The organism is Enterobacter sp. BWH52 (assembly GCF_001037565.1).
GTDB classification, from domain to species: Bacteria; Pseudomonadota; Gammaproteobacteria; order Enterobacterales; family Enterobacteriaceae; genus Enterobacter; species Enterobacter hormaechei_C.
The window spans coordinates 2,341,957-2,572,642 of the sequence record NZ_KQ089854.1 but is presented as its reverse complement, the minus strand read 5'-3'; the positions used below and the strand labels follow the sequence as shown (position 1 = coordinate 2,572,642).

General features: G+C 53.1%; 223 protein-coding genes, 2 tRNA genes, 11 pseudogenes and 1 other annotated feature (2 of these 237 running past the window's edge). Of the genes and pseudogenes, 163 read left to right on the top strand and 73 right to left on the bottom strand.

Annotated elements, in window-relative coordinates:
• Both SK47_RS23715 and comJ (SK47_RS12145) read left to right on the top strand, forming a co-directional pair.
• On the top strand, positions 1–299 hold the 3' portion of the coding sequence (locus tag SK47_RS23715; RefSeq protein WP_232926983.1) for a hypothetical protein. Its footprint begins 253 nt before the window's first position; 299 of the gene's 552 nt are visible here — the last part of the coding sequence; its start codon lies beyond the left edge, outside the window; the stop codon is at positions 297–299.
• A gap of 164 nt (positions 300–463) precedes the next feature.
• A complete protein-coding gene (gene comJ, locus SK47_RS12145; RefSeq protein ID WP_023314287.1) occupies positions 464–946 on the top strand; it encodes a competence protein ComJ in 483 nt (160 codons plus the stop codon).
• A gap of 32 nt (positions 947–978) precedes the next feature.
• Here the strand turns inward: comJ (SK47_RS12145) and SK47_RS12140 are convergent.
• Positions 979–1,386: pseudogene (locus SK47_RS12140) on the bottom strand (DUF933 domain-containing protein); the annotation flags it as partial.
• Between SK47_RS12140 and SK47_RS24475 the strand changes: the two are divergent.
• From SK47_RS24475 to SK47_RS12125, 3 genes and pseudogenes are all read left to right on the top strand, one after another.
• Positions 1,373–1,531: pseudogene (locus SK47_RS24475) on the top strand (RHS repeat protein); the annotation flags it as partial. The pseudogenes SK47_RS12140 and SK47_RS24475 overlap by 14 nt on opposite strands.
• A gap of 153 nt (positions 1,532–1,684) precedes the next feature.
• Entirely contained in the window at positions 1,685–2,473 is a 789-nt protein-coding gene (locus SK47_RS12135) for a macro domain-containing protein (RefSeq protein WP_044704307.1), read from the top strand.
• Positions 2,474–3,101: 628 nt separating this feature from the next.
• The gene (locus SK47_RS12125) at positions 3,102–3,620 is read left to right on the top strand and encodes a hypothetical protein (protein ID WP_023314285.1); all 519 of its coding nucleotides are present in this window, start codon (positions 3,102–3,104) and stop codon (positions 3,618–3,620) included.
• Between the two features lie 519 nt (positions 3,621–4,139).
• On the opposite strand, the pseudogene SK47_RS12120 reads toward SK47_RS12125, so the two are convergent.
• Positions 4,140–4,537, bottom strand: a pseudogene (locus SK47_RS12120) (DUF933 domain-containing protein); the annotation flags it as partial.
• Here SK47_RS12120 and SK47_RS12115 point away from each other — a divergent pair.
• The 8 genes and pseudogenes from SK47_RS12115 to SK47_RS24330 all read left to right on the top strand — a co-directional run.
• Positions 4,533–5,717 (top strand): annotated as a pseudogene (locus tag SK47_RS12115) (RHS repeat domain-containing protein); the annotation flags it as partial. The pseudogenes SK47_RS12120 and SK47_RS12115 overlap by 5 nt on opposite strands.
• Positions 5,718–5,722: 5 nt before the next feature.
• Entirely contained in the window at positions 5,723–5,929 is a 207-nt protein-coding gene (locus SK47_RS12110; RefSeq protein ID WP_022648388.1) for a hypothetical protein, read from the top strand.
• A gap of 445 nt (positions 5,930–6,374) precedes the next feature.
• Entirely contained in the window at positions 6,375–6,662 is a 288-nt protein-coding gene (comJ, locus tag SK47_RS12100) for a competence protein ComJ (RefSeq protein ID WP_023314282.1), read from the top strand.
• A complete protein-coding gene (locus SK47_RS12095) occupies positions 6,659–7,141 on the top strand; it encodes a hypothetical protein (protein WP_023314281.1) in 483 nt (160 codons plus the stop codon). The genes comJ (SK47_RS12100) and SK47_RS12095 overlap by 4 nt, the downstream gene beginning before the upstream one ends.
• Before the next feature lie 96 nt (positions 7,142–7,237).
• Positions 7,238–7,645, top strand: coding sequence for a hypothetical protein (locus SK47_RS12090; protein WP_223307894.1), 408 nt, complete (start codon positions 7,238–7,240; stop codon positions 7,643–7,645).
• A 79-nt stretch (positions 7,646–7,724) separates the two neighbouring features.
• Positions 7,725–8,105 carry a hypothetical protein gene (locus SK47_RS12085; protein WP_022651375.1) on the top strand — a complete coding sequence of 127 codons (381 nt, stop codon included), beginning with the start codon at positions 7,725–7,727 and terminating at the stop codon, positions 8,103–8,105.
• A gap of 16 nt (positions 8,106–8,121) precedes the next feature.
• Positions 8,122–8,427: a hypothetical protein gene (locus tag SK47_RS12080; RefSeq protein WP_023314279.1), complete on the top strand. Its 306-nt coding sequence runs from the start codon at positions 8,122–8,124 to the stop codon at positions 8,425–8,427.
• 161 nt (positions 8,428–8,588) lie between these two features.
• A pseudogene (locus tag SK47_RS24330) lies at positions 8,589–8,879 on the top strand (YciI family protein).
• Positions 8,880–8,928: 49 nt separating this feature from the next.
• Here SK47_RS24330 and ychF read toward each other — a convergent pair.
• On the bottom strand, positions 8,929–10,023 hold the full coding sequence (gene ychF, locus SK47_RS12070; RefSeq protein ID WP_003856650.1) for a redox-regulated ATPase YchF: 1,095 nt from the start codon (positions 10,021–10,023) through the stop codon (positions 8,929–8,931).
• 126 nt (positions 10,024–10,149) lie between these two features.
• Positions 10,150–10,734, bottom strand: coding sequence for an aminoacyl-tRNA hydrolase (gene pth / locus SK47_RS12065; protein ID WP_048244313.1), 585 nt, complete (start codon positions 10,732–10,734; stop codon positions 10,150–10,152).
• Between the two features lie 274 nt (positions 10,735–11,008).
• Between pth and ychH the strand changes: the two genes are divergently transcribed.
• Together ychH and SK47_RS12055 are read left to right on the top strand one after the other, a co-directional pair.
• Positions 11,009–11,284, top strand: coding sequence for a stress-induced protein YchH (gene ychH / locus SK47_RS12060; protein ID WP_003856655.1), 276 nt, complete (start codon positions 11,009–11,011; stop codon positions 11,282–11,284).
• 120 nt (positions 11,285–11,404) lie between these two features.
• Positions 11,405–12,463 (top strand): MerR family transcriptional regulator, encoded by a 1,059-nt coding sequence (locus SK47_RS12055; protein WP_048244311.1) that lies wholly within the window; start codon positions 11,405–11,407, stop codon positions 12,461–12,463.
• Here the strand turns inward: SK47_RS12055 and dauA are convergent.
• From dauA to lolB, 4 genes are all read right to left on the bottom strand, one after another.
• A complete protein-coding gene (gene dauA, locus SK47_RS12050; RefSeq protein WP_032658872.1) occupies positions 12,449–14,128 on the bottom strand; it encodes a C4-dicarboxylic acid transporter DauA in 1,680 nt (559 codons plus the stop codon). The two genes, SK47_RS12055 and dauA, sit on opposite strands and share 15 nt — an antisense overlap.
• Before the next feature lie 124 nt (positions 14,129–14,252).
• Entirely contained in the window at positions 14,253–15,200 is a 948-nt protein-coding gene (gene prs, locus SK47_RS12045; protein WP_003856663.1) for a ribose-phosphate diphosphokinase, read from the bottom strand.
• A 125-nt stretch (positions 15,201–15,325) separates the two neighbouring features.
• Positions 15,326–16,195, bottom strand: a complete 870-nt coding sequence (ispE, locus tag SK47_RS12040; protein ID WP_003856664.1) for a 4-(cytidine 5'-diphospho)-2-C-methyl-D-erythritol kinase — start codon at positions 16,193–16,195, stop codon at positions 15,326–15,328.
• Positions 16,192–16,803, bottom strand: coding sequence for a lipoprotein insertase outer membrane protein LolB (gene lolB, locus SK47_RS12035; protein ID WP_048244310.1), 612 nt, complete (start codon positions 16,801–16,803; stop codon positions 16,192–16,194). The genes ispE and lolB overlap by 4 nt, the downstream gene beginning before the upstream one ends.
• Positions 16,804–17,004: 201 nt before the next feature.
• On the opposite strand from lolB, the gene hemA reads away from it, so the two are divergent.
• The 6 genes from hemA to kdsA are packed head-to-tail and all read left to right on the top strand — an operon-like array spanning position 17,005 to position 22,308.
• Positions 17,005–18,261: a glutamyl-tRNA reductase gene (gene hemA / locus SK47_RS12030; RefSeq protein WP_003856666.1), complete on the top strand. Its 1,257-nt coding sequence runs from the start codon at positions 17,005–17,007 to the stop codon at positions 18,259–18,261.
• Between the two features lie 41 nt (positions 18,262–18,302).
• Entirely contained in the window at positions 18,303–19,385 is a 1,083-nt protein-coding gene (gene prfA, locus SK47_RS12025; protein WP_003856667.1) for a peptide chain release factor 1, read from the top strand.
• Positions 19,385–20,215 (top strand): peptide chain release factor N(5)-glutamine methyltransferase, encoded by an 831-nt coding sequence (prmC, locus tag SK47_RS12020; protein WP_045351014.1) that lies wholly within the window; start codon positions 19,385–19,387, stop codon positions 20,213–20,215. The genes prfA and prmC overlap by 1 nt, the downstream gene beginning before the upstream one ends.
• Positions 20,216–20,217: 2 nt before the next feature.
• Positions 20,218–20,604 carry an invasion regulator SirB2 gene (sirB2, locus tag SK47_RS12015; RefSeq protein WP_369701965.1) on the top strand — a complete coding sequence of 129 codons (387 nt, stop codon included), beginning with the start codon at positions 20,218–20,220 and terminating at the stop codon, positions 20,602–20,604.
• A gap of 3 nt (positions 20,605–20,607) precedes the next feature.
• Positions 20,608–21,417 carry an invasion regulator SirB1 gene (sirB1, locus tag SK47_RS12010; protein WP_003856670.1) on the top strand — a complete coding sequence of 270 codons (810 nt, stop codon included), beginning with the start codon at positions 20,608–20,610 and terminating at the stop codon, positions 21,415–21,417.
• 36 nt (positions 21,418–21,453) lie between these two features.
• On the top strand, positions 21,454–22,308 hold the full coding sequence (kdsA, locus tag SK47_RS12005; protein ID WP_003856671.1) for a 3-deoxy-8-phosphooctulonate synthase: 855 nt from the start codon (positions 21,454–21,456) through the stop codon (positions 22,306–22,308).
• 106 nt (positions 22,309–22,414) lie between these two features.
• Here the strand turns inward: kdsA and chaA are convergent, their stop codons facing one another.
• A complete protein-coding gene (gene chaA / locus SK47_RS12000) occupies positions 22,415–23,515 on the bottom strand; it encodes a sodium-potassium/proton antiporter ChaA (RefSeq protein WP_003856672.1) in 1,101 nt (366 codons plus the stop codon).
• 268 nt (positions 23,516–23,783) lie between these two features.
• On the opposite strand from chaA, the gene chaB reads away from it, so the two are divergent.
• Together chaB and SK47_RS11990 are read left to right on the top strand one after the other, a co-directional pair.
• Positions 23,784–24,014: a putative cation transport regulator ChaB gene (gene chaB / locus SK47_RS11995; RefSeq protein WP_032609439.1), complete on the top strand. Its 231-nt coding sequence runs from the start codon at positions 23,784–23,786 to the stop codon at positions 24,012–24,014.
• Positions 24,015–24,190: 176 nt separating this feature from the next.
• Complete coding sequence (locus SK47_RS11990) at positions 24,191–24,886, top strand: gamma-glutamylcyclotransferase (RefSeq protein ID WP_017384255.1); 696 nt, start codon at positions 24,191–24,193, stop codon at positions 24,884–24,886.
• A gap of 30 nt (positions 24,887–24,916) precedes the next feature.
• Here SK47_RS11990 and SK47_RS11985 read toward each other — a convergent pair whose 3' ends face one another.
• The 3 genes from SK47_RS11985 to SK47_RS11975 form a co-directional block, all read right to left on the bottom strand.
• The gene (locus SK47_RS11985; protein WP_003856678.1) at positions 24,917–25,156 is read right to left on the bottom strand and encodes a hypothetical protein; all 240 of its coding nucleotides are present in this window, start codon (positions 25,154–25,156) and stop codon (positions 24,917–24,919) included.
• A 194-nt stretch (positions 25,157–25,350) separates the two neighbouring features.
• Positions 25,351–27,135: a methyl-accepting chemotaxis protein gene (locus SK47_RS11980; protein WP_045351013.1), complete on the bottom strand. Its 1,785-nt coding sequence runs from the start codon at positions 27,133–27,135 to the stop codon at positions 25,351–25,353.
• Positions 27,136–27,241: 106 nt separating this feature from the next.
• Positions 27,242–27,595: a DsrE/DsrF/TusD sulfur relay family protein gene (locus SK47_RS11975; protein ID WP_015570354.1), complete on the bottom strand. Its 354-nt coding sequence runs from the start codon at positions 27,593–27,595 to the stop codon at positions 27,242–27,244.
• 73 nt (positions 27,596–27,668) lie between these two features.
• Here SK47_RS11975 and nasR point away from each other — a divergent pair, with 73 nt between their 5' ends.
• From nasR to SK47_RS11940, 7 genes are all read left to right on the top strand, one after another.
• The gene (gene nasR, locus SK47_RS11970; protein ID WP_003856683.1) at positions 27,669–28,841 is read left to right on the top strand and encodes a nitrate regulatory protein NasR; all 1,173 of its coding nucleotides are present in this window, start codon (positions 27,669–27,671) and stop codon (positions 28,839–28,841) included.
• A gap of 227 nt (positions 28,842–29,068) precedes the next feature.
• Positions 29,069–30,316, top strand: a complete 1,248-nt coding sequence (locus SK47_RS11965; RefSeq protein ID WP_023296759.1) for a CmpA/NrtA family ABC transporter substrate-binding protein — start codon at positions 29,069–29,071, stop codon at positions 30,314–30,316.
• A 2-nt stretch (positions 30,317–30,318) separates the two neighbouring features.
• On the top strand, positions 30,319–31,197 hold the full coding sequence (gene ntrB / locus SK47_RS11960; RefSeq protein WP_048208566.1) for a nitrate ABC transporter permease: 879 nt from the start codon (positions 30,319–30,321) through the stop codon (positions 31,195–31,197).
• A gap of 9 nt (positions 31,198–31,206) precedes the next feature.
• Positions 31,207–31,995, top strand: coding sequence for an ABC transporter ATP-binding protein (locus SK47_RS11955; protein ID WP_045336446.1), 789 nt, complete (start codon positions 31,207–31,209; stop codon positions 31,993–31,995).
• Positions 31,996–32,007: 12 nt separating this feature from the next.
• Positions 32,008–35,994, top strand: coding sequence for a nitrite reductase large subunit NirB (gene nirB, locus SK47_RS11950; protein WP_075262098.1), 3,987 nt, complete (start codon positions 32,008–32,010; stop codon positions 35,992–35,994).
• Entirely contained in the window at positions 35,991–38,468 is a 2,478-nt protein-coding gene (locus SK47_RS11945; protein ID WP_045333135.1) for a nitrate reductase, read from the top strand. Before nirB ends, SK47_RS11945 begins: the two co-directional genes overlap by 4 nt.
• 174 nt (positions 38,469–38,642) lie before the next feature.
• Positions 38,643–40,061 carry a YchO/YchP family invasin gene (locus SK47_RS11940; protein ID WP_045333134.1) on the top strand — a complete coding sequence of 473 codons (1,419 nt, stop codon included), beginning with the start codon at positions 38,643–38,645 and terminating at the stop codon, positions 40,059–40,061.
• A 1-nt stretch (position 40,062) separates the two neighbouring features.
• On the opposite strand, the gene narL is transcribed toward SK47_RS11940, so the two are convergent.
• Together narL and narX are read right to left on the bottom strand one after the other, a co-directional pair.
• Entirely contained in the window at positions 40,063–40,713 is a 651-nt protein-coding gene (narL, locus tag SK47_RS11935) for a two-component system response regulator NarL (protein ID WP_003856701.1), read from the bottom strand.
• Positions 40,706–42,502 (bottom strand): nitrate/nitrite two-component system sensor histidine kinase NarX, encoded by a 1,797-nt coding sequence (gene narX, locus SK47_RS11930; protein ID WP_003856703.1) that lies wholly within the window; start codon positions 42,500–42,502, stop codon positions 40,706–40,708. The genes narL and narX overlap by 8 nt, the downstream gene beginning before the upstream one ends.
• A 309-nt stretch (positions 42,503–42,811) precedes the next feature.
• On the opposite strand from narX, the gene SK47_RS11925 reads away from it, so the two are divergent.
• From SK47_RS11925 to narI, 5 genes are all read left to right on the top strand, one after another.
• Positions 42,812–44,209: a NarK family nitrate/nitrite MFS transporter gene (locus SK47_RS11925; protein ID WP_003856705.1), complete on the top strand. Its 1,398-nt coding sequence runs from the start codon at positions 42,812–42,814 to the stop codon at positions 44,207–44,209.
• 381 nt (positions 44,210–44,590) lie between these two features.
• Entirely contained in the window at positions 44,591–48,334 is a 3,744-nt protein-coding gene (locus SK47_RS11920) for a nitrate reductase subunit alpha (protein ID WP_023300281.1), read from the top strand.
• The gene (gene narH / locus SK47_RS11915; protein WP_017384243.1) at positions 48,331–49,866 is read left to right on the top strand and encodes a nitrate reductase subunit beta; all 1,536 of its coding nucleotides are present in this window, start codon (positions 48,331–48,333) and stop codon (positions 49,864–49,866) included. Before SK47_RS11920 ends, narH begins: the two co-directional genes overlap by 4 nt.
• Entirely contained in the window at positions 49,863–50,573 is a 711-nt protein-coding gene (gene narJ, locus SK47_RS11910; protein ID WP_022651366.1) for a nitrate reductase molybdenum cofactor assembly chaperone, read from the top strand. Before narH ends, narJ begins: the two co-directional genes overlap by 4 nt.
• A complete protein-coding gene (narI, locus tag SK47_RS11905; protein ID WP_047653920.1) occupies positions 50,573–51,250 on the top strand; it encodes a respiratory nitrate reductase subunit gamma in 678 nt (225 codons plus the stop codon). Before narJ ends, narI begins: the two co-directional genes overlap by 1 nt.
• A gap of 201 nt (positions 51,251–51,451) precedes the next feature.
• Here narI and SK47_RS11900 read toward each other — a convergent pair.
• From SK47_RS11900 to SK47_RS11885, 4 genes are all read right to left on the bottom strand, one after another.
• Positions 51,452–51,536: transfer RNA gene (locus tag SK47_RS11900), tRNA-Tyr, on the bottom strand.
• A gap of 34 nt (positions 51,537–51,570) precedes the next feature.
• Positions 51,571–51,655 (bottom strand) — tRNA-Tyr (locus SK47_RS11895).
• Between the two features lie 157 nt (positions 51,656–51,812).
• Complete coding sequence (gene purU / locus SK47_RS11890; RefSeq protein ID WP_003856715.1) at positions 51,813–52,655, bottom strand: formyltetrahydrofolate deformylase; 843 nt, start codon at positions 52,653–52,655, stop codon at positions 51,813–51,815.
• Positions 52,656–52,696: 41 nt separating this feature from the next.
• Complete coding sequence (locus tag SK47_RS11885) at positions 52,697–53,161, bottom strand: YchJ family protein (protein ID WP_045333133.1); 465 nt, start codon at positions 53,159–53,161, stop codon at positions 52,697–52,699.
• 113 nt (positions 53,162–53,274) lie between these two features.
• On the opposite strand from SK47_RS11885, the gene rssA reads away from it, so the two are divergent.
• The 3 genes from rssA (at position 53,275) to galU (ending at position 56,385) form a co-directional block, all read left to right on the top strand.
• Complete coding sequence (gene rssA, locus SK47_RS11880) at positions 53,275–54,177, top strand: patatin-like phospholipase RssA (RefSeq protein WP_045333132.1); 903 nt, start codon at positions 53,275–53,277, stop codon at positions 54,175–54,177.
• 89 nt (positions 54,178–54,266) lie between these two features.
• Positions 54,267–55,280 (top strand): two-component system response regulator RssB, encoded by a 1,014-nt coding sequence (gene rssB / locus SK47_RS11875; RefSeq protein ID WP_003856721.1) that lies wholly within the window; start codon positions 54,267–54,269, stop codon positions 55,278–55,280.
• Between the two features lie 199 nt (positions 55,281–55,479).
• Complete coding sequence (gene galU / locus SK47_RS11870; protein WP_003856723.1) at positions 55,480–56,385, top strand: UTP--glucose-1-phosphate uridylyltransferase GalU; 906 nt, start codon at positions 55,480–55,482, stop codon at positions 56,383–56,385.
• A 202-nt stretch (positions 56,386–56,587) separates the two neighbouring features.
• Here galU and hns read toward each other — a convergent pair whose 3' ends face one another.
• Positions 56,588–57,001: a histone-like nucleoid-structuring protein H-NS gene (gene hns / locus SK47_RS11865; protein WP_003856724.1), complete on the bottom strand. Its 414-nt coding sequence runs from the start codon at positions 56,999–57,001 to the stop codon at positions 56,588–56,590.
• Between the two features lie 550 nt (positions 57,002–57,551).
• Here hns and tdk point away from each other — a divergent pair.
• Positions 57,552–58,166 carry a thymidine kinase gene (gene tdk / locus SK47_RS11860; protein ID WP_032610234.1) on the top strand — a complete coding sequence of 205 codons (615 nt, stop codon included), beginning with the start codon at positions 57,552–57,554 and terminating at the stop codon, positions 58,164–58,166.
• Positions 58,167–58,235: 69 nt separating this feature from the next.
• On the opposite strand, the gene adhE is transcribed toward tdk, so the two are convergent.
• Entirely contained in the window at positions 58,236–60,911 is a 2,676-nt protein-coding gene (gene adhE, locus SK47_RS11855) for a bifunctional acetaldehyde-CoA/alcohol dehydrogenase (RefSeq protein WP_048244308.1), read from the bottom strand.
• Positions 60,912–61,391: 480 nt separating this feature from the next.
• On the opposite strand from adhE, the gene SK47_RS11850 reads away from it, so the two are divergent.
• The 7 genes and pseudogenes from SK47_RS11850 (at position 61,392) to SK47_RS11815 (ending at position 69,272) form a co-directional block, all read left to right on the top strand.
• Positions 61,392–62,039, top strand: coding sequence for a YchE family NAAT transporter (locus tag SK47_RS11850; protein WP_017384236.1), 648 nt, complete (start codon positions 61,392–61,394; stop codon positions 62,037–62,039).
• Between the two features lie 769 nt (positions 62,040–62,808).
• Positions 62,809–64,440: an oligopeptide ABC transporter substrate-binding protein OppA gene (gene oppA, locus SK47_RS11840; RefSeq protein WP_003856736.1), complete on the top strand. Its 1,632-nt coding sequence runs from the start codon at positions 62,809–62,811 to the stop codon at positions 64,438–64,440.
• 82 nt (positions 64,441–64,522) lie between these two features.
• A complete protein-coding gene (gene oppB, locus SK47_RS11835; RefSeq protein WP_022651360.1) occupies positions 64,523–65,443 on the top strand; it encodes an oligopeptide ABC transporter permease OppB in 921 nt (306 codons plus the stop codon).
• A gap of 12 nt (positions 65,444–65,455) precedes the next feature.
• Positions 65,456–66,364, top strand: a complete 909-nt coding sequence (gene oppC / locus SK47_RS11830; protein WP_003856740.1) for an oligopeptide ABC transporter permease OppC — start codon at positions 65,456–65,458, stop codon at positions 66,362–66,364.
• A gap of 11 nt (positions 66,365–66,375) precedes the next feature.
• Positions 66,376–67,389, top strand: coding sequence for an ABC transporter ATP-binding protein (locus tag SK47_RS11825; protein ID WP_003856742.1), 1,014 nt, complete (start codon positions 66,376–66,378; stop codon positions 67,387–67,389).
• Positions 67,386–68,390, top strand: a complete 1,005-nt coding sequence (oppF, locus tag SK47_RS11820) for a murein tripeptide/oligopeptide ABC transporter ATP-binding protein OppF (RefSeq protein WP_003856743.1) — start codon at positions 67,386–67,388, stop codon at positions 68,388–68,390. The genes SK47_RS11825 and oppF overlap by 4 nt, the downstream gene beginning before the upstream one ends.
• A 14-nt stretch (positions 68,391–68,404) precedes the next feature.
• Positions 68,405–69,272 (top strand): annotated as a pseudogene (locus SK47_RS11815) (ion transporter).
• A gap of 31 nt (positions 69,273–69,303) precedes the next feature.
• Here the strand turns inward: SK47_RS11815 and SK47_RS11810 are convergent.
• Positions 69,304–69,633, bottom strand: a complete 330-nt coding sequence (locus tag SK47_RS11810) for an HI1450 family dsDNA-mimic protein (RefSeq protein ID WP_006810881.1) — start codon at positions 69,631–69,633, stop codon at positions 69,304–69,306.
• A gap of 33 nt (positions 69,634–69,666) precedes the next feature.
• Positions 69,667–71,127, bottom strand: coding sequence for a cardiolipin synthase (cls, locus tag SK47_RS11805; protein ID WP_003856750.1), 1,461 nt, complete (start codon positions 71,125–71,127; stop codon positions 69,667–69,669).
• 143 nt (positions 71,128–71,270) lie between these two features.
• Between cls and SK47_RS23940 the strand changes: the two genes are divergently transcribed.
• The 4 genes from SK47_RS23940 to leuE all read left to right on the top strand — a co-directional run bounded on the left by SK47_RS23940 (position 71,271) and on the right by leuE (position 72,816).
• A complete protein-coding gene (locus SK47_RS23940) occupies positions 71,271–71,444 on the top strand; it encodes a YciY family protein (RefSeq protein WP_017384232.1) in 174 nt (57 codons plus the stop codon).
• Between the two features lie 118 nt (positions 71,445–71,562).
• On the top strand, positions 71,563–71,691 hold the full coding sequence (locus tag SK47_RS24470; protein ID WP_208985927.1) for a KPN_01571 family protein: 129 nt from the start codon (positions 71,563–71,565) through the stop codon (positions 71,689–71,691).
• A gap of 11 nt (positions 71,692–71,702) precedes the next feature.
• Positions 71,703–72,113, top strand: a complete 411-nt coding sequence (locus SK47_RS11800) for an Exc2 family lipoprotein (RefSeq protein WP_032609416.1) — start codon at positions 71,703–71,705, stop codon at positions 72,111–72,113.
• A 67-nt stretch (positions 72,114–72,180) separates the two neighbouring features.
• Positions 72,181–72,816 (top strand): leucine efflux protein LeuE, encoded by a 636-nt coding sequence (leuE, locus tag SK47_RS11795; protein WP_006810877.1) that lies wholly within the window; start codon positions 72,181–72,183, stop codon positions 72,814–72,816.
• 33 nt (positions 72,817–72,849) lie between these two features.
• On the opposite strand, the gene SK47_RS11790 is transcribed toward leuE, so the two are convergent.
• Positions 72,850–73,146, bottom strand: coding sequence for a YciI family protein (locus tag SK47_RS11790; RefSeq protein WP_003856755.1), 297 nt, complete (start codon positions 73,144–73,146; stop codon positions 72,850–72,852).
• Positions 73,147–73,367: 221 nt separating this feature from the next.
• On the opposite strand from SK47_RS11790, the gene tonB reads away from it, so the two are divergent.
• Positions 73,368–74,096 (top strand): TonB system transport protein TonB, encoded by a 729-nt coding sequence (tonB, locus tag SK47_RS11785; protein WP_048244306.1) that lies wholly within the window; start codon positions 73,368–73,370, stop codon positions 74,094–74,096.
• 38 nt (positions 74,097–74,134) lie between these two features.
• Here tonB and yciA read toward each other — a convergent pair whose 3' ends face one another.
• The 5 genes from yciA to SK47_RS11760 all read right to left on the bottom strand — a co-directional run bounded on the left by yciA (position 74,135) and on the right by SK47_RS11760 (position 78,722).
• Complete coding sequence (yciA, locus tag SK47_RS11780; protein WP_003856759.1) at positions 74,135–74,530, bottom strand: acyl-CoA thioester hydrolase YciA; 396 nt, start codon at positions 74,528–74,530, stop codon at positions 74,135–74,137.
• Between the two features lie 98 nt (positions 74,531–74,628).
• Entirely contained in the window at positions 74,629–76,815 is a 2,187-nt protein-coding gene (locus tag SK47_RS11775) for a TonB-dependent siderophore receptor (RefSeq protein ID WP_048244304.1), read from the bottom strand.
• 180 nt (positions 76,816–76,995) lie between these two features.
• A complete protein-coding gene (locus SK47_RS11770; protein WP_045894808.1) occupies positions 76,996–77,535 on the bottom strand; it encodes a septation protein A in 540 nt (179 codons plus the stop codon).
• Positions 77,536–77,548: 13 nt separating this feature from the next.
• The gene (locus SK47_RS11765; protein ID WP_003856765.1) at positions 77,549–78,292 is read right to left on the bottom strand and encodes a YciC family protein; all 744 of its coding nucleotides are present in this window, start codon (positions 78,290–78,292) and stop codon (positions 77,549–77,551) included.
• A 25-nt stretch (positions 78,293–78,317) separates the two neighbouring features.
• Positions 78,318–78,722, bottom strand: coding sequence for a YkgJ family cysteine cluster protein (locus tag SK47_RS11760; protein WP_048244301.1), 405 nt, complete (start codon positions 78,720–78,722; stop codon positions 78,318–78,320).
• A 282-nt stretch (positions 78,723–79,004) separates the two neighbouring features.
• On the opposite strand from SK47_RS11760, the gene ompW reads away from it, so the two are divergent.
• Positions 79,005–79,637, top strand: coding sequence for an outer membrane protein OmpW (gene ompW / locus SK47_RS11755; RefSeq protein WP_003856769.1), 633 nt, complete (start codon positions 79,005–79,007; stop codon positions 79,635–79,637).
• 286 nt (positions 79,638–79,923) lie between these two features.
• Here ompW and yedF read toward each other — a convergent pair whose 3' ends face one another.
• The 8 genes from yedF to trpL form a co-directional block, all read right to left on the bottom strand.
• Positions 79,924–80,157, bottom strand: coding sequence for a sulfurtransferase-like selenium metabolism protein YedF (yedF, locus tag SK47_RS11750; RefSeq protein ID WP_003856774.1), 234 nt, complete (start codon positions 80,155–80,157; stop codon positions 79,924–79,926).
• Positions 80,154–81,365: a selenium metabolism membrane protein YedE/FdhT gene (yedE, locus tag SK47_RS11745; protein WP_032609358.1), complete on the bottom strand. Its 1,212-nt coding sequence runs from the start codon at positions 81,363–81,365 to the stop codon at positions 80,154–80,156. Before yedE ends, yedF begins: the two co-directional genes overlap by 4 nt.
• A 174-nt stretch (positions 81,366–81,539) precedes the next feature.
• On the bottom strand, positions 81,540–82,349 hold the full coding sequence (trpA, locus tag SK47_RS11740; RefSeq protein ID WP_032609356.1) for a tryptophan synthase subunit alpha: 810 nt from the start codon (positions 82,347–82,349) through the stop codon (positions 81,540–81,542).
• On the bottom strand, positions 82,349–83,542 hold the full coding sequence (gene trpB / locus SK47_RS11735) for a tryptophan synthase subunit beta (protein ID WP_003856780.1): 1,194 nt from the start codon (positions 83,540–83,542) through the stop codon (positions 82,349–82,351). The genes trpA and trpB overlap by 1 nt, the downstream gene beginning before the upstream one ends.
• A 10-nt stretch (positions 83,543–83,552) precedes the next feature.
• The gene (gene trpCF / locus SK47_RS11730) at positions 83,553–84,911 is read right to left on the bottom strand and encodes a bifunctional indole-3-glycerol-phosphate synthase TrpC/phosphoribosylanthranilate isomerase TrpF (RefSeq protein ID WP_003856781.1); all 1,359 of its coding nucleotides are present in this window, start codon (positions 84,909–84,911) and stop codon (positions 83,553–83,555) included.
• Between the two features lie 3 nt (positions 84,912–84,914).
• Positions 84,915–86,510 carry a bifunctional anthranilate synthase glutamate amidotransferase component TrpG/anthranilate phosphoribosyltransferase TrpD gene (trpD, locus tag SK47_RS11725; protein ID WP_048244299.1) on the bottom strand — a complete coding sequence of 532 codons (1,596 nt, stop codon included), beginning with the start codon at positions 86,508–86,510 and terminating at the stop codon, positions 84,915–84,917.
• Entirely contained in the window at positions 86,510–88,072 is a 1,563-nt protein-coding gene (locus tag SK47_RS23710; protein ID WP_032609352.1) for an anthranilate synthase component 1, read from the bottom strand. The genes trpD and SK47_RS23710 overlap by 1 nt, the downstream gene beginning before the upstream one ends.
• A 23-nt stretch (positions 88,073–88,095) precedes the next feature.
• Positions 88,096–88,190, bottom strand: a sequence feature (Trp leader region).
• Positions 88,167–88,211: a trp operon leader peptide gene (trpL, locus tag SK47_RS23935; RefSeq protein WP_071524153.1), complete on the bottom strand. Its 45-nt coding sequence runs from the start codon at positions 88,209–88,211 to the stop codon at positions 88,167–88,169. It overlaps the preceding feature by 24 nt.
• A gap of 127 nt (positions 88,212–88,338) precedes the next feature.
• Between trpL and rnm the strand changes: the two genes are divergently transcribed.
• The 3 genes from rnm to rluB all read left to right on the top strand — a co-directional run bounded on the left by rnm (position 88,339) and on the right by rluB (position 90,822).
• Positions 88,339–89,232: an RNase RNM gene (rnm, locus tag SK47_RS11715; RefSeq protein ID WP_023314252.1), complete on the top strand. Its 894-nt coding sequence runs from the start codon at positions 88,339–88,341 to the stop codon at positions 89,230–89,232.
• Positions 89,229–89,849: an L-threonylcarbamoyladenylate synthase gene (locus tag SK47_RS11710; protein ID WP_003856793.1), complete on the top strand. Its 621-nt coding sequence runs from the start codon at positions 89,229–89,231 to the stop codon at positions 89,847–89,849. Before rnm ends, SK47_RS11710 begins: the two co-directional genes overlap by 4 nt.
• A 97-nt stretch (positions 89,850–89,946) precedes the next feature.
• On the top strand, positions 89,947–90,822 hold the full coding sequence (gene rluB, locus SK47_RS11705; RefSeq protein WP_003856794.1) for a 23S rRNA pseudouridine(2605) synthase RluB: 876 nt from the start codon (positions 89,947–89,949) through the stop codon (positions 90,820–90,822).
• Positions 90,823–90,858: 36 nt separating this feature from the next.
• Here the strand turns inward: rluB and cobO are convergent, their stop codons facing one another.
• Positions 90,859–91,449 (bottom strand): cob(I)yrinic acid a,c-diamide adenosyltransferase, encoded by a 591-nt coding sequence (gene cobO / locus SK47_RS11700; RefSeq protein ID WP_023314251.1) that lies wholly within the window; start codon positions 91,447–91,449, stop codon positions 90,859–90,861.
• The gene (locus SK47_RS11695) at positions 91,446–92,207 is read right to left on the bottom strand and encodes a YciK family oxidoreductase (RefSeq protein WP_017384219.1); all 762 of its coding nucleotides are present in this window, start codon (positions 92,205–92,207) and stop codon (positions 91,446–91,448) included. Before SK47_RS11695 ends, cobO begins: the two co-directional genes overlap by 4 nt.
• Positions 92,208–92,459: 252 nt before the next feature.
• Here SK47_RS11695 and sohB point away from each other — a divergent pair, with 252 nt between their 5' ends.
• Positions 92,460–93,506, top strand: a complete 1,047-nt coding sequence (gene sohB / locus SK47_RS11690; protein ID WP_048244297.1) for a protease SohB — start codon at positions 92,460–92,462, stop codon at positions 93,504–93,506.
• A gap of 35 nt (positions 93,507–93,541) precedes the next feature.
• Here the strand turns inward: sohB and SK47_RS11685 are convergent, their stop codons facing one another.
• A complete protein-coding gene (locus SK47_RS11685) occupies positions 93,542–93,793 on the bottom strand; it encodes a YciN family protein (protein ID WP_003856804.1) in 252 nt (83 codons plus the stop codon).
• 398 nt (positions 93,794–94,191) lie between these two features.
• Between SK47_RS11685 and topA the strand changes: the two genes are divergently transcribed.
• The 6 genes from topA (at position 94,192) to acnA (ending at position 101,677) form a co-directional block, all read left to right on the top strand.
• Positions 94,192–96,789 (top strand): type I DNA topoisomerase, encoded by a 2,598-nt coding sequence (topA, locus tag SK47_RS11680; protein ID WP_003856806.1) that lies wholly within the window; start codon positions 94,192–94,194, stop codon positions 96,787–96,789.
• 186 nt (positions 96,790–96,975) lie between these two features.
• Positions 96,976–97,950: an HTH-type transcriptional regulator CysB gene (gene cysB, locus SK47_RS11675; RefSeq protein WP_003856808.1), complete on the top strand. Its 975-nt coding sequence runs from the start codon at positions 96,976–96,978 to the stop codon at positions 97,948–97,950.
• Positions 97,951–98,286: 336 nt separating this feature from the next.
• Complete coding sequence (locus SK47_RS11670; RefSeq protein ID WP_213083754.1) at positions 98,287–98,427, top strand: YmiA family putative membrane protein; 141 nt, start codon at positions 98,287–98,289, stop codon at positions 98,425–98,427.
• 2 nt (positions 98,428–98,429) lie between these two features.
• Complete coding sequence (locus SK47_RS24110) at positions 98,430–98,600, top strand: hypothetical protein (RefSeq protein WP_006810843.1); 171 nt, start codon at positions 98,430–98,432, stop codon at positions 98,598–98,600.
• Between the two features lie 137 nt (positions 98,601–98,737).
• On the top strand, positions 98,738–98,836 hold the full coding sequence (gene ymiC, locus SK47_RS24325; protein ID WP_032103392.1) for a small membrane protein YmiC: 99 nt from the start codon (positions 98,738–98,740) through the stop codon (positions 98,834–98,836).
• Positions 98,837–99,001: 165 nt separating this feature from the next.
• Positions 99,002–101,677: an aconitate hydratase AcnA gene (acnA, locus tag SK47_RS11655; RefSeq protein WP_022651350.1), complete on the top strand. Its 2,676-nt coding sequence runs from the start codon at positions 99,002–99,004 to the stop codon at positions 101,675–101,677.
• Between the two features lie 35 nt (positions 101,678–101,712).
• Here acnA and ribA read toward each other — a convergent pair whose 3' ends face one another.
• Positions 101,713–102,303: a GTP cyclohydrolase II gene (ribA, locus tag SK47_RS11650; RefSeq protein ID WP_003856813.1), complete on the bottom strand. Its 591-nt coding sequence runs from the start codon at positions 102,301–102,303 to the stop codon at positions 101,713–101,715.
• 197 nt (positions 102,304–102,500) lie between these two features.
• Between ribA and pgpB the strand changes: the two genes are divergently transcribed.
• From pgpB to yciH, 5 genes are all read left to right on the top strand, one after another.
• The gene (gene pgpB / locus SK47_RS11645; RefSeq protein ID WP_003856815.1) at positions 102,501–103,268 is read left to right on the top strand and encodes a phosphatidylglycerophosphatase B; all 768 of its coding nucleotides are present in this window, start codon (positions 102,501–102,503) and stop codon (positions 103,266–103,268) included.
• Positions 103,269–103,416: 148 nt separating this feature from the next.
• Positions 103,417–103,725, top strand: coding sequence for a LapA family protein (locus SK47_RS11640; RefSeq protein WP_003856817.1), 309 nt, complete (start codon positions 103,417–103,419; stop codon positions 103,723–103,725).
• Positions 103,726–103,731: 6 nt separating this feature from the next.
• Positions 103,732–104,901 (top strand): lipopolysaccharide assembly protein LapB, encoded by a 1,170-nt coding sequence (lapB, locus tag SK47_RS11635; RefSeq protein ID WP_003856819.1) that lies wholly within the window; start codon positions 103,732–103,734, stop codon positions 104,899–104,901.
• Between the two features lie 184 nt (positions 104,902–105,085).
• Complete coding sequence (gene pyrF / locus SK47_RS11630; protein ID WP_003856820.1) at positions 105,086–105,823, top strand: orotidine-5'-phosphate decarboxylase; 738 nt, start codon at positions 105,086–105,088, stop codon at positions 105,821–105,823.
• Positions 105,823–106,149: a stress response translation initiation inhibitor YciH gene (gene yciH / locus SK47_RS11625; RefSeq protein ID WP_003856822.1), complete on the top strand. Its 327-nt coding sequence runs from the start codon at positions 105,823–105,825 to the stop codon at positions 106,147–106,149. Before pyrF ends, yciH begins: the two co-directional genes overlap by 1 nt.
• A gap of 104 nt (positions 106,150–106,253) precedes the next feature.
• Here yciH and osmB read toward each other — a convergent pair whose 3' ends face one another.
• From osmB to SK47_RS11610, 3 genes are all read right to left on the bottom strand, one after another.
• On the bottom strand, positions 106,254–106,472 hold the full coding sequence (gene osmB / locus SK47_RS11620; RefSeq protein ID WP_003856823.1) for an osmotically-inducible lipoprotein OsmB: 219 nt from the start codon (positions 106,470–106,472) through the stop codon (positions 106,254–106,256).
• Between the two features lie 262 nt (positions 106,473–106,734).
• Positions 106,735–107,487, bottom strand: coding sequence for a DNA-binding transcriptional regulator YciT (locus tag SK47_RS11615; RefSeq protein ID WP_045350842.1), 753 nt, complete (start codon positions 107,485–107,487; stop codon positions 106,735–106,737).
• 37 nt (positions 107,488–107,524) lie between these two features.
• Positions 107,525–107,707 (bottom strand): YciZ family protein, encoded by a 183-nt coding sequence (locus SK47_RS11610; protein ID WP_003856825.1) that lies wholly within the window; start codon positions 107,705–107,707, stop codon positions 107,525–107,527.
• Between the two features lie 191 nt (positions 107,708–107,898).
• On the opposite strand from SK47_RS11610, the gene SK47_RS11605 reads away from it, so the two are divergent.
• Positions 107,899–108,768 (top strand): crotonase/enoyl-CoA hydratase family protein, encoded by an 870-nt coding sequence (locus SK47_RS11605; RefSeq protein ID WP_003856826.1) that lies wholly within the window; start codon positions 107,899–107,901, stop codon positions 108,766–108,768.
• Here SK47_RS11605 and pdeR read toward each other — a convergent pair.
• The 4 genes from pdeR to fabI form a co-directional block, all read right to left on the bottom strand.
• Positions 108,765–110,756 (bottom strand): cyclic di-GMP phosphodiesterase, encoded by a 1,992-nt coding sequence (pdeR, locus tag SK47_RS11600; RefSeq protein ID WP_003856827.1) that lies wholly within the window; start codon positions 110,754–110,756, stop codon positions 108,765–108,767. The genes SK47_RS11605 and pdeR overlap by 4 nt on opposite strands.
• A gap of 204 nt (positions 110,757–110,960) precedes the next feature.
• The gene (locus tag SK47_RS11595; RefSeq protein ID WP_045346338.1) at positions 110,961–112,895 is read right to left on the bottom strand and encodes an exoribonuclease II; all 1,935 of its coding nucleotides are present in this window, start codon (positions 112,893–112,895) and stop codon (positions 110,961–110,963) included.
• Between the two features lie 88 nt (positions 112,896–112,983).
• Entirely contained in the window at positions 112,984–113,970 is a 987-nt protein-coding gene (locus SK47_RS11590) for a CMD domain-containing protein (protein ID WP_048244295.1), read from the bottom strand.
• Positions 113,971–114,122: 152 nt separating this feature from the next.
• Positions 114,123–114,911 carry an enoyl-ACP reductase FabI gene (fabI, locus tag SK47_RS11585; protein ID WP_003856831.1) on the bottom strand — a complete coding sequence of 263 codons (789 nt, stop codon included), beginning with the start codon at positions 114,909–114,911 and terminating at the stop codon, positions 114,123–114,125.
• Positions 114,912–115,304: 393 nt separating this feature from the next.
• Here fabI and SK47_RS11580 point away from each other — a divergent pair, with 393 nt between their 5' ends.
• Entirely contained in the window at positions 115,305–116,645 is a 1,341-nt protein-coding gene (locus SK47_RS11580; RefSeq protein ID WP_032609348.1) for a sensor domain-containing diguanylate cyclase, read from the top strand.
• Between the two features lie 8 nt (positions 116,646–116,653).
• On the opposite strand, the gene SK47_RS11575 is transcribed toward SK47_RS11580, so the two are convergent.
• On the bottom strand, positions 116,654–117,475 hold the full coding sequence (locus SK47_RS11575; protein WP_032609347.1) for a helix-turn-helix transcriptional regulator: 822 nt from the start codon (positions 117,473–117,475) through the stop codon (positions 116,654–116,656).
• Positions 117,476–117,522: 47 nt separating this feature from the next.
• On the bottom strand, positions 117,523–117,924 hold the full coding sequence (locus tag SK47_RS11570; RefSeq protein WP_032609346.1) for a RidA family protein: 402 nt from the start codon (positions 117,922–117,924) through the stop codon (positions 117,523–117,525).
• A 132-nt stretch (positions 117,925–118,056) separates the two neighbouring features.
• Between SK47_RS11570 and SK47_RS11565 the strand changes: the two genes are divergently transcribed.
• On the top strand, positions 118,057–118,647 hold the full coding sequence (locus SK47_RS11565; protein WP_048244293.1) for a TetR/AcrR family transcriptional regulator: 591 nt from the start codon (positions 118,057–118,059) through the stop codon (positions 118,645–118,647).
• Here SK47_RS11565 and sapF read toward each other — a convergent pair.
• From sapF to pspF, 6 genes are all read right to left on the bottom strand, one after another.
• Positions 118,644–119,450: a putrescine export ABC transporter ATP-binding protein SapF gene (sapF, locus tag SK47_RS11560; protein WP_003856838.1), complete on the bottom strand. Its 807-nt coding sequence runs from the start codon at positions 119,448–119,450 to the stop codon at positions 118,644–118,646. The genes SK47_RS11565 and sapF overlap by 4 nt on opposite strands.
• 1 nt (position 119,451) lies before the next feature.
• On the bottom strand, positions 119,452–120,444 hold the full coding sequence (gene sapD, locus SK47_RS11555; RefSeq protein ID WP_003856840.1) for a putrescine export ABC transporter ATP-binding protein SapD: 993 nt from the start codon (positions 120,442–120,444) through the stop codon (positions 119,452–119,454).
• Positions 120,444–121,334: a putrescine export ABC transporter permease SapC gene (gene sapC, locus SK47_RS11550; RefSeq protein ID WP_003856843.1), complete on the bottom strand. Its 891-nt coding sequence runs from the start codon at positions 121,332–121,334 to the stop codon at positions 120,444–120,446. The genes sapD and sapC overlap by 1 nt, the downstream gene beginning before the upstream one ends.
• The gene (gene sapB, locus SK47_RS11545) at positions 121,321–122,286 is read right to left on the bottom strand and encodes a putrescine export ABC transporter permease SapB (RefSeq protein ID WP_003856845.1); all 966 of its coding nucleotides are present in this window, start codon (positions 122,284–122,286) and stop codon (positions 121,321–121,323) included. The genes sapC and sapB overlap by 14 nt, the downstream gene beginning before the upstream one ends.
• Positions 122,283–123,923, bottom strand: coding sequence for an ABC transporter substrate-binding protein SapA (sapA, locus tag SK47_RS11540; RefSeq protein WP_003856847.1), 1,641 nt, complete (start codon positions 123,921–123,923; stop codon positions 122,283–122,285). Before sapA ends, sapB begins: the two co-directional genes overlap by 4 nt.
• 88 nt (positions 123,924–124,011) lie before the next feature.
• Complete coding sequence (gene pspF, locus SK47_RS11535; protein WP_181007762.1) at positions 124,012–125,004, bottom strand: phage shock protein operon transcriptional activator; 993 nt, start codon at positions 125,002–125,004, stop codon at positions 124,012–124,014.
• A gap of 151 nt (positions 125,005–125,155) precedes the next feature.
• On the opposite strand from pspF, the gene pspA reads away from it, so the two are divergent.
• The 15 genes from pspA (at position 125,156) to SK47_RS11460 (ending at position 139,585) form a co-directional block, all read left to right on the top strand.
• Positions 125,156–125,824, top strand: a complete 669-nt coding sequence (gene pspA / locus SK47_RS11530) for a phage shock protein PspA (protein ID WP_022651342.1) — start codon at positions 125,156–125,158, stop codon at positions 125,822–125,824.
• A 49-nt stretch (positions 125,825–125,873) separates the two neighbouring features.
• Positions 125,874–126,098, top strand: a complete 225-nt coding sequence (pspB, locus tag SK47_RS11525) for an envelope stress response membrane protein PspB (RefSeq protein ID WP_003856853.1) — start codon at positions 125,874–125,876, stop codon at positions 126,096–126,098.
• Complete coding sequence (gene pspC, locus SK47_RS11520) at positions 126,098–126,457, top strand: envelope stress response membrane protein PspC (protein WP_003856855.1); 360 nt, start codon at positions 126,098–126,100, stop codon at positions 126,455–126,457. The genes pspB and pspC overlap by 1 nt, the downstream gene beginning before the upstream one ends.
• 12 nt (positions 126,458–126,469) lie before the next feature.
• Positions 126,470–126,694 carry a phage shock protein PspD gene (gene pspD / locus SK47_RS11515; RefSeq protein WP_003856857.1) on the top strand — a complete coding sequence of 75 codons (225 nt, stop codon included), beginning with the start codon at positions 126,470–126,472 and terminating at the stop codon, positions 126,692–126,694.
• 195 nt (positions 126,695–126,889) lie between these two features.
• The gene (locus SK47_RS11510) at positions 126,890–128,587 is read left to right on the top strand and encodes a sugar phosphorylase (RefSeq protein ID WP_048244289.1); all 1,698 of its coding nucleotides are present in this window, start codon (positions 126,890–126,892) and stop codon (positions 128,585–128,587) included.
• A 13-nt stretch (positions 128,588–128,600) separates the two neighbouring features.
• The gene (locus SK47_RS11505; RefSeq protein WP_003856860.1) at positions 128,601–129,893 is read left to right on the top strand and encodes an ABC transporter substrate-binding protein; all 1,293 of its coding nucleotides are present in this window, start codon (positions 128,601–128,603) and stop codon (positions 129,891–129,893) included.
• Positions 129,894–129,914: 21 nt separating this feature from the next.
• A complete protein-coding gene (locus tag SK47_RS11500) occupies positions 129,915–130,796 on the top strand; it encodes a carbohydrate ABC transporter permease (protein ID WP_003856862.1) in 882 nt (293 codons plus the stop codon).
• Positions 130,783–131,625: a carbohydrate ABC transporter permease gene (locus SK47_RS11495; protein WP_015570402.1), complete on the top strand. Its 843-nt coding sequence runs from the start codon at positions 130,783–130,785 to the stop codon at positions 131,623–131,625. Before SK47_RS11500 ends, SK47_RS11495 begins: the two co-directional genes overlap by 14 nt.
• A gap of 28 nt (positions 131,626–131,653) precedes the next feature.
• Positions 131,654–132,706: a zinc-dependent alcohol dehydrogenase gene (locus SK47_RS11490; RefSeq protein WP_003856866.1), complete on the top strand. Its 1,053-nt coding sequence runs from the start codon at positions 131,654–131,656 to the stop codon at positions 132,704–132,706.
• A 16-nt stretch (positions 132,707–132,722) separates the two neighbouring features.
• Positions 132,723–133,511 carry a sugar phosphate isomerase/epimerase family protein gene (locus SK47_RS11485; protein ID WP_003856868.1) on the top strand — a complete coding sequence of 263 codons (789 nt, stop codon included), beginning with the start codon at positions 132,723–132,725 and terminating at the stop codon, positions 133,509–133,511.
• Between the two features lie 11 nt (positions 133,512–133,522).
• Entirely contained in the window at positions 133,523–134,581 is a 1,059-nt protein-coding gene (locus tag SK47_RS11480; protein WP_086581367.1) for a Gfo/Idh/MocA family protein, read from the top strand.
• Complete coding sequence (locus SK47_RS11475) at positions 134,575–136,854, top strand: glycoside hydrolase family 65 protein (RefSeq protein ID WP_048244287.1); 2,280 nt, start codon at positions 134,575–134,577, stop codon at positions 136,852–136,854. Before SK47_RS11480 ends, SK47_RS11475 begins: the two co-directional genes overlap by 7 nt.
• Positions 136,844–137,509, top strand: a complete 666-nt coding sequence (gene pgmB, locus SK47_RS11470) for a beta-phosphoglucomutase (protein ID WP_047653944.1) — start codon at positions 136,844–136,846, stop codon at positions 137,507–137,509. Before SK47_RS11475 ends, pgmB begins: the two co-directional genes overlap by 11 nt.
• A gap of 13 nt (positions 137,510–137,522) precedes the next feature.
• Positions 137,523–138,605, top strand: coding sequence for an ABC transporter ATP-binding protein (locus SK47_RS11465; protein WP_048244285.1), 1,083 nt, complete (start codon positions 137,523–137,525; stop codon positions 138,603–138,605).
• A 65-nt stretch (positions 138,606–138,670) separates the two neighbouring features.
• Complete coding sequence (locus SK47_RS11460) at positions 138,671–139,585, top strand: OmpG family monomeric porin (protein ID WP_023314240.1); 915 nt, start codon at positions 138,671–138,673, stop codon at positions 139,583–139,585.
• Between the two features lie 33 nt (positions 139,586–139,618).
• Here SK47_RS11460 and SK47_RS11455 read toward each other — a convergent pair whose 3' ends face one another.
• Positions 139,619–140,629: a LacI family DNA-binding transcriptional regulator gene (locus SK47_RS11455; protein WP_023324782.1), complete on the bottom strand. Its 1,011-nt coding sequence runs from the start codon at positions 140,627–140,629 to the stop codon at positions 139,619–139,621.
• A 155-nt stretch (positions 140,630–140,784) separates the two neighbouring features.
• On the opposite strand from SK47_RS11455, the gene SK47_RS11450 reads away from it, so the two are divergent.
• From SK47_RS11450 to tyrR, 3 genes are all read left to right on the top strand, one after another.
• On the top strand, positions 140,785–142,182 hold the full coding sequence (locus tag SK47_RS11450; protein WP_032658603.1) for a YcjX family GTP-binding protein: 1,398 nt from the start codon (positions 140,785–140,787) through the stop codon (positions 142,180–142,182).
• Positions 142,179–143,231, top strand: coding sequence for a YcjF family protein (locus SK47_RS11445; protein WP_048244283.1), 1,053 nt, complete (start codon positions 142,179–142,181; stop codon positions 143,229–143,231). The genes SK47_RS11450 and SK47_RS11445 overlap by 4 nt, the downstream gene beginning before the upstream one ends.
• A gap of 111 nt (positions 143,232–143,342) precedes the next feature.
• Entirely contained in the window at positions 143,343–144,884 is a 1,542-nt protein-coding gene (gene tyrR, locus SK47_RS11440; RefSeq protein ID WP_048244281.1) for a transcriptional regulator TyrR, read from the top strand.
• A gap of 34 nt (positions 144,885–144,918) precedes the next feature.
• Here the strand turns inward: tyrR and tpx are convergent, their stop codons facing one another.
• Complete coding sequence (gene tpx / locus SK47_RS11435) at positions 144,919–145,425, bottom strand: thiol peroxidase (RefSeq protein ID WP_047653950.1); 507 nt, start codon at positions 145,423–145,425, stop codon at positions 144,919–144,921.
• A 106-nt stretch (positions 145,426–145,531) separates the two neighbouring features.
• Between tpx and ycjG the strand changes: the two genes are divergently transcribed.
• Complete coding sequence (ycjG, locus tag SK47_RS11430; RefSeq protein WP_047653952.1) at positions 145,532–146,497, top strand: L-Ala-D/L-Glu epimerase; 966 nt, start codon at positions 145,532–145,534, stop codon at positions 146,495–146,497.
• On the opposite strand, the gene mpaA is transcribed toward ycjG, so the two are convergent.
• Positions 146,488–147,201 carry a murein tripeptide amidase MpaA gene (gene mpaA / locus SK47_RS11425; RefSeq protein WP_022651338.1) on the bottom strand — a complete coding sequence of 238 codons (714 nt, stop codon included), beginning with the start codon at positions 147,199–147,201 and terminating at the stop codon, positions 146,488–146,490. The two genes, ycjG and mpaA, sit on opposite strands and share 10 nt — an antisense overlap.
• 183 nt (positions 147,202–147,384) lie before the next feature.
• Here mpaA and SK47_RS11420 point away from each other — a divergent pair, with 183 nt between their 5' ends.
• The 28 genes and pseudogenes from SK47_RS11420 (at position 147,385) to dbpA (ending at position 184,073) form a co-directional block, all read left to right on the top strand.
• A complete protein-coding gene (locus SK47_RS11420) occupies positions 147,385–149,001 on the top strand; it encodes a peptide ABC transporter substrate-binding protein (protein WP_048208614.1) in 1,617 nt (538 codons plus the stop codon).
• A gap of 614 nt (positions 149,002–149,615) precedes the next feature.
• On the top strand, positions 149,616–150,107 hold the full coding sequence (gene tssB, locus SK47_RS11415; protein ID WP_003856899.1) for a type VI secretion system contractile sheath small subunit: 492 nt from the start codon (positions 149,616–149,618) through the stop codon (positions 150,105–150,107).
• A gap of 40 nt (positions 150,108–150,147) precedes the next feature.
• The gene (gene tssC, locus SK47_RS11410; RefSeq protein ID WP_048245069.1) at positions 150,148–151,695 is read left to right on the top strand and encodes a type VI secretion system contractile sheath large subunit; all 1,548 of its coding nucleotides are present in this window, start codon (positions 150,148–150,150) and stop codon (positions 151,693–151,695) included.
• 15 nt (positions 151,696–151,710) lie between these two features.
• Positions 151,711–153,051 (top strand): type VI secretion system baseplate subunit TssK, encoded by a 1,341-nt coding sequence (gene tssK, locus SK47_RS11405; RefSeq protein WP_032628287.1) that lies wholly within the window; start codon positions 151,711–151,713, stop codon positions 153,049–153,051.
• Positions 153,048–153,737, top strand: a complete 690-nt coding sequence (tssL, locus tag SK47_RS11400; RefSeq protein ID WP_048244278.1) for a type VI secretion system protein TssL, short form — start codon at positions 153,048–153,050, stop codon at positions 153,735–153,737. The genes tssK and tssL overlap by 4 nt, the downstream gene beginning before the upstream one ends.
• A complete protein-coding gene (locus SK47_RS11395) occupies positions 153,734–155,440 on the top strand; it encodes an OmpA family protein (RefSeq protein WP_048244276.1) in 1,707 nt (568 codons plus the stop codon). The genes tssL and SK47_RS11395 overlap by 4 nt, the downstream gene beginning before the upstream one ends.
• A gap of 5 nt (positions 155,441–155,445) precedes the next feature.
• Positions 155,446–155,937, top strand: a complete 492-nt coding sequence (hcp, locus tag SK47_RS11390; protein ID WP_009653685.1) for a type VI secretion system effector Hcp — start codon at positions 155,446–155,448, stop codon at positions 155,935–155,937.
• Between the two features lie 173 nt (positions 155,938–156,110).
• Positions 156,111–158,756: a type VI secretion system ATPase TssH gene (gene tssH, locus SK47_RS11385; protein ID WP_048244275.1), complete on the top strand. Its 2,646-nt coding sequence runs from the start codon at positions 156,111–156,113 to the stop codon at positions 158,754–158,756.
• On the top strand, positions 158,753–161,245 hold the full coding sequence (locus SK47_RS11380) for a type VI secretion system Vgr family protein (protein ID WP_048244273.1): 2,493 nt from the start codon (positions 158,753–158,755) through the stop codon (positions 161,243–161,245). The genes tssH and SK47_RS11380 overlap by 4 nt, the downstream gene beginning before the upstream one ends.
• Positions 161,246–161,498: 253 nt before the next feature.
• On the top strand, positions 161,499–163,430 hold the full coding sequence (locus SK47_RS11375; protein WP_047365116.1) for a T6SS effector phospholipase Tle3 domain-containing protein: 1,932 nt from the start codon (positions 161,499–161,501) through the stop codon (positions 163,428–163,430).
• A pseudogene (locus SK47_RS24320) lies at positions 163,431–163,690 on the top strand (PAAR domain-containing protein).
• Positions 163,656–164,252 (top strand): annotated as a pseudogene (locus SK47_RS11370) (DUF2345 domain-containing protein); the annotation flags it as partial. The pseudogenes SK47_RS24320 and SK47_RS11370, both read left to right, overlap by 35 nt.
• A 1-nt stretch (position 164,253) precedes the next feature.
• The gene (locus SK47_RS11365) at positions 164,254–165,303 is read left to right on the top strand and encodes a T6SS immunity protein Tli3 family protein (protein WP_015572127.1); all 1,050 of its coding nucleotides are present in this window, start codon (positions 164,254–164,256) and stop codon (positions 165,301–165,303) included.
• Positions 165,293–167,227, top strand: a complete 1,935-nt coding sequence (locus SK47_RS11360) for a T6SS effector phospholipase Tle3 domain-containing protein (protein ID WP_048244269.1) — start codon at positions 165,293–165,295, stop codon at positions 167,225–167,227. Before SK47_RS11365 ends, SK47_RS11360 begins: the two co-directional genes overlap by 11 nt.
• 88 nt (positions 167,228–167,315) lie before the next feature.
• A complete protein-coding gene (locus SK47_RS11355; RefSeq protein WP_032648447.1) occupies positions 167,316–167,579 on the top strand; it encodes a PAAR domain-containing protein in 264 nt (87 codons plus the stop codon).
• Positions 167,579–169,009: a hypothetical protein gene (locus tag SK47_RS11350; protein ID WP_048244267.1), complete on the top strand. Its 1,431-nt coding sequence runs from the start codon at positions 167,579–167,581 to the stop codon at positions 169,007–169,009. Before SK47_RS11355 ends, SK47_RS11350 begins: the two co-directional genes overlap by 1 nt.
• 5 nt (positions 169,010–169,014) lie before the next feature.
• The gene (locus tag SK47_RS11345; protein ID WP_048244264.1) at positions 169,015–172,413 is read left to right on the top strand and encodes an ImcF-related family protein; all 3,399 of its coding nucleotides are present in this window, start codon (positions 169,015–169,017) and stop codon (positions 172,411–172,413) included.
• Complete coding sequence (gene tssA / locus SK47_RS11340; RefSeq protein WP_048244263.1) at positions 172,413–174,014, top strand: type VI secretion system protein TssA; 1,602 nt, start codon at positions 172,413–172,415, stop codon at positions 174,012–174,014. The genes SK47_RS11345 and tssA overlap by 1 nt, the downstream gene beginning before the upstream one ends.
• A 41-nt stretch (positions 174,015–174,055) precedes the next feature.
• A complete protein-coding gene (tssF, locus tag SK47_RS11335) occupies positions 174,056–175,810 on the top strand; it encodes a type VI secretion system baseplate subunit TssF (RefSeq protein WP_048244261.1) in 1,755 nt (584 codons plus the stop codon).
• Entirely contained in the window at positions 175,774–176,859 is a 1,086-nt protein-coding gene (tssG, locus tag SK47_RS11330) for a type VI secretion system baseplate subunit TssG (RefSeq protein ID WP_048244259.1), read from the top strand. Before tssF ends, tssG begins: the two co-directional genes overlap by 37 nt.
• The gene (gene tssJ / locus SK47_RS11325) at positions 176,837–177,382 is read left to right on the top strand and encodes a type VI secretion system lipoprotein TssJ (protein WP_045333095.1); all 546 of its coding nucleotides are present in this window, start codon (positions 176,837–176,839) and stop codon (positions 177,380–177,382) included. Before tssG ends, tssJ begins: the two co-directional genes overlap by 23 nt.
• On the top strand, positions 177,382–177,837 hold the full coding sequence (gene tssE / locus SK47_RS11320; protein ID WP_045347387.1) for a type VI secretion system baseplate subunit TssE: 456 nt from the start codon (positions 177,382–177,384) through the stop codon (positions 177,835–177,837). Before tssJ ends, tssE begins: the two co-directional genes overlap by 1 nt.
• Positions 177,838–177,860: 23 nt before the next feature.
• Positions 177,861–179,177, top strand: a complete 1,317-nt coding sequence (locus SK47_RS11315; RefSeq protein ID WP_048244257.1) for a VasL domain-containing protein — start codon at positions 177,861–177,863, stop codon at positions 179,175–179,177.
• A gap of 28 nt (positions 179,178–179,205) precedes the next feature.
• Positions 179,206–179,694: a hypothetical protein gene (locus SK47_RS11310; RefSeq protein ID WP_048240679.1), complete on the top strand. Its 489-nt coding sequence runs from the start codon at positions 179,206–179,208 to the stop codon at positions 179,692–179,694.
• A gap of 316 nt (positions 179,695–180,010) precedes the next feature.
• Positions 180,011–181,141 (top strand): methyl-accepting chemotaxis protein, encoded by a 1,131-nt coding sequence (locus SK47_RS11305; RefSeq protein WP_082139081.1) that lies wholly within the window; start codon positions 180,011–180,013, stop codon positions 181,139–181,141.
• A gap of 90 nt (positions 181,142–181,231) precedes the next feature.
• Positions 181,232–182,215 (top strand): zinc transporter ZntB, encoded by a 984-nt coding sequence (gene zntB / locus SK47_RS11300; RefSeq protein WP_032609311.1) that lies wholly within the window; start codon positions 181,232–181,234, stop codon positions 182,213–182,215.
• 280 nt (positions 182,216–182,495) lie between these two features.
• On the top strand, positions 182,496–182,642 hold the full coding sequence (locus tag SK47_RS23930) for a proline-rich small protein YnaL (protein ID WP_275427718.1): 147 nt from the start codon (positions 182,496–182,498) through the stop codon (positions 182,640–182,642).
• Between the two features lie 57 nt (positions 182,643–182,699).
• Entirely contained in the window at positions 182,700–184,073 is a 1,374-nt protein-coding gene (gene dbpA, locus SK47_RS11295; protein WP_048244253.1) for an ATP-dependent RNA helicase DbpA, read from the top strand.
• 43 nt (positions 184,074–184,116) lie between these two features.
• Here the strand turns inward: dbpA and ttcA are convergent, their stop codons facing one another.
• The 9 genes and pseudogenes from ttcA to SK47_RS11255 all read right to left on the bottom strand — a co-directional run bounded on the left by ttcA (position 184,117) and on the right by SK47_RS11255 (position 192,344).
• Entirely contained in the window at positions 184,117–185,052 is a 936-nt protein-coding gene (gene ttcA / locus SK47_RS11290; RefSeq protein ID WP_048244251.1) for a tRNA 2-thiocytidine(32) synthetase TtcA, read from the bottom strand.
• 49 nt (positions 185,053–185,101) lie between these two features.
• Positions 185,102–186,340, bottom strand: coding sequence for a site-specific integrase (locus tag SK47_RS11285; RefSeq protein ID WP_048244250.1), 1,239 nt, complete (start codon positions 186,338–186,340; stop codon positions 185,102–185,104).
• Position 186,341: 1 nt separating this feature from the next.
• A complete protein-coding gene (gene xisR / locus SK47_RS11280; RefSeq protein ID WP_014884030.1) occupies positions 186,342–186,554 on the bottom strand; it encodes an excisionase family protein in 213 nt (70 codons plus the stop codon).
• Positions 186,555–186,618: 64 nt separating this feature from the next.
• On the bottom strand, positions 186,619–186,861 hold the full coding sequence (locus SK47_RS11275) for a DUF4060 family protein (protein ID WP_048244248.1): 243 nt from the start codon (positions 186,859–186,861) through the stop codon (positions 186,619–186,621).
• Between the two features lie 38 nt (positions 186,862–186,899).
• On the bottom strand, positions 186,900–187,985 hold the full coding sequence (locus SK47_RS11270; protein ID WP_047647991.1) for a RecT family recombinase: 1,086 nt from the start codon (positions 187,983–187,985) through the stop codon (positions 186,900–186,902).
• A gap of 9 nt (positions 187,986–187,994) precedes the next feature.
• On the bottom strand, positions 187,995–191,132 hold the full coding sequence (locus tag SK47_RS11265) for a RecE family exodeoxyribonuclease (protein ID WP_048244246.1): 3,138 nt from the start codon (positions 191,130–191,132) through the stop codon (positions 187,995–187,997).
• Positions 191,133–191,272: 140 nt separating this feature from the next.
• Positions 191,273–191,437, bottom strand: coding sequence for a YdaE family protein (locus SK47_RS24105; protein ID WP_047958764.1), 165 nt, complete (start codon positions 191,435–191,437; stop codon positions 191,273–191,275).
• Positions 191,430–191,585, bottom strand: a pseudogene (locus tag SK47_RS24315) (hypothetical protein); the annotation flags it as partial. The pseudogene SK47_RS24315 and the gene SK47_RS24105, both read right to left, overlap by 8 nt.
• 366 nt (positions 191,586–191,951) lie before the next feature.
• Complete coding sequence (locus SK47_RS11255; RefSeq protein WP_022651301.1) at positions 191,952–192,344, bottom strand: helix-turn-helix domain-containing protein; 393 nt, start codon at positions 192,342–192,344, stop codon at positions 191,952–191,954.
• Positions 192,345–192,443: 99 nt separating this feature from the next.
• Here SK47_RS11255 and SK47_RS11250 point away from each other — a divergent pair, with 99 nt between their 5' ends.
• The 5 genes from SK47_RS11250 (at position 192,444) to SK47_RS11230 (ending at position 196,365) form a co-directional block, all read left to right on the top strand.
• Positions 192,444–192,671, top strand: coding sequence for a transcriptional regulator (locus SK47_RS11250; RefSeq protein WP_045135262.1), 228 nt, complete (start codon positions 192,444–192,446; stop codon positions 192,669–192,671).
• A 2-nt stretch (positions 192,672–192,673) separates the two neighbouring features.
• Positions 192,674–193,225 carry a toxin YdaT family protein gene (locus tag SK47_RS11245; RefSeq protein WP_045135261.1) on the top strand — a complete coding sequence of 184 codons (552 nt, stop codon included), beginning with the start codon at positions 192,674–192,676 and terminating at the stop codon, positions 193,223–193,225.
• 84 nt (positions 193,226–193,309) lie between these two features.
• On the top strand, positions 193,310–194,227 hold the full coding sequence (locus SK47_RS11240; protein ID WP_045135260.1) for a replication protein: 918 nt from the start codon (positions 193,310–193,312) through the stop codon (positions 194,225–194,227).
• Positions 194,224–194,910, top strand: coding sequence for a replication protein P (locus SK47_RS11235; RefSeq protein ID WP_048244240.1), 687 nt, complete (start codon positions 194,224–194,226; stop codon positions 194,908–194,910). Before SK47_RS11240 ends, SK47_RS11235 begins: the two co-directional genes overlap by 4 nt.
• A gap of 270 nt (positions 194,911–195,180) precedes the next feature.
• On the top strand, positions 195,181–196,365 hold the full coding sequence (locus SK47_RS11230; protein WP_045135258.1) for a DUF4236 domain-containing protein: 1,185 nt from the start codon (positions 195,181–195,183) through the stop codon (positions 196,363–196,365).
• 480 nt (positions 196,366–196,845) lie between these two features.
• Here SK47_RS11230 and SK47_RS11225 read toward each other — a convergent pair whose 3' ends face one another.
• From SK47_RS11225 to SK47_RS23205, 4 genes are all read right to left on the bottom strand, one after another.
• Positions 196,846–197,727 (bottom strand): DUF6602 domain-containing protein, encoded by an 882-nt coding sequence (locus SK47_RS11225; RefSeq protein ID WP_045135257.1) that lies wholly within the window; start codon positions 197,725–197,727, stop codon positions 196,846–196,848.
• Positions 197,728–197,891: 164 nt separating this feature from the next.
• Positions 197,892–199,313, bottom strand: a complete 1,422-nt coding sequence (locus SK47_RS23210; RefSeq protein WP_072044397.1) for a hypothetical protein — start codon at positions 199,311–199,313, stop codon at positions 197,892–197,894.
• Complete coding sequence (locus SK47_RS11220; protein WP_045135256.1) at positions 199,306–200,652, bottom strand: ParA family protein; 1,347 nt, start codon at positions 200,650–200,652, stop codon at positions 199,306–199,308. Before SK47_RS11220 ends, SK47_RS23210 begins: the two co-directional genes overlap by 8 nt.
• Complete coding sequence (locus tag SK47_RS23205; protein ID WP_080335848.1) at positions 200,649–201,065, bottom strand: hypothetical protein; 417 nt, start codon at positions 201,063–201,065, stop codon at positions 200,649–200,651. The genes SK47_RS11220 and SK47_RS23205 overlap by 4 nt, the downstream gene beginning before the upstream one ends.
• Positions 201,066–201,795: 730 nt before the next feature.
• On the opposite strand from SK47_RS23205, the gene SK47_RS11215 reads away from it, so the two are divergent.
• From SK47_RS11215 to SK47_RS24305, 15 genes and pseudogenes are all read left to right on the top strand, one after another.
• Positions 201,796–202,020, top strand: a complete 225-nt coding sequence (locus SK47_RS11215) for a DinI family protein (protein ID WP_045135255.1) — start codon at positions 201,796–201,798, stop codon at positions 202,018–202,020.
• 106 nt (positions 202,021–202,126) lie between these two features.
• Positions 202,127–202,369, top strand: coding sequence for a hypothetical protein (locus SK47_RS24310; protein ID WP_224065701.1), 243 nt, complete (start codon positions 202,127–202,129; stop codon positions 202,367–202,369).
• A 39-nt stretch (positions 202,370–202,408) separates the two neighbouring features.
• Positions 202,409–203,011: a DUF1367 family protein gene (locus tag SK47_RS11210; protein WP_048244238.1), complete on the top strand. Its 603-nt coding sequence runs from the start codon at positions 202,409–202,411 to the stop codon at positions 203,009–203,011.
• Positions 203,012–203,016: 5 nt separating this feature from the next.
• Complete coding sequence (locus tag SK47_RS11205) at positions 203,017–203,217, top strand: hypothetical protein (RefSeq protein ID WP_048244236.1); 201 nt, start codon at positions 203,017–203,019, stop codon at positions 203,215–203,217.
• Between the two features lie 2 nt (positions 203,218–203,219).
• Positions 203,220–203,501 (top strand): DUF1364 family protein, encoded by a 282-nt coding sequence (locus tag SK47_RS11200; protein ID WP_048244234.1) that lies wholly within the window; start codon positions 203,220–203,222, stop codon positions 203,499–203,501.
• Positions 203,498–203,854: a RusA family crossover junction endodeoxyribonuclease gene (locus SK47_RS11195; RefSeq protein ID WP_048244232.1), complete on the top strand. Its 357-nt coding sequence runs from the start codon at positions 203,498–203,500 to the stop codon at positions 203,852–203,854. Before SK47_RS11200 ends, SK47_RS11195 begins: the two co-directional genes overlap by 4 nt.
• Positions 203,851–203,988 carry a YlcG family protein gene (locus tag SK47_RS23925; protein ID WP_048244230.1) on the top strand — a complete coding sequence of 46 codons (138 nt, stop codon included), beginning with the start codon at positions 203,851–203,853 and terminating at the stop codon, positions 203,986–203,988. The genes SK47_RS11195 and SK47_RS23925 overlap by 4 nt, the downstream gene beginning before the upstream one ends.
• A complete protein-coding gene (locus SK47_RS11185) occupies positions 203,988–204,818 on the top strand; it encodes an antitermination protein (RefSeq protein ID WP_048244223.1) in 831 nt (276 codons plus the stop codon). Before SK47_RS23925 ends, SK47_RS11185 begins: the two co-directional genes overlap by 1 nt.
• Before the next feature lie 192 nt (positions 204,819–205,010).
• Entirely contained in the window at positions 205,011–205,202 is a 192-nt protein-coding gene (locus SK47_RS11180; protein ID WP_041162662.1) for a hypothetical protein, read from the top strand.
• A gap of 566 nt (positions 205,203–205,768) precedes the next feature.
• The gene (locus SK47_RS11175; RefSeq protein WP_013095970.1) at positions 205,769–205,993 is read left to right on the top strand and encodes a class II holin family protein; all 225 of its coding nucleotides are present in this window, start codon (positions 205,769–205,771) and stop codon (positions 205,991–205,993) included.
• Positions 205,971–206,465, top strand: coding sequence for a lysozyme (locus SK47_RS11170; protein WP_048244221.1), 495 nt, complete (start codon positions 205,971–205,973; stop codon positions 206,463–206,465). Before SK47_RS11175 ends, SK47_RS11170 begins: the two co-directional genes overlap by 23 nt.
• Positions 206,462–206,923 carry a lysis protein gene (locus tag SK47_RS23705; protein ID WP_048244219.1) on the top strand — a complete coding sequence of 154 codons (462 nt, stop codon included), beginning with the start codon at positions 206,462–206,464 and terminating at the stop codon, positions 206,921–206,923. The genes SK47_RS11170 and SK47_RS23705 overlap by 4 nt, the downstream gene beginning before the upstream one ends.
• 351 nt (positions 206,924–207,274) lie before the next feature.
• Positions 207,275–207,799: a Rha family transcriptional regulator gene (locus tag SK47_RS11160; RefSeq protein WP_048244216.1), complete on the top strand. Its 525-nt coding sequence runs from the start codon at positions 207,275–207,277 to the stop codon at positions 207,797–207,799.
• 102 nt (positions 207,800–207,901) lie between these two features.
• On the top strand, positions 207,902–208,177 hold the full coding sequence (locus tag SK47_RS11155) for a hypothetical protein (protein ID WP_048244214.1): 276 nt from the start codon (positions 207,902–207,904) through the stop codon (positions 208,175–208,177).
• Between the two features lie 97 nt (positions 208,178–208,274).
• Positions 208,275–208,476: pseudogene (locus SK47_RS24305) on the top strand (hypothetical protein).
• Between the two features lie 12 nt (positions 208,477–208,488).
• Here the strand turns inward: SK47_RS24305 and SK47_RS24300 are convergent.
• Together SK47_RS24300 and SK47_RS23175 are read right to left on the bottom strand one after the other, a co-directional pair.
• Positions 208,489–208,725: a DUF6953 family protein gene (locus SK47_RS24300; protein WP_369799489.1), complete on the bottom strand. Its 237-nt coding sequence runs from the start codon at positions 208,723–208,725 to the stop codon at positions 208,489–208,491.
• Between the two features lie 47 nt (positions 208,726–208,772).
• Positions 208,773–208,985: a YodC family protein gene (locus tag SK47_RS23175; protein WP_075262093.1), complete on the bottom strand. Its 213-nt coding sequence runs from the start codon at positions 208,983–208,985 to the stop codon at positions 208,773–208,775.
• A gap of 27 nt (positions 208,986–209,012) precedes the next feature.
• On the opposite strand from SK47_RS23175, the pseudogene SK47_RS11150 reads away from it, so the two are divergent.
• The 26 genes and pseudogenes from SK47_RS11150 to SK47_RS11030 all read left to right on the top strand — a co-directional run.
• Positions 209,013–209,297, top strand: a pseudogene (locus SK47_RS11150) (terminase small subunit); the annotation flags it as partial.
• A gap of 278 nt (positions 209,298–209,575) precedes the next feature.
• Positions 209,576–209,779 carry a hypothetical protein gene (locus SK47_RS11145; RefSeq protein ID WP_048244212.1) on the top strand — a complete coding sequence of 68 codons (204 nt, stop codon included), beginning with the start codon at positions 209,576–209,578 and terminating at the stop codon, positions 209,777–209,779.
• A 33-nt stretch (positions 209,780–209,812) separates the two neighbouring features.
• Positions 209,813–210,805 carry a terminase small subunit gene (locus tag SK47_RS11140; RefSeq protein ID WP_048244210.1) on the top strand — a complete coding sequence of 331 codons (993 nt, stop codon included), beginning with the start codon at positions 209,813–209,815 and terminating at the stop codon, positions 210,803–210,805.
• A complete protein-coding gene (locus tag SK47_RS11135; RefSeq protein WP_048244209.1) occupies positions 210,783–212,090 on the top strand; it encodes a terminase large subunit domain-containing protein in 1,308 nt (435 codons plus the stop codon). The genes SK47_RS11140 and SK47_RS11135 overlap by 23 nt, the downstream gene beginning before the upstream one ends.
• A gap of 1 nt (position 212,091) precedes the next feature.
• The gene (locus tag SK47_RS11130; protein ID WP_048244207.1) at positions 212,092–213,480 is read left to right on the top strand and encodes a DUF4055 domain-containing protein; all 1,389 of its coding nucleotides are present in this window, start codon (positions 212,092–212,094) and stop codon (positions 213,478–213,480) included.
• A 1-nt stretch (position 213,481) separates the two neighbouring features.
• Positions 213,482–214,579 carry a phage minor head protein gene (locus SK47_RS11125; RefSeq protein ID WP_048244205.1) on the top strand — a complete coding sequence of 366 codons (1,098 nt, stop codon included), beginning with the start codon at positions 213,482–213,484 and terminating at the stop codon, positions 214,577–214,579.
• Positions 214,580–214,659: 80 nt separating this feature from the next.
• Positions 214,660–215,430: a hypothetical protein gene (locus SK47_RS11120; protein ID WP_048244203.1), complete on the top strand. Its 771-nt coding sequence runs from the start codon at positions 214,660–214,662 to the stop codon at positions 215,428–215,430.
• Between the two features lie 11 nt (positions 215,431–215,441).
• A complete protein-coding gene (locus SK47_RS11115) occupies positions 215,442–216,395 on the top strand; it encodes a major capsid protein (protein ID WP_048244200.1) in 954 nt (317 codons plus the stop codon).
• Entirely contained in the window at positions 216,377–216,676 is a 300-nt protein-coding gene (locus tag SK47_RS24090) for an Ig-like domain-containing protein (RefSeq protein ID WP_181007767.1), read from the top strand. Before SK47_RS11115 ends, SK47_RS24090 begins: the two co-directional genes overlap by 19 nt.
• A gap of 36 nt (positions 216,677–216,712) precedes the next feature.
• Positions 216,713–217,195 carry a DnaT-like ssDNA-binding protein gene (locus SK47_RS11110; RefSeq protein WP_048244198.1) on the top strand — a complete coding sequence of 161 codons (483 nt, stop codon included), beginning with the start codon at positions 216,713–216,715 and terminating at the stop codon, positions 217,193–217,195.
• 1 nt (position 217,196) lies between these two features.
• Positions 217,197–217,547, top strand: a complete 351-nt coding sequence (locus SK47_RS11105; protein ID WP_048244196.1) for a hypothetical protein — start codon at positions 217,197–217,199, stop codon at positions 217,545–217,547.
• A 1-nt stretch (position 217,548) separates the two neighbouring features.
• Complete coding sequence (locus SK47_RS11100) at positions 217,549–218,133, top strand: hypothetical protein (RefSeq protein WP_048244194.1); 585 nt, start codon at positions 217,549–217,551, stop codon at positions 218,131–218,133.
• Complete coding sequence (locus tag SK47_RS11095; protein WP_048244192.1) at positions 218,130–218,540, top strand: DUF4128 domain-containing protein; 411 nt, start codon at positions 218,130–218,132, stop codon at positions 218,538–218,540. Before SK47_RS11100 ends, SK47_RS11095 begins: the two co-directional genes overlap by 4 nt.
• Positions 218,541–218,609: 69 nt before the next feature.
• Positions 218,610–219,281: a phage tail protein gene (locus SK47_RS11090; RefSeq protein WP_048244190.1), complete on the top strand. Its 672-nt coding sequence runs from the start codon at positions 218,610–218,612 to the stop codon at positions 219,279–219,281.
• A gap of 65 nt (positions 219,282–219,346) precedes the next feature.
• Complete coding sequence (locus SK47_RS11085; RefSeq protein WP_048244188.1) at positions 219,347–219,658, top strand: phage tail assembly chaperone; 312 nt, start codon at positions 219,347–219,349, stop codon at positions 219,656–219,658.
• Positions 219,655–219,969 carry a DUF1799 domain-containing protein gene (locus SK47_RS11080; protein WP_032618388.1) on the top strand — a complete coding sequence of 105 codons (315 nt, stop codon included), beginning with the start codon at positions 219,655–219,657 and terminating at the stop codon, positions 219,967–219,969. The genes SK47_RS11085 and SK47_RS11080 overlap by 4 nt, the downstream gene beginning before the upstream one ends.
• Entirely contained in the window at positions 219,966–222,878 is a 2,913-nt protein-coding gene (locus tag SK47_RS11075) for a phage tail tape measure protein (protein ID WP_048244184.1), read from the top strand. The genes SK47_RS11080 and SK47_RS11075 overlap by 4 nt, the downstream gene beginning before the upstream one ends.
• Before the next feature lie 114 nt (positions 222,879–222,992).
• A complete protein-coding gene (locus SK47_RS11070) occupies positions 222,993–223,277 on the top strand; it encodes a hypothetical protein (protein WP_042713334.1) in 285 nt (94 codons plus the stop codon).
• Between the two features lie 60 nt (positions 223,278–223,337).
• Entirely contained in the window at positions 223,338–223,685 is a 348-nt protein-coding gene (locus SK47_RS11065; RefSeq protein ID WP_045135233.1) for a phage tail protein, read from the top strand.
• Positions 223,682–224,437, top strand: coding sequence for a phage minor tail protein L (locus tag SK47_RS11060; protein WP_048244180.1), 756 nt, complete (start codon positions 223,682–223,684; stop codon positions 224,435–224,437). Before SK47_RS11065 ends, SK47_RS11060 begins: the two co-directional genes overlap by 4 nt.
• A gap of 1 nt (position 224,438) precedes the next feature.
• Positions 224,439–225,149 carry a C40 family peptidase gene (locus SK47_RS11055; protein WP_045336364.1) on the top strand — a complete coding sequence of 237 codons (711 nt, stop codon included), beginning with the start codon at positions 224,439–224,441 and terminating at the stop codon, positions 225,147–225,149.
• 32 nt (positions 225,150–225,181) lie between these two features.
• On the top strand, positions 225,182–225,811 hold the full coding sequence (locus SK47_RS11050) for a tail assembly protein (protein ID WP_042713328.1): 630 nt from the start codon (positions 225,182–225,184) through the stop codon (positions 225,809–225,811).
• The gene (locus SK47_RS11045) at positions 225,808–226,074 is read left to right on the top strand and encodes a hypothetical protein (RefSeq protein ID WP_048244179.1); all 267 of its coding nucleotides are present in this window, start codon (positions 225,808–225,810) and stop codon (positions 226,072–226,074) included. Before SK47_RS11050 ends, SK47_RS11045 begins: the two co-directional genes overlap by 4 nt.
• 54 nt (positions 226,075–226,128) lie before the next feature.
• On the top strand, positions 226,129–229,680 hold the full coding sequence (locus SK47_RS11040) for a TipJ family phage tail tip protein (protein ID WP_048244178.1): 3,552 nt from the start codon (positions 226,129–226,131) through the stop codon (positions 229,678–229,680).
• A gap of 42 nt (positions 229,681–229,722) precedes the next feature.
• Complete coding sequence (locus SK47_RS11035) at positions 229,723–230,037, top strand: hypothetical protein (RefSeq protein ID WP_045135227.1); 315 nt, start codon at positions 229,723–229,725, stop codon at positions 230,035–230,037.
• Positions 230,038–230,686, top strand: the 5' portion of a protein-coding gene (locus SK47_RS11030) for a hypothetical protein (RefSeq protein WP_048244173.1). It continues 23 nt past the right edge of the window; the window shows 649 of its 672 coding nt (coding positions 1–649); its start codon is at positions 230,038–230,040; the stop codon falls past the right edge of the window. It abuts the gene before it with no gap.

Sequence of the window (230,686 nt, the reverse complement as noted above, 5' to 3'; positions counted from 1 at the left end):
CGCAGCTGAATGATATTCGCTGGCGTTATAATACCCATGCTTGCACTGTAGAGAAGGATAACGGCAAAACCCGAGGAACCGCAACAAACCGCAGACGCAGGTCAGCTTCCGCTACGATCCGCTCGGTCGCCGCATCAGTAAAACGCGACGCCAGAAGCTGGGCGGACAGCCAACCGGCAAGCCATCACCACCCGGTGTGTCTGGGAATGACTGCCTACTGGGGGAAGCGCACGGGGATGTGCTGTTCACCTTCGTCGACGAAAGTGGTCAGGACAACTACGATTTGCTGGCGCGTGTAGATAGTGTTGATGCTTCATATATCTTCTGGGTCCATTGCCAATCCAACGGCACGGCACAACTTATAACTGATATCTAAAAGCAGTAATTTTGGTGCAGGTTCGAGTATTGGTAATGTTTTTCCATAACAATCATATGGAACAAGAATAAAAGTCTAGGGAATATAATGAGTGATAAGATCATGCAAACAGTAGATCTGCTAATTTCACATAGTCAAATATTGTTACGATCCAGAGACTATGACGAAAAGCTGAGTCAGTGGGGAAAAGGTAATGTTTCTCAAGGCGCTGTTTTACACAAGGATTATGTTGTATTCGATCCATTACCAGAGGACGCATTTGGAGCAAACGTCAATATCAAAATAGATAATGCTTTTAAATTAGATCAAAATGCACAACGCTGCATTGTTGTTCCATTTTTTATTACGGATAAAAATAAGATCCAGATCGCATCTGCGACAGAGAAATTTGATGTAAGCATTAACGTAACCGGCAAGATTTATTCGCTCTTTTATGAGGTTTGTGAAGGGGACGAGATTTATTATAATTTTACTCTTGTGCCTGAAAAAGAAGCAATCCCTGCTAAGTTTTTATTAGACGACCCTTGGGGAGGGAAAAAATACAATCCTCTAAAAGAGGGTTTTTTTTAAAGTTAATAATAACTAAATCGAATGAAAAAAAATCATACGTTAAACAAGAAGTTCACCACATGAACCTCGTTAACGAAGTAATCTTTCCCTTCCGTACGCATCTTGCCTGCTTCTTTCGCGCCTTGCTCACCCTTGCAGGTGATAAAGTCTTAAAACGCGATAGTCTGCGCACGAATGAAGCCCTTCTCAAGGTCGGTGTGGATCTTACCGGCCGCGTGAGGCGCAGTCGCACCGACAGGGATGATTCACGCGTTCACTTCTTTCACGCCCGCGGTGAAGTAGGTTTGCAGGCTGAGCAGCTCATAGCCCGCGCGGATCACGCGGTTCAGCCCCCGCTCGGCCATGAACTCTTTATGGTCGCCGTCGATGATTTCAGCGATATCGGATTCAACCGCGGCGTAAACCGCTACCTCTACAGAACCTTTACCGCTTGAAGACTCTGCTGAGAAGGTCACGCACAACCGTCTGACGCAGCTGAACGTCATTCGCTGGCACTACCGTTATGACGGTGAACATCACCTGACGGAGGTCATCAGCCAGCTGCGGGACCGTAACAGGCCGCGGACGCAGGTCAGCTTCCGTTACCCTCATACATTGTGACATTCCCAACAGTCAATCAATATAGAAGTGATCCTTTGGGTTATCATCAAGCGTTACAGGTAAAATTAGATGTAACTGGCTTAGATGTAATTGAACCCCGGAAAAATACATTTTTGATCTTAAACACAAAAGATCTCGTTGTCTCTAAAAGAATTGTTAAAAGTGGGAGGAGTTGTGGTTGAGGTGAAAAAATATTATAAAGGAAGTGTTGATTTTATTGCAGGTGAAGGGACTATTCTCAATGAGTTCATAGGAGAAGTAGCCACGCGACAAATAAATATTATAGATGGAAATTATTATGCTTCTTCCTCTTTGCTAGATAAAAAAGAAAAAGTTGGCTTCCTGCTGTATGATGGTAAGAAAAGCGACCTGAACTTAAGTGACGCCGAAGAAATTTCAAATGAGGAATTTGAAGTTTTCTGGCAAACATCAACGGGTTCATTGCAAGAAAAAAAGCGAATAAAATACTTGTCTGGAGATGCTGTGGAACCTTTGAAAAAATCCACAGTTATTGCTCATATTGTGAATAATAAAGGGAAGTGGGGTAAAGGTTTTGTTCTGTCCCTTTCAAATAAATATCCTGCGGCAAAAAAAAGCTATCTTAGTTGCTTCAAAGAAAATAACTTCCCAGAATTAGGGGTGGTTGATTTTGTTATGGTTGATGCTCAGGAGAAGATATTTATTGCGAATATGTATGCGCAGGATGGTATAAAGAAAAATATCAACGACAAAAAACAATACGTATGTTATGACTCTCTGAAAGTTTGTCTTGAAAAATTATCTGACTTTGCTTTAGTTAATCGCCTTTCTATACAAATGCCAAGGATAGGAGCTGGCCTCGGTGGTGGTGATTGGAATGTTATAGAGTCCTTAATACTAAAAAATATTTGCTATAAAATGATTGATTGCAATGTAATAACTTTATAATTTTAAATAAAGTTTAACCATAGATTATGGTGTTTTTGGCGGTTTCTTAGGCAAAGTTTTTATTTAAAAGGACAAGATCTTAAGTATTATAATATCTATAACAATATACTATTGATCAAGGGAACGAGTTTCACGACAACCAAAAATACGCCGAGGCTTTAGAGCAAAACCAAAAAGCCTGGCAAGCGCTTCCTGAGCCAAAGCTCGAATGGGAACTCGCCAACTGGATCGCTGCCTGCATGTACAGCGCATGTTTTGATCTCGCGGATTATGCTGAGGAAAACAAATGGGGAAAAACGACATTACGGACACGTGGATCGGATATAGATACTGCACCCTTAATCGATCTCGGCATGGTCTGTTATGAGTTAAATCAATTCGAGGAAGCGTATAAATATTTTAACGATGCTTATAACTACAGCAAAGAGCGTGCGTTTCAGGATAGACCTAAAAAATATCTAGAGTTCTATCTGCGCAAAAGGGATAAGTTCGTTACTCTATAAAAAAATCAAACATTACGCGTGGATCCGACAACGCCAGGTAGGTCGTGTGAATTACCATCAATATGGGCAGAATGGCTTGAAGAAGTAGCGATTCCAGGCTCCGGGAATGTAAGATAGGTTACTATATGAATATCAATAAAGATGACGAACTCCTTGTGATAGTTAAGTATGAAGGAACATTTTATTGGTTCGTTGCGTTCAAGGAAATGTGGGTCTTAGACAGAGTAAAATGGGTAGAGGATTTTGTGAAAAGTGGGGTGGAAATAAACCTACAGAATACCCATAAGGAACGATATGACATACCAGTTGTAAATGAAGAAAACGCGCAGATATTCATTGATGGTTTAATTAGCGATGGTTATTCATACGATAAGGATGACATTGCTGAGGAGTTTTATAAAAGGCTTTCGCAAAAAACAATTTGGTGGGATATATATGAACTTATGCCGGATTTATTTATAGACTTTGATAATAAAAGATTATATTCGGAATATGTTGAGAGTATGCATTATCAAGAATATGTTCCTGATGGTTGGCAAGGTGAACTTGTTGATTTTTGCAGTAATGGATCGTTACCTCAAGATGAAATGTTCTGGATAAAAAATGAAACTGATCATAGAAGCGTTTTGATCGCTAAAGGATAAAATATATTTTCGGCAAACCATTCTTAGACAATGCAATGGTCGATTCAACACGCCAATTTGTGTTTGTGTTAAGCGAGACAAAGCCGTTACCAATCGTTTTGACCATCTTCAACGCTCAGGGTGAAAAACTATTTTGGTCTGCATCTCCTGAAAGTGCTATTTTCTATTACTTAACATTAAACCAGTCAAAGGAAGTGGTTGTTGTATGTAATTTTACAGTAATACAAAATGGCTGGCATAATTGGTTTTATTCTTGGGATATGAAACGTAACGCGTTGTCTAGATCAGGACCTTCGTACTAAATTCACATTTAACATTAAAATTACAGCGACAAGAGTGCCTGAAACTGGCGTACGCAAAGGGGGTATACCTGCTAAAGGTGAGAGACTTGCCTGACCAGCAGAGCGTTTACACCAGCACCCTTTTCAGACGTTAAAATTTGCGACTGCCGACATCATTCTCTTTACCATGTAAAAAAAAATCCACGCCCAAGCGGGGATTTTTCCCATTAAAAACAACTCAAAGGTTAAACAAGAAGTTCATCACATCGCCATCTTTAATGATGTAATCTTTGCCTTCCGCACGCATCTTGCCTGTTTCTTTCGCGCCTTGCTCTCCCTTGTAGGTGATAAAGTCTTCAAACACGATAGTCTGTGTACGAATAAAGCCTTTCACGAAATCGGTGTGGATTTTATCGGCCGCCTGAGGCGCAGTCGCACCCACAGGGATGGTCCACGCACTTCTTTTACGCCCGCGGTGAAGTAGGTTTGCAGGCTGAGCATCTCATGGCCCGCGCGGATCACGCGGTTCAGACCCTGCTCGGCCATGAAATCTTCACGATCGGCGTCGTTCATTTCAGCGATATCGGATTCAACCGCGTTCCAAAACGCTACCACTACAGAACCTTTATCGCTTGAAGAGTCTGCTGAGAAGGTCACGCACAACCGCCTGACGCAGCTGAACGGCATTCGCTGGCGCTATGACATCCACGGCCGCACCGTGGAGAAGGATAACGGCCAGACCCGCTGGCACTACCGCTACGACAGCGAGCATCGCCTGACGGAGGTCATCAGCCAGCCGCGGAATCGCAACAGGCCGCAGACGCAGGCCAGCTTACGCTATGACCCGCTCGGGCGACGCATCAGCAAAACGCGTCGCCAGATGGTGGGCGGACAGCCAACCGGTAACCCAGTCACCACCTGGTTTGTATGGGAAGGGTTCCGGCTGTTGCAGGAAGTGCACGGGGATGTGCCGCTGACCTACGTCTACAGCGATCAGGACAGCTACGACCCGCTGGCGCGTATCGACGGCGTTGATGCCCCGGAAATCTTCTGGTTCCACTGCCAGCCCAACGGCACGCCGGAGCGGATGACGGATAGCGAAGGACAGGTGCGCTGGGAAGGGGTGAACAGCGCCTGGGGCAAGCTGCTGCGGGAAAGCGAGACGCAGGTATCAGGATATTCTCAGAACCTGCGCATGCAGGGGCAATACCTGGATCGTGAGACAGGGCTGCACTACAATCTGTTCCGGTATTATGACCCGGACTGCGGAAGGTTTACGCAGCAGGACCCGATAGGGCTGGCGGGGGGGATAAACCTTTACCAGTATGCGCCGAATGCGCTGGGGTGGGTGGATCCGTGGGGGTTGAGCCGCGAGTGTAGCGGTAAAACAAAACCTGATTTCTATGTTGGTCCAAATGGCCCTAGTTCGACTATGCCTTCTACAGCATATCGTTATATGGATAGCAAATATGCTCCACAGACAATAGAAAATAAATCAGCCCCGTTAAGTTATTTTGGGTATACGAAATATAAATCTGCACATGAAGCCAGGGACGCCTATCAAATTTTTTATGAGAAAGGTAATCCTGATTCATGGAGTGATGCACGTTTATTAGGTGAGTTTGATACATTACAACTGTATAAAAATGGAGTGCCTCAGGTGCAAGTACCTCTTGCCAATGGTGGTCGAGGGCCTGGATATGAGCTTTTCACCAGTGCATATCCTGAGTATGGTAAAGGTGGAGCATTACAGTTGCTACCAATCGAACGTAATCACCCTGTTATTTTTGAACGTGTTACTATAATTCCGGAGTAAAAGCGATGACAGATGAAGAGTTACGAAAGAATCTTGTTTTTTTAATAAAAAAATATGTTCCGGAAAGTCAACAAAAAGCATTTTATGATGATATATCAAAGTCTACTGTGCCAGTGAAAGGTATTTTAGCTGACTTTAATAAAATCAAAACCAGAACTGTTGATGAAGTTGATGGAGATTTAATACGGGATATTTACTTTTATTTTTGTTGACAGATAATTACGTGGGTGATTTATTTTTCCGTTCGTTTTTTATATTTTTTTGGTTGGGAATGGCTCGGTAAAGAGATGAAAATTATCTTTACCGGCAATCAAAATATCAGCAATGGCGTTTAGGAAATTATTAGTTACGCTGATCTCACAGAAAAAAAATAATTGAAAATATTTAATTATGCTGGTGATTTGTATAATGGAGAGGACTAAATCAGGCGGTTAGTTGTTGCCGAATATCCTAATTAAACTATAATGGGGGTTTCAGGGTTTGCGCTTGTTACTAACATGCTGCTCAAAGTTTGAGCAGCAGGGGAAGGGTGCTTCCCCTATCAGTTTTCATATTACAGCTAATCATTAACCCCTTAAAGAATTTCACAAGCATTTTATTTTTAATGGACTGACCCCACATTATCGGTAGAACGATAATAAAAATCGAGGTAATGTAATGAATGATAAAAAAATACAAATAGTTGAGCTACTGATTTCACATAGTCAAATGTTGTTACGATCCAGAGACTATGACGAAAAGCTGAATTACTGGGGAAAAGGCAATGTTTCTCAAGGTGCTGTTCTTCACAAAGATTATGTTATATTCGACCCATTACCAGAGGACGCATTTGGAGCCAACGTCAATATCAAAATAGATAATTCTTTTATATTAGATGAAACTGCTCAACGCTGCATTGTAGTGCCATTTTTTATTACAAATAAAAATAAGCTTCAGGTCGCATGATTGAATTTAAATTCAACCCGATTACCGGTGAGCTAAACCTTGATGGTCTTCCTTTAAAAATAGATACTGAAGAAGGCTTTTGTAAGTGTGATTTATACCACGAATTAGTAAAACGCAAAGCTGTAAATAAAAATATGTCGAATCACTACCTTGTTGACTCAGTAATGTTTTTCGATAAAGAATTTCAAGTTACTATACGCCCGGTGTGCTATGGTTTTCATTTTATGCTTCATCTTGTTGATAAAAATAGTCAATACTATAAATCATTAAATGATTGGAATGCACGAACTAATGTTCACATGCTAAATGAATCAGTGAAAAGCCTGTCTGATTGGCTGAAAGAATCACTGAACCTGGACACGCCTGATACCACGGAAACAGACATCATTAGGTGGAACTTTGAGTGGGGGCGGGTTTCAGTCTCATATGAGACAAAGTCATTTAATCATGGGGTATATATAGTTTGGAATATAAAGTAGTCACTTCCAAAAAAGGTGGTTTAGATATGTTAGAAATGAAACTTGATGTTCATACTGGATTTGTAGAAATTAACAACTACCCCATCGAATTAAAAGATGTTGATACTTTTAAAAATTCCGCATTTTACAAGTTTTTTCTCGCCATTGACTACAGTAGGTCCTTTTTATTTCGCTATCGATAATGTTAAATGGAAAGATCAAGTTTTCATTTTGGAACTGAGGCCTTCAGCATTTTCTTTTTCTCCATCATTATTCCTTACTAGTAAGGATGGAAGTTTTTATAAAACGTTAGAGGATTGGGATAAAAGGGCTAGTCTGAGTAATTTATCGGATGAGCAGCAGCGTTTGACAGTATGGGTTGAGAATGAAATAACATCAAAGCCTAATCTTAAAATTAACAATCCCCCATATGGATTTCAATGGAGGCATGAATGGGGAAATATTGTTGTACAGTCTAATGAAAAAAGCTTCGATTGTGGTGTTTATATAGAATGGAATGTTTGACTAAATGATGTTAATGATTAATAAAATCCTCCATTTCTTATAGCCTTACTTTTTTATTGATAAACTTAAAATTTAAATAATGAAACTTACTAATCGACTGAAAAAGAAGTTATTAGTCCTTGATGGCATTGACAATGATTTCATAGAGTATGGAAAGGAAATAACATGCCCTGAATGCGAGGGGGTAATAGTCTACTCTATCGTAAACTCATATGAGTTTGACACGCTCACAGAAGAGGTAAAATGCTTTTTGGTTAAGAAAATGAGAGGTGTGAAGCTTGATAGTGAACATAAGAAATATAGCTATGATGAAAGCCAATTAGATGTTTCGAAAAACACATGTTCAAAGTGTTTAAAAGAGTTTTCCGCTATATTAACGTATAAAGAAGTGCAGCCAGCCCGATACCGGGTATATCTTGTGGGGCTTTTTGAAGGTGATTTGAAGCAGATCAAACTTTAAACGTTGAGGTTTACAAATGATTGAAAATCTCATTTGTATTAAAGAAAAAGACCTGCTTCAATGGGCATGTGGTGAAAGTAACATACTGGTTAGTGTGCCATTTTTAAGCTATGCATTGGTCGACTTAACACGCCAGTTAGTCTTTGTGTTAAGCGAGCCTAAGCCATTACCAACCGTTTTGACCATCTTCAATGTGCAGGGCGAAAAACTATTTTGGTCTGCCCCTCCTGAAGGTGCGACTTTCTATTACTTAACATTCAACCTGTCAAAGGAAGTGATCGTTGTCTGTAGCTATCCAGCAAAAAAAAAATGGCTGGCATGATTGGTTTTATTCCTGGGATATGAAGCGTAACGTGTTGTCTCAATCGGGCCCTGCGTATTAAGTTCAAAAGCGCCAAAAAAATGATAACTATAACCGGTGGCAAAAAAGGAACTGTATCAGCAGTTATATCAAGCAGTTTAAAAAAGGCTACGAGGAAAAAGATGACTACGGTTTACATTGTCATATTGACGTATATAAACCCCTTGAGGAGGTTGACCCAACGATACCTTCTCATGTTGAGTGACTAAAAAAGGGTATTCAGAGGGGATATTTCTGACTTCCGGAAGACGGATCCCAAGAACTGGTGGGGTCATTCTCGCTAAATCTGAGAGTCCTGCATCTCTTAAAGAGCGCTAGCGCGAGGGCTCTTTTCAGGCGTTAGGCTTGTGTCTGCCGAAATCATTCCCTTAGATTCCAGCATGAAAACTGATCTCTTAGACAATGTGTTTTAACCTCACAATAAAAATATCCACGCCAAAGCGTGGATTTTTTTCATTCAAATCAAACGTTAAACAAGAAGTTCATCACGTCGCCATCTTTAACGATGTAATCTTTCCCTTCCGCACGCATCTTGCCTGCTTCTTTCGCGCCTTGCTCACCCTTGTAGGTGATGAAGTCTTCAAACGCGATAGTCTGCGCACGAATGAAGCCTTTCTCGAAGTCGGTGTGGATCTTACCGGCCGCCTGAGGTGCGGTCGCACCCACAGGGATGGTCCACGCACGCACTTCTTTTACACCAGCGGTGAAGTAGGTTTGCAGGTTCAGCAGCTCATAGCCCGCGCGGATCACGCGGTTCAGGCCCGGCTCTTCCAGACCCAGCTCGGCCATGAACTCTTCACGGTCGGCGTCGTCCAGCTCTGCAATATCAGATTCAACGGCAGCGCAAACCGCAACCACTACAGAACCTTCAGCCGCGGCAATTTCACGCACTTTGTCCAGATACGGGTTGTTCTCGAAACCGTCTTCGTTAACGTTGGCGATGTACATGGTTGGCTTCAGGGTCAGGAAGCTCAGATATTTAATCGCTGCTTTGTCTTCGTCAGTCAGGTTTTTCAGCGCGCGCAGCATGCCGGCGTTTTCCAGCTGTGGCAGACATTTTTCCAGTGCAGCCAGTTCCGCTTTCGCGTCTTTGTCGCCGCCTTTGGCTTTCTTCTGCACGCGGTGAATGGCGCGCTCGCAGGTGTCGAGGTCAGAGAGGGCCAGCTCGGTGTTGATGACGTCGATGTCGTCAGCCGGATCCACTTTGTTGTTAACGTGGATAATGTTGTCGTTCTCGAAGCAGCGCACAACGTGGCCGATCGCTTCGGTTTCACGGATGTTGGTCAGGAACTGGTTGCCCAGGCCTTCACCTTTGGAAGCGCCTTTTACCAGGCCCGCGATGTCCACGAACTCCATGGTGGTTGGCAGAATGCGCTGCGGCTTCACGATTTCCGCGAGCTGGTCCAGACGCGGATCGGGCATAGGCACAACGCCGGTGTTCGGCTCGATGGTACAGAACGGGAAGTTCGCCGCTTCAATACCTGCTTTGGTGAGCGCGTTGAACAGGGTGGATTTGCCCACGTTTGGCAGACCGACGATACCGCATTTGAATCCCATTTCTAAATCACCTTAATATCTTGATAATCAATCCGTTAACGATAACCGATTGAAGAAAAGTAAATAACTACGCCTATTATACACGTAACCCGCGCGACGCGCGGTAAAAAAGCCCCAAGACGCCGATTATTGCGCTTTGAAAGCGTGCAGTCGATTGGTGGCTTTCGTCAGGCCGTCCTGAAGCCAAATCTCGGTGCAGCGGGCCGCTTCGTCCACCGCTTCGTCAATCAACTTCTGCTCAGAAACCGGGGGCTTACCCAGTACGAAACCAACAACTTTGTTTTTATCGCCCGGATGGCCGATTCCCACGCGCAAACGGTGGAAATTAGGGTTATTACCCAGTTTGCTGATGATGTCTTTCAGACCGTTGTGGCCGCCATGACCGCCGCCCAGTTTGAATTTCGCCACGCCTGGCGGCAGGTCCAGTTCGTCGTGCGCCACCAGGATCTCATCCGGATTGATGCGATAAAACGTTGCCATGGCCGCCACGGCTTTGCCGCTCAGGTTCATAAAGGTGGTTGGCACCAGCAACCGCACGTCGGCACCCGCAAGATTGATGCGTGAGGTATACCCGTAAAACTTGGGTTCTTCACGCAGGGAAGCGCGCAAACGCTCCGCCAGCAGATCAACATACCAGGCGCCGGCGTTATGGCGGGTTGCGGCATATTCTGCGCCCGGATTGGCGAGGCCGACAATCAGTTTAATCGTCACGATTTACTTCCTAATGGGTTCCAGATCTGGCGCGTAGTTTACTGTCTGGCGCGCCGCTTGACAAAGTTCTGCCTGCTGTACACCGAAATGCGAATAATTTCCTCTTTGAATAATTAGAATTTCAAGCTGTTCAATGTCTTATTTGTAAATTTTTGTCCGGGAGTTATCAGTAAATGTGATCATTCACGCAACTCATATAAGAGGCGTTGTCTATACTTTACACACAAGGAGAAGGGGCTTTTCCCCTGACAACCCAAAGTTCCGGAGGTGACATATGAAACGCAAAAACGCTTCAATGCTCGGTAACGTGCTAATGGGGTTGGGACTGTTCGTGATGGTCGCCGGTGTCGGTTATTCAATCTTAAACCAATTACCGCAGCTTGACCTCCCACAATACTTTGCGCATGGCGCGGTGCTGAGTATCTTCCTCGGTGCGGTACTGTGGCTCGCCGGGGCGCGCGTGAGCGGACATGAGGAAGTCTGCGATAAATACTGGTGGGTGCGTCATTACGATAAACGATGCCGCCGCGACCAGCGCAAGCATAGCTAGTACCCCATAAAGAACACCGAAACGACTTCATCTGAAGTCGTTTTTTTTTGCATGACGCATTGACCCTCACGTAACGTAAGGCTTCAGAGTAACGACACTGGCAGAACAAAAGGAGCCGTTATGTTGATACAGGTGGGAGAACTGGCGAAACGTGCCGGGATCACCGTGCGGACTTTGCATCACTACGAGCAAACAGGGCTGTTGTTACCTTCTGCCAGAAGCGCGGCAGGCTACCGGCTTTATAACCTGGCGGATGTGCAGCGTCTGCATATGATCCAGACGCTGGCAAAAGCCGGGCTGGAGCTTGCCGAAATCAGGGATTTTCTGAAACAGCGTTCGCTGTCATTAGCCGAATTACTCGACGGGCAAATCACTCTGCTGGACAAGCAACTGCGTAGTATCCATACGCTGCGCAACCGGCTGGTGGAATTGCGTACCGGGCTGACCGACGATGCGACGCCGGATCTGGAATCCTGGCTACAGACTCTGGAGTTAATGAATATGTACGATCGCTGGTTTAGCAAAGAAGAGTTGCAGCAACTGCCGTTTGCGGTAGAGAAAGAGGCGCTGGCGGATATCTGGTCGGGGCTGGTGAGGGAGGTTAAACACTTGCTGGAACAGAACGTCAGCGTCACGGACGCGCGGGCGACCGATTTGGCTTCACGGTGGATGGAACGCCTGGAGCAGGATACCGCAGGCAAACCGGAATATTTGACCCGCCTGAACGAGATGCACAGCGTGGAGCCGCAGATGCAGGAGCAAACCGGCATTACGCCGGAGATAACTGATTACATCACGCGGGCGTTTGCCGAATCAAAGCTCAGCATCTGGGAGAAATATCTCACTGCCGAAGAGATGGCCTTTACCCGGGCGCACTACTTTGACCGGATGATGGAGTGGCCGCCGCTGGTGGCGAAGCTGCATCAGGCGCAGCGAGATAATCTCAGTCCCGCTTCTGACGATGCGCAAAAGCTGGCAGAAAAGTGGCTGGTTTTATTCCAGTCCTATGCGGGAACAAACCCGCAGACCCAGCAAAAATTTCGCCTCGCCATGCAGCAGGAGCCGCATCTGATGAAAGGCACGTGGATGACGCCTGCCGTGCTTGAATGGCTCCAGCAGGCGATCGGGGTGATGATGCAAAGACGCGTCTCTGCATCAGATGACTCACAGATCCGCTAATGCAGCTTCACGGTTAGGGTAGAAGGACAATCGGCCAGGGATCGGCTGCACGCCTGCGCGCGCCATGGTGCGCAGGGGCTGGAATTCGAGGTTACTTATCCGCAGCTCGCAGCCTTCCGGCAGGCGGGCAACAAAGCGCTGGAAGGCATCCAGACCGCCGGCATCCAGCACCGGGACGGCATCCCACTTCAGCACCACAATCCGTTTGCCCGCGATGCGGGATTCCAGATCGCTGAACAAACCTTCCGCTGCGGCGAAGAACAGCGGACCAATCACGCGCAGCACCAGCACATCGTCAGGCACCTCAACGTTAACCGGGGAGAGACGCGTCATCTGCGCGATGCGGCGCATAAACAGCAGCGAGGCCAGCACTATGCCGACGCTGATAGCGATAACCATATCGAACAGCACGGTCAGCGACATGCAGATCAGCATCACGATAATGTCGTCTTTCGGCGCGCGGCGCAGCAGGTTAACCACCTTATGCGCCTCACTCATGTTCCAGGCCACCATCAGCAGCAACGCAGCCATGGCAGAGAGCGGAAGCCATGAAAGCAGCGGGGCAAGGATCAGCAGCGCCATGATCACCAGCAGGGAGTGAATGACCGCCGAAACCGGTGATGTCGCGCCCGCACGTACGTTCGCGGCGGAACGGGCAATCGCAGCCGTAGCCGTAATACCGCCGAAGAACGGTGCAACGATGTTCCCTAAGCCCTGGCCGACCAGCTCGCTATTGGCTTTATGCTTAGTGCCGGTCATGCCGTCGAGCACAACGGCGCACAGTAGAGATTCAATCGCGCCCAGCATTGCCATGGAGAATGCAGCGGGCAGCAGAGCGCGAAGGGAATCCCAGCTCAGGGTGAAGCTGGAGCCCGGCATGTCCCACGGCAGAACCAGCTGCGGCAGCAGCTGCGGAATGCCGCTGCCCTGTGAGCCGTCCGCCAGAACATAGTGGAACTGGGAGCCAATGGTGGCGACCTGTCCACCGAGCAGGTTGACGGCGCCCATCACCGCGCAGCCCAGCAGCAGAGCGGGCAGATGGCCCGGGAGACGAATGCCTAAGCGAGGCCAGACGATGAGTGTGCCGAGGGTAACGATGCCAATGGCCGCATCGCCCAGGTTGGCCGTCGGCAACGCCATAAACAGCGCGCCCACTTTCTGTAAATAGTGCTCCGGAACATGGGCCATTTGCAGGCCGAGGAAATCCTTAATCTGCATGGTCCCGATGGTAATCCCAATCCCCGAGGTGAACCCCAGCGTTACGGAAAGGGGAATATATTCAATCAGGCGACCAAAGCGGGCCAGACCAAACAGAATTAAAAAGATGCCGGACATCAGGGTGGCAACCAGCAGGCCTGCCAGACCAAACTGTTGGGAAACCGGGTAGAGGATCACCACAAAGGCGGCCGTCGGGCCGGAGACGCTGAAGCGGGACCCGCCCGTCAGCGCAATCACAATCCCCGCAACGGCCGAGGTGTACAGCCCGTACTGCGGCGCGACGCCGCTACCAATCGCCAGCGCCATCGCCAGCGGGATGGCAATAATCCCGACGGTGATCCCGGCTATCAGGTCACGAACAAAGCGTGACGACGTGTATTTCTCTTTCCAGCAGGCGTCGATGAGGGCGCGAAAGGGCAGAACATGTGAGGAGGTTACTTTTTTCACAATTATCTATCATCCGTGTGCGCATCATCTGTCATATGAATGGCAGGTGAAGGAGGCATAAGTCATACAAATCAATACTATAAACAAAAAAACCCGCCGTAGCGGGTTTTTTGGCCGTGTTCGATCAGTGTTCGAACATTGCAGAGATCGATTCTTCGTTGCTGATACGACGAATTGCTTCGGCCAGCATCCCGGACAGAGTCAACGTACGCACATTTGGCAGCGCTTTGATCTCGTCGCTCAGTGGAATGGTATCGCACACCACAACTTCGTCAATGACGGAGTTACGGAGGTTGTTTACCGCATTGCCGGAGAAGATCGGGTGAGTGGCGTAAGCGAATACGCGTTTCGCACCACGCTCTTTCAGCGCTTCAGCGGCTTTACACAGCGTACCGCCGGTATCGATCATGTCGTCCACCAACACGCAGTCACGGCCAGCCACGTCACCGATGATGTGCATCACCTGAGAAACGTTAGCGCGCGGACGGCGTTTGTCGATGATCGCCATGTCGGTATCGTTCAGCAGCTTCGCGATAGCACGCGCACGTACCACGCCGCCGATGTCTGGAGAAACCACAATCGGGTTGTCCAGATTCAGTTGCAGCATGTCTTCCAGCAGGATTGGGCTGCCGAATACGTTATCAACCGGCACGTCGAAGAAGCCCTGAATCTGCTCTGCGTGCAGGTCGACCGTCAGTACGCGGTCAACGCCGACGCTGGACAGGAAGTCAGCGACTACTTTAGCGGTGATTGGCACACGCGCGGAACGGACGCGACGGTCCTGACGTGCATAGCCAAAGTAAGGAATAACAGCAGTGATACGGCCAGCAGAAGCACGACGCAGCGCGTCGACCATAACAACCAATTCCATCAGGTTGTCATTCGTTGGAGCACAGGTGGACTGGATGATGAAAATATCACCACCGCGTACATTTTCATTAATTTGTACGCTGACTTCGCCGTCGCTAAAGCGACCTACAGCGGCGTCGCCGAGGGAAGTGTACAGGCGGTTGGCAATACGTTGTGCTAGTTCCGGGGTGGCGTTACCAGCAAAAAGCTTCATATCAGGCACGAGAAGAACCTCAGGCATGCGTCCAGTGGTGGATAGCGTTCGCCGCAAACTGCGGGGCCTAAGCAAACGCTATCCAGGCGGTGTATTAAAGAGCGCGATGCAACGTCTGGAACAGGGTGACGTTGTCACCGAAACTCAGTCTGCGCCAGAATGGCCTGCTGTAGGGGGGAGATGTTCATCCCGCGTGCTACAAAACCATGCAGCCAAACCGGCGCTTGCTCAAGCACCTGACGGGCGGCGGTTTCGGTGTCAAATTCAGCAAAGACACAGGCCCCTGTACCGGTCAGGCGCGACGGCGCGTATTCTAACAGCCAGGAAAGCACCGCATCAACCTCGCGAAAACGTTTTCTTGCGATATCCTCGCAATCGTTGCTGAATTCACAATTTAATAACGTTTTTATTGACCGTACCGGGGTATTTCTTTTCAGGTCAGGATCTTTAAAGATGACCGGGGTAGGAATGCTCACGCCAGGGTGAACGATCAGATACCATTTTTCCGGCGGATCGACCGGCGTGAGGATTTCACCGACACCTTCAGCGAACGCCGCGTGGCCGCGCACAAACACCGGTACATCGGCGCCCAGCGTCAATCCTAACGCTGCCAGTTCGTCCGTCGTCAGACCGCAGTCCCAGAGGTGGTTAAGCGCCACCAGTACGGTCGCGGCGTTTGATGAACCGCCACCAAGACCGCCGCCCATTGGCAGGCGTTTGTCGATACGGATATCCGCACCGCTTCCCGCTGGCAGACGACCCGACGACGACGCCGTTTTCATCAGAAGGCGAGCAGCGCGCACGATCAGGTTATCCTCATGCGCCACGCCGTCGACCGGCGTCAGCAGGTGAATCTGCCCGTCCTGACGCGGTTCGATGGAGATCGTGTCGCCGTAATCGACAAACTGAAACAGCGTTTGCAGGGTGTGATAGCCGTCAGCGCGCTGTCCGGTAATGTAGAGAAACAGGTTCAGTTTTGCGGGAGAGGGCCAGTGGGTCATCATTTAACGATCCAGTTGTCCATTTTCAGCTTGATACGCTGGCTACCCTGCGTCAGCTCCATATTGGACGGCAGCGACGGTTGCGTCTTGCTGTCATACGCGCTGTACACCACTTTCCAGGTTTTACCGCCCTGAGTGTAATTTACCTGGCTCAGACGGTATTGATCGTCGAGCGTGTAGTCGGTTGCGTCACCCGGCAGGCCAAGGATCCACTGGCGCAGACTATTGAGCGGAATCGGCATCCCGGTCAGCTTGCCAATCATCTCTTCGGCGTCGGTTGCCGTGTAGTGCTGGCATTTGTTATCGGTAATCTGCGCTTCGCCAGGCTTCGCGTTCAGCTCCAGTTCGGTGCTGCCCAGCGGGTTCAGCAGCAGCAGGCGATAGTTGTCCTGACCCGTTTGCTGCCAGAAGAAGCGAGCGTAAACTTTTTGCTCGTCAGAGAGATAAGCAAATGCACCGCGGGTCTGATACTGGCTTAATTTCAGCACGTCCTGCTGGTGCTGACGCCACTGCGGTGAGTCAGGGCTTTTGCCCGGGCCTTTCGGCTGATGAACGGAACAGGCGGTCAGAACCAGGGCCGCCAGAGGCAGCAGGCGAATCATTCGGGTCATAATGATGACAAATCCTTGAGATACGTTGCAGTTATAATTGTTAATGCTAGCGTTGAAGGGTGCCACCGTCTACGTTCAAATTATCTCAAAGCGTGGCGTAAGCTATTACTCCGAAAGGGGGCAGTCTCTTTTATTGATCTCGCGCATCCTGTATGATGCGTCCTGCTAACCTTATTAACGCTGGTACTACTCCCGCTCAACATGACCCTATTAGCACTCGGTATTAACCACAAAACGGCCCCGGTTTCACTGCGAGAACGCGTTACGTTTTCGCCGGATACGCTCGACCTGGCGCTGGACAGCCTGCTTGCACAGCCGATGGTGCAGGGTGGCGTGGTGCTGTCGACGTGCAACCGTACCGAGCTCTATTTAAGCGTGGAGGAGCAGGACAACCTGCACGAGGCGCTGATCCGCTGGCTATGTGACTACCACAACCTCAACGAAGAAGAGCTGCGCAACAGCCTGTACTGGCATCAGGATAACGATGCGGTCAGCCATCTGATGCGCGTGGCCAGCGGTCTGGATTCGCTGGTGCTGGGCGAGCCACAGATCCTCGGCCAGGTGAAAAAAGCCTTCGCGGATTCCCAGAAAGGGCATCTGAAAGCCAGCGAACTTGAACGAATGTTCCAGAAGTCATTCTCCGTGGCGAAGCGTGTGCGAACCGAAACCGACATTGGCGCCAGTGCGGTTTCGGTTGCTTTCGCGGCCTGTACCCTTGCCCGTCAAATCTTCGAATCGCTGTCGACCGTCACCGTACTGCTGGTGGGGGCGGGCGAAACCATCGAGCTGGTGGCGCGCCATCTTCGCGAACACAAGGTGAAGAAGATGATCATCGCCAACCGCACCCGCGAACGTGCACAGGTGCTGGCAGATGAAGTGGGCGCTGAGGTGATTGCGTTGAGCGACATCGATGAACGTCTGAAAGAGGCGGACATTATTATCAGCTCTACCGCAAGCCCGCTGCCGATTATCGGGAAAGGGATGGTCGAGCGTGCGCTGAAATCGCGCCGCAATCAGCCGATGCTGCTGGTGGATATCGCCGTTCCGCGTGATGTCGAACCGGAAGTGGGCAAACTGGCGAACGCCTACCTGTACAGCGTGGATGACCTGCAAAGCATCATTTCGCACAACCTTGCCCAGCGTAAGGCGGCGGCTGTGCAGGCGGAAACCATCGTTGAACAGGAAACCAGCGAATTTATGGCCTGGCTGCGCGCGCAAAGCGTCAGCGAGACCATCCGCGAATACCGCGGTCAGGCGGAGCAGGTGCGTGATGACCTGACGGCCAAAGCGTTAGCGGCCCTTGAACAGGGCGGCGACGCGCAGGCGATTATGCAGGATCTGGCCTGGAAACTGACCAACCGCCTGATCCATGCCCCAACCAAATCTCTTCAGCAGGCTGCCCGTGACGGGGACGATGAACGCCTGACAATTCTGCGCAACAGCCTCGGGCTGGAATAGCGCCCTATACCCATTTTCTAAGACAAGGTGCATTTACGCCTATGAAGCCTTCTATCGTCGCTAAACTGGAAGCTCTGCACGAGCGCCATGAAGAAGTCCAGGCGCTGCTCGGCGATGCCGGGACCATTGCCGACCAGGAACGTTTTCGCGCGCTGTCGCGTGAATACGCGCAGTTAAGTGATGTTTCAAAATGCTTTACCGACTGGCGACAGGTCCAGGAAGATATCGAAACCGCGCAGATGATGCTCGACGATCCTGAGATGCGCGAGATGGCGCAGGAAGAGTTACAGGATGCGAAAGCGCGTTCAGAAGAGATGGAGCAGCAGCTTCAGGTGCTTCTGCTGCCGAAAGATCCGGACGATGAGCGTAACGCCTTTGTGGAAGTCCGCGCCGGTACCGGCGGCGACGAAGCGGCGCTGTTCGCCGGGGATCTGTTCCGTATGTACAGCCGTTATGCCGAATCCCGTCGCTGGCGCGTGGAGATCATGAGCGCCAACGAAGGCGAGCATGGCGGCTACAAAGAGGTTATCGCCAAAATCAGCGGTGACGGCGTGTACGGTCGACTGAAATTTGAATCCGGCGGTCACCGCGTGCAGCGCGTGCCTGCGACGGAATCGCAGGGGCGCATTCATACCTCGGCCTGTACGGTGGCGGTGATGCCGGAGCTGCCGGAAGCGGAACTGCCGGATATCAACCCGGCGGATCTGCGCATCGACACCTTCCGCTCTTCAGGGGCAGGTGGTCAGCACGTTAACACCACCGACTCCGCTATCCGTATTACTCACCTGCCCACCGGGATTGTGGTTGAGTGTCAGGATGAACGTTCCCAGCACAAGAACAAAGCTAAGGCGTTATCCGTGCTGGGCGCCCGTATCCACGCGGCGGAAATGGCGAAACGCCAACAGGCGGAAGCCTCTACCCGCCGTAACCTGCTGGGCAGCGGCGACCGTAGCGATCGTAACCGCACCTATAACTTCCCGCAGGGGCGCGTAACCGACCACCGCATCAACCTGACGCTGTACCGTCTGGATGAGGCAATGGAAGGCAAGCTCGATATGCTGATTGAGCCTATCGTGCAGGAATACCAGGCCGACCAGCTGGCGGCACTGTCCGAGCAGGATTAATGGATTTTCAGCGCTGGTTACGCCATGCCGCCAGTGAGCTTTCTGCAAGTGAAAGCCCGAAGCGCGACGCCGAAATTCTGCTTGAGCATGTGACGGGTAAAGCCCGCACGTATCTGCTGGCTTTCGGCGAAACCGCGCTGACCGCTGAACAGCAATCGCAGCTGGAGACGCTGCTTGCCCGCCGTAAAACCGGCGAGCCGGTGGCGCATCTGGTTGGCGAGCGCGAGTTCTGGTCCCTTCCACTGTACGTCTCAGCGGCCACGCTGATCCCGCGCCCGGACACCGAGTGTCTGGTGGAGCAGGCGCTGGCGCGGTTACCGGCGCAGTCGTGTCAGATCCTCGATCTCGGCACCGGCACCGGGGCGATTGCGCTGGCGCTTGCCAGCGAGCGGCCAGACTGCACCGTGACGGCGGTAGACGTGATGCCTGATGCGGTCGCCCTCGCGCGGCGCAACGTTGAACGGCTGGGGCTGAACAATGTTTCCGTTCTGCAAAGCAGCTGGTTTGCCGCGCTTGAAAGCCGCATGTTTGAAATGGTTGTCAGCAATCCGCCCTACATCGACGAAGACGATCCACATCTCGCGCAGGGCGACGTGCGTTTTGAACCGTTGACCGCGCTGGTCGCTGCGAATCAGGGACTTGCGGATCTTGATCACATTGTGACAACGTCACGGCAACATTTGCTTCCCGGTGGCTGGCTGCTGGTGGAACATGGCTGGACGCAGGGAGAGGCGGTGCGAGCGCTGTTTACGCATGCCGGATACGCTGCCGTGGAAACCTGCCGGGATTACGGCGGCAATGAACGTCTGACGCTGGGGCAGCGGTCATGAGCATGTTTACGCTGCTGATCTCCGTTCACCTGGTTTCCGTTGCCCTGACCATTGGCTTTTTTATTGCCCGCTACTGGTGGCGCTACAACAACAATCCGCTGATTAACGCCCGCTGGGTACGCATCGCCCCGCACTGTATCGACACGGTGCTGTTCCTTTCCGGAGCCGGGTTAATGTGGAAGACCGGCTATCTGCCATTTACTGATAAAGGCGCATGGCTGACTGAAAAGCTGTTTGGCGTTATCATCTACATCGTTTTGGGTTTTATCGCGCTTGGGCGTCATCGTCCGCGCAGCCAGCAGACAGGGTTTATCGCCTTTTTGCTGGGTCTGGTGGTGCTGTACATCATCATTAAACTCGCCACCACAAGAATACCGTTACTGGGGTAAGTCATGAGGTCCTTAGCCGATTTCGAATTTAACAAAGTGCCGCTCTGCGATGGTATGATCCTGATTTCAGAGATGATCCGCGACGATTTTACGTCACAGTACGTTTACGCTGAACTGGAGAATCTGGTCAGCCTGGCGCGCGAAGAGATCAATCAGGCACGTCCGCAGGACTGGCAATTAGAGAAGCTGATTGAGCTTTTCTACGGCGAATGGGGTTTCTGCGACACGCGAGGCGTGTACCGCCTGTCTGACGCACTGTGGCTGGACCAGGTGTTGAAAAATCGTCAGGGCAGCGCCGTCGCGTTGGGCGCCATTTTACTGTGGGTTGCGCACGAGCTGGAGATTCCACTGGTGCCGGTCATTTTCCCGACGCAGATGATTTTGCGGGCGGAGTGGCTGGACGGTGAGATGTGGTTAATCAATCCGTTTAACGGTGACACGCTGGATGAGCATACGCTGGATGTCTGGCTGAAAGGCAACATCAGCCCGATAGCTGAGCTGTTCAATGAAGATCTCGATGAAGCCGATAACGCCGAAGTGATCCGCAAGCTCCTGGATACGCTGAAGTCTGCGCTGATGGAAGAGCGTCAGATGGAGCTGGCCCTGCGCGCAAGCGAAGTGCTGTTGCAGTTCAATCCGGAAGATCCGTACGAAATCCGCGACCGCGGCCTGATTTATGCGCAGCTCGACTGCGAGCACGTGGCGCTGAATGATTTAAATTATTTCGTCGAACAATGTCCGGAAGACCCGATCAGCGAGATGATCCGCGCGCAGATCAACGCGATCGCGCATAAACACATTACACTGCATTAATCTTAATTCCGATTCACACCTGAATAAGGCGATCCTATGAAACAAAAAGTGGTTAGCATTGGTGATATCAACGTGGCAAACGACCTGCCGTTCGTGCTGTTTGGCGGTATGAACGTGCTGGAATCCCGCGATCTCGCTATGCGCATCTGCGAACACTACGTGACCGTGACCCAAAAACTGGGCATCCCGTACGTGTTTAAAGCCTCTTTTGACAAAGCCAACCGCTCCTCCATTCACTCATACCGTGGCCCGGGCCTGGAAGAGGGGATGAAGATTTTCCAGGAGCTGAAACAGACGTTTGGCGTGAAAGTGATCACCGACGTGCACGAGGCGTCTCAGGCACAGCCGGTGGCTGATGTGGTAGACGTGATTCAGCTTCCGGCGTTCCTCGCTCGCCAGACTGACCTGGTAGAAGCGATGGCGAAAACCGGTGCCGTGATTAACGTGAAAAAACCGCAGTTCGTGAGCCCAGGCCAGATGGGTAACATCGTCGACAAGTTTATCGAAGGCGGTAACGACCAGGTTATCCTGTGCGACCGTGGTTCAAACTTCGGTTATGACAACCTGGTTGTGGATATGCTGGGCTTCAGCGTGATGAAGAACGTCTCTAACCAGTCTCCGGTGATTTTCGACGTGACCCACTCCCTGCAATGCCGCGACCCGTTTGGCGCCGCGTCTGGCGGGCGTCGTGCGCAGGTGACCGAACTGGCGCGCGCCGGTATGGCAACCGGCCTGGCGGGTCTGTTCATTGAAGCGCACCCGGATCCGGCTAACGCGAAATGCGACGGTCCATCCGCGCTGCCGCTGGATAAGCTGGAGCCGTTCCTGAAACAGATCAAAGCGATTGACGATCTGGTGAAGAGCTTCGACGAGCTGGATACCAGCAACTAATAAAAAAACCCGCTTCGGCGGGTTTTTCTTTGCCCGGCGGCGCTACGCTTGCGCGGGCCTACGGGTTTTGTAGGCCGGGTAAGCGCAGCGCCACCCCGCAAAAAAATTACGCAAATATCGTCATCAGATACGCAATAAACAGCGCCATATGCGCCGCGCCGTTCAGCACATTGGTGCGGCCGGTGGAGAAGGAAATCTGGCACAGCAGCAAGGATGCCACCATCACAATCATCTCTGGCGCACCCAGCGCAAACTGCAATTCATTTCCCGTCATAAAGGCAATCAACGTCACCACCGGAACGGTAAGGGAGATGGTCGCCAGAACAGAGCCAAAGAACAGATTCATCGCACGCTGCACCTGATTATTGAGCACCGCTTTCAGCGCTCCCAGGCCTTCTGGCGACAGGATCAACAGGGCCACCAGGAAACCGGTAAAGGCGACCGGCGCGTTCAGTTCAGTTAACAGCGCCTCCAGCGGGTTCGCATTCATCTTGGTGACCGCAATAACGGCAATCAGATGCACGATCAGCCATACCGTGTGCCACGCGCTGCTGTGAGCCGACGGCTTACCGTGATGCGGGTCATCGTCGTCACCGTCGTCTTCATGCTCGTAAACAAACAGGCTCTGGTGCGTTTTGGTCTGGATCAGCAGGAACACGCCGTACATCGCCGCGGAAATCAGCGCCACCAGCAGCGCCTGGCCGGTGGTGAAATTTGCACCCGGCAGCGCCATCGGGAATACCAGCACAATAATCGCCAGCGGGAACAGGGCGATCAGGTACTGTTTAATGCCAAAAAGGTTCATGTACTGGGTGGCAAATTTGCGACCACCTAATAAAAGTGAAAAACCAACCAGGCCGCCGGTAACAATCATAATGATGGAATAGAGCGTATCGCGCATTAGCGTTGGCGCGGCGTCGCCGGTGGCCATTAATGCGGAAATGAGACTGACCTCAAGAATCACAACCGAAAGGCTTAAAATTAATGACCCATACGGCTCTCCAAGACGGTGGGCTAAAACATCCGCATGGCGTACCACGCTAAATGCGCTGGTTAAAATACCCACCAGAGCCAGAATATTGATCCCCACAACCACTGGCAATGACTGACTGCTTCCCCAGAAGAGCAGCACAGCCAGTGCCAGAACCGGGAAAATGAGAGAGGTCTCCTTGTGGCGGGTTTTCACCGCCTCGTGTGTTGCTGTCATGTGTTTCTCCAACAATGCAGGTGCTTGTAATTATAGATAGATTTTAAAAGTATTAAATTAACAGAAATCTGTTAAATACCCTGTATTTTTTACTTAATTTTACCCTTTATTATAATTTTTATGCCTGAGGCTTATAATGGCCTATCTCTGTTAAATATTAATTTAATAACAATGACTTGCATTTTTATATTGTTCATTTCTTTCTGTTGGCTGGCACCCTCGCGTATCGTCGTCCACACTTATCTTTTAGCCAAAAGAGGGGTTAACGATGCCATACAAATCGAAAAGCGAATTACCAGATAACGTGCAAAACGTATTGCCTGCCCACGCCCAGGAAATCTACAAAGAAGCCTTTAACAGCGCCTGGGATCAGTACAAAGATAAAGAAGATCGCCGGGACGATGCCAGCCGCGAAGAGACGGCCCATAAGGTGGCCTGGGCCGCCGTAAAAAATGACTATGAGAAAGGGGACGATGATAAATGGCACAAAAAGAAATAGCCGCGAATAATACGCTGCCTCCCTTTTGACATTTCAGGCGGTTGACCTGCCGCTGTATTGCATCTGGCCCGCGAATTGCTTATCGTTGCTCAACTGCTGTTAAAATGAACAGCACAGAATGCCGGGAAGGCGAATTACAGATGTCGCAAGGAAGCATGCAGTGGCGGAGGTGGAATGTGTTAACGCGTGATTTCTTGATGAAGGCAGATTGTAAGACGGCATTTGGTGCTATTGAGGAATCGCTTCTGTGGTCGGCTGAACAACGTGCGGCGTCGCTTGCGGCAACGCTGGCCTGCCGCCCGGATGATGGCCCGGTCTGGATCTTTGGTTACGGCTCGCTGATGTGGAACCCGGCGCTCGAATTTGTTGAATCGGCAACCGGAACGCTGCCTGGCTGGCACCGCGCCTTCTGTTTGCGCCTGACCGCCGGACGCGGCAGCGCGTGTCAGCCAGGACGCATGCTTGCACTAAAAGAGGGCGGGCGCACCACGGGCGTGGCATACCGGCTGCCGGATACCACGCTGGAAGATGAGCTGACGCTGCTGTGGAAGCGCGAGATGATCACCGGCTGCTATATGCCCAGCTGGTGCAAGCTGGAACTGGATGACGGCCGCACCGTCAACGCGCTGGTGTTCATTATGGATCCGCGCCACCCGCTGTATGAAGCCGACACCCGAACCCAGGTGATTGCCCCGCTGATTGCCGCCGCCAGTGGACCGCTGGGTACTAACGCCCAGTACCTTTTCTCGCTCGATCAGGAGCTGACGCGTCTCGGTATGCAGGACGACTGTCTGAGTGAGCTGGTGGTGAAGGTGAAAGCGCTGCTGGAAGGGAACCCGCTCAGCAATACGCTGCGGCCAGGTTTTGCCTGATAATACGCCCGGCTGGCCGGGCGTTTATGGTTATGCTGCCACGTAACTTACGGAATGTTCGAGCGACTGGCTGTGGCTGTCGATCAGCACATCCCAGGTGCCGGTGTAAGGCACCGTCAGCCAGGCCTTATCGTCCTGGACGGTAAGGATATCTGCCTGCGATTGTTTCTGTCCTTTCGAACTTATCAGATGGATGCGGCAACGCTCTGAGCAACGCACCACTACCGTATCCCCGCCAAACAGTTTCAGACTTGTTTTAACTCGTGCCATTTTATACCCCGTCGTTTTTGCCCATCCCGAGCGTGATGTTGTTCACAATTTACTCATTGCATAACACCAAAGGGGCAGGAGTGGGATGCTGATTTCGATCAAAAAATGGCGCAACGATTAAACAAAAATGACAAAATCCCTGAAACCTTTCAGCGGACGCACTTTTTCCCTGTTTAACGCGCGTCCGGGAAAAATTATATGCGGAAATGGCCTGCGGTCTCAGCAAGGTCGCCCGCCTGGCTTTGCAGCGCGCTGGCCGCCGCAGCAGACTGTACAACAAGCTCGGCGTTCTGCTGCACCATGCGATCCAGATGAGTCACCGCGTGGTTAATTTCATGGATCCCTTTCATCTGCTCGCGGGTGGCAATAGATATTTCACGCATTATGCCTGACACGCTCCCGACGCTGGCGCGGATCTCATCCATGCTGTCGCCCGCAAGGTGCACAAACCGGGAGCCGGTTGCAACGCTTTCGGTGGTGGAATCAATAAGGGATTTGATCTCTTTCGCCGCCTGAGCGCTGCGGCTGGCCAGGTTACGTACTTCCCCCGCAACGACCGCGAACCCACGGCCTTGCTCCCCGGCACGTGCCGCTTCCACCGAGGCGTTAAGCGCCAGAATATTGGTCTGGAAGGCGATGCCGTCAATGACGCTGGTGATATCGCCGATTTTCGCGGAAGCCAGTTCGATGGACTGCATGGTGCTGATGGCCTGAGCGACGACGTCGCCGCCGCGGGATGCGGCGGCAGAGGCCTTGCTCGCCTGTTCGTTCGCTTCTGCTGCCGACTCGTTTGACTGCGTAACGGAGGCCGTGATCTCTTCCACGGCGCTGGCGGTTTCGCGAAGGCTTGATGCCGCCTGCTCGGTACGCCCGGAAAGATCCTGATTACCCGCCGCAATCTCATGCGCGGCGTTTTTCACTGAGGCGCTCGCATCACGCAGCTGGACCATCACCACAGAAAGCTTATCGCTGAAGGCGTTAAACGCCTGCGCGATTTGCGCCACTTCATCGCCCCCCTTATCCGGCAGACGCTGCGACAGATCGTTAGTACCGTTGGCAATGTTGTTCATCGCGTCACGGATACCGAACAGCCGCTTAAGCAGGCGGGCAATCAGGAGGTGCATGAGGGCTCCGCTCAGCAGGGCGAGGATTGCCAGCGACAGTGCAGAAGCTTTAAGCAATGAGCGCATCCCGGCGGTGGCATCGCCGTTATCAAGCGCCACAACCAGCAGCCAGTGCGTCCCCGGCACGGCGGTGGCCAGGAACGTTTTTTCGCGTCCGTTTGACGTTCCGTCAACCAGGTTGCCGCTTTTCAGAGTGGCAAAATCGGTCCCTTTGATCGTTTCAGTAAACGGCTTAAGCGTCAGCGCAGGATCGCTGCCGGCAATTACGGTGCCGTTGCTGTCCAAAAGCAGTCCACTGCTGGCCGGAGTCGGGTGAATACCGCGCACGTTAGCCACCACGCTGTCCATTGCCACATCGCCCGCCACCACCGCTTTCAGGGCGCCTTGCTCTTTAACGGGTACCGCGAACGTCACCACCAGTTTCCCGGTGCCCGCATCCACATAGGGTGCAGTCACTACCGGGCCATCAGCGCTGACGACCTGCTGATACCACGGGCGAAGGGTGGGATCGTAATCAGCGGGCACCCCGGTTGGGTCAGAAAATTTAGCCGTTTTGCTGGCATAACCCACGTAGACGTTGGTAAATCCACCCGCCAGTGCAAGCTGTTTAAACACCGGAACCGGATCGTCGCTGAGCGCGACCGACTGCGCCGAAGTGATGACGGTTATTTTGCTGTTCACCCAGTCGGCAATCGCCATGTTGTGGCTGGCGCTGGTGCTGGTCAGAATATCGCGCTGCGACTGCTGATTATCCTGGCGCGTGACCTGAAAGTTAATAATGGTATTAAGAAGAAGGGCGACGACCAGACAGCCTGTCGTCGCGGCAATGATGCGGGCGCGAATGGATCTGAACATAAGTGTAATACCTGCTGTGTTGTTTCCATGCCTATCGGCAACGGTGCAGGTAAACTTGATGCTGAAACCGCGTCCATAAGAAAATAATTTTTTTAGCGGGTTATTATTAAAAAGTTAATACTTTATCGGCGGAAAGCGTCCATTCAGCCAGCTCCACCAGCGTACCAATTTCCACGCCATCAATCAGCGGCAGCCCGGTAATGCCGCGCCCGTCGGTACAGGTTTTGCACAGTTTGACCGGAACGTTTTGCGCGGTCAGGATCTCCAGCATTTGTTGAATGTTGTAGCCCTCTGCGGGTTTTTGCCCCTTCAGCCCGGCCGTGACGGCGTCGGACATCAAAAAGAGGCGCAGCTCCAGCTCACTCTCCTTATCGCGCAGCGCGATTGCCAGGCGCAGGCTGTTAAAAAGGGATTCACTGCCGTAGGCCGCACCGTTGGCGACGATCACAATCTTCTGCATGTTGACTCCTGTTCTTTGAAAAGGCACGAATATTGCTTCTCGTACCGAAGAATACGTATCGGGGAGAGAAACGATGACGATAGTGGCTGGCAGTTCCCCTGGCGCAACCGAATGGTTCCAGCGTGCGAGAATGTTGCGCGAGGAACAGCTCGGCAGACTGGCGCAGCTGGGCGCACTGGTGAACGGCATCAGTCGACTGGTGCATATGCTACAGTGCGAGCGCGGTGCGTCAAATGTCTGGCTCTGCTCGCAGGGCAAATTGTACGCGCCTGAATGCAAGGCCAGCAGGGCCCTGGTGGATGAAAACCTCGCCGCATTGCACCTTCAGTTTAACGAACCGCTGCCGGGCAGCGCCCTGTGCGAACGTATTGCCAGCGCACTGCACGGCCTTGAGACGCTAACGGCGCTGCGTGATGGCGTTACAGGTCAATGCGTCACCGCGCCGCAGGCGATGGAACATTACAGCCGCATACTGCGTCATTTGCTCAGTATCGTACCCCAACTCAGCGACAGCATTGACGATCCGCACATCGCGGGCCGATTTGTGGCCCTTTACAGCCTGATGCAGGGCAAAGAACTTGTGGGACAAGAGCGGGCGCTGGGGGCTATTGGTTTCACCCAGGGATTCTTTGACGATGAAACCCGCCAGCGGCTGGTGGATCGCATTGATGGCCAGCAGGCCTGCTTTGAGGTTTTTATCTCCCATTGCACTCCAGACGTGCAGGAGTCATTTACCCTCAACTGCCTGCCGGGTCTGGAGACTGAAAAACTCAGGCGTGAAGCGTGCACCCGCCAGCCTCCGGCAGATAACGGTGATACCGCCCTCAAATGGTTTGCCCTGCAAACCGCGCGCCTTGAGCACCTGCGCACGCTGGAGGAGGTGGCGATTGCCGATCTGATGACGGCAGTTGAGGAGCGCCGCTATAGCGAAAACCTGCACGCAGACGATGAACACGACGATATCCTGGCGCGATTTCCGGATAAACCGCTGCTGCCGCTGGTGCGCCAGCAGGCGCGTGAAATTGAGCAACTCTCCCGTCAGCTTGCTTCCCTGCGCGACACGCTGGAGGAGCGTAAGACCATCGACAAAGCCAAAAGCGTGCTGATGACGCACCAGAACATGAGCGAGGAGCAGGCGTGGACCGCCCTGCGCAAAATGGCGATGGATAAAAACCAACGCATGGTAGATATCGCCCGTGCGCTGCTTACGGTGAAAAATCTGTGGAAGATACCCCCTGGGGAGTAGTTGCACAGTCAGTGGGCAATTTATGCCTGATTGAGGTGCGTAATACAGCGCTCTTCTTGCAGAAACCCCGTAACGCCGGGGATGAAAAGCTGGCATTACCTTTGCATTAACAGATTAACCATTTTCGACGATGCGCCAACGGCGGTGCATGCGTCTTCAGGATAAAGGCGTCCAGCGGTGCTTCAGCACCGTCGGGCGCTTTTTTTTGCCTTTTTTCAGGAGCAATTATGGCGGATTTGTCGAGACGGCGGTTATTGCAGGCCAGCATGCTGGCGAGTGGTGCGATGCTGTTGCCGGGTGTCATGCAGGCCGCATGGGCGGCGGGGTCAGATAAGCCGGAGCAGGATACCGTGCGTATCGGGTTTATACCTCTGACCGACTGCGCGCCCGTGGTTATCGCGGCCCTGAAGGGGTTCGATAAAAAACACGGCATTACTATTGTGCCGACCAAAGAGGCGAGCTGGGCGGCGGTGCGCGACAAGCTGGTGGCGGGCGAACTGGACGCCGCGCACATTCTTTACGGCCTGCTGTACGGTCTGGAGCTGGGTATCGCGGGCAAGCCGCAGCAGATGGCGAACCTGATGACCCTCAACCAGAACGGTCAGGCCATTACGCTCTCCAGCGATCTGGCGGAGAAGGGCGTTCGTGACCTCGACGGGCTGAAAAAGCTGATTGCGCAGCAGGCGCCGGGAACTTACACCTTCGCGCATACCTTCCCGACGGGAACGCACGCCATGTGGCTCTACTACTGGCTGGCCAGCGCGGGGATTAACCCGTTTGACGACGTGCGCACCGTGGTGGTGCCGCCGCCGCAGATGGTGATGAACATGCGCATTGGCAACATGGTCGGGTTTTGCGTTGGCGAGCCGTGGAACGCGCGGGCGATTAACGACCGCATCGGATTTACCGCCGCTACGTCGCAGTCCATCTGGGCCGATCACCCGGAAAAGATCCTCGGCACCCGACGCGACTGGGTGGCGAAAAATCCGCACACCGCACGGGCGCTGGTGAGCGCCGTGATGGAAGCCGCGCGCTGGATCGAGGCGTCAGCGGAAAACAAACGCGAAACCGCGCAGATCCTCTCGCGCCGCGCCTGGCTCAACTGCAAGGAACAGTATCTCACCGGACGCATGCTCGGCGAGTACGACAACGGGGTCGGTCAGCGCTGGCAGGATGCGCACCCGATCCGTTTCTTCAACGAGGGTGCCGTGAGCTACCCGTATCTCTCCGATGGCATGTGGTTCTTAACCCAGTTCCGCCGCTGGGGCTTGCTCAACGCCGCGCCGGATTACGCGGGCATTGCACAGCGCATTAACCAGACCGCGGTCTGGCAGGATGCCGCGACCGCCGTGGGCGGCATGTCCACACCGTCATCACCGTATCGCAGCAGCACCCTGATGGACGGCACCGTCTGGAACGGCACCGATCCGGAAGGGTACGCCAACCGCTTCGCCATTCACCGTAAAGGGGCCTGAGTATGCAGCATCTGCAAAATACAAAACCACAAGAGACGTCAGAGAGCGGGGAAGTGATAGTCCTGCCTCCGTTACAGGTTCGCCGTCGTGCGCCCGCGTTTACGCGTCGGATGAATGATTTTTTACAGCGCGTCATCCCGGCGCTGCTCGGTCTCGGCCTGCTGGTGGTGCTCTGGCAGCTGACGGCGATAAACAGTAAAGGCTTTCCGACGCCGCTCAGCACGCTCGATTCGGCCATGACCCTGTTTGCCGATCCGTTTTATCGCGACGGGCCAAACGATATGGGCATTGGCTGGAACGTGCTGGCGTCGTTGCAGCGCGTCGCCATCGGCTTCGGTCTGGCGGCGCTGGCGGGCATTCCGCTGGGCTTTTTGATTGGCCGCTTCACCTTTTTCTCCCGCATGTTCAACCCGCTGATCGCGCTACTGCGTCCGGTCAGCCCGCTGGCCTGGCTGCCTATCGGCCTGCTGCTGTTCCAGAAAGCGGAGCCTGCATCGAGCTGGACTATTTTTATCTGCTCCATCTGGCCGATGGTCATTAACACCGCCGAAGGGGTGCGCTGTATTCCGCAGGACTACCTCAACGTGGCCCGGGTGCTGCAACTCTCAGAGTGGACCATCATGCGCCGCATTCTTTTCCCGGCCGTGCTGCCTGCGGTGCTGACCGGGGTACGTCTTTCCATTGGCATTGCCTGGCTGGTGATTGTCGCCGCCGAGATGCTCACCGGAGGTTTAGGCATTGGCTTCTGGATCTGGAATGAGTGGAACAACCTCAACGTCGAAAACATTCTCATCGCCATCGTCATCATTGGCGTGGTCGGGTTGCTGCTGGAGCAGGGGCTGATGCTGATCGCCCGTCGCTTTAGCTGGCAGGAAAAATAAGGAGTGAAGATGAAACCGTTAATTCAGGTCCAGGCCGTGAGCCAGCGTTTTTCCACCGCCAGCGGCGAGTTTCTGGCGCTGCAAAACGTCTCTTTTGATATCCACGAGGGCGAAACCGTCAGTCTGATTGGTCACTCCGGCTGCGGCAAGTCGACGCTGTTAAACCTGATCGCCGGGATCACGCTGCCGACGGAAGGCGGGCTGATTTGCGACAACCGCGAAATCGCCGGGCCGGGGCCAGAGCGCGCGGTGGTGTTTCAGAATCATTCGCTGCTGCCGTGGCTGACCTGCTTCGACAACGTGGCGCTGGCGGTGGATCAGGTCTTCCGTCACACCATGAGTAAGGCCGAGCGCAAAGCGTGGATTGAGCACAATCTCGACCGGGTGCAGATGGGCCACGCGCTGCACAAGCATCCCGGGGAGATCTCCGGCGGCATGAAGCAGCGCGTCGGGATTGCCCGCGCGCTGGCGATGAAGCCGAAAGTGCTGCTGATGGATGAGCCGTTTGGCGCGCTCGATGCGCTGACGCGTGCCCATCTTCAGGATTCGGTGATGCAGATCCAGCAGGCGCTGAATACCACCATCGTGCTCATCACCCACGACGTGGACGAGGCGGTACTGCTCTCTGACCGCGTACTGATGATGACCAACGGCCCGGCGGCCACCGTGGGTGAGATCCTGCGCGTCGATCTGCCGCGCCCGCGCAACCGGGTGCAGCTGGCGGACGACAGCCGCTATCACCACATGCGCCAGCAGATCCTCCATTTCCTCTACGAAAAACAGCCGAAAGCGGCGTAATGAGGGGGCACGATGCGACTGGTCATTATCGGTAATGGTATGGCGGCAACCCGGCTGATTGCGTCGCTCACCGGGCGTGTTCCCGGTCGTTTCGCTGTCACCGTCATCGGTGACGAGCCGGAGCAGGCATACAACCGCATCCAGCTTTCGCCAGTGCTGGGTGGCGAAAAGCAGGCGGAGCACATCTGTCTGCACGATGAAGACTGGTACACGGCACGAGGCGTGACGGTGCTGCGAGGAGAAACGGCGCTCGCAGTAGACGTCAACGCGCGTGAAGTGCATACCTCTGCTCGCACGCTGGGCTGGGATGCGCTGGTGTTTGCCACCGGTTCTACCCCTGTTGTACCGCCGATCCCCGGCGGCGATGCGCCGCATGTGTTCACCTTTCGCACCCTGGCAGAAACCCGCGCCATCCAGAATATCTCCGGGCCGGCGGTAGTGCTGGGCGGCGGCGTACTCGGCGTGGAGGCAGCGGCAGCGCTGGCGCGCAAGGGTGACAACGTCACGCTCGTGCATCGCGGTCCGTGGCTGATGGAACAGCAGCTGGATCAGCAGGCGGGACTGTTGCTGGAAGAGGCGCTGGCGGCGCGGGGCGTTAGCTGTGAACTCGCCTCCGGCATCACCGCCATCGCTGACGATGCCGTGACGTCGCTCGACGGACGCCGCATTGCCGCCACGCGCGTGGTGCTGGCAACCGGCGTGCAGCCCAACGTTGCGCTGGCGAATGCCAGCGGCATTCGCTGCGCGCGCGGCATCGTGGTGGATCAGGAGATGCAAACCTCCGTGCCGGGTATCTACGCCATCGGCGAGTGCTGCGAAATTGACGGCCAGACGTTTGGCCTGGTGGCCCCCTGTCTGGCGCAGGCGGATATTCTTGCCGCGCGGCTGGCCGGGGAGGTCACCGCGCCGTTTACCCTGACCGACAACGGCGTGCGCCTTAAGGTGACCGGCGTGGATCTGTTCAGCCTCGGGCGCGCGACGGCGCAGGCGGACGATGTGGTCTGGAGTTCATGGGATCCGCTGACCCGTCACTATCGACGTTTACTGATCCATCAGGGGGCGCTGGCTGGCGTGCTGCTGCTGGGTGACTGCCGCAGCGCGGCAACCTTTACCGATTTACTGGCAACGGCTGCGCCCGCCCACGCGGACTGGCTGTTCGATCGTTTCACAACGCAACCGCAGGTTGCAGGACAGAACGCTATGACAAAACCTACTCTGGTGGTGGTTGGGCACGGTATGGTCGGCCATCATTTCCTCGAAGACTGCGTTAACCGCAATTTGCATCAGCAGTATCAGATTATTGTTTTTGGCGAAGAGCGCTATGCCGCCTATGACCGCGTGCATCTGTCGGAATATTTTGGCGGACGCAGCGCGGACTCGCTCTCGCTGGTGGCGGGGGAGTTCTTTGCCGATAACGGCATTGAGCTGCGCCTCTCGCAGCAGATCGTTGCTATCGATCGTGATGCACACGTAGTGCGTACCGCCAGTGGCCATGAGACTCACTGGGACAAGCTGGTGCTGGCGACCGGCTCGTACCCGTTCATACCACCCGTTCCGGGCAACGATCTGCCGGGGTGTTTTGTCTACCGCACCCTCGACGATCTGGACAACATTGCGGCCCATGCGGCAGGCTCTCGCCGCGGCGTGGTAATTGGCGGCGGCCTGCTGGGTCTGGAGGCGGCGAATGCACTTAAGCAGCTCGGGCTGGAAACTCACGTGGTGGAGTTTGCGCCGAACCTGATGGCGGTGCAGCTCGACAGCGACGGCGCGGCAATGCTGCGCAAGAAAATTGAGGCGCTGGGCGTAGGGGTGCACACCAGTAAATCGACGACGGAGATTGCCACCGCAGACGACGGGCTGGTGCTGAGCTTTGCCGATGGTGAACAGCTGGAAACGGACATGGTGGTCTTCTCTGCCGGTATTCGTCCGCAGGACGCGCTGGCGCGCAGCAGCGGGCTGGTTATCGGCGAGCGCGGCGGTATCTGTATTGACGACGGCTGCCGGACTTCCGATCCGGACGTGCTTGCCATCGGCGAATGCGCGCTGTGGGAGGGAAAAATCTTTGGCCTGGTGGCCCCGGGCTACCAGATGGCGCGCGTGGCCGCCGCTGTGCTGGCGGGTGAGGAGAAGCGCTTCACCGGCGCGGATATGAGTACCAAACTCAAGTTGCTGGGCGTGGATGTGGCGTCGTTTGGCGATGCTCACGGGCGCACGCCGGGTGCGCTGAGCTACCAGTGGACGCACGGGCCGCAGCAAATCTACAAAAAAATTGTGGTCAGCCACGACAGCAAAACCCTGCTGGGTGGCGTGCTGGTGGGCGATGCCAGCGAATACGCCACGCTGGTGCAGATGATGCTCAACGGCATCGGCCTGCCAAAAGAACCGGAAACGCTGATCTTACCCGTATCGTCAGGCAGCGCGCCGAAAGCGCTGGGCGTGGCGGCGCTGCCGGAAAGCGCGCAGATCTGTTCGTGTCATAACGTCAGCAAAGGGGATATCTGCCAGGCGGTAAGCGCGGGCGCAACGGATATCGGCGCCATTAAGCAGTGCACCAAAGCGGCGACCGGCTGCGGAGGCTGTAGCGCGCTGGTGAAGCAGGTGATGGAGTTCCAGCTTGCGGAGCAGGGCGTGGAGGTGAAGAAAGATATCTGCGAACACTTCCCGTACTCGCGTCAGGAGATTTACCACCTGGTGCGCGTCAACCATATCCGCACTTTTGACCAGCTTATCAGCCGCTACGGTCAGGGGCACGGGTGCGAGATCTGTAAGCCGCTGGTGGGATCGGTATTGGCTTCCTGCTGGAACGAGTATCTGCTGAAACCGGCGCATCTGCCGTTGCAGGACACCAACGATCGCTATTTCGCCAATATTCAGAAGGACGGAACCTACTCCATCGTCCCGCGGATGCCTGCGGGTGAAGTGACCGCCGACGGGCTGATCGCCATCGGCCAGATCGCGAAACGCTATAGCCTTTACAGCAAAATTACCGGCGGGCAGCGTATTGACCTGTTTGGCGCCACGCTCGAACAGTTGCCGGAAATCTGGCAGGCGCTGGTGGAGGCCGGGTTTGAGACCGGACATGCCTACGGGAAATCTCTGCGCACGGTGAAATCCTGCGTCGGGTCGACCTGGTGCCGCTACGGCGTGCAGGATTCCACCGGCCTCGCGGTCAGGCTGGAGCACCGCTACAAGGGCCTGCGCGCGCCGCACAAAATCAAAATGGCGGTCTCCGGCTGTACCCGTGAGTGCGCAGAGGCGCAGAGCAAAGACGTGGGGGTGATTGCCACGGACAAAGGCTGGAACCTCTATCTGTGCGGCAACGGCGGGATGAAGCCGCGCCACGCGGACCTCTTCGCCAGCGATCTGGACGACGAAACGCTGATCCGCACCGTTGACCGTTTCCTGATGTTCTACATTCGCACGGCAGATCGTCTGCAACGTACCAGTACCTGGATGGATAACCTGGAAGGCGGCCTCGACTATCTGCGCGAGGTGATCCTCAACGACAGCCTGGGGATCGCCCACGAACTGGAGCAGGAGATGGCTCGGGTGGTGGAGACCTACCAGTGCGAATGGCAAACCACCCTTAACGATCCTGACCGCCTGGCGCTGTTCCGCACTGCGGTGAACGTCCCCGCCGCGGAGGAGAACAAGCGCTGGCAGGAAATTTGTAATATCGATGAGATCCCGGAGCAGGCGGGCATCGGTGCGCATCTTGGGCGCAAACCGATTGCGCTGTTCCGCTTTGGCAAAAACGTTTATGCCCTCGACGATCGGGAGCCGGGTAGCCGCGCGAACGTGCTTTCACGCGGCATCCTCGGCGATGCGGCGGGGGAACCGGTGGTGATCTCGCCGCTCTACAAGCAACGTATTCGTCTGCGCGACGGCTGTCAGGTGGAGAATGGCGAACCCGTGGTGCGCGCCTGGCCGGTAAAAATTGAAAACGGCAAGGTATGGGTTGGAAATGAAGAGCTGGTGATGCGTGCGGAGGCCTCATGACCGAAACCCGGACAACGTGCCCTTACTGCGGGGTGGGCTGCGGCGTGGTCGCCAGCGCAGACGGTGAAAAGGTGAGCATTCGGGGGGATGAAACTCATCCGGCGAATTTCGGTCGTCTGTGTGTAAAAGGATCTGCCCTCGGGGAAACCACGGGGTTGCAGGGACGCCTGCTGCGCCCGGTGGTCGATGGCCGGGAGGTGGCATGGCCGCAGGCGCTGGGCGAAGCGGGCGAGCGGCTACGGAACATCATCAACGAATGGGGGCCGCAGGCGGTGGCGTTTTATGCCTCCGGCCAGCTGTTGACCGAGGATTACTATGCCGCCAACAAGCTGATGAAAGGCTTTATCGGGGCGGCGAACATTGATACCAACTCGCGGCTGTGCATGTCATCGGCGGTGGTGGGCTACAAACGCGCCTTCGGTGAAGACGTGGTGCCGTGCAGCTACGAGGACGTGGAAAACAGCGATCTGGTGGTACTCGTTGGCTCAAACGCGGCCTGGACGCATCCGGTGCTGTATCAGCGGCTGGTGCAGGCAAAGCACAACAATCCGCAGATGAAAGTGGTCGTGATCGATCCGCGTAAAACCGCCACCTGCGATATCGCCGATCTCCACCTCGCGCTCAGACCCGGCAGCGACGCCGGGCTGTTTGTGGGGTTGCTCAATCTGATTCAGGGGCGGGGCGAGTGGCCGATCCCTCGCGTGGCGGCGTTTTGCGATCTGCCTTCAGACGAGATTAGCACCTTCTACGACTGGTTTATCACCGCGCCACGCGCGATCACGCTCTACACCATGGGGATCAACCAGTCCTCCACCGGCAGCGACAAGTGTAACGCCATCATTAACGTGCATCTTGCCAGCGGGAAGTTCAACCGTCCTGGCTGCGGCCCGTTTTCGCTGACCGGACAGCCAAATGCCATGGGCGGGCGGGAAGTGGGCGGGCTGGCGAATCAGCTGGCGGCGCACATGAACTTCGAGCCGGACGATCTTTCGCGCGTGGCGCGTTTCTGGGGAACGGAACGGCTGGCGCAGACCCCGGGCCTGATGGCGGTGGAATTGTTTGACGCCATTGCGCGCGGCGAGGTGAAGGCGGTGTGGATCATGGGCACCAACCCTGCCGTGTCGCTTCCCGACAGCCACGCGGTGTGCCAGGCTCTGGCGGCCTGCCCGCTGGTCATGGTATCTGAGGTGATGCAGGAGACGGACACCAGCCGGTTTGCCCATATCCGTTTTCCCGCCCTGGGCTGGGGCGAGAAAAACGGCACGGTGACCAATTCTGAACGCCGTATCTCCCGCCAGCGTGCCTTTCTGCCTGCGCCGGGCGAGGCCAGACCGGACTGGTGGATAATCGCCCGGATGGCAGACCAGCTCGGTTATGGCGATGCCTTCGCCTGGGAACACCCTCAGGAGATATTTTGTGAACATGCGGCGCTGACGGCGTTTGAAAATAACGGCGAACGGGCGCTAAACCTGCGCGAACTGGCGTCGCTGTCGCGAGAGGCGTGGGACGCGCTGGCGCCTTATCAGTGGCATGCCGGTGATTTACCGCAAAGAAATCTTGTACCGGTTGATCCTTCCTCGCATGGGGCAGGCGTCGACGAATTGTACCCCTTGATACTGAATACCGGGCGGATCCGCGATCAGTGGCACACCATGACGCGCACGGGGTATGTTCCGCGCCTGATGCAGCATATTGATGAGCCTTTTGTTGAGATGAACGCAACCGATGCGGCGCGCGCTGGGCTGACTGACGGCCAGCTGGCGCGGATAAGCTCCCCGCGCGGGGTGATGGTTGCCAGAGTACGTATCTCCACCGCGCAGCGTGCGGGCGAGCTGTTTGCGCCGATGCACTGGAACGCGCAATTTGCACGGCAGGGGAAGGTCAATGCGTTGGTAGAAGGGCGGATTGATGCTGGTTCCGGCCAGCCGGAGAGTAAACAAACCGCGGTGAGGATCATGCCCTGGCTACCGGCCTGGCAGGGTGAACTGTATGCCCGCGAGCTGCCAGCGCTGCCGCCGTCGGTCTGCTGGTGGCGTAAAGCCTCACGTCTGACGGTGGCGGGGGAGCAGCCGTTGCTGTCGTGGGTCAGGGCGTACGCCAGCGGTCGGGGCTGGCAGTTACAGGTGGCACAGACGGGAGAACGCAGCAGCGTGCTCGCCTGGCATCACGGCGAGCTGATGCTGGGCTACTGGGAGGGCCATACGCTGCCGGCGCTGGCGCATGCGTTTATTGAAGAAGCCTTTGCTGCTGCACCCGTACAACTCGCTGAACGCCATGCGCTGCTGCACGGACAACGGCCGGGCGAAGATGCCGATCCCGGGCGAATTATCTGTAGCTGCTTCAGCGTGGGTGAAAATACGATACGTAAGGCGATAGCCGGAGGCTGTGATTCTGCCGCAGCGCTGGGCGTGAAGCTGCGCTGCGGCACGAACTGCGGCTCCTGCGTGCCGGAGCTGAAAGCGCTGTTGGGATAATAGTGCAAGGGCGTCGGTTGGCGGCTTCGCACCGGTACGAATTTGTAGGTCGGGTAAGGCGAAGCCGCCACCCGACAAATCTTTTCAGGATATTCCTGAAATTTCTGTTAAGACTGGTTTTCAGTGCTTATGGCGTTAACATAATAAGTGTTTGTTCATAAACACAGGTTCTGATTGACGACGTTGAAGGCTGTATCGTCCCGCATCCGTTTTTTGCTGTTACTCTCCCTTTTTACGGCTGGAGCCGTTCACGGTGCGCCGAAATCCTTCGTGCAGCAGGCGCAGAATCCGTTTGATAATAACGGCGATAGCCTGCCGGATCTCGGTATGGCGCAACCGACCACCGAAGGCGAAAAGCATCTGGCTGAAATGGCAAAGGCCTTCGGTGAAGCCAGTATGACCGATAACGGCCTGACGGCCGGGCAGCAGGCGCGACAGTTCGCGTTTGGCAAAGTGCGGGATGCCGTCAGTGGGGAAGTCAACGAGCAGATTGAATCCTGGCTTTCACCCTGGGGAAACGCCAACGTCAATGTACTGGTGGATGACGACGGCAACTTTAACGGCAGCAGCGGTAGCTGGTTTATCCCCTGGAACGACAACACCCGTTATCTGAGCTGGAGCCAGCTTGGCCTGACGCAGCAGACAGATGGGCTGGTGAGCAATGTCGGGATCGGGCAGCGCTGGGTTGCCGGAAACTGGCTGCTGGGCTACAACACCTTTTACGACAACCTGCTGGAAGACAACCTGCAACGTGCCGGGCTGGGCGCAGAGGCGTGGGGTGAAAACCTGCGCCTGTCGGCCAATTACTACCAGCCGTTCGCTGGCTGGCAGCCGCGTTCCGACATCCGCGAACAGCGCATGGCGCGCGGGTACGACGTAACGGCCAAAGCCTGGCTTCCCTGGTTTCATCACCTGAACACCAGCGTCAGCTTTGAACAGTATTTTGGCGATAACGTCGATCTGTTTAACAGCGGTACGGGGTATCACAATCCGGTTGCGGTCAACCTGGGGCTGAACTATATCCCCGTTCCGCTGGTCACCCTGACGGCTGCCCATAAGCAGGGGGAGAGCGGCGTTAGCCAGAATAACCTCGGGCTGAAGCTCAACTATCGCTTTGGCGTGCCGCTGGCGAAACAGCTTTCCGCCGGGGAAGTGGCGGCGACGCGCTCGCTGCGGGGCAGCCGCTATGATTCACCTGAGCGCGATAATCTGCCCGTGATGGAATTCCGTCAGCGCAAAACCCTCTCGGTATATCTGGCCACGCCGCCGTGGGATCTTAAGCCAGGCGAAACCGTGATGCTGAAGCTGCAAATTCGCAGCAAGCACGGTATCCGGCAGATCCACTGGCTGGGTGATACCCAGGCGCTCAGCCTGACCTCACCGGCAAACGGCAACAGCAGCGATGGCTGGAGTGTGATCATGCCTGCATGGGATGATTCGGAAGGGGCGAAAAACGCATGGCGGCTAACGGCCGTGGTGGAAGATAAGGATGGGCAGCGTGTCTCCTCCAATGAGATCACGCTTTCCGTGGTGCAACCGCTCGTCGCAATGCCTGCCGACGATCCACGGTGGAAGTTGCTGCCGGATGAGTAAGTTAAAAAATGCGCTCCTGATGCACCCAGACGGCGGCTTCGACGCGGGATTTTAACTTCATTTTTTTCAGCATGTGTTTGACATGCACTTTGACCGTGCTCTCGGTGATGTCCAGACGGCGGGCGATCATTTTGTTCGGCAGCCCCTGGGCAATCAGCTTCAGAATGTCACGCTCGCGCGGGGTCAACTGGCTGACGTCACGATCAGACGTGGCGCGGTTCGCACGCAGGCTGGCGGCCAGTACCGGCGTTAACGCTTCACTCAGCACCATCTCGCCTGCGGCAGCCTGTTGCAGCGCCTTGAGCAGATCTTCCGGCTCCATATCTTTCAGCAGATAGCCGTCTGCCCCTCGCTTGAGGGCGGTGACCACGTCTTCTTCATGGTTTGAGACGCTGAAGACCACCACCCGGCCAGAGAGGGATTTCTCCCGCAGCTTGTCGAGGGTTTCCAGGCCATTCATGCCCGGCATGTTGAGATCGAGCAAGATCAAATCAGGATCGAGCGATTCGGCAAGTTCAATACCCTGTTCGCCGTTGCTGGCTTCCCCGACGACGGTGATATCTGGCGCCATGCTGACAAGCTGTTTAACGCCAGTGCGCAGCATCGGATGATCGTCAATCAACAGGATAGATGCCGGTTCCTGATTAGTCATGGTTTTCTCCTTGAGCAGTTATGAGGGGCTTTTCGGGTATAAAGGTGACCACTACTTCGGTGCCACCTGACTCTCCCCGGCGAACCTGGCAATCACCGCGCAGGCTTTGCGCGCGGTCTCGCATGATAATTAAACCATAATGGTTCGTTCGTTCGGCATTTTCCGGCACGCCGCGGCCGTTATCCTGAACCCTGAGCTTCACCTGATTATCCTGGCAGCTGACGGTGACCGTAACGGCCGTCGCCTCGGCATGCTTGAGCACGTTGCTCAGGGCTTCACGGGCAATTTGCAGCAAATGGATCGCCTGGTGAGAGGGGACAAAACGCGGTGGCAGCTGGTAATCCAGCTTCACCGGGAAGCCCAGCCGGGCACTAAACTCCTGACAGCTGGACTCCAGCGCAGGGCGCAGCCCCGGCTCGGTGAGCTGCAAACGGAAGGTGGTCAGCAGCTCGCGAAGCTGAACCCACGAGGTGTTAAGCTCGTTGCGGATCTGGCTGAGCAGCTGTTTGCTGCTCTCGGGCATGCCTTCGTCCTGCATTTGCAGGCAGCTCACCTGCATCTTCATGCAGGAGAGGGACTGGGCGATGGAGTCGTGCAGCTCGCGGGCGATGGTGGCACGCTCCTCCATCACGATCAGCTGCTGCTGTTTCTCCTGGTGGCGGTCGAGCGCCAGCGTGGCCGTGAGCTGCTCAACAAGCGTATCGACCAACTGCTGCTGGTCGTGGCTCAGGTGACGTCCGGCGGGCAGGGTGGCCAGCAAAATACCGTACTGGGTATGGCTGTCCATCAGCCGCCACTTGAGGGTCGTGCCGCTGGTGGTAAGCGGCGGCAAGCCGCGCGGGCACAGATGACACCCTTTATCGTCGCAGGAGATGTCCGACTGACAGGTAAATTCCTGATGGTTTTCCTCATCTTCAACGTCGTAAACCCGAAGCTCAAGATCGCGGAGCAGAGTCAGGTTTTGCAGGCCGTTCAGTACTGGCGAGAGACGTTCGCAAAGCGGGACCTGCATATGCAGGCGACGGTTCGCCTGCCAGAGGAAAGAGAGGATCTCGTTTTTTTGCTCAAGCCCGGCGGTTTTCTCCTGGACGCGTTGTTCCAGTACCGCGTAGCTCTCTGATAGCTCTGCCGACATGGTATTGAGCGCCTCGCCAAGCATCGCCATTTCGTTGCGCCCGCTGATGTGCGTGCGCTGGGTAAAATCGCGCTGTGTGACGGCGCGGGCCATCGCCAGGAGCTGTTTCCAGGGGTTAAGCAACCGCGCGCGCAGCCAGATAACCGTGAAAATCAGCAGCAAACCCATAAACAGCGCCATTGCGCGGTGAACCATCACCACACGGTCAATGCGTAACTCTGTGGTGCGATCGAATGAGGAGACAAGATGATCGATGCGTGACACAAACCCGGCGACATCCTGGGCGACCGTTTCCCGGTCTTCCGCCCGCTTTAAGCCGGGCTCCAGCTGGGTATGCCAGTAGCCCTGAAGCGCCTTAAGCTGAGATTGCTGACCGTCACGGATGGCGGCTCTTTCCAGTTCAGGGCTGAATGCGGTACGCTCCATTTCGTCGATAAGCGGTTGGTCAGCCTGCGTCAGCGGCACCGACGCCAGTAGCCGGTAACTCTGCATACGTAGCGAGCCTGCCTCGTTGATGGCATGCGCGTTACCCTGTACACCCTGTACCAGCCAGCCAGAAATAGCCATGCCGGTCACACCGATAGCGGTGGACAGCAGAACAATAAGCGCCAGCTGGTTAACCAGCGTCAGCGGAGATAAACATCTTTTTAACATAGAGTTGCCGGGCTCCTGACGTGACCTGATTGCAGGAATGGCGCTATTCTGGTGCATACCCTGGAGTATACCCATACCAATAAAGGATTACCTCTAAATTGCCAGAGGGGTAACGGTTAGTGGGTGGACGAAGCAGGGATGCCTCAGCACCGTGAAAAACCACACCTTTTTTACGTTTTGCATCTACTCATTAAGAGTGATGGCTTTTTTTTTGCCGCAAAACCTCCCACTTTTCCTTTGATTTATATCAACTTACCGCCGCCCTAAAGCCCTAATGTTTGCAGCATCATTCGAGAATCAGAGGTGTCTATGAGTCACTCTTCCGCTCCCGAAAGGGAAACTGGTGCCGTTATTACAGACTGGCGTCCAGAGGATCCGGCGTTCTGGCAACAGCGCGGCCACCGTGTAGCAAGTCGTAATCTGTGGATTTCCGTTCCATGTCTGTTACTGGCGTTTTGCGTCTGGATGTTGTTCAGTGCGGTTGCGGTTAACCTGCCAAAAGTGGGCTTTACCTTTACCACCGATCAGCTGTTTATGTTGACCGCGTTGCCGTCGCTTTCAGGCGCACTGCTGCGCGTTCCTTATGCGTTTATGGTGCCGGTCTTTGGTGGTCGTCGCTGGACGGCTTTCAGTACCGGGATCATGATCATACCGTGCGTGTGGCTCGGTTTTGCGGTGCAGGATACCTCCACACCGTTTAGCGTGTTCGTGATTATCTCTCTGCTGTGCGGTTTTGCGGGGGCGAACTTTGCGTCCAGTATGGCAAACATCAGCTTCTTCTTCCCGAAAGCGAAGCAGGGTGGCGCGCTGGGCATTAACGGCGGCCTGGGTAACATGGGCGTGAGCGTGATGCAGCTGATTGCCCCGCTGGCGATCTCTGTCTCCATCTTTGCGGCCTTTGGCGGCGGCGGTGTGACGCAGCCCGACGGTTCCGTGCTGTTCCTGCAAAACGCCTCCTGGATTTGGGTACCGTTCCTGGTGGTCTTTACCCTGGCGGCGTGGTTCTTCATGAACGATCTGTCCGCGTCCAAAGCGTCACTGAGCGAGCAGCTGCCGGTTCTGAAGCGTGGCCACCTGTGGGTGATGGCGCTGCTGTATCTGGCGACCTTCGGCTCGTTCATCGGTTTCTCCGCAGGCTTTGCCATGCTGTCTAAAACCCAGTTCCCGGACGTGCAGATCCTTCAGTTTGCCTTCTTCGGTCCGTTTATCGGCGCGCTGGCACGTTCGCTGGGCGGGATGATCTCCGACCGTCTGGGCGGGACGCGCGTTACGCTGGTGAACTTTGTTGTAATGGCCATCTTCTGTGCGCTGCTGTTCCTGACGCTGCCTGCGGGTGGTGAGGGGGGTAACTTCTTTGCCTTCTTCGGCGTCTTCATGGTGCTGTTCCTGACCGCCGGGCTGGGCAGTGCGTCTACTTTCCAGATGATCTCTGTCATCTTCCGCAAGCTGACCATGGACCGCGTGAAAGCGCAGGGTGGGAGCGACGAGCAGGCAATGCGTGAAGCCGCCACCGATACCGCTGCGGCGCTTGGGTTTATCTCTGCGATAGGCGCGATTGGCGGCTTCTTTATTCCAAAAGCGTTCGGTATCTCACTGGATCTGACCGGCTCTCCGGCGGGTGCGATGAAAGTATTCCTCGTCTTCTATATCGCCTGCGTGGTCATCACCTGGCTGGTATATGGCCGTAATACCAAGAAAAACAAGTAAGCTTGATTATCCGTTTGCGCGGCCTGAGTGCCGCGCTTTTTTTAATCGCTGAATAGTTACAACATACTAATGGCGTTACCCGTGCTCACCCGCAGGTAACGATGTGATCGCCATCGCTTAACAGGTGTCTCTACCCCTTAATACCTAAGATGTTAAATTCTGCCTCACATATTGTACGATAAATAAAATATATCTATATAAATCATAAGGTTAAGAAATATTAACGGCTACCGCTTTGGTGGTATTTGATCTAATACCCCCCCTCAGAGTCCCCCTTCGTCTTGATCGTTATCAATTCTCACCATCTTTCATAGCGTTACCTTCGCTGCAAATCAGCAATGTCGATTTAGAGAGCCACAGGCTCCACACAGGAGATACCCGATGAGCAAATTTTTGGACCGGTTTCGCTACTTCAAACAGAAGGGTGAAACTTTTGCCGATGGGCACGGCCAGGTTCTGGATACCAACCGGGACTGGGAAGACGGTTACCGTCAACGCTGGCAGCATGACAAAGTTGTCCGTTCTACCCACGGCGTAAACTGCACTGGCTCATGTAGCTGGAAGATTTTCGTTAAAAACGGTCTGGTGACCTGGGAAATGCAGCAGACCGATTATCCGCGTACCCGTCCGGATATGCCGAACCACGAGCCGCGTGGCTGCCCGCGTGGGGCCAGCTACTCCTGGTATCTCTACAGCGCAAACCGACTGAAATACCCGCTGATGCGTAAACGCCTGATGAAAATGTGGCGTGAAGCGAAAGTGCAGCACAGCGATCCGGTTGATGCCTGGGCCTCCATCATTGAAGATGCCGACAAAGCGAAAAGCTTCAAGCAGGCGCGTGGTCGCGGTGGTTTCGTTCGCTCTTCCTGGAAAGAGGTGAACGAGCTGATTGCGGCTTCCAACGTCTACACCGTGAAAACTTACGGTCCTGACCGTGTGGCAGGCTTCTCGCCAATCCCGGCGATGTCGATGGTCTCTTACGCCTCCGGCGCGCGCTACCTGTCACTCATCGGCGGAACCTGCCTGAGCTTCTACGACTGGTACTGCGACCTGCCGCCAGCGTCGCCACAGACCTGGGGCGAGCAGACCGACGTGCCGGAGTCCGCTGACTGGTACAACTCCAGCTACATCATCGCCTGGGGCTCTAACGTTCCGCAGACCCGTACCCCGGATGCGCACTTCTTTACCGAAGTACGTTACAAAGGGACCAAAACCGTTGCCGTGACCCCGGACTACGCCGAAATCGCCAAGCTGTGCGACCTGTGGCTGGCGCCGAAACAGGGTACCGATGCCGCCATGGCGCTGGCGATGGGCCACGTCATGCTGCGCGAATTCCACCTCGACAAGCCAAGCCAGTATTTCACCGATTACGTGCGTCGCTACACCGACATGCCAATGCTGGTGATGCTCGAAGAGCGTGACGGCTATTACGCCGCAGGCCGTATGCTGCGTGCCGCAGATCTGGTGGACGCGCTGGGTCAGGAAAACAACCCGGAGTGGAAAACGGTCGCCTGCAACAGCAACGGCGAGCTGGTGGCGCCAAACGGCTCTATCGGCTTCCGCTGGGGCGAAAAAGGCAAATGGAACCTGGAGCAGCGTAACGGCACCACGGGTGAAGAGACGGAACTTCGTCTCAGCATGCTGGGCAGCCAGGATGAGATCGCCGATGTCGGCTTCCCGTACTTTGGTGGTGAAGGTTCCGAGCACTTCAACAAGGTTGAGCTGCAAAACGTTCTGATGCACAAACTGCCGGTTAAGCGCCTGCAACTGGCGGACGGTTCTACTGCTCTGGTCACTACCGTCTACGATCTGACCATGGCGAACTACGGTCTGGAGCGCGGCCTGAACGATGAAAACTGCGCGACCAGCTATGATGACGTGAAGGCTTATACCCCGGCCTGGGCGGAGCAGATCACCGGCGTGCCACGCGCGCAGATCACCCGTATCGCGCGTGAATTTGCGGAAAACGCCGACAAAACCCACGGTCGCTCCATGATCATCGTCGGTGCCGGTCTGAACCACTGGTATCACCTCGATATGAACTATCGCGGCCTGATCAACATGCTGATCTTCTGCGGCTGCGTCGGGCAGAGCGGCGGCGGCTGGGCGCACTACGTGGGCCAGGAAAAACTGCGTCCGCAGACCGGCTGGCAGCCGCTGGCGTTTGCCCTTGACTGGCAGCGTCCGGCCCGTCACATGAACAGCACCTCCTACTTCTATAACCACTCCAGCCAGTGGCGCTACGAGACGGTTACCGCCCAGGAACTGCTGTCGCCGATGGCGGATAAATCCCGCTACAGCGGCCACCTGATTGACTTCAACGTGCGCGCTGAGCGTATGGGCTGGCTGCCGTCTGCGCCGCAGCTGGGCACGAACCCGCTGCGCATTGCGGAAGCGGCGAAGAAAGCGGGCATGTCACCGGTTGACTACACCGTTAAATCCCTCAAAGACGGCTCAATCCGCTTCGCGGCAGAACAGCCGGAGAACGGTAAAAACCATCCGCGTAACCTGTTCATCTGGCGCTCTAACCTGCTGGGTTCGTCCGGTAAAGGCCATGAATACATGCTGAAATACCTGCTCGGTACCGAAAACGGTATTCAGGGTAAAGATCTCGGCAAGCAGGGCGGCGTGAAGCCAGAAGAAGTTGAATGGAAAGACAACGGTCTGGACGGCAAGCTGGATCTGGTGGTAACGCTGGACTTCCGTCTGTCCAGTACCTGCCTGTACTCCGATATCGTGCTGCCTACCGCCACCTGGTACGAAAAAGACGACATGAATACGTCGGATATGCATCCGTTTATTCATCCGCTGTCTGCGGCCGTTGACCCGGCATGGGAATCAAAAAGCGACTGGGAAATCTACAAAGACATCGCGAAGAAATTCTCCGAAGTCTGTGTAGGGCACCTGGGCAAAGAGACCGACGTGGTGACGCTGCCAATCCAGCACGACTCCGCTGCCGAACTGGCGCAACCGCTGGACGTGAAGGACTGGAAAAAAGGCGAGTGCGACCTGATCCCAGGCGTAACCGCGCCGCACATTATTCCGGTTGAACGTGATTACCCGGCAACGTACGAGCGCTTTACCTCTATCGGCCCGCTGATGGAAAAAATCGGTAACGGCGGGAAAGGGATCGCCTGGAACACCCAGAGTGAAATGGACCTGCTGCGCAAGCTCAATTACACCAAAGCGGACGGCCCGGCGAAAGGCCAGCCGATGCTGAACACGGCGATTGATGCGGCGGAAATGATCCTGACCCTGGCCCCGGAAACCAACGGCCACGTGGCGGTGAAAGCCTGGGCGGCCCTGAGCGAGTTTACCGGTCGTGACCATACGCACCTGGCGAAGAATAAAGAGGAAGAGAAAATCCGCTTCCGCGATATTCAGGCCCAGCCGCGCAAGATTATCTCCAGCCCGACCTGGTCTGGCCTCGAAGATGAACATGTGTCCTATAACGCCGGATACACCAACGTTCACGAGCTGATCCCATGGCGCACGCTTTCTGGCCGTCAGTCTCTGTATCAGGATCACCAGTGGATGCGTGACTTCGGTGAAAGCCTGCTGGTTTACCGTCCGCCAATCGACACCCGCTCCGTGAAAGCGGTGATGGGTGCGAAATCAAACGGTAACCCTGAGAAGGCGCTGAACTTCCTGACGCCGCACCAGAAGTGGGGTATCCACTCCACCTATAGCGACAACCTGCTGATGCTGACCCTGTCGCGCGGGGGGCCAATCGTCTGGATGAGCGAAGCGGACGCCAAAGATCTGGGTATCGAAGATAACGACTGGATTGAAGTGTTCAACAGCAACGGTGCCCTGACGGCACGTGCGGTGGTGAGCCAGCGTGTACCGGCCGGGATGACCATGATGTACCACGCGCAGGAACGTATCGTTAACCTGCCGGGGTCTGAGATCACCGAACAGCGCGGCGGTATTCACAACTCCGTGACCCGTATTACGCCGAAGCCGACCCACATGATCGGTGGTTATGCCCAGCTGGCCTACGGCTTTAACTACTACGGCACCGTAGGATCGAACCGCGATGAGTTCGTGGTGGTACGTAAGATGAAGAATATTAACTGGTTAGATGGCGAAGGTAATGACCAGGTACAGGAGAGCGTAAAATGAAAATTCGTTCACAAGTCGGCATGGTGCTGAATCTGGATAAATGCATCGGCTGTCATACCTGCTCAGTCACCTGTAAAAACGTCTGGACCAGCCGTGAAGGTATGGAGTACGCCTGGTTCAACAACGTGGAAAGTAAGCCGGGCACCGGCTTCCCGACCGACTGGGAAAACCAGGAGAAGTGGAAGGGCGGCTGGATCCGTAAAATCAACGGCAAACTGCAACCGCGCATGGGTAACCGTGCCATGCTGCTGGGTAAAATCTTCGCTAACCCGCATCTGCCGGGCATCGATGATTACTACGAGCCGTTTGATTACGACTATCAGAACCTGCACAACGCGCCGGAAAGCAAACACCAGCCGATCGCCCGTCCTCGCTCGCTGATCACCGGCCAGCGCATGGACAAAATTACCAGCGGTCCAAACTGGGAAGAGATTCTGGGCGGCGAGTTCGAAAAACGCGCCAAAGACCAGAACTTCGAGAACATGCAGAAGGCGATGTACGGCCAGTTCGAAAACACCTTCATGATGTACCTGCCGCGCCTGTGCGAACACTGCCTTAACCCGGCGTGCGTGGCGACCTGCCCAAGCGGCGCCATCTACAAGCGTGAAGAAGATGGCATTGTGCTGATCGACCAGGACAAGTGCCGCGGCTGGCGTATGTGCATCACCGGCTGCCCGTACAAAAAAATCTACTTCAACTGGAAGAGCGGTAAGTCTGAGAAGTGCATCTTCTGCTACCCGCGTATCGAAGCCGGTATGCCGACCGTCTGCTCAGAGAGCTGCGTAGGTCGTATCCGCTACCTCGGCGTGCTGCTGTACGACGCGGACGCGATTGAAAATGCCGCAAGCACCGAGAACGAGAAAGATCTGTATCAGCGTCAACTGGACGTCTTCCTCGATCCAAACGATCCGAAGGTTATTGAGCAGGCGCTGAAAGACGGTATTCCGCAGAGCGTGATTGACGCCGCACAGCAGTCTCCGGTGTACAAAATGGCGATGGACTGGAAGCTGGCCCTGCCGCTGCACCCGGAATACCGCACGCTGCCGATGGTCTGGTACGTGCCGCCGCTGTCTCCGATTCAGTCTGCGGCGGATGCGGGTGAACTGGGCAGCAACGGCATTCTGCCGGACGTGGAAAGCCTGCGTATCCCGGTTCAGTATCTGGCCAACCTGCTCACCGCCGGGGATACCCAGCCGGTACTGCTGGCGCTGAAACGTATGCTGGCGATGCGTCACTTCAAACGTGCGGAAACTGTTGACGGCGTGAACGATACCCGCGCGCTGGAAGAGGTTGGTCTGACCGAAGCGCAGGCGCAGGAGATGTACCGCTATCTGGCAATCGCTAACTACGAAGATCGTTTCGTGGTGCCGAGCAGCCACCGTGAACTGGCTCGCGAGGCCTTCCCGGAGAAAAGTGGGTGTGGCTTTACCTTTGGCGACGGTTGCCACGGGTCAGACAGCAAATTCAACCTGTTCAACAGCCGCCGCATCGACGCGATGGATGTGACCAGCAAAACGGAGCCGCACCAATGATTGAACTCGTCATTGTTTCGCGTCTGCTCGAGTACCCTGATGCTGCGCTTGTGCAGCATCAACAGGAACTCTTTGATGCACTCGCGTCATCTGAAAACCTGGATAAAGAGGATGCCCAGAAGCTGGGCGTTTTCCTCCGCGATCTGCTGGCGCGCGATCTTCTTGATGCGCAGGCGGACTACAGCCAGCTGTTTGACCGGGGTCGTGCCACGTCTCTGCTGTTGTTCGAACACGTTCACGGTGAATCCCGCGACCGTGGTCAGGCGATGGTGGATCTGATGGCCCAGTACGAGCAGCACGGTTTGCAACTCGACAGCCGCGAGCTGCCGGATCACCTGCCGCTGTATCTGGAATATCTGGCGCAGTTGCCGAAAGAGGAAGCGCTGGGCGGGTTGCAGGACATTGCTCCCATTCTGGCGTTGCTCGGCGCGCGTCTCCAGCAACGTGAGAGCAGCTATGCAGTCCTGTTTGATCTGCTGGTGAAACTGGCTAACGCCTCGGTTGACAGTCAAAAAGTGGCGGAAAAAATCGCGGATGAAGCCCGGGACGATACCCCACAAGCACTTGATGCCGTCTGGGAAGAAGAGCAGGTGAAATTCTTTGCTGACCAGAGCTGTGGCGAATCTGAAATCTCCGCGCATCAGCGTCGTTTTGCCGGAGCGGTGGCTCCGCAATATTTGAATATCTCTAACGGAGGACAGCACTAATGCACTTCCTGAATATGTTCTTCTTTGACATTTACCCGTATATCGCGGGCACCGTGTTCCTGGTGGGAAGCTGGCTGCGTTATGACTATGGCCAGTACACCTGGCGTGCTGCCTCCAGCCAGATGCTGGATCGTAAAGGGATGAACCTGGCGTCAAACCTGTTCCACATCGGGATTTTGGGGATTTTCGCCGGTCACTTGCTGGGGATGCTGACCCCGCACTGGATGTACGAAGCGTGGCTGCCGATTGACGTGAAGCAGAAGATGGCGATGCTCGCCGGTGGCGCCTGTGGCGTGATGACCCTGGTGGGTGGTCTGTTGCTGCTGAAACGCCGTCTGTTCAGCCCACGCGTGCGGGCTACCACGACCGGAGCGGACATCCTGATCCTCTCCCTGCTGATGGTGCAGTGTGCGCTGGGTCTGCTGACCATTCCATTCTCTGCGCAGCATATGGACGGCAGCGAGATGATGAAGCTGGTGGGATGGGCGCAGTCTGTCGTGACCTTCCGCGGGGGCGCCTCTGAGCATCTGGACGGCGTGGCGTTCATCTTCCGCGTTCACCTGGTGTTGGGTATGACCCTGTTTGTGCTGTTCCCGTTCTCTCGCCTGGTGCACATCTGGAGTGCGCCGGTGGAGTACCTGACGCGCAAATATCAGGTTGTGCGTGCCCGTCGCTGATTCGCTGTATTAATACAACCCCGCATATGCGGGGTTTTTTTTGTCCCCGATCCAGGGTTTCGTGCGGATGCCGGGTGGCGGCTGCGCCTTACCCGGCCACTATGCTCGAATCGAACCTTGGTCGAAGCTTCTTATCCGTCCCCGCATGGGAGAACCATGGGGCATTGTGCTTTTGGATAGTGCTAAAGAATCTGGAAGTGATGGTGGTGGGGGAAGGATTCGAACCTTCGAAGTCGATGACGGCAGATTTACAGTCTGCTCCCTTTGGCCGCTCGGGAACCCCACCAGGGGTAATTCATATTTTGAGGTAAAGCTGGAGATGGTGGTGGGGGAAGGATTCGAACCTTCGAAGTCGATGACGGCAGATTTACAGTCTGCTCCCTTTGGCCGCTCGGGAACCCCACCACGGGGTAATGCTTTTAACTGGCCTGCTTCCTGTTGGAAGCGGGGCGCATCATATCAAATGAGACGCCCCTGTAAAGCATTCCTTTAGGAAAATGAAGCTGTTTGCCTGCTTTTTATCCGTAAAGGCGTAAAGCTAATCAATTCATTTTCCGAGGGATTAAAGAATAATCGTTCTGTTGCCGTACACAAAGACGCGCTGGGCAAGTACCTGATACAGCGCACGGCTTAGTACGTTCTTCTCAACGTCACGGCCGGCACGCATCATATCTTCTGCCGTGTAGGTGTGATCCACGTGAATCACGTCCTGCATGATGATTGGGCCTTCATCCAGATTATCATTCACGTAGTGCGCGGTTGCGCCAATGATCTTCACGCCACGCTCGTATGCCTGGTGATACGGACGCGCGCCAATAAAGGCTGGCAGGAAGGAGTGGTGGATGTTGATAATCTTGTTCGGGAAGCGCGCCACGAAGGATGGCGTCAGCACGCGCATATATTTCGCCAGCACCACGTAGTCCGGGTTATGCGCTTCAATCGCAGCAGCCATCAGGTTGTCGTGCTCTTCACGGGTATGGCCTTCGTGACTGACCAGCTCAAACGGAATGTCGAAACGTTCTACCAGCGTACGCAGCGTCTCGTGGTTGCCAATGACGGCGGCAATTTCGACGTCCAGGCCACCGTAGTTGGCTTTCATCAGCAGATCGCCCAGGCAGTGCGCCTCTTTGGTGACCAGAATGACAATACGGCGACGGCCCGCCGGGTTCAGCTCGCGCACCGAGCCTTCCGGCAGGGCGCTGTCCAGATCGGCAAGCAGGGTTGTGTCGTTGAAAATGCCTTCCAGTTCGGTACGCATAAAGAAGCGACCGGTACGGTGGTCAACGAACTCGTTGTTCTGCACGATATTCAGTTCATGCTTGTAGCAAATGTTGGTAATTCGTGCGATCAGCCCTTTTTGATCGGGACAGATAGTGCGCAGAACTTTACGTTGTAATGATTGCATCGCCGGGAAATCCTGTTTATGTATTTGCGAAGTCTGAGTTGTCAGGCATTACTGCCGCAACACTTTTTAAATTTTTTTCCTGAACCACAGGGGCAGGGATCGTTACGACCGAATTGCGGACGTGTGCCGTCAATATAATACCATTGCCCGCTGTCCTTTAAGAACCGTGAGCGTTCAATGATGGCGCCGGGTTTGTTTTGTTCGCTAAAGCGGGCGACAAAACTGACATAGCCCTCGTTGGCATCGCGGCCGGGAGCGGCTTCAAAGACGGTGAGGCCCTGCCAGACGGTGTTGGCAAATCCGGCTTCAATCTCTTGGCGAAAATCGGCAGCATGGCAGGACGGATGCCAGGTTTTAATCAGGTAGTCTGCGTTTTTGATCACAAAAGCAGTATACCGCGAGCGCATAAGGTGTGACGGGTCTGGTGCAACCTGCTTGCCAGAAAGATATCGCTGGCAACATAGGCTATACTCCAGAGCGCTACCACAGGGGCAGAGTTGAGACACGATTCTCTTCCTGGAACAAAAAATAAGGCGTTAAACGCTTAAGGTAGCAATATGTTAACTGAGCAGGTGCGTTGACGCTATGTCGGGAATCCAGGGGAAGTAAAACAGGGCTAATGAGAAAGGTAAAAATTGGACTGGCGTTGGGCTCAGGTGCAGCCCGGGGTTGGTCACATATTGGCGTTATCAATACCTTAAACCAGATGGGGATTGACGTTGATATTGTCGCAGGATGTTCTATCGGGTCGCTGGTCGGATCCGCGTACGCCTGCGGTAAGCTCCCGGAGCTTGAAAGCTGGGTGCGCTCCTTCAGTTACTGGGATGTGCTGCGCCTGATGGATCTCTCCTGGCAGCGTGGCGGCCTGTTGCGCGGCGAACGCGTTTTCAATCAGTTTCGCAAGATAATGCCCCTCGCTGACTTCAGCCACTGCCAAATGCCTTTCGGGGCCGTTGCAACCAACCTCAGTACGGGCAGGGAGTTATGGCTCACCGAAGGGGATATTCATCTCGCCGTTCGTGCATCCTGTAGTATGCCTGGATTAATGGCGCCTGTGCCTCACAATGGCTACTGGCTCGTTGACGGTGGCGTAGTGAATCCTGTCCCTGTCTCTCTGACGCGCGCCATGGGGGCGGATATCGTCATTGCCGTGGATTTACAGCACGACGCTCACCTTATGCAGCAGGATTTGATGCCGGTTAATCTTCAGAGCGATGACACGGAAGAGGAGAAACTTGCCTGGCATGCTCGATTACGCGGCAGAATAGGGCGCCTGGCTGCCCGTCGCGCGGTGACCGCACCGAACGCCATTGAAATCATGACGACCTCTATTCAAATTCTTGAGAATCGCCTGAAGCGAAACCGTATGGCTGGCGATCCTCCGGATATTCTTATTCAACCCTATTGTCCACAAATCTCTACCCTTGATTTCCACCGGGCTGAGGCCGCCATAGCAGCGGGCTCGTTAGCCGTCGAAAAGAAAATAGATGAACTGTTGCCTTTTGTGCGTACAGCACGTTGAGCACTTTTTTGATTACTTCAGCAAAATCTGACAGGCGATAGTACCAATAGCATGCCACTATTGAGTAACTGTCAGCCAGGGGAGGAACCATGACACAGCCATTGGCCGGAAAACATATTTTGATAGTAGAAGACGAGCCCGTTTTCCGATCGCTACTGGATTCGTGGTTATCCTCACTGGGTGCAACCACGTCCCTTGCCGAAGATGGCGTCGAGGCACTGGAAAAAATGGCCAGCATGGCGCCGGATCTGATGATCTGCGATCTCGAGATGCCGCGCATGGACGGATTAATGCTGGTAGAAAACCTGCGTAATGAAGGTTATCAGACACCGATACTGGTGATCTCGGCCACCGAAAATATGGCGGATATTGCTAAGGCGTTGCGTTTAGGAGTGCAGGATATCCTGCTCAAACCGGTTAAAGATTTAAACCGTCTGCGCGAAACGGTGTTGGCCTGCCTGTATCCCAATATGTTTAATTCCCGGGTGGAAGAAGAAGAACGTCTTTTCCAGGACTGGGATGCTTTAGTCAGTAATCCTCTCGCGGCCGCGAAGCTGCTTCAGGAACTTCAGCCGCCGGTGCAGCAAAATATCTCTCATTGCAGAGTAAATTATCGCCAGCTGGTAGCGGCTGACCAGCCTGGACTGGTGCTGGATATTGCGCCGCTCTCGGATTCCGACCTCGCTTTTTATTGCCTGGATGTTACCCGAGCGGGAGATAACGGCGTTCTGGCGGCCTTATTACTCCGGGCGCTGTTTAATGGATTGCTACAGGAACAATTATCCCATCAGGGGCAACGACTTCCTGAGTTAGGCAGTTTACTAAAACAGGTCAACCAACTTTTTCGCCAGGCCAATTTACCGGGGCAGTTCCCGCTTCTGGTTGGCTATTATCACAGCGGGTTGAATAACCTTATTCTGGTGTCTGCGGGATTAAATGCCACACTGAATACTGGCGAACACCATATTCAGGTGAGTAACGGCGTGCCGTTGGGTACGCTGGGAAATACTTACCTTAATCAAATTAGCCATCGCTGCACCTCCTGGCAGTGCCAAATTTGGGGTGCCGGAGGGCGGTTACGCTTAATGTTGTCCACGGAGTAAGCAGTCAGATTTTATTTTTCAGATTGCTTTACCTGTGTTTTTGCTGGCAGTGCTACTATCGCTGCAAGTTTCATGCGTATTTGTCTTAATTGATCGGCAACGCGTTCTTTTCAGACCCGTATTAGTGGATGAGACTGTATACTCAACGCGTTATTCAATGCATAAAAGTTCAAAACTTGAACAGTTCAGGAGAATTTCAATGGCTGCCCTTAATTCGAAAGTCAGAAAGGCCGTTATCCCGGTGGCGGGATTGGGTACCAGGATGTTGCCAGCGACGAAGGCAATCCCAAAAGAGATGCTGCCTCTGGTTGATAAGCCATTAATCCAGTATGTCGTGAATGAATGTATTGCAGCAGGTATCACCGAAATTGTGCTGGTGACGCATTCATCTAAAAACTCTATCGAAAACCATTTCGATACCAGTTTCGAACTCGAAGCAATGCTGGAAAAACGCGTTAAGCGCCAGCTGCTGGAGGAAGTGCAGTCTATTTGTCCTCCACACGTTACCATTATGCAGGTTCGTCAGGGCCTGGCGAAGGGCCTGGGGCATGCAGTATTATGTGCACACCCGGTAGTGGGTGATGAGCCGGTCGCGGTTATTCTGCCTGATGTGATCCTTGATGAGTACGAGTCCGATCTTTCCCAGGAAAACCTGGCGGAAATGATTAAACGCTTCGACGAAACCGGCAGCAGCCAGATTATGGTTGAGCCAGTCGACGACGTGACCGCTTACGGCGTGGTTGACTGCAAAGGCGTTGACCTGCAACCTGGCGAAAGCGTACCGATGGTTGGCGTTGTTGAAAAACCTAAAGCGGACGTCGCGCCGTCTAACCTTGCTGTCGTTGGTCGTTACGTACTGAGCGCTGAAATTTGGGCGCTGCTGGCGAAAACGCCTCCGGGTGCGGGCGATGAAATCCAGCTGACGGATGCTATCGATATGCTGATCGAGAAAGAGACCGTGGAAGCCTACCATATGAAAGGTAAGAGCCATGACTGCGGGAATAAGCTCGGTTATATGCAGGCATTCGTCGAATATGGTATTCGCCATAACAGCCTGGGTGAAGAATTTAAAGCCTGGCTCAAAGGTAGCGTGGGTATAAAGTAATAAACTCACCAGCCTGTGAACAAGACCGGTGTGGCGTCGCCCACCGGTTTTTTTATGCCTGTCACTCTGTAATTGGCGGGGGATTGTCAAGGACGTTAAATACGGAGCCTCACAATATGACAGAATGTAAGGAGATGTTCGGGCGAATATTACAGGCATAAAAAATCCCGCATTAAGCGGGATTTTTCAGAATCTTTCCAGATTAATCCTTGATCAGGAAGTCATCCAGTTGTTTACCTTGTTCGTCCATTGCTTTCTTGATTACAGCAGGAGTACGGCCCTGGCCAGTCCAGGTTTTCTCTTCGCCGTTCTCATCGATGTAGCTATATTTAGCAGGACGTGCCGCGCGTTTTGCTTTGGTACCGGTTTTAGCCGCAGCCATGCTGTTCAGCAATTCGTTTGGATCGATACCATCGGCAATCAGCATTTCGCGATACTGTTGCAGTTTACGTGTACGTTCTTCGATTTCAGCCGCAGCTGCGCTTTCTTCTTCACGACGTTCGTTAACTACAACTTCTAATTTTTCGAGCATTTCTTCAAGCGTCTCAAGGGTACATTCTCTTGCCTGCGCACGAAGAGTACGGATGTTGTTCAGAATTTTAAGTGCTTCGCTCATTGTAGTAATCTCAAACTTATAATGGGGGTGGGTTTGTTGTCCTAATAATAGAGCCTTAATTTCACTTGTGCAATAGGTGGGAATGTAAGGAATTCAAAAAATACAAAATAAACGACGCTATTATTAATTACGCTAACTTAAATTTCATTGTTTGTTGGGGCTGCGAGATATCGTTTCAAACGGCAAAAGCGAGTCATTTGCATGTTTGTTTTGTGACTTTTACCTCAGGAATTATAGTTGCGGTTGATAAATATCAGCCTTTTGTATTACCCCGTGTAAACGCAGCGAAGCCAGGAATAGTTAATAAATAGTGAATTTTAATGAACGAAGAAGACACTATAAAAAGAAGTGTTATCTCTGGTTGCGGTCTCACCTTATTGTCAGTGTTTAATGCCTTTACTGCCTGTTTTAACGCATTATTTTGCGCTACTCGCGAAGGATTTACCGGTGCATGGCAGGTTGGAGTGTGCTGCTCGCCGCAGCTGACGGTACAAAATATGGTACAATGATCCATCGGGAATATTTCACATTGATTAGGGTTCTTCGGCCAATGGCACAACTTTATTTCTACTATTCGGCAATGAATGCAGGGAAATCGACGGCGTTACTGCAATCCTCATACAATTATCAGGAGCGGGGGATGCGTACCGTTGTTTATACCGCCGAAATCGACGATCGCTTTGGGGCAGGGAAGGTAAGCTCAAGAATAGGGCTTTCATCGCCTGCAAGGCTGTTTAACCCTCAAACGGACCTGCTGGAGGACATTCGTGTCGAGCATGCCTCTAAGCCTGTCCATTGCGTGCTGGTAGATGAAAGCCAGTTCCTGACCCGTGAGCAGGTCCATGCGCTTTCAGAGGTCGTTGATGAGCTGGATATTCCCGTTCTTTGCTATGGATTACGTACCGATTTTCGTGGGGAGTTATTTGCCGGCAGCCAGTATCTGCTCGCCTGGTCGGATAAGCTGGTTGAGCTGAAAACAATCTGCTTTTGTGGCCGCAAGGCAAGTATGGTTCTTCGCCTGGACCAGTCGGGTAAACCCTATGCTGATGGCGAGCAGGTGGTGATAGGAGGCAATGAACGTTATGTCTCGGTCTGCCGCAAGCATTATAAAGAGGCGCTGGCTGTAGGCTCGCTGACGGCGTTACAGGGCGACAATCGAAAATAACAAGAATGTTTTACCGATCCTCAGATATAAAAAAACCCGCTGCTGGCGGGTTTTTTATCACACTGTCAACTAAGCGTTTTTCTTCGCTTTCTTGTCAGCCTTTACAACTGCGGGGATTTCAACTTTTACGGCTGCGACATCGCTTTCAGTGAAGTTACGACCGTAATAAGTATCCAGCAGGATCTGTTTCAGTTCGGAAATCAGTGGGTAGCGCGGGTTAGCACCAGTACACTGGTCATCGAATGCATCTTCAGACAGCTTATCTACGTGAGCGAGGAAGTCAGCTTCCTGAACGCCTGCTTCGCGGATAGATTTAGGAATACCCAGTTCCGCCTTCAGACTTTCCAGCCATGCCAGCAGTTTTTCGATCTTCGCGGCAGTACGGTCGCCCGGTGCGCTCAGACCCAGGTGATCGGCGATTTCAGCATAACGACGGCGCGCCTGTGGACGGTCGTACTGGCTGAATGCAGTTTGCTTGGTTGGGTTGTCGTTATAGCGGATAACGTTGCTGATCAACAGGGCGTTCGCCAGACCGTGAGGAATGTGGAACTGTGAACCCAGCTTGTGCGCCATAGAGTGACAGACACCCAGGAAGGCGTTAGCAAACGCGATGCCCGCGATTGTTGCCGCACTGTGTACACGTTCACGCGCAACAGGGTTTTTCGAACCTTCGTTGTAAGAAGCTGGCAGGTTTTCTTTCAGAAGTTTCAGCGCCTGCAAAGCCTGACCGTCAGAGAACTCAGAAGCCAGTACGGAAACGTAAGCTTCCAGAGCGTGAGTTACCGCATCCAGACCACCGAACGCACACAGTGATTTCGGCATTTCCATGACCAGGTTGGCGTCAACGATAGCCATATCTGGCGTCAGTGCGTAGTCAGCCAGCGGGTATTTCTGACCGGTTGCGTCATCAGTCACAACGGCAAATGGAGTCACTTCTGAACCAGTACCGGAAGTAGTGGTGACGGCGATCATTTTCGCTTTCACGCCCATTTTCGGGAACTTGTAGATACGTTTACGGATATCCATAAAGCGCAGCGCCAGTTCTTCGAAGTGAGTTTCCGGATGCTCGTACATCACCCACATAATTTTCGCGGCGTCCATTGGGGAACCGCCACCCAGTGCGATGATCACATCAGGTTTGAAGGAGTTCGCCAGTTCAGCGCCTTTACGTACAACGCTCAGGGTTGGGTCAGCTTCAACTTCAAAGAAGACTTCAGTTTCCACACCAGCCGCTTTCAGAACAGAGGTGATCTGGTCTGCATAGCCATTGTTGAACAGGAAACGGTCAGTCACGATGAGCGCACGTTTGTGGCCATCAGTAATCACTTCATCCAGCGCGATTGGCAGAGAGCCGCGGCGGAAGTAGATAGATTTCGGAAGTTTGTGCCACAACATGTTTTCAGCTCGCTTAGCAACGGTTTTCTTGTTGATCAGGTGTTTTGGACCAACGTTTTCAGAGATGGAGTTACCACCCCAGGAACCACAACCCAGAGTCAGGGAAGGTGCGAGTTTGAAGTTGTACAGATCACCGATACCACCCTGAGAAGCAGGGGTGTTGATCAGGATACGTGCCGTCTTCATCTTCTGACCGAAGTAAGCAACACGCTCAGGCTGGTTATCCTGATCGGTGTACAGGCAAGAGGTGTGGCCGATACCGCCCATTGCCACCAGTTTCTCTGCTTTTTCTACCGCGTCATCAAAATCTTTCGCACGGTACATTGCCAGCGTTGGGGAGAGTTTCTCGTGAGCAAACGGCTCACTTTCATCAACGACTTTCACTTCACCAATCAGAATCTTGGTGGTAGCAGGGACGCTAAAGCCAGCGAGTTCAGCAATTTTATACGCTGGCTGACCTACGATAGCTGCGTTCAGTGCACCATTTTTCAGAATCACGTCCTGAACGGCTTTCAGTTCTTTACCTTGCAACAGGTAGCCGCCGTGGCTGGCGAAACGTTCACGAACGGCGTCGTATACCGAATCAACCACGACAACAGACTGTTCAGATGCGCAGATAACGCCGTTATCGAAGGTTTTAGACATCAGCACAGAAGCAACTGCACGCTTGATATCTGCCGTTTCGTCGATCACAACAGGGGTATTACCTGCGCCTACGCCGATGGCTGGTTTACCGGAGCTGTATGCTGCTTTAACCATACCAGGACCACCGGTTGCCAGAATCAGGTTAATGTCCGGGTGATGCATCAGAGCGTTGGACAGTTCAACAGAAGGTTGGTCGATCCAGCCGATGAGATCTTTTGGCGCACCCGCAGCAATGGCTGCCTGAAGCACGATATCTGCTGCTTTGTTGGTGGCGTCCTTCGCACGTGGATGCGGAGAGAAAATGATTGCGTTACGTGTCTTCAGACTGATGAGAGATTTGAAGATGGCGGTAGAGGTTGGGTTAGTGGTTGGAACGATACCGCAAATGATGCCGATCGGTTCTGCGATGGTGATGGTGCCGAAAGTATCGTCTTCTGACAGCACACCGCAGGTTTTCTCATCTTTATAGGCGTTGTAGATATACTCTGAAGCAAAGTGGTTTTTGATCACCTTATCTTCAACGATACCCATGCCGGATTCGGCAACGGCCATTTTAGCGAGAGGGATTCGAGCATCAGCAGCAGCCAGAGCGGCCGCGCGGAAGATTTTATCAACCTGTTCTTGGGTGAAATTGGCATATTCACGCTGGGCTTTTTTTACGCGCTCGACGAGGGCGTTCAGTTCAGCGATATTGGTAACAGCCATAATGCTCTCCTGATAATGTTTAAACTCTTTTAGTAAACCAGCGCTCGATACGTCTGACAGTATAGTCAGAGCCGATCCCACTTGCGTAACACACAGTAAAACAAAGGATTACTCACTGCTCCAGCTCACTAATTTACTAAAAGAGCCTTACCTTAGCATCATACCTTTTTGATAGGTGATCTCCCTGGCGGCGTAACCAAGATTACTCACTTCTGAGTACGAAAATTATGATCGAGATCAATTTTGTCCTAAGCTGATACCTTTCAGCAGGGTTATTTTGTGCTAATTATTCTACTGTTAAATAATTAAGTAACTATTGGAAGCGGCGATATCATTGATTACACAAATGTTTAACATCATGAATTGATAACGTTTAAGAACAGATTTCTGGTGAAGTGTGCGGCTAAAAAGCGTATCTTCAGCGCGGATTTATCATGACATGCAGTTTCTCCCTGGACATGCTCAATTGCGGAGCTTAATGTGATTCAAACGCTCTTTGATTTCCCTACATATTTCAAGTTTTTTATCGGCTTGTTTGCTCTGGTTAACCCGGTAGGGATCATCCCTGTCTTCATCAGTATGACCAGCTATCAGACGGCTGCGGCACGAAATAAAACCAACCTGACGGCAAACCTGTCGGTGGCGATCATCCTACTTACGTCTCTTTATCTCGGGGACGCCATTCTTCAGGTCTTCGGCATCTCGATTGATTCGTTCCGTATAGCAGGCGGGATCCTGGTGGTGACGATTGCCATGTCGATGATCAGCGGCAAGCTGGGGGAGGATAAACAGAACAAACAGGAAAAATCAGAGACAGCTATCCGCGAGAGCATTGGGGTTGTGCCACTGGCACTGCCGCTGATGGCGGGCCCGGGGGCGATCAGTTCCACCATTGTCTGGGGAACGCGCTACCACAGCCTGATGCACCTGATTGGCTTTTCCGTCGCCATTGCGCTGTTCGCGCTGTGCTGCTGGGGCGTATTTCGTATGGCGCCATGGCTGGTTCGCTTGCTGGGACAAACGGGCATCAACGTGATTACCCGTATCATGGGTCTGTTGTTAATGGCGTTGGGCATCGAATTTATCGTTACCGGTATAAAAAGTATTTTCCCCGGGTTAGTACACTGAATTTCATTTGAAAGAGCGGAGCCAGCGGCTCCGTTTTTTTTACGTGATTATCTGCAAATCATATAAATAAAGTTGAAATAGGCGCCAGTCATAATAAGTTCTACTAATAACCCTCTTTTGTTGTTTTTCAAGAGGTTGTTTATTTTCATTTCCCCTTGCCGCGCATAAATCCCTCAAACCATCTGTTATTTTACTCACATGATACTCTGGGGCTTGCTGACAGATAACCGAAATGATATTAGTAATTTCGATGCTGACTCAGACGAATGTGCTAAATAATAATCAATTGTTAAATTATCGTGAAAATTCGTTCAACTAAGCCATGTCGTCGCGTTTGGAGCAACAAAATTTCTTATCTGTATGAATTATATCTCTTTTTGTTGATTTCGGCGTAAGCCAGGGTTAGCGCCTTAGTTATGCCAGCCATCGTAAAAGAGAAATGCTTAACAAATTTGCAAAATGTATTGGCGAGAGTTGGCACCATTTGGTACTTTCCGGCCTTATATTTTGCAGCATTAAACAAGTTGATGAGAACTATTTTCATATAGCCCTCACGTAAGATATCCAATGCATCTCTCTGACAGGGGAAAGGTGTAAAGAATCGACGCAAGACCGCCGTACGAGCGGTCAGTAATAATGAAGTCGGTGATAGCAAGAAGTAAAAAAGAACCTGACAGTAGCAAAAAAAACTCCTGCGCTGTACAGGCCCCAACAGGGGATTACACAACTGGCGAAGGCCAGTCATTATAATGAGTGGAGTATCAACACAATGTCCATCATCACAAAAAAAAGTCTGGTAGCGGCGGGGATTTTAACTGCGCTAATCGCGGGCAACGCTGCAATGGCTGCGGACGTTCCTGCTGGTGTTCAGCTGGCTGAGAAGCAAACGCTGGTACGTAATAACGGTGCGGAAGTGCAGTCTCTTGATCCGCACAAAATTGAAGGTGTTCCAGAGTCTAACGTTAACCGCGATCTGTTTGAAGGTCTGCTGGTGACTGACGTAGACGGCCACCCGGCTCCGGGCGTGGCGGAAAAATGGGACAACAAAGATTTTAAAGTCTGGACCTTCCATCTGCGTAAAGATGCCAAATGGTCCGACGGTACGCCGGTTACCGCCGAAGATTTCGTCTATAGCTGGCAGCGTCTGGCGGATCCAAATACCGCCTCCCCGTATGCGAGTTACCTCCAGTATGGCCATATTGCCAATATCGATGACATCATCACGGGTAAAAAGCCAGTAACCGACCTGGGCGTAAAAGCCATCGATGCCAATACCTTTGAAGTGACGTTGAGCGAACCTGTTCCGTACTTCTATAAGCTGCTGGTTCACCCGTCCGTCTCCCCGGTACCAAAATCCGCGGTGGAAAAATTTGGTGAAAAATGGACGCAGCCTGCGAATATCGTGACCAACGGTGCATATAAGCTGAAGGACTGGGTCGTTAACGAACGTATGGTGCTGGAGCGCAACCCGCAGTATTGGGATAATGCGAAGACCGTTATCAATCAGGTCACCTACCTGCCAATCTCTTCTGAAGTGACGGACGTAAACCGCTACCGCAGTGGTGAAATCGACATGACCTATAACAACATGCCGATTGAACTGTTCCAGAAGCTGAAAAAAGAGATCCCGAAAGAAGTTCACGTCGATCCGTATCTGTGCACCTACTATTACGAAATTAACAACCAGAAAGCACCGTTCACCGACGTACGTGTTCGTACCGCACTGAAGCTGGCTCTGGATCGCGACATTATCGTGAATAAAGTGAAGAATCAGGGCGACCTGCCAGCTTACAGCTACACCCCGCCTTACACCGACGGTATGAAGCTGGTTGAACCTGAATGGTTCAAATGGTCCCAGGAAAAACGTAACGAAGAAGCGAAAAAACTGCTGGCTGAAGCTGGCTATACCGCCGACAAGCCGCTGACCTTTAGCCTGCTGTACAACACCTCTGATCTGCATAAAAAACTGGCTATTGCCGTCGCGTCTATCTGGAAGAAAAACCTCGGCGTGAACGTGAAGCTGGAAAACCAGGAATGGAAGACCTTCCTCGATACGCGCCACCAGGGAACCTTTGACGTGGCACGTGCAGGATGGTGTGCGGACTATAACGAACCGACCTCATTCCTGAACACCATGCTGAGCGACAGTTCGAACAACACCGCACACTATAAGAGCCCGGCGTTTGATAAGCTGATTGGCGAAACCCTGAAGGTGGCAGATGACGCCCAGCGCGCCGATCTGTACGCGAAATCAGAACAACAGCTCGATAAAGACTCTGCGATCGTTCCGGTTTACTACTACGTTAACGCCCGCCTGGTGAAACCATGGGTAGGGGGTTATACCGGTAAAGACCCGTTGGATAATATTTCCGTTAAGAATCTTTATATTATCAAGCATTAATGGCAATACGTGGGGCGAGCGAGCTTGCCCCACTGTGTCTATTTTGTAACATTCATCAGGCACACGCCAGAAGGTACGGGCAATGTTGAAATTTATCCTGCGTCGCTGTCTTGAAGCGATTCCAACGTTATTTATTCTAATTACAATTTCCTTCTTCATGATGCGTCTTGCACCGGGCAGTCCTTTTACCGGTGAACGCACGCTTCCGCCAGAAGTTATGGCCAACATCGAAGCGAAATACCATTTAAACGATCCTATCACCACGCAGTACTTCAACTATCTGAAGCAGCTTGCACACGGTGATTTTGGTCCGTCATTTAAATATAAAGACTATTCCGTTAACGACCTGGTGGCGTCCAGCTTCCCGGTATCGGCTAAATTAGGAGCTGCTGCATTTATCCTGGCCGTTGTTCTCGGTGTCACTGCGGGCGTTATCGCCGCGCTTAAACAAAATACCCGATGGGATTACGCCGTAATGGGGGTCGCAATGACCGGGGTGGTTATCCCCAGCTTCGTTGTTGCGCCGTTGCTGGTCATGATATTCGCCATAACCCTGAAATGGCTTCCCGGAGGCGGCTGGAACGGCGGGGCGCTGAAGTTCATGATATTGCCGATGGTGGCATTATCTCTGGCCTACATCGCCAGTATCGCCCGTATTACCCGCGGTTCAATGATTGAAGTCCTGCATTCGAACTTCATCCGTACCGCCCGTGCGAAAGGGCTGCCGATGCGCCGGATTATTTTCCGTCATGCCCTCAAGCCTTCACTGTTACCGGTACTCTCCTATATGGGGCCTGCTTTCGTCGGCATTATCACCGGTTCAATGGTGATTGAAACCATTTATGGCCTGCCGGGCATCGGGCAGCTGTTTGTTAACGGGGCGCTTAACCGTGACTATTCGCTGGTGCTGAGCCTGACGATCCTCGTGGGCGCGCTGACCATTCTGTTTAATGCCGTTGTCGATGTGCTGTATGCCGTTATCGACCCTAAAATCCGTTACTAACTGGAGCACGCCATGATGTTGAGTAAGAAAAACAGCGAGGCGCTGGAAAACTTCAGTGAAAAGCTGGAGGTTGAAGGTCGTAGCCTTTGGCAGGACGCCCGCCGTCGTTTTATGCATAACCGCGCCGCCGTTGCCAGCCTGGTCGTGCTGGTGCTTATTGCGCTGTTTGTCACCCTGGCGCCAATGCTCTCTCAGTTCACCTATTTCGATACGGACTGGGGCATGATGTCCAGCGCGCCGGATATGGAATCCGGGCACTATTTCGGTACCGACTCTTCCGGGCGTGATTTGCTGGTGCGAGTGGCGATTGGCGGCCGTATCTCCCTGATGGTTGGCATCGCGGCGGCGCTGGTGGCGGTGATCGTCGGCACGCTTTACGGTTCGCTTTCCGGATACCTCGGCGGGAAAGTAGACTCCGTGATGATGCGTCTGCTAGAAATCCTGAACTCCTTCCCGTTCATGTTCTTCGTCATTCTGCTGGTGACCTTCTTTGGTCAAAATATCTTGCTGATCTTCGTGGCGATCGGGATGGTGTCCTGGCTGGATATGGCGCGTATTGTGCGCGGCCAGACGCTGAGCCTCAAACGTAAGGAGTTTATCGAAGCCGCACAGGTTGGTGGCGTTTCTACCGCCAATATTGTGGTGCGTCATATCGTTCCTAACGTGCTGGGCGTGGTGGTGGTATACGCCTCCCTGTTGGTGCCAAGTATGATCCTGTTTGAATCTTTCCTGAGCTTCCTGGGATTAGGTACGCAAGAGCCGCTGAGTAGCTGGGGCGCTCTGTTAAGTGATGGCGCAAACTCCATGGAAGTGTCACCGTGGTTACTGCTGTATCCGGCGGGCTTCCTGGTCGTCACCCTGTTCTGTTTCAACTTTATCGGCGATGGCCTGCGTGATGCCCTCGACCCGAAAGACCGTTAAGGAGCGCCGTCATGACTATTATTGAAACGGCAACCGCGCCACAGGCGCAACAGCGGACCAGCGCACTGCTGGACGTTAAAGACCTCCGCGTGACGTTTAAAACCCCCGACGGTGATGTTACTGCCGTTAACGATCTCAACTTCGACCTGCGTGCCGGTGAAACGCTGGGCATTGTGGGCGAATCCGGTTCCGGTAAATCCCAGACCGCATTCGCGCTGATGGGCCTGCTGGCGTCAAACGGCGTGATCGGTGGTTCGGCGACGTTTAACGGAAAAGAGATCCTGAATTTGCCGGAACATGAGCTGAATAAGCTGCGCGCGGAGCAGATTTCAATGATTTTCCAGGACCCGATGACGTCCCTGAACCCCTATATGCGTGTGGGCGAACAGCTGATGGAAGTGCTGATGCTCCACAAGGGGCTGGGTAAAGCCGAAGCGTTTGAAGAGTCCGTCAAAATGCTGGATGCGGTGAAAATGCCTGAGGCACGTAAGCGCATGCGCATGTATCCGCACGAGTTTTCCGGCGGTATGCGCCAGCGCGTCATGATCGCGATGGCATTGCTTTGCCGGCCAAAACTGCTGATCGCTGATGAACCGACCACCGCCCTGGACGTGACCGTTCAGGCGCAGATCATGACGTTGCTGAACGAGCTGAAGCGCGAGTTCAACACCGCCATCATCATGATCACCCACGATTTAGGCGTCGTTGCCGGGATCTGCGACAAAGTGTTAGTCATGTATGCAGGCCGCACGATGGAATACGGTAATGCCCGCGATGTGTTCTACCAGCCAGCCCATCCGTACTCTATCGGGCTGCTGAATGCCGTTCCGCGTCTTGATGCGGAAGGGGAGTCGCTGCTGACTATCCCGGGTAACCCGCCAAACCTGCTGCGCCTGCCAAAAGGCTGCCCGTTCCAGCCGCGTTGTCCGCATGCGATGGAAATCTGTAACAGCGCACCGCCGCTGGAAGCGTTTGTCCCAGGCCGTCTGCGCGCCTGCTTTAAGCCGCTGGAGGAGCTGGTATGAACGCAATCGACGAAAAAAGAAATGTGCTGCTCGAAATCGCTGACCTGAAGGTCCATTTCGATATCAAAGACGGTAAACAGTGGTTCTGGCAGCCTGCCAAAACCCTGAAAGCGGTGGATGGCGTCACGCTACGCCTGTACGAAGGGGAGACCCTGGGCGTGGTGGGTGAATCTGGCTGCGGCAAATCGACATTTGCGCGTGCGATCATCGGCCTGGTGAAAGCCACCGACGGGAAAGTGGCCTGGCTTGGCAAAGATCTGCTGGGGATGAAGCCGGATGAATGGCGCGACGTGCGCAGCGACATCCAGATGATTTTCCAGGATCCGCTGGCATCCCTGAACCCGCGTATGACCATTGGCGAAATCATTGCCGAGCCGCTGCGCACCTATCATCCGAAGATGCCGCGCCAGGAAGTTCGCGATCGGGTGAAAGCGATGATGCTCAAGGTGGGTCTGTTGCCTAACCTCATCAACCGCTACCCACATGAGTTTTCCGGCGGTCAGTGCCAGCGTATCGGTATCGCACGCGCGTTGATCCTTGAACCAAAACTGATTATCTGTGACGAGCCGGTTTCGGCGCTGGACGTCTCCATCCAGGCCCAGGTGGTTAACCTGCTACAGAAACTGCAACGGGAAATGGGGCTGTCGCTGATCTTCATCGCCCACGATCTGGCGGTGGTAAAACACATTTCGGACCGTGTGCTGGTCATGTATCTGGGCCACGCCGTGGAGCTGGGCACGTATGATGAGGTGTACCATAATCCTCTGCACCCTTATACCAAAGCGCTGATGTCTGCGGTTCCCGTTCCGGACCCCGATCTGGAAAAAAATAAAACCATTCAGCTTCTGGAAGGTGAACTGCCTTCGCCAATCAACCCGCCTTCAGGCTGCGTATTCCGTACTCGATGCCCAATAGCCGGGCCGGAATGTGCAAAAACACGGCCGGTTCTGGAGGGCAGTTTCCGACATGCGGTTTCCTGCCTGAAAGTAGACCCGTTATAATCGCAAGGGCTGACATGATGTCAGCCCTTATTTTTCGAGGTTAATGTGTCGCGATTATTCACGTCGGCCCGTCAGCGGCTGTATCACCTTTTATTTGATCCTGAAACGGTTTCCGGTCGCCGCTTCGAAGGTCTGTGTGGTTTATTTGCGCTGATTAGCGTCATTATTATCTTTATCGAATCCGGCGCCGGAACGCAGTACCACATGACGTATGAGGAGTGGCACGTTTTCGTCTGGCTGGAATTGATTGTCACGCTGGTGTTTACTGCGGAATATGTGCTGAGGGTCATTAGCTGGCCAAATCCGGCGAAATACGTTTTCAGCTTCTGGGGATTTATTGATTTAGCCACCATCCTGCCGCTGTATGTCATGTGGCTGTGGCCTGAGATCAGCCTGAATTATGTGTTTGCCTGGCGTGCAATGCGGGCGATTCGCGTGTTACGAATTCTCAAACTGCTGCGCTTTATGCCGTCGCTGCGGGTTTTTTGGGTCGCCATTGTTAGCGCCCGCCACCAGCTGATTCTCTTCTATTCGTTTATTGCTATCGTGATGATCGTTTTTGGCTCCCTGATGTATTTAATCGAAGGGCCAAAATACGGGTTTACCACGCTTAATGCGTCTGTTTACTGGGCTATCGTCACGGTGACCACCGTGGGCTATGGCGATATTACCCCGCATACGCCGCTCGGACGTATTGTGGCATCGGTTCTTATCCTGATCGGCTATTCAGTAATAGCGATACCAACGGGGCTAATTACCACCCATATGAGCAGCGCCTTCCAGAACAGCAAGCAGCAACGCAAATGTCCGAATTGTCAGCAGGGGAATCATGAACCCGGCGCGCGGTTTTGTCACCGCTGTGGAAATGCCTTACCGGATTAAATAAAAAAGGCTGCGCGGGCAGCCTTTTTTATTATTCGCGCCAGAGAATATGGCACAGTTTGTGATCTTTCTCGCGGCACAGCAGGACGCGGGCAAAGATGTCGTTAATTTCTCCGCCGTCTTCATCTGCCAGGCCAATCACCACCTCTGCGAAGAAGTCCGGGTTGAGGTCAAAATCGACGTGTTCGGCCCAGTCTTCAGACGGATCGAACAGCTCAGCACCGCCACGCTCTTCAAATTGCAGGTTGAAAAGAATGACGTCAGCAGGGTCGAGATTATCGACCGCCAGCTCGAGAAAAATATCGTAGGCCTGTTCGAGCGTTTCGTCTTCGGTCAGGCGATTGTTCAGATCCATTTCCATGATGACTACCTGTTAAACATCGTTGGGCACGTTTTACAGCAACGGGCTAAAGAAGTAAAACAGTCGTTCGGCAATTCGCTGCCACAGCGGACGTTTCGCCCACAGTCTGGCGTCCAGCAGGCGTGAGCGGGAGATATAATCGTCCTGAACCGCCGCCAGATCGCCACCGAATCCGGCGTCATCAATGACCAGCGTAATTTCAAAATTCAGCCACAGACTGCGCATATCGAGGTTGACGGTACCCACCAGGCTCAGCTCTCCGTCCACCAGCACGCTCTTGGTGTGTAACAGCCCGCCTTCGAACTGATAAATTTTAACGCCTGCGGCCAGCAGCTCACTAAAGAACGCGCGGCTTGCCCATCCCACCAGCAGGGAATCGTTCTTGCGCGGCATAATAATGCTCACATCCACTCCGCGCTGTGCCGCTGTACAGATGGCATGCAGAAGGTCGTCGCTGGGAACGAAATAGGGCGTGGTCATGATCAGATATTCCCGCGCGGAGTACGCGGCGGTCAGCAGTGCCTGATGGATCAGATCTTCCGGGAAGCCAGGACCGGAGGCGATAGTGTGGATAGTGTGCCCGCTGGCTTCCTCAAACGGCATGATATTGCCATCCGGCGGCGGGGGAAGAATGCGTTTCCCGGTTTCAATTTCCCAGTCGCAGGAGTAGACGATGCCCATCGAGGTCGCGATCGGTCCTTCCATCCGCGCCATCAAATCGATCCATTGCCCCACGCCGGAATCCTGCTTGAAGAAGCGGGGGTCAACCATGTTCATGCTGCCGGTGTAGGCGATATAGTTATCGATCAGAACCATTTTCCGGTGCTGGCGGAGATCCATGCGGCGCAGAAAGACGCGGAAAAGATTCACTTTCAGCGCCTCGACCACCTCGATACCGGCGTTACGCATCATGCCTGCCCACGGGCTACGGAAAAAGGCCACGCTGCCGGCGGAGTCCAGCATCAGGCGGCAGTGGATACCGCGACGTGCAGCGGCCATCAGTGATTCGGCGACCTGGTCCGCCATGCCGCCCGGCTGCCAGATATAAAACACCATCTCGATATTGTGTCGGGCGAGCTGGATATCACGGATCAGCGCCTGCATCACGTCATCAGAAGAGGTCATCAGTTGCAGCTGATTGCCTTTTACCCCAGCAATCCCCTGGCGGCGTTCGCACAGCTTGAACAGAGATGCGGCCACGCTGCTGTTCTCTTCAGCGAAGATATGCTTGCAGGCTTTAAGGTCGGCAAGCCATTTCGCCGTGGAGGGCCACATGGCGCGGGCGCGTTCGGCGCGGCGTTTACCCAGATGAAGTTCACCGAAAGAGAGATAGGCGATGATGCCCACCAGCGGCAGGATGTAGATAATCAGAAGCCAGGCCATGGCGGAAGGTACCGCTCTGCGTTTCATCAGAATGCGCAACGTCACCCCGGCAATTAACAGCCAGTATCCTAAAATGACCAGCCAACTCACCACGGTGTAGAAGGTTGTCATAAATAAAAAATCCTTTTGAAAGCGTATTGTTATGAGTTTACGCATCAGGATTCATCTGGCAAATAAAAACGGCAGATAAAAGCGCTGGTTTGCCGCCTGCTTAGGCATATAATGGCATCTCTGTTAGAGAAAGAGTTGTAGACATGAAGCGCAGTAGAACTGAAGTTGGGCGCTGGCGCATGTTGCGACAGGTGAGTCGTCGTAAGGCTCGTTGGCTGGAAGCACAATCCCGCCGCAATATGCGTATCCACGCCATCAGAAAATGTGGCCTGAACAGACACCGTAACGCGCTGTTGTTCGCAGTCCAGGACATCTGAAAAGCATGAAGGGCACCGTAAAGGTGCCCATTAAACATCCAGGCTATCAATTTTTGCAGTCTCCTTCCGTTTGCTTTCCACGATATACTAAGTCCCCATAACGTCATGATATTAAAAGATGAATCCTTATCTCTGGATTTTTATTGTACTTTTGGCGCTGGATGCGCTCAGAGAAGATTTAGGACTTTCGTCATTTTCCTCATTGGCAGATTATGTTTTCGCATGGGGAATACATTGGCTTTATTAAAGGAAAAAAGGATGAACGGAAAAGTAATGGCAGCACTCTTTGGGATTGCGATATTAAGCGGTTGTGCCAGCAGCAAAACCTCACCCGAACGGCACGCGTTTTATTTCGTGTCGCATCAGTCCAGCTTTACTGGCGGCAATTACACCTCCAGCGTGCAGAAAAATTATCAGCTGAACGTGGCGCAGTTCCGCGAGCTTTATGCCCGGGGCAAAGCTGACCGCGCGGAAGGGCGGACTCAGGCTGAAGCCAGTGAATACGCGCAAAGCATTCGCGATCAGCTGAAAGAAAATGCGAAGTCGCAGGAATTGTTCGCAGGCAACGCGAAGGATAAATGGTCTTCGGACATGGACAGTAAAGACGCCCTGTTATTTGGTAACGAACTGGCCGCGACTTATCTTGATGGCTATAACGGCGTACAATAGCGCAACTGATTCAGGGGATACCGTAATTACCGGTATCCCCGCTGTTTTTGAGCGAAAGGAGTAAGACGTGTTTGCGGAGTTTGGTGTACTGAATTTCTGGACCTATGTTGTCGGCGCATTTTTTATCGTGCTGGTTCCAGGACCGAACACCTTGTTTGTGCTGAAAACAGGGATTGGCCACGGCGTTAAGAAAGGCTATCTGGCAGCCACCGGTGTGTTTATTGGTGATGCCGTGCTGATGTTTCTGGCCTGGGCAGGCGTCGCCGCGTTGATCCAGACCACTCCGGTATTATTTAATATTGTCCGCTATCTGGGCGCGTTTTATCTGCTGTGGCTGGGCGGAAAAATGCTCTGGTCCGTTATGACGCGTCAAAAAAATGCGCACGAAAGTAGCGCCGAACCGGCAAGCGCAATCCTTAAGCGTTCGCTGGTGCTGAGCCTGACGAACCCGAAAGCGATTCTCTTTTACGTGTCGTTCTTCGTACAGTTCATTGATGTCAATGCGAAGAATACCGGCACGTCGTTCCTGATCCTCGCCACAACGCTTGAGCTGATCAGCTTCATGTACATGAGCTTCCTGATTTTCTCAGGCGCGTTTGTCACGCGTTACCTCAAAACCAAAAAGAAACTGGCGAAGCTGGGGAACGGGCTGATAGGTCTGCTGTTTGTCGGATTTGCGGCGAGGCTGGCGTCGCTGCACTGAATGAAGAAAAGGCTCCTGAGGGAGCCTTTCGTTTCAGAATACTTTTTTATACGGACGAACCGTGACTTTCTCGTACACGCCGGCTGCGACGTACGGGTCTGCTTCTGCCCAGGCCTGCGCGGCTTCAAGAGATTCAAACTCGGCAATCACCGTGGAGCCGGTAAAACCCGCCGCGCCTGGATCGTTGCTGTCAACGGCAGGCATCGGGCCTGCGGTCAGCAACCGACCTTCATCCTGTAGCAACTGTAAACGCGCCAGATGGGCAGGGCGAACGGAAAGACGTTTTTCCAGAGAATCAGGTACATCTTCAGCGTAAATCACGTAAAGCACGGCAAAGCTCCTTAACCGGTAAAAGTGACAATTACGTTATGTGAAAGCACAAATGACTGCAATGTAAAGATAATAACAATGTTAAAACCCTGATCTGGATGCCCCTTTTTTGCCCTCATGTACGCTTAAATTGCGCCAGGACAAAGTGTCTTATTGAATATGATTGCTATTTGCATTTAAAATCAAGGTTCGGTTTTTTAACGTTGATGATTATGACTTCGATGACCCTTGATTTACCTCGCCGCTTTCCATGGCCGACGCTGCTTTCCGTCGTTATTCACGGTGCTGTCGTGGCGGGTCTGCTCTATACCTCGGTTCATCAGGTTATTGAAATGCCGGCGCCAGCGCAGCCAATTTCTGTGACCATGGTATCGCCTGCGGATCTTGAGCCGCCGCAGGTTGCGCCGCCGCCACCACAGCCCGTTGTTGAACCCGAGCCGGAGCCAGAGCCAGAGCCGGTTCCTGAACCGCCGAAAGAAGCGCCGGTGGTGATCCATAAGCCGGAGCCGAAACCTAAGCCGAAGCCAAAACCCAAGCCGGTCAAAAAGGTGGAAGAGCGGCCGAAACGCGAAGTGCGTCCGGTTGAGCCACGCGCCACGCAGCCGGTTGAAAATGCCGCCCCGTCACGTCCGCTGATGAATAACACCACGACCGCGACAAAACCGACGGTAACGGTGCCAGCAGGCCCGCGCGCGCTGAGCCGTAACCAGCCGCAGTACCCGGCACGTGCTCAGGCGTTACGTATTGAAGGGCGTGTACGGGTGAAATTCGACGTTACGGCCGATGGACGTGTCGATAACGTGGAAATCCTGTCCGCACAGCCGGCGAATATGTTTGAACGTGAAGTTAAATCGGCCATGCGCAGGTGGCGCTATGAAGCCGGTAAACCCGGCAATGGGTTGATTGTGAACATTGTCTTCCGCCTGAACGGCGGGGCACAGATGGAATAAAAGAAGCCTCCGCAAGGAGGCTTTTTTTTACCTGAGGATCAGCTCCGTGGAAGCTGGCGGGGCTTACCGTCGCTATCCACCGCCACATAGATGAACAATGCCTCCGTCGCCTTATAGCGCTGACCAATCGGTTCAGAAGAGACTTTTTTCACCCAGACTTCAATGTTGATGGAGACAGACGTATTGCCGCGTTTTACGCAGCGTGCATAACAGCACACCACGTCCCCCACCGCTACAGGACGCAGGAAGGTCATGCCATCGACCCGGACGGTTACCACGCGCCCGTGTGCAATCTCTTTTGCCAGGATTGCACCGCCCATATCCATCTGAGACATCAACCAGCCGCCAAAAATATCGCCATTGGCATTCGTATCCGCAGGCATTGCCAGTGTGCGTAAAACCAGTTCGCCCTGTGGGGCGTCATTTGTTGTCATTGTTTTTAAACTCGTAACTGAAGACTTCAGGCGGGATGCTACTATGATTTCTGGCTGGAGAGAATAGGGTTAGCGCCCGCTGAGCAGGCGCCTTAGGGTCAGAAGGACAGGGTCACGCCTGCGTAATACGCACGGCCTGGTTCGTTATAGGTCGATGCACCGTCATTTTCACGATAAATCTGCTTGTCAAAGAGGTTGCTGATGCCGGCATTCAGGCGCAGGTTTTTGGTCAGCTGATAGTTACTGCCGATACCCACGATGGAATACGCGCCGATCTCTCTGTTGGACATCGCATTTTCCTCTTTGCGGATTTCAGCGTTTTCTCTGGGCTTCTGGCGGCCGTACATCGTCCAGCTTACGTTGGCTGAAAGCTTGCTGTTAACCTCCCAGTCCAGCATGGTGTTGACGGTATATTTGGGGATAATCGACAACGGATTACCGGTGTCTTTACTTTTAGACTGAATCATATACGTCGCATTAGTACGCCAGGTTAGCGTGTCGCGAATAACAGGGACGGTGAGGTTGCCTTCCAGCCCTTCAACAACGGCCTTTCCTCCGTTCTGCCACTGAAGGATATTTGCGCCGCTGCTTGTCTGGCCCAGCACATCCGTTCCTGAAACGATCTTGTTTTTGTAATCGTTGCGGAACCAGGTTATGCCAGCCTCGTAGCCTTCCAGCGCAAAGGCCAGGCCAATCTCTTTGTTCACGCTGATTTCAGGATCCAGATCCGGGTTGCCTAACAAATAACAGCTTCCTTCGGAAACGTTGTTCGGGCAGCCATTACCGCGGGTGGAAAGCAGATAGCCTTCGCTGGATTGATACAGGTTTGGCGCTTTAAATACCCGAGCGATACCCGCTTTAACCTTGAACATGTCACCCAAATCCTGAGAGACGTTCAGGCTAGGGCTCCAGTTGCTGCCGAACTGATTGTGATAATCAAAGCGGATCCCTGGGATCAGGTTGGTGCCCTGACGCGCTTCAATATTGTCCTCAAGATAGATGCCGGTGAGGTCAGCGCTGTTTTTGCTGTTGCGCTCAGAAGCCGTGCCGGGAACGCCGTTAATCACTTCTCCCGACACATTTGTCGCCTGCATTGAGGCCGGATCGTTCAGTTCATCACGGTTCCATTCTGCACCCACGGTTAGCGTCTGTTCGACCAGCCAGAAGAAAGGAATGTTCAGCTCACCCGTTGAACGGTATGACTCCAGCCGGCTGGTATCGTATTTATCGCTATTGATCATCCCCTCAACTTTGCCCGTAGAGCCTTCTTCCAGGCGGGTGTTGTTGGTCTTTTCATAATAGACACCGAACTTTGACTGACCCCAGTCCCAGATGCCGTTGTGCGTAATGCCATAAGACTGGCGGTACATTCGGTTGGTTTCGTGTCCATACAGGGACGACACCAGACCGTCAGGGCTGACGTTGCTGTTGCTGTATTGAGTATCACCCGCGTAGATATTGCCCTGGCGGCTGTAGCTGTAGTCGAAATCGATAATCTGCTGTGGCGTGAGTTTCCAGGAGAGCAGGGCATTGATGTCCTTGTTGCGCACGCCTTCACGTCCGGCGGCGTAAGAGCCGTTTTGCGCGGTGTTGATGTCCTGAGCATCTGCGTCGGTTTTGTTGATATTCCCGTACAGGCGCATCGTTAACGCATCGCCCGCAAGAGGGCCGCTCAGATCAAAATTAGCGCGTTTTGTCGCCCCCTCTTTATCATTTTCAGGCTGGTTAGTGTACAGGGAGAGTGAGCCGTGCCAGTCGTTGGTCGGGCGTTTGGTAATGATGTTGACGACGCCGCCGGCCGCCCCCGAACCATAGCGGGCGGCAGCAGGTCCCCGGAGCACTTCAATGCGCTCAACCATCTCTGGCGGAACCCAGTTAGTATCCCCGCGGGTGTCGCGCTCCCCGCGCCAGCTGTAGCGCACCGAGTTACGTGACGTCACCGGCACACCGTCAATCAGAATCAGCGTGTTCTCCGGCCCCATACCGCGGATGTCGATCTGGCGGTTGTTACCGCGGCTGCCTGTCGCGCTGTTTCCGGTGAGGTTAACCCCGGGCATTTTGCGAATAATTTCTGAAAGATCGTTAACCGGTGGATCCTTTTCTATGTCCTTTGCCGTGATGATGGAAACCCCCGGCTGTTGCTTCAGCGCCTCTTCAGCGGTGGCCTGAACAACCATTGTTTCACCATCGGCGAGAGTCTCTTCCGCTGCGTGTGCGCTCTGGTATAGCGTTGAAAAAATGGCGAGCGTAAGTGTAGCCGGGGCAAATCTTATTATGTTATTCATCAACTCATTTCCATTTGTTAAAAATGCGATGACGAATATTAATGATAGTCATTCTCATTATAATAAAGTGACAGCAATCTCCATAAAATCTTCATGATTCAGACATTTTCGCAGGAAGGATGTAGAGAAAAGAGAAGGCGGGAAAAGAGGCCAGACCGCGTGGCGATCTGGCCAGAAGGATCAGTGATTGTCATCCTGCGGCATGTGGCGATAAATATAAACGCCGCTGAGCAGGGTGAAGATAAGAGTCAGCGCCGTCAGGCCAAACACCTTGAAGTTGACCCAGATATTCTGCGGGAGCCAGAATGCGATATAGATATTCGCCAGACCACACAGAATAAAAAATAGCGCCCAGGCGATATTCAGACGCCCCCACACAGCCTGCGGCAGGGTCAGTTCTTTCCCCAGCATGCGCTGGATCAGTGGCTTCTTCATCACCCACTGGCTGATGAGGAGTGCGCCCGCAAACAGGCCGTAAATCACCGTGACCTTCCATTTGATAAATTCATCATTGTGGAAGAACAATGTCAGACCACCAAACACCGCCACCATCAGGAAGGTGATGAGCGCCATCTTTTCAACTTTGCGATAGCGAACCCAGCTGTAAATCAGCACCACAGCCGTTGCCACAATCAGCGCCAGCGTGCCGGCATAAATGTCGTACAGCTTATAAAAAGCGAAAAATACGATCAGCGGTAAAAAATCAAGAAACTGCTTCATTCTGCGATCCCAGTTACTGACGAATTAACATGTACAGGCGGAACAAATAGACCAGCAGCACGGCTGAAATCAGATTGCTCAGCGTATTGGCGACAACCGCTCCGACGTTTGGCGTTAACACCGCAAAATTCGGCGCAAACAGCAACAGCAGAGTCTTGGCCAGCAGCCAGCTGATAACGGCCGGGGCGACCAGTCGCATATTGGCCCATGCGAGCCTGATGCTGCTGCGCATGGCGGTGAAAATGCCCAGTTTGTCCTGCACAACCATTACTGGCGCGAATGAAAGCACGATAGCCAGCAGCACGCCCGGAACGACCACCAACATGATCCCCATCTGGACCAGCAGCGTGGTCAGGAAGATGAGGATAAACAGCTTTGGCAGCACCGGAGCACTGGCCCCGATTGCACGTAACGCGCTGACGCGTTGGCCGGCAGATACCAGTTGGATCATCAGCAACACGCCACCCGCCAGAATGGCGTTGCCAATCAGACCCGAGAAGGTAGATGCCGCAGATGCGCGCAGCAAGATTTGCTGTTGCTCAGGCGTCATATTCTGCACAAGGTCAAACAACCCTGCGCTGCCTGCAAGATGATCCCCCTGGCTCAGCGTGGCAATCTGTTCATCACTGGGTGAGAACGCATGACCCAGCACCACCGTAATAAAGGCGCACAACAACGCGATCAGTAAAAAGGTAATGAACTGATTGCGGAAAAAATTTCCCGTGTCACGGTAGACAGACTTCGCCGTGATAGACATGCACTCTCCTTGAGTATTGCAGGTGTTAATTAGCCGGCAATTGTACACCGGATAACACGCTGGTGGCAGCATCAAGGCTTGTATGGAAAAGCATATCTTTGTAAAGCGGCGGTAATCCATAGCGGGCGCGGGCGCGATTGCATGCCTCATTGACCTGCCCATCCTCTCCCGACATCGCGAAAGTGCGACACGGGCTGGGGCGATCCGCGTAAATGGAGCAGCGGGTGGATACCCCAGGTTCACCTTCCAGTGCCACACAGCGGCTCTGTTTTTGATTGGTGCCGCGCATACAGCGCAGAAAAGGGGTTAAGGGTTCAGTGAGATCGACCGGAACGGTGCCGCCGCCATCGCTGGCTTCAGCCCAGTAGAAAGAGACTTGAAAATACGCACAACAGGCTCCGCACGTCATGCACGGGTTATGATCACTCATGGCACACCTGCAAAAGTAGAACGCATCAAATCACATTGTGAGAGCGATAAATTATCCAGCCGCTACAGGAAGCGCAAGAGAGGGAAAACAGAAAATTTTGTAACCATGAAATGCCAAAAATTGACGCGGTAACAACTTATTGCTTTATGAGGCGTCACCAAAAATTAACCTAGATCAATGAATGTTAACTTACTGGTTTTAATGTGATCTGTGTTAGATCACTTATTACTCATTTGTGAGTATATTCTCCTCCGCAATTAAAACCACAACGATGGAGCGGATATGAAAAAATTAGCGGTGGCAGCCCTCATCTTAAGCAGTCTCTCTGGCGGCGCTTACGCGCATGAAGCAGGTGAATTCTTTATTCGTGCCGGTTCGGCAACGGTACGTCCAACGGAAGGGTCCGACAATGTGCTGGGTATGGGCGGGTTTAACGTTAGCAATAACACCCAGTTAGGCCTGACGTTTACGTATATGGCAACGGATAACATTGGCGTCGAGCTTTTAGCCGCCACGCCATTCCGTCACCGCGTCGGTTTAGGACCGACCGGGGACATTGCCACGGTGCACCATTTGCCACCAACGCTGATGGCGCAGTGGTACTTCGGCGATTCCAGCAGCAAGGTGCGCCCTTATATTGGTGCAGGCGTTAACTACACCACCTTCTTTGATGAGAAATTTAACGATACTGGTAAAGAGGCCGGGCTCTCCGATCTCAGCCTGAAAGACTCGTGGGGCATGGCGGGACAGGTTGGTCTGGATTATCTGATTAATCGTGACTGGCTGATCAACGCCTCTGTCTGGTATATGGACATTGATACGGACGTGCGCTTTAAAGCTGGCGGGCAGCAGCAAAGTATCAATACCCGTCTGGATCCGTGGGTATTTATGTTCTCAGCAGGCTATCGTTTCTGACAGAAGATATATCCCCTGTCAGCCGGTGATTGCTGTATGGTGGTTGTTCCACACACCTGTCTGGAGGGGATATCCCCAACATCAAATTTGAGTGTCCGGTTTGTGCAGGTAAACAGTTTCAGTTCACGACGTTCAGCCCAGCACATAGCCTACCTCACGGTGCTATCTGTTCCGTTTGCGGAACAGATAGCACCATTCATTCATGCCTGCCGAAGCTCAGACGACGACGGTGGCCAAAGCCAGTAAACTAGAAAAGGCCTCTGAGAGGCCTTTTTCGATCGTGAAATCACTTCTGAATTAAATAACGAATGGTTGGTCCGTCCTGCTGGATATCCAGCACGGTATAGCCGTGATTTTTGGCATCAAGCGGAATGTTATTGATCGACTGGGGGCAATCGCTCACCACTTCCAGAATTTCACCTTTCTTTAGCTGCGGTAGCGCTTCAAGCGTGGCGACGGCCGGGTAAGGGCAAGGTTCACCCACCATATCGAGACGATAATCAGGCACGATCTCTTTCATGCGGCATTCTCCTGAGTTTCAGTTTTGGCGGTGGCGCGTCGGAAGAAGCGCTTCTCATGTGCAACAACCAGTAAGAAGGCGATGAGCAGCAGGGCATAGGTCACCAGGAGCCCCCCGAGTGGACCAAAGGTTTTCAGCAGGTTGACCTTGTCCCAGTTTGTTGCCAGCACCGGAGAGACGTCATCCCAGTAGCAGGCCAGAAGGGTAGAGCCAATCACGTTACCCAGACCCACCCACCAGTAATGCACCTGGCCTTCCACAGCGCGATACATCCAGCCGGTTTCACACCCGCCCGCCAGCACGATGCCAAAGCCAAACAGCAGCCCGCCAATCACGGCATTTGGGCCCGCCCACATAATTTTTGGCTCCACGCCGAGCTGAACATAGCTGAAGATGCCAATTGCGCTCACGGCCATGCCGGCAATGATCGCCTTCGCCATCATGGTGCGTCCGGTGATCCACATATCGCGAAACGCGGAGGTAAAGCAGATCTGCGCGCGTTCAATCAGCAGACCAAAGCCGACGCCGAACAGCATGGCCAGACCGAGTTTGGGCTGATTCATTGCCGTGCAAATCGCCCAGGCAACCATAGCAAAAAAGACCAGCATACCGAGGCGGAAACGACGACGCGCCTGATCGGGTTTTTGCGTTAACGGAGAGGCAGCGCTAACTTTCGTCATTTTCACCGGAATGCGGAACAGCGGCAGCAGGGTGAATTTAGCACCGAAGTAGGAGCCGATGGCGGTGGCGACGGCAAAGAACCAGGCATGCAGCGAGAACTGCGGAATGCCGGTAAAGAACGCGGCCAGATTACAGCCCATCGCCAGACGAGCGCCAAACCCGGCAATGATGCCGCCGACCACGGCCTGCATAATGCGGATGCGGCTTTTCGGCATGCGCAACTTAACGTTGTTGGCCCACAGCGCGGCCGCAAAACAGCCGCCGAACATGCCAATGATCATCATTCCGTCGATGCGGGTCAGCGGTGTGCCCTCAAGATGGATCAGTTTGAAGTAGCCCCACTCTTCGGCATGGACGCCTGCCAGCTGTAATAGCTGCCCACCCCAGCGGGTAAACTCGCCCGTAACAGCCCAGAAGGTGCCGGTAATACCGAAATAATAGGTAGAGAGAATGCCTGCCGCGATAACGGCCGGAACAGGTGACCAGAACTTAACCAGGTAAGTCTGTTTGAAGGAATACCATGACATGAATAACCTCTGAACTCAGAAGGGTAACGCTAAAAAGAGCCCAGATCATACGCTTACGCGAAAGTTTGGAAAGTCATTCACACCGAAAATATCGACAGGATCAATTTTGACCTGCTTCTTTCAGGAAGAGAGGAGGGAAAACCGCCTGACGCCGGGGCCAGACGGTGTTAACGGTTACGCCTTGCGCGTGGCCGCTTTCATGGATGTGACGAATGCGTGTAATTCAGCCAGCATCTGCTGTGGCTTATCCACGTTCTTCTCGATAATTTTCACGATAGCCGAACCCGAAATGGCCCCGGCGGCTTTCGCGTCAATCGCCGCAGTAACCTGATCCGGTGAGGAAATGCCAAAGCCCTGAAGCGGCGGTGCAGCATGGTATTCTGCAAGCTTCTCCACCAGATGATGCAGCGGCAGCGCGGCTTTGTTTTCCGCACCGGTGACGCCCGCACGGGAGAGCAGGTAGGTGTAACCTCGTCCGTAAGAGGCAATCTGGCGCAACAGATCGTCATCGGCATTCGGTGGACAGATGAAAATCGGCGCGACGTTGTGGCGCATTGCCGCCTGACGGAATGGCGCAGACTCTTCAACGGGCACGTCAGCCACCAGCACGGAGTCAACGCCCACGCGGGCGCACTCTGCGTAAAACGCATCAATGCCGCGGCTGAACACCAGGTTGGCGTACATCAGCAGGCCGATCGGAATGGTCGGGTGCTTCTGACGGATCGCCGCCAGCATTTCAAAGCACTGGCTCGGCGTCACGCCCGCGGCAAACGCGCGTAGCGTTGCGTTCTGAATGGTCGGGCCATCCGCCAGCGGATCGGAGAACGGAATACCGAGCTCCAGCGCGTCGGCACCGGCATCAATCAGGGTGTCGATAATCTTCAGCGACTGCTCCGGGCCGGGGTCGCCCAGCGTCACGAAGGGAACGAACGCGCCTTCCTGGCGGGCTTTCAGTTGTGCAAATGCGTTGTCGTAGCGTTCCATCAGATTTCCCCTCGTGCTTTCAGAATATCGTGAACGGTGAAGATATCTTTGTCACCGCGACCGGAAAGGTTTACCACCAGCAGCTGCTCTTTTTCCGGGTTTTCCTTCATCATTTTCAGCGCGTGCGCCAGCGCGTGGGAAGACTCCAGCGCCGGGATGATCCCTTCATTGCGGCACAGCGTTTTGAAGGCCTCCAGCGCTTCGTCATCGGTGATGGAGACATAATCCGCGCGGCCGGTGCTGTTCAGGAACGCGTGCTGCGGCCCTACGGACGGGAAATCCAGCCCGGCAGAGATCGAGTAAGACTCCTCAATCTGCCCTTCATCGGTCTGCATCATCGGGGCCTTCATGCCGAAGTAGATCCCCACGCGGCCATGCTTCAGCGGCGCACCATGCTCGCCCGTTTCAATGCCGTGGCCGGCAGGCTCAACGCCAATCAGCCCAACGCTGGTTTCGTCGATAAAATCGGCAAACATGCCGATGGCGTTAGATCCGCCGCCAACGCAGGCGATCACCGCATCCGGCAGGCGACCCTCTTTTTCGAGGATCTGCGCTTTAGTCTCTTCGCCGATCATGCGCTGGAATTCACGCACGATGGTCGGGAACGGGTGCGGGCCCGCGGCGGTACCGAGCATGTAGTGGGCGGTTTCGTAGCTGCCAGACCAGTCGCGCAGCGCTTCATTACAGGCATCTTTCAGCGTGGCAGAACCGCTGTGCACCGGGATCACTTCCGCCCCCATCAGACGCATACGGAACACGTTTGGCGACTGGCGCTCAACGTCCTTCGCCCCCATGTAAATGCGGCATTTCAGGCCGAGCAGGGCGCTGGCGAGCGCTGAGGCCACACCGTGCTGCCCCGCGCCGGTTTCGGCGATGATTTCGGTTTTACCCATCCGCTTCGCGAGCAGCGCCTGGCCCAGCACCTGGTTAGTTTTATGCGCGCCACCGTGCAGCAAATCTTCACGCTTAAGATACAGCGTAGTTTTAGTGCCTTCGGTCAGGTTGCGGCACTTTGTCAGCGCCGTCGGACGACCGGCGTAGTTTTTCAGCAGGTCAGTAAACTCCGCCTGAAACGCCGGATCTTTCTGTGCGCTCACGAACGCTTCTTCCAGCTGGCGCAGCGCGGGCATCAGGATTTGTGGGACATACATCCCACCGAACTCACCAAAATACGGGTTAAGTAATGTCGTCATCTTCTTTTCCTTAATATGCACGCAGAGTTTTAAATACCGATGCCAGCTTGCTGGCGTCTTTAATGCCCGGTTGGGACTCTACGCCTGAATTGAAATCGAGGCCGGCGCAGCCGGTTTTGGCCGCTTCCACACAGTTATCGGGGCTTAATCCCCCCGCCAGCAGGACATTGTCCAGCACTTCGCCACGCAGCAGTGACCAGTCGAAACGCTGCCCCGTGCCGCCCTGGCCGTTGTCGAGCACGTATTTATCAACATGCTTCAGGTTACGCGCGGGCAGGGTGGCGCCAACGCTTTGCGCTTTCCAGATCTGAACCTGAGGCGCCAAAGCATGTCGCAGAGCATCAATGTACGCCTGATCTTCATCGCCATGCAGCTGAACCGCGCTCAGGGATAACGCGTCCGCTTTAGCCGCAACGTCGTTAATATCCGCATCGCGGAACACGCCCACGTAGTTCAGTGGCGCAGCCGCCATCACCTTGCGCGCCTGTTCCTCATTAACGGCGCGAGGAGAGGACTCAACAAAGATCAGACCACCATAGATTGCGCCCGCTTCATATGCGGCCTGCGCATCCTGTTCACGGGTCAGGCCGCAGACTTTGTTCTCACCCAACAGCACGCGGCGCACGGCCGCATTAAGATCGTCGTGTTCCATCATCGCGGAGCCGATCAGGAAACCGTTGGCAAAGTGGCTGAGTTCGCGCACCTGAGCGTAGCTGTTTATCCCGGATTCGCTGATCACCGTGACGCCCGCGCCCAGACGCGGCGCAAGCTGGCGCGTACGGTTGAGGTCAATCGACAGGTCGCGCAGGTCGCGGTTGTTAATGCCGACCACTTTGGCTTCCAGCGCGATGGCGCGCTCCAGCTCCTCTTCGTTGCTCACTTCGGTCAGTACGCCCATATTCAGGCTGTGCGCGACGGCGGAGAGCTGGCGATACTGCTCGTCATCCAGCACGGAGAGCATCAGCAGGCAGGCATCGGCCTGGTAAAAGCGCGCCAGCCAGATCTGATACGGGTCGATAATAAAGTCTTTGCACAGAATCGGCTGCGGCGCGATGCCGCTGACTACGGGCAGAAAATCGAAGCTGCCCTGAAAATATTTCTCATCCGTCAGCACAGAAATGGCAGACGCATGATGCTTGTAGATACCGGCAATACGCGCCGGGTCGAAATCGTCACGGATCACGCCTTTGGACGGAGACGCTTTTTTACACTCCAGAATAAACGCGGTACGCGCGCCCTGAAGCGCATCATAAAAACGACGGCTGCTCGGAACGACGTCATTCTGAAAACTGGCGAGCGGCTGCTGTTGCTTGCGGGCTTCCACCCAGATGGCCTTATCGGCGACGATTTTCGCTAAAACGGTCTGCATTATTTACCCTCTTGCCGCAAGTGCGGTAACGCGATCGTAAGCTGCACCGGAGCGCAGTACGGCCAGAACTTTTTGGGCGTTGGCTTTTAGATCTTCCTCGCCATGTAAACGCATCAGCATGGCTACGTTGGCCGCCACGGCGGCCTCATGGGCGGCCTCACCTTTACCTTGTAATAAGCGCGTGAGAATGTCACGGTTTTCTTCCGGCGTGCCGCCCGCCAGGGCGTCCTGATGGTACGGGGTCAACCCGAAGTCAGCGGCCTCAAGCTGATAGTTCAGCACTTCGCCGTTATTCAGTTCCGCCACCAGCGTGGGCGCATGCAGGGAAACTTCATCCATCCCGCCGCTGTGTACCACGGCGGCGCGTTGGTAACCGAGGACGCGCAGCGTCTCCGCAATCGGCAGGACCAGCTCCGGGCTGTAAACGCCAATCAGCGCCAGCGGCGGGTGCGCCGGGTTAATGAGTGGACCGAGCACGTTAAACAGCGTGCGGGTTTTAAGCTGCTGGCGAACCGGCATCGCGTGGCGGAAACCGGTGTGATACTTCGGCGCAAACAGGAAACAGACGCCCAGGTCATCCAGCGCTTCACGGGAACGCTCGGCGTTCATGTCCAGGTTGATACCGAAAGCTGCCAGCAGGTCGGACGATCCTGAACGGCTGGACACGCTGCGGTTGCCGTGTTTCGCCACTTTCAGACCGCATGCCGCGGCCACAAAGGCGCTGGCGGTGGAAATATTGATACTGTTACTGCCGTCGCCACCGGTCCCGACAATATCGGCAAACGGGTAGTCCGGGCGCGGGAACGGGGCGGCATTTTCCAGCAGCGCGGTTGCCGCGCCGGCGATCTCCTGCGGGCTTTCGCCGCGCACTTTCATGCTCACCAGCGCAGCGGCCAGCTGCTCAGGCTTCAGCTCGCCGCGCACGACGGCGGAGAACAGCTGGTGGCTCTCCTGCTGGCTCAGGGTCTGAGCCTGATACAGTTTTTCCAGAATCGGTTGCAGGGTGTTGGTCTGCTCCAGCTTTTGCAGCGCCCAGTCGAGCGTTTGCTCCAGCAGGCGCGCGCCGTTGGACGTCAGGATAGATTCCGGGTGGAACTGCATCCCGCAGACGCGATCCGCATCATGACGCACCGCCATCACCATCCCTTCAAACGAGGCGTTAATGGTCAGCCCGGCCGGAATGTTGCTGCCAACCAGCGAGTGGTAACGCGCTACCGGAAGCGGGTTCGGCAGCCCGGCAAACATCGCCTGACCGTCATGTTCAATGCTTGACGCTTTGCCATGCAGGATCTCCCCCGCCTGACCCACGTAACCGCCGTAGGCTTCGACAATCGCCTGATGGCCAAGGCAGATGCCGATAATCGGCAGCTTGCCGCGCATACGGGTCAACAGCTCAGGCATACAGCCTGCTTCGCTCGGTGCGCCTGGGCCCGGGGAGAGCATCAGCACCGGGTTTTGCATGGTCGCCAGACGGTCAATCAGCGTCTGGGCCGGAACGTGGTTGCGATAGATAACGACGTTGTGACCATTCGCACGCAGCTGATCTGCCAGGTTGTAGGTAAAGGAGTCGATATTATCGAGCAGCAGAATGTCAGCCATCAGAAAATCTCCTGTGCATGGTGTGCGGTAGCAATGGCGCGCAGTACCGCGCGCGCTTTACTGCGGGTTTCGTCGGCTTCCGACTGCGGAACAGAATCCAGCACAATCCCGGCCCCGGCCTGGACGGTGGCAATGCCGTCCTCAACGTAGGCGGAGCGGATCACGATGCAGGTATCAAGGTCACCGTGAGCGGTGAAATAGCCCACGGCACCACCGTAGCTGCCGCGACGGCGTCCTTCCGCTTCGGCGATCAGCTGCATAGCGCGGACTTTCGGCGCGCCGCTCAGGGTGCCCATGTTCATGCAGGCGCGGTAGGCGTGCAGAACGTCGAGGTCGTGGCGCAGTTCACCCACCACCCGGGAGACCAGGTGCATGACGAAGGAGTAGCGGTCGACTTTGGTCAGGTCCGCCACGTAGCGGCTGCCTGGCGTGCAAATGCGTGCCAGATCGTTACGCGCCAGGTCAACCAGCATCAGGTGTTCGGAGAGCTCTTTATGGTCGGTACGCATTTCCAGTTCGATGCGGCTGTCGAGATCGCGGTCCAGGGAGCCATCGGCACGACGGCCACGTGGACGGGTTCCCGCTATCGGGTAGATCTCAATCTGGCGGCTGGTGGCGTCGTACTTGAGGGAGCTTTCCGGCGACGCGCCAAACAGGGTGAAATCATTGTCCTGCATAAAGAACATGTACGGGCTTGGGTTGCTCTTTTTCAGCACATCGTAAGCCGCCAGCGGCGACGGGCAGGGCAGTGAAAAGCGACGGGACGGCACCACCTGGAAAATCTCCCCGGCACGAATCGCTTTTTGCATCTGACGCACCACCGCGCCGTACTGATCGTCGGTCTGACTCACCTCGCAGGTCATCTTTTCAACACGCTGCACCGGCAGCGCGGGCGGTGCTTCCGACATCTGCTGTTGCAGTTGGGCGATGCGCTGCGCGAGGCGATTTTTCTCAGACGCAGACGGCGTGAACAGGCTGGCCTGGATGCGGGTGTATTTTTTCTGATGGTCGATCACCAGCAGGGTTTCGGCCAGGTAGAAGCAGTAGTCCGGGCAGCGGTTACCCTGCTCGGTTTCCGGTAAATCTTCAAAGCCAGCAACCAGGTCGTAAGCAAACAGCCCGCCAAAGAACATCGCTTCGCGCTCATCTTCCGGCATGGCCACCAGATTTTGCAGCAGACGGAAGGCGTCAAAAACGGAGAGCGAGCAGAGGCGGGCATCCTCATCCAGCAGCTGGCTTACCGGTGGGAAATGCAGAATTCGCAGGTCCGGATGACGCTCATTTTCAATACCTGAAGGCAGAGCCGCATCCAGCAGCGGCAGCAGCGATGCGCCATTCTCAGATAACGCCTTAATGGTGACGGTGTCACCCGACGCGGTAATGCGCAGCGCGCTGTCAACCAGCAGCAGGCTTTTAAGATCGTCCTTGCTGTCAATGTCAGCAGATTCCAGCAGCAGCGTCGCGGGACGTGCGCCGCACACCTGATGAAACAGCGCGGTAGGGTTATGGCGATAGGCCGCCTCGCAGGTCAGCAGTTCGAGGTGGGGTTTGGCTGTTTGCATGTTGTTGTTCTCATATTCTGTTCAATAAAAAGCCCGCTGGGTAGCGGGCCGGGTATCTGTTTGCTTATCGCAGACGCGTAACACTGCCCGAAGATCAGGAAGTACGCCACCAACCGTGCAGAGCGAAATGTGCTGTCATTTTCAGATACCTTTCTCGTGTGAACTTGCGTACTAGTTAACTAGTTCGATGACGTGTTGTCAACCCCTGATTTCAGTATTTCACGGTTAGTCGGTATCATAGGGGCTTCGGATGTCTCCAACCTGTTATGGGAAGTGCTTTGAGCGATACCACCTACGCCGTAATTTATGATTTACACAGCCATACGCAGGCTTCAGATGGCCTGCTGACACCCGAAGCCCTGGTCCATCGCGCCGTTGAAATGCGTGTCGGCACGCTGGCAATAACCGATCACGATACCACTGACGGCATTCCCGCCGCGCGCGCCGAGATTGTCCGCAGCGGACTGGCGCTGGATCTGGTGGCCGGGGTCGAGATCTCGACGGTCTGGGAAAACCACGAAATTCATATCGTTGGTCTGAACATCGATACAGAACATCCGGCCATGCGTGCTTTTTTGCAGGAACAAAAAACACGCCGCAATCAACGCGCGGAGATGATTGGCGAACGTCTGGAAAAAGCGCATATTCCCGGTGCGCTGGAAGGCGCGCGAAAGCTGGCGAACGGTGGGGCGGTGACGCGCGGCCATTTCGCCCGTTTTCTGGTGGATGCCGGTAAGGCGACGACCATGGCGAATGTCTTTAAAAAGTATCTGGCGCGCGGGAAAACCGGATACGTTCCCCCACAGTGGTGTACAATAAAACAAGCTATTGATGTGATTCATCATTCTGGCGGTAAGGCCGTGCTGGCCCATCCGGGGCGGTATAATCTTTCTGCTAAATGGCTGAAAAGACTGCTGGCACACTTTGCCGAATGCGGCGGTGAGGCGATGGAAGTTGCCCAGTGTCAGCAGGCACCCAATGAGCGTTCGCAGCTCGCGACCTACGCCCGTCAGTTTGGCCTGCTTGGCTCACAGGGTTCAGATTTCCATCAGCCCTGCGCGTGGATTGAACTGGGGCGCAAGCTCTGGTTACCCGCGGGCGTTGAGCCTGTCTGGCAGCTCTGGGAACAGCCACAGCAAATTGAAGAGAGGGAAGTATGAGTCAGTTTTTCTATATCCATCCGGATAACCCCCAGCCACGTCTGATTAATCAGGCCGTGGAGATCGTCCGCAAAGGCGGCGTTATTGTCTACCCAACCGATTCTGGCTACGCGCTGGGCTGTAAAATTGAGGACAAAGGGGCGATGGAGCGCATCTGTCGCATCCGCCAGCTGCCGGACGGCCACAACTTTACCCTGATGTGTCGCGATCTCTCTGAACTGTCGACCTACGCTTATGTTGATAACGTGGCCTTTCGCCTGATTAAGAACAACACGCCCGGTAACTACACCTTCATTCTGAAAGGGACAAAAGAGGTGCCGCGTCGTCTGTTGCAGGAAAAACGTAAAACCATCGGCATGCGCGTGCCGTCGAACCCGATTGCCCAGGCGCTGCTGGAAACCCTCGGCGAGCCGATGCTCTCCACATCGCTGATGCTGCCGGGCAGTGAGTTTACCGAGTCCGACCCGGAAGAGATCAAAGATCGTCTGGAGAAGGTGGTGGAGCTGATTATCCATGGCGGCTATCTTGGCCAGCAGCCGACCACCGTGGTGGATCTCACCGAAGACGCGCCAGAAGTCATTCGTGAAGGCGTGGGCGATGTTAAGCCTTTCTTGTAAGGGTGTAAGCAGATATACTACGCGGCCATCAAAGCAGGGCGCCGCCCTGTTTTTGACCTGATTCGACGCCTGTGAAGGCGACACCTGAGGAAGCTCAATGAGCGAGAAGTTACAGAAAGTGCTGGCGCGTGCCGGCCACGGTTCGCGCCGTGAAATCGAAGCCATTATTGAAGCAGGCCGCGTGAGTGTGGACGGTAAAATCGCCACGCTCGGTGACCGCGTTGAAATCGTACCGGGGCTGAAGATCCGCATTGACGGCCATCTTATCTCCGTGAAAGAGTCTGCTGAACAGATCTGCCGCGTGCTGGCTTACTACAAGCCTGAAGGCGAACTGTGTACCCGCAACGATCCGGAAGGTCGCCCGACGGTGTTTGACCGTCTGCCAAAACTGCGTGGCGCCCGCTGGATTGCCGTAGGACGTCTGGACGTGAACACCTGCGGCCTGCTGCTGTTCACCACCGATGGTGAACTGGCAAATCGTCTGATGCACCCGAGTCGTGAAGTGGAACGTGAATACGCCGTTCGTGTTTTCGGCCAGGTTGATGAGAACAAACTGCGCGACCTGTCGCGTGGCGTTCAACTGGAGGACGGCCCAGCGGCGTTCAAAACCATCAAGTTTACCGGTGGTGAAGGCATTAACCAGTGGTACAACGTTACCCTGACAGAGGGACGTAACCGCGAGGTGCGTCGTCTGTGGGAAGCGGTCGGTGTCCAGGTGAGCCGTTTGATTCGCGTCCGCTATGGCGACATTCTGCTGCCGAAAGGCCTGCCACGTGGCGGCTATACCGAGCTGGATCTGACGCAAACCAACTACCTGCGCGATCTGGTTGGCCTGACGCCAGAAACCACGTCGAAAGTGGCGGTAGAGAAAGATCGTCGTCGCATGAAGGCGAATCAGATCCGCCGTGCGGTGAAGCGTCACAGCCAGGTTAGCAGCAATCGCCGCTCTGGCAGCCGTAATAACAACGGTTAATCGAAAAGCCCGGTGAATATACCGGGCTTTTTTTCTTCAGTAATCAATCCCCATTTGCGCTTTGATACCCGCATCGAACGCATGCTTAACCGGACGCAGCTCGCTGACGGTATCGGCCAGCTCCAGAATATCCCGATGACACCCGCGCCCCGTGACGATAACCGTCTGATGCGCTGGGCGGTTTTTCAGGGCAGCCAGCACGGCCTCCAGAGGCAGGTAGTCATAAGCCACCATATAGGTGATCTCATCCAGCAACACCATGTTCAGCGACGGGTCTGAAAGCATTCTTTTGGCATGCTCCCAGACGGCGAGGCAGGCTGCGGTATCGGTTTCTCGGTTCTGGGTATCCCAGGTAAAACCGGTCGCCATCACCTGAAACTCAACGCCATGCGGCTCGAGCAGATTACGCTCGCCGTTGGGCCATTCACCCTTGATAAACTGGATCACGCCCACTTTCTGCCCATGTCCGACTGCGCGGGTGGCGGTACCAAATGCGGCGGTGGTTTTTCCTTTACCGTTGCCGGTGAACACGATGAGGATCCCGCGCTCGTCCTGAGCGGCCGCCACGCGTGCATCAACCTGTTCTTTCAGACGCTGCTGGCGCTGCTGATGCCGATCTTCACTCATTGCGATATCCCCGGTTTGCGGCCTGGCTGGGCATCGAATGTCATTCCGGTTTTACGACGGCTGTCGTCACCCATCAGCCACAGGTAAAGAGGCATAATATCGGCCGGGGTTTTAAGCTTTTGCGGATCTTCTGTCGGGAAGGCGCTGGCACGCATTTTGGTGCGCGTACCGCCCGGGTTAATACAGTTAACCCGCAGGTGGCGGCTTTGGTACTCTTCGGCCAGCACCTGCATCATTCCTTCGGTGGCAAATTTTGAGACGGCGTAAGCCCCCCAGTTCGCACGCCCCTGACGCCCCACGCTGGAGGAGGTAAAGACCAGCGAGCCGGAATCGGAGTTGAGTAATAAAGGAAGCAAGGCCTGGGTCAGAAAAAACGTCCCGTTGACGTTAACCTGCATCACCTGCTGCCAAATCTCTGGATCCTGTTCATCCATCGGGCGCACTTCGCCCAGTAACCCCGCGTTGTGCAGTACGCCATCCAGACGCGGATAATGCGTGCTGATACGCTGGGCAAGGGCCTGACATGACGCTGGCGTACAGGTCAGCAGATCGAGCGTATACCAGGGCGTGGGGGTACCGCCGGCGTTTTCGATTTCACGGGCGACGGCCTTGAGCTTTTCTTCATTACGTCCCAGCAGAATAAGGCTCGCACCGTATTCAGAATAGGTCAGCGCCGCTTCGCGACCAATCCCGTCGCTGGCACCGGTAACCAGAATGATGCGGTTCTGTAGAAGGTTTTTTTGTGGCTGATAATGCACGGTGGCTCCTCAGGCGCATTGGGCGTAACTTGCACCTTTATTTATGACTTTTCGGCTTTATGCCCGAAACAGCGTCAGAATTCAATCAGTCTACAGGACAGATCGCTGGGAAATTAACAATTTGCAAAGATTTAAACCAGAAACGGGGGATTCCTGAAGCCGCCTCGCAGAGGTAATGTCCAGAGCGAGACGCCTGCGCAGGGCTGTTGTACACTGGCGTGAAAGATTCGTGGTTAAATCAAGGTGGAACGCGTGGAATTACTTTCTCAGTATGGGTTGTTTTTGGCCAAAATCGCGACGGTGGTTATAGCTGTCGCGGTGATTGCCGTCCTGATTGTCAACCTGACGCAGCGTAAGCGTCAGCGTGGTGAGTTACGCATTACCCGCCTGAGCGAACAGTATAAAGAGATGCAGGAGGAGATGTCTCTGGCGCTGCTTGACGATCATCAACAGAAGCTGTGGCTAAAAGCCCAGAAGAAAAAACATAAGCAGGACGCCAAAGCTGCGAAGGCGAAAGCTAAACTCGCCACGCCACAGGCTGACGCAAAACCGCGCGTCTATGTGCTCGATTTTAAAGGTAGCATGGATGCGCATGAAGTCTCCTCACTGCGTGAAGAAGTGACGGCGGTGCTGGCCGTGGCGACAGTCCAGGATCAGGTGGTGGTACGCCTTGAAAGCCCGGGTGGCGTAGTGCATGGGTATGGACTGGCGGCTTCGCAGTTACAACGTCTGCGGGATAAACAGATCCCGCTCACCGTGGCGGTAGATAAGGTCGCGGCGAGTGGCGGCTATATGATGGCGTGCGTGGCGGATAAAATCGTCGCGGCACCGTTCTCCATTATCGGCTCGATTGGGGTAGTCGCGCAGATCCCTAACTTCAATCGTTTCCTGAAAAATAAAGAGATCGACATTGAACTGCATACGGCGGGCCAGTACAAACGTACGCTGACGCTGCTCGGCGAAAATACCGAAGAGGGACGGCAGAAATTCCGGGAAGATCTGAACGAAACCCACCATCTGTTCAAAGATTTCGTGCACCGCATGCGCCCAACGCTGGACATTGAGCAGGTGGCTACGGGCGAACACTGGTACGGCACGCAGGCGCAGGAGAAAGGGCTGGTGGATGAAGTGGGTACCAGCGACGACCTCCTGCTCAACCTGATGGACGGCCGTGAGCTGGTGGGGGTGCGCTTCACCCGACGTAAGCGCCTGCTCGACCGTTTTACCAATAGCGCGGCAGAAAGCGCGGATCGCCTGCTGCTACGCTGGTTGCAGCGCGGACAAAAGCCGCTGCTGTAAAGAAAAACGCGAGGCAGATGCCTCGCGTTTTCGTTTTAATCGACCAGGTGGTACTTCTCTGAGAGGGTATGCGCCAGGTATTTAAACATGTTAAATACGGCGGTGCTTTTTGGGGTGGGTAATCCTTGTTCATCAAGGAAGTATTCACCGCTGAACACCAGCACGCCATTACGTTGTTCCACGCCAGTCGCTTCAATCCCCGCCAGGGTGTCTTCATGGTCGCGAATGAGTTTGTTTGCTTCGATAAGCAGTGAAGCTCGGTCAATGGGTTGGGTCGTATTCTGCATATTCCACTCCTTAAACAGTGACAATAGTCTACGCCTGGGTCGCTTCGGGGGCAAATTTTCCCTGTTATCCGAGGGGATAAGGAACAGGGGCTGGCTGGCGGGATTTGCTTTTGCATGCTAATAAAGTTGCGTAACGAATTTTATCAGGTACAGTGTGCGCTTTCGTCATTCTGGCAACAGAATTGCTTGACATTCGACCGGGAATTCGTCACGAATGAACTTTGATGTGAGAAAAATACCCGAAAACTCAATGACCTGGATGTCGCCATTCTGACGTTCGGTAACACATAGGGGTTGATATCCCCTGACGACGTCGCAATATCAATGGCTCGTCGTCAGCGGAAGGGAAATCAACGTGCGGCGTATTCCTGGAAGAATTAAATTAGGTAAAGGTGAATATGGGTAAAGCTCTCGTCATCGTTGAGTCCCCGGCAAAAGCCAAAACGATCAATAAATATCTGGGCAATGACTACGTGGTTAAGTCCAGCGTTGGTCACATTCGCGACTTGCCGACCAGTGGCTCAGCCAGCAAAAAGAGCGCAGACTCTACCTCCACCAAAGGGGCTAAAAAGCCTAAAAAGGATGAACGTAGCGCGCTTGTCAACCGCATGGGTGTTAACCCATGGCACAACTGGGATGCACATTACGAAGTGCTGCCAGGCAAAGAAAAAGTCGTTAACGAGCTGAAACAGCTTGCTGAAAAAGCAGACCACATTTATCTCGCAACCGACCTTGACCGCGAAGGGGAGGCCATCGCATGGCACCTGCGGGAAGTGATCGGGGGTGATGACAAACGCTACAGCCGTGTAGTGTTCAACGAAATTACAAAGAATGCGATTCGTCAGGCGTTTGAAAAGCCGGGTGAACTGAATATCGACCGTGTTAACGCTCAGCAGGCGCGTCGCTTTATGGACCGCGTTGTAGGCTACATGGTCTCGCCGTTGCTGTGGAAAAAGGTCGCTCGCGGCCTGTCTGCGGGGCGTGTGCAGTCTGTTGCTGTTCGTCTTGTTGTTGAGCGTGAACGCGAGATCAAAGCGTTCGTCCCGGAAGAGTTCTGGGAAGTGGATGCGAATGTCACCACGCCGGGCGGCGATGCGCTGCCGTTGCAGGTGAGCCACCACAACGACAAACCGTTCCGACCTGAAAATCGCGATCAGACCATGGCCGCCGTGGCGCTGCTGGAAAAAGCGCGTTATCAGGTTCTGGATCGTGAAGACAAACCGACCAGCAGCAAGCCTGGCGCACCGTTTATCACGTCAACGCTTCAGCAGGCGGCGAGTACGCGTCTGGGTTACGGCGTGAAGAAAACCATGATGATGGCCCAGCGTTTGTATGAAGCGGGTTACATCACCTACATGCGTACTGACTCCACCAACCTGAGCCAGGACGCTGTCAACATGGTGCGCGGCTATATCGAGGACAACTTCGGTAAGAAATATCTGCCGGACAGTCCTAATCAGTACGCCAGCAAAGAGAATTCTCAGGAAGCGCACGAAGCGATTCGACCTTCTGACGTTTCCGTTCTGGCAGAATCGCTGAAAGATATGGAAGCGGACGCCCAGAAGCTGTATCAGCTGATCTGGCGCCAGTTCGTAGCCTGCCAGATGACGCCAGCGAAATACGACTCCACCACGCTGACCGTCGGCGCGGGTGATTTCCGCCTGAAAGCGCGCGGCCGTATTCTGCGCTTCGACGGCTGGACAAAAGTGATGCCTGCGCTGCGTAAAGGTGATGAAGACAGAACGCTGCCTTCAGTCAACAAAGGTGACGAGCTGTCGCTGGTTGATCTGGTCCCGGCTCAGCACTTCACCAAGCCACCTGCGCGCTTTAGCGAAGCATCGCTGGTGAAAGAGCTGGAAAAACGCGGCATCGGTCGCCCGTCCACCTATGCGTCAATCATTTCGACCATTCAGGATCGTGGATACGTTCGCGTTGAGAACCGTCGTTTCTATGCTGAAAAAATGGGGGAGATTGTCACCGACCGTCTGGAAGCGAACTTCCGCGAGTTGATGAACTATGACTTCACCGCGCAGATGGAAGACAGCCTTGATGAGGTTGCCAGCCATAAGGCAGAGTGGAAGAAAGTTCTCGACAGCTTCTTCAGCGATTTTACCAATCAGCTTGAGAAAGCCGAGAAAGATCCTGAAGAGGGCGGCATGCTGCCGAACCAGATGGTACTGACGAGCATCGACTGCCCAACCTGTGGCCGTAAAATGGGGATCCGTACCGCGACCACGGGCGTGTTCCTCGGTTGCTCTGGTTATGCGCTGTCACCGAAAGAGCGTTGCAAAACCACCATCAACCTCGTGCCGGAGAACGAAGTTCTCAACGTGCTGGAAGGGGACGATGCGGAGACTAACGCACTGCGCGCCAAACGCCGCTGTAAGAAATGCGGCACGGCGATGGACAGCTACCTGATCGATCCAAAACGCAAACTGCACGTTTGTGGCAATAACCCGACCTGCGATGGTTATGAGATCGAAGAAGGTGAGTTCCGCATTAAGGGCTATGACGGTCCGATCGTTGAGTGTGAGAAATGTGGTTCCGAAATGCACCTGAAAATGGGACGCTTCGGTAAGTACATGGCATGCACCAACGACGACTGTAAAAACACGCGTAAGATCCTGCGTAACGGTGAAGTTGCGCCGCCGAAGGAAGATCCGGTTCCGCTTCCTGAGCTGCCGTGTGAGAAGTCAGACGCGTATTTCGTGCTACGTGACGGCGCTGCCGGGGTATTCCTGGCGGCCAACACCTTCCCGAAATCGCGCGAAACCCGTGCGCCGCTGGTAGAAGAGTTGTACCGCTTCCGTGACCGTCTGCCGGAAAAACTGCGTTACCTGGCCGATGCGCCACAGCAGGATCCGGAAGGCAACAAAACCGTGGTGCGCTTCAGCCGTAAAACGAAGCAGCAGTACGTGGCGGCAGAGAAAGAGGGCAAAGCGACCGGATGGTCAGCCTTCTTCGTCGACGGGAAATGGGTTGAAGGCAAGAAATAATCTTCCCTTACCGTAACTTACCTGTGAAAGGGCCGGACTTCCGGCCCTTTTTTATTACGTAATTATTATTTTTTGTTCCGTACTATACAGCCTGGCTATAAATGATATAGTGGTTATAGTTAACCCGTTTCTTATTATCAAATCGTCTTAAGCGATTGACGCATGCGCTAAATCGGATGGTCTGGCATGAAATTACAGCAGCTTCGCTATATCGTTGAGGTCGTCAATCATAACCTCAATGTCTCTTCCACCGCAGAGGGTCTTTATACCTCGCAGCCCGGCATCAGCAAGCAGGTGCGTATGCTGGAGGATGAGTTAGGTATTCAGATCTTTGCCCGCAGCGGTAAGCACCTGACTCAGGTCACGCCGGCTGGACAGGAAATCATACGCATCGCACGGGAAGTACTCTCCAAAGTCGACGCCATTAAATCCGTTGCCGGGGAACATACCTGGCCGGATAAAGGCTCTCTGTATATTGCCACCACGCACACCCAGGCGCGTTATGCACTTCCCGGGGTGATCAAAGGTTTTATCGAACGCTATCCCCGCGTTTCCCTGCATATGCATCAGGGCTCACCGACGCAAATCGCAGAGGCCGTGTCTAAAGGTAATGCAGACTTCGCTATCGCGACGGAAGCGCTCCATCTGTACGATGATCTGGTCATGCTCCCGTGCTACCACTGGAACCGCTCTATTGTTGTGACCCCGGAGCACCCGCTGGCGGGGAAGGGCGAAGTGACAATCGAAGAACTGGCGCAATACCCGCTGGTGACCTATACGTTCGGCTTTACGGGCCGGTCTGAACTGGACACCGCGTTTAACCGCGCCGGATTAACGCCACGGATTGTCTTTACGGCGACGGATGCGGACGTCATAAAAACGTATGTGCGTCTGGGCCTGGGCGTTGGGGTTATTGCCAGCATGGCGGTGGATCCTGTCTCAGACCCGGATCTGGTGCGTCTGGATGCGCATGATATTTTCAGCCACAGCACCACCAAGATAGGTTTTCGTCGCAGCACGTTCCTGCGCAGCTATATGTATGATTTTATTCAACGCTTCGCGCCACATTTAACGCGCGACGTGGTGGATACAGCTGTAGCGTTACGCTCCAATGAAGACATCGAAGAGATGTTTAAAGACATTAAACTTCCCGCCAAATAATCACACCCGGTATCTTTCTGGTACGGAAAGATACCGTCATTCCCCTTTAAACCTGAATTAGAATTATCATCATCTACGTCCACTGTCATATATCGTCATAACCCATTAAATGACTATGGTTTTACTGTCGCAAATTTGCGACAAAAGTAGAAACTAATTTACAGGTGTGCAAATTATTCTTTTCAATTATTTATTTCGGGTCAAAAGATTGAATTTTCCCAGGCCCAGATACGTAAATTCACTGGCTTTTCGGCTAAAGTTTCTTTAGGATTTATCTCATCAGATGATTACTTGTGCCAATTGTTTGGTCTCTAAATGATAAGCGATGTCGATTGTATGAGGTTAGCAATGCCGTCAGGAAGTGAAGAACCGCAAAGGGATCCCGCGCTTAAGCGTAAAGCCTGGCTGGCGGTCTTTCTTGGCTCTGCCCTGTTCTGGGTGGTGGTTGCTCTTCTTGTCTGGAATTACTGGGGTTGATTATGGTCATGACGGTGCGTACAGAAGCGAGAAAAGAGATGTGTCAGCTTCGTGACAATGCTCACAAAGCCCGTAAGGCGCCAGCAACCAGCGTGCCAGCTTCCTGGAAACTGACGCCACAGCAGCAGGCCTTTATTGATGTGTTCGCGGAAGACGAACCCAAAAAACAATAATTTTGAATTTTGCGTAATGATGCAAATAGTCTGAATAAAGACTGTGCGCTTTTGTACTCCTTAATAAATACACATCAGCAATATAGAACGAGGGCAGACCTCGCAACCTTAAATAATTAAAGTCTGGTGTCCCTATGATGAATAACATGACAACCGTAAAATACTGGTCATGGCTCGGCGTATTCTCAGCGTCGATCCTCTTCTGGTGTCAGCTCCTCTGGCTGGCCTTGCACTAAATCGTAAAACCTCGCCACGGCGGGGTTTTTTGTTTTATCCCTCGTGTTGGACCATTCCTAAATTTATCAATTTGGGTTGTTATCAAAACGTTACGACATCTTTGTGTTATCTTTAATTACAGCCCTGATGATTGTCAGGACATCCCTGTTTTTAAGGAGGAGCTTATGTCGTTAACCCTACGCGAAGCCAGTAAGGACACATTACAGGCGGAAAATAAAACCTGGCGCTACTATAGCTTACCGCTGGCTGCCAGAACGCTTGGGGACATTTCGCGGTTACCCAAGTCGTTGAAAGTCTTACTGGAAAACCTCTTGCGCTGGCAGGATGGCGACTCGGTTACCGAGGAGGATATCCAGGCTCTGGCAGGGTGGCTGAAGAATGCACATGCAGACAGAGAAATTGCCTATCGCCCGGCCAGGGTGCTGATGCAGGATTTCACCGGCGTACCAGCGGTTGTGGATTTGGCTGCCATGCGTGAAGCCGTTAAGCGTCTGGGGGGCGATACTGCTAAGGTTAACCCCCTGTCCCCGGTAGACCTCGTCATTGACCACTCCGTCACCGTCGATCACTTTGGTGACGACGATGCTTTCGGCGAAAACGTCCGTCTGGAGATGGAACGTAACCATGAACGCTACGTATTTCTGAAATGGGGTCAGCAGGCGTTCAGCCGCTTCAGCGTTGTTCCACCGGGCACCGGCATTTGTCACCAGGTCAACCTGGAATATCTCGGCAAAGCCGTCTGGAGTGAATTGCAGGATAAAGAGTGGGTGGCTTACCCGGATACGCTGGTGGGCACCGATTCACACACAACCATGATTAACGGCCTTGGCGTTCTGGGTTGGGGCGTCGGTGGTATTGAAGCGGAAGCGGCCATGCTCGGCCAGCCGGTATCAATGCTCATTCCCGATGTGGTGGGCTTTAAGCTGACCGGTAAATTGTCCGAAGGCATCACCGCCACGGATCTGGTTCTGACGGTCACCCAGATGCTGCGTAAGCATGGTGTGGTGGGTAAATTCGTTGAATTTTATGGCGATGGTCTGGATTCCTTGCCGCTGGCGGACCGGGCCACCATCGCCAACATGGCGCCGGAATATGGCGCGACCTGCGGCTTTTTCCCGATTGATAGCGTTACGCTGGAGTATATGCGCCTCAGTGGTCGCAGCGAGGAGCAGGTGGCTCTCGTTGAGGCCTACACCAAAGCGCAGGGCATGTGGCGTAACCCGGGTGACGAGCCGGTATTTACCAGTACGCTGGAACTGGATATGGGCACCGTTGAGGCAAGCCTCGCAGGGCCAAAACGTCCGCAGGACCGCGTCGCCCTGAGCAACGTTCCCAAAGCCTTTGCCGCCAGCAATGAGCTGGAGGTTAACGCCGCGCAAAAAGATCACCGTCCGGTGGACTATGTTCTGAACGGGCATCAGTATCAGCTTCCTGACGGCGCCGTGGTGATCGCCGCTATCACTTCCTGTACCAACACGTCCAACCCGAGTGTGTTAATGGCTGCCGGGCTGTTGGCAAAAAAAGCGGTAGAACTGGGGCTCAAGCCACAGCCGTGGGTTAAAGCCTCTCTGGCGCCTGGTTCGAAAGTGGTTTCCGATTATCTGGCGCAGGCCAGACTCACGCCTTACCTCGACGAGCTGGGCTTCAACCTGGTGGGCTACGGCTGTACGACCTGTATCGGTAACTCTGGTCCACTGCCTGAGCCTATTGAAGTGGCGATCAGGCAGGGTGATTTGACCGTTGGCGCGGTACTTTCTGGTAACCGAAACTTTGAAGGGCGTATTCATCCGCTGGTGAAAACCAACTGGCTGGCCTCGCCGCCGCTGGTTGTAGCCTATGCGCTGGCCGGAAACATGAACATTAACCTGGCGACCGATCCGATTGGTCACGATCGCAAAAATGAACCGGTCTATCTGAAAGACATTTGGCCATCATCGCGTGAAATTGCGCGCGCGGTTGAGAAAGTTTCCACCGAGATGTTCCGCAAAGAGTATGCGGAAGTGTTCGAAGGCACAGCGGAATGGAAAGCGATCGACGTGGTGGGTTCCGATACCTATGACTGGCAGGATGATTCCACCTATATTCGCCTGTCGCCATTCTTCGACGAAATGCTGGCGGAGCCTGCACCGCTGAAAGATATTCACGGCGCGCGGATCCTGGCGATGCTGGGCGATTCCGTCACCACCGACCATATCTCTCCGGCTGGGAGCATCAAGGCGGACAGTCCGGCAGGTCGATATCTGCAAAGCCGTGGCGTGGAACGTCGCGATTTCAACTCCTACGGTTCGCGCCGTGGTAACCACGAAGTGATGATGCGCGGGACCTTTGCCAACATCCGCATTCGCAATGAAATGGTTCCGGGCGTGGAAGGGGGCATGACGCGCCACCTGCCGGATACAGAGGTCATTTCAATTTATGACGCAGCCATGAAGTATCAGCAGGAGGGGACGCCGCTGGCCGTTATTGCCGGTAAAGAGTACGGCTCCGGTTCCAGTCGCGACTGGGCGGCAAAAGGTCCGCGTCTGCTCGGGGTTCGCGTGGTGATTGCCGAATCCTTTGAACGTATCCACCGCTCAAACCTGATCGGCATGGGGATCCTGCCGCTGGAGTTCCCGCAGGGCGTGACGCGTAAAACGCTGGGTCTGACCGGGGAAGAGCAGATTGATATCAGCGGTCTGCAAAATCTGCAACCGGGTAAAACCGTTCCGGTGAAATTAACGCGCGCAGATGGTACGACAGAAGTGCTGGATTGCCGGTGTCGTATTGATACGGCAACAGAGCTGACCTATTACCAGAACGACGGCATTTTACATTATGTGATTCGTAAGATGCTGGACTGAAAATTCGCCCGGCACATGTGCCGGGCGTTTTGCGTTTACTCGCTCAGTAAATGCCCCATTTTGGCGGCTTTGGTATCGAGATAATGCGCGTTTTTCGGGTTTCGGCCGACAATCAGCGGTACGCGTTCCACGATATTGATGCCCGCTTCAGTGAGGATTTCCACTTTTTTCGGGTTATTGGTCAACAGACGCACTTCGTCCACGCCCAGCAGCTTGAACATATCTGCGCACAGGGTGAAATCGCGCTCGTCAGCAGCAAAGCCGAGCTGATGGTTCGCTTCGACGGTATCGTAGCCCTGATCCTGCAACGCGTAGGCGCGGATTTTATTCAGCAGGCCGATATTGCGACCTTCCTGACGGTGATACAGCAGAACGCCACGTCCTTCCTCTGCTATATGAGAAAGGGCGGCTTCAAGCTGAAAACCGCAGTCGCAGCGCAGGCTGAACAGCGCGTCACCGGTCAGACACTCTGAATGAACGCGGGACAGCACCGGCGTTTGCCCCGAAATGTCGCCGAATACCAGGGCGACGTGATCTTGCCCGGTTGCCAGTTCTTCAAAACCCACCATCAGGAAATCGCCCCATGGGGTTGGCAGTTTGGCTTCTGCCACACGTTTAAGCTGCATGTGATTCTCCAGACCAGGCTGACACGTTTCGTGCCTTTGCCCCATTATGCTTTCTGTATTGGACTATTTTGCCACAAGCCCGGCAACTTCACCTAATCACCACCACGCTTTACAAACGTTAAACGCACAATCCGACATATCCACCTGAATGATGAAATTCAGTTATGATTGTGGTGCTTAGTGAAAAAGGAGAGGACATGCTTTCAATTGCCAGACGAACGGCCGCCGGCGCCGCCGTATTGCTCGTTATCCCCCTGGTCGTTTGGTTCTCCGGCTGGATGTGGCAGCCCGGACAAAACGAGACGTGGCTGAAAGCCTTATACTGGATAACCGAGACGGTCACCCAGCCGTGGGGGATTATTACGCACGTGCTGCTCTGTGGCTGGTTCCTGTGGTGCCTGCGCTTTCGCCTTCGCGCGGCGCTGGTACTGTTTGCCATTCTCGGCGGGGCCATACTTATCGGGCAGGGGGTGAAGTCGTGGGTGAAAGATCGCGTGCAGGAACCCCGTCCTTTCGTCGTCTGGCTGGAAAAAACGCACCATGTTCCGGTGGATGAGTTCTACAATTTAAAGCGTAAAGATCGCGGTGCGCTGGTAAAGGAGCAGCTTGCGGAACAGCAGGATATCCCGACCTTTTTACGCAAACACTGGCAAAAAGAGACCGGCTTTGCGTTTCCTTCCGGGCATACGATGTTTGCTGCCAGCTGGGCGCTACTTGGCGTGGGACTGCTGTGGCCGCGTCGGCGTACCCTCACGATTGCGATTTTGCTGGTCTGGGCGACAGGCGTAATGGGCAGCCGGATGCTGCTGGGGATGCACTGGCCGCGTGATTTGGTGGTGGCAACGCTGATCTCGTGGGTACTGGTGACGCTGGCGACCTGGCTTGCACAACGTTTTTGTGGACCATTGACGCCGCCGCCGGAAGAGAAGGAAGAAATAGCCGAAAGGGAGTCTGGCGGAACCTGAAGGTTGATATTCCGCATTTTGACCATAAATCCATGTAGGGCGCGTTACTTTTTCCATTTCGCGCCCGCCACTAAAATGGTAGCTTATAAGGCTGATTGCAGTGAGTTGAACACGCTTTATACGCTCGAACCACATAACGGGAAGTCATGTGAAATATTTACTCATTTTCTTACTGGTGTTGGCGATTTTTGTCATTTCGGTCACATTGGGCGCGCAAAACGATCAACAGGTAAGTTTCAACTATCTGCTGGCGCAGGGCGAGTACCGGGTGTCGAGCCTGCTGGCTGTGTTATTCGCGGCGGGGTTTGTCATCGGCTGGCTTGTATGCGGCCTGTTCTGGCTTAAGGTTCGTGTTTCTCTTGTTCGCGCTGAACGTAAAATTAAACGACTTGAACATCAACTTACGCCTGCGTCTGACATTCCGGCGAGCTCTGGTGTGCCGGTAGTCAAGGAATAATCGAATATGCTGGAGTTGTTGTTTCTGCTTTTGCCTGTCGCCGCAGCCTATGGCTGGTATATGGGCCGCAGAAGCGCGCAACAAACAAAACAGGATGAAGCAAACCGACTCTCCCGTGACTACGTAGCGGGGGTGAACTTCCTGCTGAGCAATCAGCAGGATAAAGCGGTGGATCTGTTCCTCGATATGCTTAAAGAGGATACCGGCACCGTTGAGGCGCATCTCACCCTGGGAAACCTGTTCCGCTCGCGCGGAGAGGTTGACCGTGCCATTCGTATCCACCAGACCTTGATGGAAAGCGCTTCGTTGACCTATGAGCAACGGTTGCTGGCCGTGCAGCAGCTTGGGCGGGATTACATGGCCGCGGGGCTTTACGATCGCGCCGAGGATATGTTCTCTCAGCTGGTGGATGAGACGGACTTCCGTATCGGTGCGCTTCAGCAGCTTCTGCAAATCTATCAGGCCACCAGCGACTGGCAAAAAGCGATTGATACCGCTGAACGGCTGGTCAAACTCGGCAAAGACAAACAGCGCGTCGAAATTGCCCACTTCTATTGCGAGCTGGCTCTCCAGCAGATGGGTAGCGATGACATGGATAAAGCCATGGCACTGTTAAAGAAAGGCGCAGCGGCCGATCGCAACAGCGCGCGCATCTCGATCATGATGGGGCGGGTCTTTATGGCTAACGGTGATTACGCCAAAGCCGTGGAGAGCCTGCTTCGCGTTATCGATCAGGACAAAGAGCTGGTCAGCGAAACGTTGGAAATGCTGCAAACCTGCTATCAGCAGCTCGGTAAGCAGGACGAGTGGGTTGCGTTTCTGCGTCGCTGTGTTGAAGAGAATACAGGTGCCACAGCCGAGCTGATGCTGTCAGATGTCGTCGAAGAGCATGAAGGGAGCGATACCGCCCAGGTATACATTACCCGTCAGTTGCAGCGTCATCCTACCATGCGTGTCTTCCATAAGCTGATGGATTACCACCTTAATGACGCAGAAGAAGGGCGCGCTAAAGAGAGCCTGATGGTGCTGCGAGACATGGTGGGTGAACAGGTGCGCAGCAAACCGCGCTATCGCTGCCAGAAATGCGGCTTCACCGCCTATTCGCTCTACTGGCATTGCCCTTCCTGCCGGGCGTGGTCCACCATTAAGCCAATCCGAGGTCTGGACGGACAGTAATTTTTTAAAACGCTGCACTTTAGTTACAACATACTAATGGTTACAGTAATTCCATCAGCACCGTGCGGTCTGGGGTTCAGCAGGAAAAGCATTCGATTCTGTTCATTTACCCCGAGGGCAGGTAGAATGCACGCCGTTTATCTGTTCCGCGCCGCTGCGCGCCCATAGACGAAAAGGGCTGGTCATGACGTCTGTTACATCCTCCACTTCCCGCGTAGTTACCGATTCTCCCGTAGTTGTTGCTCTGGATTACAATAACCGTGACGCCGCACTGGCCTTTGTTGATGGCATTGATCCCCGCGATTGCCGTCTGAAAGTAGGCAAAGAGATGTTTACGCTGTTCGGCCCACAAATTGTCCGCGATCTGCATCAACGTGGTTTCGACGTTTTCCTCGACCTGAAATTCCACGACATTCCAAATACCACTGCGCACGCCGTTGCTGCGGCAGCTGAACTCGGCGTGTGGATGGTTAACGTACATGCATCGGGCGGGGCACGCATGATGACGGCTGCGCGCGAAGCGCTGGTGCCGTTTGGTAATGACGCTCCGCTTCTGATCGCCGTCACCGTGCTGACCAGTATGGATGAATCCGACCTGCGCGACCTGGGTGTGACGTTGTCACCTGCCGAACATGCAGAGCGTCTGGCGCGCCTCACGCAACAGTGTGGTCTCGATGGCGTGGTCTGTTCGGCTCAGGAGGCGGTTCGCTTCAAATCTGAGTTAGGCCGCGATTTTAAACTGGTGACGCCAGGTATTCGTCCAGCAGGCAGCGAGTCAGGGGATCAGCGACGTATCATGACGCCAGAGCAGGCGCTGAGCGCGGGTGTAGACTATATGGTGATTGGTCGCCCGGTGACGCAATCCGCTCATCCGGCAGAGACCCTGAAAGCGATTAATGCATCACTGAAAAAGGGGGCATAATGCGTGACGCCAACAGTCGTCTGGTCTATTCAACGGATACCGGGCGCATTGAAGAGCCAAAAGAGAAAGCTGAACGTCCAAAAGGCGATGGTATCGTGCGAATTCAGCGCCAGACCAGCGGCAGAAAAGGGAAAGGCGTTTGCCTTGTCACCGGCATTGACCTGGATGATGCAGACCTGGTAAAGCTCGCCGCTGAGCTTAAAAAGAAGTGCGGATGCGGTGGGGCAGTAAAAGACGGCATTATTGAGATTCAGGGCGATAAACGAGATTTAATTAAAACGCTGCTGGAAGCCAAAGGAATGAAAGTCAAACTGGCGGGCGGCTAAAATAAATGAGCCACGGACATTGCCGTGGCTCTTTTTTTTACGTGCGTAAGTCAGACCTGAAAATACTTAATATATTATTATGCCGCTGAGAGCCGTTATGGTGATTATTTGCCCACCTGGTGACCGATAATACCACCTACGGCAGCACCACCTAATGTACCCAGCGTACTACCATCCGTTAATACTGCACCACCAAGCGCACCAGCACCGGCACCAATCGCGGTGTTACGGTCACGTTTAGACCAGTTAGAGCAAGCGCTCAGGGACATTGCTACAGTGATTGCCAGAACAGCGGCGGCTAATTTTTTGCTGGTAAAGGTCATAATACTTTCTCCTGAATTATCGATTCACGGAAAGGAATGCACTTTAAGTATAGACAATATCCATTCTTAAATTCTGTTCCCGTGAAAGCTGGTCGCGCAGGCGTTTCATCATCACGCAGGTGATAGTCACTTCCTGTTATATCGCTAATATTAATTTTACGTGTTTAGAACGGTTTCAACAGGTAAAAACTCTTAAAGGAAGGGTCGGAATACTCTCAGAGAAAGGTTTAAGTGCGCCCATTATTCGGGCGCAGCAGGATAATCAGGCCGTTTTTTTTACAATATCGACAGTCAGACCGTCTTGTTCTAATTGCTGGCGATATTCATCACGCAAACGCTCATCCGTGATTACACGGCTGAAGCGCGAGGCCGGCCCCATCGTATAAGGGTGTACGGCGCCAAATTTAGAACTGTCGGTCAGCACAATCGCTTCACACTCTTTGGCGAGTACGGCGTTAACCACGTCTGAACGCATCATGTCGCGGCCGGTAAAGCCGGTGTCGGGCTGCCAGCCGTCAATACCTATGAATGCCTTACTGAAGTGAACCTGCTGAACATATTGGCGCGTTAATGGCCCCACCATGCTTTCGCTTTTCTTCTGGTAAATGCCGCCCAGCAGAATCACCTCGCAGCGAGTATCCTTCAACAGATGGGCAATATAGCTGCTTACGGTGATGATGGTAACGTCTTTTTGATCGGCAAGCGTGCGCGCCAGAAGGGCGTTACTGCTGCCATTTTCAATAAAGACGGTCTCACCGTTATTCACCAGGGATGCAGCAAACTCCGCCAGCTCCCGCTTGAGCGCATAATTGTTCATCATGCGGGTTTCAACGTCGTCGCTGTCCAGTGGAACGGCATATCCGTGCGCACGCCGCAGGTAGCTCTGTTTTTCCAGAAGATTCAGATCCTGACGAATGGTGACTTCAGAAACGCCGGTGGCTTTAGCGAGATCGACCACGCTTACGCGTCCCTGATCGATCACCATCTGCAAAATGATTTGTTGTCGGGAGTTCATAGCATCCATTTAAAAGGCAAGGTCGGAAACGACGTGGTTACACTTCCCACGGGGCTTTAGGTTGAGTGGATTCTGGAGCGTTATCAGCGCCGTTCTCAGCCAGCAGTTCAGACTTGAGGATCTCAAGATTACGGATAGCAGAGTGATAATCGCCTGCGACAAGAATATCCAGCACAGTATCAATACGCTGCGCCACGGCTGTTGCATCAATGTTAGACATAAGCTCACCCTGAAGCGAAAAGTTAATATTATCAATGATGCAGAAAATTGATTCAAAAGAGAAGGTAAAAAATGCAATAACCAAAGCCCATAAATGAAAGTGATAAATTTAACCCCCGTCTGCTGCGGGTTGTAGGGGTGGATTAGTCTAAAACTGCGCGCAACGCGCTTTTTTATAAGAGGAATTCGACTATGACAGTTATCAACCAGACAACCTGCACATTGTTTACTGATGCTGAACGATTCACTCAACTGGCGGCTTATTATGAGGCCGAACGGCGTACGGTGTGGATGATGTTACGCGCCACGCCACGGCCTTGCTTCAACCATGCGCTGATCGAGGAGATCATGAATCTCTCCTGGCTGGTTCGACAGTCCGGATTTGTCGTTGATTTTTGGGTCACCGGATCGCTGGTCCCCGACATCTACAATACCGGCGGTGATTTACAGTTCTTCGTTGAGTGCATCAAAAACAACCGACGCGAAGCGTTACGCGCCTATGCCCGGGCCTGTGTGGACTGCGTTCATGCCGCCTCGCGAGGGTTTGATACCGGCGCTGTCACGCTGGCTATGGTGGAAGGAAGCGCTTTAGGGGGCGGGTTTGAAGCCGCGCTGGCGCATCATTTCATTCTGGCCCAGCGCGATGCCCGATTAGGCTTTCCGGAAATCGCGTTCAATCTGTTCCCGGGCATGGGCGGCTATTCACTGGTGGCGCGTCGTGCCGGCATGAAAATGGCGGAGGCGCTGATCTACAAAGGTGAGACGCATACGGCGGAATGGTATGAGCAGCATGGTCTTGTGGATCTCTTATTTGAGCCGTTACAGAGCTATGTTTCGGTGCGGACGTTTATCGACACGCTACAGCCGAAGCTGAACGGCGTAAGGGCCATGCTGCGTGCACGTACGCGCGTGCTGCCACTTCCGCGAAGCGAGTTGATGGACATTACTGAGGATTGGGTTGATGCCGCCTTCTGCCTTGAACCGAAGGATATCGCCTACATGGAGCGGCTGGTTATGCTGCAAAATCGCCATCAGGCGACGGGCTTACGCAAAGCCAGCTAACGGACATTCCTGGCCTGATAACGTTTTAGCCATCGCTCGAATGCGGCAGCGGGCATGGGCTTAGCAAAAAGATAACCCTGCCGTTCGTTGACGCCATTCTTCGTCAGAAAGGCGTCTTCTTTTGCACTTTCCACCCCTTCAGCAATGACCTGCAAATTTAACGCCTGCGCCACGGCGACTATCGCACGCACCAGCGACTGTGAAATGGACTGCTTATGGATATCCCGCACGAAAGACTGGTCAAGCTTAATGGCATCGATAGGGAAGCGCGCCAGTTGCGACAGGGAAGAGTACCCCGTACCAAAGTCATCCAGATGAATTTGCGCTCCCAGGCGGCTAAATTGCTGGATCACTGACAGGGCCAGTTCTTCATTTTCAATGAGACAGCTTTCGGTTAATTCCACGTCAATCGGGCAGTATTCAAAATTCAGGTCTTTCAGCGCCTGCTTCAGGTCACTGAAGATGGTCTGGTCCGCCAGCTGACGGGCGGAGACGTTGACCGCGACGCGCATGTTGATCCCCTTGTCGCGCCATTTTGCTACCTGGCGCACCACATCAAGCATAACCCAGCGGCCCAGAGGCACAATCAGCCCTGATTCCTCGGCATAGGAGATAAACTCCATCGGCGGGATCAGGCCACGCTCTGGCGACTGCCAGCGCACCAGCGCCTCCAGACTTCTGACTTCGCCGCGCCAGGTCATTTTGGGCTGGTAGTGGATTAACAGCTGATCGTTATCCAGCGCTTTACGCAGGTTGGTATCCAGCCACAGGTATTCAAATACGCGCTGGTTCATCTCTGGCGAGAAGACGCAGAATTTGCCCCGGCCATTTTCTTTGGCGGTGTACATGGCGGTGTCGGCATTGCGAATGACGCTTTCGCGATCGTTACCGTGCTGGGGCGCAAGCGCGATGCCCAGCGAGCAGCCGGTGTAAACCTCAATCAGCCCGATGCGGAAAGGTTGACGCAGTCGGGTCAGTATTCGCGACGCCATCGCTTCCAGCGCGCCCTGCGAGGTATCGGTGGCCATCACGATAAACTCATCCCCACCCAGGCGCGCCAGGGTTTGTCCTTCGTCCAGGCAGCTCAGGATCGCCAGCGCAACGGCCTGTAGCAGCTGGTCGCCAAACATATGCCCATAGGCATCGTTCACTTTTTTAAAATTATCCAGATCGAGGTAAACTACGCCAACCTGCGTGTCACCCCGAGCGGTGATGGCATCAGAGATCAGCTCATGGATGGCATTTCGGTTAGGCAAACCGGTAATCGTATCCGTATTGGCGAGAACGCGCAGGCGCTCCTGGGCCCGACGCTCCTCGGTTATGTCGGTACCTGAACAGATGAGGAAAATTTCATTTTTTCCGCTGCCGCTGTGAACAAATTTATTTCTGAAGAGAAACAGGCGCTGCCCCTTGCGGGTCTTGATCCAGCGTTCAACTTCGTAGGAGCTGCCGTTACGAAAAAAACCGGTGATGTTGCGTTTGGAGGCCGCGGCTTCGCTGCGGCTCATAAACAGTTTGAACACGTTTTGCCCGATAACTTCCTGTTCCTTCAGGCCCGTATATTCTTCACTTAAACGGTTGAAGCGCTGAATATTCCCGTTCTGGTCGAGGATCACAATCACGGAGTTAGCCTCGGAAACTACCTGTTCGGCGAAGGAGAGCCCCTGCGCCAGGTCGCGCGCAACGGAAGGGGTATCGTTCCAGGCTGATGCCGTTCCTGCCCACTCATTTTTGTTAATTTTACGGCCGACAAGATGAACGGGAACGTCCACACCGTACAAAGGCAGGGTCATGGCAATGCTGGAGGTGATTACGGTGAGCTGGCGGATCAGCGCGGCCTGTTCATCATCCAGCGCAACCACCTGAATGATGTCAGCGCTTTCACTGGCAGCAAGATGCAGAGCATTGCTGTCTGCTGTCAGTCGCCACCAGGGGCTATGCGTACCCATGTAACGAAACAGCAAATTCTGCTCCAGATCGTCCATCACGTTTTCTCCCGCGGCTGCTGAGTAGCGCACAAATTATTCATTTGCAGTCGACAATGACGGCTCTCTTTTACTGTAGATAATTCTGGAGAAATGTGGCGATGGGAAACAGAAAAGTGTGAGAAAAAACGATGATTTTGCGGGAGATAATTCAGGAGAGAACTCCCGGCCATCCCTTAACGGAACGGCCGGAAGTTTACGCGGTTATCAGGCGACAGGGCGCGCGATAATACTGCGGGTTTCCATGCGCACTTCAGCGATGGTGACATCAATCACGTCAGTGACCTTGTAAACCGTTTCGCCTTTAATTTGCACGGTCCCGTTTTCCTGGCTACAAACCAGTTCGTCGCGGACGGCATGCAGGAACGGGGCAGGAATAAAGGCAACGGCGCCATTATCCACCAGGCGAACGCGCATACCGCCGCGGCTGATGTCAATGATTTCAGCCGGGAAACGGGTATCAGTCCCTGCCTTATCATTCAGGAAGCGCGCGTACAACCAGTCGCCGACATCACGCTCCGCCATACGGTTGAGACGGCGACGTTCTGCCATCTGCAATGTCGTACCATCCTGTGGGCGGGCAACAGATTCCCCTTTGATGATCGCTTTCAGCAGACGATGGTTAACCATGTCGCCGTACTTACGGATCGGGGAGGTCCAGGTCGCATAAGCCTCAAGGCCAAGGCCGAAGTGCGGGCCAGGCTCGGTGCTGATTTCCGCAAAGGACTGGAAGCGGCGAATACGGCTGTCGAGGAACCCTGACGGCTGTGCGTCCAGCTCGCGGCGCAGTTTGCAGAAACCTTGCAGGGTCAGCACTTCCTCAGGATCGACGTGTACGTCATGGGTTTTCAGCAGGGCAGCCAGCGCTTCGGTGTTCGCCGGATCAAACCCGGTGTGCACGTTGTAAATGCCAAAGCCTAATTTGTCGCGCAGCACGCGTGCAGCACAAATGTTGGCGGAAATCATCGCTTCTTCAACGATGCGGTTGGCAATACGGCGCGGCTCAGCGACGATATTCAGCACTTCACCTTTTTCACCCAGCACAAAACGGTAGTCCGGACGATCTTTGAAGACCAGCGCGTGAGTTTGACGCCATTCGCTGCGGCTCAGGCAGACGCGGTGCAACAGACGAATTTGTGCGGCAATGTTGTCCGACTCGGGTTTCCAGTTGCCCGTGTTCTCCAGCCAGTCGGACACGTCGTCATAGGCCAGCTTGGCTTTGGATTCGATGGTGGCGGCGAAGAATTCAATATCTTCTTCAATGGTACCGTCAGCCGCAATGGTCATCCGACATGCCAGCACCGGACGTACTTCATGCGCACGCAGCGAACAAAGATCGTCGGAGAGTTCACGCGGCAACATCGGAATGTTAAAGCCCGGCAGGTAGTTGGTGAACGAGCGCACTTTGGCCATTTCGTCCAGCTTGCTGCCTTCGACAATCCATGCGGTAGGGTCGGCGATGGCGACGGTCAGATGCAGTTTGCCATCGGCTGTCTCTTCGGCATACAGCGCATCGTCCATATCCTCGGTGCTGGCGCTGTCAATGGTGACAAAGTCCAGCGCCGTCAGATCGCGACGTTCCAGACCTTCGTCCTGCATTTCAGTCGCCACGCCATCAGGCGCTTCTTTTTCGAGGTTGTGGCGCGCCAGCGTCACCCACCATGGGACGAAATGGTCGTCGCCGAAGGTAATGTATTGGGTAAGCTCGGCGTAGAAACCGCGATCGCCTTTTAAAGGATGACGGCGCATCTCAGCAACCGCCCAGTCACCCTCAACAAAATCATGCTCAACGCCACGCGCGGCGCGGCACGGAATAGCATCTTTCAGGAGAGGATGGTCCGGCACGACGGAAAGACGATCGTCTTTTTTATGCACTTTACCGACAAAGCGGGTCAGGAAAGGTTCGATCAGTGCTTCCGGCTCGGCAGACTCTCGTTCCTTTTCGGTATGAATAACGGCCGAAATGCGGTCGCCATGCATCACTTTCTTCATCTGAGGAGGCGGAATGAAGTAGCTCTTCTGCCCGTCAACTTCAAGAAAGCCAAAGCCCTTTTCCGTGGCTTTTACGACCCCTTCTGCACGCGGCGTCTGGGAATGCAGTTGCTGTTTAAGCTGCGCTAGCAGCGGGTTGTCCTGAAACATAATGTTCTATTTTCGTAGCCATTGAGCGGCTGACAGTTTTACGCGAATCTCACGGCTACAGCAAGCGCTCTTTAGGTAAAGAGTATGGTTATTCCTCTTTGCCGAGCGCCACGCGCAGACGGTCCAGCCAGCCATAAAATGCATCTCGGGTTAGCAGATTGATGGCCTTCTCTGGCGAGAGACCTGACCCGGTCAGGGGCGTTAACTGGGTGGCGCTAAAGCGATCCGGAGAGGCGACGAGCAGCGCAAGAGCGGCTGAGATCATCGAAGACGCGGGGCCTTCACTTAGCGGATGGTTAAGCAGAATTTCGCCCGTCAGATTAAGCAGCATCGGCTCATGACACAGCACAGGGGTGAGCGCTTCAAGCGCCGGTTCCGCCTGCCAGCGTGAGAGCGCCTCAAGCTGAAGCGCACTGGCATATTTTAGCTCTACCGCAGGTAGCGTGGCGGTCCATCTGCTGAAGCTAACCGGCAGCGTATGGGGCTGAATGTGGTGCCCGGGCAACCAGCGTACCGGATGGCCAAGCAATGCCTGAAATACCGCGACCACTCGCGCCTGAAAACCGACAAAGCCGATGATCTGGTTGATAAGCACAATGTCATACGTTGTGAGTCCAACCTCATCAAGCTGGTTTTGGGCTTTGTCATCGATCACATCGGGTGAGCTTGCTAACTGGCGGGCATACTGGGTAATTTCTGCAAGGCGTCGATTGCTTTCCCGGGAGGAGTCCGGCCCCGGAAGAGGGGCGAGCAGGGCAGCGTAGTGGTTACAGAGCCGCTGAACACCACACGCCTGGGCAACCGTTAATGCCGTGCTCAGCCTGTCGTAGGCGCTGAGCGTATGCAGACGGCTCACGGGAGTATCAAGCGGGAACAAAAGATGACACAGGGTTCGGGCAGGCGCAAGCCAACCAGCACAGCTTGCGAGAATGTCATCGGGCAGGGCTAAATCGAGCAAAAAACGGTCGTCGACGTTAGCGGCTTCGGGCACCAGCGGCAGAACGTCCGTCTGCGAATGATTCGACTGGGTTTCATGATACCAGTGGCCTTTGCCGGAAAAACGGCGTTGTTCCATGGGCGTTCCTTGATCTCAAAATGGCGATCAATATCCTGGCGTAAGGCGGATGAGGGGAAAAATATTGTTAGGTGATAACAAATAGCAGAACGGAATAACGAGGAGCGGGGCGGTGAGAAACTCTCTTCCCTGGCGGGAAGAGAGTGACAAGCTTATTTGATTTCCAGCTCGTTCATTGCAGCGATGTTGAAGCCGCCGTCAACGTGAACCACTTCGCCGGAGATACCTGCGGAAAGGTCAGAGCACAGGAATGCCGCAGAGTTACCCACATCTTCGATGGTAACGGTACGACGAATCGGGGTAACCGCTTCGCAGTGTGCCAGCATTTTACGGAAATCTTTGATACCGGAAGCGGCCAGGGTACGGATTGGACCCGCAGAAATAGCGTTAACACGCACGCCTTCAGGACCCATTGCGTTCGCCATGTAGCGCACGTTGGCTTCCAGAGACGCTTTCGCCAGACCCATAACGTTGTAGTTAGGGATAGCACGTTCTGCGCCGAGGTAGGACAGGGTCAGCAGGGCTGCGCCCGGGTTCAGCATCGCGCGGCAGGATTTTGCCATTGCAACGAAGCTGTAGGAGCTGATGTCGTGGGCGATTTTGAAGCCATCACGGGTAACCGCGTTCACATAGTCGCCGTCCAGCTGGTCGCCAGGAGCGAAGCCGATGGAGTGAACAAAACCGTCGAATTTCGGCCATGCTTTTGCCAGTTCAGCAAACATGCCATCAATGCTTTCGTCTTGTGCAACGTCACATTCCAGAACAATGCTGGAACCCAGCTGCGCGGCAAATTCTTCAACACGGCCTTTCAGCTTGTCGTTCTGGTAGGTGAACGCCAGCTCAGCGCCTTCGCGATGCATTGCCTGTGCGATGCCGTATGCGATGGACAGTTTGCTGGCAACGCCAGTCACCAGAATGCGCTTACCGGAAAGAAAACCCATAGCTTTAATCCTTATATTCATTGCTTATTTTGCCTTGTAATTCATAGCGTTACAGGCAGTATTTCAAAATCATTCGAAATTAGCTCGAAATTATAGCCCACTCACAGCCCCATGTGTCACGATATTTCTCGCTCCTGCGCCGTGAATGGGCTCACGGAAGAGGTTGAACTGACTCTTCATCAGGCCGTTTCGTGTGTATCCCAGCAGTATATCACCGCACGCGGGGTTCGCCTCATCCAACCAGCGGGCACCGTGACGCCGCCCTCATGCTGATGTGTCCAGCGCCTTTTGCGCAAAATGATCCGTTTAGCCCTTTAAACGCTTTAAAATTGCGCGAGGGTCGATAACGGCTATGCCATTTTGCGTCTTTATCTGTGTGCGGTAAGAAGGAAGATGAAAAATATAACGTTGGCCGAAAAACTGATCATGCTGTCAGGTGCGGCGCTTTTTGCGCTTATAATCGCGGTGAACTCCTTTTGCGTGAATGATAATCCTGGTTTCAGGGTGCCTATGACCACCTATTTGATCGTCATGATTGCGCTGTTCTTTCTGGATACCATTATCTTTATTTTTATCCAGATGCTGTATGCCTCCGACCGATCGCGTTTTTCCTTATTCATTCTGAGCCTGGCATTTCTTAGTGGGCTGGTTTATTTCATTGAGACGATCATTGTCATTCAGCTTCCGGAGCATGCTGGTTTTACCCAGGCGGCAAAAACCAACGATACGGCGGTATTCTATTTTTTTCGGCAGCTGAGCTTTATCGTATTACTGGCGCTGGCGGTCCGTGTGGAAAAAATCACGAGACGATCCACGCTCAGATTCCGAAATAAGATCAGCATGACGTTAGCATTAATGATGACACTGGTTATGTTTCCGATGCTGGCCCATTATCTCAGCAGCTACCATCCGGCCTGGACATTAACGATTGCAGCATACGAAGATGAACATCATTATCCTGTCTGGGATATCAGGTACTTAAACGTTCTGATCCTGCTCTGGTCGGCTTTACTTTGTTATATGATCTCTGTGACACGCCTGGCGTCCGGGATCTGGAACAGTATTATTGTGGTTTGCCTTTCCGCCATCGTTTACAATTTTTTCCTCTTACTGCTTGATACCTACAATCTGTCGCTCTGGTATATCAGCCGGGCAGTAGAGGTCCTCAGCAAATTATTTGTGATTTGTACCTTAATGTTCCATGTCTTTAACCTGTTGAAAATTTTCGGCGATCGGGTTGATCGCGATCCGCTTACTCAGATCTACAACCGTAAATATTTTTATGAGGCACTTCCGCGGGTCCGCTCCCTCAGGACAGAAAAGGGGACCAGCATTATGATGCTGGACATCGACAACTTTAAGTCGATTAACGATAACTGGGGCCATCTTGTGGGGGATCGCGTGATTCTGGCGGTCGTGGATATTATCAAAGACAGCATTCGCGATAACGACATCTTTGCCCGACTGGGAGGCGAGGAATTTGGTCTGCTGCTGCCGGATACCGACGGTAAGCAGGCTATTGCCGTCGCAGAGCGTATTCGCCAGAACGTTCAACAGCGCACCGGGCCGGGCTATCATTATGCTCTCCCTGTAAAGGTCACATTAAGTATCGGCGTGTGCTCAGCCATTCAGAATAACGTCAACGGCAATGATATTATGCGTGACGTGGACGAGGCGTTGTATGAGGCTAAGCACAACGGTAAAAACAGAATTGTTACCAGACAGGCTGAATGAAGCTGAGGTTACAGGATGGGGATGAAAACATCAAAATCGACACACTCATCGCTGTACCCATTAATTTTCATCAGGTAAATACCGTCGCGCAACGTCAGGCGTTGATTTACCATCGCCTTAACGAAGGCAATCTTGTTAAACGCGCTGTAGATTTCCCAGCTACCGCTAAAGGGCATTCTTGCGTATCTCCCACGCACAATGCAGGATTTTTTATTTGTCACCGTGTCGCTTTGTAACGCGTACGATATTAATACCTCGACCAGATACGATCGGCTTTTGCCTAACTCGGGGCGGCGGGGCATCAGAATAATTTTATCGATATCATGGCGGTTTTCTGTCAGGAGCTTTTTGATTTTTTTAGTAATATCATGCACTGAGGTATCAAAAAGATGATCGTGTTCGATAAATTCATGCGTATAGATAAACGTTTCATCCAGATAGCAGACCTCGAGCTCAGGCGTTTCATGTTCGCTTAATAAAAAAGAGGGCTGTAAGATGTCAAAATTCCACCCTCTGGCACATCTGTACTCAGAGGGTGTCAGCCCCATCATTTTTTTAAAGGCTCTGGAAAATCCCTGACTGCTCTGGTAATGGAATAAATACGCAATATCCGTCACCGGAATCGACGTCATTCTCAGCATAATGGCGGCACGGCTTAACCTCCGTCGGAGAATATATTCACCTAAAGAGAGCCGATACTTCTCTTTAAACCATGTTTCGATGGTTCTTCTGCTGTATCCAATATCTGCAACCAAATCACCGATGTGTAAAATAGTAAAGTTATTTTCTTCTACCCAGGAGAGAATATAGTTGCTGATGCTGTCTTTCATTTGTGCGTCAGTGATAGCTTAACGGTAAATCAGTTTGCTGCCAGATGTTAATTCGCGGGCGTAGGGATCCTGGCGATAACCTTAATTTCGAAATCAAAACCCGCAAGCCAGTTAACGCCTATTGCTGTCCAGTTTGGGTAGGGGGGGTGCGGAAACGCCAGTTTTTTTGCCTCCATGATGGCGGGGAACTGGTTTTCAGGATCGGTATGAAACGTCGTGACATCAATCAGATCGTCAAAAGTACACCCTGCGGCTGCCAGAGTCGCCCGTAAATTATCGAACGCCAGCTGCACCTGAGCTGGGAAGTGGGGTTCAGGTGTGCCATCGCTGCGGCTGCCAACCTGACCGGAAACAAATAACAGATCGCCAGAGCGGATTGCTGCTGAATAGCCATGCTCTTCATAGAGGGCATGTCGATTAGCCGGAAAGACGGGGTCACGTGGATGCATGGCTTTTCCTTTTCTGTCAGAGGTATTGTTGTGGTTACGCAGTAGAAGTAACATACGCGATGTATGTCAAAAATGTAATCCACATACGCCGCGTATGTCAAATTATAATTACCGCTTAATGAAGGAAGTCCCATGGCTACAAAACGTCGTGCTGAAACGGCCCAGGAAAATCGCGAGAAAATGATTCAGGCGGCGCGGAAGGCATTTGCTGAAAAAGGCTATGCCGCAGCGTCAATGGATGAACTCACGGCAAGCGTGGGGTTAACACGCGGCGCGCTATATCATAATTTCAACGACAAGAAGGGATTACTGGCGGCGGTGGTCGCGCAGATAGACAGCGAAATGGCAGCAAACGCGAAAGCGATTGCCGCCGCCGCCGATGATGACTGGGAGCGACTGCTGGCGGAGGGCATCGCCTATATCAAAATGGCGCTCGTTCCGGAAGTTCAGCGTATCGTCCTTCTTGACGGCCCGGCTGTTCTGGGCGACCCGGCGCAATGGCCCAGCCAGAACAACTGCCTTGAGTCGACCCGTCAGACCATCGAAAAAATGATGGAGTGCAACGTAATCAAAAAGATGGATACCAGAGTCGCAGCCCATCTGCTGAACGGCGCTGCGCTGAATGCGGCTCTGCTTATTGCCGCGAGTGATGAACCGCAGAAGACCCTTCCGCATGCCATAGAGGTGTTTACTCTGCTGGCAAGCGGGTTACGCAACGGCTAACGATCTTTACGCCACGCGTCCGCCGTCAATGCTTCACCAAAGTGTCCGGCAATCAGGCGTTTTGTCAGGTCATGGAGCGGGGAGGCCAGTACGTCAGCGGTACTGCCGCGCTCGACCACTTCTCCCTGGTGCATCACCAGCACCTGGTCGCTGATGTGTTTCATCATGCCCAGGTGCTGAGTCACGTAAATATAAGAGATCCCCTGCTTTTCCTGTAACTCCAGCATCAGGTTAATGAGCTGCGAACGCATCGACATATCCAGCGACGCCAGCGCTTCGTCGGCGATAATAACTTTCGGGCGCAGGATCAGCGCGCGGGCCAGACCGAGACGCTGTTTTTGGCCCGGGGCCAGCATGTGCGGGTAATAGCTGACATGGTCGGGCAGGAGGCCTACCAGACGCAGGGTTTCGACAATCCGTTTGCGACGCGCTTCCGGCTCCAGGTCGGTATTCAACCGCAGCGGGAAATCCAGGATCTGGGAAATACGCTGGCGCGGGTTCAGGGACGTCGACGGATCCTGAAAAATCATCCGGATGCGCTGACTGCGAAAAGAGTAGTCCCCAAATTCCAGAGGATGATCGTCAATCAGTATTTCACCGCCGCTTGGCTCGACCATGCCCGCGAGCATTTTTGCCAGGGTCGATTTGCCCGAGCCGTTTTCACCGATAATCGCCAGCGTCTGCTTTTCGCGCAGCGTAAAGCTCAGCGGTTTAACCGCCTCGACGGTCTGACGGTGAAACAGGCCGGTGCGATAGCGAAAGGTCTTACTCAGGTTACGTACTTCCAGTAAGGTTTCGACCATTTCACTCTCTCTCCATGTTCAGCGGGAAATGACAGGCAAACAGATGGTTTTTCGGCCCTGTCAGGCGCGGTGTTTCAATGCATTTACGCTGAGCATACGGGCAACGTGGTCCCAGACGGCAGCCAATGGGCAGCGATTCCAGCAGCGGTATCGCGCCAGGCAGCGTATTCAGACGGCTTTTGTGCGGCATCGCGCTGCCAAAGTCCGGGATCGCCCTGATCAGCGCCTGCGTGTAGGGATGATGTGGCGTCGTCACCAGGTCTTCACTTGGCGCGGTTTCTACCGTCTGGCCGCAATACATTACATCAATTTTATCCGCCCACTTGCTCAGCATTTGCAGGTCGTGGCTGATCAGCAAAATGGTGGTGTTGTTATTCTGGTTCAGACGCGTGAGCAGGCGGAAAATCTGCGCCTGGGTGGTTGGCTCCATCGCGTTCGTTGGTTCGTCCGCAATCAGCAGACGCGGCTGATTCGCCAGGGCGATGGCAATCATCACTTTCTGGCATTCACCGTCGGTCAGTTCGTAGGGGAAACTGCGCATCGCGTCTTTATGGTCTTTGATCCCGACACGGTGCAACAGCTCAATGGCACGGCGTTTGCGCCAGCCGAAACGCTGCCACCAGCGGCCTTTATAGGTCCAGCCGGGGATGTTCTGCATCAGCTGTTTCCCGACGCGCTCGGACGGATCGAGACAGGATTGCGGCTCCTGGAAAATCATCGAGACGTTATGGCCCACCAGTTTACGGCGTTCGCGCGGGGAGAGACGCAACAGATCGATGTCGTCGAAGCGCATACGATCGGCGGTCACCCGCCAGTTGTCTTTCGCCACGCCGCAAATGGCCTTGGCGATCAGACTTTTCCCCGAACCCGATTCGCCCACCAGCCCGCGGATTTCGCCCTCTGCGAGCGTAATGCTGATGCGATCCACGGCCTTGACCCAGCCTTCGCCCGTTTTAATTTCTATCGTGAGGTTGCGGATATCGAGTAACGGCATTATTGCACCCCCGCATTGATTGCGCGGCGGATCCCGTCGCCCAGCAGGTTAACGAGCAGCACGCTCACCATGATGGCCGCGCCCGGCAGCATGACCGTCCACGGCGCAACGTAAATCAGCTCCAGCGCATCGCCGAGCATGGCGCCCCATTCCGGGGAGGGAAGCTGCGCGCCAAGGTCCAGGAAGCCCAGCGCTGCGATATCCAGAATCGCCATCGACAGGGCGCGGGTGATCTCCGTCACCAGCCCGGCGGCAATGTTAGGCAGCACGGCAAACCACAAAATATTAAACGTGGTGGCGCCATCCAGACGGGCGGCGACGACATACTCTTTTTCCAGCTCGTCGTGAACCAGGCTGTAAACCGAACGCACCATGCGCGGCAGAATGGCCAGCCAGACGGCGAACATCGCATGGGTGAGGTGCGGCCCCGCGAAGGCCACGACGATAATCGCCAGCAGCAGTGAAGGAATAGAGAGCAGGGTATCAAGAATATGGTTAAGCACGGCCGACCGCAGCCCGTGGGTTGAGCCGGCAAAAATGCCCAGCGCCAGGCCGCAGATCGCGGCAGCCAGGGTGACCACGAACGCGCCGCCTACCGTAGGTGCGGCGCCGCTCAGTAAACGACTTAGCACGTCACGTCCGAGATCGTCAGTCCCCAGGAAGAACGAAACCTCCCCGTAACGCGACCACGACGGCGGTAAAAGCTGATAACCAAGGAACTGCTGATCGATGCCATACGGTGCAAACCACGAACCCAAAACGCACAGCAACACGAGGCCAATGCAGCCGTAAAAGCCGATCATCGCCGTGGTGTCGCCGTAAAAATTACGCCACACGGTACGTAGCGCACCGGGCGTGCGCTTTTCGCTGTAGACGTTATCGTAAGGCATACCATTCCTTATGCTTCAATGGGTTGGCCATGGCACCCAAAATATCGGAAACAACGTTAACAATAATGACCAGGGAGCCAATCACCATCACGCCGGCAGAGATCGCCGCGTAATCCTGCTGGCGAATGGCGTTGATCATCCAGCGTCCAAGGCCCGGCCAGCTGAAAACCATCTCGGTGATCATCGCCAGCGTCAGCATGGTTGAAAATTGCAGCCCAAGACGTGGGATTACGGGTGGCAACGCATTGTGCAGCACATGGCGACGGAGAATCGTCAGGCGAGACAGTCCGCGCGTGGCGGCGGCCTTCACATAGTTTTGATCGAAGACGTCGATAGTGCTGATACGCATCAGGCGAATTACTTCGGTCGTCGGCGCGACGGCCAGCGTGAGCACCGGCAGCACCATGTGGCGCAGCGCGCTCACGATCATTTCGTCGCGCCAGACTGAATCAGAAAGCCAGGCGTCAACGATGGCGAAGCCGCTCACCGTTTGCACGTTATACAGCAGATCAAAACGGCCAGATACCGGCAGCCAGCCTAACGTCAGTGAGAAGAAGAGGGTAAGCAGTAGCGCCAGCCAGAAAACAGGGATGGAAAAGCCAATTAAGGCAAGCGCGCTGATGAATTTATCCTGCCACTTATTACGATAAATGCCCGCCAGCATCCCCACCGGGATCCCCACCATGAGGGCAAAGCCAAAGGCGAGTACACACAGCTCCATGGTGGCCGGGAAAACCACTTTCAGCTGCTCGGAGATGAGCTGTCCGTTAATGCTGGACACGCCAAAATCCCAGTGTAGCAGGCCATTAAACCAGAACAGCCAGGCGTCCCAGAGGGATGAGCCCTGAAGCGGGGCGTGCGGCGTAAAGTAGCTCAGGCTAAAGCCGACAAAGGTCAGGAAGAACAGGGTGACCAGCAGTAACAGCAGCCGACGCAAGGTAAATATAATCATGGTTTCTTCACCTCTTGTTCTTTCTCACGGGTGACGCCCGCGAAGGAGGCGTTACCAAACGGGCTGAGTACCAGCCCTTTAATATCGTAACGGTAGGCCTGGAGGCGCAGGGAAGAGGCAAGCGGCAACACGGGAAGTTCTCTGGCCAGAATATTTTGCGCTTCATCATAGGCCTCAATGCGTGAGGCAAGCTGTTGAGACGCCAACGCTTTTTGCAGCACGGCATCAAATTCCCGGTTACACCAGTGGGCGTAGTTGGTCTGGGAGTTGATTGCCGCACAGCTCAGCAGAGGACGAAAGAAGCTGTCCGGGTCGTTACTGTCGGTGGACCAGCCAGCCAGCGTTAAGTCGTGATTCATGTCCATCAGACGCGCCTCCTGGAAACGGCCTTCGACAGGCACGATGATCACCTTAACGCCCACCTGCGCCATATCAGCCTGCAACAGCTCAGCCGTTTTAAGCGGGCTGGGGTTCCACGCCTGAGAGCTGGTGGGCACCCACAGCTGTAGCGTCAGGTTTTCTGCCCCCAGCGCTTTAAGCTGTTCGCGCGCTTTCGCCGGATTATATTCGGTAATCTTCGCCTCGCCGTCATAGGCCCAGGAGGCGCGCGGAAGAATAGAGGCGGCGGTTTCCGCGGTCCCGTAGTAAATCGACTGCATCAGACGCTGATTGTTGATCGCTAACGCCAGCGCATGGCGCACGGCCGGATTATTCAGCGGCGGCTTATCGGTGTTAAACGCCAGATAAGCGATGTTCATTCCCGGGCGCAGGGTCAGGCGCAGGCGTGGGTCGTCGCGCAAAATGGTCAACTGGCTGGCCGCAGGCCAGGCAAGCACGTCGCACTCGCCGGTCAGCAGTTTGGAGAGTCGGCCTGTTCCACCTGAACCCAGATCGACAATTACCTGCGGCATCAGCGGTTTGCCGCGCCAGAAACGATCGTGGCGTTGCAGGCGAATGTATTGTCCGGCGCGGTACTCTGCTAACTGGAACGGACCTGTGCCCACAGGCTCACGATCGAGACGTTCCTGACGATCCTTTTTCGTCAGCTGATCTGCGTATTCGGCTGACATGACCGAGGCGTAGTGCGTCGCCAGATGCCAGAGGAAGGAGGCGTCCGGGCGAGTCAGGCGAAACTCAACCGTGCGGTTATCCAGCTTACGAACGCTTTTGACCGAGTCCGCGAATTGCAGACTGTCGAAATAGGGGAAGTTCCCGCCATTAACGTTATGCCACGGATGATTTCGGTTGAATATGCGCTGGAAGGTGAAAACCACGTCATCCGCGTTGAGTTTACGGGTTGGCGTAAACCACGGGGTGTGCTGAAAGGCGACATCATCGCGTAGACGAAAGCGGTATGTAGCACCGTTATCAAGCACTTCCCAACTTTCAGCAAGCTCCGGAACCAGCCGATAGGTATAAGGATCGACGTCGAGCAGGCGATCGTAGAGCTGTGCGGCCAGCGTATCAACAATCAGGCCGCTCCCCGCTTTTTGTGGGTTAAAGGTATCAACTTGCCCGCTGACGCAATAGACGAAACCACTCTCTCGGATATCAGGGGGCACAGCGCGATCGGGCGCAGCAAAGGCCAGATTGCTGAACAGACCGAGTGCAAACAGGGACGATAAAACCAGGCGCATAGTTTTTAAGGTTTTTAGATTCGATCTGCAAAGTGTATCGCACTTACGCCTGCTTCGTAAAAATGTCTGGGGGTAAGTGCTGATAATGTCAGCGCATTTGATGTTTTTTGAGCAATGCCCTTAACTGATGGTAGGTCAGGCCCAGCAGTTCAGCCGCCCGTTTCTGATTATATTTCGCCTCTTTCAGGCTCTGCTCGAGCAAGTTTTGTTCCTGCTGATGCTGGAACTGGCGTAAATCGAGCGGCAACGCCGGATCCTGCTGGCGCGTCGCCGGAACCGGGGGCTGTTTATCCTCGCGACGAAACGGATCGAGAATAATGTTGTCCAGTTCGGTTTCGCTGCTGCCATGCCGGTAAACGGACCGTTCCACCACGTTTTTCAGTTCACGAATATTGCCCGGCCAGTGGTAACCGAGCAGGGTCTCAGTGGCCTGTTTGCTAAAGCCCGGAAAGAGCGGCAGGCCCAGTTCCCGACACATCTGAATGGCAAACTGATCGGCCAGCAGCATGATATCGCTGCGCCGCTCCCGCAGCGGCGGCAGCTGAACGACATCGAAAGCCAGCCTGTCCAGCAGGTCGGCGCGGAATTTGTCCTCTGCCACCATCGCGGGCAGATCGGCGTTAGTGGCGCACACCAGGCGAACGTTGACCTGGAGCGGCTGACTACCGCCAACGCGTTCCAGTTCGCCATACTCAATGACGCGCAGCAGCTTTTCCTGCACCAGCATCGGCGCGGTCGCCAGCTCGTCGAGAAAAAGCGTTCCGCCATCGGCGCGCTCAAAGCGTCCGGGATGGCGTTTTTGTGCGCCGGTAAAGGCGCCAGCTTCATGACCAAACAGCTCGGTGTCGAGCAGATTTTCATTCAACGCCGCGCAGTTAAGGGAAATAAAAGGGCCGTCCCAGCGGCCAGACAGAAAGTGCAGGCGGTTAGCGATAAGTTCTTTACCCGTTCCGCGCTCACCGATAATCAGCACCGGTTTATTCAGCGGCGCGAGGCGCGAAACCTGTTCAAGCACTTCCAGGAAGCTGTTGGCTTCGCCAAGCAAATTATCTTTATATTCAGCCATGATGAAATTAACCACTCCTTAGTGATATTCACCAGGTGAGAATAGCCGCTGGATGGATAAATATCAATCACATTGAGTAAAATCAATAAGATAAAAAGTTGGCATGGGATTTGTATTATCTGTTCAGCAGGGCATCGCCCGATAACAGAACTATGAGGATTGAATTATGGGTATTTTTTCTCGTTTTGCCGACATCGTGAACGCCAACATCAACTCGCTGCTGGAGAAAGCGGAAGATCCGCAGAAGCTGGTGCGCCTGATGATTCAGGAGATGGAAGACACGCTGGTTGAAGTACGCTCCACCTCCGCCCGCGCGCTGGCAGAGAAAAAGCAGTTAACACGTCGTATCGAGCAGGCGACTGCCCAGCTTAACGAGTGGCAGGAAAAAGCGGAACTGGCGCTGCGTAAAGATAAAGAAGATCTGGCCCGCGCTGCGCTGATTGAGAAGCAGAAGCTGACCGACATGGTTGCCACGCTGGAACATGAAGTGACGCTGGTGGATGATACTCTGACGCGTATGAAGAAAGAGATTGGTGAGCTTGAAAACAAACTCAGCGAAACCCGTGCACGTCAACAGGCGCTGGCGCTGCGCCACCAGGCTGCAAGCTCGTCCCGCGACGTGCGTCGCCAGCTGGACAGCGGCAAACTGGATGAAGCAATGGCGCGTTTCGAATCGTTTGAACGTCGTATCGACCACATGGAAGCGGAAGCCGAAAGCCACAGCATCGGTAAGCAGAAAACCCTGGATCAGCAGTTTGCTGACCTGAAGGCCGATGATGAAATTAGCGAGCAACTGGCTGCGCTGAAAGCCAAAATGAAACAAGACAACCAATAATAATTCCTGCGGCACCTGAGCGTGCCGCATCGTTAGACAAGGAGTACACATGAGCGCGCTTTTTCTGGCTATACCCCTGACCATTTTCGTGCTGTTTGTTCTGCCCATCTGGTTATGGCTGCACTACAGCAACCGCTCTTCACGCGGTGAGCTGTCGCAGAGTGAACAACAGCGGCTGGCGCAGCTCTCTGCCGAGGCAAATAAAATGCGCGAACGTATTCAGGCGCTGGAAGCCATCCTGGACGCGGAACACCCAAACTGGAGGGAACGGTAATGGCTGGACTGAATCTGAATAAAAAACTGTGGCGGATCCCACAGCAGGGCATGGTTCGGGGCGTTTGCGCCGGGCTGGCGCACTATCTGGATGTCCCGGTAAAACTGGTGCGTGTGGTCACCGTATTGTCGATTTTCTTCGGTCTGGCCTTTATTACACTGGTGGCATACATCATTCTGTCGTTTGTACTCGATCCTATGCCGGAAGGTGAGCTGAATGCTGAGAACACGCCAACCAGCAGCGATCTCCTGAACGCGGTGGATGAACAGCTGAGCGCAGGGGAGAAGCGATTGCGCGAGATGGAACGTTATGTCACCTCCGATACCTTTACGCTGAGAAGTCGTTTTCGTCAGCTTTAAGAGAGAACTTACATGAAACAAAACTGGCAACAGGCCGGTCAGAAGGTAAAACCCGGCCTGAAAATCGCAGGTAAACTGGTTCTGATGACGGCGTTACGTTATGGCCCGGCCGGTGTGGCGGGTTGGGCGATCAAGTCTGTTGCCCGCAAGCCGGTCAGAATGATGCTGGCGGTCGCTCTGGAGCCGCTGTTACAGAAACTGGCAAAACGCGTTTCCCGGCGCTACTTGTCACGCTAGATCCTCCCGCATAAGCCCTTTCTCCCCCAGAGAAGGGGCATGACTTTCCTTTCTGCGTTTCTTCTGCTTTTCTGCTTTCTTTGCGGCAGCTCACAATAATGCTTTGCGCTGCGCTGAGAATGCTGCTTTCTGCCCCCGGGTCCGTTGACAGTTATTTTTCATGGGAGTAGATTGCCACTCCGTGGGACCGCTACCATGGAAAATAATGTGAACGCAAAAATTAAAAAACTCATCAATCATATCTACGGTGAATCATTTTCAGATGCACACCTTAACGTGTTATTAACTAAGCTTGAAAAAGCGGCGACTAATATTACGGAAAAGCGTAAGTCAGGCTGGGATGAAAAAGACGTTGTGCTGATTACCTATGCCGATCAGTTCTCCACAAAAGGGGAGCAAGCGTTGCCGGTATTTACCCGGTTCTATAATGAATGGCTTTCTCGTACGTTTTCCCATGTCCATCTGTTACCTTTTTATCCGTGGTCTTCGGATGATGGATTTTCCGTTATTGATTATCACGAGGTTGCTCCTGAAACAGGAACCTGGCGAGATGTCGCGGAATTAAAACATTCAGCCAGCTTAATGTTTGACTTCGTTTGCAATCATATGTCAGCGAAAAGCGAATGGTTTGCTAATTATCTTGCGCAGAAGCCGGGCTACGAAGATTTCTTTATTTCTGTCGACCCCGAAACCGATTTATCCGCGGTGACGCGTCCACGCGCATTACCGCTGCTGACGCCGTTCACGCTTCATGATGGCAGCGTTCGTCATCTGTGGACCACATTCAGCGATGACCAGATCGATCTCAATTTCGCCTCGCCGCAGGTGCTGATTGCCATGGTTGACGTTCTGCTCCATTACCTCATGGAAGGGGCGCGTTATATCCGTCTGGATGCGGTCGGGTTTATGTGGAAGATCCCGGGAACCACCTGTATCCATCTGGAACAAACCCATTGCCTTATCCAGCTGTTCCGCGCCATTACGGACGCTGTGGCGCCTGGAACGGTGATCATCACTGAGACAAATGTTCCCCACAAAGACAATGTCTCTTACTTCGGTGATGGTGAAAATGAAGCCCAGATGGTCTATCAGTTTTCCTTACCTCCGCTGGTGCTGCATGCTGTTCATCGTCAGGATGTTAAAGCCCTATGCCAGTGGGCGGGGTCACTGGCGCTGCCTTCAACTCATACCACCTGGTTTAATTTCCTGGCCTCGCATGATGGTATCGGTTTGAACCCGTTACGCGGCATCCTTCCGGAATCAGAGATCCTCTCGCTGGTTGAAAAGCTTCAGCAGGAAGGCGCGCTGGTCAACTGGAAAAATAATCCTGACGGTACGCGAAGCCCCTATGAAATTAATGTCACCTATCTTGATGCGTTGAGTTTGCGAGACAGCTCAGATGATGAGCGCATTGCACGGTTCATCCTGGCGCATGCTGTGTTGTTAAGTTTTCCTGGCGTACCGGCTGTATATATTCAAAGCATTCTCGGTTCGCGTAACGATTATGAAGGTGTCGAACGTCTTGGATATAACCGCGCAATAAACAGGAAGAAATACACCGCAGGTCAGGTTGATCTGGAACTCAATAATAAGAAGAGTATTCGTTATCAAATTTATTCTCGTTTGAGTGAGCTTATTGCTATTCGTCGCGGCGAGAGTGCGTTCCATCCGGATAGCCAGGCTATTTTTGACGCAATCGGCGAACATATTCTTAAAATTGTTCGTGTTGCTGAAAATGGCATGCGAATGACAGCATTATTTAATTTTAGCAATAAAATGCAGACCATTTATGGACAAACGCTCTTTGGTAGGGAATTACTATCAGGACACGATATTAGCGGTACGGAACTGAACCTCAATCCATGGCAGGTAATGTGGATTAAAGAAAACTAAAAAGGACCCTAAAATGAAAATGCCCAAAATTGTGCTGTTATCAGCACTGGTTTCGTGCGCCCTGTTATCAGGCTGTAAGGACGATAAAGCATCTCAGGTCACAATTGAGTTTATGCACTCGTCGGTAGAACAGGAGCGTCAGGCAGTTATTACGAAACTGATCGAAAAATTCGAGAAAGAGAACCCGACTATTACGGTGAAACAGGTACCCGTTGAGGAAGATGCCTATAACACCAAGGTCATTACGTTGGCCCGTACCGGCGCGCTGCCGGAAGTGATTGAAGTCAGCCATGACTACGCCAAAGTCATGGATAAAGAGCAACTGCTGGACCGTGACGCGATCGGCAACGCGATTAAAGCCGTCGGTGAAGATACCTTTTATGACGGCATTTTACGCGTTGTTCGCACTGAAGACGGCAAGGCATGGACGGGGGTGCCGGTTAGCGCCTGGCTGTCCGGCGTCTGGTATCACAAAGATGCGCTCGCGGCAGCAGGAATCGAAGAACCGCACAACTGGGAGCAACTGCTGAAGGCCAGTCAGTCGCTCAACGATCCGGCGAAAAAACATTACGGTATCGCGCTGCCAACCGCAGAAAGCGTCATGACCGAGCAGGCTTTCTCGCAGTTTGCGTTGTCAGGCGGAGCCAACGTCTTTGATGCAAACGGCAACGTGAAAATCGATACCCCTGAAATGTCGAAAGCGCTGGCGTTTTATCGGGCACTGGCCGCGAACACCATGCCGGGCTCGAATGATGTCATGGAGATCAAAGACGCCTTCATGAACGGCTCTGCGCCGATGGCCGTTTACTCCACCTATATCCTGCCCGCGGTCTACAAAGATGGCAATCCGGCCAACCTGGGGTTCGTGGTCCCGACGGAAAAATCATCAGCCGTGTACGGCATGATCACCTCGTTGACGATCACGACCGGCCAGACCGAAGAGGAAACGCAGGCGGCAGAAAAATTTGTGACCTGGATGGAGCAGGCTCAAAACGCGTCTGACTGGGTGATGATGTCCCCTGGTGCGGCGCTGCCGGTGAACAAACTCGTGGTGGGCACTGAGAGCTGGAAAAACAACGACGTGATCAAAGCCTTTGGTCAACTGCCTTACGAGCTGATTGCGCAGTTCCCGAACGTCCAGGTATTTGGCGCCGTAGGCGACAAAAACTTTACTCGCATGGGAGATGTTACCGGGTCCGGCATTATCAGTTCCATGGTGCATAACGTAACGGTGGGACAAAAAGATCTCAATGCGACGTTAAGCAACAGCCAGAAGAAACTGACTGACCTGATCTCACAACGATAGGAGCGCTTTGCGAAGGGAATTATGAAGACGTTGTTTTCTGGTCGTTCAGATATGCCTTTCGCCATGCTGCTGTTGGCCCCCAGCCTGATTTTGCTGGGGGGCCTGGTGGCCTGGCCAATGATTTCCAACATTGAAATCAGTTTTTTACGTTTACCGCTGAACCCGCGTATTGATGCGGTGTTCGTCGGCCTGGATAACTACATTCGCATTCTGGGCGATGCTGCGTTCTGGCACTCCCTGTGGATGACGTTCTGGTATACGGCCCTGGTCGTGCTCGGCAGCACCGGGTTGGGACTGGCCGTAGCGATCTTCTTTAACCGTGAATTCCGCATGCGGAAAACGGCACGTTCACTGGTGATTCTGTCCTACGTGACGCCGTCTATTTCACTGGTATTTGCCTGGAAATACATGTTCAACAACGGCTACGGGATTGTGAACTACCTGGGCGTTGATCTGCTGCATCTCTACGATCAGGCGCCGCTGTGGTTCGATAATCCTGGCAGCAGTTTTGTCCTGGTTGTGCTGTTCGCCATCTGGCGTTACTTCCCGTACGCCTTTATCTCGTTCCTCGCAATTTTGCAGACCATTGATAAATCATTGTACGAAGCGGCAGAGATGGACGGGGCGAATGCCTGGCAGCGTTTTCGTATCGTGACGTTGCCCGCCATCATGCCGGTGCTGGCCACGGTGGTCACGCTGCGAACCATCTGGATGTTCTACATGTTTGCGGATGTGTATCTGCTCACCACCAAGGTCGACATTCTGGGCGTATATCTCTACAAAACCGCCTTTGCGTTCAATGACCTGGGTAAAGCAGCCGCCATTTCCGTTGTGCTGTTTGTGATCATCTTCGCGGTCATTCTGCTGACCAGAAAAAGGGTAAACCTCAATGGCAACAAATAAACGCGTTCTGGGCCGTATCGGTTTTTATCTGGGACTGGCGCTATTCCTGATTATCACGCTGTTTCCGTTTTTTGTGATGTTGATGACGTCATTCAAAAGCGCGAAAGAGGCGATCTCGCTGCACCCGACCATTCTGCCGCAGGAGTGGACGCTACAGCACTACATCGACATCTTTAACCCGCTGATTTTCCCGTTTGTGGATTACTTCCGTAACAGCATGGTGGTGTCGCTGACCTCCTCGGTCATTGCGGTGTTTCTCGGCACGCTGGGCGCGTATGCGTTATCCAAACTGCGCTTTAAAGGACGCACGACGATCAATGCGAGCTTCTACACCGTCTATATGTTCTCCGGGATCCTGCTGGTGGTGCCGCTGTTCAAAATCATCACCGCGCTCGGCATTTATGACACCGAACTGGCGCTGATCATCACCATGGTGACGCAGACGTTGCCTACCGCGGTCTTTATGCTGCGCAGCTATTTCGACACCATCCCGGACGAAATCGAAGAAGCCGCGATGATGGACGGCCTGAACCGCCTGCAAATCATCTTCCGCATCACCGTGCCGCTGGCGATCTCGGGTCTGGTGTCGGTCTTTGTCTACTGCTTCATGGTGGCGTGGAATGACTATCTGTTCGCCTCCATTTTCCTGTCCAGCGCCAGCAACTTCACGTTGCCGGTGGGGCTGAACACGCTCTTCAGTACGCCAGATTACATCTGGGGTCGCATGATGGCGGCATCGCTGGTAACGGCACTTCCGGTCGTCATTATGTATGCCCTGTCTGAACGTTTCATTAAAAGTGGTTTGACCGCCGGCGGCGTGAAGGGCTGAGGCGGCCGATATTAACAAGGAGTCAGTCATGAAAAAATTAGTTGCGACAGCGCCTCGTGTAGCGGCGCTGGTGGAATACGAAGATCGTCCTGTTGCAGCACATGAGGTGAAGATTCGTGCCCGTTATGGTGCCCCGAAACACGGCACCGAAGTCGTGGATTTCCGCGCGGCAAGCCCGTTCATCGATGAAGAGTTCAACGCTGAGTGGCAGATGTTTACCCCGCGTGAAAAAGGTGCAGCGCGCGGCATCGAATTTGGTAAATTCCAGCTGGGGAACATGATCGTCGGCGACATCATCGAATGTGGTGCGGACGTGACGGAATACCAGATCGGCGACAGCGTCTGCTGCTACGGCCCGTTGCAGGAAACGGTCATCGTAAACGCGGTGAACAACTATAAGCTGCGCAAAATGCCGCAGGGCGCATCCTGGAAAAACGCCGTTTGCTACGATCCGGCGCAGTTCGCCATGAGCGGCGTGCGTGATGCTAACGTCCGCGTAGGGGATTTCGTCGTGGTTGTGGGGCTGGGCGCGATTGGCCAGATTGCGATTCAGCTGGCGAAAAAAGCCGGCGCGTCAGTGGTTATTGGTGTCGATCCTATCGAACATCGCTGTGAGATCGCCCGCCGTCACGGTGCAGACCACTGCCTGAACCCAATCGGTACCGATGTCGGTCTGGAAATTAAGAAACTGACCGGCAAGCAGGGCGCCGATGTGATCATCGAAACCAGCGGATTTGCAGATGCGCTGCAATCTGCGCTGCGCGGTCTCGCCTACGGTGGAACGATCTCCTACGTGGCTTTCGCCAAGCCGTTTGCGGCAGGCTTCAACCTTGGTCGCGAAGCACACTTCAATAACGCCAAAATTGTCTTCTCCCGCGCATGCAGTGAACCCAACCCGGATTATCCGCGCTGGAGCCGCAAGCGTATTGAAGAGACCTGCTGGGAATTGCTGATGAACGGTTATCTCAATTGCGAAGATCTGATCGACCCGGTCGTCACCTTCACCACCAGCCCGGAAAGCTATATGAAGTATGTCGATCAGCACCCGGAACTCAGTATCAAAATGGGCGTCACTTTTTAAGCTAAGGACAGCAATCATGAAAATCGCAACACAAAACCAGGCCTTTTTCCCGACCGCTATCATGGAAAAATTCGAATACATCAAAGCGATGGGATTTGATGGCTACGAAATTGATGGCCGACTGCTGGTGGAAAACCTCGACGAAGTAAAAGCGGCTATCAAAGCCACCGGCCTGCCGGTCACGACGGCCTGTGGCGGATACGATGGCTGGATCGGGGATTTCATTGAAGAACGCCGCCTGAACGGTCTACAGCAGATTGAACGCATTCTGGAAGCGCTGGCAGAAGTGGGCGGAAAAGGGATTATCGTTCCGGCTGCCTGGGGGATGTTTACCTTCCGTCTGCCGCCAATGACTTCGCCACGTAGTCTGGACGGCGATCGCAAAGCGGTCAGCGCTTCCCTGCGCTGGCTGGATGAGGTGGCAGCGCGCACCGGTACTACCGTCTACCTGGAGCCGCTGAACCGCTATCAGGATCATATGATCAACACTCTGGCCGACGCGCGTCGTTATATCGAAGAGAACGGCCTGAAGCACGTGCAGATCATCGGTGATTTCTACCACATGAATATTGAAGAAGACTCCCTGACGGAAGCGCTGCATCAGAACCGCGACCTGCTGGGTCATGTGCACATTGCTGATAACCACCGCTATCAGCCGGGCAGCGGCAGCCTCGATTTCGCCAGCCTGTTCGATCAGCTGCGTGCCGATAATTATCAGGGTTACGTCGTGTACGAGTGCCGGGTGCGTGCCGACGATCCGGCTCAGGCCTATAAGGACTCTCTCACTTACTTGCGTGAATGCTAAGGATGACGAGCGTGATGAGTGCTTCTACACCTTTGCCTCTGCGCGTCGCCATCATTGGCGCCGGGCAGGTTGCAGACAAAGTGCATGCCTCGTATTACGCCACGCGCAGTGATGTTCAAATGGTGGCTGTCATGGACAGCCGCCTTGAGCAGGCACAGGCGTTCGCGGAACGTTATGCTATTCCATCGGCATGGCAGGACGCTCACGAGATGTTGCAGGAAGTAAAACCGGATGTGGTGAGCGTCTGTTCGCCTAACCGGTTCCATTTTGAACATGTGATGGCGGCTCTCGAAGCAGGTTGTCATGTGATGTGTGAAAAGCCGCCGGCGATGACGCCGCACCAGGCGGATGAGATGCGTCTCGCGGCGCGCAAGGCCGGAAAAGTCCTCGCGTACGATTTTCACCATCGCTTTGCGCTGGATACCCAGCTCCTGCGCGATGCGGTAATGAACGGAACGCTCGGTGAAATTTACTTCACCTCCGCGCAGGCGCTGCGTCGTTGCGGTGTGCCGGGGTGGGGCGTTTTCACCAATAAATCGCTCCAGGGCGGCGGGCCGCTGATCGATATCGGCATTCATATGCTGGACGCCGCGATGTACGTGCTGGGTTTCCCGCCCGTGAAGCGGGTAACCGCGCACAGCTTCCAGAGACTGGGGAACCGGAAACACACCGGCCAGTTTGGCGAATGGGATCCTGCGCAGTTTACCGTGGAAGATGCCCTGTTTGGCACGATTGAGTTCTGCAACGGTGGCATTCTGCGTCTGGACACCTCTTTTGCGCTTAATATCCGCGAGCAGTCGATCATGAACGTCTCTTTCTGCGGTGAGAAGGCGGGTGCAACGCTGTTCCCGGCACACATTTATAACGACGAAGCCGGTGTTTTACAGACGCTGACCCAGCGGGAAGAAGCTGACGATCGCCGACATCTGCGCAGTATGGACGCGTTTGTTCGCCACGTATTGGGCGAGCCGGTCATGATTGCCGATGCGGAGCAGGGGCTGGTGATCCAGCAATTAGTCGCGGCGTTATATGAAGCCGCGGAAACAGGGGAAAGCGTGACGTTATGCTGAACCAGTCTGTATTAACCGATCCGGGCTTTTGCCCGCATAGCCTGAATAAGTACGCGTCCATTATGGCCTGCGGCAATGGCTACATGGGCATTCGCGCCACGCATGAAGAAGATTACACCCAGCAGACCAGAGGCATGTATCTCGCGGGGCTGTATCATCGCGCGGGACGCAACGAAACCACAGAGCTGATCAATCTGCCGGATGTCACCGGAGTTGAAGTTGAGCTGGACGGCGTCAATTTCACGCTCCTTTCAGGCGAAATTCTTGAGTGGCAACGCGAGCTGGCCTTTGCTAACGGCGAACTGCATCGTAACGTTGTCTGGCGTTCGCCGGACGGAAAACGCTATCGCCTCGAGAGCCGTCGTTTTGTTTCGCTGGACCAGTTACCCTTAGTGGCAATGCAGCTCTCAATTACACCGCTTGATGGCGCCGCTCAGGCCGTGCTGAAAACCGGCATAGATGCGACACAGACGAACAGCGGCAGGCAGCATCTGGATGAAATCTCGGTCAGGGTTTTTGACCAGCACTACATGCAGGGTGTGTATGAAACGCAGGACCGGGCGTCTGAAGTTGTTGTTTCGGCGTTTTGTCAGCTCTCCGCTCAGAGCGACAGCTGTTTCACCGCCAAAAATCGTCGCCTCAGCGTTCATCATTCTCTGACTATCTCGCAAGGTGACACCGTCACGCTTGAGAAGATCGTCTGGCTGACCCATCGCAGCGATAAAGCGCTCTCACAGGAGTCTTTCGCCCGCAACGCGCTGGCCGATCTCAAAGTCTGCGCGGCAAGAGGCTACGATGCGTTGCTTGAAAGCTCAGCGTACGCCTGGGAAGCGGTCTGGCGTGACGCTCGGGTGGAAGTGACTTGTGCAGAACAGCAGGATCAGCTTGCGCTGGATTATGCCGTCTGGCACCTGACGACAATGACGCCAGCCCATAGCGAAAGAAGCAGCATTGCCGCGAAAGGGCTGACGGGGGAAGGGTACAAAGGGCACGTCTTCTGGGATACCGAAATTTTCCTGTTGCCGTTCCATCTGTTTACCCGTCCACAGATTGCCCGCAGCCTGCTGCGCTATCGCTGGCTGAATCTTTCTGGCGCGCGTGAAAAAGCACGCCGTAACGGTTGGCCGGGCGCGTTGTTCCCGTGGGAAAGCGCCGCCAGCGGAGAGGAAGAGACGCCAGAATTCGCAGCCATTAACATCCGCACCGGGGTTCGCCAGAAGGTCGCCTCCGCACTCGCTGAACACCACATCGTGGCTGATATTGCCTGGGCCGTTGTCGCTTACTGGCAGGCAACACACGACGATGCCTTTATGCGCAATGAGGGTCTGACGCTGCTGATGGAAACCGCTTCGTTCTGGATGGGACGCGCGACGGAAATTAATGGTCGTCTTGAGATCCATGACGTGATCGGACCGGATGAATACACCGAGCATGTCAACAACAACGCTTACACCAACTATCTGGCCTGGCACAACGTGGCCTGCGCGCGTCAGTTTATGGCGAAATTTGGGCGTGAAGATGCGCGTTTTACGGAGAATGCCGGTAAGTTCCTGGCGCGCCTGTGGCTGCCAGAGGCCGACGCAGAGGGTGTGATCCCGCAGGATGATACCTTCATGGCAAAACCTGCCATCGATCTGAGCCGCTATAAAGCCAAAGCGGGTAAGCAAACCATTCTGCTTGATTACTCTCGCGCGGAAGTGAACGAGATGCAGATCCTGAAGCAGGCCGACGTGGTGATGCTTAACTACCTGCTGCCGGAACGGTTTACGCCGCAGCAATGTGCCGCCAATCTGGCGTTCTACGAGCCACGCACGATCCATGATTCATCCCTGAGTAAAGCCATTCACGGCATCGTGCTCGCACGCTGCGGTGACACCGAGGGGGCGTATGCCTTCTGGCGCGATGGGATTGCCATCGACCTGGGGGACGACCCGCACAGCAGTGATGACGGTATTCATGCCGCCGCCACCGGTGCGATCTGGTTGGGCGCCATCCAGGGATTTGCTGGCCTGCACATTAGCGAAGGGGAGCTGCATCTTGCGCCGAAGCTGCCTGCTCACTGGCAGAAACTCGCCTTCCCGCTGCGGTGGCGGGGCGCAACAATGCACATTACCTGTGAAGATGACCAGTTAACCATTGAAACCACCGCACCTGTCACGTTGACGCTGTGGGGTGAAACGCTGCATGTATCAGGGCGAAAGGTCTGTGAGCGTAAGGACTTTCTTGTACCTGTGAATGGGACCGCTACCACGGAGGGGCGCCATGACGCTTAACGCTGTTGTATTCGATCTGGACGGGGTGATCACCGATACCGCGCATCTTCACTTTCTGGCCTGGCGCGCCGTGGCGGAGGAGATTGGTATCACCTTCGATGAAGTATTTAACGAACAGCTGAAGGGAATAAGCCGTATGGACTCCCTCCAGCGCATTCTGAAACATGGCGGGAAAGAGGGGATGTTCAGTGACGAGCAGCGCCTGGCGCTGGCGACGAAAAAAAACGCGCTTTACGTCCAGTCGCTGGCATCACTGACGCAGGATTCGCTGCTGCCGGGTATTCGCGACGTGCTGGCGGATATTCGCGCCGCGAAGGTCAAAATTGGCCTGGCATCCGTATCGCTTAATGCTCCTGGGATTTTGCACGCGTTGGGTATTCATCAGGCTTTCGATTTTTGCGCCGATGCTTCGCGTATTAGCCGCTCAAAGCCGGACCCGGAAATCTTCCTTGCGGCCTGTAAAGGACTGAACGTGCGTCCTGAAGAGTCCATTGGTATCGAAGATGCCGCCGCAGGGGTAGATGCGATCAACGCCGCAGGAATGCTGTCGGTCGGGATTGGGCCTGGCCTGAACCATGCGGGATTACAACTTCATTCAACGCAGGAACTGACCTGGGAACGCCTGACGGCGTTCTGGGCATCCCGGGCGTATTGATAAGGAATTAATAATGGCTCAACTGTCTCTGAAACACATTCAGAAAATTTATGATAACCAGGTCCACGTGGTGAAGGATTTCAACCTCGAAATTGAAGACAAAGAATTTATCGTCTTCGTCGGTCCATCGGGTTGTGGGAAATCCACGACGCTGCGAATGATTGCCGGCCTCGAGGAGATCAGCGCGGGTGAACTGATTATTGACGGGGTTTGCATGAATGATGTTCCCGCAAAGTCCCGTGATATCGCGATGGTCTTCCAGAACTATGCGCTCTATCCGCATATGACGGTCTACGACAACATGGCGTTTGGCCTGAAAATGCAAAAAATTGCGCCCTCCGTCATTGAAGAACGCGTTACCTGGGCGGCACAGATCCTGGGCTTGCGCGATTACCTCCAGCGTAAACCTGGCGTGTTGTCCGGCGGTCAGCGTCAGCGCGTGGCATTAGGCAGGGCGATAGTGCGCGAAGCGGGGGTGTTCCTGATGGATGAGCCCTTATCCAACCTCGATGCCAAACTTCGTGTGCAGATGCGCGCTGAAATCAGCAAGCTGCATCAGAAGCTTAATACCACCATGATTTACGTGACGCACGATCAGACGGAAGCCATGACGATGGCGACCCGCATCGTGATTTTAAAGGACGGCATCATTCAGCAGGTGGGCGCGCCGAAGCAGGTCTACAACGAGCCGGCGAATATGTTCGTTGCAGGATTTATTGGCTCACCGGCGATGAACTTCATTCGTGGCGCAATCGACGACCGCTATTTTGTGACGGAAACGCTGCGTCTGGAGATCCCGGAGGACAAGCTGGCCGTACTGAATGCGCAAGGTTACCAGCGTAAAGCGGTTGTCTTTGGGATCCGTCCGGAAGATATTCTCACCGTACAGCAAAGCGGCGAAAACATCACGGCAAAGATCAGCGTTGCTGAGCTGACCGGGGCTGAATTTATGCTTTATGCCACCGTGGGTGGGCATGAACTGGTTGTCCGTGCGGGAGCGGCGGATGATTACGTTGCCGGAGATAATATCGGCATCCAGTTCGATATGAATAAGTGCCATTTCTTCGATGCTGATACTGAAACAGCTATTAGATAAGAAAGGTGTTCGCCGGAAATGAAAGTTTCCGGTTTTTTGTATGTTAATTATAAAGGAATATTTTAATGAGTACTCTACTAAGAAGTGCTGCGCTCGTCCTGTGCGCAGGGGTGAGCTGCGCGCAAGCAACTGAATCAGCCAAACAGTGGGAATTTAATATTGGCGCCATGTATGAAATTGAAAACGTCGAAGGTCAGGCCGACGATAAAGATGGATTATATGAACCCTCCGTGTGGTTTAATGCCACTTGGGATGCATGGACCATTTCGCTGGCTATGTATCAGGAAGGGCCGGTTGATTACAGTAGCATGACGCGCGGCACCTATTTCGATCGTCCCGAAGTAGAATTACGCTATCGTATTATTGGTACCGATGATTTCACGCTGGGACTGACGGGTGGTTTCCGTAATTACAGCTATCATTTCAAAGATGAGGATGGCGCGAAAGCGGGCAGCGCAAATATGCAGCGCTATAAAATTCAACCGGACTGGGATGTAAAATTAACCGATGACTGGCGGTTTGGCGGATGGTTTGCCATGTACCAGTTTGCGAATGACCTGGCAAAAACCGGTTATTCTGACAGCCGTGTTGAAACGGAAACCGGTTTTACCTGGACAATTAACGAAACCGTCTCTGCAAAAGTTAATTACTATTTAGAGCGGGGTTTCAATATGGACAGTTCACGTAATAACGGTGAATTCTCCACTCAGGAAATTCGCGCCTATCTGCCGATTTCATTGGGTCAGACGACGCTAACGCCTTATACCCGTCTGGGACTCGATCGCTGGTCAAACTGGGACTGGCAAGACGATCCTGAGCGTGAAGGACATGATTTCAACCGTTTGGGTATGCTGTACGCCTATGATTTTAACAATGGTTTATCCATGACGCTGGAATATGCCTACGAATGGGAAAACCATGACGAAGGGGAAAGTGACCGCTTCCACTATGCCGGTATCGGCGTGAATTACGCGTTCTGACAGGACGTTACCAGGGGCGTTTGCCCCTGGTTTTTAGCGTAATGAAGCCGCATCTGAAAAATGCGTTTCAACCAATACCTTATGCGGGGCAGGTTTACCCGCAATGCACCTGAACAACAAATCGCAGCTCTCTTCGCCCAGCTTTCTCGTGGGGATATCAAAACCGCCTGGTGCAGGGGTTAAAATGAGAGATAGCATCGGGTCGCTGTATCCTGCCATTGCGACCTGTTCCGGGATCGTCAGATTTAGCTCATCCGCGGCACGATAAAGACTCAGCAATTTCATGCTGTCCGTCGCAAAAACCGCATCGGGCGGGTTGTCTGATGAGAGTAGCTGACAGGCCGCCTGAAGCGCGCTTTCATGGGTATATCCGCCATCAATAACCCAGTCCGGATTAATCGCAATACCGTGCTTCTCAAGGCTCGATTTATAGCCCGCCAGGCGATCGATAGAAACGTGATAATCGAGAGGGGCATGCAGGCAGGCAATTTTAGTGCGACCATGTGTGATAAATGAGTCGGTTAATATGGCGCTGTCGTGGAAATTATCCGTGTCGACAGAATAGATATTCTGGTAATTGCCTTCCACTTTACCAATAACGACCACGGGCACACCGTATTCGTCCAGCGTCGCGAAAAAAGACTCGTTCGCCGGCGAGCTTAGCATGATGATCCCTTTGATCATCTTCTGCTTTATTTTACCCACGCATTTTTGCAGATCATCTTCGCTGCTTTTGGACGTTTGTAAAATAACATCAAAACCTTCTTCTTCTGCTTTTGCCGTTATGGCATGCAGTACATCAGAGAAAAACGGATTCCCTGCGGTGGTTTTGGTTGAACGGGTCGAAATAACCATAATGGCGTCGAAGCCAGAAGAGGTGAGTGCGCGGGCAAGTTTATTCGGTTGATAATTTAATTCTTCTATCGCCTTCAACACCTTTTCGCGCGCTTCAGGAGAAATATTCGTTTGTTTATTCAGAACGCGCGACACGGTTGATTTCGAAACGCCAGCAACGCGGGCAATATCATAGATGGTGGGTGACATACACCTTACTCACTCCAGACGGACAGCAATTGCGCCCATCTTACTGGAGAGAAAACGGCAATAGCAATAATTAAGAATTGATAATCAACGATCTGCCCCAATTTACTGTATTCTGAAGTGACTTTTTTCAGGGTTCCAGGCAATGAAGGACGGCGATGAAGCGACTTAAAAACGAATTCAATTCTCTGGTGAACCGTGGCGTTGATCGCCATCTGCGTCTTGCCGTGACGGGGCTGAGCCGCAGCGGTAAGACAGCATTCATTACGGCGATGGTCAATCAGCTGTTGAACCTGCATGCAGGGGCGCGCCTGCCACTGCTTAGCGCAGTGCGCGAGGAGCGGTTGCTGGGGGTGAAACGCGTACCGCAACGTGATTTTGGCATCCCCCGTTTCACCTATGATGAAGGTCTGGCGCAGTTATACGGGGAACCTCCCGCCTGGCCCACCCCGACGCGTGGCGTGAGCGAAATCCGGCTTGCGCTTCGTTTCCGCTCGAATGAATCCCTGATGCGTCACTTCAAAGAAACGTCCACGCTCTATCTCGAAATTGTGGATTATCCGGGAGAATGGCTGCTCGATTTACCGATGCTGGCGCAGGATTACCTGAACTGGTCCCGACAGATGACCGGTTTGTTGCAGGGGCAGCGGGCAGAGTGGTCGACCCAATGGCGCCAGCTTTGCGAAGGGCTGGACCCGCTGGCGCCGGCGGATGAAAACCGTCTGGCCGTCATAGCCGAAGCCTGGACGGATTACCTGCATCAGTGCAAGCAGGAGGGGTTGCATTTCATTCAGCCGGGCCGCTTCGTTCTGCCGGGTGATTTAGCCGGTGCTCCCGCGCTACAGTTTTTCCCGTGGCCGGACGTTGACAGCATCGGCGAATCGAAACTGGCGCAGGCGGACAAGACCACCAACGCCGGTATGCTCCGCGAGCGATACAATTATTACTGTGAGAAGGTGGTTAAGGGCTTTTATAAAAATCACTTTTTACGCTTTGACCGCCAGATCGTGCTGGTGGACTGCCTGCAACCGCTCAACAGCGGGCCGCAAGCGTTCAATGATATGCGGCTGGCGCTGACGCAGCTGATGCAAAGCTTTCATTATGGCCAGCGTACGCTGTTTCGCCGTTTGTTCTCGCCGGTCATCGACAAGCTGCTGTTTGCCGCCACAAAAGCTGACCATGTGACGGTCGATCAGCACGCCAACATGGTATCCCTGCTGCAACAGCTGGTGCAGGATGCCTGGCAGAATGCGGCCTTCGAAGGGATCAGCATGGACTGTCTGGGGCTGGCGTCCGTACAGGCTACGCAGAGTGGGTTGATTGACCTGAATGGCGAGAAAATTCCGGCCCTGCGGGGCAACCGTCTCAGCGACGGTGAGCCGCTCACGGTCTATCCGGGGGAAGTTCCGGCGCGTCTGCCGGGCCAGGCATTCTGGCAAAGCCAGGGTTTTCAGTTCGAAGCCTTCCGTCCGCAGAGCATGAACGTTGACCAGCCATTGCCGCATATCCGTCTGGATGCTGCGCTGGAGTTTTTAATTGGAGATAAATTGCGATGACGGAACCGTTAAAACCACGCATTGATTTTACCGGCCAGCTTGAGCAGACGCCCCATGAGGCGTTTAAAACGGCGCAAACCTTCAGCGGCCCGCAGGCTGACAACTTTGCTCCCGTGCTGGCAGACGAGCCGATGGCTGAAGAGGGGCAGGCGGAAGCGGTGGTTGATGCGGCACTGCGCCCGAAACGCAGCCTGTGGCGCAAGATGGTGACCGCCGGGTTAGCCCTTTTTGGTGTGAGCGTAATCGGTCAGGGCGTGCAGTGGGGCATCAATGCCTGGCAAACGCAGGACTGGGTGGCGCTGGGGGGATGCGCCGCCGGGGCGTTGATTGTTGGTGCGGGCGTTGACTCAGTCGTCACCGAGTGGCGTCGCCTCTGGCGTTTGCGTCAGCGTGCCCACGAACGCGATGAAGCGCGGGATCTGCTGCACAGTCACGGCACAGGAAAAGGGCGTGCTTTTTGTGAAAAGCTTGCGGCTCAGGCCGGGATTGATCACTCTCACCCGGCGCTTCAGCGCTGGTATGCGGCGATCCACGAAACCCAGAATGACCAGGAAGTGGTCACGCTCTATGCCCACATTGTTCAGCCGGTGCTGGATGCGCAGGCTCGTCGTGAGATCAGCCGCTCGGCGGCGGAATCTACCCTGATGATCGCCGTCAGTCCGCTGGCGATGGTGGACATGGCCTTTATCGCCTGGCGCAACCTGCGCCTGATCAACCGCATCGCCAGACTGTATGGCATCGAGCTTGGCTATTACAGCCGGCTGCGCCTGTTCAAACTGGTGTTGCTGAATATCGCCTTCGCCGGGGCAAGCGAACTGGTACGGGAGGTCGGGATGGACTGGATGTCGCAGGATCTTGCGGCGCGTCTCTCTGCCCGGGCGGCGCAGGGGATTGGTGCCGGTCTGCTGACGGCACGCCTGGGTATCAAAGCGATGGAGGTTTGTCGTCCACTCCCCTGGATCGATGGCGATAAGCCGCGGCTGGGGGATTTCCGTCGCGAATTGATTGGCCAGCTTAAAGAGACGCTCAATAAAAAACCTGCTCAGTGAGGTTTTGTTTACTAATCGTGCGGGCTGTCAATATTTGTTGACAGCCACCTTCCCGAACACCGTGATCTGACATATCATTTTACTGTTATTGGCTTAAACGGTGAATTTCCCATGCGTCTGGAAGTCTTTTGTGAGGACCGTCTCGGTCTGACCCGCGAGTTACTCGATCTTCTTGTTTTACGTAGCATTGATTTACGTGGCATAGAGATCGACCCTGTCGGGCGAATTTACCTCAATTTTGCCGAAATTGAATTTAATACCTTCAGTAGCCTGATGGCGGAAATCCGCCGTATCGCTGGCGTTACGGATGTACGCACCATCCCCTGGATGCCGTCCGAGCGGGAACATCTTGCGCTGAGCGCGCTGCTGGAAGCAATGCCGGAGCCGTTTCTCTCTCTCGATCTGAAAAATAAAGTCGAGCGCGTTAACCAGGCCAGCTGCCAGCTGTTTGCGCAGACTCAGGAAAAACTTATCGGGCACCACGCCACGCAACTGATCACCGGTTTTAATTTCCAGCGCTGGCTGGACAGCAACCCGCAAAATACCCATAGCGAGCATGTCGTCATCAACGGACAGAATTTCCTGATGGAGATCACGCCGGTCTACCTGAAAGGGGAAAATGCCGCGCGGGTGCTGACCGGCGCAGTGATCATGCTGCGCTCCACAGTGCGAATGGGGCGTCAGTTACAGAACCTTTCCAGCCAGGACGTCGGCGCATTCAGCCAGATTATTGCGGTGAGCCCGAAGATGCGTCATGTGATCGACCAGGCGCGCAAGCTGGCAAATCTTACGGCGCCGCTGCTGATTACCGGGGATACCGGTACGGGGAAAGATCTGCTGGCGCATGCTGTGCACATGGCCAGCCCGCGTGCGGCAAAACCGTATCTGGCGCTGAACTGCGCCTCTATTCCTGAAGATGCCGTTGAAAGTGAGCTGTTCGGGCATGCGCCGGAAGGTAAAAAAGGCTTCTTTGAACAGGCGAATGGCGGCTCGGTGCTGCTGGACGAGATTGGCGAAATGTCGCCACGCATGCAGGCGAAACTGCTGCGTTTCCTCAATGACGGCACGTTCCGCCGCGTGGGGGAAGATCATGAAGTTCACGTGGACGTGCGCGTCATCTGCGCCACCCAGAAAAATCTGGTGGAGCTGGTGCAGAAAGGGGTATTCCGCGAAGATCTCTACTATCGTCTCAACGTTCTGACGCTCAATATTCCGCCGCTGCGCGATTGCCCACAGGACATCATGCCGTTGACAGAACTGTTCGTGGCCCGTTTTGCCGATGAGCAGGGCGTGCCGCGTCCGAAGCTCTCTGCCGACCTGGGCACCGTGCTGACGCGTTACGGCTGGCCGGGCAATATTCGTCAGTTTAAAAATGCGGTCTATCGCGCATTAACTCAGCTTGAAGGGTATGAACTGCGCCCTCAGGATATTCTGTTGCCGGATTACGATGCCGGGACGGTCTCGGTAGGCGAAGAGGCAATGGAAGGCTCGCTGGATGACATCACCAGCCGTTTCGAGCGTTCGGTGTTAACGCAGCTATATCGCAGCTATCCGAGCACGCGCAAGCTGGCTAAACGTCTTGGGGTGTCACATACCGCGATTGCGAATAAGTTGCGCGAGTATGGGTTAAATCAGAAGAAGGGTGACGAATAAATAAAAAAGCCTCTTTGCAGAGGCTTTTTTACGTTTAGGCTTTAAGCGCCTCAAGTGCAGCGGTGTAATCCGGTTCGGTAGTGATTTCGTTGACCAGCTCACTGAAAACAACGTTGTCGTTTTCGTCGATCACCAGCACCGCTCGAGCAGCCAGACCCTTCAGCGCGCCTTCGGAAATGGCAATACCGTATTTCTCCAGGAAATCCGGGCTGCGCAGAGTGGAAAGGGTGATGACGTTGCTCAGGCCTTCAGCGCCGCAGAAGCGGGACTGGGCAAACGGCAGGTCAGCAGAAATGCACAGCACTACGGTGTTGTCCATTTCGGTCGCCAGCTGGTTGAATTTACGCACTGATGCAGCGCAAACGCCAGTATCGATGCTTGGGAAAATGTTCAGGACTTTACGTTTGCCAGCAAACTGGCTCAGCGTGACGTCAGACAGATCTTTAGCCACCAGAGTAAAAGGCTGTGCTTTGCTGCCAGACTGTGGGATGGAACCTGCAACAGCAACCGGGTTGCCCTGGAAATGAACGAGTTGTGACATAGATATCTTCCTGTTTACAAATAGTTAACGTCGTGGCTAGTGTATGTCATCCGCAGTTAGCACGGCAAACCAATTTTCTGCCTTTCCGGCCTGCAAGGAGTCAGTGATGAGAAGCGTTAAGGTCTATGAAGAAGCCTGGCCATTGCACACCCCGTTTGTGATCTCGCGCGGCAGCCGTAATGAGGCCTGCGTGGTCGTGGTTGAATGTGAAGAGAACGGCGTAAAAGGCGTCGGAGAATGCACCCCTTATCCACGTTACGGAGAAAGCCTGGCGTCAGTCATGGCGCAAATTATGACGGTAGTGCCCGAGTTGCAGGCGGGCCTGACGCGTGAGGCTCTTCAGTTTCGGTTGCCGGCCGGCGCGGCACGCAACGCGATTGACTGCGCACTCTGGAGTCTGGAAGCGGCGAAACAACAAAAGCCGCTGCCTGCGCTGCTGGACGTTGCGCTGCCGCAATCGATCGTCACCGCGCAAACGGTGGTCATCGGTGAACCAGAGCAAATGGCCGCCAGCGCTCAGGCGTTGTATGCCACCGGTGCAACATTATTAAAGGTGAAGCTCGACGATCGTCTGATTAGCGAACGCATGGTCGCCATTCGTGCGGCGGTACCTGATGCCACTCTTATCGTCGATGCGAACGAATCATGGCACAGCGAAGGGCTGGCAGCCCGTTGTCAGCTGCTTGCCGATCTGGGCGTTGCCATGCTGGAGCAACCCCTCCCGGCAGAAGACGATGCCGCGCTGGCGAATTTTATTCATCCGCTTCCCGTCTGTGCAGACGAAAGCTGTCATACCCGTGAGAGCCTGTCAGCCCTCAAGGGACGTTACGAAATGGTGAACATTAAGCTGGATAAAACAGGTGGATTAACCGAGGCTCTGGCTCTGGCACAAGATGCGCAGGCGCAAGGCTTTGCTCTGATGCTGGGCTGTATGTTGTGTACGTCCAGAGCGATCGGCGCTGCGCTCCCGCTGGTGAACAGCGTGCGCTTTGCCGATCTGGACGGCCCAACCTGGCTGGCGGTTGACGTCTCACCCGCGCTGAATTTTACCTCCGGCGTACTTCATCTTTGAGGCTGCCAGCGCAGGAGATCTGTCATCGCCCGCAGGTATTTTTCGCTCGCTTCATCCGAGGAGATGGGCGGAAACTCTGCGGTGATACAGTGAAGGCTGAGGTCTGCGCACCAGCTGCCAAACGACCCGGGTGTTTCATAGCCAACGCTGCTCACCAGAGGTAGAGCAAACGCATCCGCCAGCCACTGCCCGAGCGCCGTATGACGAGGATCTTCAATACAGGCGAGGGGATCGTGGAAAGAGACAACCCAGGCCGGGTGGATCTTATGAATAAGCTGGCACAGCGCCTGAGTCTCCGGTTCGGAACCGGGTTTGTCTCCTGTGAGCAGGACCACATCTCGCTCCTGCGCCGAACTGTTCCAGCGATACACCGTTTCACCGGCGCGCCAGTTTGCCGCCGGGAAGTTCCTGTTCAGGTCAACGCCGCGTGCATTCGCCCGTAATCCAAGCTGACAACCGTCCGGGTTGACGGACAAAATCACATGATGACGTCGTAAATCGGGGGCCAGCGTACGTAGCGCGCACGAGAGCGTCACGACAGACGAGTTTTCATCGCCATGCGTGCCTGCAATGATTAAGCCGCTATTGCGATCGGCCTTGGGGGCCGGAAACCAGATCAGCGGCGCGCCTAAAAATGAGCGTCCATAATGTTCAGTTCCTGGCGGGAAGGCACCGCGTTCCGTTCTTGGTCGGGTAGTTGCCATAGTAAACCCTGATGATAAAGTCACTTCTGGCAGTGTTGTGCAAAAGCCGCGCTTAATCAAATAGTTTCCGTGTGTGTGGAAAATTGCCTGACATCAACTTTCCGGAGGAAGCATTTGCATTTCTCCGTTTCGAAACAAATAATTACGCATCTGCCTGTTACCTGACATCATTAAGGGGATCGTATGAAGCATCCTGTTTCGCTTCTTTGTACTGCGCTGTGGCTGTGCGGGCTTTCTTCACTTTCATATGCCGCGGAGGTTCCCGAAGGAACGGTTCTGGCGCAAAAGCAGGAGCTGGTTCGACATATCAAAGATGAGCCCGCTTCGCTCGATCCGGCAAAAGCGGTGGGGTTGCCCGAGATACAGGTGATCCGCGACCTCTATGAAGGGCTGGTGAATCAGAACGAAAAAGGGGAGTTAGTTCCCGGCGTGGCGACGCGCTGGCAGAGCAATGACAATCGCATCTGGACGTTCACGTTGCGGGATAACGCTAAGTGGTCTGACGGTACCCCGGTGACGGCACACGATTTTGTCTATAGCTGGCGTCGTCTGGTTGATCCTAAAACAACGTCACCTTTCGCCTGGTTTGCGGCGCTGGCGGGCATTAACAATGCCCAGGCCATTATCGACGGCAAAGCTGCTCCGGATACGCTCGGCGTGACGGCGGTGGATGCTAAAACGCTGCGCGTGCAGCTTGACAAACCGCTGCCCTGGTTCAGCAATCTGACGGCTAACTTCGCGTTTTATCCTGTTCAAAAGGCCAATGTGGAAAGCGGTAAGGAATGGACGCGCCCTGGCGCGCTCATTGGCAACGGTGCGTATGTGCTGAAAGATCGCGTGGTGAATGAAAAACTGGTGGTTGAGCCAAATTCTCATTACTGGGATAACGGCAGGACGGTGCTTAAAAAAGTCACCTTTGTGCCGATCAACCAGGAGTCCTCAGCGACCAAACGCTATCTTGCGGGCGATATCGATATTACAGAATCGTTTCCGAAAAACATGTACCAGAAGCTGCTTAAAGATATTCCGGGACAGGTATATACACCGCCACAGCTTGGGACCTATTACTACGCGTTTAACACGCAAAAAGGCCCAACCGCGGATGCCCGCGTACGTCTCGCGCTCAGCATGACTATAGACAGACGTATTATGGCGGAAAAAGTCCTGGGGACCGGTGAGAAACCGGCCTGGCATTTTACTCCCGATGTCACTGCGGGCTTTACGCCGGAAACCTCGCCATTTGAGCAGATGTCGCAGCAAGAGCTGAATGCGCAGGCGAAAACGTTGTTGCAGGCGGCAGGCTATGGCCCTCAGCGTCCGCTAAAATTAACGCTGCTGTATAACACGTCTGAAAACCACCAGAAAATCGCGATTGCCGTTGCATCCATGTGGAAGAAAAATCTGGGTGTTGACGTTAAGTTGCAGAATCAGGAGTGGAAAACCTACATCGACAGCCGCAATACCGGGAATTTTGACGTCATCCGTGCATCGTGGGTAGGGGACTACAACGAGCCGTCGACATTCCTGTCGCTGCTGACCTCCTCCCATAGCGGGAATATCTCACGATTCAACGACCCTGCTTACGATAAGATTATTCATCAGGCGACGCTCGAAACCACTGAAAAAGCGCGTAATGCCGACTACAACATGGCCGAGAAGATCCTCACCGAGAAAGCACCGATTGCCCCTATTTATCAGTACACCAATGGACGTCTCATCAAGCCATGGGTTAAAGGTTATCCGATAAATAACCCAGAGGATGTTGCGTACAGCCGTACAATGTATATTGAAAAGCATTAAAAAGAGGTCAGGGCGCTACGTGATTATGGTAAATATCCATTAACCGCATAAGCGCCCGCTCTCAGGGTTGATAGTTTTACAGCCTGATTATTACCAAATATCCCCTTCATATCAGCCCATCACTTATTGTCATGATGAATATCTTCAGAGAGATTCTTTCTACCGTTTATAGAAAAACGCGTAGTCATTTATTCGCCATTCCTGTAGCAGTATAGTCATTACTGTTTTCAAGATTAAATTTATCCGATACAGGATTTTTTCATATTCAGGCCATTTATTGAATTAAAACCTTATTTCTCTGCGCTGTTACGGGGCGTGTTAATAAATGCATTGATGTAAATCAATTATTCAACCTCATGGAACAATAAGTTCAATATTTCCAAACAAAGCAGTCATTCCTGCCAAATTAATGTGAATAAATGGTTAATTTTTACTGTATGTCATGTATCTATGGCATTTATGAGTACAATAATTTAGTGGAATATTCTTAAGAAAAGTCCAATGGTAGATCTTTGATCTGAAAAGTTGATTTTAAATGGGCTTTTGCTCTAATATGGTTTTGTAAAGAAACGTCACTCACTTAACATTTATTTCTTTTAAAGAAAGGGACTGCTATGGCCGATTCATTCCAGAATGAGGTGCCCAAGGCACGCATAAATTTAAAGCTGGCTCTGCATACAGGTGGCGCGCAAAAGAAAATCGAACTGCCACTTAAACTCCTCACCGTCGGTGATTTCAGTAATGGAAAAGAGAATCGCCCATTATCGGAAAGGGAGAAAATCAACGTCAATAAAAATAACTTCAACAGCGTACTTTCGGAATTTAACCCGGAAGTGAATCTGACGGTTCCTAACACAATGGCCGGGGATGGCTCGGAAGAAAGCATAAAACTGAATTTCTCCGATATTAAGGATTTCGAACCTGAACAGGTTGCCCGCCAGATCCCCCAGCTCCGCGCCATGCTGGCCATGCGTAATTTATTACGCGACCTCAAATCCAATCTCCTTGATAACGCCACTTTCAGAAAAGAACTCGAGAAAATTCTTAAAGACCCGGCGCTGTCTCAGGAATTACGCGACGAAATGAGTGCACTGGCCCCGAAATAAGCGGCATGTGTAATTTAATGGATTAACCGGGAATATGCTGATGTCTGTGAATACTGAAACCGCCTCCGCGCAGGGGCAGACCACCGTACTGGAAAAAGAGGGCGTTTACGCCTCCCTGTTTGAAAAAATCAACCTGACCCCGGCCTCCAGCCTGGGTGATATCAATGCGTTTCTGGATGACGCCGCGCTTTCTGACGCTCCGGCGGGTGAACGCCTGACGGCGGCGATGCAGGTGTTTATGGACTGCATCCGCAAATCCGGTCAGCCGGTGGAGAAGCTCGACAAAACGCTGATTGACCACCATATCGCTGAACTGGATTTCCAGATCAGCCGTCAGCTGGATGCCGTAATGCATCACCAGGAGTTCCAGAAGGTGGAGTCCCTGTGGCGCGGCCTGAAGCAGCTGGTGGACAGTACCGACTACCGCCAGAATGTGAAAACCGAAATACTGGATGTGTCGAAAGAAGATCTGCGTCAGGACTTTGAAGACGCGCCGGAACTTATTCAGAGCGGCCTCTACTGGCACACCTATACCGCCGAATACGACACCCCGGGCGGCGAGCCGATTGGTTCCGTGATTTCATCCTATGAATTTGACGCCAGCCCGCAGGATGTGGCGCTGCTGCGCAACATCTCTAAAGTATCAGCTGCCGCACATATGCCGTTTATTGGCTCTGTCGGTCCGAAATTCTTCCTGAAAGACTCGATGGAAGAGGTCGCTGCAATTAAGGATATCGGCAACTACTTCGACCGCGCCGAGTACATCAAGTGGAAATCCTTCCGCGACACCGACGACGCCCGCTACATCGGCCTCGTGATGCCGCGCGTGCTGGGGCGTCTGCCGTATGGCCCGGACACCGTACCGGTACGCAGCTTTAACTACGTTGAGCAGGTGAAAGGCCCGGATCACGAGAAATACCTGTGGACCAGCGCGTCGTTCTCCTTCGCGTCAAACATGGTGAAGAGCTTCATCAATAACGGCTGGTGCGTGCAAATCCGTGGCCCGCAGGCGGGCGGGGCGGTGAAAGATCTGCCTATTCATCTGTACGATCTCGGCACCGGCAACCAGGTGAAAATTCCGTCTGAGGTGATGATCCCGGAGACCCGCGAGTTTGAGTTTGCCAACCTCGGCTTTATCCCGCTCTCGTATTACAAAAACCGCGACTATGCCTGCTTCTTCTCGGCGAACTCCGCGCAGAAACCGGCGTTGTACGACACCGCAGATGCCACGGCCAACAGCCGCATCAACGCCCGTCTGCCGTACATCTTCCTGCTGTCGCGTATTGCGCACTACCTGAAGCTCATCCAGCGCGAGAACATCGGCACCACCAAGGACCGCCGTCTGCTGGAGCTGGAGCTGAATACCTGGGTGCGTAGTCTGGTGACGGAAATGACCGATCCGGGCGATGAGTTGCAGGCTTCTCATCCGCTGCGTGACGCGAAGGTGGTGGTGGAAGATATCGAAGACAACCCGGGTTTCTTCCGCGTGAAGCTGTTTGCGGTGCCGCACTTCCAGGTGGAAGGCATGGATGTGAACCTGTCTCTGGTGAGCCAGATGCCGAAAGCGAAAGCGAAAGCGAAAGCGTAACGTAAGGCAGGAAGCATGAGAACGGAACAACCGTTATGGGGCAGGGGCCAGATGGTCTCTCCCCAGCACTTCCAGCAACAGGCCGCCTATGCGGCCTGGTCTGCGGAATGTATCGCCCGACTGGGTCTCTCCCATCCCTGGGGGGTGATTAATGCCACTTTCGAACCGGATGTACTGAAGTTGGGCCGTCTACAGGCCCGTCATCTGCACCTCCGGTTCCCTGACGGGACATTAATCGATACGGATAATGCTGACGACCTGCCACCGGTGCTGGCGCTTGAGAGTGAAACACAGGACGTGGTGGTGGTTCTGGCTCTTCCGCTGCTGCGCGCGAATGGTGGCAACTGCCTTAAGCCCGATGAGGTGGCCGCGCGTCCTGTTCGCTATCGCCAGCGCTGGCGGGATGTCCGCAACCTTTTTGGCGATGACACCCGTCAGATTGCAGTGATGCGGCCAGAGCTGACGTTGCGATTTGCCCATCAGAACAACAGCGATTACCTGACCTGTCCGGTTGCCCGCCTGCAACAAGATTCGCAGGGGAACTGGGCACTTGATGAGACATACCTTCCGCCGCTGCTGGCGTTGCTGGGCAGCCGCTGGCTGATGACCCAGCTGGAGCAACTGTTGACGCAACTGCGCGCCCGTCTGGGCCGCCTGATGGACATGCGCCGGGAAAGTAATGAGCGCATGGCGGATTTTGCCGTAGCCGATGTTTCATTGTTCTGGCTGCTCAATGCCCTGAACAGTGCTGAGCCCGTGCTGGGTCAGTTTCAGCGCCACCCGCAAAGCCCGCCTGAGCGTCTCTATCCGGAGCTGGCAAGGCTTGCAGGCAGCCTGTTGACATTCTCGCTGGAGCATCAGGTCAGTGCGATCCCGGCATGGCAGCATGAGCAACTGAATAACGTCTTCCCGCCGCTGTTTGATTTACTTGGCGATCTTCTGGAAGCCAGCCTGCCGTCGCGGGTGGTGGCGATTGAGCTTGAGCATGATGACCGGCTTCACTTCTGGCAGGCCCGTCTGCATGATCCACGTCTGCGCGAAGGCGCTGATTATTACCTCTCCGTGCGTTCACCGATGCCGGTGGCACAATTGCAGGAGCAGTTCCCGCGCCAGTGCAAGGTCGGCAGTCCCGATCATGTCAGGAGTATCGTCAATTCATCGCGGGTGGGCGTCCCTCTGATGCCGCTGCGCCATGTGCCGGCAGCCATTCCACTGCGTCTGGAAAATCAGTATTTCAGCCTTGATGTCTCTCATCCCCTGGCCATCGAAATGTTCCAGAGCGGCACCTGTATGTTTTACGTTCCGGGAATGCTCGCCGAGCCTGAACTTGAACTCTTTGCGGTACTGAGAACATGAATGATCGTAAACGCGCTACTGCCGCGTTCATTGATATTGATGCCCTGTTACAGGACACCTGGCTACAGGTGATCAGTCTGCGTCACGGCCCGACATTCCAGGACGGGGAAGGGCGTACGCTTTGGGAGCGCTGCATTGATGATGTCGGGCGTGTGCAGCGAGAACTGAAAGCGAGCGGACTCGATGAAGCCAGCTGCCAGCATATTCTTACGGCACAGTGTGCGCTGCTTGATGAGGCAGTCAAAGGTCGCGGTGTGGAGGATGACGCCTGTATACAGTGGTATGACATTCCCCTACAGGGATATTTCCTTGGCACCATGGACGCCGGTGACACGTTACGCGATCGGATGCGTGATGTGCTGCGTGAACCGGCTCCTGACCACGCCGTTGTGACCTGCTTCCAGCGAGTCATGATGCTCGGATTCCTCGGCAACTTCCGCTCCCTGAACGATCCAGAGCGGCAGAAACTCATGAATGCACTTAATGAATATGTTGCGCCGTTCAGCTATTCACAACCCCATCCCGTTCTGGCGGAAAGCCATGCCGGACGGGGGATAGGGGGGTGGCTGGCATCATGGCCCGTGCGCATTGGCCTGAGTGTGGTGGTGGTCACCGCATTATGGTGGGGACTGGATTGCTGGCTGGATAAGACACTGCTTACCCTGCTGCCGGGAGCTGTGAAATGAGCCCTGCACAACAGCGCGGGCTTGCGCTCTGGGCTGCCCTGCTGAGTGCAGTGGTCTGCCTGTGGTTTCTGCCAGCATCCCGGCTGGTTTCCGTTCTCGTCCTGCTGGCGGTACTGGGGCTAATCATGGCGTTCTGGGCTGTCGCCTGCCGTCGCGTGCAGCACGATTTCACCCTGTGTCTGGAGGACCTGCCTGAAGCCAATTATTGCCAGCCCGTGGTACTGGTCTGTGGCGATCTGCCGCTTGCCTGGCCGCATCAGTCACCTGTACTTACTGTCACGCAGGGCTGCTGGATCCGTGTGGAGGATCATCTGGAACTGGAGCAGGCCGCCCGTCAGGTACTGTGGTTGCGCCCCGACTGGGGACGTCAGCTGTCAGTGATGGTCAGTGTTTGTCCGCAGCAGCACCCTGATAGTGAGCGCCTTACCAGTCGTTTGCTTGCCCTGCGCTGGCAGATTAGTCGGTTGCGTAAAGCAACCGGCCATTCTGTGCCACTGGTTCTGAATGGACAGGTCGGCAGTGCGATGATGAATGACATGCTCTGGCAGACGGCGATCCTGGGAGAAGGGGTAAAGGTCTGGAGTGGGACTTCAGCGCCTGGCTCAGTTGCTGAATGGGTTAATACTGGTGGAACGCCTGCGATGCAGCAACAGGTGCTGATGAACAGCCTGATGAGCTGGTTCCAACAGCACGTCCAGGCTGTCCTTATGGATGAAAACCCCGATATTCCTGTCATTGAACCTGTTGCGGTTCTGTGGGGATTGGGTCCGATCCTGGCCGGAAGCATGGCCACCTCTGTCTGGACAGCGTGGTTGTCCCGCCATACTGCGATGCAGCAGGTGTCTGGCTGGCAGCCGGCGGGAACGGACAGTACGGTTATTTCCCTGTTCCCGAATTTTGTCCTCCCTTTACTGCCAGAAGGACGAGGCCTGACACCGCATGGACGAACCTGGCGCGGTGCGCTCGGAATCTTCACGCTGGCAGCCATTGCTGCGCTACTCAGCAGTGGCTGGAATAATCGCCAGCTGCTGCAACGCGTGAGCTTCGATATTGCACGCTATGAACGTATACCGATGAATGACTCCGGGCCGAAAGCTGACGCCGTTGCCGTGCTGCGCGAGGATGCGGCATTGCTGGACGACCATGCACGTAACGGCGTACCGGCCCGGCTGAGTCTGGGCCTGTATCAGGGCGGACGTCTGCGTATGCCAGTGCTGAATGCGATTCGCTCTTATGTGCCTCCGCCTCCGCCGCCTGAACCGGAACTCAAACCGGCACCGAAAATTGTCCGCCTCGACAGCATGTCGCTGTTCGATACCGGAAAGTGGGCGCTTAAACCCGCCTCAACAAAGCTGCTGGTGAACTCGCTTGTGGGGATCAAGGCGAAGCCCGGCTGGCTGATTGTGGTCGCGGGCCATACCGACAGCACCGGGGATGACCAGTCCAACCAGGTGCTGTCGCTTAAGCGTGCGGAGTCGGTGCGCGACTGGATGCGGGACACCGGCGATGTGCCGGAAAGCTGTTTTGCGGTGCAGGGCTATGGTGAAAGCCGTCCTGTCGCCACCAACGACACCCCGGAAGGGCGTGCGCTCAACCGCCGTGTCGAAATCAGTCTGGTACCGCAGGCGAATGCCTGTCAGGCGCCGGGCAAGACCCATGCGTCATCGCAGGATGATGGCGCTGATAACAATGTAACGGAGTAATTAACATGGCAATTCCAGTCTATCTGTGGCTGAAGGACGACGGCGGCGCGGACATCAAAGGGTCCGTGGACGTTCAGGATCGTGAAGGCAGTATCGAGGTGGTGGCCCAGGAGCATAACCTGTACATCCCGACCGATAACAATACCGGCAAGCTGACCGGCACCCGTATCCACACGCCTTTCCTGTTCACCAAGGAAATCGACTCCTCCAGCCCGTACCTGTACAAGGCGGTGACAACCGGCCAGACCCTGAAATCTGCCGAGTTCAAATGGTACAGAATCAATGACGCAGGCCAGGAAGTGGAGTACTTCAACACCAAGCTTGAGAACGTGAAGCTGGTGAAAGTGAATCCGAAGATGCATGACATCAAGGATCCTGCTTTCGAGAAGCACAACCACCTCGAGCAGATTGAACTGCGTTACGAAAAAATCACCTGGACCTACAAGGACGGCAACATCATTCATTCCGATTCCTGGAACGAACGCGCCACTGCGTAAGAGCCCCGAGCAGACGGTCAGCCGTCTGCTTTTTTTGCTGAGCGCCTGTACTGACGGGTGGTCAGCAAAGAAAAACACAATCTGCCTGCCCGACCTGATGCGCTTTGGGTTCCTGAATAACAGGGAACAGCGACGGGCGGTAGCGTGTCCGGAACTGATAAAGAGAGAGTCTCATGGAAAATCCAGCCATCCTGTTACGCCGTCTTAACCCTTACTGTGCCCGCGCGATGGAAGGGGCCGCTTCCCTGTGCCAGACCCGCGCCCATGCGGAAATCCTGCCTGAGCACTGGCTGCTGAAACTGCTGGAACAGGGTGAGGGCGACCTGACGGTGCTGGCGCGGCGCTACGAATGGGATATGGATACGATATGGCAGGATATGCTGGGTTTTCTGGACAGCCTGCCACGGTCAGTGCGCAGCCGTCCGCAGCTTTCGGAGGGCGTGCAGTCACTGATGCAGGACGCCTGGCTGCACGCCTCGCTGTCGGGGGAAGAACATATCCGCAGCATTCACCTCCTGATGGCTCTGGTGGAAAAACCGAAACTGCTGCGCTGCGACGGCCTGTGGCCGCTGCTGACGCTGGCGCAGAGCCAGCTTGAGCGCCTGCGCCCGTTGCTGGATACGCAGTCGGATGAACGCCCGGAGGTGCAGCAGGAAGCGGAGCTTACGCAGGGGGATGAGGTGGAGTTTGTCGGCCGTCCGGTGAACGCGGATATAAAAGGAGAGCTGAACCCGGCGTTGCAGAATGCGCTGGACAGGTTCACCCTCGACGTCACCGCCCGCGCCCGTGAGGGCAGAATCGACCCGGTCTGTGGCCGCGACAATGAAATCCGCCAGATGGTGGACATTCTTTCCCGGCGGCGCAAGAACAACCCGATTCTGGTCGGCGAACCGGGAGTCGGCAAGACCGCGCTCGTGGAAGGACTGGCGCTGCGCATTCATGAGGGCAATGTGCCGGACGCGCTGAAGCCGGTCTCGGTGCGCACCCTTGACCTCGGCCTGTTACAGGCCGGGGCGGGTGTGAAGGGGGAATTCGAGCAGCGCCTGAAAAACATCATCGACGCGGTGCAGCAGTCACCCCTGCCGGTGCTGCTCTTTATTGACGAGGCGCACACCATTATCGGCGCGGGCAACCAGGCGGGCGGCGCCGATGCGGCCAACCTGCTGAAACCGGCGCTCGCCCGGGGTGAGCTCAGAACCATCGCCGCCACCACCTGGAGCGAGTACAAACAGTACTTTGAGCGCGATGCCGCGCTGGAGCGTCGTTTCCAGATGGTTAAAGTTGATGAGCCGGACGACGACACCGCCTGCCTGATGCTGCGCGGACTCAAGTCACGCTACGCGGAGCACCATGGCGTGCATATTACCGATGAAGCGGTTAAAGCCGCCGTCACGCTCTCCAGACGCTATCTGACCGGACGCCAGCTTCCGGACAAGGCGGTGGATTTGCTGGATACTGCCTCTGCCCGTGTCCGTATGAGCCTCGACACTATTCCGGAGCCGCTGACCCGCATGAAGGCGCAGCTCACGGCACTGGCTATGGAAAAGCAGGCGCTGCTGGAGGATATCGCGGTGGGCAATACCGCCCACGGCGAACGTCTGGCCGCCATCGGAGAGGAAGAAGTCGCCATCATTTTGCAGCTCGACGAACGGGAAACCCGGTACGGCCAGGAGCTGAAACTCACGGAAGAACTGCTTGCCTGCCGCACGGATATCTCCCGCCAGGGAGAGATTGCGGACCTTCAGATGCAGCTTACTGCCGTGCAGCAGAATACCCCGCTGCTGGGGCTGGATGTGGACGCGCGTACGGTTGCCACCGTTATCGCCGACTGGACCGGCGTACCGCTCTCCTCATTAATGAAGGACGAACAGACCGAACTGCTGAGTCTGGAGCAAAACCTCGGCGTACGGGTGGTCGGCCAGGACAGTGCACTGAATGCCATTGCGCAGCGCCTGCGCGCCAGCAAAACCGGTCTGGCGCCGGAGAACGGGCCGCAGGGCGTGTTCCTGCTTGTGGGGCCGAGCGGCACCGGCAAGACCGAAACCGCCCTGGCGCTGGCCGATGAACTGTTCGGCGGCGAGAAGTCCCTTATCACCATCAACCTTTCGGAATACCAGGAGCCACACACCGTCTCGCAGCTTAAGGGCTCACCGCCGGGCTACGTGGGTTACGGCCAGGGCGGCATTCTGACCGAAGCCGTCCGTAAGCGCCCGTACAGCGTGGTGCTGCTGGATGAAGTGGAAAAGGCGCACCGGGATGTGATGAACCTGTTCTACCAGGTCTTTGACCGGGGTTTCATGCGCGACGGCGAGGGACGGGAAATTGACTTCCGCAACACGGTGATTCTGATGACCTCGAACCTCGGCAGCGACCTCATCATGCAGATGCTGGAGGAACAGCCGGAGGCGACAGAGCCGGACCTGCATGAACTGCTGCGTCCTGTCCTGCGGGACCACTTCCAGCCCGCGCTGCTGGCGCGCTTCCAGACGGTGATTTACCGTCCGCTGGCGCAGGCAGCGATGCGTACCATTGTGGAGATGAAGCTGGCGCAGGTCAGTAAACGTCTGCATCGTCATTACGGCCTGACCACGCACATTGATGAGAACCTGTATGACGCGCTGACGGTGGCCTGCCTGCTGCCGGACACCGGGGCGCGCAATATCGACAGCCTGCTGAACCAGCAGATTCTGCCGGTGCTGAGCCAGCAGTTGCTGACCCATATGGCAGCGGGGCAGAAGCCGCATACCCTGACGCTGGGCTGGGATGAGGAAGAGGGCATAGTGCTCGAGTTTGACCGGACAGAAGGTGAGCATGCATGAGCAGTAATCTTCCCTTACGATTCAGCCACAGCCATCACCTGCTGTCGGTGAAGGGCTGCGATGCAGGGCTTGATGTACTGGCGTTTGAGGGTGATGAAGCCCTGAGCACACCGTTCAGCTACCGTACTGAATTCACCAGCGCGGACCATGCCATCAGCAAAGAGATGATGCTGATGAAAGCGGCTTCCCTGACGCTTCAGGCCCCGGTTGACCAGGGTTACGGCATCAAAATACAGCAGCCGGTGCGGGTGATTCAGGGCGTGGTCACGGGTTTTGAACGTCTGGGTACCTCAAAGGATGAAACCCGTTACGCAGTGACGCTTGAGCCGCGTCTGGCCCTGCTCAGCCGTTCGCACCAGAACGCCGTCTACCAGGACATGTCCGTCCCGCAGATTGTGGAGAAAATCCTGCGCGAGCGCCACGGCATGCGCGGCCAGGACTTCCTGTTCTCACTCTCAAAAGAGTATCCGCGCCGTGAGCAGGTGATGCAGTACGCTGAGGACGACCTGCACTTTATCACCCGCCTGCTGGGTGAGGTCGGTATCTGGTTCCGCTTCACCACCGACACGCGCCTCAACATCGACGTGGTGGAGTTTTACGACAGCCGGCAGGGATATGAGAAAGGCCTGACGCTGCCGTCGGTGCCGCCGTCAGGGCAGCACTCGCAGGGGGTGGACTCGGTGTGGGATATGGAGTGCCACCATAACGTGGTACAGAAGGCGGTCAGCACCCGCGACTACAACTACCGTCAGGCCTCGGAGGATATGAACACCCGGGTTGACGCAACCCGCGGGGATACCACCACCTACGGTGAGGCCTATCACTGGGCCGATAACTACCTGACGCCGGGCAGCGCGTATGACCGCAACCCGGCCCCGGAGTCCGGGGCGTTTTATGCCCGCATTCGTCACGAACGCTACCTGAATGGCCAGACGCAGACCGTTGCCTTCACCAGCTGCCCGGCCCTTTCACCGGGTATGCTGCTGATCGTCACCGGCGGGTACGAAGTGGCAGAAGTGTTTGCGCAGGGCGTGGTTGTCACGGCGATGCACAGCCATGCGCAGCGTGATGCGGACTTTTGCGTCAGGTTTGACGGTATCCCGGACAGCCCGGATTTCAGTTTTCGCCCGGAACCTGGTTCACGTCCGGTGATGGCCGGTACCTTACCGGCCCGCGTCACGAGCACCACCGAAAATGACACCTACGGGCATATCGATAAAGACGGCCGCTACCGCGTTAACATGCTGTTTGACCGTGAGAACTGGGAGACCGGGTTCGAGAGCCTGTGGGTCCGTCAGTCCCGGCCGTACGCAGGGGACACGTACGGCCTGCACCTGCCGCTGCTGGCGGGTACCGAGGTGGCGATTGGTTTTGAGGACGGCAACCCGGACCGGCCGTACATTGCCGGCGTGCTGCACGACTCGGCGCACGGCGACCACGTCACCATCCGCAACTACAGACGTAACGTGCTGCGCACGCCGGCGAACAATAAAATCCGCCTCGACGACGAGCGCGGGAAAGAGCATATCAAGGTCAGTACGGAGTACGGCGGCAAGAGCCAGCTCAATCTCGGCCACCTGGTCGACAGCGAGAAACAGCAGCGCGGTGAGGGGTTTGAGCTCAGGACGGACAGCTGGGGCGCCATCCGGGCGCAGAAAGGGATTTTTATCAGTGCTGACGGCCAGGCGAAGGCGCAGGGCCAGGTCCTTGATATGGAGCCTGCACTCGCACGGCTTTCAGCAGCATTAGTGGAAATGGAATCCCTTGCTGCCTGCGCACAGCAGGCTCAGGCTCTGGCTGCCGATGTTGGCCGTCAGCAAAAACTCCTGAAGCAGAAAATTGAACAACTGCATGAAGAGGTGATTCTGGGCAGTGCGCCAAAAGGCATGGCACTGGTGAGCGGCGAAGATATGCAGCTATCAGCCAGTGATAATATGACACTGACAGCGGGTAAACAGCTGGATGTTGGTGCGCAGAAGGACTTTACGCTGGCGGCCGGTAATCAACTCAGCCTGTACAGCCGTGAAGGGGCAAAACTGTTCAGCTCGCAAAACGACATTGATATTCAGGCGCAGGGCGGAAACATCACCACGTGGTCCACGCAGGATACGCATGTTTCAAGCGGCAGGAAAATGGTCATTACAGCACAGGACGAGCTGACGCTGATTTGTGGTGGTGGCTATATCAAAATCAACGGCGGGAATGTTGAGATTGGTGGTCCGGGTAAACTGCTGATTAAGAACACGGGCATCAGGAAAGCGGGCACGGGCAGTATGCAGGGGGTGATGAAGTCGTTTGAACCTTCTACGTTTGATGAGAAATTTGTCATCAGAAATGCATTAACCCAAGAGCCGCTTCCAGGAAAAGCCTATAAAATAACTATGCCAAACGGGTCAGTTGTCACTGGTATAACAGACGCGCAGGGCGCAACGACGCTTAATTCTTCGGATTTGATAGATGATATGATAATAACACTTACCGGTCGTTAAATAATATTAATGGAATACATATGTTAGGATTAATACTCTTTATAATGTGTTTATATTCTCTTGTAATTGGTAGCATCTTATATATTTTTGTTGGCTTTTTGCATAAACCTATTAATGGTGGGTGGAAAAAAGCAGGCAAGTGGTGTATGTGTGTGGTTTTATCATATTTCATTATATATATCCTCCAATCACATGGTGTCCCAGTAATAAGATAAGTGGCGGCTTGTCTAATAGATAAAAAAGGATGCTTCTAATGAGTGAAAAAACAGATACAACCAGGGCTTTAGAGTTAAAGTATGACGACAATGGAAAACCTTCATGGCGTTCATGCCCTTCTCATAAAAATATAAAGGTCCGCGGAGGATGTGATTTACCTCCTCATCTCCCTGGTTTGATAATACTCGTCCATGGGGTTAACTCAACAGGTGAATGGTATCAAAATGCGGAAGAGTCTCTCTGCAAAGGATTAAATGACAGGTTAGGGCTCAATGGTTCTCAATTTGAATTGAAGCCGAACAAATATAGTACAGATTGTGAGAAGGAGGAAGGGAAAAGTAACTCGTCACCTTCACCTTTAGCTCGTAGAAAACTTATTGAAAATTCTGAGCGCTCTCCAATCATTCGATTCTATTGGGGGTATTCTTCTGTGAGGGGGGAAGAGGATAAATATATTATCCCGTTAGCTAATGCGGATGGTGAAGATTATCATGAAATGAAAAGAACAGGTATAAAACAAGATGACATTCAAAAAAAAGGGCCATATATATGGGGAGGTGGCCCATTCCAAAATGGCACGAATAACTTACACTCGCTTTGGAGTGACTATGGATTCGATGAGAATCTGGCGGGAATCTCTGGAGCAAAACTTCAGTATCTCAATGAAGATAAAGATAGACTTTTAACAAATGCTCCACCAAGAAAATACTATTCACATGCAGCTAAGAGATTAGCAGATCTTTTAGACCTTATCCGGGATAAATATCCAAATGATACGGTTAGTATTATCTCTCATAGCCAAGGGACAATGATTTCGCTAGCCGCAGTCGCATTAGCAAAAAAAGGGCCAGATACTCTTTTTATATTAAACTCCCCTTATGCAATGCATAATAGCCAGCTTAATGAGCTTTCAATTCCTCAGAAAGAGAGAATTTCTCCAAGCGGACGCGAAAATACATTATCATCAATAATTGAAAAAATTGCAAAGCAATCCACGCATCTGTCCTCTGTTGGTTATAAAGGGTTATGTGTAGGCAAGTTTACTGATAAAACGAATTGGAAGCCTGAAGGTGAGAATGTAATACGGGCTGGAAAAATACAAGAGCGTGATAATCATGGCAGAACGTATATTTATTTTTGCCCTCATGACCGAGTTATGGGGTCATTACCGCTTCGCTCGATAGGGTGGCAAGGGCTACCTAATGATAAAAATGGTAATCCACATCCATTAATTGTGAAATTTAAAAATAATTTGTACCAGAGGATGTTGGCCAGGAATACGCCATGCGGTTCTTATCCTGATAAGCAGACACCATTTGGTACTTTACCTGATGGAAAACCATTTTGGGATGATGATGGTGATAAATATCAAAGTAGTAGCATTACATATCCTGACCCTCCAAAATGGCAAACAGTGTTTGTAAATGCAGAGAAAGTCCCTGAGCCTATTAATCCCAGTGAGCTGGCCGAATTTGACGAAACCAGAGTAGGTAAAGAGCATGGCTCAAAACAACAGGATGGGTGGGGTGAGATAGCCCCTAAAACTGGAAAGAAAAATGACAATACATATGATAACTATGTCAATTTATATCCAAACCAAGATGTCGTAATCGGCTATAAGGAGCTTCCAAGTGGTTATGTGCAAGAGATAACAAGGAAGGAAACTTTCGAAGAAAAAGATAAAAGGTTACGAACTTATGTTTCTCAACCAACAGATCACAGCACACTGCCCGGAAACAAGGAATTTATGACCAGAGTAGTAGCTTATGATTTACCGATAGGTTACTGCGATGCTACATGGGATAAAGAATTTCTTTCAACGCTCCGATATCTTGCTGATTGGACCACTGGCGCAGACCCTTATATGAACACTGGGGTTGTTGAAAGAATTAATGAACCTTCAATGATAAGTCGGGAAACGGGTATCGAGGAAATTATTCGAGAAAAGGCAAAGGAGTATGGTTATTAAATGAGTAGATACGTCGTTGTTTTAGGGGATGCCACTACGCATGATGGTAAAGTTACATCAGCCTCATCCAGTTTCGATATAGCCGGTAAAAATGCCGCACTTTGAATGATACCGTCAGTTGCCCGGAACACGGTATGAATAAAATTATTGAATGCGATGTTTCTGCGTATGAAGAAAACGGGCGTGGAATTATATTGCATGGCTGCAAGACGCAGTGTGGTGCGAGTGTCATTGCAAGTTATGCAGCTATCAGTCAGTGATAATCTTACGCTGACAGGGGGTAAACAGCTGGATGTTGGTGCGCAGAAGGACTTTACGCTGGCGGCCGGTAAACAACTCAGCCTGTACAGCCGTGAAGGGGCAAAACTGTTCAGCTCGCAAAACGATATTGATATTCAGGCGCAGGGCGGAAACATCACCACATGGTCCACACAGGATACGCATATTTCAAGCGGCAGGAAAATAGTCATTACAGCACAGGACGAGCTGACGCTGATATGCGGTGGCGGCTACATCAAAATCAAAGGCGGGAATGTTGAGATTGGTGGTCCGGGTAAGCTGCCGATTAAGAACGCGGGTATCAGGAAAGCGGACATAGGCAGTATGCAGGGGGTGATGAAGTCGTTTGAACCTTCTACGTTTGATGAGAAATTTGTCATCAGAAATGCGCTGACAAAAGAACCTATACCAGGTAAAGCGTACAAAATCACCATGCCAGATGGTTCTGTTGTTTCCGGTATTACAGATGCTTCTGGAGCAACGTCACTCAATTCTTCTGATGTTATCGGCAATATGATTATCAGCTTAGTAAAGGCGAATTAAGATGAGATGGAATCAGTCAGACAGGAAAGTCCTTACAATTATAGCCATTATTGGTGTATTCCTGTATGCCATTTATAAAGGCTTACAGTTCCTGGCAGGAGCCAGTATGGGAGCCAGTTTTGGGGTGGGTCTGGGAGGAATGAGCGGTTCTCAGAAGGTAGAAGAGTCACGAAAAGTTGAAACAGATGCTCCTGCTCAAATTATTTATCGCATAGATAAAAATCGATACCTGACGCTGGAAAACTACATATCCTGTGATAGGGGTGGACAAGTATATTACAATGACTCTCAGAGGGGAATAAAAACACACCTGGGATGGGATAACGATTTTTATGATTTCTCATATCGCCGGGGAAATAATATTGCGGCTTATCAAGGCTCTATTATTAATGGGGCGGATAATGGTTATCTGGCATTCCCAGGCGCATCTACCAGACAATATTGTGGTAGTGGAAGGTCAGAAACAGGTTGCCCTGTGTTTTTCTTCTTTTCAGCGGATCATGGGAACACATTTATATATAAAATTGTAGCTATGGAATACAGCACCCCAGAACGTTTTAGTCAGCTTAAAGTAGTAGTGGCTAATGATGGTGTTTATCTAAGGGATGAGTCTAAAACGGAGGATAGCTATTCTCGCCCTACAGGTCTCAATGACCTTAGCTCAGTGAATAAATTAAGGTTTTCTGACGGCAATTTAATCAGTGTTTATGATGACTGGCAGAAAAAAATTGATGAGTTAGTGAAAGAAGAACTGATAAGAAAAAAAATGCCCTATGCAAACGAGTATGGACCTAGATTTCATATATTCGACTATCTCAGAACATTAACGCCACCGAAAACACATGAGGAAAGGAATTTAATGGCAAACGAATTGTCTGAAATCCAGATTAGGATTGAAGATGAAGTTTATAAAGATGGAATTAAATTTCCGAAGCCTTCAACGTCAAGTATTGATGTTAAATATCAATGTAATAAAAATATTAAAGCTAAAGCCATCACATATACTAATGAGTCAAATGGGAAAAAGGAGGTGGTAAAAAATGAACAATAATTATGAACCTGTTCGGGAACTTGAATGTAAGTTTGATGATAATGGGCATCCTTCCTGGCGTTCATTTCCCTCTCATAAAAATTGCCAAATCAGAGGTGGGTGTGATTTACCTCCACATTTGCCTGGAATTATTATTCTTGTACATGGTGTTAACTCGACAGGAGAATGGTTTTCAATTGCTGAGGACAAAATTTGTGAAGGCCTGAATAAGAGACTTGGATTAAAAGGGACTGATTATAAACTGGTGGCTAATAAATATTTTTCTGATGAAAAAATAGAGATTGAACCTCTTATAGAAAGAGATTTGCCTGTGCCTAAGAAGGAAACCTCTCCAGTCATTCGCTTTTACTGGGGGTATGCTTCACCTAAAGGTAATGAAGATAAATATGATATACCGTTAGCCAATAGGAAAGGCGTTGATTACCATCACTTAAAAAGGCAAGGCATGCCTCATGAAAATATTATTGCTCAGGGGCCATTTTTCTGGGGCGGCGGGCCATTCCAGAACGGTACAAATAATCTGCACTCTTTATGGAGTGAGACAGGGTTTAAAGAGAGAGTAGCAGGTATCAAAGTCCAGTGGTTTAATGAAGACAAAGATCGCCTGTTAACCAATGCGCCACCGCGAAAATACTACGCGCATGCTGCAAAACGCCTTGCAGACCTGGTTGACAGTATTCGTAATAAATATCCCAAAGATACAGTAACCATTATTTCTCACAGCCAGGGAACCATGGTTGCAATGGCTGCGGTAGCGATAGCCAGGAATGCACCTGATGCATTATTTGTACTTAATTCTCCTTATGCACTGGATCATAACGATCTTAATGGGGCGTCACTTCCGGCAGATGAGTGCATTTCGCCAGAAGGGCGGCAGAATACGTTATCTGCCATCATTGATAAGGTGGCTTCCAGAAAAAATCATTTATCATCACTGGGCTATGAAGGGCTTTGTGTCGGACAGACGGCAGATAAAAAGAACTGGCGACCAGATGTCGCTCTTGCCAGTGAAAGTGGCAGCAGTCTTGCCGAACGAGATAACCACGGACGCACTTATATTTACTTCTGTCCTCATGATCGAGTTATGGGGTCACGTCCGCTACGCTCAATTGGCTGGCAGGGATTACCCAATAATTCTCAGGGGCAGCCTCATCCTCTGCTGAAAAAGCATCAGGGAAATTTATTTCAGCGCATGCTGGCTCGCAGTACTCCATGTGGCGAAGCGCCAAATCCCGCAACACCTTTTGCAAAATTGCCGGATGGTAAACCGTTCTGGGATGATAAAGGCGACAAGTATCAAAGCAGTAGTTTCACCTATCCAGATCCTCCGGAATGGCAAACGGTTTTTATTAATGCCGAAAAGGTACCTGAACCTATAGATGCTGCAAAATTAGCTAATTTTGATGTATCACGTGTTGGAGCTGAACACGATGACAGACAGATAGATGGCTGGGGGGAAATTAATCCGGATAAAAATCTAAAAAACGACAATACCTATGACAATTACATCAATTTATACCCCAATCAGGATATTGTGATTGGATTTAAAAATGTGGGAACTGAATCTGAGCCCCGAATGGTGCCTGTGACCCGTAAGGAGACATTTGAAGAAAAGGATCTTCGCATAAGAACCTATGTTTCTCAGCCCACGGATCATAGTACTCTTCCTATGCGTGCTGATTTCATGTCTCAGGTGGTGGCATATGATTTACCGATTGGGTATTGCGATGCAACCTGGGATAAAGAATTTATGGCAGATTTACGGCGAAAAGCGGACTGGACGCAGGGAGAGGATCCTTATCTCTCCAGTGGAGAGCCAGACAAAGTACCTGAACCTGATTTAATTAGTCAGGACACTGTTGTTGATGAATTTTATAAAGAGCAAAGTAAGCTGCCAGCATATAGAGCTGTAAATAAAGCATAAACACACTTCGGTAGGTTGTTGTTCAGTGAGTTTGCTAAAATTCAACGCTATATAGTCAGTTGTTTTCTTCGAATTAAAGGATTAGCAAATGGGGAAATTTGTCGTCGTTTTAGGGGATGCCACTACGCATGGTGGCAAAGTCACATCAGCCTCATCCAGTTTCGATATATCCGGTAAAAATGCCGCACTTTTGAATGATACCGTCAGTTGCCCGGAACACGGTATGAATAAAATTATTGAATGCGATGTTTCTGCGTATGAAGAAAACGGGCGTGGAATTGTATTGCATGGCTGCAAGACGCAGTGTGGTTCGAGTGTCATCGCAAGTATGCCGGATATGGAGGTTGGCTGATGGGATGGTCTCTGCCGGAAGTGCCTGAAAAAGAGCAGGCACCATCCTGGTCACCGTGGAACTGTCTGTTGATTATTATTCTCGGACTTTTCACCGGGCTGCTTGTTGCTGTACTGAAATCTCCGGCGACAGGGTTACTTTCATTGAGCAGTGGGGCCTGGTTGCCACTGACGGCCTGGACATTTGCGGGCATTTCGGCTGCCATCGCGGTCTACACTTTCAGGCAGGAAATGCTGGCAGTTCGTGTCTGGAACTGGAATGAGTGGTGCCGGAACATGCGTCTGAAGTGGCGCTTACGTGCACAACAGCATCTTGTCATTCTCAGCCATGTTTTCATTACTGCCGATACGGGACTGTTAGATCGTCTCGCACATACGCAGGAAGAGGAAAGTGCAGACACATCGCCTCTCACGATGTTGCCAGACGAACCGCTTACACCCGGTATTTCACGTTTTGAGCAGCTGCTTCGTCATCTCATTGCTCAGATAATGCCCTCGATTCGGCGGCGATATCCTTCCGGCCCACTCCAGATTATTGTTCAGACCAACGGTAGCGACAAAGACCGTGAATCTCAGTCATTCTATCGTATCTGGTCAGCAGGTTCCCCTCCCTGGAAAGCTGAGATTCATTTTCAGGACGCAGACTCATCCTTTGATGACTGGAATCAGTTTGTGGCGTCAACAAAGCGGCCCGTACTGGTACTGGCAATGCACTATCGTTTGCCCAATGATGTTCTGCCGGAATTTGCCAGCGCGTTATTTTTGATGCCACCATCGATGCTGAATCCGGGTGAGCAAAAAAATGCGTTACGGCTTTTCCGGGCGATGCCGCTCAACACCCGTATGCTTGCAACGGAACTCACTGAATTACGGGATATGGCCCTCACGCCTGCCAGCAAGAAACACCTTGTCTGGCACAGTGGGCTCTCAGATGCGCCACGACAGTCAGTGAGCAGGGTGCTGAATGATCTGTCGGTTCCTTTGTACGATAGCATTGGCACTGGCGGTGTCATTGACTATGACACCGCCAGTGTCCGGTATGGCGGTCTTGCTGGCTGGGCAATGACCGGCGCTGCGGCTGAGATGGCTGCTTATGGCCCCGCCAGCCAGTGGCTTCTTCTCGAAGGTGAAGACGATGCCTGGGCTGTGTCGCTCGGAAACGCCGCCCCCGCAATCGGGCATGATCATTTCGCTATTCAACCACCCTTTCCCGGGGGATCTGTTCTTATGGCATTACTGCTTAATGCTGGGCTGTACAGTCTGATGATCCGCTATTTCCCTTCAACTGCATTCTCCTGGGCAGGGGTCTCTCTTCTTCTGCTGTCATTGATAGTGACATTGCCTGGGCTGGCCATTTTGCTGAGACGAATTACAGCCCGTCTTCAGCGCCCGGAATTTATCAGGGTTGCACGACACTCCGGAAAGGAATAACCGGCATGAAAAAGGTTTCAAAGCCACTGGGAGCAGGACTACTTATCGTGGCAGTTCTGCTGATGATACTCTTTATTTTTGCACAGACAGCGCAGTTACCGTCCGGTAGCGGTGACGATAATTTCTGGTATGTGCTGGCAGGTTGCATCATTCTGACCGCCACATTATGCACCCTGGTGTTCTTTACGTTGTCCAGGCAACAAAATCCCTCTCCCGTTACGCCTGATGGTGAAAACAATCCCAACGAAGAAAGCGCGTCGGATCAATATGATTTTTCAGCACTGAGCAGGAATCTCAGAAGGCGGCACTCGTTCTTCTGGCGGCGTAAAGTCCGCCTGCTGCTGATCACCGGCGATGAAGCCGCGATTGAGCAACTGGTACCCGGCCTGCAACAGCAGCAGTGGCTTGAAGGCAACCGCACCGTGCTGATTTATGGCGGCAGCCTGGCATCGGAGCCTGACCGCGAAAAATACACAGCGCTGCGTAAACTACGCCGCGGGCGCCCTCTGGACGGGATTATCCGTGTACTGCCCGAGTCGCTTAAGCTGACCCCACATATCAGCGACAGCGATTTACGCGGCCTGGAAAAAATCAGCGAACTGCTGCGTTATTCCGCTCCGGTCTGGCTGTGGCAACTGTGCAGCAGTCACTGGTCGCAGGGTACGCGTCCTGAGCAGGCGGTAGGCGCAAGCTTTCCACCACGCGCAAAAGAAGACGATGTGATCCGCCAGCTGGAACTGATGCTGCCGGCCCTGCGGACGCAGGGGATGAGTCAGGTCGCGGAAAACAGCAGCCACGACTTCCTGCTGCGCCTGAGCCAGCACCTGAACGACGGTGCTATTGCCCGCTGGGCTCAGCAGTTGCAGCCATGGCTCTTTGTTTCTCAGCAGCGCGTCCCGCTGCGTGGTCTGATGTTCAGCCTGTCGGAGAAGAAACCTGCCGGAATGTCAGCGGGAACAGCCGACGCTGAGAATTATGGATCACAGCGTCATGCCCTGACTCTGCCAGCAACCTGGCAGGGTATTGTTGACGACTGCACCCGCATACATGGCCGTCGTGTCGGTATGCGGTGGGAACGGGCGATGGCCTGGACACTGATGGCCATCATCAGTGTCTGGGGGGGAGGGACGCTGCTGTCGTTTGCGGTCAACCGGTCACAAATAGTTTCTGTTGCACAGCAGGCTCATGCTCTGGTGGAGCACCCTTCCGTATCGGATTACCAGCTGACGGCCCTGCATGAACTGCGCAATGATGCCGGCCGCCTGCAGCACCATATTCAGGACGGTGCGCCGTGGTACCAGCGCTTTGGTCTGGACCATAATCAGCAGCTGCTTGACGCGATGCTGCCCTGGTACGGCGTGGCGAACAACCGCCTGATACGCGACCCGGCAAATGAAGCGCTTAAGCAGAAGCTCATTGCGCTGGTCAATTCGGCACCCAACAGCGACCAGCGGACACAGATGGCGAAACCGGGTTATGACCAGCTGAAAGCCTGGCTGATGATGACCCGGCCGGATAAAGCTGATGGTGCATTCTACGCGCAAACCATGAAAACCGTGCAGCCGACGCGTTTAGGCATCTCAGCTGGCCTGTGGCAAAGCCTGTCACCAGATTTGTGGGCTTTCTACATCACCGAACTGCCAGCGCAGCCACAGTGGAAAACCACACCGGATGCGCAACTGGTCAGCCAGAGCCGCCAGGTGCTGTTGCAGCAAATTGGACGGCGCAACGCGGAAAGTACGCTGTACGAGAACATGCTCAAATCCGTGCGTCGTAACTTCGCCGATGTGTCTCTGGAGGACATGACCGGCGGTACCGATGCCCGTCGCCTGTTTACCACCGATGAGGTGGTGCCGGGCATGTTCACCCGTCAGGCCTGGGAGGGAGGTATTCAGCAGGCCATTGAGAAAGCGGCGAACTCCCGCCGCGATGAAATTGACTGGGTGCTGAGCGACAGCCGGAAAGCCGTCTCCTCAGACCTGTCGCCGGAAGCACTGAAAGCACGTCTGACGGAACGCTACTTCACCGACTTTGCCGGTAGCTGGCTGAGCTTCCTCAACAGCCTGCAACTTAATCCGGCAAACAATATTGCAGACGTCACCGACCAGCTGACGCTGATGAGTGATGTTCGCCAGTCACCGCTGATTGCCCTGATGAACACCCTCGCCTGGCAGGGGCAGACCGGCCAGAAGAGTGAAGGCCTGTCGGACTCCATCATCAAATCGGCTAAAGACCTGGTAGGCGGGAAGGACAAACCGGTAATTGACCAGTCAGCCTCAGGCCCGCAGGGCCCACTGGATGAAACCTTTGGACCGTTGCTGGCACTTATGGGTAAAAACAAAGGCAGCAACGTTATGTCGGCTGACAACTCACTGAGCCTGCAAACGTATCTTACCCGTATCACCCGTGTGCGTCTGCGTCTGCAACAGGTCGCCAGCGCCTCTGACCCTCAGGAAATGATGCAGAGCCTGGCGCAGACCGTGTTCCAGGGCAAAAGCGTGGACCTGACCGACACCCAGCAGTACGGCAGCCTGATTGCTGCAAGCCTGGGCGAAGAGTGGAGTGGTTTTGGCAGCACCATGTTTGTGCAGCCACTGACCCAGGCCTGGGAAACTGTGCTTCAGCCATCGGCAGCGAGCCTGAATGACAAATGGAGTCGCTCCGTGGTGGCGAACTGGTATACGGCATTTGACGGACGTTTCCCATTCGCTATCAGCAAGAGTGATTCCTCTCTGCCAATGCTGGCTGAGTTTGTGCGTAAGGATAGCGGACGCATTGAGCGCTTCCTGACCACGGAACTCGGCGGTGTGCTGCACAAGGAGGGCAGCCAGTGGGTGCCGGATAAGGTTAATAGCCAGGGGCTGAGCTTTAATCCAGCCTTCCTGCGGGCGATTAATCAGCTCAGCCAGCTATCGGATATCTTATTTACCGACGGCAGTCAGGGCATCAGTTTTGAGCTACAGGCGCGTCCGGTACCGCAGGTGGTAGAAACGCAACTGACTATTGATGGACAAAAGCTGCACTACTTCAACCAGATGGCAGACTGGCAGAGCTTCCGTTGGCCTGGTGACACCTACAAGCCCGGAACCATGCTGACATGGACCACCGTCAATGCGGGCGCACGTCTGTTTGGTGATTACAGCGGAACCTGGGGCTTTATTCGCTGGCTGGATAAAAGTAAGAGAGAGCAGCTAGACCGCAGTCAGTGGATGATGAGTTTTACCGCCCCGGATGGTCGGACCCTACAGTGGGTACTGCGTTCACAACTGGGCAGTGGGCCGCTGGCGTTACTGGCACTCCGGGGTTTTACGCTGCCAGATCAAATATTCAGCGTCGACAGCGCGGCTATGGCGCAGGCGCTGATGACCAACACAGAAAACAGTGACATGGACGGAGTCGAATAATGGACGCTTTGCAGAATCTGGTTGTTGCCTGCCAGGCGGATGAAACCTTGCTGCGACAGCAGGCGCAGTCACGTATGGAAAGCTGGCAGCGCTGGCTTACCCCTATCAGTGAGATCAATCCTACAGGAGAAGACCCGGGTTATGACGATGATTTCCAGCGTATCCGGGAGGAGGTCAATAAACTTTCCGGCATTGATACCGGCCTGATTTGCCAGCTGGCTGAAAAGGTGCTGACCACAGAGGCCAAAGATGTCCGGGTTGCTACTTACTACTGTTGGGCGCGCTTGCACCAGGACGGTGAAACCGGGTTTGCTGAAGGGCTTGAGTTACTGGCGGGATTACTAACCCAGTATGGAACACAGCTCCATCCTCAGCGCGAGCGAAGCCGTAAACCGGCGCTGGAGTGGCTCGCAGGCTCTCGTCTACTTGACAGCCTGTTACTCTGGCCAGAAGTGGTACGCGACGATGCCCAGCGTACGACCGGTGCGTTGCTGCTCATCCGAGACAGTCTTGAAACTGAGCCTGAAGCGTCACGTCCAGATCTGAGTGCCCTGTACAGCGCACTGGGATCCCGCCTGATGAAAGCCGGTGGCGTGGATGCGGTAATACCTCAAAACGCCAGCAGTCAGACACGCGCGCATCCAGCAGCTCATACGGTAGAACAGGACACGCCAGTGCTGAGCCGCATCACGTCCGGTCAGGATTTGCTGGCTCAGGCCCGAACCCTTACGGGATATTTGCGTGAGCAACCTGATGGCTGGCTTGCCGCACACCGGCTGATGAAAAGTCTGCGTCACGACACGCTAAGAGCAATCCCGGCACCGGATGCCGAAGGGAAAACGCGCATCGAACCGCCGCGGGCTGACCAGCGTGCAATGCTTAAACGGCTGTATTTGCAACAGAGCTGGCTGGAGATACTGGAACAAGCGGACAGCACTTTCTCGCGTGGCGCCAATCATCTCTGGCTGGATTTGCAGTGGTACATCCATCAGGCCCTGATTAAATCAGGCCAGGATGTGCTGGCCGATATCATTACCGCTGACCTGAAAGGGCTGCTGCGGCGCCTTCCTGGACTTGAAACGCTGGCCTTCAATGACGGCACACCCTTTGCTGATGAGGTCACGCTGAACTGGATAAACCAGAGCGTGCTCGACGAGATGTCCAACTGGCGGGATGAACCTGTCAATGCCGTGAGTGAAACTGGCAACGATATTCTGGCCCTTGAACCGGAAGCTTTGGAGAAAGCGGACACGGATGGTCTGGATGCCACATTCCACTGGCTGCAGACGCGCCCGGGTACGGACTCAACGAAAGACAAATGGCTGCTGCGCCTGCTGATGGCACGTGTGGCGGAGCAGAAGGGTAGGAATGAACTGGCCCTGCATCTGCTGGGTGAACTTGACGGTGCAGCACAGGCCATCACCCTCACGCAGTGGACACCGGCGCTGTTGTTTGAAGTGAAATCGCGCCGTCTCAGGCTGCTGCGCATGAAAGCCGCCCGCAGTGAAACCGACAAGTCACGGCTTCAGCCAGAGATGGACCAGCTTCTGGCGGGTCTGATTGCGCTTGACCCGGCAGGCAGTGCGGTGCTTTGCGGGTAAAGCGACTGACATACCTTTAAAACACACATATTCAGGTTCATATGGACGACTTAACCCTGCGTTATTACGACGCTGAAATGCGCTACCTGCTGGAAGCCGGCGAAGAATTTGCCCGCGCTCACCCGGAGCAGGCAGCAATGCTCAATCTCGATAAAGCGGGCGCGCGCGACCCATACGTGGAGCGCCTGTTCGAGGGCTTTGCCTTCCTGATGGGCCGCCTGCGTGAGAAGCTTGATGACGACCTGCCTGAACTAACTGAAGGGCTGGTCAGTCTGCTGTGGCCGCATTACCTGCGCACTATTCCCTCGATGTCGGTGGTGGAGTTCACTCCTGTCTGGCGTGAGATGAAAGAACCGATGCGTATTGCCAGAGGTTTCGAGGTCAATTCGCGGCCGATCGGTGAAAAAGGCACGCGTTGTCGCTACACCACAACTAAAGAAATAACCCTTCAGCCACTGGCGTTGGAGCATGCCCGCCTGTCGACTGATCCTGACGGGCGCTCTGTCATCAGCCTGCGCTTCAGTTGTAGCCATCTTGCTGACTGGAGCCGTGTCGATCTCAGCCAGATCCCGTTCTATTTCAATGCTGACGCGCCGCTGGCCTGCGCCATGCATGAAGCCTTTACCATGAATACTGCGCGCCTGTGGCTACGCATGCCGGGTGACGCGGACAGAAGGCCGATGGACGGGTATTTCACCGCACTGGGATTTGGTGATGATGACAGACTGTGGCCGAAGGGGGACAGTAGTTTCAGCGGTTACCAGTTGCTGCTGGAGTACTTCACCTTTCGCGAAAAATTCATGTTTACGGGGCTGCGCGGGCTTGACAGCGTGGTCTTTCCGGCTGAGATCCCGTGGTTTGAAATCGACGTGGTGCTGGCGGAACGCTGGGAGCATGACTTCAGCTTTACCGAAAAGCACCTGCGCCTGAATTGTGTGCCGGTCATTAACCTGTTCCCGCTGGAATCCGATCCGCTGACGCTCAATTCTCTGCAAACCGAATACATGCTGCGCCCGATGCGCGTGCAGGATGGCCATACCGAGATATATACCGTGGATTCGGTGATGTCATCGAGCCAGCATACCTACGTGCCGTTTTCGAGCTTCCGTCATAAGGGGGGAATGATGCGTCATGAAGCACCGGAATATTACTACCACACCCGCGTGCGCCGCGGTCCGTCCGGCCTGCATAACACCTGGCTCATCCTTGGCGGCGAAGCATTTGATAATCATACCGTCCCGGAAGACGAAAGCCTGTCGCTGACGCTCACCGGCACCAATGGTCAACTGCCACGACGTGCGCTGCAAAGCACCGTGCTTGATACGGTGATGAAAACCACTTCGGTCAGCATTGCCGTGCGCAACCTGTGTGCGCCGACGCTGCCTTGTTACCCACCTGCGCAGGACCGTTTTCACTGGCGCGTACTGAGTCACCTTGGCAGCGGATTTCTGTCGATGATGGATAATGCCGACGTGCTGCGCGGTACCCTGGCGCTGTATGAATGGACCGACAGCGAGATGAACCGTCGCCGTCTGGAAGCCATCCTCGAGGTGAAGCACAGTGAAACGGAGCGCTTTGAACAGGGCTACCTGGTCCGTGGCGTGCAGATTGAAGTCACGCTGGACAGCAATGGCTTTGCCGGACGCGGCGACATCTGCTTATTTGGCGAGATGATGAGCCGATTCTTTGCGCTATACACTGACATCTATTTGTTTAACCGCCTGATTATCCTTCTGCAACCGACCGGAGAACGCCTGGAATGGGAAGAGAAGCACAACCGCCGCATTCCCGGCTGAGCCCACGGCTGGAAGCCGACCTGTATCGTATTAACTTTTACCGTTTATGCCAGTTGCTGGAGAAGCGTAACCCGGGCAGGCCGCTGATGGGCTCGACCAGTCACCCGGGCGATGACCCGGTACGCTTTGCCCCGCATCCGGGGATGGGATTTCCGGCCAGTGAGCTGAAAGCCGTGGAGTATGATGAGGATGATGACAGCCGGCCACCACTTATCCGCACGACCTTTATGGGAATGTACGGTGTCGACTCACCCCTGCCGATGGCGTATCTCGATGACATCGCTCAGCGTCGGGAAGGGCATGACGCACTACAGGGTTTTCTGGATATTTTCAGCCATCGCATTCTGACGCAGTTTTACCGTATCTGGCGTAAATACTCTTATCCGGCCACCTTTGAACCCGGTGGTACGGACAGCATCTCGCAGTCACTGCTGGGCCTGGTGGGATTGGGTATTCCCGGCACAGCAGACCACATCGCCACACCGGTATCCCGTTTTCTGGCTCTGCTGGGTGTTCTACAGCAACCGGGCAAAACTCAGGAGGGAATGCAGGCGCTGGTGACGTTGCTGGCCCCGGATACCACCGTGAAGGTCAGTCCATATTGCCTGCGGCCGGTGGAAATGGGTCAGCCGCTGGGCTTTTACGGTGATGACGATTTTCTGCTGGACGGCAACACGCCACTGGGTGACGAAGCGATGGATGCGGGTAGCCAACTGCTGGTTGCGCTTACAACGGATAATGAACAGGAGGCACAGGGCTGGAAGCCGGACGGTCTGCTGTATCAGGACTTTCTGGTGATGCTTCGTGTCTGGCTCGGCTGGCGTTTTAAAGCAAAGATCACCCTGACCACACGGACCCGACTGCTGGCCGTTCCGCCGCTTGGCGAAGGCCCTTTCTGGCTCGGGATGAACGGCGTGCTGGGTGCTGATGAGGGGGAACTTAAAGACGATATCCCACCGACCTTTACGACGGAACTGGGCTATTACACTGGTCTGAAGCCGGCAATACCACAACAAGGAAACCGACGTGTTACGTACAAGTTTGATTAAATCCGCAGGCTGGTTGCCTGCACTGCTGGCGTTCAGCCTGACGGGGTGCGGGATGACGCAGGGTATCACCGATGGCACCAAATCGGCATTTAACGCCGTGTTCTACAAAAAAATTAAGATGCTGCACCTGGATTTCACGGCGCGTGAAGCGCTAAACACCGATTCCCGCGAAAGTAACTCACTCTCCGAGCCGGTGGTAGTTCGTGTCTATCAGCTGAAAGACCGTAAAATCTTCGATAAAACGGTTTACCAGCAACTACTGAACGATGGCGAAACTATCCTGAAAACCGACCTGATGGCGACCCGCGATGTGGTCGTAAAACCGGGCGGTGATACAAATCTTGATATGCCAATGGAAGAAGAAACGCAGTTTGTCGCGGTAGTCGGCCTGTTTCGTCACCCGGACCTGGTCAACAATACCTGGAAGCAGGTTCTAAAACGTGAAGATCTCGATCCGGATAAGCCGCGCATTCTGGAGGCCGGGAATAACCACCTGACGTTACAGCCATTGAAGGATGACTGATGCCAAAGGGACATAATGCGCCATCGCTGTATGAAATGCTGAGCGGTAATTTCTCAGGAGGCCTGAGCCTCAGCCAGGTCAGCGAACAGAACCAGGTGATTTTATCAGTACTCGATAACATGCAGCGCATCCTCAACTGCCGCGCCGGTACGCTGGCCCACCTGCCGGACTACGGCCTGCCGGATATGACAAAAATCCTCCAGGGAATGCCCGGGACCGCCCACCAGCTGATTACCACACTGTCGGCCGTGTTGCTGAAATACGAGCCGCGCCTGAGCCGGATTAATGTGGTGATGCAGGAACAGATTCAGCCCGGTGAACTCCGCTACGCCATTGATGCGGAGCTGAAGGGGGTCGGGCTGGTGCGCTACGGCACGGAATTTATGCCCGAGGGCAGGGTATTAATCCGTCATCTGAAACAACAGCAATACCTCGATGCACGAGCCGCCATCTAGTTATTACTCAGGTTAAAACAGTTATGACAATAAATTCTGAACGCCAACTTAAAACCGGCGGGGATCCGCGCACGCTTGCGGATTACGCTGCCTTGCGCGACGAAATGAACAAGCTCACCCATCCGGCACGCCCGGATGTTAACTGGCAACATGCGGAAACGCTCTGTCTGTCACTGTTCGAGCATAACGGTGTGGAGCTACAAACGGCTGCCTGGTATACGCTCGCCCGCACGCATCTTGCCGGACTCTACGGCATGAATGAAGGGCTGGCGCTACTGGCTGCCCTGGTCGTCCGTCAGTGGGGTAGCCTCTGGCCACAGCCTGTTCATGCGCGAGTTGAAATCCTCAGCGCACTGAGCAAACGCCTGCAACAGGTGATGAGAACGCTGACGTTGACGTATGCCGATTTAGGGCAGCTTTATCAGGCTGAGGAGAATCTGAACGCTCTGAGTGACATGTTGCAGCGCCTCGAACTTAAGCATGCTGCTCAGCTTGATGCCCTGCGCTCGATGATGCAGAACGCAGCAGTGCGTCTGGAAAACAGCGAAAATACGGGCGTAAGTCTGCCGGGGAACGCGGTGGGGGCCGCGGAACTCCACCTCACAGAACCGACAGAGCGTTGTAAAAGGGTTTATGTGGTTCAGCCCGAGCCGTTGCTGAATAAAGAGCCTCCTGTATCCGTGAAGCAGTGGAAGCCATTTGCTGCGGGTATGTTGTCCATGCTGGTGGCTGCCAGTGTTGTCGCAGTGGGATGGCAGATGATGCATGCGCCAGATTCGGCGCAAATGCAGCTGGCCGCGTCCCTGGCTCCTATACCTGAAGGACTCTCTACAGCACAGTTGCAGGCGTTGCAACAAACGTCACCGCCACCTGAACCGGGGATCAGTAAGACACAGCAGATGTTAGCGCAGCTTTTACACCTGAAACCAGACTGGGCAGTAAGCTACGGCGACCGTCTGGTGCAGCAGGCGCTGACGCTGTGGCCTGAAGAGGCCAAATCCCTGGCGCAACAGTGGCACACGCAGATTAGCGTTGCCGGGCTAGCAGAGTCAGATCTGAATGGCTGGCATCAGGGGATGACGCAGTTACAGCAGTTGACGAACAGGCTGAACGCGCTGGATGAACAGAAGGGGAAGTACATGACGGTGAGTGAACTGAAATCAGCCGTGTTTGCCATGTCGCAGTCCTTCAGCCATACCGTTCCGCTTGAGGAGCAGCTTCGTCTGCTTTCCATTTTACCGGCCGGGCAACCCCTGTCAGCAGCGCAGCTAAACCAGACCGAACAGCATCTTCAGCAGTTGATTGCCAGCTATGCTCTGCTGAAGCACCAAAAAGAATAATGAGACTGGCGAAAAACACGGAGTTGACATGTCAGCAAGAGAGCGTTTTTTTAAGAAAGTGCAACAGAGTATCGGGGACAAACCGATCTATGTTAATACGGCTGAGGCCGAAGTCAGGGCGTTTTGTGAGCGGATGGAGGATCTTGCGCAGCAAATCATTACATGGTTTGAAGGTTCTGGTATTGAAATATTTTTATCTAAAAAACATATCACCGATTTAAGTACCGTTGGCTACAGCCTTAGTAGCGGTATATGTCGTTATGCTATTACGACGATCATTTTGCAAAATGGGGATCGCAGCGTCACCATTATGCCAGAACAGGTGATCAGGGGGGCGGAGAAGGGGTGTGTGACGATGAGTATTACTGTCCCCGATAGTCTGTCGGGGGCGAGGATATTCCATTTAAGCATGGCGCCTGAAGCAGGCTGGTATATTCGTCGCGGGCATCAAAGTGCAAAAGAGAATATCCTCATGACTGAGGACTGTTTTTTCCAGGCTATCGACTGTCTGGCCTGAACGTCAGCCACCCTAACGGAAGGGGCGTGCAATAACGTAGTTAATATATATTAACTACGTTAACTTATTAAGCACCACTAAACATCGGCACTCTACAGTATCTCTCCTTAAATATATAATTACCGTTATTGAAGGAGTATCAGTAACCAAACGACAAGCCAGATATTTACCGTAACACATGCTTTTTATCCGCCTTAAGTAAAACTGCACAAATCAAACTGCAAAACAATAAACCAGCGACGAACGTGAGGACAAATTCGTATGGCAATGCTATAACCCTTAATGCCAACCAAAATATAATGCCCCAGGAAAACGTATGCTAAGAAATATTAGTGTCAGAACGTTCATTGTCTATTTCCTTTTATGTGTATTTTTGGTAAGTGATGGAGTTATAGCGCTATTTTCACGGAATTCTTCGCTTTTTATTGCAGTCATAATTGTACAATTCATCGCATTATTTTTACTCTGGGCGTACATGACAAAATATCTTGTGACGCCGATCAATACTGTGAAAAAAAGTATTGAAGAAGTGACGTCAGGCAAACTTGGCGTGTCGATACCTGAATTTGGCAACAACTGTGCGGGACGTCTGATCCCGGGGATTAATAGTCTCTCCAGCAACATTGCAACGCTGCTCCGTGAGATCCGCGCCTCCTCGCAAACCGCGATGACCCTGTCAGATCAACTCTCTTCACGCAGCGCGCAGCTTTCCGTCAAAACAGAACAGCAGTCAGCTTCGCTGGTGCAAACGGCAGCCAGCATGGAAGAGATGGCTGCAAGTACAAAAAATAATGCCGACAATACCCGTTTAGCCAGCGAACAGGCGAATCTCGCGACGTTGCAGGCGCGTAAAGGCGGAGAGTTAATGGGGCAGGTCGCGAACAATATGCAGTCGATTACCGACTGCGCCCAGCAAATGACAGAGATTATCTCGCTGATTGACGGTATCGCTTTTCAGACCAATATTCTGGCGCTTAACGCCGCCGTTGAAGCGGCAAGAGCGGGCGACCATGGTAAAGGGTTTTCTGTGGTCGCGGGCGAAGTGAGAAGCCTTGCGCATCGTAGCGCCGAAGCGGCAAAAAATATTAAGTCATTGATTGAAGTTACCAGCCATAACGTGACACAGGGCGTTAACGTGGTCTCTGAAGCCGAAAAAAATATGCATGATATTGTTACCGGTTCGGGCAATGTGAGCAGACTGATGGATGAAATATCCGCCTCAACATCAGAACAGGAAAAAGGTATTTCACAAATTACGCAGGCATTGTCTGAGCTTGAACGCGTAACGCAGAGCAACGTGTCGATGGTTGAAGAACTCAATGGATCGTCAGATGTGCTGCGCAATCAGGTGATTGAGCTCCAGACACGAACACGTAATTTCCGTCTGGAAAATGAGCTCCAGGCTGACAATGCGTTAAGAAGCCGCGAATGGGCGGTGAATTCCTGAGCGTATTCAGGACGATGCCTCACATAATTATTGCTTAACCCTCGGCGAAAGCTAGACTGACACCGAAAGAGATAAAACGGTGGAGGCGCTGTGGAGAGCATCGAAGGGTCTGAGGTTAACGTACCTGACGCAGTTTTTGCATGGGTGTTTGATGGACGTGGCGGCGCAAGGCCGCTTGAAGATCAGGATCATATCGACAACGAACATCCATGCTGGCTGCACCTCAACTACACGCACCCGGACAGCGCCGAGTGGCTCGCGTCCACGCCGCTATTGCCCAACAACGTTCGGGATGCGCTGGCGGGAGAAAGTCTCAGACCCCGCGTCAGCCGGATGGGTGAGGGGACGTTAATTACGCTGCGTTGTATAAACGGCAGTACGGATGAGCGTCCGGATCAGCTGGTGGCCATGCGTGTTTATATGGATGAACGGCTGATTGTTTCCACCCGCCAGCGAAAAGTGCTGGCGCTGGATGACGTCATTAACGATCTGAAAGAGGGCACGGGACCAACGGATTGCGGCAGCTGGCTGGTGGATGTGTGTGATGCGCTGACCGATCATGCCAGCGAGTTTATAGAAGAACTTCACGATAAAATCATCGATCTGGAAGATAACTTGCTCGATCAGCAAATCCCCCCACGTGGTTTTCTGGCGTTGCTGCGTAAACAGCTCATCGTGATGCGCCGCTATATGACCCCCCAGCGCGACGTTTATGCGCGACTGGCCAGCGAACGCATGAGCTGGATGAACGACGATCAGCGCCGCAGAATGCAGGATATCGCTGACCGGCTCGGACGTGGTCTGGACGAGATTGACTCATGTATTGCCAGAACGGCAGTCATGGCGGATGAGATAGCCCAGGTAATGCAGGAGTCGTTAGCCAGGAGAACGTACACCATGTCGCTGATGGCGATGGTCTTTTTACCGAGTACCTTCCTGACGGGGTTGTTTGGCGTAAACCTCGGAGGGATCCCCGGCGGTGAATATCACTATGGCTTCACGACATTTTGCGTCATGTTAGTGGTTTTGATTGGCGGTGTTGCGTGGTGGTTGCATCGTAGTAAATGGCTGTAAATTTACGCTTTTCTGTGGCAGAGTCGGCTTCAAAACGACATTTTAATTGAGCGAAGTCAATAAACTCCGACCATGTTAGGTGCAATATTACTCCCGCAGGTGAATGCAACGTCAAGCGATGGGCGTTGCGCTCCATATTGTCTTACTTCCTTTTTTTGAATTACTGCATAGCACAATTGATTCGTACGACGCCGACTTCATAGTCGGCTTTTTTTTGCCTCCTGTCTATCTGCGTCTACCCTTTAGGGGTCAGCACCCTAATCTGGAGGAAAAGATGAGTATGCTACTTGCCCTGCAACGCCTGAACACCTGGCAGTCCGATCCGGTGCCCACCGATCCGACGCCGATACCTGACCCTGTCCCACGTCCGCAGCCGATGCCTGATCCACCGCCGGATGAAGAACCGATTAAATTGTCGCATCGTTAGCGCAGATCTGCGAGGATACGCGCCATCTGACTGCAATCATTACCACGAGAGTATATTGTGACCGCTTTTTCCACGCTGAACGTTCTGCCTGAAGCCCAACTGAGTAACCTGAATGAGTTGGGCTACCTCACTATGACCCCTGTCCAGGCCGCCGCGCTGCCGGCTATCCTTGAAGGCCGTGACGTGCGCGTGCAGGCGAAAACCGGCAGTGGAAAAACGGCTGCATTCGGGCTAGGCCTGTTACAACACATTGATGCAACCCTGTTTCAGACTCAGTCCCTGATACTCTGCCCGACGCGCGAGCTGGCCGACCAGGTCGCGGGTGAGCTGCGTCGTCTGGCGCGTTTTTTGCCTAACACTAAAATTTTAACGCTCTGCGGCGGGCAACCGTTTGGTGCGCAGCGCGATTCCCTTCAGCACGCGCCGCATATCATTGTAGCAACGCCGGGCCGTCTGCTCGATCACCTGCAAAAAGGCACCGTTTCACTCGATGCACTGCAAACGCTGGTGATGGATGAAGCTGACCGCATGCTGGATATGGGCTTCAGCGATGCGATTGACGAAGTGATCCGCTTTGCGCCAGCCACGCGTCAGACGCTGCTCTTTTCTGCCACCTGGCCTGAGGCGATTGCGGCGATCAGCGGGCGCGTGCAGAAGAACCCGCTGACCATTGAAATCAATACTGTCGATGCGTTGCCGGCGATTGAGCAGCAGTTCTTCGAGACATCGCAGCAGGGCAAAATTCCACTGCTACAAAAATTGCTGAGCCAACACCAGCCAGCGTCCTGCGTGGTGTTCTGTAATACCAAAAAAGACTGTCAGGCGGTGTGCGATGCCCTGAATGATGCCGGACAGAGCGCATTATCGCTGCATGGCGATCTGGAACAGCGCGATCGCGATCAGACGCTGGTGCGTTTCGCTAACGGCAGCGCTCGCGTGCTGGTTGCAACGGATGTGGCGGCCCGTGGCCTGGATATTAAATCGCTTGAGCTGGTGGTGAATTTCGAACTGGCATGGGATCCGGAAGTGCATGTCCACCGCATCGGGCGTACTGCGCGTGCGGGTAACAGTGGTCTCGCCATCAGCTTCTGCGCACCTGAAGAGGCGCAGCGCGCTAATATTCTTTCGGAAATGCTGCAACTGAAACTCAACTGGGTGAATACCCCAGGTAATATCAGCATCGCTCCGCTGGCGGCGGAAATGGCCACCCTGTGCATCGACGGCGGTAAAAAGGCCAAAATGCGTCCCGGTGACGTTCTGGGGGCGTTAACAGGGGATATCGGTCTCGACGGGGCAGATATTGGCAAGATCACGGTCCACCCTGCGCATGTCTACGTAGCGGTTCGCCAGTCGGTTGCGCATAAGGCCTGGAAACAGTTGCAGGGCGGGAAGATTAAAGGGAAAACCTGCCGCGTTCGACTGCTGAAGTAAGCTTAAAACGCGTCTCAGAAACGATATCTGAGACGCTGCCAGGTTACTTGACTTCTACCACGTTCAGGCGCAGTTCATCGAATTGCGCATCCTCTTCCTCTGGCTGCCAGCCAGCAGGCTGCATCGGGATCTCTTCGCGATCAAACGCCAGATCCCCGCCATTCACCACCTCTGAACCGTGGTTAATCCCTTTGAAATCGAACAGTTCAACGTCGGCGAGGTGCGAAGGCACCACGTTCTGCATGGCGCTGAACATGGTTTCGATGCGGCCCGGATAGCGTTTATCCCAGTCACGCAGCATGTCGCCAATGACCTGACGTTGCAGGTTCGGCTGTGAGCCGCACAGATTGCACGGAATGATAGGGAAGGCTTTGGCCTGAGAGAAACGCTCAATGTCTTTCTCGCGGCAGTAGGCAAGTGGGCGGATCACGATGTGTTTGCCGTCGTCGCTCATCAGCTTCGGTGGCATTCCCTTCATTTTGCCGCCGTAGAACATATTCAGAAACAGCGTTTGCAGAATGTCGTCCCGGTGATGGCCAAGCGCAATCTTGGTGGCACCCAGTTCGGTTGCGGTGCGGTACAGAATGCCGCGACGCAAACGTGAGCAGAGCGAGCAGGTCGTTTTGCCCTCTGGGATCTTCTCTTTAACAATGCCGTAGGTATTCTCTTCTACGATTTTGTACTCAACGCCCAGGTTCTCAAGGTACTCCGGCAGGATATGCTCCGGGAAGCCAGGTTGTTTCTGATCGAGGTTAACCGCGACCAGGGAAAAGTTCACCGGTGCGCTTTGCTGTAGATTACGCAGGATCTCCAGCATGGTGTAGCTGTCTTTACCGCCCGACAGGCAGACCATGATGCGATCGCCTTCTTCAATCATGTTGAAGTCTGCAATGGCTTCGCCCACGTTACGGCGCAGTCGCTTTTGCAGTTTATTCAGGTTGTATTGTTCTTTTTTGTTAACTTCTTGATTTTGTTGCATTTATTACTACCTTCGGAGCCGATAGGGGCATAATAGGGGCAAAAATTTTTCAGCGTGCGAGCTTATCGTTAAGCATCAGCACCTGTTCGCCATTCATTTCTTCAATCCACGCACCGTAGACTTCATAAACCATTTGCGCGTTTTCATGCCCCATCTGGCTGGCTATGAAAGACGGGTTAGCGCCGGCAGATAAAAGCCAGCAGGCAAAAGTATGCCGCGTATGGTACGGATTCCGGCGGCGAATACCAGCACGTTTTACAGCTGCGTTGAATCTCGCACCGATGCTTGATAAAGAGTAGTAGGCTTTCTGCTCTCCTTTGCGCATCCGGGGTATGAAAACGAATCGCAGGCTTTGTTTTTCCACTGCACCATACTCGCGATGATTAAAGACAATTTGGGTTTTAGGCTGTAGTGCTGTCAGCTTACGCTGTGCTTTCAAGGCTTCAAGTGCCGGCTCTAATAGGGTGATAACCCGGTTACCTGCTTCGGTTTTTGGTGGGCCGAACATGCCCAACGCATTAAGATTGCGCTTTATATGGGCTGTACCTTTTTCCCAGTCAATATCTTCCCAGGCAAGAGCTGCGAGCTCTCCATGACGGACGCCAGTATATACTGCGAACGTCCACATATTCAGGCTTTGGCCACGCTCGGATTCCGCAAGCAAACTAAACTCCTGCTTCGTTAAAGGATCCGGTTTTACTTTCCCTTTGTGTAATTTCTTGATCCCTTCGAAGGGCTTGCCACTGATAAAGCCTGATTTGTGTGCAAACCGAAGAAGGGAGCACAGTAGCGATATATAGTTATTCACGGTACGCACAGTGCGTCCCTGTTTGTTGCTTCTGGGATTTGCCAGGTAAAGTGTTTCACCGTTCAACAACTCCTTCCTGTATTTCAGAATGTCGCTGTGGCGTATAGTTGAAACAGGCGTATCTCCGTTAATGATGTGCATTAACGTACCGAGTTGTGAGCGCGTCTTACGCATGGTATTCGCGCTAATTTCGGTTTCTTTAATGCTCGTCCACAGTTCACACAGCTCTGAAAAGGTTTGAACTGAAACAGTGGTTACGGTTTTTTTTGCTCTGGACGATGAAGGAAAGCGCTGGTGGTAATCAAACTCTCCAAGGTTGATCTCACTAACGATCACAGCCCGAAGATTTCCGGCTTTTTTGATGTTCGCCGGAGTGTTAATCCAACCTTTGAGAATTTCGCGGCAACGCTTTCCCCGGTACATAAACCAGATACAAATCTTATTGTTTCTGATTTCGACACCTGTAGGCAAAGCTGCCATCTTACGCATCCCTTATTAACTGATTAATTCTCGGATAGTTGTACCAGGTTGTGCCACGCAAGGTTTTTTCTCCGGAAGGAGAAACCCGTTTAAAATGGACACCTTCCACCCAACAGCCCTGGCGATACTTCTCAATCTGTCGTTCGGTCAGGCCTGTTTTTTCTGTGAGCCTTGCGCCAACAACCCATTCTTCGTTAAAAATTACCTGCGACATGGTTCACCTCAGGTAACCGGCATGAGTATAGATATGCCAGTCTGTAGTCGTTGATATTTCAGTTTCAGTTTGCCTGGCCGGGCAGGGAACGCAGTCGGCGCATGCCGGTCATTGCTGTGGCCACGTAGCTTGCCTTGCAGTTGACCACTTCAACCCAGACCTTCACGCCTTCCACTCTCACCGTATAGGTCTCTTTCATCTTGCTACGCCCATAGTCACCATATCTTTGCTGGTGGGCTGCGAGTGCGATTTCACATGCCTGGCGAGCCAAAGGGAATTGCTTACTGCCTCGATTAATCAGTCGCATTTCTTCTCCTTGAGGGAGGGTTTCCCCTCCCGATCTCGTTAGTCCACGTATTCCGGTTTCATATCCGCCAGGGTGATGCTGAACTGACCATGCAGTTCGTCGCCCAGATGGCGTTTCGACGATGCAAGAACGCGCTCTACTTCTGCGAACCGCGCAGCTGCATCGGGCTCATCTGAAGGTGGCAAGGAATTGATGGCTGCTTCGACTTTGTTCCGTGCATCAACCAGGTAATAACGCTTCACGGCCTTGTTTTTCAGCTCAGTGAACAGGGCAGAACCCAGAGTTGCTTTCACGGTTTCAATATCTGCGCGCAGAGCTTTAGCGCTATCCACATCCTGAGCCGCCTCGATGCGATCACGGAAATCATCAGCAAGTGCATCGATGTTTTGAGCTGATTCCTGAGCCGTTTGAGTCGTAGTGACGTTGTCACCTGAAATGTCTGCAAGGCTTACGTGCTGCGCCGGTGCGGGGTTTACCTCTCGTTCTTCACGGCGATCATCGAGCTCATCCGGGGTGTAAACGCCCAGAATCACATCCGGGCAGAACAGTCTCGCCCAGCGTTTGACGGCCAGGTACGCCAGCTGCTGGCGAGGATCGTCTGCCCACAGGGTAGAGTTTCTGGTGCGGGCCTGAGCCAGCAGTAAATCAAGTTCCCTCGGCTGATCTTCGCCTTTAAGGGTTGCGCGGATAATGATGCCGATCCCGGCTTCGTCAGCCAGGGTCCAGCCCGGGACGCGGTACTCGCCTTTGTCGCCTTTGCGGATATGGAATTTTCCAACGACCTTTTCCCATGGCCCATACCATTCATATTCAAACCGGCTGGCCAGCACGCCGCTGCGTGAAATGACGGCATTAACGAGCTGCGCTTCATACCCGAGCACACCGTTAATCAGGTGCGTCTTCTGCGCCACGGCAAAGGGATTCATCTGCCACTGTGCCGCTTGCATCGCAACAGCCATGCAGTCGGCCTGATTGCCCTGCAGATGTTTAGGAACGGTGGCAGTGCCCTGCGCCATGATCTGCGCAAATGTACTGATGGCATTCAGATACTGGGAATCGAACAGAGCCACGTTGGAGTTAATAACGGTGTTCTGGTCAGCAACGGTAACGTTAGTGTTATGCATAAATCCCCCTTAAGCCTGAGTGCGCAGCGCTTCGAGGCGGCGCAGGTCGAAGTCGTTCAGTTCATCTGTGTAATCGGTAGTGATCGGCGCTGGCCACTCGCCCGTATCGAAGCCTGTGGCAATAGCACGCATTGTTTTGCGGTACTCGAGCATGCCCAGCTCCAGCAGTTCAGTGGATGCCTCAATGATGGCGATCCAGTGGTAGTTCTCGTCTTTGTTGACGAAAATCCAGAAGAACTGGTCCAGCGCCGCGGTCTCGCAATACATAGCCGCACTGAGGTGGTAGTCCCGGTCAATGATTTCCCGGTGCAGTCTGGCGCGTAGGCTTTCTTGCTTCACATTCCACATGCTGATGGTTTTCAGGTCAGCACCGATGCGCACGCCGTCCAGTTCAATCTCGAGGTCAGGGCGTACACGCACTTCTAAACCTGTTTCGTCGTCGAAACCGAAGTAGCTCACTTCAACGGCGCGGCTTGGATGTGTCAGCAGCATGCCGGCGGTCGGGTGCGCCAGGAGTGCAGACTGAATTGCCCGCGCAGTGGCCAGTTGCTGGCGGGTAACCAGAATCTTTTCGCCAGGGTTGTCGCGCCAGGCATCCAGCAGTTCGTCGGCGAATATGGCATCGGGCTTAACTGATTTAACCGCCTGGATCATGTCTGCTTTGCTGCCGGAGACTTTCAACGGCGTCGGTTTCTGCGCTTCCTGTGCGACCAGATCAGGATTGATGATCGCTAATTGCTCGAGTAGCGCGTCACGGCTGCCGCTGGTTTTAACCGGCGTCTGCAGAGTGGCGTTGTACTCTTTGATGCACGCTTTCATTGCCGTTGCCGTTTGCTTCTGGCCTTCTTCAATACGCTGGTACTCAGCAGGGAGAGCCATATAGCTTTGAGCCGTTTCTTCCAGGCTCGCGCCAAGCGGCACTGGAGCGGGAAGGGCTGCGTTATGTTCTTCAAGCAACGCTTTAATCTCGTCAGCGCTCAGCAGTACCGGCAGGCTGGCGTTGTACCCGTCGATGAACTCACGCAGAGTAGCGGTGGTCGTAAACGCATCTTCAGGGATCTCTGGTTCTACGCTGAACTCTGCTTCGAGGTTTTCCGGCTGCAATGCAAGGGCGTGCACCAGGTTTCCCATGTCCAGCACTTTGGATGCTGTGCGCGGGATAGTTTTAGCCACATGCCGCGCGTTGAAGTACATCAGGCTGACGCGGGCATCTTTTACCTGGGTTGAGCTAATACCGTTTGCTACGTGATAAACCTCATTCGGCAGACCTTCGTAGCGGCCAGGCTCGAAGTAAGCCGGGTATTCAATTACCGGTTCTGCTTGCTGTTCTTTCAACGCTACGGAATCTGTCTGCGAATTAGCTGCATCAGTGCTTTCGCTCGGTGGTACCGAACCAACATCTTCGTCTTTCTCTGGCTTAGCCGTTTCCATCTGCACATCGCTGGTGGTCTCCGCTGTGTTTTCCTTTTTTTCGACTTCATTTGAGGGGATATCGATGACCGGGGCGGTATTTCCGCCCATCAGGCCATCGATGGAGAACACTCCACTGCCGAGATTTTCAACCTGCGGTTGTTCAACTGGGGCTTCAGTCTCAACTGCAGGAGTAGGCAACGGCAGTAGCTCCACAGCAGAGATAAATTCAGCCGTCATGGTTTTATTCACGAACTCAAGATGCGCCGCTGGCGTGTGGTGGATGTTCTCTGGTGCGATACGGATCAGATTGAAGATTGCCGCACGGTTCACCGCCAGTATGCCGGGCTGATTACGCAGGATGGCGCTCCATGACTTCCATGGCTCTTCTTTCTTAGCCACGATTTCTTTGGCACGTCGTAACACGCTCGAAGGAATTTCGAAGTGGTGGAAGTCCATAGGCAGTAGGGCACATGCGATCTCAAGATCGAGGGTGTCCAGAGTGTGGTGCGCGCCTTCGCCGCGATCCGTTACATAGCCACCGTCGGCATTGGTACCAGAATCGGTGCGATGAACATTACTAATGCGGTTACTGGCTGCCCATTCGCGAACAAGAATGCCGCGGTCAATGTAATCAGTCGCAGCCCAGATTCTGGTGAATCGGAGAACCAAAGCGAGTTCGTGACGCTTCTCCTGGCTGAACACCTTGCGAATGGCGTCGGTGTAGCGCCACAGGTCTTTGGTGTCGTATCCCTTAACCTCTTCGCAGTTTTCTGCCGCCAGCAGCAGGTTCTGGACATAGCTGTTGTCAGTGTCCATCTCCAGCGCGCTGATACCTTCGTATTCTTCGCGGGCTACGTGATGGCGCAGTTCGTCGGCGGTGAACTGGGCGAGCAGCTGCTTGCGGAAGGGCATACGAACAACTGGATAACGAGTGGTTTCGTCATCATTTTCGTCAATCTGGATACCGTTATCAGGTTCCAGAACCTGATCGGTTGTAACGTCGGAGTTGCTGGTGCTTTCTGATTTGAGAAGTGTAAGCTTTCCGCTTCTCCACTCCCTAACTAACTCATTGCGGTCACCTGCATCTACTCTCAACCAGTCGGCCATGAAAGCAGCAAGTAGCTTTACTTCGTGCTCTTCATCTGGCGCAAATACCTGCTTAATCGCCTGAACCAGTTTCCACTCAGCGTTCAGGCTGAGTTCGTCAACTTCAGGGATATCGTTCTTCGCCTGTAGCAGGTTCTGGAGATAGGTGTTGCCGTCATCCAGTGACATTTCGCTGGCAGCCAGCTGCTGCTCTTTAGTGATATGTGACTGGTATTTGTCGCTGGTCAGGTGGACGGCAAAACGGACCGCTGGAGTGCGGTTTTCAAGCGGGACACTTTCGATGGTAGTTTCGACATTAACGGTCGTTTCCGGTGCGGGAGTGTTATCACCGGCACCAGTCGACTCAGCACCAGCCTTTGGCAGCCAGCTGCGTCCATCGTCCTGCAGTTCGTAGCGTTTGCACCAGGTGTAATCCACTGTGCTTTCTTCAGGCAGATCGTTGTAAACAGGGAAATCGGTGCGAACCGGTTTGGCGTAATCCTTACCGCGGCCGGTTTCAATACCGGCATCTTCTAGCTCAACATCGAGCTGCAGGTTTGCACGGGCTTCTGATTTAGCAGTGAACCAAATCACTGCGTCTTCTTTGCCAGATTTCTGCGTAGCCTTCACTACATAGAAAAATTCCATGTGAGATCCTCTTTTTTGGATGTAAGATCCCCGGGCCAGAGATAGCGCCCATTGGGTGAACTTTGGTTTTTTAAGTAGTTTTCCGGTGTAACTTTGGTCGGGAGCACCGGACGTACGGGCCGCCTTGCGCGGCTTTTACGTTATGCCTCGTGGGCCATCTGGTCGTACGAAGCACAACGTTCAGAGCAGTATTCTTTTTCTTTGCGCGCCAGCTGGGCGCCGTTGCGATAGAGAAGGGTACTTTTAACTACTTCCTCCGGTTCAACCGGCTTGCCGCAGTACCCGCATTTCGTTGAGCTACACATCTGGATTCCCCTTTTGCGCCAACAGGTAGCACAGGCGGCGAAGGAGTACCTCGAAGAAGTTCAGCTTTACGGCCTGTTGCCGTCCTGGTTTGCGTGCGAAATCAATCATTCTCACCCTCGTTTGCCTTATCGCCGGCCAGCGGAACGTTTACACCTGATGCGCGTTAATCTCTCCACCTCATCCGACTATTCGTATGCCGTCGGCGGCTACTTCGTGGGCGTCCTGCCTTGGTGGTTCGTAGTGCGTCTTGGTGAGTTAGATTAAACACAAAGTTTAAGTCTTAGTCAACATAATGAGTAATTTTAAATAAACAAAATGTTTAAATGGTGCTTATGGAGAGTGAAATTTTGTTCTTTGGAGGCAAAAAAATTCGACGAAATGGTACGGGCTGGCAGTCCGGGAAATGGGCGCTTAGTACAAAAGATGTGCTAGTTATTCGAGGGGCATAAAAAAAGGCCACTTTAGGGCCATTTCTTATAGTAGGTCTTTACGAATCATTGCTTAAAGGAGTACTCAATCATCCTGCGAACGAATCCGGCCTTTCATATATTTATCATATAGTTCGTCCAGCTCTTTCAGGCGAAGTGCAAAGATGCGAAGCATGTTCTGTTGCTCTTCTTCGGGAAGCTGACGGTAAAGTTCCAACAGGCGTTGTTCGTCCGGCTTCAGTCCATCTTTTTCGCCGACATCTTGGCCAAGCAGCCACTCAAGGCTCACCCCAAGCGCATCCGCCAGCTTAATCGCTGAGCTTTTACCAATTGTCCCACGAACGAACCAGTTATTGACCGACTGAGCACTGACGCCACAAATACGGGCCATGTCTGATTTGGTCAACTTCTTGAGCTCAAGAACCTCGTTAAGCCGCTGAACTTGTGGGTGGTTAATCTGATGAGTTTTTTCTTTCATGGACGAATTCTAAACCAAAAGTTTATTAGCTCAATATTCAAAATGTTGACACAAACATAAACAATATGTTTAATTGCGTTGTTGATACAGGAGCTATTTATGAAAGCAATTGATAAAGCAATTACCAAAGCAGGAACTGCTACGCGCTTAGCCCAACTGCTAACCGTAAGCGCCATGACTGTTAGTCATTGGCGTAATCGATATAAGGGCGTCGTCCCGGCAGATCGAGTTTTGCAAATTTATGGGGTTACCGGCGTAACTCCGCACGAACTGCGCCCAGATCTCTACCCAAACCCAACAGACGGTTTACCTAAACAGGAGCCTTAACTATGCAAACTGTTTCATTTCAACAGAGTAGCAGAGCTTCCTCTAATCCTCTGATATTCCAGTGTCATCAAAGCGAATCTACAGCGCAGGATATTGCTCATCGTGATATCTGCTCAGCGGTACGAGCTTGGGCGGCGGCAGAAGGGCGCGTAGCTGTTGCACTTCAAATCCAGGAAGCGGCGGAAGAATTTCAACTTGATGGAGTGGATTTCTCAGGTCAGGCCGATGTCTGGAACGTGAAGCTGTTCCGCTGGCTCGACAACAAAGAGGACTCCCTATCGTACCGAAAGAACGTCGAACAGCTGGTGCCCGCGATCATGTCTGTATTACCACTTCGATACCGTGACCGTGTCGTAAAGAACGACTCGTTTGCCTACCGGATGGCCAGGTTGGAAAAAGAAGTGAGTGAGGCGAAGCAAGCTCTGATGCTCGATGCTCCGAAGAAGGAAAAGCTGAAGGAGTTAGGCGAGGGGATTTTTGAGATGTTCCGTGTCGATCCGGACCTTACGGCACCGCTGCTGGCGATGGTCACAACCATGTTGGGGGCAATGTGAAGACTTCAGAAAAGGCGAAAGCCGCGGTGCTCGAACACCAACGGCTTTCAGGTGCAAAAACGGAGTGTAATTGCGGAGCTAAGTATGTCAAACACAGCTGAAATTATCAATTTCCCCCACAGAACCGAACAACCGGGAGGTCGTATGGCCGACCTGTCAAACGGGTATACCAAGGTCGCTAACGAGATCCAACAGCTCAAGCCTCGTCTGAGAATGTCAGGCCGGGAGTGGCAGTGTTTTGAGGCGGTGATCTGGCTTACCTACGGCTGGAACAAGAAACAGGACCGCGTTACGAACACGGTGATCGCCGAGCTTACTGGGCTGAGTGATTCCCACGTTTCTGATGCGCTCAAATCACTCGCAGAACGCAAAATTATCTTCAGTCAGAAGCAGGGCGTGATGAAAACGGTCGGTATAAATACTGACCTTTCAGCCTGGATTTTAGACAAACCGAAAACGGGAAAAGTCTTCCCGAAATCGGGAAAAGTGTTACCGAAAACGGGAAAAACCTTCCCGGAAACGGTAGACACCCAAGACTATAACAAGAACAACAATAAAATATCCTCGTCTCGGAATTCTGACGAATCCCGAAACCAGAAAACTCAAAAGTTTCTCTCTCGCCATCCTGAAGCTGCCGACGGGATATACACCCCGGCAGGTAAATCATGGGGATCCGCTGACGACCTCAAGGCCGCACGCTGGATTTACGACAGGCTTCTCACCGTCAACGCATCGCTATCAGAGCCAAACTGGGCTGAATGGGCAAACACCATCAGGCTGATGCGTGTCCAGGACAAGCGTACTCACTACGAAATCTGTGACCTGTTCCAGTGGGCCAACCGGGACGAGTTCTGGAAAGACAACATCCTGAGCCCTTCAAGTCTGCGAAAGCAATGGGATCAGCTCACCACCAAACGGCTGCGCGCAACCGGGGCGGTAAAACCTTCCCGGGGCGGTATCGACCTGCATAACACCGACTGGATCGACGGGGTGCTGGAATGAAAAACCTTGCAGAGAGCATTCGCGATTTTGACCGGGAACAGGCTCGCCGCGTGGCGCATAACTTGCCTGAGCAGTACACCGAGCGCGAACAAACGCAGCAGGTGGCGCAGATTATCAACGGGCTGTTTGTACAGCTGGCGGCCGCGTTCCCGGCAAGCCTGGTTAACCGAAGCCAGGAGGATGTGAACGAGATTCGCCGTCAGTGGGTGCTGGCCTTCAAAGAAAACGGGATAAACACCATGGAGCAGGTTGAAGCCGGCATGCGTATGGTGCGTCGCCAGGATCGCCCGTTCCTGCCATCACCTGGCCAGTTCATCAAGTGGTGCAGGGAAGGGCGCTGCGTGCTGGGGATCACTACCGCTGACGTGATGGCTGAATACTGGAAGTGGCGTAAGCTGGTGTTCCGTTACCCGAGCAGCGAGCAGTATCCGTGGCCGAAGCCTGTTTATTACCACATTTGCCTCGAGTTGCGGCGCCGCGGAACCGATGGCCAACTGAGCCACAAAGAGCTTGAGCGTGAAGCTGGCGAGATTATGAATATGTGGGAAAGGCGGGTGGTGGCTGGGAAGCCGATTCCACCTGTTCGACGGGCGCTGGCCGCGCCAGTGGCTCCGAAGGGGCCAACGCCTGCAGAAATTCTCAAAGCCAAGTACGAGCGCATGAAAGCTGGTGGGAGGATATAGCGATGAGATGATCCGTTGTGAGTTAACAGCGTTTGTTAAAGTAAATGAATAAAAATTATAGTTTTTCAACTTCCATCTAATAACAACACCATACCTATGGTAATTGTGCCCACGAAATGTAAAAATTGACTAGGTTGAAGCAACCTCATAAAAGAGTCCGTTGATAAGTTTGTCTGATACTAAAACCGGAATGGTTATGAGCGATAAACTAGGGTTCTTTAACTATCAAAATTTGAGTTCTGCCGTCTATTACTAGATAGGGATTACCTTATGTCTCTCCGCTTAAGACAAACATTTAATCTTTTTCCTGGTGTACGCCTCAACATTGGTAAACGTGGTGTAAGCGTGAGCATTGGTGTTCCGGGGGCAACACTAAATGTTGGACAAAAAGGAATTAAAACTACGATAGGGTTGCCTGGATCAGGTTTGTCGTATTCATCAACTCTTTTACCCTACGAGAATAAGCGACCAGTAACAAATCCATTCAATCCAAACACTAATGAAACTCATTTAGATGAGCCTAATACCACACCCAATAACACTCCATTAAACGCCAAAGTTTATCTGCCGCAAGCTGGCATGAATGAAATTTCTAGCGCTTCTGTTGAGGTTCTGACAAGTACATCTCTTTTACCTTTACGAGATTTGATTGCCAAAGCACGCGAGCAAAAAGCCGAGGTAAAAGCTGACTTACAAGAAGCGCTAGCAGAGGAATCGAAACAAAAGAGTGAATTGGTTCGTCGAAAATCAAGTCTGTTCCGTTGGTTTTACAAGCGCCGAATTGCTGAACTTGAAACAGAACTTCCTCAATTGAAAGCAGAAATTGATCGCCTCATATCCTGGGAAGACAACACCAAAATTTCGATAACTTTTGAAAGCAGTGATGCTTCGCAGCGAGCATATGCTGCAGTAGTAAGAGCCTTCGACGCTTTAAAGTCAAGTAGCAAAATATGGGATATTACGGCGGATAGGGCTACAGACCAATTTGCTGAAAGGACATTAGCCACTAGAACTGTGAACCGATACCCCGTTAACTTCGATTTCAGTTCAACTGACATCATTCAGTTCGCAGGGCGAGCGATGTGGTTTGAAAATATCAATGGTGATGATATTTTGCTCTACCCTGGTGTTGCTGTCCTTCCTCGTGCCGATGGTGCCTTCGCTCTGATCGACTTACGCGAATTAGAAATCAAAGCAGAACCTCGAGGATTTCATGAAGAAGATGGTGTACCGATTGATGCCAAAGTTGCTGGTCATACATGGGCAAAAACGAACAAGGATGGCTCTCCAGACCGCCGATTTAAAGACAATTATCAAATCCCTATCTGTATTTATGGAAATATTACTTTTCAGTCTCAATCCGGAGTTACTGAAGAATACATGGTATCGAATGCTGAAGCCGCACTTGCCTTTTCAGAGGCTATGAAACGCTACCAACTTTCACTTAACGAATGAGAGGCGATATAGCATCTTCTGATGTCTCTATCGCTTCCCTCCCTTCTAGTGTCTGATCATTAAAACTCATATCAGACGAGCTAGTAACTCACTGATTATGACGTGGCGCTTTTGTGTCATGCTGAAAGACCTACTTCTATGTTTCCTGAAAGCCTGCTAGCCCTCAGGCTAAACGAACCTTAGAAATTTCTAAGTGGTAATAATCACATAAGTCTTCTTCATGTGTGTTATAACCGAGTTAGAAATCGCCACCACAGGCGGTTAAGAGGCTTCTCATGAAACTACTTATCACAAGAGCAATCGGCCTCAGCAAGTTCTCGCCACGTTGGGTTAAGGTAATCTGTTTACGGTTGACTAAAAGTGGTGTTTGAGTATCATGCGGACAACAATTTTAGAGGGTTGCAGGAAGAATGTTTGCAACCTGTAAATAGCCTTTTCGAAGCGCAGAGAAGGTTTGTCTCTTGCTGCGCTTCGATAGAGCTAACGTTCCCCATCACATTCTATTTTTCCAAGGTACTTCTCAATATCTCGTCCTGAAGGGAATGCTGTAAAACCAGGGCGTCTTATATTTCGTCTACTTTTATCATAAAAAACCGAAAGGATCCCCGAAAGGATGAATTGTAATCCTAGGTGGGATTCACCTTCACCGTGGACCAAACTAATAAATTTTGCTTTAGTTACCTTTTTTTCTTTGGGTCTTTGCTTAAACAGGCTCCACTCACTAAGAGAACCAATATAACCAATTAAGTCATCAAATGTCGGTTTATCGCCACATCCATATGCTTCGACGATTTTATTAAATATCCAAGCTAAATTTCCCTCGCGCTTTTTATCTATCTTTGATTCCATTGTTACCAAAGCGAGAAAAGGCCCCCTAACTTTGTCGACTTGATTATTGGAGTATTGAGTTTTGCATAACTTTGAAGCATTCCATAAAGTTTGACACTCTTTTGCTATATCACCATCGTTAAGGTGTTTTTTTACCGAAATTATTGCTACAACTCCCTCCGGAGGAACTATCGCACTATTTCCAAACCTTTGGAAAACTGGATATCTTTCAGAATCGTAGACAATTATGTCTAACTGAGATGAATTTTTATCAAAATCATACCTCCGCTCTTTACCTGTAGTGCCAGTTTTTACTGCAGGCCGAAGTATGAACCCAGTAAGAATCTCTAATCCTTGAGGAAGATATTTTGAAAAATATTCGCGCAATAACTCTTCTACGAATCGACCATCCTCACCATGATGCGCTGACCCTTTATGTTTTTGAGAAGGAATAAGTGTTTCAAATTGCCTGTATATAGATATAAGTGCATCAACCTCTTGCGACCAATAGTTTTGAAGTCTCTTTCCGTCCATATATTCCCCCTGTTTCGGTGATTACGTCAATGCATTTATATAATATGAATTGATACTAGCATGATTTTTTATAGCATTGATATAGTGAAAAGATAAATGGTAAAAATTAACAATAAAAGGTGCTATTCTTCATAGCACCTTTTATAAAAGGTTTAATTATAAATCTAATCTCTTTTGCTTTTAGGTTTAACCCCACCTTTCCTTCCTAAACCGAAACCAACCCTATACAGATCTGGCATATCAACACGACCATCTTTTTTTGTTTCAATTAGTCCAAGATTCTCTAGATCTTCCCTAATTCCTGACCAACCACGTTCAGCATGTTGAGCGGGTAGTCTATTAGTATTCACTTGCTCTGGCCCAAAAGGAAAAGAACTCATCCATCTTTGCTCGACAGTTTCAATATCACAAGGTACATTCAAACCTTTTAAAGTAGATAAAACATCAGGTACCCAAGGATAATCTTCTGCAACTTCAGTAACTCGTATCTCAGAAGCCTGCTGAATACCACGCTTTAGACTTTCATAATGTAATGCATATTCATGATTTGGATAGCGAGAACTTGAGTCTTGAGCTGCTTGACTGATCGCAGCTAAAAATGACCTTGGTGAGGTTTGTCCTCTGCCATCCGATAAATGATTTACAGACCAAGTGTATGGTACACCTCGTCTTTTATCTTTACCCATCCATGGTCCAGCTAATTTTTCAAAAGCCTTCCTTTGGGCTTCGCTTTCTCTTTTCATTTCGTCTGGAAGTTGAAAGGAGTTGTTGACAGAAGTAAGTTTTCTAGATGTGGCGTTCTGACATATTTCACGTAAAATATTAGCATTCAAATCCATTGAATTAATTAATCTTTGCCAAAGTAAACCATGCAGATCATGTCTGCTCCATGTCAATTCTGCTTTAGTTGCCAATATTTTAGAAGCATCAGGAAAGTTAAAAACTGTTCTAGCCGCTTGGTCTTCACGTAAAAATACCTTTGCTGATAAACCATTATATGATTTCAGCCATAAGACTGCACGCAATAGACCGCGAACAATCTCATCCATTCTCTGCCAATCGTTACTTGTCCTGTCCAAAGCGTCAAAAACAATTAGTCCATTCCAATTACGAGATGTACTCATTAGCCTTGCAGCTTTTTCAGGCTCCGATTTGAACCAATCGATAGTTTCTTGCCAAGTATTAGTAGGTATAGAGATGTTTGATTTTCCAGCTACCCAACGAATAATCACTGTTCTCCAAATATCATATGGAGCATAATTTTTACTCAGCAATAGTTGGAAAGTATCTTCATTTGGATAACTATCAACATCCTCAACATTTGAAAAACCGACAAATATTTCTAAATTTTGTAATTCGGGAACATATTCTTGCATGGTAGCGCGAAGATGTCGTGATTTGAGAACAGCTGTCCAAAATGATTTACCAACACCACGCCCTCCTATTACAATATTGGAGGCAAGCTTCAAAGCTTTGATATGAGATAATGGCACATAGAGGTCGCCAATATCAGGTTCATCTCCAAAGCTACTTGATTCTAGGGAGGCGGCGGATATCGCACGCCTAATTATTTGAACATCAGTCATCAGATATCTCCGAGTCAAAAACACTTTCAATCCCTTCAATTAAGGGTCCAAAAATTGACTTTATAGAATTTTCATCAATTGTGGCTAGTCGTCCATGTAGAGCTAAGGAACCAGTAAAACTACGATGCCACTGAATTGCCCAAGGATTATGAGGAGCCCCCTCATCAGAGCTATCGAAATTCCAGCCTTCTACTAATTCTCTTACCTTCCATTTGTAATCTTCATCGTTGGAAGGTCCCACTGCATTGATTGGCGCCGCTTCGATTTCGTCATATAAATTATTGGAGAAAAGATCGTATGCATGATCTCTGAGTGACATAAGATATTCAATCTTGTCTGTTTCTGGAACCATAGAGGCAACAATTTGTAATCTTTCGCGAATATCGTTAGCAACTTCACTGTTCAACCAATGTTCGAATAATATTTTATAACCGTTCCATGTCTGCAGCCCATCTAAAGCAAATAGTAGTATTAGATTAGCCCCCATATCTGTAACACAACATGAGGCAATCTCATCAATGCCAGAACGTGAATCAATCAATATGATATCAGGGGATATAACTTGTTCGAGTTTATCAATTAGTCTATTTAATCTTTGTGACCATTTTTCTTTTTTACCTTGTTGATCTACTTTTGGCATCCAAACCCTACCGAGTTTTGACACATACTCTCCAGCCTCAACTCCATGAGCCGGTACAACAAAAATTTCGCCATCATGAGACAATGGGCTTGTTGCTATCATTGAGTCAATTAGTTGTTCACCATTGTCTACTAAATCTTCTACAAGCCAATCTGTGATACCATATTTAGGTTGACGATCAATAGGTAATAGAGCTGTAGATAATCCAGGTGATTCTAGATCAAGATCTAATACTAAAACTTTCTTGCCTTGTTGTGCGAGTTTCCAAGAGGCTGCCGCAAGGGATGTAGAACGCCCCACACCTCCTTTTATAGAGAAGAAAACAACTCGCGGAGCATTTTTGGTTATTTTTGAAACGTTTCCCCAAGTAGATTCATTTGCATACCGATCAGCGAGGAATACATTTTCAAAGCCATTGATTCTGAATAGCTGGGCACCATCCTTCACATATTCAATATCATTTTCAAACAATGTTGAAACGTTATGATAATGTCCGTGGAGTTCCTTTGAAAGCTCATTTTCAAGAGCATGTAATCCCTCGATTTTCTGAGGATTATCCTTGATTGATTCTGGTGCAACCAGACGAACCCTTCCATTCAGGTCACGGTTTAATACTAACCAATCCAAAGATTGAACCAGATCAGTAAATTTACTTATGATTTGAGTAGATAATGGTACGATTTGGTCGAAAGTTATCATACTAATCCTGCTAATTTGGCTTTTCTTATCAATTGATTAACTTGATCGGCTGCTGCTTTATGTGGAGAGACTTTAGCAGCATCGAAGCTTGATTGGTTGTAATAACGCTGCGAAGCATTCCAATCATGGAAAGGGTTTGTTCCATTCAACTGGTAATCTGCTCCACTGGTATGCGACGAGCGATAGCTCTCGAATCGATCCCAAACTTTATCAGCGTGTACTGCATCAGAACTTTTTTGTGGCATTTGCCTCACGTTATCGAACGGCATACCAAATGCTTTCATTAACGATTTCAGACCACATTCTACTGAAAATCCATATAGTTGATCTGCATTAGCAAATCTTCCAGAAGAAAATAATTGATTGGCATCAACTAAATGCCGGTCATGTGAATCTACAAAATCCGTGCTCATTTTTTGACCTTTTTTGTTGAATCTTCATCAGATCATTGCATTGCTTTACAGTACACTAATAGCATAGTGTTCAACAACCTATACCTGCTAAGCGTTCGTCGCAAAATTGTTTTGATGCTCAAATAATCTGCATCCTCTAAAGATAGATATCAGCCAGATTTGCATCTTTTCAAGCCCGGGACTTGGAGTCTATAAATTTAGTTTTCTTGCATGAAGCGTGCCGATATGTATTTTTATAGTCTAACTGAAACTATATGCTTGCTAAGGATGTTGCTGGCACGGTGTTATTATACAAACAACAATTATAAATAATGCTATTTATGGCTGGACACTGAAAATTAGTCATATATATCTGGAACAGATACAAAGATAAGGCATATCTCATCGAAATTAATTCTTACTCTATTACTTTGAATGTATTCAAAATACCAAATTTTGAGGTTTTTCCTTGGGGACATTTTCAGCAGGCAGTTATAAAAGCCTAAGGTTATTGTTAAAATGTATCTCGTTCGAACTCTAAATGTTACATCTAACAATAAATTTCTCTTCAAATAAAATCACCAACTCTGCGAAGGTATTTATGTTACTAGGCGATTACGGCGTTAACTATAAAGCAATGCGTTATAGAACTTTGCGTAGTAGTTTTGTTCTCTTAAATGATTGCAAAAGTCATCAAGAGAGTTTATAAAAGTACTGTATATGCATACAGCTTGCCATTGCGGAGGGAAAAATGAAAATCGAGCTAACCATTGATCGCATGAAGAAACTTCCTGATGGAGCTATACCTGCCCTCGAGTCAGAACTGCTCAAAAGGCTCAGTAAACAGTTCGATGATTGCCAGATTACGATTAAGCGTGCCAGCAATGATGGGCTGACTGTTTTCGGAGGCGACAAGAAAGAGGTCGAACATATCGTGCAGGAGACCTGGGAGAGCGCGGACGAGTGGTTTTATTAATCGCGTGAATTTCACTGGAGCAGTTTCAAAGAGTATCGCTGTTTGCGTTCCCCTGGCTGTTCCCGATTACTGTTTACCGCGTCAATAAGTCGCTCTGGGGGAAATAGTGTGTAGTGCAGATGCCTTTAATGCAGATGATCAATGGTACGACGTGGTCAGAAGGGCCGATAAAGCAGTTATCTATAGCTTCCCGGCGGAAGGGAGATATCTGGTTTATCGAGTAAATGGAATAGTTTCATTACGACCGTTACTCGAAGAGGAAGAAATATTCACTCTCAACGGGTTTATGCAATTTGCAAAACGACTAGGGTACCGAGTTACACCACCGTCTGATATTATTCTTTCATAGGCCTGAACAACCTATACCTGATGCGCCACGGAGAGAACCATGGCGCTAGAATTACAACTTATAAAACACCACTCAGGAATACTGATCCCGGCTACGCCCGAGACCAGCGATATCCTGCAATCCAAAACCCGGCTCGGCGATGTTCTTGTTGCCGAGTTCAGGCGGGTACGAAACCCGGCATTCCATCGACGCTTTTTCGCGCTTCTCAATCTCGGTTTTGAATACTGGGAACCAACTGGCGGGGCTATCTCTAGCAACGAGCGGAAGCTGATCACCGGCTACGCCAAATTCCTGGCTTCGTATGGCGGGAATGAGAGCGCGCTGATCGATGCTGCTGAGCAGTATCTGGAACAGGTTGCTTACCGGCGCGTCACGAATGGCATTAGCCTGTGCAAATCCTTCGATGCTTACCGCTCATGGGTAATCGTTGAGGCAGGGCACTTTGATGCCATTCAGCTGCCAGACGGAACACTCAAAAAGCATCCTCGCAGCATCTCGTTTGCCAACATGGACGAGCTCGAGTTCCAGCAGCTCTATAAAGCTGCGCTCGATGTTCTTTGGCGCTGGGTCCTGTCCCGTTCATTCCGCAGTCGTGATGAGGCCGAAAATGTCGCCGCTCAGCTGCTTGGCTTCGTGGGGTGACGGGTATGAAATATTCTTGGTTCCATCATACCGACTGCAGCACCGAACAGGCCGACGAACTGGTCAAGCGTTACAAAGCGCGCGGCGTGCGCGTTGAGCGCAGCCTAAACCAGGATTACGTGACCTGGACTGTCAGTGCATTCCTTCCGACCTCAAGTACACCAGCGCGCCCGGATAGCCGCTGGCGAAACCGGATGTGGGGGTGAGCATGGTTATTTATCGCAGCAAAAAATGGCTCGCTGCCGTCGGGCAGATAGAGCGTTGTGTTCTTTGTGGTGCATGGGGAACGCAGGTGGCACACCGGAACGAAGGGAAAGGCATGGGATTAAAAACCGATGACTGTGCGACAGCTGCGCTCTGCGTTTGCTGTCATGACAGCATTGATAACGGGAATAAGCTGAATAGGGAAGAGCGCCGGCAGCTTATGGACCGCGCGATTGTTCTGACAGTGATTGAAGTTGCCCGCCGCGGGCTGGTGGTGCCCGCATGAAAATTTACGAAATTACGCCGATTGGCAAGCCCAGAATGACTCAGCGTGACCGATGGCATAAACGGCCAGCAACAGCAGCGTACTGGGCTTACAAAGAACAGGTCAGGTTGCTGGGCGTCCGTCTGCCGGAGTCTGGATATCACGTCACGTTCGTGATCCCCATGCCAAAGAGCTGGAGCAAGACAAAGCGAGCGCAATATGTCGGCCGGCCTCATCAACAAAAGCCGGACAAAGACAACCTGGAAAAAGCTTTGCTGGATGCAGTGTTTGACGAGGATAGCCATGTTTGGGACGGACGGGTTACCAAAATCTGGGGAGAGACAGGGCAAATCATTATCGAGGAGGCCAGATGAAGCCAGAAACGCTTGAGGTACTCCGCGCGCGCTGGCAGCGCCTTCGCATTTACCGCTACCGGGGATCGGTGCTGGTGGATTACCGCATTCTTCGTAATTTTGTTCGTATCTATCATTCAGCAGGAGCAGCCTAATGAACCTCGAAAACACCGTGAAATACCACTTCGCCAAATCGACGCTTATTAGCGACTCTCCGCGCGCTACGGCGTCAGACTCATTAAGCGGAACGGATATCATGGCCGCTATGGGCATGACGCAGGAACGGGCCGCCATGGGTTATAGCGCCTTTCTCGGGAAGATGGGTATCAGCAACAATGACCGGGAGAGGGCGATCGAATTGCTGGCCCAGTACGCACTGACCAAGTGCGACCGGGTTGCTGCACTTCGCAAACTGGATGCTGGGGTTAAACAACTTGTGATGCATCAGCTGGCCACCTTCTCGTTTGAGGACTATTCCCGCAGCGCCGCAAGCGTGAAACATTGCGTATGTTGCGACGGACAGGGGTTCATTGACGCAGATGTGTTTACGATGAAGACCAGCACCCATTGGCACGCAAAAGATGTTATTAAAAAATCTACCGCTTGGGGGCTGAAAGTTATCCCTTCTCAATACGAAAATAAACGCAAGGTGCGAGAATTGGCCCGGTTGCTGTGCCCAGAATGCAAGGGGAAGAAGGTTGTCAGTTGCGCCTGTAAAGATTGCCATGGACGCGGGAAAGCCGTTAATCAGGCTCTTACAGAACGGCAGGGCGTTCCGGTTCTGACCGATTGTAAGCGCTGCAGCGGGCGCGGGTATGAACGAATTCCATCAACTGAGGCTTACGCCGCGTTGTGCCAGATAACGGATGCAATCAGCCTCGATACCTGGAAGAAGTCTGTTAAGCCATTCTACGATCAGCTCATCACCAAGTTTGATATCGAAGAGGCTTGGGCTGATGCGCAGCTGAAGCAGATAACAAAATAGGGCGTGAAATTATCGTGAACTATTTACTTTTCCCGAATCTGTGGTAATTTTGCTCTAACGATGGGTTATTGCCTTCGTTTAAAGCCCTGCGGTTAACCCCGTGGGGCTTTTTGCTTAATAGCGATTTAAGAATTTCTAAAACCATCACTATTCATTGCCTCTTATAATCTTTATATCGAAGAGGAGGGTATGATGAGAGAAGGCTATTACTGGATCCAGTACAATGGCAGCAGGCAGATCGCTTACTACATGCACGAAAAAATCGACGATTTAGAGTCGGGTGAAGTTATCTATGGTGCATGGTACGTGACTCGTGGAGATGACCTTGCCAATAATGGCGAGGTTGAAGTAATTAGCGAGCGTATTGAAGAGCCAAAGCTGTAACAGCAAAAAATTATATGAAGCCTCTTAACTGTGCTAGGCGTTAGTACCCATGGAAGAAGTAGCGAATCTTCAAGCCGACAAATTTCAAAACTGGCCAGACATAATGCTGGATTAAATATAGGACTGGTGGAACAACCAATGTCGCACCAGTTGCGCAGAGTGCGTATACCGCCGAGTCCTTTGCGATTAATGAGTAATTTAGGTTAAGTGTTTCAAGATTAATTGCATTGGCTGTACTCGAACCTAGAAATCCAGAGCCAAAAACAACCAGAAACACGTAAAGTGATACTGTTATGAGCCTTAAAATTAACCGAATGTATTTCACGATGAACACCTGCTGATTGATGTCATCGTTTTACACAAATGCCATCTTTTTAGCTAGCTTCTAGGTCGCTTGGTTCTAAATAATATCCTGTTCATTGCCTTACCCTCACATTGCCAGCCTGTCGCTGGCTTTTTCATTTGAGGCTCCTAGAACCATCATCGACACGCCTTCTTGTTAAATCGTCCCGACGGACAGACCCTTTTCAAACACACAGCACCCGCTAACTACGCGAGGTGAGAGTATGTATCGCATGGAAAAAATAACCACTGGTGCTGCTTATGGCGCTTCAGCCGGGAGCATCCTAAACGGCATGCTTAATGCCTACAGCCCCGAGCAGTGGAACGCTATCGGCGTGCTGGTGGGTATCATCATTGCCGTACTGACGTATCTGACAAATCTCTATTTCAAGATCCGCGAAGACAACCGCCGCAGCAGGAGCCGAGATGAACCCAACATTGAGGAATAAGCTGGTGGGTGCCATCGTTGGCGGGTCCGGAGCAATTACCATTGCTGCAGTAATGCTTGGCAATGCAGATGGACTGGAAGGACGGCGCTATTACGCCTATCAGGACGTGGTCGGCGTCTGGACCGTTTGTGATGGGCACACCGGTGCCGACATTCGCCGCGGTCACCGCTACACCGACAAAGAGTGCGACAACCTGCTGAAGGCAGATCTGCGAAAGGTGGCAAATGCCATCGACCCGCTAATAAAGGTCCATGTTCCCGAAACCACTCGTGCCGCACTTTACTCTTTCACCTACAACGTGGGAGCTGGGGCGTTTAGCAGATCGACGCTGCTGAAAAAGTTAAATTCCGGCGACGTTCTGGGTGCATGCAAAGAACTGCAGCGCTGGACGTATGCCGGTGGTAAGCAGTGGAAGGGGCTGATCACCCGACGCGAGATTGAGCGTGAAGTTTGCGAGTGGGGCCAGCAATGAGCCGATTAACCGCAATCATCTGCGCTGTCGTTATCTGCCTGCTGGTTTCGATGGCCTGGGCGATTAACCACTACCGCGACAACGCCATCACATACAAAGACCAGCGCGATAAAGCCACTGAGAATCTCAGCTTGGCTAACGACACCATCAAAGACATGCAGACCCGCCAGCGTGATGTCGCTGCACTGGATGCCAAATACACCGGAGAACTGGCTGATGCGAAAGAAACCATTGAGCGTCTGCATAGCGATGTCATTGCTGGTCGTAAGCGGCTGCAGCTCAACGCAAACTGTCCCACGAACGGAGCGACCGGCTCCGGCGGCCTGGGCGATGCTTCCGGCCCCCGACTTACTGACTCCGCTGAACGGGATTATTTCACCCTCAGAGAGCGAATCGTCACAGTGACGAAGCAGGTCGGCTATCTGCAGGACTACATCAAAGATCAGTGCCTGAAATAAAAATATTTTCGAGTGTTCATGTCTATTTATGGCTATTCAAATGTACTCATGGCTATTAATTGTCTAGCTATATCTGCTTGAAATTTAATGATTTAATCAAGCCTTGCATCCGTGAGGCTTTTTATTTTGCGGTGACACCCCGCACTAAGAACTGCCGACCGAATCGGTAGAGCATGTGCCTGCGATAACTGCCAGATCCTGATTGGCTATCGCATGTTCGATGCAGATGAAACACACCGAACCCTAACCTGTGAAATGAGCCTTTGGAGACGTCAGTTTAATGCTGGCGAGCTTTCGGTGGGCTGGCGTTTCAATTCGGCAAAGGTTCATCTCACATGTAAGGAAAACGCTATGAATAATCCGTCAGTTATTCCGGCCTTCGACTTCCGCGAAATGGTGCAAGCCAAAAACGGAGAGGTCGTTACCACATCCAGAAAAGTTGCTACGTACTTTGGAAAGCGACACGGTGATGTGCTCAGGAAAATCGAGCAGGTTAAGGCCGATTGCTCAAGTGAGTTTAGCCAACGCAATTTTGCGTCGGCTGATTATATCGATGAGCAAGGTAAGATTCGCCCGATGTATAGCCTGACGAAAGATGGCTGGATCATGGTTGTGATGGGATTCACCGGGAAAGCTGCTGCGGCTATCAAAGAAAGCTACATTTCAGCGTTCAACTGGATGTCAGAGCAACTTAGCCGCCGTCTTGTCATGGGTGAAGCAATGCAGCACCGCTACGCCATCAAAGAAACGCGCTCAAAGCTGAAGGGAACGATCGGCAGCCGGTTGATGAACGAACGGAAGAAGGAAAAACGCACGCTAAAGCTTGAGCATGAGCACATCATGCAGGTGACGCAGCCTGAGTTGCTGATTAGCTAAGCCGGCCATTACAAAGCTCATCTGAGGGTGGGCTTGATAATGGTTTATTGGGATAAATCCTAAGTGTATTCTATGGCTTCCACTAATGAAAAGGAGGTCCGTATGTCAATATTAATTCCGCTTTTTAAACCTATCCATACTACTGATAATGCCGGAAGAAAAGTTCTAATCCAGGCTATTAACACCTCTTCAACTGACTGCATTCATGGCGTCATCATCGGCCAAAACGGAAGTGAAAACCCCACCAATTGGGACTTAAATGGCACTGCGAGAGATAGGCCAAGTGATTGCAATATTGATTTAAGAAAAGAAGAGTTAATGTATCTGAAAGAGACGGCTTTAAAGATGCTTCCGGATGAAATTAAGAAGTTCATCTAGTCGATAGAAACCGCCTTCGGGCGGTTTTTTGTTGTCATCACCATGGGGCTGCTCATCGTAATGGCAATATCCCCACAAGCGGATAAAGAGGCTCTCAATGTCCGACATCTACATCATCAAACTGACTACGAACGACGCGGCGAGTACACGGGCAAGATGTCACGGCGTCAGCCTGAGCTGGTTAATGGATTTGTGCCGCTGGCACGGAAACGGGCGAGTGGCTTTACTTCGCTCCTGGCGACGTGAAGCGCGTGAAGTTCACGCCATTGGAAGAGAGTATCGAAGAAAAGGGCGAATGATCGCCCTAATTGTTAACCGCGAGCCTCTCGACCTTCTTCATCTTCAGGTACTCGGTATCGCCAGTATTTATCTGGCTTAACCCAAACGACATTTTCTCCACTATCGACTCGGAATTTATTGATCAACTTTGTTGATAGCGCTTGGTTGCCATCCGCATTTTCTTTCAGGTGTTGCTCATTACCACTCTTTATCAGGTAATCGACAACATCTTGCTGATAGAGGCATCCGTCGGTTGTTAATGTGGACAACATCCAAGCTGTAACATCGGGAATATTTAAAATAGACGCGTTTGGGTTTACGGCTTTGGGTTTGTGTTTGTCAAAGACTCTTCGGTAAAACGTCCTTTTTCAAGTTTTTTTCCTGCAAACCATTGGCAAGTGTAATCACCAGTAAAGGCGCCTCCAAATTTGTGTATTTCATATACTGACATCTCTGGACCGCCTGATTTCAAATACACAGAATCACCAAGTTTAAAAAGCGCTTTTCTTTCAGTAGAAGAGTTACTCATAACTGATTTCCATATTAAAGAGAACATATGGCACTCACCGACAAACAAGAAATGTTCTGTCGCGAGTACCTCATCGATTTAAACGCCACGCAAGCGGCTATTCGGGCGGGGTACAGCGCAAAAACAGCCAACCGTACTGCGTCCGAAAACCTATCAAAACCTGACATCCAGTCCAGAATTGCCGAACTTAAAGCGCAACGCAATGATCTGGTTGGCATAAATGCGATATACGTCCTAAATCGTCTCGTTGAGATAGACCAAAAACGTGGCAGGCGAACTGCCAGAAGGGGAAGTCAATTTGAAGTAGTAAAGCGGTTGGGCCGCCGCCGAAAGGCAGTGCAGCAGTCATGATGCTGCCCCGAGTCGCGTAATAGCGAGCAGGTATAGCATACCGATGTGAGGGTAAATAAGGGAACATGCTCCGGTAAAGCAGCACGAAGGCCATACGCGTACTGGTTATAAGCGGCGATGAAGCGACAGCAATTCAAGGGCATGAGCGTAGCCACTGCGAGAGTGTGGCATGCATTACAGCAGGCATTCACTGAGTGCCTGTGATAATGCACAATAACTTCTCGTCATATGGAGGGGTTATGGAAGAGAAAGAGCAGTGGTTTTTTTCATGGAATGCTTACGATGCAACCACATGGGAACACTTACCGGCGTATTCGTATGGTGAAGTCTACAGTTGCGATGGTGGACAATCCTCAGGTGAAATATTCGAGTCCTTAATGGCTGAAAAACAGAGGCTGCGAGAAAACCTCTGGATACAGTGCGTAGCATTCAACAAAGTTTAACCGCCTCAGGGCGGTTTTTTATTGGAGTAAGCAATGGCAAAACCGGACTGGGGCGAGCTTCAGCAACGGTTCCTGTCCGAACATGCCGCAACCGGCGTATCACCAAAAGAATGGTGTGAAGCGCAGGGACTGAACTACGCTACCGCACGTCGATATATCAAAAAACCTTCTGCGCAAACTGCGCAAAAACCTGCGCAGAAAAAAATGCGCACTGCGCAGAAAGATAAAAGCGCAAATGAGCTGGTGGATGATAATGAACTTACTGCTCAGCAGCGCTTATTTGTCGCGGAGTATCTGAAGGACAATAACGCCACCGCCGCCGCTGCACGTGCTGGTTATAGTGACCCAAATTATGGTCGTCAGCTCATAACGAATCCTAACGTTGCGCAGGCTATTGCGCAGCAGCAAAAGGCCTCCCTTGCGCGCACTCTCGGAAGTGCCGATAAAGTCCTCGCTCAGATGTGGCAGCTCGCCACTTTCGATGCAAATCAAATCTCACAGTATCGCCGCGGTGCGTGTCGCTACTGCTGGGGCTTCGGTCACCACTACCAGTGGCGCGATGCTGTTGAGTTCGAAGAAGAAAAAGCGAAGGTTGAAGGTAAAGAGGGCGCGAAGCAGCCAGAAGACACTGGCGGTTACGGCTACGACCACAATAGGGAGCCTAACCCAGAATGCCCGCGCTGCAATGGTGACGGCATTGGGCAGCCTTACTTCCCTGACACTCGCAAACTCCCGGCAGCTTCTCGGCTCGCTTACTCCGGCGTGAAGGTCGGCAAAAACGGCGTCGAAATTACAGCAATCAGCCGCGAGCGGATGTTCGAAGCGGTAATGAAGCGCCTGGGCCTGGCCGATAGCGAGTTCGCCCAGCGCCTGCAGCAGATTGAAATCGAACGCCGGCAGCTGGAGGTCGAGAAACTCCGTAAAGAGCTGGCCGGTGAGGGTGAGGACGATGAACCAACCCCAGTGCAGATCAATATCAACGTAGTGGATGCGAGGGCAGACGATGGGGATCAGCCCGACAGTTAACATTCCTCAGGCGCGCTTCCTCGCGATGCAGCACAAATTCAAAGCCTACGTTGCCGGGTTCGGTTCCGGTAAGACATGGGTGGGGTGTGGCGGGATCTGCAAAGGGATGTGGGAACACCCGAAGATTAACCAGGGTTATTTCGCGCCGACGTACCCGCAGATCCGTGACATCTTCTACCCGACGATTGAAGAGGTAGCATTTGACTGGGGTTTAAGCGTCAAAATTAACGAGGGGAACAAAGAGGTTCACTTCTACGAGGGGCGACGGTACCGCGGGACCACAATCTGCCGCTCTATGGAGAAGCCCGGCTCGATAGTTGGTTTCAAAATCGGTAATGCGATGGTGGATGAGCTGGACGTCATGGCGGCTGCCAAAGCGCAGCAGGCATGGCGAAAAATAATCGCCCGAATGCGTTACAAGGTTGATGGGCTGCGTAATGGCATTGATGTCACGACCACGCCGGAAGGGTTCAAATTCGTCTACCAGCAGTTCGTGAAGGCGGTACGTGAAAAGCCAGAACTGTCGGCCCTGTACGGTCTGATTCAGGCCAGCACGTTCGACAATGCGAAGAACCTGCCCGCGGATTACATCCCGTCGCTGCTGAGCTCTTACCCTGACGAACTGATTCAGGCATATCTGCGCGGGAAGTTCACCAACCTTAACAGCGGGACCATTTACCACACGTTCAACCGTAAGCTGAATAACTGTTCTGACGAGATTCAGGACGGGGATCCGCTGTTTATCGGCATGGACTTCAACGTGGGGAAAATGGCCGCGATTGTACACGTTAAGCGAAACGGCCTGCCGCGCGCTGTTCGTGAACTGGTGAAGGTCTACGACACGCCGGCGATGATTAAGCGCATACAGGAAGAGTTCTGGCGCTACGAGGATGGTCGCTACGTTAAAAGCCGGGAGATTTACATCTATCCGGATGCCTCTGGCGACTCACGCAAATCGCAGAACGCCAGCAAGACAGATATTGCTCAGCTCAACGATGCCGGATTCAGCGTCATTGTTGATGATGCCAACCCGCCGGTTAAAGACCGCATCAACTCGATGAACGCCATGTTCTGCAACGCCAACGGCGAGCGCCGCTATCTGGTTAATGTTCAGAGCTGCCCAGTTTACACCGAGAGCCTCGAGCAGCAAATCTGGGCGGCCAATGGCGAACCGGATAAATCAGCGGATAACGATCACCCCAATGATGCTGGTGGGTACTTCATTGTGAAGGATTACCCGATCGTGAAACCGGCATACTCAATCACCATGGACACCACTTTCTGATATGGCAAACGACGACATCACCTGGGTTCGACCAGAACACCGGGCGGCTTCTGCTGCCTGGCGGAAATACAGGGACTTCTGCAAAGGAGTTGAGGCCGTAAAAGCGGCGGGTTATAAGTATCTGCCTTATCTCGACCCAACCGATAAATCCACGCGCAACCGTAAGCGCAATGAGGACTATCTTAGCCGCGCGGTGTTCTATGCCATTGCCGGTAATACAAAAATCGGCATGCTTGGAATGGCGTATCGAAAGGATCCCACTTTCAACGGACCGGAGAAGCTCAAATACCTGTTAGACAATGCTGACGGGGCCGGTACCAGCATCTACCAGCAGTCGCAGCTGGTAGCTGAGAACGTGCTGGAGGTTGCGCGAGAGGGCATTTACGTCGATTACGCTGGAGAGTCCGACGAAGCAATCATCCTCCGCTATCCGGCAGAGAACATTATCAACTGGCGAACAAAGCGTATTAACGGACGCGATCAGCTGGTGCTGGTGGTCCTGCGCGAATGCGTAGAAGAGCCGGATGGTTACGCTTATAAGGATGAAATCCAATACCGCGAACTGGCGCTGGAAGAAGGGCGGTTCATCTGCCGGGTATGGCGCCGGGCTGGTGGCACAGCAAGCGGAACCTACACCGTTGACAGTGAGTACCACCCTAAGCCGAAAGGAAAGGACTACTGGGACGAAATCCCTTTCACCTTTGTCGGTGCTCAGAACAACGATCCCACTATCGATGATTCACCGCTGGCTGCGCTGGTGGAGATAAACCACGGTCATTATCGTAACAGTGCTGACTATGAGGACAGCGTGTGGTTCTGTGGCCAGGTGCAGCCGTACATGACTGGGCTCGATACCGGCTGGCGCGATCACCTCGAGAAGAAGGGCGTTAAAATTGGTTCCCGATCACCGCTTTTACTTCCCAGAGAGGGCTCGTTTGGCTATGCCCAGGCGCAGCCGAACATGCTGGCTAAAGAGGCCATGGACAGCAAGCGCGATTACATGGTGCAGCTGGGCGCCCGACTGATTGAGCAGAACGCCACGGCGAAGACGGCAACCCAGGCGAGTGGTGAGCAGACATCATCAACATCCGTGCTCGGTATCTGCGTTTCAAACGTTTCTGAGGCCTATACGCTGGCGCTGGGATGGTGTGCGAAATACCTCGGCATTAAGGGGGAATCGACGAGCTACACCATCAATCAGGAATTCATCGCGAAGGTTGCTGAGTCGGGCATGGTGACGGCAATCGTCAACGCTTGGCAGTCCGGTGCGCTGCGCGACAGCGATATGATTCGCGCACTGCAGAAGCTTGACCTTATCGACCCGGCAGACAGCCCGGACGAAGTGATTGATGCACTTCGCAACCAAGCCCCCACATTGACCGGTGGCTGATATGGCAACAGTAAACGAAAGCTTGCGCGATGAATCAATCGCACATTCCATCTGGTTAAGCCGCTACGCCACCGGCGTGGCAAACCGGATGGTGAAGTTGCTTAACGAGACGGATGCTGACCTGTCGGCACGTCTACTGGATGCGCTGGACAGATTGCCTCCTGAGAGCTTCACCGTTAGCCGTCTGCAGAGTTTACTGGGCAGTGTGCGCGATCTTAACCATCAGGCCGTAGCCACCATGCAGGCAGGGCTCGAGAGTGAGCTGATGGCGCTGGCAAAGAACGAAACCAGTTATCAGCTGAGCCTGTTCGATTCCCTTCTGCCTTCACAGGTCCTGTCTCACTATCCGCTGCAGGGCATCACCGCCGATATGGTGTATGCCGCGGCTATGGCGCAACCCTTTCAGGGGCGGCTGCTGAGTGAGTGGGCGGATAATCTGGAGTCGGACAGGCTGGCGCGGATCGTTAACGCCGTACGTCGGGGGTATCTTGCCGGCGACACGGTAGAGACTATCGCACGCAATGTTCGCGGACACGCCAACAAAGACTACCGCGACGGCGCGCTGCAGATGAGCAGGGCAAACGCTGCCAGCATCGCTAAAACAGCCGTGAATCATCTGGCTGCCACAGCACGCAACAGCTTCGCCAGTGCCAACAGCGATATCGTGAAAGGCAAACAGTGGCTGTCTACGCTGGACAATAAAACCAGCCACGACTGCATTATTCGTGACCTGCTGCGCTACACCCTGGATAACAAACCGGTCGGGCATAAGGTGCCTTACCTGCAGGGCCCCGGGAAAATTCATTTTTGCTGTCGTTCTACCGAAACCCTGATCCTCAAGTCGTGGCGCGAACTCGGCATCGATATCGACGAGATGGACGAGGGGACTCGTGCCAGCATGGATGGACAGGTACCGGGGAAAACCTCGTATCTGGAATGGCTCGCACGCCAGTCGGCACAACGCCAGGATCAGGTTCTGGGTGCCGAGCGTGGGCGTCTGTTCCGCGCGGGGGAAATAGACCTGGCTGATATGTTTACAGACAAAGGCGAATGGATCAGCCTGGAACGTCTGAAGCAGCTCTCAGGCGCAGACAACTAACAATCACATCTTACTCCACGCCCTGGCATCCGCCGGGGCTTTTTTATGGGCGAGGCCCGGCAAAATCCCGAGGGGAAATTATGTTAATTCGAAACATGCTTCTGAAATATTTCGCACCTGAAAGCGGCGGTGAGGGCGGCGGTGGCGGTGGTATCGAAATCACTCCTGAAATCCAGAAGCTGATTGATGAGCGCGTGACCAGCGAAGTCACTGGCCTCAAAACGAAAAATAGCGAACTGCTGGGCACCATTAAACAGCAGAAAGAAAACCTATCCCGATTTGAAGGTATCGATCCAGACGCTGTGCGCGGCATCTTGCAGCGCTTCTCCGACGACGAAGAGGCGAAGCTTATCGCCGCCGGGAAAATTGATGAGGTGCTCGATAAGCGCACCGAGCGCATGCGTGCTGATGTCGATAAGCAGATTAAAGCCGCAAATGAACGCGCGGACAAAGCTGAAGCGTTCTCCAACAAATTCCGGGACCGCGTCCTGGGTGATGCAATCCGAGCTGCAGCTGCGAAGACAGGCGCGCTGCCGGAAGCATCCGACGATCTGATCCTACGTGCCAAAGGCACATTCCAGCTCAACGACGAAGGCGAGGCCGTAGCAGTTGATGCAAATGGCGATGTTCTGTTCGGTAAAGACGGCAAAACACCACTGAGTCCACTCGAATGGGCGGAGTCTCTTAAGGAGACGGCTCCGCATCTGTTCCCACGTGCAGAGGGCACCGGCGCGGGCGGACACAAACCAAACGGCGGTGGCAGCCTGAAACGTTCCGAAATGAGCGCCAGCGATAAAGCGGACTACATCCGCAAACACGGCCAGCAGGCCTTCCTCAAACTTCCGAAATAAGGGATTAACCCATGTCTACCACTGTTAATAGTGACCTGATTATTTATGACGATCTGGCGCAGACCGCTTTCCTCGAGCGCCGCCAGGACAACTTGGCTATTTTCAACGCGTCCTCCAACGGCGCGATCCTGCTGGATAACGAGCTGATTGAAGGCGATTTTCGTAAGCGTGCTTTCTACAAAGTTGGTGGTTCCATTGAATCGCGCAATGTGAACTCTGTCGATAAAGTCACAGGTAAAAAAATCGGTGCCGGTGAAGCGGTATCCGTTAAGGCACCTTGGAAATACGGTCCGTATGAAACCACGGAAGAAGCTTTTAAGCGCCGCGGCCGCTCCGTTGATGAGTTCTCTGAAGTAATCGGCGTTGATGTCGCAGATGCCACGCTGGAAGGCTACGTGAAATACGGCCTGAAAGCACTTACGGCTGCCATCGGCGCAAACGCGGATATGGTGGTCACCGCCGATATCGAAACAGACGGCAAGAAGACCCTGACGCGCGGCCTGCGTAAATACGGCGACAAGTTCAACCGTGTGGTGCTCTTCGTGATGCACTCTGCCACTTACTTCGACATTGTTGATGAGGCGATTGCCAACAAAATCTACGAAGAGGCGGGCGTGGTGGTTTACGGCGGGCAGCCAGGCACCCTGGGTAAACCTGTGCTGGTGACCGACACCATGGACGCTGATGCGATCCTTGGGCTGGTATCTGGAGCGGTTACCGTCACCGAGTCTCAGGCGCCGGGCTTCCGTTCCTACGATATCAACGATCAGGAAAACCTTGCGGTTGGCTATCGTGCTGAAGGCGTGGTGAACGTTGATCTGCTGGGCTACAGCTGGGATACCGCCAAAGGTGATAACCCTGACCTGACCGCCATCGGCACTGCGGGCAACTGGAAGAAACACTTCACCAGCAACAAATCTACGGCAGGCGTGCTGATTAAGCTGGAATCCGCTGTGGGGGAGTAACGCTGTCAGCGGATAAAACCTCCGCAACTGCTGACAGCACAGACGCGGTAACTGTTTCTCTTAAGTACACGCTGAATGGCTCCGGTGTATCCGGTAAAACCGTCGCGTGGTCGTCCACAGGTGGCACGCTTAACACGGCCAGTTCTCAAACCGGCTCTGCTGGTGGTGCAACGGTGAAACTCACATCAGACGTTGCTGGCACCTTCACGGTAACCGGCACGGTTGAAGGAGTGGCGAAAACCACGGATGAGATCACCTTCATTGCGCCTGCCGGAGAATAACGAGTGGGGCGAAAGCCCCATAAACAGGATGATTCGATGGTCAATACCGATATCACCTCTCCTGATGCTAACAGCTACGCCAGTGAAGAGGATCTTGCCTCATTTGCGGAAATACGCGGCATTGAACTGCCTGACAAGCTCACACCTTTGTTGATTAAGGCCGCGGATTACCTGGAAGGTCTGGACTGGGTTGGCTCAAAAGCTGACCCGCGACAGGCTCTGGCCTGGCCACGCGTGAATGTCGTTCTTGATGAACATGATTTCCCGCCGGATGAAGTTCCACGGCAGGTAATAACCGCGCAGTGCATGCTGGCGGTAGAGGCAATCGACGGCGATTTACTCTCCAGCGTGCGCGAAGCCGCTGTGAAAACTGAACGTGTGGAAGGTGCTGTCACCATGACCTATGCGGTCGCAGATGGTGAAGTCTTCACGCCGTCCTATCCTGCCGTTATGGCGCTGCTGGGCGACCTCGCTGGTGGTCGTGGTTACGCCATCAATGCATTTGCTGAGAGGGCCTGATATGGCGATTGATTACCAACGTATGCAGGCCAGAACGACTCGCATGCTCAGGCAGAACGGCGCGACGTACAACGTCACCCGTAAAGGATCGGTAACGGTTATCGGCGGCGTTGAGCATAAAACTGAAGAGGTCCGTTTTACTGCTGTGGGCGTGAAGACCGAATACGCGCCAGGCGAAATTGATGGGACGGTCATCGTTAACGGCGACGTGCAGATTGTTTTTACGTCAGAGCAGGAAATTAAAATCGGCGATGTGGTTGATATTGATGGCAAAGCGTACCGTGTTGTCAAACCGAACCCGGTAAAACCTGCCGTGCTGGTGCTCTGCTACAAAGCGCAACTGAGGGCTTAGCATGGGCGAGAACGCGGCTTTCCTGGCTAAAATCACGGCTTTCGTTAACAAGGCGAAAACGAATCAGGAAGCAGTGGTACGCGCGGTCGGAATCAAAATTCTTAACCAGCTGGTGGTGATGTCCCCAGTGGGCAACCCGGAGTTGTGGGAAGTTAACCAGACAGCCGTTTCCTATAATCGCGCTGTTTACGACCACAACGAGGCGCAGCGCGCCAATCCCGACAACCTGACTAAAACCGGGCGACTGAAGAAAAAAGCCCAGGTGGTGGATGGGATGGATATCAAAGCACCGCCGGGGTATACGGGCGGACGCTTTCGCGGTAACTGGCAGGTGTCCTTTGATGCGCCAACGACTGACGAGACAGGCCGGGTTGATAAGACAGGTGATCTGACAAAAGCGGCCGGGAACTACACGCTGTCGCTCTTCAAAGTCGGGATGAAGGCCATTTATTTCTGCAACAACGTGCCCTATGCCTACCCGCTTGAAATGGGGCATTCCACACAGGCTCCGGGCGGCATGGTCCGCATAACTGCAGCTGAGTTTCAACGCTTCTTTGAGGAAGCTGTCAGGGAGGTGACTAAGTGATTCCTGATATTGCATCTGCACTGGCCGCCAGATTGGGTGCCTGGGCCGATGCCGAGGGCATTTCGATTGCATGGGAGAACGTGCCGTTCACACCTCCTGCTAACGAGATGTACCTGGCCGTTCACGATATGCCCGTTACGCCGCGAACAATCGATCTCGGCTTGCGCTGCCGGACTTATTCTGGCGTGTACCAGATTAATGTCGTGGCGCCAGCCGGGTCCGGCCGTACCTCAGTCGTTGCCCTGGCGGGCAGGGTAGCGGAGTTGTTCCCCGAGGGGCTGGAAATTGCAGGCAAAGATTTTACCTGCTGGATTAACAGCGCGCCTGGCATATTCCGCGGCGTCCCTACACCTGTGTCCTACTCCGTTCCTGTCAGCCTGAATTATCGGGCAGACATTACCAACTGATTCCCTCTGTGATGTCCCACAACTGACCGGCCTTGAGCCGGTTTTCCCGTTTCTAAAGGAGTAACCATTATGGGCTTTGCATTGCCTAACGGCGCTCATGTCTATCTGGCATCGGGCTACGGCCCGGCCATTACTTTCACCGGCGCGACGAATGCTGAGCACGCGGTGATCACAGTTAGCGCCGCAGACGATATAGCGGTCGGCGATATCGTTCACGTGAACTGCAACTGGTCGGGTATTGATAACGTTATCGCGAAAATCGATGCGATTGCGGAGAATGCTGTCACTCTTCGCAACATCAATACCACCAACAAAAACAAATACGCGGCGGGCGGCGGTTCCGGTTCGATCCGCAAGGTGCTTGAATGGACCGAGTTGCCGCAAATCACTGAGCTTTCTAAATCCGGTGGCGATCAGAACACAACGCAGATTCAGTTCCTCAGCGATGACCGCCAGCGCAACCTGAATACCTATAAATCTGCTGTCTCTCAGACCTACTCGATTGCACATGACTCCGCGCTCCCGGTTTATCCACTACTGCGCGAATTGGATGAAGATGAAGAGACAGTTGCAGCGTACATGTACGTGCCAAAGGCGAAGGAAAATCGGTACTGGGCGGCCACGGTATCCTTTGATGACACGCCGACCACAGCGGTTAACGAGGTAGAGACAGTGAGCGTGGTGCTGAACCTGCAGTCACCGGCGATGACGTTCTATAAGTTGACCGACGCTGCCGCCTGACCCGTCAAAACTTTCATTATTCTTTGCCTCCCTTTGCGGAGGCATTTTTTTCGTAAGAGGTATCAATGGCTACCAAATTCACCCTCCAGCCCAAACCAACTTTTAAGGCCAACGTCTCGATCCCGCGCGCTGGCGATGAGGATGGTGTACTGACCTTCACTTTCAATCATAAGCCACTTAAAAAGCTGGCTGATCTGGAAAAACTGGAAGGCAAAACTGCCACTGATTTTCTGATGGAAATTATTTCTGGCTGGGCCCTCCCCGATGCATTCAACGCGGAAAATCTGTCGGTGCTGCTGGAAAACTATCCGGCTGCAATGAAGGCTATCCCTGAAACCTATTATCGCGAACTGATGGGGCAGCGCGAAAAAAACTGATAGCGGTTGCCTCTGCATTCTATACGCCTGAACCCACAGCGGCAGACCTGGCACCCTATGGGCTTACGCCGGATGACTACGACGATCAATACATCGACGTCTGGCCAGATGTATGGCCTTCATTCCTGGTGTTTCAGGCTGTCAGCACGCAGTGGCGCACGGGCATGGGAGGCGCATCAGGGCTTGATTACAACGTGCTGCCCTGGGTGATGCGCCTGCACCACGTCGAGGACGAGGCAACCGCGCTTTCGGACATCCGAATCATGGAGAGCGCCGCACTAAAAGTTATGCATAAAGAGAGGGCGGAATGAGTAACGACATCGCCACGATTTCCCTGCGCGTAAATACCAGTGAGCTGGAGCGTGGTAACCAGGCACTGGATCGCTTCCAGGAGACCGCGTCCGCCGCTGCAGGTAAAGCGGATGACCTGAACAGTACGTTCCGCACCGGCATCGATAACCAGAAGAAGAACAGCGAAAGCCTGAAGCAGCAGCGTCAGGAACTGCAGAACCTGCTGAATAAAATTAGTCCGGTAAACAAGGCGCTGGATGAGCTGGACACTATCCAGGAGAGCCTGGCGAAATTTCGCGGTAAAGGGCTGGTGGGAGACGAGGACTTTACTCGTTACAACAGCGTGCTTGAGACGACGCGGGCAAAACTGGCACAGGTAATGGAGTCTGAGACCGCAGAGGGGCGGGTTCGCATTGAACAGGCTCAGGCAGCGCAGCGGGCAGCTGCAGCGGGCAAAACCTTTATCGATTCGCTGGAGGAGCAGGTCGCAGCAATCGGGAAAACACGCGCTGAACTGTTAGAGCTAAAAGCTGCCCAACTCGGCGTATCCGATCGTGCTGCCCCAATGATCGCAAAGCTGAAAGAGCAGGAAGAAGCATGGAAGTCTGGGGCTATCAGCGCGGGCCAATATCGCAATGCTATGCGTTATCTCCCGATGCAAATGACCGACATTGTGACCTCACTGGCTTCCGGTATGCCGGTTTATATGGTTGCTATTCAGCAGGGCGGTCAGCTACGTGACTCGTTTGGCGGTGTAGGCAATGCGCTGAAAGCGATGTTGTCGATGGTGACTCCTGCCCGAGTGGCCATTGGTGGCCTGGCTGGCGCTGTACTGATTGCGGCCAAAGCGGGATCGGACTACTTCACCGCCTACGACGAAATCAACAAGGCCATTATCAGGACTGGAAACATTGCCGGCACGTCAGCGCTCCAGATTATGGCTTCCTCTCAGTCTATTGCTGCCTCTACTGGCGCTACTGTAGGAACCGTTCAGAGTTTGATGACTGAGCTGGTTGGCATGGGATCGCTGACACAGCAGCAACTTGAAAAAGCAGCGGGCTCCACGGCGCTGGCGGTTCAGACCGGTATAGTCTCTGCGCAGGACATCACCAAAGCCTATAAGGACATCGAAAAAGACCCTGTTAAAGCGCTGCAAAGTCTTAACGAACAATATAATTTCCTGACAGTTTCACAACTTAAGCATGTTGACGATCTGATAAAGCAAAAGGACCAGACCGCGGCCGTTACGCACGCTATGGACCTGTTTGGCGATACGATGGCAAAACGCGGAGAGCAGGCTTACGACTCGCTGACGCCGTTTGGCCGCCTGTGGCTGGATATCAAGGGCTGGGCGTCTGAGGCCATGCAGAGTATCGGTCAGTGGGTAGCTGAGCTGGCATCAAATACTCTGAAGGAATTCAACGCAATTTATTACAGCGTTGCGATCGTTTTCCAGAAGCTGAACCAGATCATTTCTTCCTCTATCGCTGCCGCGATTAACCTCGTTCCCGACTGGGCGAAAACAGATACTTTGCAGGGATGGCAGGACTACAACGAACAAATGGCCGGCGCTTATGGCGACAGCGTTTCTCAGCTGAAAAAAGACTGGGATGCGGCTGATATCAGTGCAGGTAAATACCTCGATACGACCAGAAAGATAAGTACCGCAACCACCCAGAAGGATCGGGAAGGAGTCGCTGCTTTTGGCAAAAAGACCAAAACCGGAAAGCAGGGCACTTTATCAGCTGGCGATCGCAGCACGGATGCTGCCCAGGCCGAGTTACTGGCGCTTCAGGCACAATTACGCGCGCTGCAGCAGCATAAAGGGCTGAACGACACTATCAGCCAGCAGCGCAAAGATCTGTGGACAACTGAAGCGAAATTTCAGGTGCTGGAGGAGGCCTCGCGTTCACGTTCACTGACAAAGCAGGAACAATCCCTGCTGGCCAGTAAAGACCAGGTGCTTCAGTTGGCACGGCAGAAAGCCCTGTTAGGTGATCAGATTACCGCACAGGAACAGCTGAACAAGCGCATGGATACCTCGCAGAAATACGTCACTCAGATGGCAGAGAAGCAGGCTGCATTAGTGAACGGTGCCGGGATGAGTGACCGTCAGGCACAACGTGAACTCGCGACAAGTCAGCTTGCCGCTGGCTGGAAGAATGCTGGAGGTTCGCTTGACGACGAGGGCTATCAGAAGCAGCTTAAAGCGGCGAATGATTACTATGATGCAGAGGACAGGTTGCGTGGCGACTGGCTGACCGGCGCGAAAAAGGGCTGGGCTGAATTTGAGGACAGCGCGACCGATGTTTACTCGCAGGTGCAGACGATTACCAGCAATGCGTTTACCGGGATGGCCAGCACCCTTACTGATTTCTTCACCACAGGTAAATCTAACTTCTCAGATTTTATGACTACCTTCCTGAAGGGCATCGCCCAGATGCTGACGCAACTGGCTCTGGTTAATGGAATGAAGTCAGCCTTTGGTGGAACGGGTATCGGTGCCTTCTTTGGTTTCTCTGGTGGAGGTCTGGTGCCGAGATTCGATAGCGGTGGCTACACCGGTGATGGTGGTAAGTACCAACCGAAAGGCGTAGTTCACGGTGGTGAGTTTGTTTTTACGAAGGAAGCTACCAGTGCGCTGGGTGTCGGTAATCTTTATGCGCTTATGCGTGGAGCTCAGGGGTATGCAAACGGCGGGTATGTTGGCACCGCGCCCATGTATGGATTGCAATCCGCTGGCGCTGGCAATGTTACTGTTCAAACGTCTGTTGTTGTGCAGAACCAGAACTCTCAGCAACAGAGTTCCGGCAATGACGATGCTGTTTCTCGAGCTTACAAGCAGACCATCGATCAGTCTGTTCGTGCCGGGATAGCTAAACAGCTCCTACCTGGTGGTTTGATCTGGAATGCAACGAAATCACGTTAGAAGGTAAAACGACGATCCAATGAATCAATGCGCGTAAAACCGCGTAAATCCGCTAGGTTGTTCTAGTCCTTGGCCGATAAAACACTCTACAAGCACTTTTCATGGAGTTGTTCAGTGAAAGCAAAAATTGCTATTTGGTTAATTGGTTTTGTGTTGGGCGTGCCGGTGACGATAGCAGGTGTCGAATGGGCGATGTTCAAATACAACAAGCAACTTGTTAACTGCGGTACAGATGCTGTTCATGCCAGCATGAGTGTGATGGATTTGGAGAAGTACTCAAACAGTACTGAGGAGCTGAACCTAATAGCTGAAAATTTGGACAAGTGTAAGAATGAAGCTAGTCCTCTTAAATCTAATCTCGATTTCATGCGTGATGAAATGGGGCGGAGGAATTATTAACCTCTTTTAAGTTTTATTTTTAAACCCGCTTCTGCGGGTTTTTTTATGCCCGGAGAAAACATGGCAATCGAAACGTTCACCTGGCGAACACAGATACAGTCGGGAATGGAAGGGTCATTCAGCCTTAAAACGCGCTCTTCAACCTTTGGCGACGGCTATGAGCAGATCGCCGGGGAAGGCATTAACCCTGAAAAGCAGTCATGGCCTGTCACACTGACGGGGAAAAAAGCGGACATGCTTCAGGCCCTGAAGTTCTTTCGTTCTCACGTCACAAAGTCATTTATCTGGACATCGCCAGTTGGCGAAACAGGGCTCTATCGGATTGAGGCCGAATCAATCAAGTCACAACCCTTATCCAGCAACGTTCTGACCATTTCCGCAACATTCAAGCAGGCGTACGCTCCATGATCACAGAAGACTATCAAAGCCTTGAGCCTGGCAACAAAGTCCGGCTTATCGAGGTTGATGGCTCTACGTTCGGCGTGGATGATGTACTGCGATTTCACGCGTACAACCTCCCGCACACGGAAGAGGAAATCGCCGCCGCTGGTGGTGATGAATCAAAGCTGGAGGCGAAAAGCATCTGGTGGCAGGGGGAAGAATATGCCGCCTGGCCGTATCAAATTGAAGGGCTTGAAGCATCCACAGAAGGCAATAGCGCCCAGCCAACGCTGACGGTTGCAGATATCGAAAGCAAGATTACAGCGCTGTGCCTTGCCTATGACGATATGCTGCAGGCGAAAGTCACTATCCATGACACCTATTCGCACTATCTCGATGCGAAGAACTTCCCTGCAGGTAACGCAACAGCTGATCCGCAACAGGTCAGAAAACGAGTTTTTTACATTGATAGCAAAGCCAGCGAAATTCCGGGCGAGAGTATCGAATTCGTGCTCGATAGCCCGATGTCGTTACAGGGAAAGATGATCCCTACACGTCAACTTCATTCTCTGTGTACCTGGTGTATCCGGAATAAATATCGCACCGGCGACGGCTGCGACTATGCCGGAACCCGCTATTTCGATAAAAACAACAACCCGGTGAGCGACCCTTCTCTGGACGAATGCAACGGCACGCTTACGGCCTGTAAGCTCCGGCATGGAGACGGCAACGAACTGCCGTTCGGTGGGTTCCCTGGCACGTCTTTGATCAGGAGTTGATATGCGTCAGAAAACCATCGATGCGATTATGGCTCATGCTGCAGCTGAGTATCCTCGCGAGTGTTGCGGCGTGGTGGCGCAGAAAAGCCGTGTTGAACGTTATTTCCCGTGCCGGAATCTTGCCGCGGCGCCGGAGGACAATTTTGTACTTTGCCCCGAAGACTATGCAGCTGCAGAAGACTGGGGGAAGGTGATCGCCATCGCTCACAGTCACCCAGATGCCACGACGCAACCGAGCGAGCTGGATAAAGCGCAATGCGATGCAACCCTTTTACCGTGGCATATCGTGAGCTGGCCGGAGGGGGATTTACGGACCATCCAGCCGCGTGGAGAACTGCCGCTGCTGGAGCGACCGTTTGTGCTTGGTCACTTCGACTGCTGGGGTCTGGTGATGAGCTATTACCGGCAAACACACGGGATAGAGCTTCACGATTACCGGGTCGATTATCCCTGGTGGGAAAACGATTACCCGGACAACTTCTATCAGGATTGCTGGTATGAGTGCGGATTCCGTGAATTCGACGGGCCGCCAAAACCTGGCGATATGGTGATCATGCAGGTTCAGGCTGATAAGTGGAATCATGCGGGGATTCTGCTGGAAGGCAACATGCTATTGCATCACCTTTATGGGCATCTGAGCCAGCGCGTACCTTATGGCGGTTACTGGCGTGAGCGCACAATGAAAATACTGCGCTTTAAAGACTGTTTCTGATAACCGCCTGTGACAGTTTTTATGGGGGAAAAATGGCTGCATTACTCAATGTTGAGCCGGTCCGCACAATTCGATTGTACGGCGTGCTAGGCGCCACCTTCGGGCGTGAATATCGTTTATCAGTAGCTTCACCAAAAGAGGCCATCCGTGCCCTGAGCGTTATCGTGCCGGGTTTTGAGCGTTTCCTGAATACCAGTAAGCAACGAGGTTTAACTTATGCGGTATTCAGCGGGAAACGAAACCTCTTAAACGATGAGCTCAGTATGGACAGGAGTACAGAGGAAATCCGCATCGCGCCGGTGATCATCGGCAGTAAGCGAGCCGGGGTGTTTCAGACAATCCTCGGGGTTGCTCTTGTCGCTGTTGCTGCGTTCGTCACGGGAGGGGCCGCGATCGGGATTGGTGGTACCGCTTTCGCTGGTGGATGGGGAGTTGTGGCGGGGATTGGGGCATCAATGGCGATCGGCGGCGTAGTCCAGATGCTTTCTCCACAGACAACCGGGCTCGCCAGTAAGCAATCTGCGGATAACCAAGCCAGCTACGCCTTTGGCGGAGTCACAAACACCGCAGCGCAGGGCTATCCGGTACCGCTTCTTTATGGTCGCCGACGCATAGGCGGCGCAATTATTTCAGCCGGGATTTACGTTGAGGATCAACAATGAAGAAATACTTAAGATTGACCATTTCAGGCCTGCATCGCGTTGATGACGGAATCCTAATCGGCGGAAATGCGACAGTAATAGTAAACCGTGGCGGAGAGGTTATTTGTCGCGAGACACTTTCTGGAAAAGTTTCCGATAAATATTCAAAGCTATATGAAATTGAAGATACCGGTATTCCAGTATCAGTAACGTCGTCCAGTGATTGTCAGTTTTTCAAAGCAGAAGCTGATTTTGTAAACCCATTTAGCGAAACAAATATCTGATTAATTTTCTCTTGCAATAAGCCACCTCAGGGTGGCTTTTTTTATGGGCGCAATATGGCTATATCTACTCCGATTAGAGGCCGCAAGGGCGGCAGCTCAAGTTCCCGGACCCCGACTGAACAACCAGACGACCTCCAGTCCGTAGCAAAGGCCAAAATTCTTGTTGCGCTAGGAGAGGGGGAATTTGCCGGGCAGTTGACGGCGAAAGATATATACCTGGACGGAACGGCTCTTGAGAATGCTGACGGATCTCAAAACTTCAGCGGCGTTACGTGGGAATTTCGCGCGGGAACTCAGGCGCAAAAATATATTCAGGGCATACCCGGTACCGAAAACGAAATCAACGTGGGAACTGAGGTATCGAGCGCTACAGCGTGGACGCGCACGTTTACTAATACGCAGCTTTCAGCGGTTCGCCTGCGCCTGAAATGGCCTTCGCTTTTCAAGCAGGAGGATGACGGCGATCTGGTCGGCTACTCGGTTAATTATGCGATTGACCTGCAGACGGACGGCGGCACATGGCAGGCGGTACTTAATACCAGCGTGACCGGCAAAACGACTTCAGGTTACGAGCGCAGCCACCGTATTGATTTGCCTCAGGCTGGCAGCACCTGGACAATCCGGTTGCGTAAGATTACCTCTGATGCCAACAGCGCGAAGATCGGCGACACGATGTCGCTGCAGAGTTTTACTGAGGTAATTGACGCCAAGTTACGCTATCCAAACACAGCGCTGCTCTATATCGAATTCGATTCCAGCCAGTTTAACGGTTCTATCCCGCAGATCTCCTGCGAGCCCCGCGGCCGCGTTATCCGCGTACCGGATACTTACGACCCCGAAACCCGCACTTATAGCGGTACGTGGACTGGGACATTTAAATGGGCCTGGACCGATAACCCTGCCTGGATTTTCTACGACCTGGTGGTTAGCGACCGTTTCGGACTTGGGGATCGTCTTACAACGGCCAACATAGATAAATGGACGCTCTACCAGGTTGCGCAGTATTGCGATCAAATGGTACCGGACGGCAAAGGCGGAAGTGGTACCGAACCACGTTATACCTGCAACGTCTACATTCAGGAACGCAACGACGCTTATACGGTTCTGCGTGATTTTGCTGCAATCTTCCGTGGGATGACCTACTGGGGCGACGACCAGATTGTGGCGCTGGCGGACATGCCGAGAGATGTAGATTTTACATACACGCATGCGAACGTTATTGATGGGCGCTTTACCTATTCCAGCAGCACCACAAAGAACCGTTACACCAATGCGCTGGTGTCCTGGTCTGATCCTGATAACGCTTATTCTGATGCGATGGAGCCTGTTTTTGAGCAGGCGCTGGTTACGCGTTATGGGTTTAATCAACTTGAGTTAACTGCTATCGGTTGTACCCGTCAGTCCGAAGCGAATCGCAAAGGGCGATGGGGGATCCTCACCAACAACAAAGATCGCGTTGTTACTTTCAATGTAGGGGAAGATGGCAACATTCCGCAGCCTGGCTATGTAATCGCTGTAGCGGACCGAAATCTCTCCGGGCGCGACCTGGGTGGCCGTATCTCTGCGGTGAATGGTCGCTTGCTGACGCTGGACAGGGCGCCGGATGCTTCGGCAGCCGACAGGATGATTGTCAATCTTCCATCGGGTGTTTCACAGTCACGCACCATTCAGTCGATTACGGGCAATAAAGTGACCGTTACGACCGCTTACAGCGAAACGCCTGTGGCTGAGGCCGTATGGGTCATTGAGTCTGACGAGCTCTACGCACAGCAGTATCGCGTTATTACGGTAACTGATAATAATGACGGCACGTTCACAATCGTCGGTGCAAATCACGATCCGGATAAATTCGATCGCATTGATACCGGAGCCATCATTGACCAGCGGCCGGTGAGCGTGATCCCGCCGGGCAACCAGTCGCCGCCTGCGAATATCGTGATCAGCTCGTTTTCCGTGGTTCAGCAAAATATCAGCGTCGAAACAATGCGCGTGAGCTGGGACCAGGCGCAGAACGCTATCGCCTATGAAGCGCAATGGCGCCGCAACGACGGGAACTGGGTTAACGTGCCGCGCAGCTCCACCACGTCATTCGACGTCCCGGGGATTTATGCCGGGCGCTACCTGGTGCGCGTGCGCGCAATCAATGCCGCAGAAATTTCATCCGGATGGGGATATTCAGAAGAGAAAACTCTGACGGGTAAAGTGGGCAATCCACCGAAGCCGGTTGGCTTTATCGCTTCTGAAAATGTGGTTTTCGGCATCGAGCTGAACTGGGGATTCCCGGCGAATACCGACGACACGCTGAAGACGGAAATTCAGTACAGCCTGACCGGTACCGAGGGCGATGCGATGCTGCTGGCCGATGTGCCTTACCCGCAGCGCAAATATCAGCAAATGGGCCTTAAGGCTGGGCAGATTTTCTGGTACCGCGCGCAGCTGGTGGACCGCAGCGGCAACGAATCAGGTTACACAGAATGGGTGCGCGGTCAGGCCAGTATCGATGTGTCCGACATCACCGATGTGATCCTGGAGGAGATTAAAGACTCCGATACGTTCAAAGATCTGATCGAGAACGCGGTGGACAGCAATGAAAAAATTGCTGGCATGGCTGACGATATCCTGAAGGCGAATAATGAGCTCGAACAGCAGGCGCTGAAGATAGCCCAAAACGCCCAGGACATCGGGCAGGTTCAGACCGATGTGAAGGAACTGATAAGTAACGTTGGGGATGTGTCGTCATCTCTGTCTCAGCTTGAGCAGACCGTAGCAACGGCAGATACCGCTCTTGGCCAGCGAATCGACAGCATCAGCGTGTCTGTGGACGGTATGACGGGAGGAGTGAAGAACTCCGCCATCGCGATTATTCAGGGCAATCTGGCGCAGGTGGCCGCGCGCAAAACGCTGTCGGCATCGGTCGCCGGTAACAGCGCGCAGCTGGACCGCATTGATGAGGTGATCGTCAACGAGAAGGAGGCAACGGCGCGTTCGCTGCTGAGTTTGCAGACTGACGTGAACGGCAACAAGGCATCCATCAACAGCCTGAATCAGACATTCTCCGACTATCAGCAGGCAACGGCCACGCAAATAAACGGCATAACGGCGACGGTGAACGGGCATACCTCCGCCATCACAACTAACGCTCAGGCGATAGCGAACGTAAATGGCGACCTCAGCGCGATGTATAACATCAAAGTTGGCGTTTCCAGCAACGGGCAGTATTACGCTGCGGGGATGGGGATCGGCGTGGAGAATACACCAACCGGTATGCAGTCGCAGGTTATCTTCCTGGCTGACCGCTTCGCTGTTACTCACCAGGCCGGCGCGACCGTTACGCTTCCGTTCGTTATTCAGAACGGGCAGGTGTTCATCAGAGAGGCGCTGATAGGCGACAGCACCATCAGCAATGCCAAGATCGGTAACTACATTCAGTCCAACAACTATGTCGCTGGCTCAGTCGGGTGGAGGCTGGATAAGGCCGGTACGTTTGAGAACTACGGTTCGACAGCTGGTGAGGGGGCCATGAAACAGACCAACCAGACAATCAGTGTACGGGACTCCAACAATGTGTTGAGGGTGCAGATCGGGAGAATCACTGGTACATGGTGACGGGAGGCCTCTTGTGGAGCCTCTTTTTTTTCAGGAGATACGATGGCGGAATACGGTGTTCAAACATGGGACGCATCAGGCAAGGTTAACAACTATGGAATTAAGCCAGTCAGCGTTTGCGGCTATCTGCAACTGGCCGTTAACCAGAAAACAGGCTCTTATTCCGTTGCCCTTCCACCGGGTTGCAAACTGACCTACTTTCAGGCCATGAACGATGATAAGTGGGGAACGGGAAGAAGGAAGATCACCATCTCAGGCGGTACTGCAACGGTTTCCTCAGTGGGAGATACCGACTACTCCGCAGGGACTGAACCCGCAGTTGCAGCTTTTCTCATTTTCCAGATCGAGAGGGCATAAATGGCGCAGTACGGCGTTTTACTTGCGACGACAGGTGGCGAAGTATGGGTGACAGCAAACAGTTCACCGCTGGCATTGCAGGCGCGCAAAACGGCTGCGCTACAGGGAACATCGGGTTTCAATACTAAGGTGACGCACACCTTTCCCTCAGGTCAGCCCGTTGTCGCCTTCGTTCACTGCACGGTTGAAGTGGAAATCACCCAGACGGTAAGCGGAAACACCATCACGATTGATTTTCTCAGACCTAATGCAACCGGCACAGCGTACGTTTATTTTTTCTCTATTTTCCCCCAGACAAAGCCAGACTACGGGCTGGCCGTGTGGGATGCATCAGGTTCGCTGATTTTAACCAACGAGACGCGCACGCTTGGTGATGTCGTTACCATAGGCACTACCGGAGTGGATGCCAGCTCAGGCTATAACATCAACACAACCCGGGCGGGGAAGTGGGCCTGCATGCCTGTTATGCTCGGCCTGATTACCGGGGTTGTATCAGCAGGAGGTCAGCCGCAGCCTTACTCGGCAATATACAAGAGCATGGCGAAGCTTGAGGGGAGCAATACGCGGATATTTGCCAGACCTCAGACAACCCCCACCGGGAGTCTGCAAAACGTCGCGTACTCAAACATGAGAAACGTCATCATGGCCA

What these genes read in the sequence shown, in the direction of transcription:
- comJ (WP_023314287.1), top strand. Translation starts at nt 464, where the DNA reads ATGAGTGATAAGATCATGCAAACAGTAGATCTGCTAATTTCACATAGT.
- SK47_RS12125 (WP_023314285.1), top strand. Translation starts at nt 3,102, where the DNA reads ATGAATATCAATAAAGATGACGAACTCCTTGTGATAGTTAAGTATGAA.
- SK47_RS12110 (WP_022648388.1), top strand. Translation starts at nt 5,723, where the DNA reads ATGACAGATGAAGAGTTACGAAAGAATCTTGTTTTTTTAATAAAAAAA.
- comJ (WP_023314282.1), top strand. Translation starts at nt 6,375, where the DNA reads ATGAATGATAAAAAAATACAAATAGTTGAGCTACTGATTTCACATAGT.
- SK47_RS12095 (WP_023314281.1), top strand. Translation starts at nt 6,659, where the DNA reads ATGATTGAATTTAAATTCAACCCGATTACCGGTGAGCTAAACCTTGAT.
- SK47_RS12090 (WP_223307894.1), top strand. Translation starts at nt 7,238, where the DNA reads ATGTTGATACTTTTAAAAATTCCGCATTTTACAAGTTTTTTCTCGCCA.
- SK47_RS12085 (WP_022651375.1), top strand. Translation starts at nt 7,725, where the DNA reads ATGAAACTTACTAATCGACTGAAAAAGAAGTTATTAGTCCTTGATGGC.
- SK47_RS12080 (WP_023314279.1), top strand. Translation starts at nt 8,122, where the DNA reads ATGATTGAAAATCTCATTTGTATTAAAGAAAAAGACCTGCTTCAATGG.
- ychF (WP_003856650.1), bottom strand. Translation starts at nt 10,023, where the DNA reads ATGGGATTCAAATGCGGTATCGTCGGTCTGCCAAACGTGGGCAAATCC.
- ychH (WP_003856655.1), top strand. Translation starts at nt 11,009, where the DNA reads ATGAAACGCAAAAACGCTTCAATGCTCGGTAACGTGCTAATGGGGTTG.
- SK47_RS12055 (WP_048244311.1), top strand. Translation starts at nt 11,405, where the DNA reads ATGTTGATACAGGTGGGAGAACTGGCGAAACGTGCCGGGATCACCGTG.
- ispE (WP_003856664.1), bottom strand. Translation starts at nt 16,195, where the DNA reads ATGATGACCCACTGGCCCTCTCCCGCAAAACTGAACCTGTTTCTCTAC.
- lolB (WP_048244310.1), bottom strand. Translation starts at nt 16,803, where the DNA reads ATGACCCGAATGATTCGCCTGCTGCCTCTGGCGGCCCTGGTTCTGACC.
- hemA (WP_003856666.1), top strand. Translation starts at nt 17,005, where the DNA reads ATGACCCTATTAGCACTCGGTATTAACCACAAAACGGCCCCGGTTTCA.
- prfA (WP_003856667.1), top strand. Translation starts at nt 18,303, where the DNA reads ATGAAGCCTTCTATCGTCGCTAAACTGGAAGCTCTGCACGAGCGCCAT.
- prmC (WP_045351014.1), top strand. Translation starts at nt 19,385, where the DNA reads ATGGATTTTCAGCGCTGGTTACGCCATGCCGCCAGTGAGCTTTCTGCA.
- sirB2 (WP_369701965.1), top strand. Translation starts at nt 20,218, where the DNA reads ATGTTTACGCTGCTGATCTCCGTTCACCTGGTTTCCGTTGCCCTGACC.
- sirB1 (WP_003856670.1), top strand. Translation starts at nt 20,608, where the DNA reads ATGAGGTCCTTAGCCGATTTCGAATTTAACAAAGTGCCGCTCTGCGAT.
- kdsA (WP_003856671.1), top strand. Translation starts at nt 21,454, where the DNA reads ATGAAACAAAAAGTGGTTAGCATTGGTGATATCAACGTGGCAAACGAC.
- chaA (WP_003856672.1), bottom strand. Translation starts at nt 23,515, where the DNA reads ATGACAGCAACACACGAGGCGGTGAAAACCCGCCACAAGGAGACCTCT.
- chaB (WP_032609439.1), top strand. Translation starts at nt 23,784, where the DNA reads ATGCCATACAAATCGAAAAGCGAATTACCAGATAACGTGCAAAACGTA.
- SK47_RS11985 (WP_003856678.1), bottom strand. Translation starts at nt 25,156, where the DNA reads ATGGCACGAGTTAAAACAAGTCTGAAACTGTTTGGCGGGGATACGGTA.
- SK47_RS11980 (WP_045351013.1), bottom strand. Translation starts at nt 27,135, where the DNA reads ATGTTCAGATCCATTCGCGCCCGCATCATTGCCGCGACGACAGGCTGT.
- SK47_RS11975 (WP_015570354.1), bottom strand. Translation starts at nt 27,595, where the DNA reads ATGCAGAAGATTGTGATCGTCGCCAACGGTGCGGCCTACGGCAGTGAA.
- nasR (WP_003856683.1), top strand. Translation starts at nt 27,669, where the DNA reads ATGACGATAGTGGCTGGCAGTTCCCCTGGCGCAACCGAATGGTTCCAG.
- SK47_RS11965 (WP_023296759.1), top strand. Translation starts at nt 29,069, where the DNA reads ATGGCGGATTTGTCGAGACGGCGGTTATTGCAGGCCAGCATGCTGGCG.
- ntrB (WP_048208566.1), top strand. Translation starts at nt 30,319, where the DNA reads ATGCAGCATCTGCAAAATACAAAACCACAAGAGACGTCAGAGAGCGGG.
- SK47_RS11955 (WP_045336446.1), top strand. Translation starts at nt 31,207, where the DNA reads ATGAAACCGTTAATTCAGGTCCAGGCCGTGAGCCAGCGTTTTTCCACC.
- nirB (WP_075262098.1), top strand. Translation starts at nt 32,008, where the DNA reads ATGCGACTGGTCATTATCGGTAATGGTATGGCGGCAACCCGGCTGATT.
- SK47_RS11945 (WP_045333135.1), top strand. Translation starts at nt 35,991, where the DNA reads ATGACCGAAACCCGGACAACGTGCCCTTACTGCGGGGTGGGCTGCGGC.
- narL (WP_003856701.1), bottom strand. Translation starts at nt 40,713, where the DNA reads ATGACTAATCAGGAACCGGCATCTATCCTGTTGATTGACGATCATCCG.
- narX (WP_003856703.1), bottom strand. Translation starts at nt 42,502, where the DNA reads ATGTTAAAAAGATGTTTATCTCCGCTGACGCTGGTTAACCAGCTGGCG.
- SK47_RS11925 (WP_003856705.1), top strand. Translation starts at nt 42,812, where the DNA reads ATGAGTCACTCTTCCGCTCCCGAAAGGGAAACTGGTGCCGTTATTACA.
- SK47_RS11920 (WP_023300281.1), top strand. Translation starts at nt 44,591, where the DNA reads ATGAGCAAATTTTTGGACCGGTTTCGCTACTTCAAACAGAAGGGTGAA.
- narH (WP_017384243.1), top strand. Translation starts at nt 48,331, where the DNA reads ATGAAAATTCGTTCACAAGTCGGCATGGTGCTGAATCTGGATAAATGC.
- narJ (WP_022651366.1), top strand. Translation starts at nt 49,863, where the DNA reads ATGATTGAACTCGTCATTGTTTCGCGTCTGCTCGAGTACCCTGATGCT.
- narI (WP_047653920.1), top strand. Translation starts at nt 50,573, where the DNA reads ATGCACTTCCTGAATATGTTCTTCTTTGACATTTACCCGTATATCGCG.
- purU (WP_003856715.1), bottom strand. Translation starts at nt 52,655, where the DNA reads ATGCAATCATTACAACGTAAAGTTCTGCGCACTATCTGTCCCGATCAA.
- rssA (WP_045333132.1), top strand. Translation starts at nt 53,275, where the DNA reads ATGAGAAAGGTAAAAATTGGACTGGCGTTGGGCTCAGGTGCAGCCCGG.
- rssB (WP_003856721.1), top strand. Translation starts at nt 54,267, where the DNA reads ATGACACAGCCATTGGCCGGAAAACATATTTTGATAGTAGAAGACGAG.
- galU (WP_003856723.1), top strand. Translation starts at nt 55,480, where the DNA reads ATGGCTGCCCTTAATTCGAAAGTCAGAAAGGCCGTTATCCCGGTGGCG.
- hns (WP_003856724.1), bottom strand. Translation starts at nt 57,001, where the DNA reads ATGAGCGAAGCACTTAAAATTCTGAACAACATCCGTACTCTTCGTGCG.
- tdk (WP_032610234.1), top strand. Translation starts at nt 57,552, where the DNA reads ATGGCACAACTTTATTTCTACTATTCGGCAATGAATGCAGGGAAATCG.
- adhE (WP_048244308.1), bottom strand. Translation starts at nt 60,911, where the DNA reads ATGGCTGTTACCAATATCGCTGAACTGAACGCCCTCGTCGAGCGCGTA.
- oppA (WP_003856736.1), top strand. Translation starts at nt 62,809, where the DNA reads ATGTCCATCATCACAAAAAAAAGTCTGGTAGCGGCGGGGATTTTAACT.
- oppB (WP_022651360.1), top strand. Translation starts at nt 64,523, where the DNA reads ATGTTGAAATTTATCCTGCGTCGCTGTCTTGAAGCGATTCCAACGTTA.
- oppC (WP_003856740.1), top strand. Translation starts at nt 65,456, where the DNA reads ATGATGTTGAGTAAGAAAAACAGCGAGGCGCTGGAAAACTTCAGTGAA.
- SK47_RS11825 (WP_003856742.1), top strand. Translation starts at nt 66,376, where the DNA reads ATGACTATTATTGAAACGGCAACCGCGCCACAGGCGCAACAGCGGACC.
- oppF (WP_003856743.1), top strand. Translation starts at nt 67,386, where the DNA reads ATGAACGCAATCGACGAAAAAAGAAATGTGCTGCTCGAAATCGCTGAC.
- SK47_RS11810 (WP_006810881.1), bottom strand. Translation starts at nt 69,633, where the DNA reads ATGGAAATGGATCTGAACAATCGCCTGACCGAAGACGAAACGCTCGAA.
- cls (WP_003856750.1), bottom strand. Translation starts at nt 71,127, where the DNA reads ATGACAACCTTCTACACCGTGGTGAGTTGGCTGGTCATTTTAGGATAC.
- SK47_RS23940 (WP_017384232.1), top strand. Translation starts at nt 71,271, where the DNA reads ATGAAGCGCAGTAGAACTGAAGTTGGGCGCTGGCGCATGTTGCGACAG.
- SK47_RS24470 (WP_208985927.1), top strand. Translation starts at nt 71,563, where the DNA reads ATGAATCCTTATCTCTGGATTTTTATTGTACTTTTGGCGCTGGATGCG.
- SK47_RS11800 (WP_032609416.1), top strand. Translation starts at nt 71,703, where the DNA reads ATGAACGGAAAAGTAATGGCAGCACTCTTTGGGATTGCGATATTAAGC.
- tonB (WP_048244306.1), top strand. Translation starts at nt 73,368, where the DNA reads ATGACCCTTGATTTACCTCGCCGCTTTCCATGGCCGACGCTGCTTTCC.
- yciA (WP_003856759.1), bottom strand. Translation starts at nt 74,530, where the DNA reads ATGACAACAAATGACGCCCCACAGGGCGAACTGGTTTTACGCACACTG.
- SK47_RS11775 (WP_048244304.1), bottom strand. Translation starts at nt 76,815, where the DNA reads ATGAATAACATAATAAGATTTGCCCCGGCTACACTTACGCTCGCCATT.
- SK47_RS11770 (WP_045894808.1), bottom strand. Translation starts at nt 77,535, where the DNA reads ATGAAGCAGTTTCTTGATTTTTTACCGCTGATCGTATTTTTCGCTTTT.
- SK47_RS11765 (WP_003856765.1), bottom strand. Translation starts at nt 78,292, where the DNA reads ATGTCTATCACGGCGAAGTCTGTCTACCGTGACACGGGAAATTTTTTC.
- SK47_RS11760 (WP_048244301.1), bottom strand. Translation starts at nt 78,722, where the DNA reads ATGAGTGATCATAACCCGTGCATGACGTGCGGAGCCTGTTGTGCGTAT.
- ompW (WP_003856769.1), top strand. Translation starts at nt 79,005, where the DNA reads ATGAAAAAATTAGCGGTGGCAGCCCTCATCTTAAGCAGTCTCTCTGGC.
- yedF (WP_003856774.1), bottom strand. Translation starts at nt 80,157, where the DNA reads ATGAAAGAGATCGTGCCTGATTATCGTCTCGATATGGTGGGTGAACCT.
- yedE (WP_032609358.1), bottom strand. Translation starts at nt 81,365, where the DNA reads ATGTCATGGTATTCCTTCAAACAGACTTACCTGGTTAAGTTCTGGTCA.
- trpA (WP_032609356.1), bottom strand. Translation starts at nt 82,349, where the DNA reads ATGGAACGCTACGACAACGCATTTGCACAACTGAAAGCCCGCCAGGAA.
- trpB (WP_003856780.1), bottom strand. Translation starts at nt 83,542, where the DNA reads ATGACGACATTACTTAACCCGTATTTTGGTGAGTTCGGTGGGATGTAT.
- trpCF (WP_003856781.1), bottom strand. Translation starts at nt 84,911, where the DNA reads ATGCAGACCGTTTTAGCGAAAATCGTCGCCGATAAGGCCATCTGGGTG.
- trpD (WP_048244299.1), bottom strand. Translation starts at nt 86,510, where the DNA reads ATGGCTGACATTCTGCTGCTCGATAATATCGACTCCTTTACCTACAAC.
- SK47_RS23710 (WP_032609352.1), bottom strand. Translation starts at nt 88,072, where the DNA reads ATGCAAACAGCCAAACCCCACCTCGAACTGCTGACCTGCGAGGCGGCC.
- rnm (WP_023314252.1), top strand. Translation starts at nt 88,339, where the DNA reads ATGGGAAGTGCTTTGAGCGATACCACCTACGCCGTAATTTATGATTTA.
- SK47_RS11710 (WP_003856793.1), top strand. Translation starts at nt 89,229, where the DNA reads ATGAGTCAGTTTTTCTATATCCATCCGGATAACCCCCAGCCACGTCTG.
- rluB (WP_003856794.1), top strand. Translation starts at nt 89,947, where the DNA reads ATGAGCGAGAAGTTACAGAAAGTGCTGGCGCGTGCCGGCCACGGTTCG.
- cobO (WP_023314251.1), bottom strand. Translation starts at nt 91,449, where the DNA reads ATGAGTGAAGATCGGCATCAGCAGCGCCAGCAGCGTCTGAAAGAACAG.
- SK47_RS11685 (WP_003856804.1), bottom strand. Translation starts at nt 93,793, where the DNA reads ATGCAGAATACGACCCAACCCATTGACCGAGCTTCACTGCTTATCGAA.
- topA (WP_003856806.1), top strand. Translation starts at nt 94,192, where the DNA reads ATGGGTAAAGCTCTCGTCATCGTTGAGTCCCCGGCAAAAGCCAAAACG.
- cysB (WP_003856808.1), top strand. Translation starts at nt 96,976, where the DNA reads ATGAAATTACAGCAGCTTCGCTATATCGTTGAGGTCGTCAATCATAAC.
- SK47_RS11670 (WP_213083754.1), top strand. Translation starts at nt 98,287, where the DNA reads ATGAGGTTAGCAATGCCGTCAGGAAGTGAAGAACCGCAAAGGGATCCC.
- SK47_RS24110 (WP_006810843.1), top strand. Translation starts at nt 98,430, where the DNA reads ATGGTCATGACGGTGCGTACAGAAGCGAGAAAAGAGATGTGTCAGCTT.
- ymiC (WP_032103392.1), top strand. Translation starts at nt 98,738, where the DNA reads ATGAATAACATGACAACCGTAAAATACTGGTCATGGCTCGGCGTATTC.
- acnA (WP_022651350.1), top strand. Translation starts at nt 99,002, where the DNA reads ATGTCGTTAACCCTACGCGAAGCCAGTAAGGACACATTACAGGCGGAA.
- ribA (WP_003856813.1), bottom strand. Translation starts at nt 102,303, where the DNA reads ATGCAGCTTAAACGTGTGGCAGAAGCCAAACTGCCAACCCCATGGGGC.
- pgpB (WP_003856815.1), top strand. Translation starts at nt 102,501, where the DNA reads ATGCTTTCAATTGCCAGACGAACGGCCGCCGGCGCCGCCGTATTGCTC.
- lapB (WP_003856819.1), top strand. Translation starts at nt 103,732, where the DNA reads ATGCTGGAGTTGTTGTTTCTGCTTTTGCCTGTCGCCGCAGCCTATGGC.
- pyrF (WP_003856820.1), top strand. Translation starts at nt 105,086, where the DNA reads ATGACGTCTGTTACATCCTCCACTTCCCGCGTAGTTACCGATTCTCCC.
- yciH (WP_003856822.1), top strand. Translation starts at nt 105,823, where the DNA reads ATGCGTGACGCCAACAGTCGTCTGGTCTATTCAACGGATACCGGGCGC.
- osmB (WP_003856823.1), bottom strand. Translation starts at nt 106,472, where the DNA reads ATGACCTTTACCAGCAAAAAATTAGCCGCCGCTGTTCTGGCAATCACT.
- SK47_RS11615 (WP_045350842.1), bottom strand. Translation starts at nt 107,487, where the DNA reads ATGAACTCCCGACAACAAATCATTTTGCAGATGGTGATCGATCAGGGA.
- SK47_RS11610 (WP_003856825.1), bottom strand. Translation starts at nt 107,707, where the DNA reads ATGTCTAACATTGATGCAACAGCCGTGGCGCAGCGTATTGATACTGTG.
- SK47_RS11605 (WP_003856826.1), top strand. Translation starts at nt 107,899, where the DNA reads ATGACAGTTATCAACCAGACAACCTGCACATTGTTTACTGATGCTGAA.
- SK47_RS11595 (WP_045346338.1), bottom strand. Translation starts at nt 112,895, where the DNA reads ATGTTTCAGGACAACCCGCTGCTAGCGCAGCTTAAACAGCAACTGCAT.
- SK47_RS11590 (WP_048244295.1), bottom strand. Translation starts at nt 113,970, where the DNA reads ATGGAACAACGCCGTTTTTCCGGCAAAGGCCACTGGTATCATGAAACC.
- fabI (WP_003856831.1), bottom strand. Translation starts at nt 114,911, where the DNA reads ATGGGTTTTCTTTCCGGTAAGCGCATTCTGGTGACTGGCGTTGCCAGC.
- SK47_RS11580 (WP_032609348.1), top strand. Translation starts at nt 115,305, where the DNA reads ATGAAAAATATAACGTTGGCCGAAAAACTGATCATGCTGTCAGGTGCG.
- SK47_RS11575 (WP_032609347.1), bottom strand. Translation starts at nt 117,475, where the DNA reads ATGAAAGACAGCATCAGCAACTATATTCTCTCCTGGGTAGAAGAAAAT.
- SK47_RS11570 (WP_032609346.1), bottom strand. Translation starts at nt 117,924, where the DNA reads ATGCATCCACGTGACCCCGTCTTTCCGGCTAATCGACATGCCCTCTAT.
- SK47_RS11565 (WP_048244293.1), top strand. Translation starts at nt 118,057, where the DNA reads ATGGCTACAAAACGTCGTGCTGAAACGGCCCAGGAAAATCGCGAGAAA.
- sapF (WP_003856838.1), bottom strand. Translation starts at nt 119,450, where the DNA reads ATGGTCGAAACCTTACTGGAAGTACGTAACCTGAGTAAGACCTTTCGC.
- sapD (WP_003856840.1), bottom strand. Translation starts at nt 120,444, where the DNA reads ATGCCGTTACTCGATATCCGCAACCTCACGATAGAAATTAAAACGGGC.
- sapC (WP_003856843.1), bottom strand. Translation starts at nt 121,334, where the DNA reads ATGCCTTACGATAACGTCTACAGCGAAAAGCGCACGCCCGGTGCGCTA.
- sapB (WP_003856845.1), bottom strand. Translation starts at nt 122,286, where the DNA reads ATGATTATATTTACCTTGCGTCGGCTGCTGTTACTGCTGGTCACCCTG.
- sapA (WP_003856847.1), bottom strand. Translation starts at nt 123,923, where the DNA reads ATGCGCCTGGTTTTATCGTCCCTGTTTGCACTCGGTCTGTTCAGCAAT.
- pspA (WP_022651342.1), top strand. Translation starts at nt 125,156, where the DNA reads ATGGGTATTTTTTCTCGTTTTGCCGACATCGTGAACGCCAACATCAAC.
- pspB (WP_003856853.1), top strand. Translation starts at nt 125,874, where the DNA reads ATGAGCGCGCTTTTTCTGGCTATACCCCTGACCATTTTCGTGCTGTTT.
- pspC (WP_003856855.1), top strand. Translation starts at nt 126,098, where the DNA reads ATGGCTGGACTGAATCTGAATAAAAAACTGTGGCGGATCCCACAGCAG.
- pspD (WP_003856857.1), top strand. Translation starts at nt 126,470, where the DNA reads ATGAAACAAAACTGGCAACAGGCCGGTCAGAAGGTAAAACCCGGCCTG.
- SK47_RS11510 (WP_048244289.1), top strand. Translation starts at nt 126,890, where the DNA reads ATGGAAAATAATGTGAACGCAAAAATTAAAAAACTCATCAATCATATC.
- SK47_RS11505 (WP_003856860.1), top strand. Translation starts at nt 128,601, where the DNA reads ATGAAAATGCCCAAAATTGTGCTGTTATCAGCACTGGTTTCGTGCGCC.
- SK47_RS11500 (WP_003856862.1), top strand. Translation starts at nt 129,915, where the DNA reads ATGAAGACGTTGTTTTCTGGTCGTTCAGATATGCCTTTCGCCATGCTG.
- SK47_RS11495 (WP_015570402.1), top strand. Translation starts at nt 130,783, where the DNA reads ATGGCAACAAATAAACGCGTTCTGGGCCGTATCGGTTTTTATCTGGGA.
- SK47_RS11490 (WP_003856866.1), top strand. Translation starts at nt 131,654, where the DNA reads ATGAAAAAATTAGTTGCGACAGCGCCTCGTGTAGCGGCGCTGGTGGAA.
- SK47_RS11485 (WP_003856868.1), top strand. Translation starts at nt 132,723, where the DNA reads ATGAAAATCGCAACACAAAACCAGGCCTTTTTCCCGACCGCTATCATG.
- SK47_RS11475 (WP_048244287.1), top strand. Translation starts at nt 134,575, where the DNA reads ATGCTGAACCAGTCTGTATTAACCGATCCGGGCTTTTGCCCGCATAGC.
- pgmB (WP_047653944.1), top strand. Translation starts at nt 136,844, where the DNA reads ATGACGCTTAACGCTGTTGTATTCGATCTGGACGGGGTGATCACCGAT.
- SK47_RS11465 (WP_048244285.1), top strand. Translation starts at nt 137,523, where the DNA reads ATGGCTCAACTGTCTCTGAAACACATTCAGAAAATTTATGATAACCAG.
- SK47_RS11460 (WP_023314240.1), top strand. Translation starts at nt 138,671, where the DNA reads ATGAGTACTCTACTAAGAAGTGCTGCGCTCGTCCTGTGCGCAGGGGTG.
- SK47_RS11455 (WP_023324782.1), bottom strand. Translation starts at nt 140,629, where the DNA reads ATGTCACCCACCATCTATGATATTGCCCGCGTTGCTGGCGTTTCGAAA.
- SK47_RS11450 (WP_032658603.1), top strand. Translation starts at nt 140,785, where the DNA reads ATGAAGCGACTTAAAAACGAATTCAATTCTCTGGTGAACCGTGGCGTT.
- SK47_RS11445 (WP_048244283.1), top strand. Translation starts at nt 142,179, where the DNA reads ATGACGGAACCGTTAAAACCACGCATTGATTTTACCGGCCAGCTTGAG.
- tyrR (WP_048244281.1), top strand. Translation starts at nt 143,343, where the DNA reads ATGCGTCTGGAAGTCTTTTGTGAGGACCGTCTCGGTCTGACCCGCGAG.
- tpx (WP_047653950.1), bottom strand. Translation starts at nt 145,425, where the DNA reads ATGTCACAACTCGTTCATTTCCAGGGCAACCCGGTTGCTGTTGCAGGT.
- ycjG (WP_047653952.1), top strand. Translation starts at nt 145,532, where the DNA reads ATGAGAAGCGTTAAGGTCTATGAAGAAGCCTGGCCATTGCACACCCCG.
- mpaA (WP_022651338.1), bottom strand. Translation starts at nt 147,201, where the DNA reads ATGGCAACTACCCGACCAAGAACGGAACGCGGTGCCTTCCCGCCAGGA.
- SK47_RS11420 (WP_048208614.1), top strand. Translation starts at nt 147,385, where the DNA reads ATGAAGCATCCTGTTTCGCTTCTTTGTACTGCGCTGTGGCTGTGCGGG.
- tssB (WP_003856899.1), top strand. Translation starts at nt 149,616, where the DNA reads ATGGCCGATTCATTCCAGAATGAGGTGCCCAAGGCACGCATAAATTTA.
- tssC (WP_048245069.1), top strand. Translation starts at nt 150,148, where the DNA reads ATGTCTGTGAATACTGAAACCGCCTCCGCGCAGGGGCAGACCACCGTA.
- tssK (WP_032628287.1), top strand. Translation starts at nt 151,711, where the DNA reads ATGAGAACGGAACAACCGTTATGGGGCAGGGGCCAGATGGTCTCTCCC.
- tssL (WP_048244278.1), top strand. Translation starts at nt 153,048, where the DNA reads ATGAATGATCGTAAACGCGCTACTGCCGCGTTCATTGATATTGATGCC.
- SK47_RS11395 (WP_048244276.1), top strand. Translation starts at nt 153,734, where the DNA reads ATGAGCCCTGCACAACAGCGCGGGCTTGCGCTCTGGGCTGCCCTGCTG.
- hcp (WP_009653685.1), top strand. Translation starts at nt 155,446, where the DNA reads ATGGCAATTCCAGTCTATCTGTGGCTGAAGGACGACGGCGGCGCGGAC.
- tssH (WP_048244275.1), top strand. Translation starts at nt 156,111, where the DNA reads ATGGAAAATCCAGCCATCCTGTTACGCCGTCTTAACCCTTACTGTGCC.
- SK47_RS11380 (WP_048244273.1), top strand. Translation starts at nt 158,753, where the DNA reads ATGAGCAGTAATCTTCCCTTACGATTCAGCCACAGCCATCACCTGCTG.
- SK47_RS11375 (WP_047365116.1), top strand. Translation starts at nt 161,499, where the DNA reads ATGAGTGAAAAAACAGATACAACCAGGGCTTTAGAGTTAAAGTATGAC.
- SK47_RS11365 (WP_015572127.1), top strand. Translation starts at nt 164,254, where the DNA reads ATGAGATGGAATCAGTCAGACAGGAAAGTCCTTACAATTATAGCCATT.
- SK47_RS11360 (WP_048244269.1), top strand. Translation starts at nt 165,293, where the DNA reads ATGAACAATAATTATGAACCTGTTCGGGAACTTGAATGTAAGTTTGAT.
- SK47_RS11355 (WP_032648447.1), top strand. Translation starts at nt 167,316, where the DNA reads ATGGGGAAATTTGTCGTCGTTTTAGGGGATGCCACTACGCATGGTGGC.
- SK47_RS11350 (WP_048244267.1), top strand. Translation starts at nt 167,579, where the DNA reads ATGGGATGGTCTCTGCCGGAAGTGCCTGAAAAAGAGCAGGCACCATCC.
- SK47_RS11345 (WP_048244264.1), top strand. Translation starts at nt 169,015, where the DNA reads ATGAAAAAGGTTTCAAAGCCACTGGGAGCAGGACTACTTATCGTGGCA.
- tssA (WP_048244263.1), top strand. Translation starts at nt 172,413, where the DNA reads ATGGACGCTTTGCAGAATCTGGTTGTTGCCTGCCAGGCGGATGAAACC.
- tssF (WP_048244261.1), top strand. Translation starts at nt 174,056, where the DNA reads ATGGACGACTTAACCCTGCGTTATTACGACGCTGAAATGCGCTACCTG.
- tssG (WP_048244259.1), top strand. Translation starts at nt 175,774, where the DNA reads ATGGGAAGAGAAGCACAACCGCCGCATTCCCGGCTGAGCCCACGGCTG.
- tssE (WP_045347387.1), top strand. Translation starts at nt 177,382, where the DNA reads ATGCCAAAGGGACATAATGCGCCATCGCTGTATGAAATGCTGAGCGGT.
- SK47_RS11315 (WP_048244257.1), top strand. Translation starts at nt 177,861, where the DNA reads ATGACAATAAATTCTGAACGCCAACTTAAAACCGGCGGGGATCCGCGC.
- SK47_RS11310 (WP_048240679.1), top strand. Translation starts at nt 179,206, where the DNA reads ATGTCAGCAAGAGAGCGTTTTTTTAAGAAAGTGCAACAGAGTATCGGG.
- SK47_RS11305 (WP_082139081.1), top strand. Translation starts at nt 180,011, where the DNA reads ATGCTAAGAAATATTAGTGTCAGAACGTTCATTGTCTATTTCCTTTTA.
- SK47_RS23930 (WP_275427718.1), top strand. Translation starts at nt 182,496, where the DNA reads ATGCTACTTGCCCTGCAACGCCTGAACACCTGGCAGTCCGATCCGGTG.
- ttcA (WP_048244251.1), bottom strand. Translation starts at nt 185,052, where the DNA reads ATGCAACAAAATCAAGAAGTTAACAAAAAAGAACAATACAACCTGAAT.
- SK47_RS11285 (WP_048244250.1), bottom strand. Translation starts at nt 186,340, where the DNA reads ATGGCAGCTTTGCCTACAGGTGTCGAAATCAGAAACAATAAGATTTGT.
- xisR (WP_014884030.1), bottom strand. Translation starts at nt 186,554, where the DNA reads ATGTCGCAGGTAATTTTTAACGAAGAATGGGTTGTTGGCGCAAGGCTC.
- SK47_RS11275 (WP_048244248.1), bottom strand. Translation starts at nt 186,861, where the DNA reads ATGCGACTGATTAATCGAGGCAGTAAGCAATTCCCTTTGGCTCGCCAG.
- SK47_RS11270 (WP_047647991.1), bottom strand. Translation starts at nt 187,985, where the DNA reads ATGCATAACACTAACGTTACCGTTGCTGACCAGAACACCGTTATTAAC.
- SK47_RS11265 (WP_048244246.1), bottom strand. Translation starts at nt 191,132, where the DNA reads ATGGAATTTTTCTATGTAGTGAAGGCTACGCAGAAATCTGGCAAAGAA.
- SK47_RS24105 (WP_047958764.1), bottom strand. Translation starts at nt 191,437, where the DNA reads ATGTGTAGCTCAACGAAATGCGGGTACTGCGGCAAGCCGGTTGAACCG.
- SK47_RS11255 (WP_022651301.1), bottom strand. Translation starts at nt 192,344, where the DNA reads ATGAAAGAAAAAACTCATCAGATTAACCACCCACAAGTTCAGCGGCTT.
- SK47_RS11250 (WP_045135262.1), top strand. Translation starts at nt 192,444, where the DNA reads ATGAAAGCAATTGATAAAGCAATTACCAAAGCAGGAACTGCTACGCGC.
- SK47_RS11245 (WP_045135261.1), top strand. Translation starts at nt 192,674, where the DNA reads ATGCAAACTGTTTCATTTCAACAGAGTAGCAGAGCTTCCTCTAATCCT.
- SK47_RS11240 (WP_045135260.1), top strand. Translation starts at nt 193,310, where the DNA reads ATGTCAAACACAGCTGAAATTATCAATTTCCCCCACAGAACCGAACAA.
- SK47_RS11235 (WP_048244240.1), top strand. Translation starts at nt 194,224, where the DNA reads ATGAAAAACCTTGCAGAGAGCATTCGCGATTTTGACCGGGAACAGGCT.
- SK47_RS11230 (WP_045135258.1), top strand. Translation starts at nt 195,181, where the DNA reads ATGTCTCTCCGCTTAAGACAAACATTTAATCTTTTTCCTGGTGTACGC.
- SK47_RS11225 (WP_045135257.1), bottom strand. Translation starts at nt 197,727, where the DNA reads ATGGACGGAAAGAGACTTCAAAACTATTGGTCGCAAGAGGTTGATGCA.
- SK47_RS23210 (WP_072044397.1), bottom strand. Translation starts at nt 199,313, where the DNA reads ATGACTGATGTTCAAATAATTAGGCGTGCGATATCCGCCGCCTCCCTA.
- SK47_RS11220 (WP_045135256.1), bottom strand. Translation starts at nt 200,652, where the DNA reads ATGATAACTTTCGACCAAATCGTACCATTATCTACTCAAATCATAAGT.
- SK47_RS23205 (WP_080335848.1), bottom strand. Translation starts at nt 201,065, where the DNA reads ATGAGCACGGATTTTGTAGATTCACATGACCGGCATTTAGTTGATGCC.
- SK47_RS11215 (WP_045135255.1), top strand. Translation starts at nt 201,796, where the DNA reads ATGAAAATCGAGCTAACCATTGATCGCATGAAGAAACTTCCTGATGGA.
- SK47_RS11210 (WP_048244238.1), top strand. Translation starts at nt 202,409, where the DNA reads ATGGCGCTAGAATTACAACTTATAAAACACCACTCAGGAATACTGATC.
- SK47_RS11205 (WP_048244236.1), top strand. Translation starts at nt 203,017, where the DNA reads ATGAAATATTCTTGGTTCCATCATACCGACTGCAGCACCGAACAGGCC.
- SK47_RS11200 (WP_048244234.1), top strand. Translation starts at nt 203,220, where the DNA reads ATGGTTATTTATCGCAGCAAAAAATGGCTCGCTGCCGTCGGGCAGATA.
- SK47_RS11195 (WP_048244232.1), top strand. Translation starts at nt 203,498, where the DNA reads ATGAAAATTTACGAAATTACGCCGATTGGCAAGCCCAGAATGACTCAG.
- SK47_RS23925 (WP_048244230.1), top strand. Translation starts at nt 203,851, where the DNA reads ATGAAGCCAGAAACGCTTGAGGTACTCCGCGCGCGCTGGCAGCGCCTT.
- SK47_RS11185 (WP_048244223.1), top strand. Translation starts at nt 203,988, where the DNA reads ATGAACCTCGAAAACACCGTGAAATACCACTTCGCCAAATCGACGCTT.
- SK47_RS11180 (WP_041162662.1), top strand. Translation starts at nt 205,011, where the DNA reads ATGAGAGAAGGCTATTACTGGATCCAGTACAATGGCAGCAGGCAGATC.
- SK47_RS11175 (WP_013095970.1), top strand. Translation starts at nt 205,769, where the DNA reads ATGTATCGCATGGAAAAAATAACCACTGGTGCTGCTTATGGCGCTTCA.
- SK47_RS11170 (WP_048244221.1), top strand. Translation starts at nt 205,971, where the DNA reads ATGAACCCAACATTGAGGAATAAGCTGGTGGGTGCCATCGTTGGCGGG.
- SK47_RS23705 (WP_048244219.1), top strand. Translation starts at nt 206,462, where the DNA reads ATGAGCCGATTAACCGCAATCATCTGCGCTGTCGTTATCTGCCTGCTG.
- SK47_RS11160 (WP_048244216.1), top strand. Translation starts at nt 207,275, where the DNA reads ATGAATAATCCGTCAGTTATTCCGGCCTTCGACTTCCGCGAAATGGTG.
- SK47_RS11155 (WP_048244214.1), top strand. Translation starts at nt 207,902, where the DNA reads ATGTCAATATTAATTCCGCTTTTTAAACCTATCCATACTACTGATAAT.
- SK47_RS23175 (WP_075262093.1), bottom strand. Translation starts at nt 208,985, where the DNA reads ATGAGTAACTCTTCTACTGAAAGAAAAGCGCTTTTTAAACTTGGTGAT.
- SK47_RS11145 (WP_048244212.1), top strand. Translation starts at nt 209,576, where the DNA reads ATGGAAGAGAAAGAGCAGTGGTTTTTTTCATGGAATGCTTACGATGCA.
- SK47_RS11140 (WP_048244210.1), top strand. Translation starts at nt 209,813, where the DNA reads ATGGCAAAACCGGACTGGGGCGAGCTTCAGCAACGGTTCCTGTCCGAA.
- SK47_RS11135 (WP_048244209.1), top strand. Translation starts at nt 210,783, where the DNA reads ATGGGGATCAGCCCGACAGTTAACATTCCTCAGGCGCGCTTCCTCGCG.
- SK47_RS11130 (WP_048244207.1), top strand. Translation starts at nt 212,092, where the DNA reads ATGGCAAACGACGACATCACCTGGGTTCGACCAGAACACCGGGCGGCT.
- SK47_RS11125 (WP_048244205.1), top strand. Translation starts at nt 213,482, where the DNA reads ATGGCAACAGTAAACGAAAGCTTGCGCGATGAATCAATCGCACATTCC.
- SK47_RS11120 (WP_048244203.1), top strand. Translation starts at nt 214,660, where the DNA reads ATGTTAATTCGAAACATGCTTCTGAAATATTTCGCACCTGAAAGCGGC.
- SK47_RS11115 (WP_048244200.1), top strand. Translation starts at nt 215,442, where the DNA reads ATGTCTACCACTGTTAATAGTGACCTGATTATTTATGACGATCTGGCG.
- SK47_RS11110 (WP_048244198.1), top strand. Translation starts at nt 216,713, where the DNA reads ATGGTCAATACCGATATCACCTCTCCTGATGCTAACAGCTACGCCAGT.
- SK47_RS11105 (WP_048244196.1), top strand. Translation starts at nt 217,197, where the DNA reads ATGGCGATTGATTACCAACGTATGCAGGCCAGAACGACTCGCATGCTC.
- SK47_RS11100 (WP_048244194.1), top strand. Translation starts at nt 217,549, where the DNA reads ATGGGCGAGAACGCGGCTTTCCTGGCTAAAATCACGGCTTTCGTTAAC.
- SK47_RS11090 (WP_048244190.1), top strand. Translation starts at nt 218,610, where the DNA reads ATGGGCTTTGCATTGCCTAACGGCGCTCATGTCTATCTGGCATCGGGC.
- SK47_RS11085 (WP_048244188.1), top strand. Translation starts at nt 219,347, where the DNA reads ATGGCTACCAAATTCACCCTCCAGCCCAAACCAACTTTTAAGGCCAAC.
- SK47_RS11075 (WP_048244184.1), top strand. Translation starts at nt 219,966, where the DNA reads ATGAGTAACGACATCGCCACGATTTCCCTGCGCGTAAATACCAGTGAG.
- SK47_RS11065 (WP_045135233.1), top strand. Translation starts at nt 223,338, where the DNA reads ATGGCAATCGAAACGTTCACCTGGCGAACACAGATACAGTCGGGAATG.
- SK47_RS11060 (WP_048244180.1), top strand. Translation starts at nt 223,682, where the DNA reads ATGATCACAGAAGACTATCAAAGCCTTGAGCCTGGCAACAAAGTCCGG.
- SK47_RS11055 (WP_045336364.1), top strand. Translation starts at nt 224,439, where the DNA reads ATGCGTCAGAAAACCATCGATGCGATTATGGCTCATGCTGCAGCTGAG.
- SK47_RS11050 (WP_042713328.1), top strand. Translation starts at nt 225,182, where the DNA reads ATGGCTGCATTACTCAATGTTGAGCCGGTCCGCACAATTCGATTGTAC.
- SK47_RS11045 (WP_048244179.1), top strand. Translation starts at nt 225,808, where the DNA reads ATGAAGAAATACTTAAGATTGACCATTTCAGGCCTGCATCGCGTTGAT.
- SK47_RS11040 (WP_048244178.1), top strand. Translation starts at nt 226,129, where the DNA reads ATGGCTATATCTACTCCGATTAGAGGCCGCAAGGGCGGCAGCTCAAGT.
- SK47_RS11035 (WP_045135227.1), top strand. Translation starts at nt 229,723, where the DNA reads ATGGCGGAATACGGTGTTCAAACATGGGACGCATCAGGCAAGGTTAAC.